Source organism: Moritella dasanensis ArB 0140 (assembly GCF_000276805.1).
Classification (GTDB): Bacteria; Pseudomonadota; Gammaproteobacteria; order Enterobacterales; family Moritellaceae; genus Moritella; species Moritella dasanensis.
In genome coordinates, this window is the sequence record NZ_AKXQ01000005.1 from 1 (window position 1) to 230,686 (window position 230,686).

Sequence of the window (230,686 nt, forward strand, 5' to 3'; positions counted from 1 at the left end):
TATTAACGTTAATATCGGTATTCGTTTCGAGACTCAGTGTTTATGTATCGATTAACGCGACCTTATACAGCAGCAAATCGTGTATTACTTAACCATAAACGCTTTATCCATACGCTTGAATGCACTTTCTAATACATAAGCTAATTCACTGTAATGTGGATTTTTTTTGGCTGGTTCGAGTTCACAACCTTGCGTCACTAAACCTTGGTATAACTCGTGATACCAGTTTGCAAGTGACACAGGTAATAGCTCTTTCGAACGTTTACCTAACCAAAACAGACCTTGCATTGGCAATGTAATTAATAGCAATGCAACCGCAATACTCGCCGGTAGTTGCTGCATATCACCATAGAGGTACTGCATCATCACCGTTAGAATAGCTAATGGTGGCATTGTCTTAAAGCCAAGCTGCGTGGCAGCAATGATTCTATTCTCAGGAAAAAGTGCAGCCAATTCTTTTTTCATCGGCCAGCGCTGCATATAATGTTGACCTTTATAAAGGGTATCTTTAAATACACTCATCAGCATCCTCCCGTAAAAAGATAATTATTCTATAATTCAAACCATACACTATGTCATGGTGCAGGTAAAATAGTATATGAATGTTACGTTAATGGTTTAGATCAACTTTATTACAAATATACTTTGAGATATCGTCCTATAGCAAGTAAACTATGAGGCAGTTAACACTTTTAGGGAAAATGTGAGTGATATAACTCACAGTTTTAGAAAGTTGTCATTTCTTTAAGATGGATACTTAGTAACGAACATTCGTCGTATCACTACGACATAGTACGTAAAAATGACAGTGTCAGCCAATTTACTAAGCACAGACAATATCTGTGCTTTAATAAAGATACGATACCTAAGCCAAAATCGCTAGGATTGTTATCAGTTATTTTATTGATTATTTCATAATAGGTTTTTACGCATGAATAAACTCGTTCTAGTTCTAAACTGTGGTAGCTCTTCTCTTAAATTCGCAGTCCTTGATTCAGTATCTGGTGATGAAAAATTATCTGGTCTTGCTGAATGCTTTAATTTAGATAACGCACGCATCAAGTGGAAACTTGACGGCAATAAAGGCACAGCCGATCTAGGCGCAGGCGCTTCACATAAAGAAGCTGTAGCATACATCGTAAATAACATTCTTAAAGACCAAAAAGAAATGAGCGACGCTATCGTAGCGATCGGTCATCGTGTTGTACACGGCGGCGAAAAATTCACTTCATCAGTAATCATTGATGATACTGTAATGCAAGGCATCGAAGACTGCGCAACATTAGCACCGCTTCATAACCCGGCTCACCTTATCGGTATCCGTGCTGCACAAGCTGCATTCCCAACGCTTCCACAAGTAGCTGTATTCGATACTGCGTTCCACCAGACTATGCCTGAAAAAGCATACCTATACGCATTACCATACAAACTATACCGTGAAAACAACATCCGTCGTTACGGCATGCACGGTACTAGCCACCTATTCATTACTCGTGAAGCAGCTTCGCTTCTAGGTAAAAAAGTTGAAGACACTAACATCATCAACTGTCATTTAGGTAACGGCGCATCAGTTTGTGCAATTAAAAATGGTAAATCAGTAGACACAAGCATGGGTATGACTCCGCTTGAAGGTCTAGTAATGGGTACGCGTAGTGGTGATATTGATCCAAGCATCATTAACCACCTAGTTACACAGTGTAACTACACAGTTGCTGAAGTTAACAGCATGCTTAACAACGAAAGTGGTTTGTTAGGTGTTTCTGAAATTTCTAGCGATTGCCGTGCTATCGAAGATGGCTATGCAGAAGGTCAAGTTGGCGCAGTTCGCGCAATGGAACTTTCTTGCTACCGTCTAGCTAAATACATCGCTTCATACGCAGCTGCTTTAGGCCGTATCGACGCTATCGTATTTACTGGTGGTATCGGTGAAAACTCTGACGTTATCCGTGCGCTAGTATTGAACCAACTTTCTATCTTCGGTATCGAAGTTGACGCTGCAGCAAATACAGCTGCACGTTTTGGTTCAGAAGGCACAATCACTACTGCAAATAGTAAAATTAAAGCTATGGTTATTTCTACTAATGAAGAATTAGTTATTGCACAAGACGCAGTAAACTTAATCTAATTAGCTAGTTAACTTAACTAAATTTAACTTTTATAAGAAAGGTGTGATCGCACCTTTCTTTCTTCTCAATCCCAATATAAGGGGACGCTAGTGGCTCGCACTATAATGCTTATCCCAGTTGGCGTAGGCGTAGGCGTAACTTCTGTTAGTCTAGGTATGGTTCGTGCGTTTGAACGCAACGGCCTAAACGTTAACTTTTTCAAACCTGTTGCTCAACCTCGCCAAGGCGAAAAAGGTCCTGAGTTATCAACTGAAATCATCCGTCAAGGAACGAATGCATCACCTGCAACGCCGTTCACTTTATCTCACGCTGAAAAATTAATCGGCGCTGGTAAAACTGACGTACTGCTTGAAGATATCGTTGAGCGTTTTGAATCGCACATGGTTGATGCTGAAATCGTTGTTGTTGAAGGTCTAGTACCAACATCAAAACAACCATTTGCTAACGACGTCAACTACAACATCGCTAAAGCACTTGACGCTGAAATGGTATTTGTGACTAACCCAGGCACAGATTCTTCAGAACAACTTAAAGATCGTTTAGAGATCGCTTGTTCTAACTTCGGCGGCAGCAAAAACAAAAACATCATTGGTTGTGTGATCAACAAAGTTGGCGCACCACTTGATGAAGCTGGTCGTAGCCGTCCAGATCTTGCCGAAATGTTTGAAGCAAACGCAGGTAATGCTAGCCATAACCTAGAAGTGCTACAAGTATTTGGCAAAAGCCCAATGCCTATCCTGGGTTGCATCCCATGGAGCGCTGAGCTAATTGCACCACGTGCAAAAGATCTTGCTAAACACCTAGGTGCTGAGATCTTAAACGAAGGCGACATCGAAGAACGTCGTCTAGTGGGTATCACTTTCTGTGCACGTTCTATCCCGAACATGCTTGAGCACTTCCGTCCAGGTGGCTTATTAGTTACTTCTGGCGACCGTGCTGACGTGATTGTTGCTGCATGTCTTGCTGCAATGAACGGCGTTAAAATCGGTGCATTACTATTAACTGGTGATGTTCGCCCAGACGCAAGTGTATTAAAACTTTGCCAACAAGCAATGGCGACTGGTTTACCAATCATGCTAACGCCTACGAACACTTGGCAGACAGCATTAACGCTTCAAAACTTCAATCTTGATATCCCTGCAGATGACAAACAACGCATCGAAGCGGTTCAAGAATACATCGCAAGTCACATCGACAAGCAATGGATTGAATCGTTAACTGTTGGTACACAACGTACTCGTCGTTTATCACCGCCTGCATTCCGTTACCAGTTAACTGAATTGGCGCGTCAAGCGAAGAAACGTGTTGTATTACCTGAAGGCGAAGAGCCACGTACAATTGAAGCGGCTAACATCTGTGCTGAACGCGGTATCGCGACTCCAGTATTGCTTGGTAACCCAGCTGAAATTAAACGTGTTGCAGAAAGCCAAGGTATCATTCTTTCTGACGGTGTTGAAATCATAGATCCAGTAACATGTCTTGAAAAATATGTTGCGCCTATGGTTGAACTGCGTAAAGCGAAAGGTCTGACTGAAGTAGTAGCACGTGAACAACTACAAGATAGTGTTGTTCTTGCGACGATGATGTTAGAACAAGCTGAAGTTGATGGTCTTGTATCTGGTGCCGTTCATACGACAGCAAACACAATCCGTCCAGCACTACAGTTGATCAAAACAGCACCGGGTTCAAACCTAGTGTCTTCGATCTTCTTCATGTTGCTACCTGATCAAGTGTTAGTGTACGGTGATTGTGCAATTAACCCAGACCCAGATGCTTCTCAACTAGCTGACATCGCAATTCAATCTGCGGATTCTGCTAAAGCATTCGGTATCGACCCTCGCGTTGCTATGATCTCTTACTCAACTGGTTCATCTGGCCAAGGTAGTGATGTAGAGAAAGTACGTGAAGCAACGAAACTTGCTCAAGAACGTCGTCCTGATTTGATCATTGATGGTCCTCTACAGTACGATGCAGCTATCATGGAAAATGTAGCGAAAAGCAAAGCGCCAAACAGCCCAGTTGCTGGTAAAGCGACTGTATTTGTATTCCCAGATCTTAATACTGGTAACACAACTTACAAAGCGGTACAGCGTTCTGCAAACCTAATCTCTATTGGTCCAATGCTGCAAGGCATGCGTAAACCAGTAAATGATTTATCACGTGGCGCATTAGTAGACGATATCGTTTACACAATCGCGCTAACAGCAATTCAAGCTAAGCAATTAAGCAACTAGTTTGAAAACCTGTTAAACGTGTATTAAGGCTCCCTCGGGAGCCTTTTTTGTATCTTTAAACCCATCAACTTTTTATATTTAAACTCATCAACTTCTTATATTTGAACCCATCAAAAGATAGCAACGAACTTGGTTAGTTTTTCATAAAGAAAATCAATTTGTTGACTGCAATGTTCCGGTATTTATCTTCTTCAATAAATAGACCGTGTAATGCGCCTTCAACCACTTCAATATAACTATGGGGACAACTTTCATTAAACTTGTCTTGGGCTAAATTACTCACCACATATTCATCTTCAGCTTGTAATATCAATACTGGAATATCTACTTTATGGGCATTAATTAACACTTTTTCACACGCTTTAATCGACTCTTGGATCCATTTAGTGCTGGGACCACTTAACTTTAAATTTGGTTTTTCATTATAGCTATTGGTATAACGTGAGTAGCGTAATTTACTCTTACTCATGAGATTTTTATCAAATTCAGGAAAATCATAAAAAGAACGACCTAAAGCAAAATTAGGTTTCTTCGTGAAGCGTTCGAAAATGGAGTGGCTTGAGGTATCTAACTTACTTTTAATAGATAAACCAAGACCAAACATAGGCGTACTCAACAGCAACTTCTTCACTTTGTGCTGATAAAATTGAATATATTGAGTACAAATATTTGCGCCCATAGAATGTCCGACCAAATAACAATCACCATCGCCATCGCCATTAGGGTAAACAACTTTATCCATAAATAGTTGTAAATCAACTATATAATCTTGAAAATCATTTACATGACCTAAATCAAGATCCGAAGCCCATCGCTCTGACTCGCCTTGGCCTCGATGATCATAAGTATAAATATTATAAAAATGTGATAACTCATAAATAAGTTCTAAATATCCCCAATAAGATTCATTTCTGCCATTAACAATCACCAACGTATCTTTTTTATGATGTGGATTATAATTAATCCAATTGATTCTAACTTTGTCAAAACCAATGAAATTACCACGTTTTAAACCTTTAATTACCTCATTACAGGCGTTTTCAGTGGTATCAACATCTTCGGTCGTTTTGAGCGGAAGATCGGTGACATTGGCGAGTTCAAATTGACCTTTATGGATTTTATCCGCAATGAGATTAAGGTATTTTTTACCCATTTCAAAACCTAACGCGTAATCGCTATCCACTGCTTTTTTAGATGAATGGACTAAGGAGGTTTGTAAATGCGTTGCCGGATGGATCTCATAAATAACCACATCATCAGGCGGATTTTCTAAAAATGCTTGGTCCGCGCGGTACGCGTCTTCATGGATCATTAATAAGTGACTTAAATTTTTAAGTTTATTCGGGCCAACGTTTTTTAAAAAATTCAACCACTCATGATTATAACTGGCATCGACAGGGATCGTTCTAATCACCACAATATGTTTATAACCAAGCTTATATGCTTCTCGAACCGGAATAGGTGCAGTCACGCCACCATCATACCAATCGTCATGGTCAATTTTGATCGGATTCACGGTTAATAAAGGAATAGCACATGTCGCTTTTAAGGATTTTTTCCAACAGCCTCTTTTTAAATCTAAGCATTTGGCTTGCATGCTATTTATATTGGTCGCAACGCAATACAACTCGCGATCTTCTAAGTTTTTTAATCCCGTACCCCAATCAAGCGCTAGGTGTGTTTCGGTAGCATGAATTAGCAAATCCAGATTCAAGCTGTTTTCACCACGAAATACATTCTTAATATTAAAAAAATCGGGATCACGCGTCACTTTATTAATGACATCATAAGCATGTCGATATTGACCACAAACATAAGATGCCAGATTTAACGCGCCTGCTGATGTACCAATAAAACAATCAAACGGATTATAATCGGCTTTCAAAAATGCATCTAATACACCGGCTGTAAATACGCCTCTCTGCCCCCCACCCTCACAAACGAGTGCAAATTTGTCGACATTTTCATGACGTAAAGGATAAGCGTCAGTATCGACTTGAGAAATAGAAAAATAATTAACCATAAATTTATATACCGATGATTTGATTTAACGTTTTAAATTTGAAATAGTCTACTGCAATCATGATACCACGGTCATCACTGATGACTGCTCCCTCCAGCAGATACATCTTATCCATAGGGTAACAATCAGGCTTAAATTCACCGACTTTATACTCATAAAGTTTGTGCATCCGCAGCGTTTCCATAACCGCGCTTACAGCCATTCAACTTCAGTGATTAGTGTGTAGCCTCAAATAAAAAATAACCTTACCAAGGCTTCTGAGGGCGTTTTTTTATATAACAAAATCAGCTAAACCAACCAGTCTTTAGTTGTATTTAATTTCTAATTTTTTCTTGATTTTTCAGTAAATCAAAGAATTTAAACAAAAAATGATTTAAATACAACAACTTAAAATCAACCAACAAGTTAACACACATGTTTATCCACAGATTTTGTGGATAACCTGACATAAACGCTGGTTATTGATAAATCAGCCCCTGAATATGCCACATTTAGTCCACAACTTTATTTTAATACTTAAAGTTATACACAGGCGAAGACGTTAACCTGCTTATATACACAAGTATCATCACCCTGTGTATAACACCATGATTAACCAGTGAAGCAAACTGCAGGTATCGAACTGATCACATGGAACAACAAAATATCATGTGATTTTAGCGGGCGAGATTGTGAATAACCGTGGGTTGAAATAGGAAAGGAATAGCCATAAGACAGGCATAAAAAAAGCCTCAATCGAGGCTTCTTTATCATCAGTATATTATCGCTAAACTATTCAGTCAGTGCTGATTAGTTTACGCCTGACTCATCATCAAGTTGGTCACTTAGTTCCGCTTCCATTTCTTGTTTCAATTCGTCTTGAAGTTGATAATACGATAAATCGTTTTCATTATAGTCCATCATAACCACCTTAATAGTACTAAACAGTACTTCGTTAAAATATGCCGATAATCGATAACCCGCTTATCACACTTCCCTGAGCAACCTTTTGCTCAGTCCATGTATTAATCCTAACACAGCATTTTCAGTCTGCAATATTTGTCACGTTAGGCAAAAACATTGATCCGCGTCAATAAACCTATTCTGTAATTATTTATCAACATTTTGATTGTTAGCTCTTCATATGAAAGCCAACTACCGATATAAGGAAGCCATCACGCCCTCAAAACACAACACGTTGACTAAAACTGAACGATAATAAACAAAATAGAACAACTTAGTATAAGTTATACCAAAAAGTAATATGTGGCGATTTTGGCGCTAAAATAGCAAATCTTATCGGATATTGGCGATATGAGTGTCTAAAATGAATACAATAAAATGACTTAAAGGGCGAGTTTTGGAGTCGGAATAACACTAACTAGGGTAAAATAACTAATTTAGCCTGCCGTTTCATCGTATAAATAAAACGACACGCTAATATCGATTACGCCGCTTTAGGCGAGTAAATGAAGATTAAAACTTTAAGGCCTTTGCCCGCTTCAGCTTCTTTGAATACAGCTGGCGTTGGCAGTTGTTCTTGGAACACACAATCAGGGCAATGCTCGGCAACATTATCAAATAAGAACTGTTCACCCAATTCAGGTGCGTTCAAACATAGCATCACTTTACCACCCGGCTTCATTAGCTCCGGAATACGTTTAATGATCTTGCTGTAATCACGCTTAATATCAACACTGCCTTTTTGAAACGACGGTGGATCCGAGATCAACAGATCATAAGGACCATGTTTACGTAAACGGCCATATGATTTAAAGATATCAACACCTTCAAATTTAACACGCTTAAGATCATGACCATTACTGCGGTGATTATCACGTCCCATCGTCAGTGAAGTACGGCTAAGGTCAACGTTCATCACCTTGTCTGCTCCGCCGGCTAGTGCAGCAACAGAGAAAGCACAAGTATAAGAGAACAAGTTTAATACGTTCGCATTCTCTGACTGCTCTTTAACCCATTGACGGCCATTGGCCATGTCGAGAAATAGACCGGTGTTTTGTGCACGACCAAACTCAAGGTTAAAGGTCATGCCATTTTCAGTGATTTCGGTACGGTTACATTCTTCACCAAGGAACAATGAAGTCGGCGCTCGTTCACGACAACGGAACTGTACTAATACCGTTTTACACTGTTCACCAAGTTGTGCTTGCAGCGCTTCTGCTAACAACATGAGGTAATCGTTTTCTTCTTCTTGGTATAACGTAATAAGTGCAACAGGTGACAACCAATCAATGTTGATGTGCTCGAAGCCCGCATACGTATGGCCACGACCATGGAACAAGCGACAAGCATCTTCTGCAACAGCAGAGAAATCAATAAATTCAAGCGGCAATTTCTTATCAGCCTCGGACATAGCGACAGTCACAATCTTATTCACCTTAATTAATCTGACAAAACAAAAAGGGATGCACACTGTACATCCCTTTCTTCAATTCATCGTATTATACTTGATTAGTACTAAATTGCGATCAAGGTGCGGGGTTATTTTTTCACATCAACATCACTGCTGATCAGTATCGACATCCAGTTGTTGTCGTTAATCGTTTCTAAGCCAATTTTGACAATCATCGTCAGTGGTACTGCCAATAACATACCGACCAAACCAAGTAACCAGCCCCAGAAGATTAACGATAGGAATACGATCAAGGTCGATAAACCCAGTCCTTTGCCCATGAAGCGTGGTTCGACAACGTTACCCATGATCAAGTTAATCGTGACATAACCTGCAGCTACTGCACCGGCTTGTGGTAAGCCCAGTTGCAACATCGTTAAGATAACCGCAGGCACAGCCGCAATTAACGAACCGATGTTAGGTACGTAATTTAATAGGAAGGCAATCAAGCCCCACAACAGATAGAAATCGACACCCATAATAAACAACATGAGACCAACCGTGATACCCGTCGCGATACTGACTAAGGTTTTAATCGCCACATATTTGTTCACCGAATCTAAGAACTTGTCTAACTGGGCTAATTTGAAATCAGGGTCTTTAAACATTAAATGCAGTTTCTTCGGTAATACATCACCTTCAAACAGCATAAAGACCACCGTTAGCAAGATCAGGAAGATGTTTGCCATCACGCCTGACAAGCTACTAACCATGCTCGACACCATCGTCACTGCAGTACCTGGGTTGAAGTATTCCAGTAAGGTATCAGATGATATTTGGATATTGTATTTATGTAAGAACGTAACTAGCTCGCCGTAGTGACCACGGATTTGGCTTTGATAATCGCCAATATTACTGGTGAGTTGTTGCACGCTTGAACCAATTACGCTGGTGATCGTCAAGCCAATCAGGATGGCAAGAATCAGCACAGTAAAAATAGCGATTGTGCGTGGAATACGGCAACGTGTAATCAGGTTTACCAATGGGTTGCAGATAATGGCAATGAATATGGCCAGCAAAAATGGAATGATAATCGGCGTGGCAATTTTGATACCACCTAGAATAATGATCACAGCAGCGATCATCACCAAATTACGCATCTGGCTATTTTCGTTTAAAATTAGTTTCATAGTTACTCATTAGGGGGCTACAGGGTGCGAATAGTCGCCAGTAGTCTACGACGTGACTGATGAATATAACCTTAACAAGATGAAAACACTATGTGTTTTATATAAACTCCAGTGTAGAGGTTTAAAATAATAGCTTTGATGACGTCTAGAGATGTTTGGTAGAGCTATGCTCATATTCAACTTTATAATGATTTGCGTGCAAAATGAGTGCGAAATAAATGGAAAGTTATTACGAATTGAACTGGAGATGATTAACTGATTGATAATCATATATTTGAAGTAGAAATGGTGGAGCCAAACGGGTGCACCACGATATCAAAAACTCTAGTTCAGCATTCGTAATATCAATGCGTTAGGGATACTGTAACACTAATTTTACACAAATGTGTGCAAAATGAGTGCAAATAAGACCGACTAAAATATCAACTGATAATCTAGAAGTGCCTATTCACCTTTTTATTAACGATAAATTATTGTTAATTGGGGGCTGCCTAGATCCCTTAGATTTATCTGATTACCACCGAAGGCGTTGGGGTGTCGGTGCCATTCGAATACTTGATGCTTTAACTGCTCAAGCATCTTTTCTAAGTTAAATCGACGATTAAATTTAAAGCAAAACTCTGCCTAATATAGAGGGAAATTCTTTTGCTTAATTGCATGATAAGTACCATGCATTGAATTTTTCACACTACTTAATTTACCAATTTAAAATAGGTAAACTCAATGCTATCAGACCCGCCACCAATAACATCTCCAAACAGGTTAACCATCAGAAATAACAATAAATTTAGGCATTAGGAGGGATGTTGTCAAAGCACCTAATTAATAATCAAAGAAAGATTTTTGCTGGAGGTTAGACAGATTAGACGGCTATAAATTTAATTAAGTATATTAGGAAAGGGTTTGATTGAATGGCTCTGCGCTGAGAACGCAGAGCCAACATCAATCAATCACTTCATATAATGAAGTGGGGCAAACAATATCAATTAAATTGTTCTACAACAAGGATTTTTTATAAATTAAAATTATTTTTATATTTTATATCGTTTAGAATTTTTTTCGCCTAAACGACATACTCAGCATGATTGAATTTGTTAATAATGCTCCCAACAAAACATCAATCAAAAAACTGAGAAACTTAAAAATGAAAAAATTATTATTAGCAACAATCATTGCATCAACATTCGCGTCAACTGCTGTTATGGCGGCTGACATGGGTCAACCAAATAAGCCTGAACGTCCTACGCATCCTGATTACTCAGTTGATGTTAAGGTTGACGCTTTCAATTTAATGATTGAAAAAGCAAATCTTGAAAATAAAGTAATGATTACAAAAAATGTAAATGGTGATTACACTCTTATTCAAGAAGGTAAATCTCCTATTATTTTAGATTCAGAGAATGAATCGCAATTTAAACAAACTTTAGCGGCTGTAGCAAAAGATAATTCAAAAAATCGTCAAAATTCTCGCGATAAATTTAGCGTTAAACCAATCGAAGTACCTGTTAATCAAAAAATTGATATGATTAATGCACACCTAGCAAACTACGGTGAAGGTGAATCTTCTATTGTTCGAGATAAAAATGGTACTGTTAACCTTACATTTATTGATCCTGTATCTGGTGAAGTACGTCAGTTAAACCTCTCTGATATGTCAGAAGAGCAGTTAGACATCGTTAAGCAAGCAACCCGTGAGCACGTTAACAACAATGCACCAATCGTTTCACCAATCAAACAACCTATTGTTCTAGATCCTGTTGAAGAACCTGTTATTAAACTTCCTCGTGTAATCACGCCTGAAGAACAAGCATCATATGAAATGACAATTGTTAATAATCTTACAGAACGTGCTAATAACATTAAAGAAAATGCAACTGATGAACAGAAGTTTGATATTCTTAAAAATGAAGCAGGTAAGCAAGGTTATGAAATCACAGAATCAGAAGATGGTAATGATCTAGTATTCACTAAGGTTTCTGAAGTTGGTATAGAAGAATCTATTGTAGTTAGCAAATCAGATATTGAATCAAAGGTTCAAGAAAAAGGTTCTGAATTGGCAGAGCAAAAAGAAACAAAACAAAAAGAACGTCAAGAGGCTATAATTCCTGATGATATGGTTGAGCCTACATTACCTGGTGATGTAGTTGGTGAAGCACGTGATAAATTGATTGATGGTCTTAAAGGTCTTGATGAATCAGGTAGTGACGCAAACGAACAGTTACGCGAAAACTATAATCAACAATTAAGCCGTGATGATGCACAAGACGCAGCATTTAATGAGTTCAAGTTTGAAACTCAAGCAGATATTGCAGACCTTTATAACGAAATCGACCGCCTAGACGAGAAAATGGATGGTGTTATGGCTGGTACTCACGCAATCAACAATGCGCGTCCATTCCTAACTGGTGAAGGACAAACGGCTGTAGGTGTTGGTGCTGGTTTCGCTGGTTCATCTTCAGCAATCGCGGTAGGTGTCGCTCATAGTTTCAGTTCTAACTGGTCTGTATCAAGTACTGTTAACGTGACAACAGGTTCATACAGCGAAGTATCTGGTGGCGTTGGTACTCAATTCATCTTCTAATCTAGTTTAATACGCAATTAATTTAATAAAACCCCGTACCTTGGCTGGATACGGGGTTTTTTACACTTAAATTTTATATCTTTTTAACACGCGCAATCGTAGCACGTGAACAGCCAAGTGCATTCTGTATATCAGTGTAACTCAGTCCACCAGCAAGCATTTTCTTAATATTTTTATGTAACTCAGTATTAATCTGCTTACCTTTATACTTACCTTCTTCTTTAGCCTTTGCAATTCCTTGCTTTTGACGTTTCAGTCTTGTTTCATAATCATCACGAGCCATTGCTGCACCGAGATCTAACATGAACCCAGTTAAGGCTTGCTGTATCGCTGATAACTCAGGTTGGCTTGTTGATAATGCTTGATGTGTCATCGGTTGATCAACAACAACAATAGTCAATCCTTTATCCTGAATTCGTGACTTTAGTGTTTGCCACTGTTGATACGGTAAACGTGTCAATCGATCCATTTTCTCAATAACTAATACATCGCCATTATGTGAATCATTAATCAGGCGCTCTAGTTCTGGTCGTTCGGCTTTAGTACCTGATTCATTCTCAATATAGAAACCAGCAATCTTATGATTGTATGAATTAACAAATGTCGTTACTTCTTCTTTTGCTCGGTCTGCTGATTGCTCTTGTGTTGAAGCACGTAGATAACATCTGATAAACATAATATTTCGCTCTGGTTTCGTTTAAGTGGTTTCACATTAACGGTTTCATTAAGGTGCTGTAAACTCTATATGAAACCAACCTATTGAGTATTGCAGTTAGTTTCACTGAGGTATACTCATAATGAACTAAATGTGAGAGTGTATCTGTTGGCTATTATGTTGCTGATATAAAAAGTCCACCAGCCGATACAAAAAATATATAGCCGATATTTAAGTGGGTATGGGGATGCATTTTTTTTATTTTCAGTACTTGAAGTATGGGGCCCTTCCCCCCTTTAGTTCCTGATAGGGAATAAACTACACCATTATTTTGTTTACTATTGTATTTGAGAGCGGCTTAGAAAATAAAAAATCAGTATAGATAAACACGCACTATGTCAGAGGTGATCAAAACACTTTTACCTATTCCTTATAACGTTGCTAATAGTGTTACGAATTGATTTAAATAGATTGGACTTTGTTTAGTTTTATCTCAAGTGTTCATTCGATAGATACGTAGTTATTGAGTTATTACGTACCAATACAGGTATTACGTACCTAGTTACCTAAAGATCTATACAAGAATAATATTGAAATAACCACACGCGCTAACCCCTACGGGATTCGGCTTAGTTATAACAGGAGAGGTTAGAGGAAGGCACAGAACAAGGTAAGCCAGCACCTTAGGAAGCCCATATAGGAACCTTACACTACTTATGTATTCGTTTAAGAACTTAACATTAAAATCAAATAATCAATTGATAACTAACTCACTTCTTACCTATCTTAATATCAATATTGAGTTCCTGCTTAATCAGCAAAGACAATTGATTACAATCAAGTTTTTCTTTGGTAAAAACTCCATCATGCAACAATAAACAATCTTTTTTATTTGCCAGTTGATCACGTATTAGACATGTTATTTTACATTCTATATCTTGATATAATTTAGCAATGAATGAAGCCGTATAAGTTTTTTCATGAATACTTTTCCTGTAGGCTTTAACTTGTTCATGTGTGCTTGCCTTAATGCGTTGTAATTCTTTAGTCATGTCCTTGAACTCAGCACGGAATAATTCAAACTCTTGTTCGTTCTTGATCGCCGCCAATGCTTCACCTCCAACCTCATCATGTATAGCGCTTCGACATCCCAAGGAACTACCAAATGATTGATGAAGAAATACAAGTTTAACCTTCTCGCTGCTAGTGCCTGAGTTAAGCGCAATTCTTAATCTTGCTTGCTCTGTATCTGCAACATAATTTGATATTGTTGGATATTTACTTTTATTACGAACTAACGATAGCAGAATTGCATATGCAGCCGCTTTCATATCATATTCAGTATATTGATTTAGTGTTGCATTGCGAATTGATCTGTCTTGCTGCTGTAGTCCTAGAGCGCCTTTAGTCCAGTAGCGCCCAAATATGCCACCCGATACATCATAATATTGAATAATGCAGCCGTGGTGCTTATAACAGTTAATAAGCGCCCATATAATATTACGTTTTTCTATGTGCTGAGGGGTATCATCGAGATAGATATAATATAGTTTACTTAGTGCTTCAATATCAGGATCAATAGTGCTTGTTGTTATTGGGTTTGAATAAACGAACTCATGCCATTTATTTGATTCTGATAATTTGTGTGTTTGATTTATAGTTAATACCGCATCCAATCGTCTTAACCAGAACTGATTTAATAGATACGGTTTGTTGTAGTTACCAACGCTATAATTACCTAATTTAGTAAAAATTCCCATTTCAGTATTAAGATTATTAAAGGCTACTTGATTATTAAATCGTTTTAATATTTCACTCTGTCCACCGACATCATAAGCGTTTCCATTCTTAACGTGCTTTCTGTATCCAGTGATACACTCTGCAATCAGTAAACAGTAAACAGTATTCAAAAATATACTTGTTGTAATATCCCTTTGCTCTTTTTATTGATTGGGTAGGTAATAATAGTTCACGCTTTTGATATATGGCATCTGCTAAAATATTGGTATGAGTAATCTCTAAAGTAGTCTTATTTGGTATTGCCTTTTTTGCCATGTTTTTTCCCCATATCTTGGTTATTCTCGTATTGTGATTGAATCTCTTTAAGTAGTATTTTTATTGTTGCCGCAGGTGATTTGTTTGGATAAGTATCATCAACAAACTTTGCTACATCATCAGGTATTTCAAGGTTTAATTGTTTAGCCATTACTTACCAGCCTTAACGTATTTTCTAACCGTATTAACATTCAGTTCAAGTCTCTTTGCTGTCTGTGTGTAGTTCTGTAATTCAGCAAAGACCGCGTGGACCTCTTCTATTTTATCTGCGCTTATTGTTGGTGCTCCGTGCTTAACGTTTATCATGTAGCCATCCCCTCTTTAGTGTTGTTGTTTGTTATATAAGTATTTATTAACTAGTTAATAACCGGATCGCAAGACCAGCGACATCAAACGCTAGAAACAAAAAAAACCAGTACTAGGCTGGTTTGTGTAATTCTTGCTGATCGGGAATCTATTAACTTAAACCTTTATACAAATAGCATTCCCACTTATCCCAATCATCTAATTTGACTCGTGCTAGATCCGCTTCAGTAAGTTTCTCTTTTGCAATATCTAAGATAATTGAAACCAAGATAGCAATGTCCTCTTGGCTTATGCCATCCATTGCAAATAAATCATAAAGCGCTCTTTCTCCAAATAGGTCTAAACGTTTTGCTACTTGAGTTAAGTAGTCATTTTGCTCACCCTCTACCATTACAATCATGCTATAAACCCACTTCGTTAAATTCAACGCTTTCAATAGAACGACTGTTCCAGAAGTATTCTTCTAAAATTAAATCTTCGTCCTCGTAGCAGTCGTACCATTCACCATTCCATGCGATTTCAATTACAGGCTTATCATTACTGGTGATTGTTGTAGTTGCGTCAAAAGTGGCTGTAAATGTATTCTCTCCCTCGTCTTCACAAGTATTATCGAAACTAACACCACTTCTTAACTCGTCATAGATTTCTAGATCGTCAGTATTAATACCGTGATCGTTAAACAGTGATTCAATAACTTCTAATATATCGTTATTATCAACACTTTGGTTTGCTCTACAGTGTTGAATCATTACGCTTGGGATCAGATCCTCAAGTTCAGAAAGACTTTGAAAATCCACCAGCGAAACACTCTCATTAATGTTGTGATCTTGGTTTTGAATGAGACACATACCGTTAACAGGGTTAAACGCAATGTTCCACTGTCGATCGCAATAGAACGTTGATCCATTACTATCTTGACCAGTACGCATAATGACTCTAGATAGATCAATAAAAATACCTCGCTGAACTTCAATTTTATTTAATAACGCGCTTAAATTAATCATATCTTTACCTTTGATTTAGTTTTTTTTATTACAGGTATAAAAAAAGAGCCATTAGGCTCTTAATAAGGGTCGTAAATTTTATTTTAAGAACGAATAAAAATCAGTTCTTAAACCTATATCATGACTCAATACTTTTATTCATCTAAAAATATTTTTTATCACTTAAAAATCAAATGGTTATAGTGAATTTAAATTTAAACATGTTTATAGCACCTCAAATTAGTGAAAATTCAGTTCGCCTAAACTACGCCCCAAGCCTTAACATTCTTAATGTACAAATTGAAATCCAATTGCTCTATCGTTTCTTGCAGTAAAGGTACATTAAGATCTTTATCGTATCTAGCATACGTAATCGACTGACTCTTATGACCTAATACCCCCATTGCTTGCTGCTCTGGTACTGACTTCTGCTTAAATTCATTAGCAACCGTATGTCTAAATGAATGAAACACAGGCTCTTCGATTCCTAATTTGTCTTTATGATGTAAGAACCATTTTGATGCTTTTGTACCAAGCCCATCTCTTGGGACTTCACCCTGTTTATTCAGCAACCCATTAAATAGCCAACCGCTAGACTTCGTGGCTACAAAATCAATAAAACCTAGATCAACCAGCGCTGAGTGTATAGGGATATAACGCATTGAGTCTGGATTTTTAAGTTTTTGAAATTTATGTTCTTCGTTAATATGAAAGCACTTAATACCACACATATCTTTGATATCTTCAACACGTAATTGTGCTATTTCAGTCAATCGAGCACCAGTGTGCAATGCTATTAACGGCAGCCAAAATTGATAATCGTGTTTACATTTACCAGTAGCCCAAATATCGGCATTAAATAATGTATTCAGATCATTTTTATACCAGATTTTACGTTCATCAGAATCTTTATGCGTTTTTCTAGATAGTGGCAGTTTTTCAAAATAATTCTTTTCGACGATATCAGATTTAATACACCAATTAAAAAATGCTGAGCACTTATTAAGGGTCGCTTTCACCGTTGTAATACTCTGTGGTTCGTCACCAAAGTCGGCTATTTCTTGCAGACTTAAACCGTCATACTTCTTAACCTTGGCGCGGTTTGGCGGTAGTTTTAACAATATATTTCTGAATGATTCTGCGTCTTTTAATTTGAGAGTAGCAATATCACGACCACCATCGAAGTACTCGCTTAACAACAAAATCTTTGCTTTAATTGTTTCATAACTTTTAGTGGTTATCTCTGGTCCATCCTGCTTAGATTGCAGATATTGTTTAATTGCACTACCAAGACTAACAGATATATTTGTTGTGGCTTGCTTAACTGATGAGTAGCCTGAGACCTGCTGTATGGCTTGCTCTGTAGCAATTCGGATTGATTCACGTTCTTCAAGGGGGTCATTATGGTCAGCCTCTACGGTAATGCTAGTGCCATCGCTAGTCGTTACTGTTGCACGTATCCACTCATCAGCATCAACTGGCTTATTAGCAGTGTTTCTGGTGGGAGTGCTTGAGCCATATAAAATCTTATCTAAATCCGCTTTGCTAACCACGTTCTTCAATTCCTTGAATAAATTATCAGTCTTTAATAATAACTCATTAACCATTGAGACAGCAGTGTTTAATATGGTGGTTTGTAACGAAAAATAGAATTCTTTTTTGTTTAGAAATTGAACTAAATCACAAGGGATTCTTTGCCTAAAATAATAGGTTTGATTGCGTCTAGAGATGTTTGGTAGAGGTATGCTCATATTCAACTTTGTAGGTATTTGCGTGCAAAATGAGTGCAAATGACATTACGAATTGAACTGGAGATCATTAACTGATTGATAATCATATATTTGAAGTAGAAATGGTGGAGCCAAACGGGATCGAACCGATGACCTCGACACTGCCAGTGTCGCGCTCTCCCAACTGAGCTATGGCCCCATTTCTACAGCAACATTTGCTGCTGTAGGCATAATATTCGATCTGCCGTTTTGGTGTCAATATCTACAATAGAAAATCACGACCAAACGACAGAAAGGTTATTATTTACACACCGTTAGGCGTTTTCACGTGCAGTAATAAATGCTAACGCTTTGTCGATACCAGCAAGGCTACGTTCTTTACCGATAAGCTTAAGTGTTACATCTAATGACGGTGATTGACCGGCACCAGTAATAGCAACACGTAGCGGCATACCAACTTTACCCATACCTACTTCAAGTTCAGTCGCTGTATCGTTAATTGCAGCGTGTAATACTTCAGCATCGCTCCAATCTGCAATCGCAGCTAGTTTTTCTTGCACTTTAAGTAATGCTTCTTTTGCTACAGGACGTAAATGTTTCTTCGCCGCAGTTGCATCAAATTCAGCATAGTCTTCAAAGAAGTAACGGCTAGCAGCTGCAAGTTCTTTCAGTGTCTTAGCACGTTCAGCAAGTACTTTAACAATCTCAGCTAGTGCTGGACCGTTAGTCGTATCGATGCCTTGGTCTGCCATGTGCCACTCAAGATGAGTTGCAACATATTCAGGTGCCAGTGTTTTAATGTAATGTTGGTTTACCCATTGTAACTTCTCTGTATTAAACGCTGAAGGCGCTTTGTTTACATCGTCTAAGCTAAACAGTTTGATCATTTCTTCAGTGCTGAAGATTTCTTGATCGCCATGTGACCAACCTAAACGTACTAAATAGTTTAGTAGTGCTTCAGGTAGGTAACCGTCATCACGGTATTGCATAACACCGACAGCGCCATGACGCTTAGATAGTTTAGCGCCGTCATCACCAAGGATCATAGCAACGTGAGCGTACTGTGGAACAGGTGCGCCTAGTGCTTTTAAGATGTTGATTTGACGAGGCGTGTTGTTTAAGTGATCTTCACCACGAACAACATTCGTAATACCCATATCCCAGTCATCAACAACAACACAGAAGTTGTATGTCGGTGAACCGTCAGTACGGCGGATGATTAGATCATCTAATTCTTTATTAGCAAATTCAACTTTGCCGCGGATCTTGTCATCAACGATAACAGAACCTTCTTTCGGATTGCGGAAACGCACAACGAAATCAGCACCAGTGTCGGCAATGTCACCATGGCTACATTTGCCATCGTAACGTGGGCTTTCTTTCGCATCCATTTGCGCTGCACGTAACGCGTCAAGACGTTCGCGTGAACAATAACATTTGTATGCTTTGTCTTCTGCTAGTAGTTGATCAACTAATTCGTTGTAACGATCAAAACGTTGAGTTTGGAAATACGGACCTTCATCCCAATCCAGACCAGCCCATTTCATGCCTTCTAAGATCGCGTCAACCGCTTCTTGAGTAGAACGTTCTAAATCAGTATCTTCGATACGCAGTACAAATTCACCACCTTGGCTTTTTGCATGTAACCAAGAATAAAGCGCTGTACGTGCGCCGCCTACGTGCAAGTAGCCAGTTGGGCTAGGTGCAAAACGAGTCTTAACAGTCATAAGTCTCACAATACCTTTTACATTATTTAATTAGCTTAACCCACGAAAGGTTAAGCACATGATGCTGCGTATTTTACCATTAAAGCTAAAACTAACAATACGCGAGCTAAAATTAAGTGTGCAAAATGTTATTGCTCCTGCAAACCGCTCAAGACATCCATGTTCGCTTAGACAAGGCCATCCATGGCCATGTATGTTTGCGATAGCAATAACATTTTTCTATACAGTTATTTATCGAAGCTGATATCAGCGTTTACCATAAACTAACTATGTGTTGCTATGTGTTGTTAATAGCGCGAGTAAATCGTCTTCCGACAGAATATCGATATCTAACTCTTGTGCTTTCGTCAGCTTAGAGCCTGCAGCAGGTCCAGCCACTAACGCAGTTGTCTTCTTCGACACACTGCCTGCGACTTTAGCGCCTAAGTCTTGTAACCGCGTCTTAGCATCAGCACGCGAGATATTAACCAGCGTACCGGTGATCACATAAATAGTGCCTAACAATGGCAGTTGGCTTTGTTCTTTAACCGCCACATCATTCCAGGTCATACCGGCTTCAATCAGTTGATCGACAACCGCTAGGTTATGCTCTTCTCGGAAGAAGTAAAATATGTGCTTAGCAACGATCTCACCAACGTCTGAAATCAATACTAAACGCTCAACCGAGGCTTTTTTGATAAACTCGAGTGTTAATAAATCATTGGCAAGGTTAGCGGCTGTCGCCTCCCCTACTTCACGGATACCCAGTGAATATAAAAACTTAGCCAGTGTCGTGTGTTTTGCGATTTTCAACGCTTCCAGTAAGTTCGTCGCCTTCTTTGGTCCCATGCGATCGAGCATCGTTAACTGACCAAACGTCACACCAAACAAATCAGCAGGGGTTTTAATTAACTCCGCATCAACCAATTGCTCAACCATTTTGTCGCCTAAACCATCAACGTTTAGTGCTTTACGTGAAGCAAAATGTTTAATCGCTTCTTTACGTTGGGCGCCACAATACAGGCCAGCAGTACAACGCACGGTAGCTTCACCTTCAATGCGTTCTACTTCTGAATCACACACAGGGCATGTTGTAGGGAATACGATATCTTGCGCATCATCAGGGCGGCGTTCTAGCATCACACGCGCCACTTGTGGGATCACATCACCAGCACGGCGAATAATCACCTGATCTTTGATTTTAATACCCAAACGCGCAATTTCATCGGTGTTATGTAGCGTCGCATTACTCACGGTTACACCGCCCACAAACACAGGTTCTAAACGCGCTACTGGCGTGATCGCGCCAGTACGACCGACTTGGAATTCAACATCCAATAACGTAGTAATTTCTTCTTGTGCCGGGAATTTATGCGAGGTTGCCCAACGTGGCGCACGCGCAACAAAACCGAGTGTTTTTTGCAATGTTAAATCGTCAACTTTATACACCACACCGTCAATGTCATACGACAATGCATCACGACGTTGACCAATGTCTTCATAGAAATCTAAGCAACCTTGATAACCCGTCGCCACAGTCACATCGGCACAAACAGGTAAACCCCATTGCTTTAGTTTCTGTAAGTTTTCAGCGTGTGAATTAGACAAGCCTTTACCTTCAACCTCGCCTTCTACCACACCTAATGAATAAGCATTAAACGCTAACGGACGGCTTGCCGCGATCTTAGGATCAAGCTGACGTAAGCTACCAGCGGCGGCATTACGTGGATTAACAAAGGTCTTTTCACCTTTCTTCTTGGCATTGATATTCAGTTGCTCAAAACCAGCTTTCGGCATGAACACTTCACCACGTACTTCTAAACGCGCTGGAAAGTCATCGCCACGTAAACGCAGTGGAATTGATTTAATGGTTTTTACATTTTCAGAAATGTCTTCACCAATCTGACCATCACCACGGGTTGCAGCGCGGACAAAGTGACCGTTTTCATACAAAATACTCGCAGCAAGGCCATCTAGTTTTGGTTCACAGCTAAACTTGATCTCGGTTTTAGTCAGTAAACGGTCTTGTAAACGTTTTTCAAACGCCAATAACTCTTCTGCAGAAAACACATTGTCCAATGACAACATCGGTATTTCATGCTTAATCTGACTAAAAGAGGTCAGCGCTTCGCCACCGACCTTTTGGGTTGGTGATGTGGCTAACGCAAGTTCTGGGTATGCTGTTTCTAGCTGTTTTAATGCACGCAATACACGATCATATTCCGCATCCGGTACAGTCGGATTATCCAGCACGTAATACTGGTGATTATACTCTTCTAATTGAAGCGTTAAGGCTTGAATCTGTTTTACTTGTTCTGTCATCTTTATTTCCAAAGATAAAAATTCCAAAGATCAAAAAAAGCCCCACCGAAGTGAGGCATTTATCTGGAGACTATATTTACCAAGTACTCTTTATTCACCGAGTACGAGTTACAGTAATAATCTAGTCAGATTTTTTCGCGAGTGCTCTACTTTCTAACTTACGAATAAACGCTTGTTCTTGCTCAATGGCGTCTTCTGTTAATGGGTGACGTGTTGCATCCATTAATAAACCATCAACACCGTCAGCAATACGTTCTGCAGCACCTAGCATCAAGCCATAATTATGTGACGCTTGGCCTGCACACGGGAACATCATGAACAATGATACCCCAGGAGACTCAAACTGTTCCATCGTATCAATATCAAACGTACCTGGTTTAACCATATTCGCAAGACTAAAGATAACAGCGCCTTTACCTGCAGCATCAACGTGGCGGTGAAAAATATTCATTGCACCAAACTTGAAACCAAAGGCTGATAATTCTTGTAATAATTCAGCGCCAGCAATACTCTTGCCTTCACGCGCCATAATGTTAATTACAAATACAGCTTCTTCAGCAACGTCATCTTGCGCTGAATCATTCGCGGCATCGTGATGCACGGTTTGCTGTTGATCATCCGTTGTGAGGGTATTATCGATGACGACATTATTCTCAGCATCACTATTTACATCATTTTCTGCATCAATAGCCACGTTAGCAGCGGCGTCGACAACATCATAACTTAAATCATTTGTTATCGTATCAGCCGGTAATTCTACGTCAATTGCCGAAAATGAAGCGGTTACCAATGTTTCAGTTTGCGCGGTGTTAGTGCTGTCATGCGTCTCGCTATTTTTTAACGAGGTACTTTGCATTGAACTGCTGTTTATAGCGCGAGTCTTTACTGCACGGTTTTTAATTGAACTACTCTTTGGAGTTCCGCTTATTACTTCACCACTCTTAACTGTACCACTCTTTACTTCACCACTCTTTACTTCACCGAACTGCGGCTCAATTTTTTCAACTGACACAGGCGCGGGTTCATCGCTGTCGAAGTTCACTGTCGATTCTACCGACTTAGTCACAACGCGCTTTTCACCTATACCGTCAAGGTCAAAACCTTGTCTATCTTTAACATTCTGATCAAGTTTATCTAACGGTTTATCTTTTAATGGTTTTACTTGATTCTTTTTATTTGACCAAAGGCCATGGGCAATTAAAGCAACGATTGCCATAAACCCTAGAATGATGAGAACAAGTCGCAAATCTTGCATAACAGCCTATCTCTTAATGTTAATTGTCTGTAAGTTCTACCGCCGTTGATATATCAACGGCGACGATTCGAGAGACCCCTGGTTCATGCATGGTCACTCCTATTAATTGCTGAGCCATTTCCATGGCTAACTTATTATGACTAATATAAATAAATTGTACTGTTTCTGACATCTCCTGAACCAGTTTACAAAAACGCCCGACATTTAATTCATCGAGTGGTGCATCTACTTCATCTAGCATACAAAATGGCGCCGGGTTTAACCTAAATATAGCAAACACTAACGACAGTGCAGTCAGGGCTTTTTCACCACCGGAAAGTAATGAAATACGCGCATTCTTCTTGCCTGGCGGTCGCGCCATAATCGTTACACCCGTGTCGAGTAAATTAGTCGATGTTAGCTCTAACCAAGCCGCTCCACCACCAAACACTTTAGGGAATAACGCTTTAAAATCAGTATTAATCTTTTCAAACGTGGTCGCAAAGCGCGCTTTCGTTTGTTTATCAATTTTAACAATCGCCGCTTCTAACGTCTCGATGGCTTTTTCTAAGTCATCGGTTTGTTCGTCTAAATATTGTTTACGCTGCGATTGCTGTTCAAATTCTGCGACAGCCGCAAGATTCACTGCACCTATCTTCTGTAATTGCGCTTCAAGCTGTTTCAACTGTAGCTGATACTCCTTAAGCGTTAATATATTAACACACTCACGTTTTAATGTGTCTACATCCACATGGTCATCCGCAATTTGTTGATATAATAGCTGTTCTCTTGCTTTGTTGTTCGCTTGTTTTAAATCTAACTGTTGGACTTTGTCTTTCACTTTTAAGCTACTAGTCATTATCCTAGCACGTTTTTCTTCAACATCACGCTTGTCATTAATGAGTTTAGCGCGTGTTGATTTCTTCATGTTATTGTCATTTTCGATAGCAATTTGTTTCTCGGCAGCAATCGCCCGTGCGGTTTCTAACTGCTGTAAGCTTTCAGCATATAATGAGTTATCACCTAATGCAGCAATATCTTGCAAAATAGTTTGATATTGCGTGTCCGTTTTGGCAATTAGTTGCTGTTGCTTCTCTATTTCAACGGTAAATTTGGTTTTAACTAACAGTAATTGTTGAACTTGTTTTCCCAGCACTTGCTGTTCTAGCAAAAACTTGGCTTTATCTGCTTTGGCCGCTTCCGCTTTTTGAATCAAGCTATCATCGTTTGCTAACTGTGCAATCGCTGTTTGTGTCGACACTATCTGTGCACTAAAGCGTTGCACCTCTTCAGCTTCAATCGCTAATATATTACCCAGAGTTAATAAACGGGTATTTAACTGATCATGCGTCAGTTGCCACTGTACTTGCTGTTGCTGTAATAACCCAAGTTCAACCGTAAGCTGTTTCACTTCACTTTGCTTTTCATGCAACTGAGCTTGCACCAGCTCAATTTGATGCTGGTATTCGCCCTGAGTCACCTTAAGCGCAATCAATTGATTGTGCTGTGTGTCCATCAAGGTTTCAATTGCTAATAAGCGCGCTTGCAGCTGTGACGCTTGCAGTTGCATTTCAATGCGCCCTTGCGGTGATGACACATTGGCTTTGGCATGTTGTGATAGCCACACGCCTTCATCGGTAAACCAATCGCCATGCGCAGTGATATAACTGTATTCACTGTGATTTTCAGCGCCCGTTTTAGCGTCGTTAATGTTCGTAACACAGGTCACTTGGTTTAGCTGTCGATTAAATAAGTTATTTTTCACCTTATCAGCTAACGAACCAGCACGCGCACTACATTGACTGGGTTTGAACCATTGCAATGCTGGTAATTCATTCAAATCAAATTGAGCAAGTTGTTCGTCGCTAATACAGTAAGCATCCAGCCAATTGGCAAGTACCTTTTCGACAGCGGCTTCCCAACCGGGTTCAACATCTAACTGTTGTAATAATTTTAACGGAATCGAATCGAAATTACATTCTAACCAAGCATGGGCGTGATCAGCATGCTCCGCTTTACGTAATAATTCAGCGATCACACTTAGTGAGCCGTTGATTTCAGTTTTCTCTGCAACACCTTGACTAATATTCGCTTCGAGCCCAGCAACTTGTTTGTTAATGCCTTCAAAGCCATTATTCAACCCCGCTAATTCATGACCGAGTTGGGTTTCTTGAGATTGTAGTTGTTGCTGCGCTGTTGTTTTAGCGCTAATTAATACTTGTTTGCTGTGCTCAGCAAGTTGCTGCTGTTCTTCAATTAACTCAGAGCGTTGTAATTTACTTTTATTCAGTACTGATTCGGCGCTTTTAACGGCATTGGTCAACACATCAAGTTTACTGCTAAAGCGTTGTACTTTTTCAAGGTATACCGCATGCTGGGCAACAGCTTGGTCACTACTCACCGTCGCCGATGCGAGTGATTGCTCAATCACTAATAACTCTGCAGACAGTCGGTTGTAGTCCGTTTCTGTCGACTGCGCTTGTTGCTGATGCGTTTGTAACTGGGTTTGTTCTTCTTTTAGTAACAACTGTAGCTTGTCACTTTGCTGTTGGTATTCTTGTTGTTTACCGACCGATTCTTGCTTGCGTGCTTTGTGATGCAGTAATTTCTGCTCAATCTTAGTGAGCTCTGTGCCTTGTAAATAGAACGCTTGCTGCTGGTTTTCAATCAATACCGTGAGTTCATTTAACTGTACGTCAAAGTCGGTGATCTGCGTTTGCAGTTTAGTCGCGGTAGCCGTGAGTTTTTCTAGTTCATTCATCAGCACTAATTTTTGTTGCGCCAACTGATTAATCGAACGTTCCACATCATAGATCTGCACTAAACCAAGACGACTTTTAGCGTCACGTTGCTGCTGTTTTAACGCTCTAAACTGTTGAGCGACTGCAGACTGTACTTTCAACTTATCAATTTGCGCACCTAATTCAATGCGAATATCGGCTAGTCGATTTAAGTTATCTTTAGTTTGATTAATACGTTGTTCTGTTTCGCGGCGCTTTTCTTTATATTTTGAAATACCTGCCGCTTCTTCGATGAAATGACGCAACTCATGCGGTTTCGATTCGATTAAACGCGAAATCATACCCTGTTCGATGATCGCATAACTGCGCGGCCCCAAACCTGTGCCTAAAAACAGCTCGGTGACATCTTTTCGACGGCATTTGGTCCCGTTAAGGTAATATTGGTTGGTACCATCACGGTATAACTCGCGACGAATAGACACTTCATTATGTTGTAATAAAGCATGATCAATCCGTTGTTTGGCATTATCGAATAACAGTTCAACACTGGCTCTTGAGACAGGCGAACGCGCCACTGAACCGTTAAAGATAACGTCAGCCATAGCATCGCCACGCAAGTGCTTAGCCGAGCTTTCACCCAGCACCCAGCGTACTGCATCAATAATATTGGACTTACCACAGCCGTTGGGGCCAACAACCGCGGTCATATCAAAGGGAAAAAGCAGTTCGGTGGTATCAACAAACGACTTAAAACCAGAGATTTTGATCTTTTTAAGGTACATATCAAACAACGTATATAGAATAACCAGAAAACTTTAGCAGATGTGTCTGCAATATTAAAGATTCGTGTTAGCAGAATATCAAAGCTGCTGCTTTTTACTGCACATTTGCTGTTATTTCACTGCACTTTTGCTATTATTTTACTGCACTTTTTACTGTAATCGCAGTCGAATAACAACCGCATGATAAAATATGCGATTAACACTACTTACATAGGCTTCATAGAATATGCTTTCAATAAAACCATCGTTATCTGGGTTTCAATATTTCTTACAAGGTTTCGACTTGATCCGTCAGCCTAAGTTAAGACCTTTTGTATTGATCCCATTATTAATTAACCTGATATTGTTCTCGGTTAGCTTTTACTTCTTATTTCAACAAATCGACGTCTGGCTGCTACAGCTTGAAACTAGCTTAGACTGGTTGAGCTGGTTAGTTTATATTATTAAACCCCTCGCCTTCATCGTAATATTACTGGTCTTTGGCTTCTTTTTTGGTGCGATAGCCAATATTATCGCCGCCCCGTTCAATGGCTTGTTAGCAGAGCAAACTGAACTGCTATTAAATAATAAACCTCTACCAGAAATGAGCATCAAAGATATTTTGTTAGATATTCCGCGTGTACTGACGCGAGAACTGAAAAAAATCACCTATTACGTCCCGCGTGCGATTGGTTTACTGCTGTTATTTTTCATTCCGGTTGTCGGACAAACCGTTGCACCAGTACTGTGGTTTATCTTTACCGCTTGGATGCTAGCGATTCAATATGCTGATTACACGTTTGATAATAACAAAGTCGGCTTTGACGAAATGCGCAGTGAATTGTCATCAAACCGTATGCAATCTTTAAGCTTCGGTTCTATGGTGGCATTGTGCCAATCAATCCCAATCGTGAATTTCATGGTGATGCCCGTTGCGGTCTGCGGCGCAACAGCGATGTGGGTAGATAATAGCGACAAGTCTAATTTTCAATAACCATATAAACATAGATAAATGCAATATTTTTTTTCTAAAACGTTAGCTAGATTACAGTCTGTGTTGGAAATAGAGATTATGATCACTATTTAAATAATTTATTAAATCTTAGGAATGGGATGAAAACCTGCGACAGAATAGTTTACGGCAGCCTCGCGCTTTTTAATGAGTTTGGTGTGAGAAATATGACAACCAATCATCTAGCCGCCCATTTAAATATTAGCCCAGGTAATCTTTATTATCATTTTCGTAATAAAGAAGACATTATCCGGTCTATTTTTGATTTGTATGAAGAACATTTGAATGCTGGTTTTCAGCTCTATCATGATGATAAGCTAGATGTTGAGCTGTTTATTGGTTACTTTGATACGATGTTTGAAACGGTGTGGAAGTTCCGCTTTATGTATAGCAATCTCACCGCTATTCTTAATCGCGACCCGGAATTATCAACACGCTATCAGCACACTCAACAAAAAGCATTAAATCGCTCAAGTAGCATCTTGCACAAGCTAAAAGCGGATGGCGTGCTGGCGATTGACGTCGAACAAGTGACGCCGTTAGCGGACACAATGCGAATGATTGCTGGTTTTTGGATCCATTATAAACAAACACATTCGCATAATGAGAGCGTAACGAAAGCATTTCTTTACGAAGGTTTACTACGTGTATTGATGTTATTTAGAGCCCATTCGACTCCTGAATATTGCGCTATGTTTACGCGTTTAGAGCAACATTATCAGCTATTGGTCAACCATTATGCAACGTCAGTTCCAACTGACGTTCCTGTTGTAGTTTAATCTTTAGCTTACTCCGTTATATAGCCAAGCACGACCTTTCTGTTAAAAGCCCCGTTAATATTCTACATTAACGGGGCTTTATTTTACCAACTGACATTCATTGACGATATAACTCGCCGCATTTGTCAATTAGCAACGCTTTAGCACCAACGAGCCGACTGAATAACCGGCACCAAACGAACAGATTAATGCGAGGTCACCACTTTCCACACCGTCTTGGTGTAAATGGAAAGCAATAATAGAACCGGCAGACGCGGTATTGGCGTAGGTATCTAGAATAATAGGGGCTTCTGTTGCCGATGGATCGCGACCCAATAGCTTCTTAGCCAAATAGTTATTCATGTTAATATTAGCTTGATGTAACCACAAACGTTTAAAGTCAGTTGCTTGTAACTCTAAGCCACTCAATTGTTCAGTAATCAAGTTATATACCGTCGGTAATACTTCTTTAAATACCTTACGGCCATTTTGCATGAAGAAACTTGAATCAGCATTAATATCAGCGCCTTCACTACGGCTTAAATAACCTAAGTTATTACGGATATTATTTGAATACTGGGTAAACAGCTTGCTATCAATGATCTCGTAACAATGCTCACTTGTTGCTGTGGCTTTATCTTCAATCACAACCGCAGTACACACATCACCAAAAATGAAGTGGCTGTCGCGATCTTTAAAGTTTAAATGCGCAGAACAAATTTCAGGGTTAACCACTAATGCTGCTTTGCTACGTCCAGACTTAACCGCATCCATCGCACTCGCAATAGCAAACGTTGCCGACGAACACGCCACACTCATATCATAAGCGAAACCATTAGCACCAAGGAAATGCTGTAGTTCAACCGCCATTGCCGGATAAGCACGTTGAAAACCAGACGCGGCAAAAATAATTAAATCGATGTCTTTTGCTTCTTTATTAGCAGCGGCTAATGCTTGCTTGGCAGCAACCAGTGCCATTTGTACCGTAATACTGGGTTCATCATCGGCAATCGGTTCAAATACCGGACGCATAATTGCTGGATCTAAAATGCCCGCTTTGCTCATCACAAAACGACTTTTAATGCCCGATGCTTTTTCAATAAATTCACTGCTTGAGTGTGCTTTAGCCGTTACTTCGCCCGCTTCAATTGCCACTGCATTGTCAGCATTAAAATTATCAACGTAATAATTAAAGCTCATTACTAGCTCATCATTACTGATTGCATCAGGAGGGGTAAATAAACCACTACCACTAATTACTACATTACTCATACATTGTCCTTTAGCGGCTCATTACACATAGTCCGTTAAGCACTTATATGCATAGCCACTATCAGCTAAATTGGGATACAGAGTGCACTAAACTAAAGCAAACTGTTAACCAGATCTAGTTGCACATCCGACAAAAATGAAAAAATGATGCCTTAGTAAGCGGATTATTGAATAAAAAAACGGCGCAAACGCTAAATTACGTTATTAAGGAGGAACTAATACCGCTAATTTGGTCTATATATAGAGAAGACTCAATACCATAGACGCACAAATGAATGGTTTATACAGACTTAAAATAGCAGTGGCAGAAATAGAAGTTAAACGCTATGCATAACTAATCGTTATAAGCTCTTATCATTTTAGAACCTAACGATATAACAAAACAGCATTTTCAATTTTCAAACTTATCAGTATGCTTAAGCTATAAAGAAGTAAACTATAAATAAATACATAAATAAAAATGACGATTATTCAATTTATATAGGGAAATCCCATGAGCCAAATTTTACAAGACAACAGCCTTTCAATTGGTAATACACCTTTAGTACGTTTAAACCGTGTGACTACAGGTAACGTATTTGCAAAAATCGAAAGCCGTAATCCAAGTGCAAGTGTAAAGTGCCGTATCGGTGCAAACATGATTTGGCAGGCAGAAAAAGACGGACTCTTAAAAGAAGGTATCGATATCGTTGAGCCAACCAGTGGCAATACCGGTATTGCATTAGCATTTGTTGCCGCAGCTCGTGGGTATAAACTAACATTAACGATGCCAAACACGATGAGCCTTGAACGTCGTAAGCTACTTAAAGCTTTAGGTGCTAACCTTGTATTAACAGATGGCGCAAAAGGCATGAAAGGCGCGATTGATAAAGCAGTTGAAATTCGTGATGCAAATCCTGAAACAACCATTTTATTACAGCAATTTGAAAATCCAGCGAACCCAGCGATCCATGAACAAACGACAGGTCCAGAAATCTGGGAAGCAACAGACGGTCAAGTAGACGTATTAATTGCTGGTGTAGGTACAGGCGGTACGATTACAGGTACAAGCCGTTACATTAAATTAAATAAAGGTAAGGACTTAGTGTCTGTTGCCGTTGAACCAACTAACTCGCCTGTCATTACCCAAGCGAAAGCCGGTGAAGCATTAACACCTGGCCCACATAAGATCCAAGGTATTGGTGCCGGTTTTATCCCTGGTAACCTAGACTTAGAAATGGTTGATCGTGTAGAACTCGTATCAAACGAAGATTCTATCGAAATGGCACAACGTCTAATGAAAGAAGAAGGCATCTTAGCGGGTATCTCTTCAGGCGCAGCTGTTGTTGCCGCTGCACGTTTAGCTGCATTACCTGAATTTGCTGATAAAAATATCGTTGTGATCTTACCATCGTCAGGTGAACGTTATTTAAGTACAGCGTTATTCGATGGCGTATTTACTGAGCAAGAGCTCCAACAATAGTCACAATGATGCTGTAACTGTCACAACGACACTGTTATAGCTACATTAAATTAACAAGATTAACAAAAGCCGCACTAGCGGCTTTTTTTTATACACACTAGTTTGTTTAGAGGGGTTGATAGCCGTCACACTTTCCCCTTTTTGTTGTAATTAAACTACAACATAGGCCTGAATTAGGGGTAATATACTTACATCGCATTGTTTTGTCGTAAAACTTACGAAAACATGATCTATAGCCATATTTTTTATAAAAAAAAGTTATTTTACTCTGTAAAATTAGATTACACTTACATTTATGGTTATAGTAAAAACCTCTTTTTAGAATCGTTATTTTTAAGGAAAAGTCATGTACCAAAAATCAGTTGTAATTATCGCACCAAACGGTCTTCACACTCGCCCTGCTGCTCTTTTTGTAAAAAAAGCAAAAGAATTCGAGTCAAAAATCACAGTTGAAGCTGGCGGTAAATCTGCAAGTGCTACAAGCTTATTTAAATTACAAACGTTAGGCCTTTCTAAAGGTGTAACAATGACTATTTCTGCTGAAGGTACTGACGAGCAAGCGGCTATTGAAGCTCTAGTAGCGCTAATGGATGTTTTAGAATAGACCCCATTTGCTGTTAACGTATTTTTTGTATTGAAGTAAGGAAAGGTTATGATATCAGGCATTCTCGCCTCACCAGGTATTGCTTTTGGTAAAGCACAATTATTCATTAACGAAGAAATTGTTCTTAACCAACAAACTATTGAAACTGCACAGATCGATGAACAAATAGCTATCTTTTTAGCTGCTAGGGATAAGTCTGCTATACAGCTTGAAGCTATCACGGAAATGGCACGCCAAACATTTGGTGATGAGAAAGCTGAAATCTTCGAAGGGCACATGATGCTGCTTGAAGATGAAGAGCTAGAAGAAGATATCGTAACCTTTATTAAGAAAAATAAAGCATCGGCAGATCTTGCTATTCACAGCATCATTGAAGAAAATGCTGAAATGATGGCTGCATTGGACGACCCTTATTTACGAGAACGAGCTGCGGATTTCCGTGATATCGGTAATCGTATCGTAAAAAATGCTCTTGGCATGGAAATCGTTTCATTAAGCGCTATCGAAGATGAAGTTATTCTAATCGCAAGCGACTTAACACCATCAGAAACAGCACAGATTAACCTAGATAAAATCTTAGGTTTTGTGACTGACTTAGGTGGCCGTACTGCCCATACATCAATCATGGCTCGTTCATTAGAACTTCCAGCGATTGTTGGTACAGGTAACGTAACTGAAATCATCAAATCTGGTGACTTCGTAATCCTTGATGCAATTAACAATAACGTTATTGTTAACCCATCAGAAAGCGTAATCAAAGAATACCAAGCAACTCAGGCACAGTATCTTGCTGAAAAAGCTGAGCTGCTTAAAATGAAAGACTTACCTGCAATCACACTTGACGGTAAGCACGTGGAAGTATGTGGTAACGTTGGTACAGTAAAAGATTGTGCTGGTGTGATCCGTAATGGCGGCGAAGGCGTTGGTCTTTACCGTACAGAATTCCTCTTTATGGACCGTGATAGCTTACCAACTGAAGATGAACAGTTTGAAGCATACAAAGCGGTAGCAGAAAGTATGAATGGTCAATCAGTGATCATCCGTACTATGGATATCGGTGGTGATAAAGACCTACCGTACCTAAACTTACCAAAAGAAATGAACCCATTCTTGGGTTGGCGCGCGATCCGTATCTGTTTCGACCGTCCAGAAATTATGAACGCACAGCTACGCGCTATCTTACGTGCATCTGCATTCGGTAAAATCCGCATTATGTTCCCGATGATTATTTCTGTTGAAGAAATTCGTCTACTTAAGGACATTCTTGCGACACTGAAAGCTGAATTAACAGCTGAAGGTCACGCATTCGATGCAGCAATGGAGACAGGTGTTATGGTTGAAACACCAGCAGCTGCAGCCATTGCCCATCACCTTATTAAAGAAGTCGACTTCTTTAGTATTGGTACTAACGATTTAACGCAGTACACACTAGCGGTAGACCGTGGTAACGAAATGATTTCAGACCTATATAACCCACTTACACCAGCGGTACTTACGCTGATTAAACAGGTTATTGACGCTTCACATGCTGCAGGCAAGTGGACAGGTATGTGTGGTGAACTTGCAGGTGATGAAACTGCAACACTACTCTTGCTTGGTATGGGCTTAGATGAGTTCTCTATGAGCGGTATCTCAATCCCTAAAGTGAAGAAAACAATCCGTAATGCTAATTTTGCTGATACTAAAGAGTTAGCAGACCAAGCATTAAGCTGCGCAACTGCAGGTGAAATCCAAGAGTTAATCGCTCAATTCACTAAACGACGCGCTGCTTGCTAATTATTTCAGTTGTCATAGCATCTAATCTCGAAAGATAATGTTATGATAACAACGTAAAGTCATTGGTTATGCACACGTTCATCACCAGTGACTATGTCTACCAAATTCTAGGAGTTAAAAATGGGATTATTCGATAAATTAAAAAAACTGGTTTCAGACGACAGTAAAGACAGCAATACGCTACACATTGTTTCTCCACTTGCCGGTGAAATCGTTGCTATCGAAGATGTGCCAGATGTTATCTTTGCTGAGAAAATTGTTGGTGACGGTATCGCTATCAACCCAACTGGTAACAAACTAGTTGCGCCAGTAACAGGTGAGATCGTAAAAATTTACGAAACTAACCACGCATTCGCAATTCGTTCTGATGAAGGCCTAGAAGTACTTGTTCACTTCGGTTTAGATACAGTTGAATTACGCGGCGAAGGCTTTACTCGTATCGCTGAAGAAGGTCAACATATCAAAGCTGGTGAAACCATCATTGAATTCGATCTTGAATTATTGAAAGCGAAAGCTAAATCAGTAATTACACCGTGCATCATCTCAAACATGGATGAAATTAAGAGCATGGAAAAATTCTCTGGTTCAGTTGTACTAGGCGAAACTATTGTTCTTAAAGTTATTAAGGACTAGTACTTAACGTTATTGAAGACTTGTTCTTAACAATAACCTAAGTATGCAAAAAAGAGCTATGAGTAGCTCTTTTTTTTCGTCTACGTTTAGTTTTTCACGTCCTATCTTAACATCTACCCTATATCTCAATCCCCATCGCCACACCTGTTCATTCAATACCCAACAATTAGATTAATGACTTAACTAGCTGATAAACTTACAGTTTAAATATTAATCTATAAAACAATCATTACAAAAATAAATTATACTTAAAATTCAATAGCTTGAATTCATACCCCGCACCTAGCAAGATTATAATAATACAATTAATTTATTATTAATTAAATCAATGTCTCAGTATTGATATACATCAAAAGTAGTACCCACCAAGTGGTATATCGTTTGATGAAATAATTATACTGTTATATCGAGATAAAAATGAAGATTAAAAAGCGTTATTTCGCGGCTTGTTTACTTGTTGCTATAGTGCTCGGCTGGCTAACGCTAGGCGGTACCGCTTATATAATGAAAAAAACATCATCAACAGAATTTTGTATATCTTGCCACACCATGCAGATCCCTTATGAAGAATACCAAGGTTCTATCCATTTCAGTAATGCCAAAGGTATCCGCGCTGAATGTGCCGATTGTCATATCCCAAGTAATCCCATCGATTATGTCATTACCAAAATTATCGCTTCCAAAGACATCTACCATGAGTTTGTTACGGGTAAAATAGATACTGAAGAAAAGTTTGAAGATCACCGCATGGCGATGGCTGAAACGGTTTGGGCACAAATGCGAGCGAATGACTCAGTCACTTGCCGTTCTTGCCACGTCCGTGATGCAATGGACTCATTTGAGCAATCTGAAGATGCAGTGAAGATGCACGAATTTGCCAAAGAAAATGGGCAAACATGTATCGATTGCCACAAAGGCGTTGCCCATTTCCCACCAGAAGCTGAAATGGACAGTGAAGCATTTGATAACTTGTTGACTAAAACACTGGAAACGAACGACACAGCGACCTCGGTTTATCCTGTTGCTGCGATTTCGATGGGCGACTTTGGCTCTATCAATCCAGCGACGCCGTTAACCGTTATTGAAACCACTGGTAACAACAGAAAAGTGCAGATCAATGCCTTCCAAATGCAAGGTGCTGAGCGCGTTTTATATTCTGGAAATGGCCAACGTTCAATTGTTGCGACATTAAGTGAACAAGGCCAAGCCGCATTAACGGTCGGTGATTTTAGTGAAGATGAGTACGGTAATCATTGGCGCACCGCAAGCCTAATTGCAGACATTGATGCGCAAGTACTCAGTGATATAACGCCGCTATGGCAATACGCAGAGCAACTAGACACGGTTTATTGTTCAGGTTGTCACGCCAAAATTGGGGCTAACCATTTCACCGTCAATGCGTGGGGACCCGTAGCAAAAGGCATGGGTGACCGCACCGATATATCTGTAGAAGATCTTGAAATACTAACTAAATATTTCCAAGCACACGCAAAAGATATGGTTAAACACTAATTAATATAGCCAATACATCAAGTGATTATTGGCTATCTATTTTCCAACAATTATTACACCAAATATAATTAATAGGGATAAACTAATGAACGAATTTTCTCGTCGTGGATTTCTTAAAAGTGCAGCGTTAACAACTGGTGCTGCCGCGATTACATCTGTAACGCCACTGCCAGCATTTGCTGCTAAAGGCAAAGACTCGCCAATTTTGACCGCTGGTCGCTGGGGCGCAATGCAAGTGACCACGAAAGATGGACGCATTGTTTCGTCAAAAGGCGCATTAGCAAAGACAGTACCAAATAGCCTACAAACAACGGCTGCTGATCAAGTACATACTCAAGCTCGTGTTAAATACCCAATGGTACGTAAAGGCTTCTTGGCAACACCAGGTAAACCAGATGGAAAACGCGGTAACGATGAATTTGTCCGCGTATCTTGGGATAAAGCCTATCAATTAATTCACGAACAACAGTCTAGAATTCGTAACGACCATGGTCCGGAAGCAATCTTTGCCGGGTCTTATGGCTGGCGTTCAAGTGGTGTATTACACAAGGCGCAAACGTTATTACAACGCTACATGAGTATGGCAGGCGGTTATTCAGGTCATTTAGGTGATTATTCAACAGGTGCGGCGCAAGTTATTATGCCTCACGTGATGGGCTCAATCGAAGTTTATGAACAGCAAACAACCCACCCGGTTATTTTAGAACACAGTGATGTAGTGGTTATGTGGGGTATTAACCCATTAAACACCCTTAAAATCGCGTGGAGTTCATCAGATGAATCCGGTTTAGAGTTTTTCCATAAACTGAAAAAATCGGGTAAAACCATTATTGCTATCGACCCGATGAAATCAGAAACAGTTGAGTTCTTTGGTGATAAAGCATTGTGGGTTGCGCCACACCCAGGTACTGATGTTGCAATGATGCTAGGTATCGCCCATACCTTAGTCTCTAAAAAACAACATGATGTAGACTTCTTATCTAAATACACTTCTGGTTATGATAAATTTGAAGCGTATTTATTAGGTACAACAGACGGTGTTGCGAAAACCGCAGCCTGGGCAGAAAGTATTTGCGGTGTATCAGTTCAACAACTTGAAGCATTAGCTAATATATTCAGTCAAAACCGCACCATGCTGATGGGCGGCTGGGGAATGCAGCGCCAACAGTATGGCGAACAAAAACACTGGATGATGGCGACACTCGCAGCCATGCTGGGGCAAATCGGTCTAGAAGGTGGTGGTTTTGGTTTATCTTATCATTATTCTAATGGTGGTAACCCTACCCGTGACGGTGGTGTTCTTTCTGCCATTTCATCTACCATAGGTGGTGGTTCATCCGCTGGTAATGATTGGGCGGTATCTGGTGCGGTAAATAGCCTGCCAGTGGCGCGTATTGTCGAAGCACTCGAATCGCCAAACAAAAAATACCAACATAACGGTCATGAACTCAGCTTCCCAGATATCAAAATGATTTGGTGGGCAGGTGGTGGTAACTTCACCCATCACCAAGATGTTAATCGTCTAATTAAAGCATGGCAGAAGCCTGAACTAGTGGTGATCTCTGAATCCTATTGGACTGCAGCGGCAAAACACGCTGATATCGTCTTGCCAATCACAACCTCGTTCGAGCGTAATGATCTGACCATGACCGGTGATTACAGTAACCAACATCTTGTGCCGATGAAGCAAGTTGTTGAACCACAATTTGAATCCCGTAACGATTTTGATGTATTTGCCGACATGGCTGAGTTAATTAAACCCGGCGGTCGCGACGTCTTTACTGACGGTAAATCAGAAATGGATTGGCTGAAAGGTTTTTATGACCAAGCGAAAAAAGGTGCCGTGAAGGCGCGTGTTCGCATGCCGAAATTTGGTTCTTTCTGGAATAAAAACGAACTGATTGAAATGAAAGTGAATAAGAAAAACAATCAATTTGTTCGTCACGCGAGTTTCCGTCAAGATCCAATCATGAATCCACTCGGCACGCCAAGTGGTAAAATTGAAATCTATTCTAAAACCATTGAAGGCTATGGCTATGCTGATTGTCCAGCGCACCCAACATGGTTAGCACCAACAGAATGGGTAGGTAACGCTAAAGATGGTGAATTACAGTTAATGACATCACATGCTGCGCACCGTTTACACAGCCAATTAAACTATGCAAAACTGCGTGAGCAATATGCGATAGCTAACCGTGAACCTATTACCATACATCCTGCAGACGCGGCAGCACGCGGTATCAAAAATGGTGATTTAATACGTGCCTTTAACCAACGAGGTGAAGTATTAGTCGGCGCTTTAGTGGCTAACATAATCAAGCAAGGTTCTGTTTGTATTCATGAAGGAGCTTGGCTAGATTTGGATAAACCACTGGGTATCTGTAAAAATGGTAATCCGAACGTGCTAACAAGTGATATTCCAACGTCACAACTTGCTAATGGTTGTGCCGCTAACTCATCATTGGTAAAAATTGAAAAATACACCGGCGTTGCACCAAGTTTAACGGCTTTTACCCCACCAAATAACGCCTAATTTAAATTCATAATATGAGATGGCTCGATGCTCATCTCAGTTAAAGATTTAGATATTAACTACTTATCAAATATGCAAAAAGAGCTATCTATAGCTCTTTTTTTTATCTGCATTTTAGTGTTTATTACCTGCGAACACGCAGCATAAGTTAACTCGCCATAGATAACTGCATCACAGTACAGTTTCGCCCTTCACTTTTAGCTTGGTACAGGGCTTTATCAGCTTCTTCTTCCAAGGCAAAGATATTGACGCTTTGACCAACAGCAATGCCAATACTGGCAGTCACCTTTATCTCTAGCGCTTCTTTGGTACTGGTATGTTCCATAATAGAGAGACGGATCTGCTCGGCTAGATTGTCCATTATTTTGGCTGATATCAAGGGCGAATAGATACTAAACTCTTCGCCACCTGTTCGAGCATAAACACACGTAGAACCACAGGCCTTACTAATAATCATCGCAATATCTTTAATCACTAAATCACCAGCGGCATGACCATATTCATCGTTAATATTCTTAAAATGATCTATATCCAAAATCATCACCGCAGCTTCTTTATGCGGCGCTAAAGCCGCAATAGCATGTTGATAACCACGACGATTATAAATATTAGCCAGAGGGTCAATAAAAGACATGTGCCGTAATGAAAAGGCATTACGCTGAGTACAGAACATCAAATAACAGAAGGTAAGAAAGCACTGAGTCATTAACAGGTTAATACACGCAATCGCAGTAGTGATTTCAATACAATTTAAGACAGCTTGATCGCTCGTTAACAGTGCAAATCGAGTAATATTGAGTACTAGAGATAACACGCAGGTAAACAAACAAATAAGTCGCGTCATTCCATATTGCTTGGCTTGATAACTTAATAAATAACCACTATTAAAAATCAAACTAATACTAACGGATACGGTAAGAACTGACGACGTATAGAGTGCAGGCATTTCGGTGGTTGAGCCATAAAAATACAACGGCAAGATAAACAAGCACTGTGCCCCATAGAGCCAGAATAATGATTGTTTTATTTTTAGGAATCGATGAAAACCATGTGAAATCAGGCAAACAGCAAAACAGAGTAATATATTTGGCCGCATGGCATTAAGCCAACTATGGCTGGCATAATTATCCAGCTTAAATAACCATAATTGCTCTGCCATAATAAAGCCGTAGCCCAAGATAAGCAGGCTAGAGGTAAGCCAGTAACCAACCCCATCATAGCGGCGATTGCCAACCCAAATACATAACATGATGACAGCTAAAAATGACAGCCCTATTGCAGTAAATATTACGATGGTAAACAAGTCTAACAAGACTAAAGGCATGGGATTCATTAACGATTCATTAAACTCTAAAAAGTAAGATTTACTGGCTATTCAAGGTAGAGAATTTACCGTACAACTACTGGTTAAGCAAGTCGATTGGTTATTGCCTAACCAGCCATAACCATGTAATTAAAGAAATACAAAATTAGGTCCATAAAAGTACAAGTTAATCGCGGTAGTCGATCTTGCCAATTACCAGTCTTTATCGGTGGTAAACACATAGGTGGTAGCGAAGCGCTAGAAGCACACTTCGCTTAATATCAACTAAACTTAAAGTAATGGATAGCGTGTCTCACATGCCGCTATTTGTTAGCAATAAAAAAAGGAAGCTGCGATGCTTCCTTTTTTCGTGTTCAACTTTCTATTTTAGACTTTGTTAGTTAGCTCTTTTAATAAGCGTCAGTATCTAAAGTGAAGTTACTCAACAATTTTTGATACTTTACCTTGCTCAAATTCATAGACAATCGTACCGAATCGATTTTGCCAGAATCTCCAGCTATCTAGTTTTAGATTAGCAGTTCGATGTGCAGGTGGAAAACCACGGCTAATGATTACCGCGTCTTTCGTCATGCCAATCACCACGTCACCTTGCTCAATTGCGGTTTTTTCTAACGCACTAAATTGCGTTAAGTTAACTTGTTTTTCAGCAAAAGTACGGGTCATCAACCCAGCGACATCGACTTTAGTGTATTTCTCAATATTCTTCAGCTTAATGTTACGACCACCATAGTGAAAGGTAATTGTCGAAGCACTCATTTCGGTGATCTGCACTGGCGAATTAACCGGTATATGTTCACCACGGCTATAATTGGTGGCGATCACATTACCTTTCTCAGTCCACATCCCCACTTGCGTATAAAGCGTGGTATTACTGTCGAGCAGCGCTTGTTGTGCTGCTGGTAACTGCACTGTTGCACAACCACTCATGACAACAGCAACTAATGCCAATCCAAGCAGTTTTATTTTATTTATCATATTCATCCTAGCCTCTTATTAACTTTTAACGTTGCAATCTTAACTGTTATTTTTAAATCTTAAAGACTCTGGCAACATCTTGTAATGACGTGGCTAATTGCGCCTGCTCTCTCGCTGTCATGGCAATTTGATTTGCGCCAGTTGCCGACTCCATTGATTTTTGTTTGACGTTAACAATATTTTCAGCAACATCTTGCGTTACCACCGATTGCTCTTCAATGGCAGTGGCGATTTGTTCTGTCATCGCAAAAATGTGGTTTACGGCGCCGGTAATATCTTGCAAGGTTTTTGCAACATCTTTCGATTTACTTACCGCGTCGGTGGCTTTACTTTGGCTCACCTCAATCACGTTAAAGGCTGCATTAACATCACTTTGCAATGCGCTAATATAGCTTTCAATCTCAGCGGTCGAATCCTGAGTTCGTTTCGCTAGGGTACGCACTTCATCAGCAACAACGGCAAAACCACGCCCTTGTTCACCAGCTCGCGCGGCCTCAATCGCCGCATTCAAGGCTAACAAGTTAGTTTGGTCAGCAACCGATTTAATCACATCAACCATATTAGTGATGTTATTACTACTTTCATGTAGACGATTAATACGTTGCGCTAAACTATCAATCTCACTCGCAAGCGATTCAATTGACAGTGAGGACTGTTGCACAATCTCATATCCGCCAGTTGCTTGTGCATCAACTTCTTTAGCCGAATCCGCAGTCAATTGGGTGTTTTGCGCGACCTCTCTCACAGTAGCTGATAACTCTTCAATCGCGGTCGCAATCAGGCTAATACCATCTTGCTGTTCCGCCAATGACGCCGAGCTGTAAACACAAGTTTGCGCGGTTTCTTCTGCTGCGGATGCCAAGGTAATACTTGATGTCGAAATGTTATCCATCGCACCTGCAAATTGCGACAACGTCAAATTAAGCGCGTTGGCAATTTGACCTAACTCGCTCTCGCCTGCAAGCTTTGTTTGTACCGTAAGGTCATTGTTGTCTCGCACTTCGGTCATCACATTCATTAGCTCTTTCACCCGTGCTAATAAGTCTCGAATGGTAACAAAACTAATCACCGCTGAAATCACAATAATCAACAGACTAAATACAATGTTCCTCGTCAGCGTTATCATCGCATTATCACGATTGCTATCAACCAAATTCAATAGTGATGATTCTAACTCATCTTGAATCGCTTTCAACTGGCCAATACGTTCACTTGATTGCGCAAACCAATACTCGGCATCGACATTAAAGTCACTTGATTTCGTTTCAGCGATATTTCTTAACTTCAGCACTTCTTTCGCCGCAGCGCTATTTAACTGCTGTTCAAAGAATTGCTTATTGCTGTTAGTCGCAAAAGTTTTAAAAGTCGAAAAGTACGTGTCTTGTTCAATCACTAAGCCAATAAATTTAACAAAATTACCGGGGCCGAAGTGATCTTTAGAAAAGGTATTACTCAAGACAGCACGTTCGATACCGGCACGCTCTTTACCTTGTAAAAAGTTATAATAAGCCACAGTCTCAGCGGTAATACTGGCATCAGTACTGATATCAACAATCAAGCCTGACACACTCAACAGCTTAGCGTTTAGCTTGGTGTAATAACCTAGTGCAGCACCTAGCTGAATATTCTGTGCATCCACTTTATTACGAATACCAACCAGCATGGAAAGGTTTTGCTGAATGCTAGTTTGTAACTGCTTAATTTGACGATCAGTGATTTCATTTTGTTGTAAAAAACGCATCAACTTAGCGTGTTTCACATCGGTATCGGCGCGTTGCTTACGCAGTTTGCTGCCAAACTTAGTACCGTTAGAACCAATAAACCCTGCGGTCATGCCACGTTCTTTTTGTAGCTCATGGACTAATTCACTGTATTCAACAGAAAGTTCAGTGTACTGGGTTAAAACAGACATTTCGTTACTGGTTGCGATGCTTTGTGAAAGTGAAGCGACACTCAACCACAAAAATCCCAGCATGGGTAAAGCTAATAACATAATAATTTTATGCTTAAACGAGATATCTGAAAATTTCATCACAGTTCCTGATTCAAAAAATAGCACCACGCTCGGTGAGCACACTGCAAAATATAAGATGAGAATGATACCTATTTATTTCCTCATTGTATAAACAATAATAAAACATAATGATATACATCAAGTTTACTTAACGTAATTGATGCTAACTACCTCAATAGTCTTAGATGGTGAATTTGACGATACCAACAAACTTACAACATAGTCACCACCTATCAAAACAGAATGTTTAATCGATTATACCTATACAGTTATATTTTGCATAATAGCGCCATCAACACGAAGCACGTCTTCGACCCCAAATTTACAATAAAATAAGCGCGACAAACGACATTCGTTTTCGCCAAACACTTTCTAAGGCTGAATTATGAAAATGATAAATGTAGATGTAGCAGTAATCGGTGGTGGTACAGCTGGACTTGGCGCATACCGCGCAGCAAAAGCACACTCAGAAAGTGTCGTGATCATCGAAGGTGGTCCGTATGGCACAACGTGTGCCCGTGTTGGTTGTATGCCATCTAAATTACTTATTGCTGCTGCAGAAAGTGTTCACCACATTGCAAAAGCGCCGGGCTTTGGTATCCACCCACAAGGCGAAACCTTGATTAACGGTGTCGAAGTAATGGCCCGTGTAAAAAGTGAACGCGATCGCTTTGTTGGTTTTGTTGTAGAGGGCGTCGATGAGATCCCTGAACAAGATAAAATCGCGGGTTACGCTACGTTTTTAAACAACAATACCTTACTTGTTGGTGACCACACTCAAATTAATGCCAAACGCATTGTCATTGCGACCGGTTCTCGCCCTGCTTACCCAGCAGTATGGAACGAATTAGGCGACCGCTTAGTGATCAATGATGATGTCTTTGAATGGGATGATTTACCAAAATCAATCGCCGTATTTGGCCCAGGTGTGATTGGTTTAGAATTAGGGCAATCATTAAAACGCCTTGGTGTTGACGTGATCATGTTCGGATTAGGTGGTCAAGTGGGTCCATTAACAGACCCTGAAGTCATGGCTTATGCCAATAAAGCCTTTAATGAAGAATTCTATCTTGATGCCGACGTTAAAGTAGAAAGCATGAAGCGCCAAGGTGACCATGTTGAAATTAAATACTTAGACGAACACCAAGCCCTACAAACGATTAATGTTGAATACGTACTTGCAGCGACAGGCCGCCGCCCAAATGTCGATAAAATTGGCCTGCAAAACACCACACTCGAACTTGATGAACGTGGTGTACCAACCGCTGATTATTACACCATGCAAACGTCGGTAGAAAGTATCTTTATATCAGGTGATGCCAGCAACCAGATCCCGCTGTTACACGAAGCGGCAGATCAAGCACGTATTGCGGGTGATAACGCCGGACGTTTCCCCCAGATTAGAGCCGGTCTACGCCGCAGTGTTATCTCGGCGGTATTTACCGACCCACAGATTGCCATGGTCGGTGAAACATACAAGCAGATCATTGCCCGTTTAGGTAACTGTGGTTGTTTTGAAACAGGTAGCGTGTCGTTCGAAAACCAAGGCCGTTCACGCGTGATGCTACGTAACAAAGGCTTGTTACGCGTTTATGCTGAACACGGCACTGGCCGATTCTTAGGAGCGGAAATGATAGGGCCAGATGCAGAGCATTTAGCACACTTATTAGCATGGGCACATCAACAAAAAATGACAGTTTCAGAAATGTTAGACATGCCGTTCTACCACCCCGTTATAGAAGAGGGAGTTAGAACAGCATTACGAGATCTCAACGCGAAACTTCACCTAGGCCCAGATATGATTAAACATTGTATGGATTGCGGCCCAGGCTGTTAGTTAGTTAGTTAGTTAGTTAGTTAGTTACTTAAGTAAGTTAAGCGCCTAACTACACATTATGCTTGGCGATTAAGACTGGCCGCCAAGCTGTCGCGGTAACGCATTGTTGCTTTTAGGGTATTGTGTACCGCGGCAGTATTGGACTGACTATGTTGTTGAACATAGTCAGTCATGCGCTTAATTTGTGCACTTAACTCATCAATGGTTAACTTGGTTTGCGCTTGCTCACTGTTAGACACAGCTAATTTATCTATGGCTAAGTTATCTATAGCAACATTACTATTCTCTAAACTGCCACTCTTAACATTGCTACTCTTAACATTATCACTATCAACATTACTCATCATCATGATCCTCATCCTTGTTGCTCTGCTGTTTCAGCAGCCAATATCCTAATCGTGTTTATTGAACAACGATAACATAGCATATTTTTGTTTAATTGAGTCTAGGCTATCGCATTAATAAATCGAGGGGAAAGAGTAAAAAATTATAATCTATAACCATTTTAGTCATACTATTTCAGCGTCAAAAGAGGCGAATATCACAATATCAATTACACTGTAATATTATATTATTTGAAGTATTAAGCTCAATATGATTTATCTACGGGAGTTAGATTATGTTTTCACTATTTATCAAAGTCATTTCCCCTTTCTTTATATTCGTAGGTTTACTCATTTTATATAGCTACGCCACAGGACAAGATAGCCAACAACTTATCGAAGCTTTTATCGATCTCATCAACATTATTTTTATTAATCTGGCCGAAGTATTTAATCGAACCTAATACCTAAGCCGATTACCTAAAAATAGTAACTCACGATATAGCTTGCTTAGCCCCTATGATAATTTGTTCAGAGACTTGCTTATACAAGCCTTTGAGCAAGATCCAACGATGCCAATAGAGCGGTATCGTTAATGGTGTTTCGGTTAATTTAACCAACGAACCTGATGCCAACTCGTGTTTAATTTGTAGCTCTGGGATCAAGCAATACGCCACACCGGCATTGGCCATCGCGACAAACGCTTCTGACGATCGCACAATGTGACAAGGGTAACTGCCACCAGCCAAATCAAAATGCTGTTGAATAAACTTAATGTGCATATCGTCCTTATGGTCAAACGATACCGCGGGTGCTTTACGCAAGCCTTGCTGCGTGATCCCTTGGGGTAAATACTGCTGCACAAATTCTGGCGTTGCCACCAGCGCATAATTAAGCTCACCCAATAACGTTGCTTCACACCCTGGTAATGGCTTACGTTGTAAACTCAGCGCCCCAAAAGCTTCACCGGCTTTGACTTTCTCTAGGGTTCTCGCTTCATCCATAATATGCAGGTTCAGTTCGATCGGATATTGCTTTAACAATGGCGCGATTGCGGGGATAAACCACGTTGCTAAACTGTCGGCATTCACTGCAATCGCCATCACCACAGACTTATCCGTCGACGTTGCACTAATACTCGGTAATAATTCAGCTTCTAAATGCTGCACTTGTTTATAATGTTTTAACAAACGCTGACCAATCTCTGTCGCCACGATTGGTTGACTACGGATCAACACTGGCTGCGCCACAAACTCTTCCAACAACTTGATACGTTGCGATACTGCAGGTTGTGAAATGCACAATACATTCGCTGCTCGATCGAAGCTTTGCTGCTCAATCACCACTTGTAAAGCGTGTAATAATTTATAATCCACCTCAGACTTCCCCTCTCTTCTAATAATTAATTATTTACGCCTATTTATCATTTATATAGAAACATAAGTTTAACTTATCAATCATAATAATTATTAATTATACTTATAACGAAATTTTTTGTAATCTCGATAGCCTAATTTCTAGAGGTTCGTTATGTTAACAGCAACAATTCAGGGCCTACTGCTTGGCGGTAGTATGATCATTCCCATCGGTGCACAAAATGCCTATATTTTAAATCAGGGAATAAAACGTAATCACCACTTTTTAACCGCGACGATTTGTATTATCTGCGATGCGTTATTAATCTGTGCTGGTGTGTTTGGTGCAGGCAGCTTGTTGGCATTAAATCCCGACTTACTGCAAGTTATTACCTGGGGCGGCATTGTATTTTTAACCACGTATGGCGCCATGTCTTTTCGCAGTGCATTCTATTATCAATATGGGAAAACAGCGTTAGATGGGAGTCATAAATCCCGTAAAATGGTGATAATGGCAACCCTCGCAGTCACCCTGCTCAACCCCCACGTGTATTTAGATACGGTGGTGGTCTTAGGCAGTGTTGGCAATCAGTTTACCGGGGATCATCGTTTGGCTTTTGCAGCGGGTACCATTTTAGCCTCAATCTTATGGTTTTATGGTCTCGCCTTTAGCGCCGCCAAGTTTTCAGTTTGGTTAAACCAGCCCAAGGTGCAACGTGTTATCGACATCACGGTCGGCTGTATCATGTGGCTGATCGCCAGTAGCCTATATCGTAGTTTGTAATCAAAAAACTAACATAATCCGGTTTTAAGTAATTCATTTGGCGCTTATCCTCCGAATTCTGAGATATTGTTCACTATACTTTGCGCTTACAGCGAAAAAGGCCGATAATCAGCCCATCTATCCAAACCGAACTAAATACTAGCTCAGTTTGGATATATTCCTATGACACCAGACAAAAGTTGAACATAAATGCGTTTAGATAAGTTTATTTGCCAAAGTACTAACCTGACCCGAACTCTTGCCAAGCGTGAGATTGCACGCAGCAACGTAAAAGTTGACGGCGAAGTTGTACGTAAAGCAGACCATAAAGTAACAGCAGACATGGATGTTTGGTTTAGTGGTAAATCATTAAGTCAACGTCCACCGCGTTATATCATGATGCATAAACCAGTAGATGTAATTTGCTCAACAGTAGATGAAGAACATCCATCTGTGATGAATCTAATCGAAACAGACAAGCGTGAAGAACTACACATCGCTGGTCGCCTTGATGTTGATACTACTGGTTTAGTATTAATCTCAGATGACGGTAAATGGTCACACCGCGTTACATCACCTAAGCGTGCATGCAACAAACGTTACCGTGTACAGCTTGCATCACCAATTGCAGCAACTGCAGTTGCTGATTTCGAAGCTGGCATCCAATTGCGTAGCGAAGACAAACCTTGTCTACCTGCAAAATTAGAGATCTTAAGCGACCAAGAAGTATTGCTTACTATCCAAGAAGGCAAATACCACCAAGTTAAGCGTATGTTTGCAAGCCAAGGCAACAGCGTAGTCGGTTTACACCGCGAACAAATCGGTGACATCGTATTAGACCCAGCACTAGAATTAGGTGAATGGCGTTACCTAACAGACGCAGAAGCTAAAAGCATCTAATCTGTTAACCATACGATGAAAAAAGCCCACATTAATGACCTTAATGTGGGCTTTTTTATGACCGAAGTTTTTTATATTGCAGAGCGTATTTTGTTCTGACTCTAAGCATCTAGCTATTTAACTTCTAATCGCGTCACTTTGTACGCACAACGTCTTGCCCCTTCGACAATATGCTCTTCGCGTTCAACGGTCGCGATTTCTGCTAACAATGTTTGAAATAAATTCAATTCTGAACGACAAAAATTAAGACACTTCGATGCCGCAGCACAAATCGGACAATGGTTTTCCATTAGCCAATAAACGGTATTTTTCGCCACGTTGTCGCTATCATCAGCAATAACAACGCCATTTTCATCCATTCCGCTATCAACAACAACCGTCGCCATATAACCTTCTTCACTGCGCAGCTCAGCCAAGGCTTCAAGTTTACCCAGCAAATCAGCTTTGTTCGCGAGTCTGTCACTGTACAGTGCAAATGATGTCTGCTCTCGGTGAGCAATCAGTTGCTCTAGCCCTTCATCGCCGAATATCACTTTCACTGAATCGATCAGCTGCACGGTCAATTCTTCATGACGATCGGAAAAGTGGCTATTACTCTGCGCCGTTAACGACCAATAACGGGTTGGACGGCCTCGCACAGCTTTTTTATCTTCAAAACTAATATCACCGTCATCTGCTAATGCTTGCAAATGTTGGCGTACGCCCATGGTGGTTAAACCTAATTCGCTGGCAAGTACCTTGGCTGTTGATGCCCCTTCAACTTTTAATAAGCTGAGTATTTTCTCACTGGTTTTTTCTTTCATGTTAACTCCAACTATTCCAAGCCCCAATGACGATAAGGATTAATAGCCAATAATCACGACAGTAATCACATCGACAGTTATATGCACACTCATACAAACAACGGGGCTGTGCCCTCAGATACGTTTATAGCTGTATTATTACCGATAAAAATATTAAGTAAACTTTTTTATTTACTTTATTTTAGTTTAAGACTTTACAAACTTAAGTAAAGGGATTACTTTATTAAACAATTAGTAAATAAAAATATTTACTAAACATGAGATTAGTAATCGTCAGTGGCAACAACGACAACCTTACGCTCAACAAGAACAATACAGTTACGGCATGTAGCCATTTAATTTCAATATATAATACAAGGACTTCATTATGATACACCTAGAACACGTCAATTTAATCGTACGCGATATCGAAGAAACACTGACTTTTTACCGCGCCGCATTTCCACATTGGTCAATACGTGGTGGCGACAAAGGCGAATGGTCGGGTAAACCAAGAACCTGGGTCCACTTTGGTGATGACTATCAATACCTGGCCTTTGGCGATAACGGCGTTGGTGATAACCGCGACTTAGCAGGTCACCAAGTGGGTCTCGCCCATTTCGCCTATGTCACCGACGATATTGCTGGCGTCATAGCACGCTTAGCCGAAGCTGGCTTTAGCATTGCCAAAGATGGTATGGACGATGAATACCGCCAAAATATTTACTTTCTCGACCCGAATGGCTACGAAGTTGAGTTTGTGCAATATAATACCGATATACCTAGTTTAAGAAATCGTTATTAACATGCGCACATCGGTATCCATTCCGCCAACACATTCATATGGCGGCATGGATAAAGATTAAAATAAACAACCACTAAGATTAATAAAGACAACTTAAAATAGGTAATACATAGATATATAAAGAGTTTAATACCACAATAAACACCAGCTACCTTAATAGAGGTAACCACTGTAATGATATGATATTTATATTCCTTTTTTGTGATTAAACTCAAATAATAAATTTGAATCTTTGCATATGTCGCAAATATAAGTGAACATGGTGTCGTCTTTTAAGCCATGTAATTATCTAAGATCACAGTGATGACAAAACCTAAACCTCAATCGCTTCGTAAAGCGGTCATGATCCCCTTTACCTTGTTGCTTTTGCTTACTGTGGCTGTACTCACTTTTGTCCAAAATAGTAATTACGAGCGAATGCTCGATGAAATCAGTACTAAATTACTCAGCGCATACTCCGAAAATGTCAGTAACGACCTAGACCGTTTTTTAGCGCAACCTTTTAATACCACATTAACGATCGCTGACAGCATTCAACGTAATCGTCTTGATGATGCCCCCGATTTAAATAAAATCGAAAACTACCTGCATGCCGCAATCACAGACATCTATAGCCAGCAACAACAAATCAGTACAATTTCATTTGGTCATGAACAACAGGACTATATCGGTTTTCGTCGTCATAGTGATAAAACGATTACTTTAATACTGCAAGATCAACGCACTAATAACGCGCTCAACTTTTACAGCGGCATTGACAGTAATAGTGCTATCAACGACAGCGTTATTAATTACAACCCCACGATTCGACCTTGGTATGCCCCTTTTGCTGAAAGCAGAATGGCGAATTGGTCAACGATATACACCGCCATCGACGCAAAGAAAACCTTTCTCATCGCGAGTGCAGCGCCAGTTATACGCAATAATATACTATTAGGAGTTGTCTCGATCGATATCGATTTATCGGAGATATCACAATTCATTAAGCCTGAAAGCAGCGATCTTGGAGCTCTCACCTATATCATCAATAATAACAGCGAATTAATTGCAAATTCGCAGCAGGCGCCACTTATCGATGAGAACAACAATAATGTTATTGCAGCTAATAGCAACAGTCCACTTATCTCGACTAATTCTCAGCTAATCATAGAACAGCAATTACTATTAAGTCATAAACCTGCGACATTTGAATTTACTAAAGATGGAGTCCGTTACTTCAGCCGTGTCAGCCCCTATAACAATAATAATTTACGCTGGTTTATTATAGTAACTTTACCAGAGGACGTATTGCTCGGTGGACTGCAGAGTCAGCAACGTTTAGGCGTAGCGGCAGCACTGATACTCGCGTTTTTTGGCCTGTTAATGGGGTTGTATTTACTGCGTATTATCACTCAACCGATTATTGACATTGCCGAAATATCACAGCAGATTGATCATAATAACTGGGATGTTAGCATTAAAGAAAACATTCAGTTACATGAAACAACTCAGCTTATTTCAGCATTTAAATCCATGTCATCAAGGTTAGAAAGCGCCTTTACTACATTACGTAAGCAGTTGTTATTTGACAACCTCACGGGATTATTAAGTCGTGATGGATTTGTGGAACAATTAAATTCGCCAGTAGCTCAGACTAAAGGTATCTTGGTATTATTGGGACTACGCTCATTTCGGCATACCAACAATAGTTTAGGTCAAAACAAAAGTGATCAACTACTGATTGCTATCGCGTCCCGCTTACAGTTACACGTCGCAGACAATGTTACTATTAGCCGCATTGATAAAGATAGTTTTGCGGTGTTTTCACCCGACTTTTCCGACCTAGACCACAGTCATGCTTTTGCAGACAGCTTACTATTGGACTTTAATCATCCCTTTATCATAAATGGCACCGAAGTATTAGTCGGTGCGAATGCAGGGATCATGAGTGGTAAATTTGACGATATTGATATAGACAAATGGTTACGTAACTCAAGTTTGGCATTAACCTATGCAGTACAAGAAGAACAAATTAGCTGTTGTCACTATCAAGACTACATGATCATTGCCTCGCAAGAACACACCCGTATCACAGTGGATTTACAACGCGCGATCATCAACAACGAATTTGCGGTTTATTACCAGCCCGTGATTGATTTAACCAACGACACCATTGCTGGTGCCGAAGCATTAGTACGCTGGCATAGTCCTATTCGTGGCATTGTTTCACCGCTCGACTTTATCCCTGTCGCTGAAGATACTGGGATGATTGTCGATATTGGTAAACAGATTTTATTACAAGCTTGCGCGGATACTAAGCTGCAAATAGACAATGGCCATTGGCCTGCAAATTTCGCTCTGCACGTTAATATGTCAGTGCGAGAATTACTGCACCCAAATTATGTATCAACGGTAAAAGATATTCTCGCGAACACCCAATTACCAGCCGCCAATCTCACGCTCGAAATCACCGAGTCGCGCTTGGTCAGTCAACCATTACTGACGAACAAATTACTTGGCGAACTCCGTGAGTTAGGCATACACATTGCAATCGATGATTTTGGTACCGGTTACTCTTCACTAGCTTACCTGACGCACTTACAGTTTGATGCACTCAAAATTGATCGCTCTTTTGTCAGCCAAATGCTCGACAGTGATAACCATGCAGCGATTGTCGCCGCGATCATCACCATGACCAATACATTCAATTCAGATATTGTCGCGGAAGGTGTCGAAACCGCCGAGCAAGCAGCTCACCTAAAAAAATTAGGCTGTCGTTATGCCCAAGGCTTTTACTACTCACGCCCGAAACCATTAGCCGAATGGGACATAGAACATATTTGTACTTATGCGCACAACAGCTAATTTAATCTTTCCCTGTCAGCTCTTTACTCATGCATAAGACAAAAGGCTCTAGGGATTTAAAAGCAGCCTTTTCTTCGTCTGCTGAAGGGTTATATTCAGGAGACCATTCAACACCAAAACTCCCATTAACAATCATCTTAGCTTGAGTAGTATCAATATTATATTCCACCGAAACATTATACACTTTCGCTTTTGGTAAGAGTGATGCGCATAGCTCTACCCCCTCATTAAAACCTATATTCCCTGCTATTGAGTAATTAGAAAACAACGCAACAAACAAAATAAACGCCTTCATTTTAACTCCTAAATATATAATAAGAACAAACGAAAAGCATAATACACTAATATTATATTTTAAATATACCAACCAAATTATACACAATATTATTATTTACACCTGTAAGTTTAATTGTTCTTGTTGCTCACAAAACCAGAACAAATCGGACCACTTTTAATGCATTGCCAGTCCATTAAGTAAATATGAGATCTGTATTGAAAAAATAATTAAAAAGATGCGATAACCTCAGCCTCCAAATAACAACGAATTAACATTATTAATAATATAGTGATTGTTAATAACCGCTCTCAGAGACTGTTATCTGTAGCCGTTTTCAATCACCGTTATTTAATTACGATGCAGACGACATGGAGTTTTAAATGCGCACTATTTTTACGTTATTTATATCAGCACTGAGTTTTAACAGCTTTGCCCTCGATTCAACTTATCTGCAATGCTATGGCGTTAAAGACAGCTTTGAATCACGCTCAGATCTAATCAAGAAGTCATGGGCAGTCAATCCCAACAACCAGTACCTTAAACTCGACGGCTATTGGAAAGACAATGGTTATAATGCCGATACGGAAAACTACTTTATCGTCAAAGCGATTGACTCACAGCCCGTCACATCCGAGCAAGTACACAGTGTATTAGCCAGCATGTGCAGCGATACCTTAGTAAACAAATATTCCGCTGACTACATTAGCAATATCACTTACTTTGCAGCCGATAGCTCCGTCGGTTATGAATACCCTGTTATGTCAGAAGCTGACGCACTCACCATTAATCATACCGAGTTGCCAGTGGCGTATAACAACATGCTGCGTTATGCGTTTGCCTCAAGTTATGTCTACAGCACAGAACAAGGTGCAGCTGCGTTCTCATTTACAGACAACCCTACCTTTCAGCAATTAATGCTGGAAGAAAACAGCGCAGAACTGGATGTTATTGCGACTTATGTGGGTGACAGTGGTGTACACGGGGTAGCGATTAAAGTCCCTGCCGTACCAAGTAAAAACCTAGCACAAGAGATTATCATCGCCTTTAAAGGCACAAGTAACGGTGGCGATGTAATGCAAGACATCGAACTAGTACTGGCGAATCTTTCGGAAACAGATGAAGACTGGCAAGTTGACGCCTTTAACTTTACGCAACAGATTTTAGCCCAATACCCTGCTAATACCGCGTCATTAACCCGTGGTTATAAAGTCTCAAGCGCAGCGAAAACGTATAATGTGGTACTAACTGGACACTCATTGGGTGCGTATACTGCGATTGATGCAGGCGTCAGAACCGGCGTACTAACGCGGGTATTCTCGTCACCCGCTACGCGTATTATTGAAAAATACATCCATGCATTTGCTAATAAAATGCGTTACAACAACGTGATTAACATGGTACGAGAAAAAGATCCGGTCGCGACACTGTCTGGCCGTCACAACGAAAACATGATTTATTTCCCGAAAGCGCCAGGGTCAAACCCAGCCAACAGCCATTACTTAACACCGTTCATTAACGATATCTTAATGCCACTCGCAAATGGCCAAGCAAGTGATGCGAACAGGGCGACGCATGTGTACATCACGCCAGACACGACCGTTGGAGCGGGTCTCACAGAGTTAGTAAACATTTGGGATCATACCAACTAACACGATGTAGATGGTATCCATATATAATAACCCAAAGAGGGTGTATCGCAGATGATACACCCTCTTTTCACATTAAGATTAAAGTAATATCAATACATTATTATTGAAGTCCAACATGTTTATATTGTTAAATGTCATCCCAAAAATAGTTTTGTAAGCAACATGATTGAATCAAGTAAAGAAAGCCTAGATAAAGCCGAAGAAGAAGTAATCCAAGCCCTCGAAAAAATTAAACGTATAAACCATCTTGATAATGAAAAAGCCAAACGTATCAAAAGTCTGATAGAAGAAACCAAAAAGCGCTTATAAATTCTGCCATCGTTCACCAAGCTAAATTCAAAAACCAAACTTGGTGAAACGACAACTCGATTACGATGCAAAGATATCCAGTAAGAATTGAATGATCAGTGCATTGGCAATATCAATAAAGAACGCACCCACCAGCGGCACCACCACAAAGGCTTTTGCTGAAGCACCAAACTTCTCGGTCACCGCAGTCATATTGGCGATTGCCGTTGGCGTTGCGCCTAACGCCAGTCCGGCATAACCAGCTGACATCACTGCCGCGTCATAATCTTTGCCCATCAAGGGAAATACCACAAAAATAACAAAGCCAGTGACGATCACCACTTGTGCGGTAAGCATGATTAAGATGGGTCCACCTAACCCGCCCAGCGTCCACAGCTGCAAGCTCATTAATGACATAGCGAGGAACAAACCTAAACTTAAATCAGAGATCAACGCTAATGACCGACTGCGCTCTGGCCAAGTCAGGTTTGGCATAATCAGCGGGCCGAAGTTAATAACGATGATACCGGAAAATAAACAAGTCACAAACTCTGGCAGTTGTAATCCGACTTCCACAGCAAGTAAATTCAAGCCCAGTCCTAAACCAATGCTGATACTAATAATCAATATAGAATTGAGCATGTGATGGTAATCAATCGGCGCTTGAGTAGGTTCAGATACATCAATACCTGTCGACGTATTAGTAACTTTTTTCTTAGCTTGATGCAGCGTACCAACCGTTAACTTAGGCTCTTTACTTGGCTCTAGCTGATAATGACTAATGAGATATTTAGCAATCGGGCCGCCTATCACACCACCTAGGATCAAACCAAAGGTCGCACAGGCTATGCCGATTTCCATGGCATTACTGATATTGTATTTTTCAACAAACAACGGCGCCCACGCAATGGCAGTGCCGTGTCCACCACTTAAGGAGACAGAACCACCGATGATACCGACTTCCGGTAATTGTTGGGTAAACTGCGCAACGGTTAAGCCAGTTAAGTTTTGTAAGAACAGATAAATGACCGCGATCACCAACAAGATGATTAACGGCTTACCGCCTTTAAGCAGAGTTGAAAAGCGCGAGGACAGACCAATAATGGTGAAGAATACAATCAATAAGGTATCGCGCACTGCAAGTGAGAACTGCAATTCGATATCAAACGCGGCATACAGAATAGCAAAAACAATGGATGCGATTAAACCGCCAGAAACTGGCTCGGGGATATTATATTCTTGTAACAAAGCGACCTTGCGTGTCAGGTATTTACCTATAAACAGCACCAAAATCGCCACAATAACCGTTTGTCTTACATCCAATTCCATTAGGGCATCCTTTCATTAAGCATTAACCACATACCCATTAAGATATAGGTTTAACAATAATAAAAGCTTACCTGTTGGAAATTGAATTTTCAAACCATAAACAACAATTAGTCGACTTGGAACCAATCAATATAATGACTCGGTTGTACGTCAAACTCACGGCTTAAATCAGCAACGGCAGACGCGCTAATCACATCGTCTTTATTGGTCATTTTCGCGCTCAGATCATCAGCATGAATACCCGTGGTTAAAAACAAACTAGATATACCTGCTGTATTCGCGCCGCGGATGTCATGCTCTAAGCTATCGCCAACGGCAATGGCATTATCCCAGCCACCTAACAAGGTATGACACATGGCATACACTTCGGCTTGTGGTTTGCCATGCCAATGTACCTTGCCGCCCATAGCGGCATAGGCTGTCGCAATAGAACCTGGGCAAAGTTTTAATTCACCCGTTGGGCTCATCGCCACTAAATCTGGATTGCTCACCACCATTTCTAAACCACGGGCAAACGCAATATCGAGATCGCGTTGATAATCAGCCACAGTGCCACGTTCAACGCCGTAACACATGATTAATGAGGCATCATCAATCGCTACGCTCGTTAAACCACAGTCTTCTAGCACAGTACCGTTAATCCCTTCACCCCAGCCAAACACCAAGGCATTCGAGCCCAAGTTGTCGAATTTACCCTGCTTGAAATTGTGGCGCATATGATCGCCAGATGTCAGTACATCAATATACAGATCACGACGGATACCGGAATCGGTTAAACGCTGATATGAGAAATTGTGGGTATTACCACTATTCGATAAGATCACAACTTTTTTGTCGTGTTGTTTTAAAAACTCTAATGTCGCAACCGCATTAGGAAAGGCATCACCGCCATTGTGCAGCACGCCCCATTGATCCAAGATAAAGGTATCAAAATCGTTAATTATGTCTTTCAGACCGGAAATCATTTTCACTTTGTCGTTTCTCCAACAGCATCGGCCATTGATGCTACATAATGAATAGCTTAAATTATGAATAGCTAGAATCATCAATGGCTCAAATAAGATAACCCTACTATATACTCAAACCCACAAATCCCAACTACATTACACAATATTAATATCAACAAACAGCATGTTAATAAGGTGTTATGTGATTATAGATCCAGTTTTATGCGCGATAAATTGTTAACTTAGCTGTTTTGCTAATAGCTATTTACTCGTCTTTATTTTGCTAATAGTTATCCTGTTATTAGTTTTTCAGTGGTGTATGTCGGTGTCGAATAAGTTTAAAATTATAGTGGGTGTCATCTTATGCAGCGTCATTGTGACGACCTTTACAGTACGTGAAATATGCCGAGATTGGCTATTAGATTCAAACCGCGAACAAGCAGAAAACCAACTGCTCACCTACGTCGTCGATATACGGCGTGTACTCGCGAGTTACAAGTATCTGCCTTACCTTATTACCGAACAAAAAAACGTGATTACCGTACTGACGGATCCAAAGGCATCGCTAACCCCTATTCAACAAACGTTAACCCAGTTTGATAAAGCCGCAAACACCAAAGGCTGGTATTTACTTAAGCCAGATGGTTCTTTGTTAGTATCAAGCCGCCATAATACCAATTGGGATACCTACAAAGCCCAGAATATCACCATGAATTTACGTGGTCCAAACGGTGAACGGGACAACGACAGAGGCGTGCTGACATCGAGTTACATTGCCAATGGTAGCGCCAATTATTATTTAAGCTTGCCAATAAACCACCAAGGTAAGTTGATTGGTATTGCCGTCATTGAAGTCGATTTAACCGCATTAAGTGAACCTTGGCTGGCTGAGAATGACTTCATTCTCATCAGCAATGCGCAAAATAAATTCTTTCTCTCTAGCCACCCACAGATATCGGCGACAGAGATAAACAGCTTAGGTACAACAGGCATAACCACCCACCAGCTCAGTAATAACGCCAATATCTACAACTGGACGATTGCCAGCCGTGACTATCAAGTGCAGCAGGTACAGCTCGACGATCTCCAATGGCATATTTATTACCTGACACCACTAAATGATTTATACCGAAAAGTGAATGTCGCGAGCTTTATCTCCGCTATTTTAATGTCACTGTTATTGTCCGTTCTCCTATACCGTTATGAACGTAAACAGAAGCTCTATTCACATGCGGCATTAAAACAGATGATTGCAGGCACCAATGTCGGCTTAGTGTTACTGAATAACGACCGCAGTATCAGTTACATCAATCCAACCGCAATGCGTTATTTTGGCTTAAATAATGATGATCTTGATAAGAATGAGCAGCATAAGAAAGGTGATAAAAGTGGAAAGAGTGGGAAGTTGCATGCCAGCCAGTTACTGACTCAACATCAAGACAATGAAGCGGTTGTGACCCAGTTAAACGATTTATTAATCACCCCAACGTTCACCGGCATTGAAGTCTTTGCTCATAACCATCATGGTTACGATTTTCCTGCGTTACTGTCGATTACGCCGCTGGCTTGGTCACAAAGCCGTGGTTCGCTCATGACATTTGTTGATATCAGCAAACGTAAACGCGCAGAACACGCACTATCACAAGCAAATGAGCAGCTTGAAACCCGCGTACAAGAGACCACTGCAAAGCTATATGCAGCACAAGAAGAGTTAGTATTAAGCAGTAAAATGGCGGCGCTTGGGCGTATGTCTAGTGCAATCAATCATGAGTTAAATCAGCCGCTAACAGGTATTAGAACCTTGTTATCCAGTAACCTGTTATTTTTGGACCAAGGCAATACCAAAGTATTGCGTTCCAACATGGCTTTAATCGACAAGCTGGTTAAACGCATGCTATCGATGACTGCGCAGCTTAAAGTCTTCGCATTTAATCGCCCAGAACGTTTAATTGCCACATCAATGACAGATGTATTGAGCGAGGTTTTTACACTGCAGCAAGCTAAACTCGCCAATATCGCCATCACGGTTGATATTCCGGACTCACTGCCACAGGTATTAGCCGAGCCACACCGATTACACCAAGTGTTTTCCAACTTAATCAGTAATGCCGCGGCCGCACTACAAAAAACATCACAACCGACACTCATGATCAGCGCCAACAGGGTTAAAGACAGAGTACACATCAAAGTCATCGATAATGGCGCCGGCGTAGATGATGAGGCGCTAACGCATCTATTCGAACCTTTTTATACCAGCAAGAAAATTGGCGAGGGATTGGGGCTAGGTTTGGCTATCACCGCCAATATTATGCGCGATATGCAAGGCGAGATATTCGCACATAATAATCAGCAACAAGCAGGAATGACATTTACCCTGACGCTGAAAGCGGATGATAATAAATAAGTTTTGGAACGTTTAATTGACCTCTAATACAGGCGTTAGACTCTTATTACATGCTTTATCGTGCACGTTATTACCGATTTTATTGCGCACTTTATTACCAATGTAATCACCAATAGGGATCGCTGACGTGGCCGCAGGTGATGGTGCATTACAAACATGTAAGCTACGAGGGCTTTCTGCGAATAAGAAATCATGTACCAGCGTGCCATCTTTCAATACCGCTTGCGCGCGAATGCCCGCGGGATAATCTTCTAGATCAGACACTTTCAATACCGGGCAGTATTTATTCACTAGCTTTAAATAACCCGGTTTCCACCACGAATTCTTGGTTTCAATTAAGCCGGTTTTTAAATTTTTAGCACTCACGCGCCAAAATCCAGGAAACTTAAGCATGTCGCTAATATCGCGTAAATCGAGGTTTATTTTACCATACCCTTCTCGCTTCCAACCTTGTACAGCATTGGGACCAACAGTTACCGAACCATCGATCATACGGGTTAAATGCACGCCCAAAAACGGCAGTTCAGGATTGGGAATAGGATAAATCAGGTGATTGACAATATTGTTATGCACCGACTGCAAACGGTAGTATTCGCCGCGATAAGGAATGATTTGAAATTCAGTATCAATGTTCAGCATCTTAGTCACGCGATCGGCCATTAACCCAGAACAAGTAATTAAGAATTTAGCGGCATAATTGAGTCCCTTGAATGTATGCCCCAACGCTGCTTTTTGTTGGCACTGCACGCTAATCTGCTCGCTGGTTTCAACTAAATTAGTCACCTCAGTCTCTAAGGCGATATGCCCACCGAGTGCGCAAAACGCTTCTGCCATCTTCTCGGTCACTAAACAATAATTAACGATGCTGGTAGATGGCACCAAAATAGCGCCTAATCCAGTAATGTTAGGCTCTTTTTCAGCGAGCCCCGCTGCATCTAATAATTCAACTTCAATACCATTATCACGGCAGCGTTTATACAACGCTTCCATACGCTGCAACTCTAATACATTGGTTGCAACTAACAGCTTGCCGCAGTTTTCAACCGGAATATCATGCTTGGCACAAAACGCTTTCGTCGCGGCAACACCGGCCTTACAAAAATTGGCTTTCATACTGCCAGGTTCATAATAAACCCCAGCATGGATCACGCCACTGTTGTGACCGGTTTGATGTTGCGATAACTTACTTTCTTTTTCGATTAATAAGATGCGTTTTTCAGGCTCTCGCTGTTGTAACTGCCAAGCCGTTGAAACACCAACAATACCGCCGCCAATAATAATGTAATCATAGTCATTGTTATCGGGGTTATGAGTATCTAGGCCATTGCCATCAACATTCGATGTGTTTAAAGTCATTTTCATTATCCTTATTAAACGGCGACGGCAACAGACTTCGTTACAACCGATTTATAACGGCGATTAGTGTAAACAAACATGCCAACGAAACTCACTAGCGCTACCACTCTTAATACTAAGGGTAAATCTGGCCATGTCATTGCTAAACCAAGCAATAACGAAAATCCACGCTGGAAGATATTCAGTTCACTTTCTAAGTAACCTTCAATACCCGCAATAAATGCGTAAGTACCTATGATAGCGAAAAAGCCCACCGTGATCACAGTCATCATATCCCAACTCACCAGCGAGGTATAAGCCATCAAGATCGGCACTAAGTACAAGCCTTTCGCTATTTTCCATGCAGTTAAACCGGTGCGCATTGGTGGTGTACCCGCGATAGTGGCGGCAGCAAATGCCGTTAAACAAACTGGCGGAGTAACATTACTGTCTTGTGATAACCAAAAAATAATTAAATGCGCAGAAAGTAGTGCGAGCATCACCTTATCAGCTCCTAACCCCTGCTCTAACAAAGTCCCCATGAAATCACTCGGTACCAAGCTTAATAAGCTTTCAGCTTGTATTTGCGTCATTGGTTGAGCTAATGCGCTCATTTGCTCAGGTGCGGCCAACATGAATATACCGTGTGCTTGCGCTGGTAATAGACCATCCATGAGCATTTGCACCAACTGAGCTTCGGCGAGTAACGTATATAACGCCGGCGCAGAAAGTGTGCCTAAGACAATATAAGCCGCCGTCACAGGCAAGCCCATGCCAAGGATTAATGAGGCCAGAGCAATCAAGACTAACATCAACATCAAGCTGCCATCAGCCCATTCATTGATCATTAACGAAAAGGTATTACCCACACCAGTAGTACTGATAACATTAACCACAAGACCAATACCGACCAGTAATACCGCTGTCGTTGCCATATTTTTAGCACCTTGCTCTAGTGCTTCAAATACCGCTTTAATCCCCATTTTATTCGGTGATAACCAAGATGCCACGACAACCGAGATAATCGATAAACCGGCGGAATAAGTCGGCGTAAATCCAGACACTAATAAAAATACCAATACGCCTAATGGAATAAGATTATACCAACCCGCTAAAAATACAGATGAAAACGAATCGTCAGACGCGTTAACTTGTTGGATGTTGCTGCGCTTGGCTTCGATGCGCACAAAAAATGCAACAGAGAGAAAATAGATTAATGCCGGTACAACCGATACCGCGATAATGCTCACATAAGGTACTTGCGTATAAGAGGCCATAATAAACGCACCCGCGCCCATTACTGGTGGCATGATTTGCCCACCCGTTGACGCTGCAGCTTCAACGCCGGCAGCAAAGCGCGCAGGGAAACCCGCTTTACGCATCAATGGAATGGTAATCACACCTGTTGATACAGTATTTGCCACACTCGAACCTGATACAGAACCCATCAGTCCAGAGGCCAGTACAGCAATAAAACCAGGACCGCCAATGACTTTGTTTGCCGCCGCGCGAGACAGGTTAATAATGTAATCACCCACTCCAGAGCGCACCAGAAAAGCACCAAACAAGATGAACATGAACACAAAACTCCAGCTGATACGTGAGATTGCCCCAAACATACCTTCTGAACTATAAAAACTACGATACAACAAGGTTTCTAAACTCAACCCAGGGAAATGGAACATACCGGGTACTAACTGTCCCCACCAGACTACATAGGTTAATGAGACCATAATTAATACCGGAATAAACCAGCCAATCGTACGACGGATCAATTCTAATACGATGATAATCGCCATGATTGAAAATACCCAATCACTGGTAACAAAGCGCACGCCTCGTTCATACAGGGCATCTTCAGCAAAGGGGATGTAGGCTAAACAAGCAAGTGCTGCGAGGGCAATAATGATATCAACGCCAAGTGCCAACTTACTGCTTTTGAGACTTCGATGCGCTGGATACCAGAGTGCACAAATAACCGAGAAGCCAGCAAAGTGAGTCGCAGATGCCCATAACTCAGGGATAGTAGCAAAGGTGTTAAACCAAATATGCAATAACGACAGCACCACACCACACGCGGATATAAACGCAGTTACCCAGGGAAAATCAGTACGGGTGGCTGACTCAAATTGTTCTAACTTTTCTTCGACTTGCTTGTCCATAACAAATTCCTTTTTGACTGCTACCATCGCGGCAGCAGCCCTTCTTATTAATACTTAACGTCGTCTGTTACAGTGCAGTTGGTAATAACTCGGCAGGGATTGTTAAACCAATTTCTTGGTAATAACGTACAGCACCTGGGTGTAATGGTACTGGCAAGCCTTTAATTGACTTCTCTACCGCCATCGCTTTCGTGGCTTTGTGGATACTGTTTAAGAAGGGTAGGTTTTCATAAATATTTTTGGTTAACAGGTAAACATCTTCTTCAGATACATCATCACGCACGGCTAAGAAGTTAGGTTGTGCAATCGTGGTAACGGCTTTACTCTGACTTGGATAAGTATTCGCTGGAATAGTAAATTTAGTCCACAGTGGATACTCGCTGTTGGCTTCTTTAATTTGCTCATCCGTAAACTGCAACAAAGAGATGTCATCACCCATCGCAGCAAAAGCACGGGTGATCGCCCCCACTGGCATACCTGCTGGAATATTCATGCCATCAATCGCGCCATTTTGCATCGCGTCAGTACTTGAGCTGTAACCCAAATAAGCGAGGTTAAAGCTATTTGGATCGACGTTTACGCCACGCATGATCTGACGGCCAGAATGTTCAGTACCCGAGTTTTTCTTACCGATTGAGAACTTCTTACCTTTTAAATTATTTAAATCACTCACGGTGCCCGTTTCAACTAATGAGCTTCGCACTACAAAATGCTCTACGTTTTGCCACAACATACTCACCGAGCGTAAGTCTTTTTGTGGGCCAGTTTGTTTGAATTGTCCTTCACCTTGCCAAGCCCATGCGCCATATAGGCCTTGGAGAATGGCAAATTGCGCTTCATTGTCACTCAGCAGTTTGATATTTTCACCCGAGCCAGCAGAGCTAATCGCCGCTAATGAAAAGTTATATTTAGGCTCAAGTTTGATTTTGCTTAATGTAGCCAATGCCACACCGACTGGATAATAAGTGCCACCCGTCGATGCTGTAGCAAGAATATAACTGCGCTTCTGTTCAGCAACTGCAGAGGTTGTTGCTAAGCCAAGTATGACACTCGACACTAATAATGATTTTTTTAACATTCCTTTAAACATGATCTTTCCTTGTTACTTCATTGTTAAAACAAATAGTATTATTAAAATAAATAGTGCTGTTAACACAATCGTATTGTTACCATTAAGTGCATTGCATATTGTTGACTTGCACAAGGCTATTTCATTACTTCCGTTATACATGACACATTGCAACAAGAATGCCAGAAGTTAAGGCATTGTTAAATATAACATTAAAATAAATTACATTGATAAGTAAGCAAGATCATGCCGATAGGAAGGTTTTTGATAAGCAAAAAATAGCGCATCGCCGTATCAAAGCGACAAACATCACATTAACAATATAAATACATAACCCATTTAGAATACGACGCTGAAAGATTCTACAAACAAGTCAAAAACGTATACTTAAGAGGTAATTAAAAATCGATAATGGGCAATGAAAGAACCACAAGAAAGAGGAAACTGAAGATAAATAAGTGGCAATAAGCAAGATATTGCCACTTTGGTCAAAACGCTTAGCGAGCCAAGCAAGTATTAGTCATTAAACCGCATACGATACAGTTAAATATAATCTGCGCGCTGCAGGTCATATTTTTGCATTTTCTGATTTAACGTCCGGCGGGGTAAATCAAGCATATCCATTACCTCAATAATGCTGCCTTTATGAGTTCGCAAGGCTTCATCAATCACCTTTCGCTCGAAATTTTGCGTTTGCATGGCCAGTGATAACTCACTAGAACCAGTATCAATACAGGCAAGCGGTTTAGTCACTAAAATATCAGCAACCGTTAACACCGCATCTAACGCAAAACGCGTCGCCACATTAATTAACTCACGCACATTCCCTGGCCAGCCATACGCCAATAGTGTTTTTTCATCCATACCCGATAACGGCTTGGCATGCGTGTTGGCCAAATTAACGTAGTGCTCAAATAATAATAAGATATCTTCACCACGTTCACGTAATGGCGGTAAATATAGCTGGGCAACGTTGAGACGATAAAACAGATCTTGGCGAAACGCGTCATTGTCCTTCAAGCTTTCTTTAGCAGCAGCAATGACTCGCACATCAATGGCAATGGATTTATTACCACCCACTCGTTCAATTAGCTTTTCTTGTAAAATACGTAACATCTTGATCTGCATGTTAAGTGGCATACTTTCTATTTCATCTAAAAACAGCGTGCCTTTATCTGCATATTCGAGTTTACCAATGCGTTTTTTGATTGCCCCAGTAAAGGCTCCTGCTTCATGACCAAATAGCTCACTTTCAAATAATGCTTCTGGGATAGCAGCGCAATTTAGTGCGACAAAATTACCTTTCGAGCGCGTACTGACTTTATGTAAACAATCTGCGACCAATTCTTTACCACAACCGGTATCACCATAGATAATGACGTTGGTGTCGATATTGGCGATTTTAACCAGCTGTTGACGTAATTCCACCATACCAGGACTCGAGCCAATCAGGATCTGGTCTAAACCTTGGGCTTGCTGTAAATATTCTTCACGCTTATTGGCACCGAGTTGTAACTGCCTTTTTTCGATGGCACAGCCGACCGTTTCAATTAATTTATCCGGATCAAACGGTTTTTCTAAAAAATCAAAAGCCCCATCACGCAATGCATTCACGGCCATATTAATGTCGCCATGGCCAGTCATTAGAATAATCGGCATCTCTGGATTGTGAGTCAATAACTGCGGTAACAGTGCTAAACCAGAGATATCAGGTAAGCGCACATCTGAAATAACAATCCCAGGAAAGGCAGTTGGTATGTTGGTTAATGCCGAAGCACCATCTGCACATTCGATAACATCATAACCCGCGAGTTGTAGTCGTTGACTAATAGCCAAACGCACAATCTCGTCGTCTTCAATTAACGCGACTTGAATAACTGATTGTTGCGACATAAATAATCCACGTCCTGTGTATAAAAAAATAATGCTGACAGGGTAAGAAATACCACGGCGATTGGAAAGGATCTAAGTCGCAAATTACAGACATAAAAAAGTCCACAGCAATTAGAACTAATTTATACCCAGTAACTTATACCGAAAATACTGCATTCAATTTCCCCTACGGGAGGCCGTCTCTGATATAGCATCTTGAAGTAACTTCGGTATATACTGGCAGTATAACGTTTACAGAAAAAACCAAGCAAATAGGAATTGAAATGACGACTGTGATGTACGGAATAAAAAATTGCGACACCATTAAAAAAGCGAAGAAATGGTTAGAAGCAAACGAACTTGAATTCACATTTCACGATCACCGCGTTAACGGTTTAGATAAAGCACAACTGATCACTTGGTGTGAAACACTAGGTTGGGAACAAGTGTTGAATAAACGTGGTACTACGTATCGTCAATTAAGCGATGAGCAAAAGGCAGGGCTGACAGAAGCGACTGCCATTGAATTGTTAATTGCACAACCTGCGATGATCAAACGTCCAATTCTTGATGTAGACGGGCAACTTACATTAGGCTTTAAAGCCGACACTTATGCGGCTCTCTTCTCTAAATAACACCAAATACTTAAAGCATTGGCTTACCGCGTAAGTCAGTGCTAACAATATCTTGTAAAAAGTGCTGTAAAAAGGAATTACTCATGTCAGACAGTTTAGTACTACAACTTGCCAAAGATCTACTTAGCCGCGAATCAGTGACACCCGAAGATGCAGGTTGCCAACAAATGATGATCAACCGTCTTGAAGACCTCGGTTTCACTATCGAAACCATGGTATTTGAAGACACAACTAACCTTTGGGCTCGTCGCGGTACCACTGCCCCGGTATTTTGCTTCGCCGGTCATACCGACGTTGTGCCAGTAGGTAAAATCGAAGATTGGGATACCGACCCGTTCGTTCCAACTGTTATCGATGGTTATTTACACGGCCGTGGTGCAGCAGACATGAAAGGCTCTATCGCGTCATTCTTAGTAGCGGCAGAAAACTTCGTTAAAGTACACCCTGACCACCAAGGTTCGATTGCACTCTTGATCACCAGTGATGAAGAAGGCCCGTTCATCAATGGCACAACCCGTGTGATTGATACGCTAGAAGCACGTAACGAAAAAATCGATTGGTGTATTGTTGGCGAACCATCAAGCACCAACAAAGTTGGCGATATTGTTAAAAACGGTCGTCGTGGTTCATTAACGGGTGATATCGTCGTTAAAGGTATTCAAGGTCATGTGGCTTATCCACACCTTGCAGAAAACCCGATTCACAAGCTAGCACCAGCCTTGTCTGAGCTAAGCCAAGTAGTATGGGATCAAGGTAATGACTACTTCCCTGCTACAACATTACAAATCACCGATATTCGCAGTGGCGCAGGTGCAAGCAACATCGTACCAGGCGAAGCGACTTGTCAGTTTAACCTGCGTTATTCTACCGAACTAACAGCTGATTTAATCAAATACCGTATTGAAGGCATTTTTGAAAAACACGGTTTAAACTACGAGATCAGCTGGATCCACAGTGGCCAACCTTTCTTAACAGAACCTGGCAACTTGTTAAACGCGATCAGCGATTCAATCGAGAATGTCTGTGGTTATACAACGGAATTGTCTACATCTGGTGGCACATCAGATGGTCGTTTCATCGCGCCTACCGGTGCACAGGTTGTAGAATTAGGCCCTGTGAACGCAACAATTCACAAAGTAAATGAGTGTGTGAAGATCACTGATATCGAGCAATTAGCTGAGATATACGAGCAAACACTGATTAAGCTTTTGAGTAAATAAAGAGGCTTTTAGCTAAATAAATATAAGAAAATAGCGGCTCAATGGTAGTCAATGTAATGATAATGATGGTTTGTTATATCTGTAACAAACCATTTTTTTATCTGTAATAAAGTCATCGTTTACGCAGAAAACACGCCATCGTTTGTTCCGCCAATATGAATTCATGATGATATAATAACCTAAACTAACCCTAAATATCCCACGTTACGACCACAACACCAGTCACTAACAATATAAAAAACCGATAACTCCATCACATTCCATAACAAATTTTATAATTCATTAACAAATCGTAAAAGCCTGAATTTACAACGCATTAACATCTAAAAAATAGCCATTATAGCATTTTATCATGCGATGAAAGTCACTCCGCCTTCCGCTTGTTAATTGACTTTAATCAAGGTCTGGCATATTGTTTATGCAGTTGCATAGTTTTGCAGAACGCCTATTTTTCAATAACAAGTTGTTAATGCCATGTTTGTAAACTCATGGTTCAATAAAGGAAGTTGTATGGCTTTAATCCAAGCGCCCAATTCAGTTGTCATGGTTCGACCGTGGAAATTTTTCTCAAATCCAGAAACAGCTGTTGATAATGCTTTTCAAAAAACGGGCCTCGATGAACAAGACTCGCTTGAGTTAGACCGCACCGGTATATCACTACAAGCTAAAAACGAATTTGATATCGTGGTTGCTGGATTAAATGAAAACGGCATCAACGTCCATGTATTTGATGATTTTGGTGATCGTGAGACACCTGACTCAGTATTCCCAAACAACTGGTTCTCGACCCACGGTGGCGGCCACGTTGCTCTCTACCCAATGTTTTCACAAAACCGCCGACGCGAACGCCGCAGTGACATTATTGAAATGTTAAAAGCGCATTATCGTGTACAAGATGTTATCGACTTCTCTGGTTTAGAGTGGGATAACGTGTTTCTTGAAGGCACTGGCGCGATGGTATTAGACAACGTCAACCGTATCGCTTATACCGCTAAATCAAACCGTTCTAGCGAAGTTATTCTGGAACGCTTCTGCGCCATCTTCCAGTACGAACCAATGGCGTTCGAAACAGCTGATGCATCAGGCACCGCGATTTATCATACCAATGTGATGATGTGTGTAGCGTCTAAATACGCGCTTATTTGCTTGGACATGATCCCAAATGAAGCACGTCGCGCAGCTGTTCGCCAACGTTTAGAAGAATCAGACATCGAAGTGATTGAACTGAGTTTCGATCAAATTGATAACTTTGCTGGTAACGCCATCGAACTGACAGGCAACGGACAAAGTCACTTGGTTATGTCACAACGAGCAAGAGATGCCTTAACCGCAGATCAAGTTGCCCGCATTGAACAACATTCAAAAATATTAGGCTTTAGCGTACCGACTATCGAATTAGCCGGTGGTTCTATTCGCTGCATGATTGCAGGAATACATTTGAGCCCAAGAACGTAAAAAGCAGTTAACGATTACCCGATTGCAGTAGACATCACTGTGCCGATTTCAGCCTATGTCTGCAGTACACAAATTCTAAATAATTAAAAAGATACGACTTATGGAAAAGGAAAAGGTTATGGAAACCAGTTACGTAAAATCAGCGACAGGTGAATTGAAGCAAGTATTACTTTGTTCACCCACTTACCTTAATCTTTCACCAATCAACAAGATTGCGGAAGATTGGTTAGAGAAAGGCGAGCAGATTGATCAACAAAAATGCTTAAGCGAACACCAACAGCTGATTGATATCTACGAGCAAAACGGCATTAATGTCGAAGTACTCGCGCCGACTGAACATTTGTCGAGCCAAGTATTTGCCCGTGACTTTGGTTTCAACATCAAAGAAGGTTATGTTCTGGGTCGCTTCAAAGAAAAAGTGCGCCACGCAGAAAGCTTATTGTATGCAGAAAAACTAGCTGAACTGGGTGTACCTATCATAGCGACTTGTCATGAAGGTATTCTTGAAGGCGGTGATTTCTGGCAGCTTGACGAGAAGACATTAGCGATTGGTACACTGCAACGTTCTGATGAAAAAGGCATTCAAAGTATTCGTGAACAGCTTGAACCATTAGGCTATACGATTATTTCGGTTAACTCGAAACCAGAATACCTACACCTAGACATGATCTTTAATATCGTTGGTGAAAAGACGGCCGTGACTTATTACGACGGTTTACCACAAGAATTCAAAGATTATCTTGATGAAGCGGGTTACGACTTAATTAAAATTGAGGAAGCAGGTGTCTTTAAACACTTCTGTAATCTGCAAGCATTGGGTAACAAACGTATTATCTCGTTAAGCGCTAATACCGACGTAAATGCACAATTACGTGAACGTGGTTTCACTGTATTTGAACTGCATTCGACTGAAATTTTGAAAACGGGCGGTGGTCCACACTGCATGACGTTCCCGTTAGAACGTCACTAATAGTTAAGCTGAGAGTGCTATTACCTTGTTTTTTTAGATAAACTAAATATTATCTAACTTAATAGATAAGATAGCAGACGCACTGTCGATACCGATATTGACCAGTTCATTATCTTTGAATTTGTAGGCGGCCATGCTGCCTTCTAGCCATAAACCATCAATCAAAGCATTGATTTTTATCGCTAGGATTTCACATTCATGATGATCAACTGTGATGTTATCGGTGGCTAATGCAGCACTAATCAACGGCGCTAATATCTTCGTTGTTTTAGCATACTCATTAGTACGAATGGCTGCCATTTCTGGATCGATGTACGTCATCGGCAAGAAGTTAGCCCATAACAATACGGTACGTGGTGACACAATTGGCGCTGATAGCGTCGCTTGAATAAAGTGCTGTAATCGAGTCTTGGCGCATACGTCCTGGTCGTTAATTTCGACACGGGCATTAACGTACATTATCTCGAGTAATGCGGAATACGCTTCACGGAGCATCTCGTCTTTACCAGAAAAGTAAAAGCGGATAAGACCGTTAGTGACATTCGCATATTCAGCCACATTACGTACTGTGGTTTTTTGTAAACCTTCGTTAGCAATGCAATCTAGCGTGGCATTGATTAACTCTTGTTTACGGTTTTTACCTTTAGTTCCTTTGGCTGGCATAGGCAGGTATTTAATCCGTATTTAAGTATGAGGGTGTCTATTTTGACTTATTTTAATCATACCCTTAGGGCGTGATGCTGGCAATTTAATAAATTAAACCTGATACACATAGCACTAATAAACAGAACATTTGAACCGATACACATAACACGTGTGTATCTCAACATTAAACGTATTAGATAAACGACTCATGATTTATATAGCTATTATATATAGCCATTTATATGATCATGATTGTAATGGAAAAATTCGATTTTTCTCTTTTACCTTAGACGGAATTTAAAAAGGATCACCATGATTGTTTTAGAGATAAAAGATATTAAAGCGGTAATTGCGAAAGTGGGCTACAAAGACTTTTTTGCACAACTGAATGATACATTGACTGAAGATTATAAAAATTGGCACGACTTTGATAAAAGTCCACGTGTAGCCAATCATGTTCAAGATGGTGTTATCGAATTAATGCCTATTTCTAATGCGGAAATGTACTCGTTTAAATATGTAAATGGCCACCCAAAAAACCCGTCACAAAACAAAATGACGGTAATGGCGACAGGTCAATTATCATTAACTGAAACTGGCGAACCGCTAATGTTTTCAGAAATGACATTGCTTACTGGTTTCCGTACAGCGGCTACTTCAGCAATGGCTGCCAAGCACTTAGCCAAGAAAGATTCAGAAGTATTAGCGTTAATCGGTACTGGCGCACAGAGTGAATTCCAGTTCTTAGCGTACTCGTTCATCTTTGATTTAAAAGAAGTACGCTTCTTTGATACAGACCCTGCAGCAATGCGTAAGTTCGAGAAGAACATGGCGCGTTTCGACATTCGCCTAACACCGTGTAAAGATGCAAGAGAAGCGGTTCAAGGTGCTGATTTAATTACGACTTGTACAGCAGATAAAAAATACCAAACGGTATTAACCAAAGACATGATCAGCAAAGACGTATTCATTAACGGTCTTGGCGGTGATTGCCCTGGTAAAACAGAAATTGAAAAAGAATTGGTAGAAAGCGCAACGATTGTTGTTGAGTTCTTACCACAATCACGTGTTGAAGGTGAGATCCAACAATTGGGTCCAGACTTTACGTGTACAGAACTACACGAAATTGTGAAAGGCGAGAAAACGCTTAACGTAGCAACAGACGGTACCATCTTGTATGACTCAGTAGGCTTTGCACTTGAAGATTACTCGGTACTACGTTTAGTTTACAAACTGGCTAAAGAACACAACATCGGCAGCGAAATGGAATTAATTCCAGACCTAAGCGATGTGAAGAACTTGTTCTCACTACTATAGAACTGGTTATAACGCGTTAACACTCTTTAAAAAGTTTTAAAGAAATGATTACCCTAGCCTGTCGCGGCTAGTTGGTACTGTTAGCTTTTAGCTGCTCATCAGTAATAGCTAATTTTTAGTAATAGTTGTTGTTAAGTCTTTGGCCAAGCATTCGCAGTTAGCATCCAATACTGCGGGCGTTTTGGCCTTTTTTCGTTCTATTCTGGTATTTCTACGCTTTAAAATATGATTTTTACGATAGCTAAATTATTTTTATATTTTTAAAATCCGTCTAGAGCCGCGTAAATACTGACTTCCAGGTCAAGAAAATAACCTTTCACTCCTTTCATCTGAAAATAAAGCCTTTACAAGATAACTACCCTTGAACTAATATCTATTCGTATAGGCGCGTTGATGAAACGCGACTTCCTCGCACACACGATTCGCTTGTACCGCTTAAACTAAAATCCTTATAATTTTTTGCACAGTACCATCCATGAACCCATTGATTTAGGGTTTTCCTTGCGCCTGCCATATAGTGTGGCGTAAGAAAAGAGCCTGTGCGAACAACCAGAAGATAGATGTCATGCGTATAGAACAAGAATTGAAGCTAGGTTTTAAAGATGTACTTTTCCGCCCAAAACGTTCAACTCTAAAGAGTCGTTCACAAGTAAGCTTAGAGCGTACATTCACTTTCCCTAACAGCAAGTACACTTGGACAGGTGTACCGGTTATTGCTGCAAACATGGATACTGTAGGCACATTTGAAGCGGCAAAAGAACTTGCTGCACACAAGATGCTAACAGCTGTACATAAGCATTATACTGTTGCCGAATGGAAAGAGTTCCTAGAAGCAAACCCAGAAATCTTTGATCACATCTTTGTATCAACTGGTACATCAGATGCAGATTTCGAAAAACTTCAACAAGTTCTAGCCTTAGATGAGCGTTTACAGTTTATCTGTATCGATGTAGCTAATGGTTACTCAGAATTTTTCATTGAGTATGTGCGTAAAGTACGCGCTGCATACCCAACTAAAACGATTATGGCTGGTAACGTAGTTACTGGTGAAATCACCGAAGAACTTATTCTTTCTGGTGCAGATATCATCAAAGTTGGTATCGGTCCTGGTTCAGTATGTACTACACGTGTTAAAACAGGTGTTGGTTACCCACAACTTTCTGCAATCATCGAATGCGCAGATGCTGCACACGGTTTAGGTGGCATGGTTGTTGGTGACGGTGGTTGTTCTTGTGCTGGTGATGTTGCTAAAGCATTCGGCGGCGGCGCAGACTTCGTTATGCTTGGCGGCATGTTAGCTGGTCACGACGAAAGTGGCGGCGAGCTGTGCGAAGTTAATGGCAAGAAAACGAAAAAATTCTATGGCATGAGCTCAACAACTGCGATGAACAAACACGCAGGTGGTGTTGCTAAATACCGTGCTTCAGAAGGCAAAACTGTAGAAGTTCCTTACCGTGGTCCAATCGAAAACACTGTTTTTGATATCCTAGGTGGCGTACGCTCTACTTGTACATACGTTGGCGCAGCTTCATTAAAAGAGCTAAGCAAGCGTACTACCTTTATCCGTGTACTTGAGCAAGAAAACAACGTATTCGGTAAAGAATAAATTGGTGTAAATATGCAGTTCTAGAACTGCGTATTTAAGCTAACAAAGGCGAGCATTGATGTGGATTTATTTAATTATAAATGATCCATTATCATGCTCGCCTTTTTGCATCTGAGCGTAAACTTTTTGAATCTGAGCGTAAAGTTATCAAGTTGCCGAGGATAATATTACGCATCGCGCCCCTGTGACTCGATGATTATTTCTTTAAACGCATATCAATGTGTGGGATACCATCTTCCATATACACTTCAGAAATAGGTTTAAATCCGTGGTGCTCGTAGAAAGTTTGTAAGTATTCTTGTGCTCCAATATCAATAGTTTTACCTGGCCAATGCTGTTCACATTGTTTAAGTGCTTCTATAACCAATTGATGGCCAAGACCATGCCCGCGAGCTGTTTCTTTCGTCGCAACGCGCCCTAAACTGACATTCACATAAGATATCCCAGCAGGGAGTAATCTTGCACATGCAATAATCTCGTCGTTTTGAGATCCTAAAAGATGATATACATCGTCAATGATATCTTTGCCATCTAACTCTGGATAAGGGCAAGTCTGTTCTACAACAAAAACATTTACTCTTAGCTTAATAAGCTCATAAAATTGTAATGTAGAGAGCTTATTAAAAGGAAGCGTTTGCCAAGTGATCATCTATTTATCCTAAGTGTTGAATATCTGGATAAAATGTAACAACTCAGGAGAAGATTATCGTTAACTTATGTTAATTATTATCTTTTATTCTAGTTTTAATACGACTTAAGCTGACATGAGTGATCCCAAGGTAAGCTGCAATCTGGTAATCATTTAACCGTGTAAGTAGCAGGGGGAAGTCTCGACAGAAGATTTCGTATCGCTCTTTGGGCGTATGTAGCATGAAGCGCTCTTTATTCTCTTTATACATTAATTGTGTTTCTAGTAACTTAATATATAAAGGATGTGACTGATTTCGCCACTCCTGAACAGAGGATATGGGTAAACAAAGTAGTACAGTTGCTGTTAAAGTTTCCACCGAATATGGCGAAGGAAGTCCCCTTACTAGAGATTCAAAGCCAATTATCCAATCCTGTTCCCAATAGAATTCTTTACTAAATTGCTTACCTTGCTGAGTAATATAAGAAGCATGGCAGGTACCTTCTAAAATGAAATAAAACGAGTTGGCAACTTCGCCTTGGTTCAATAATATATGCTGAGCGGGAAGCAATAATGGTTTTGCAACACGAGTTAATATATCAATATCTAAGGCCGTGAATTCATTTTTTTCTAATTGCTTAATGAAGGTTGGGTTCATGAGATCCTTTGAGTTAGAAGGTATTAAAGCTTAATCAATTTAGGTGTAACTCGATAATAAAGTGAACTCAATGCTGTTGTCTATTTCCATTGCGAAATAGGTTGGCGTTTTTACAGTTAATTCGAGTTTTTCACTTTCCCTACAAAATCTAATGGATATTACTACCTAGTAATGTCTTAACACTAAGCGATTTATGTCTAAAGTGAGTTAGAACACACTAATAAAATATTGGGATATTTAGCTCTGACATTTCTATGGACTATATCGATAACAACAATTCAAAGAGATATCCAAGTATGGTTATTTTTTCACAGATCTAGGACTTCGTATTTAAGCTAACAAAGGCGAGCATTGATGTGGATTTAATTATAAATGTTCCATTATCATGCTCGCCTTTTTGCGTGTTCAACTCTTGCTTGCGATATTACCTATTCACAATCACTAGCATGCTTATTCTTCATGTGAACTAATTCCAATATATTAACTTGTCCGTCATAATCCATGGCAAATCCATCACTGGCTTTACTTTCAAAATTGCCCTTTATTTCAACAAAGACTTCATCATAGAGTTTCGTTACCAGCGCACTATACTTTTGAGTCATAAGCTCAAGCGTGTCGTTCGATCCTTTAACCCAAAAATCTTGCTTTTCACCGCAAGGTCGAAAACTATTAACCTCATGGCCATAAGTGTAATGTCCAAAAATAGTAGGCACCTTGGTCTCTGCTTGGCGCTGCTCTTCTACCGTAGCAGTACATGCCTGAATCAGTACCAGCATTAATAACGCGATCAAATAATTAGCCGTTTTTTTCATACTTTCATCAACTCAATTAATAACTATGGCAGGATTAATTTTTGTACCAGTTCGAGTATGTATTCTTACATGAACATGATCCGTAATTCCATTTTCATTCTATTTTTCAATGCCTTGTCTATACCAACAATACGACTCACGGCCTTGACCACGGTTCCTGCAATATCTACTGAAGGTTGCATATACTACACAATTCCAGTTTAACCACCTATTTCTCTAACGTTAACCAAGGTCTAAAGATATCTAAACTTAAATCAATTTCACTTCCTAACCAATATGCATGCTCAGTATGATCTTGCAGTGTGTCACCAGTTAACCCATGCACTAATACACTTAATCCTTGACGGTTATCTTCAAGCCACGGAATAAGTTGCTCAAAATCATTTGATGAAAAAGTTATTTGACAGCTCCACTTAGGATGAGGCCCTACAGGTTTTTGATGTACCCTCCCAACTTTCAAAGTAAATAAATCACCTGCTTTTTTACATAAACCTTGAGCAAGTTCGATAGTTTCTTGTTCAAAATAAACATGGGCATGGTAATAGTCATGAATATTAACCGGAGATTTCTGCTTGCTCATTTATTTATTTCCTTCTTAATATCAGCATTACATGAAATTTAAATTAATGCCAAACTTCATGTAGCGCTAGCGAACTGAAATTAGCTATACAAACGTTAAATACGCTCAATGATTTTGTGTGCGTGAGCTAAAGTTTGCGATTCATCCCGACCAAGACCACTACTATCAATAAATGAGATATCGGTAATGCCAATAAAGCCTAATATATGTCTTATATAATCGGAAATAAAATCAATTTCAGTGCCTAATTTAGTTCCTCCAGAAGCAACAATAATATATGCCTTTTTATTATTCAATAAACCAACGGGCCCATTATCACCGTATCGAAAGGTTAATTTAGATCTAACAACTTGGTCAATCCATGCCTTAAAGGCTGCAGGTACACCAAAATTATAAATAGGAAGACCGATTACAATTAGGTCAGTATTATTTAGTTCCTCAACTAATATATCCGACGTTGCCAAATATTCATTTTGCTCGATAGTTCGTTCATTAACAGCGGTGAAATTAGCTTTAATCCAGTTTTCATCAATGAAAGGAATACCATCAGCTAAGTCTCTAATCGTGACTTTGTTATTTTTTCCGCTAGTAAGTTGCTTAATTAACTTATCTGATAAATCTCGGCTATAAGAGCCTGTTTTTCTCATGCTTGCATCAAGCCTTAAAATGCTTTTAGCCATGTTGCCCTTCCGTTTTAATTAAGTAAGTTCAATAGATGTTTAAGTCCATTTGATTAAGACAAAATGGGGTTTATATTAATTCCACCATCAATATTATATTCTCCACCAGTAATAAATGAAGCATCATCAGAAGCTAAGAATGTAACGAGTTTTGCAATATCTTCTGGCTGTCCAAAGCGTTTTAATGGAATTCTATTTTGCATAGCTGCCGCAAACTCATTTAATTGATCTTCTGGCATACCAGTTTTAGCAAAAATAGGTGTATAGATAGGGCCTGGATTAACAGAATTAACGCGTATTTTTCTTCCTGCAAGCTCAGTCGCAGCAGTTCTTGTATATGAATTTAACGCGGCTTTAGAGGCTGCATAAATAGCCGTATTTGGCATGCCTGTATAAGCATTTATGGATGAAAGATTAATAATAGACCCGCCATCATTAATTATGGGTAAAAACTTTTCAGTGGTAAATACCGCACCTTTGAAGTTAATTCCCATCTGAGTATCAAACATTTCCTCTGTATTTTGGCCTATTGGCGCTGGACTGAAAATGCCGGCGTTAACAAATAATACGTCGATATTGCCAAACTCAAGTTTTACTTGGTCTACAAGTGCATCAATAGCTGATAAATCAATAACATCAGCAACTATACCTTTAACACCTAATTCTGTAGCCGCAGTAGCCACCTTATCTGCTGACCTACCCGTAATAATCACACTCGCGCCAGCATTTTTAAAATATTTTGCAGTTTCATAACCAATACCACTATTACCACCAGTTACTACAGCAATTTTCCCAGCTAAATCATTCATATTATATTTCCTTAAAGTGAGTAATCTTAAAATACATCTGTACCGATCGGTCCAGATATTGACAATCTATACCGATCGGTTCACAATTGCAAGCGTAAATTTTATTACATTTGGAAATTATTATGACAGTAGGTCGAAATCGTAGCTTTGATAAAGACAATGCACTTAAAAAAGCCATGCTGGTATTTTGGGAAAATGGATATCCCGGCACCTCGTTAACTGATCTAACGAATGTAATGGGTATTAACAAATCCAGCCTTTATGCTGCTTTTGGTAATAAGGAAGAATTATTTAATCAAGCTATTGAATTTTATTTAAATAAACATGGTGTGGCACATTTAGCTGAGCTTTTTAAAACAGAACAAAACCTAAAAGAACGAGTCAGAAACTACCTACTCTCTATTGCTAACATGTTAACAAACCCAGATTTACCTAAAGGGTGCTTAATTTGTAATTCTACATCAGAAATAGCCGGTCATTGCTTACCTGATAATTCGGCAAAAAATATTAATGCTATAAATCAACAAACCATTTTTACGTTAACTAATTTTTTTGAAAAAGAACAACAAGTAGGAAACTTGCTCGAAGATAATTCCTCAAATTCGATAGCAAATTATCTTTTAACACTACAATTTGGGTTAGCTGTTTCTGCTAGAAATGGAAGTAGCATGGAAGATCTTGAAGAGGTCATAAACTTCTCTATCGGGCAGTTTAATTTGTAGTATTACAAGAACAACAAAGGGGGCAGTGCCAAATTTATTTACACAACTAAGGGCTCTTTATCTACAATAATCATTATAATAGTGATATTTAGACAGCAATTCTGATTCAGAGTTATTGCGGACTAAATAACCGTCAAATTTTAAATCTATTATGTCTACTGTCATATCAACGTGATCATTAAGTATTTATGAATAAAAAATATAAAATTCGTATAGATCGAGTCATTCAATATATTGAAATCAATCTAGCTAACAAAATTTCATTGGCTGAAGTGGCAAACGTAAGTCATTTTTCGGCATATCACTTTCACCGAGTTTTTACAGGCATTGTCGGTGAGACCGTTAATAATTACATCGTTAGGCGAAGATTAGAGCGAGCAGTCAACGTATTGATTTTTAAAACTGAGCTATCCATTACTCAGGTAGCTTTAGATAATGGCTTTTCGTCAAGTGCCAACTTTTCAAAAGCAGTAAAGCTTCATTTTGGGTTTAGTCCGTCAGAAATACGGAACCCAAATAAAGTTAAAGATAGCAAGATTGGAAAAATATCTAGCAAGTATGGAAAAGATTTTAATCCCTCTGATTTGTATCCTACTCGCATCACAAATGAAGTGATGAAAAAAAACAACTTAGAGGATACAAATATGAATATTGAAGTAAGAGAGCTTGACCGCCAACGTATATGTACTTTGGCTTCTGAACGCGGTTATGAATCTGACGCTATATATCAGGCATGGGATAAGCTTATCGATTGGGCTACCTGTAATGGAATAAAACAAGAAGAACAAGAACGCTTTGCCTTTGCTTTTGATAACCCAACAGTTACGCCAGTCGATAAATGTCGTTACATTGCTTCGGTAGTGATTGGTGAAAATGTACAAGTTAAATCACCATTTTCAGCATCTGAGATACCGAAAGGTAAATACGCAGTACTCTATTTTAAAGGTAGCCCTGAGGAAACAATTAAGGCTCAATTAAGTATCTATTCTGATTGGTTACCTGATAGTGGATTTGAACCAGATAATTTTCCGATGCTAGAGCATTATCTGAATGATGCGAGAGTTGATGGTTATGTTGAAATGGAAATCCACGTTAAACTAAAAACAATTTAGTTACTGTACAAGAATCACAAAAAAGCTCAATTCACTAAAGTATCAATGTATGCTTGTTTTTTGTTATTCCAATGTATGGCTGTTCTGACACAGGTCTAGAACTGCGTATTTAAGCTAATAAAGGTGAGCATTGATATAGACATAGTCCATTATCATGCCCGCCTTTTTGCGTTTTAACGATAGAAAAGGTGCACAATGGTTACAATGAAAATAAAATAAGTGGATTATTTTTTGCGTCTTTTGGTCAATGACACCGTCTAGCTATAAGCACTGTAAATAAAGAGCACTGTAAATAATGAATACCGTAAATCGATTAACTTGAGGCTCCGTTAATATGTTATCTGAATGGCAAAATCACAAAGCGCAACTGCGCGGTTATGTAAGCAAGCGCATTGATGATGCTGACGCTGTTGACGATATCCTGCAAGATGTATATATCAAGGCCAGCAGTAACTTGCATCAATTAAAATCTACCGGCAGCCTCAAAGGTTGGCTTTATCGTATTGCGCACAACACCATCATGGATTTTTATCGAGGGCGTCAACCTTATGACCCCCTACCCGACGACCTCGTCGCCGAAGAGGAGGATGAAGGCATTGAAGCTCGCGAAGAATTAGCGCAATGTTTGCGCCCACTGATTGACGAACTACCAGAGAAATACGGCACCCCATTGCGCTTAGCAGAGCTTGAGGGCGTTTCACAAAAAGACATAGCCCAGCGACTCGGTTTATCGCTTTCTGGCGCCAAGAGCCGTGTGCAAAGAGGCAGAGTCAAATTTCGCGAACAAATGATGGCATGTTGTAATTTTGAAGTAGACCAAAACGGTATTGTCGACTACACCAGAAAAGATACCGGCAGCTCACCTAAATGTGATCCCTTATTGGAGCAAAAATGAATAACCAAGCAAACGTAATGATCCCACAGCATGTAATTGAAGACGCCACAGAATGGGCAATCATGCACGGCGTCGCATTTCGTCAAGCAGACAACACAGCAAGACACTGCCCTTTTAGCATTGCGCCAATGACAATGAAGCGTGAAGTATATGAACATTTGCGTAAAGTAACGCCGCTAATCACCAAACTAATCAGCAACCTGTCTGAAGACCATGATTACCTGCAATCATCATTACAAGACATGGCCAAAGCCGATCCCTTTTTCGGACGCTTATTAGCCCTGCATCAGCAAGCGCACTATGATAAAAAACAGGGCAATACAGACAAACGCCTTAATCCGGCACGTACACCATTACTGTTAATGCGCACCGACTTTATGGATGACCGTGAACACGGCGCTAAAGTCATCGAATTTAATGGTATCGCAGCGGGCATGGCACCCTTTGGTCAACGTGCGACAGAGTTTCACGCCTTTATGACAAACCAATGGCCTGCCGTTTACCGTACATGGTCTGAAGCAGCTTCTAAAAATAGCCCTGCTACACCAGCAGAAAATCAAGGCCTAGAACAACTCGCTTATGGTATTGCCCAAGCAGCTAAAAAAGTCCAAGCGACATTTACTGCCGACACGCCCCAATCAAAGCCAACCTTTTTGATGGTGATCCAAGACAATGAAGATAATGTTTACGACCAGCACTTGCTTGAAATCGCGCTGCAAAAAAAGGGTTTACGCACAGTAAGACGGACATTTGAGCAGCTCAGTACCCAGCTTGCAACAGGCGACAACCAACGTTTAATGTTAGAAGGTGTTGGTGCTATCGATGTTGTGTATCTACGCGCTGGTTATCAATATTCAGACTACTATTCTCCAAAGCGTAATGAATCGGTATGTTGCCAGACGTTAAGCCAGACAAGATTGTTTATCGAGCAACATCACGTAGCGATGAATGCCACTATCGGCCAGCAGTTAGCCACCAGCAAAACCATACAAATGCTGCTAACGATAATGCCAGCTGAAGACTATTTACGCTGGGGACTGACGCTGGAAGAAGCGCTATTAGTCAAAAGTTTGCTTGCAGAAATGAAGCCTGTGAATGACAACACCATCACTTGGTTTAACACCCAAGCAGACAAACAACAATGGGTATTAAAGAATCAAGGTGAAGGTGGTGGTCACTGCATTTTTGGTGACGATATTAGCGATAAATTAAATCAACTTAACCCAACTGAATACGACGCATGGGCGCTAATGTTACGTTTGCATCCACATGAACGCGAGACGCCAACCATTGCAGTACGTGATGGCCAGCAAACTCAAATAGACGATTTAGTCAGTGAAATAGGTCTATTTACTGCCTACTACAATGGTGAGCCAGTAACGGAATATGAAGGTTATGCAGGGTATTTGATCCGCAGTAAACCAGCGAGCGAGAACGAAGCTGGTATTCACAGTGGTAAAGGTATTTTAGATTCTCTTGCATTGATTGATTAATTAATTAATTGAACGATTGATTAAATCCAAGGCTCATCATTAAATAATAGTGATGAGTCATTAAATAATTTGCGTCTTTTTTATTTATCTCCGTCTTAGTTATATCAGACAACAATCACAGAGATAAATCCATGTTAAAACTAGCACCAAGTCAGACAGATATTAACAACAAATTCATCAAGCACGACAGTAATATGCTCAAGCAAGTCTATGGCACCGATGATGTAACACCTTATTGGATTGCAGACATGGACTTCCCCATCGCATCACCGATAACTCAAGCCATGCAACAGCTGGTTAGCCGCGAAACTTACTCATACGAATTTGATTCTAAAACAGTGTTCCAGGCTATTTCACAATGGAATAAAACCCGTCACAACCTTGATCTAAATCCCGAGCACTTTGTGCCAGCACCAGGTGTATTAAGCGCGATAGCCTTATTAATCCGCGAGTTTACCGACGAAGGTGATGGCGTATTAATTCAAACACCGGTCTATCATCAATTCCGCCGCTTAATTGAATCGGCAGGACGCAAAGCGGTGAACAACACGTTACAAATCGACAATGATAAATATGTCATGGATTTTGCCGACTTTGAAGAAAAACTGCAAAGTGGCAAGGTGAAAATGGTGTTGCTATGTAACCCACACAACCCTGTCGGTCGTGTTTGGCACAAAACAGAATTAGAACAACTGGTGGCAATAGCGAAGAAATATAACACCCTCATCATTAGTGACGAGATCCATGGCGACATCGTGTTTGACGAAGCCACATTCACCAGTATTAGTTCATTCGATTATGACAACAGCTTAACGATTATTGGTTCGCCAGCTAAGAGCTTTGGCTTGAACAGTATTTCGAATGGTTATATTTACAGTGACAACAAAGTATTACGCGAGAAGATCAAAAGCACTGTGGTTTCTATGTCACTTGACCACGAAAATATCTTTACCACGAACGCGACTATTGCAGCTTATCAGCACGGCCAAGCATGGTTCGATGCGTTTTTAAGTTATACCCAAAATACCCGTAATTGGATCACCGAATTTATGGCCAATGAGCTGCCACAAGTGAAAGTATTTGTACCTGAAGGCACGAATCAGATCTGGTTTGATTTTAGCGGATTAGGATTAAAATCGGCGCAACTTAAATCACTATTAACACAGCAAGCAAAATTGGCACTTACCCCAGGTACTTGGTTTAGTGAGCCCGATGAAAACTTCTATCGCATGAACTTTGCATCTCCGTTAGCGCAAATTCAGGCTTCGCTCACGTTGTTGAAATCAGCAATAGATATAGAACAGGCATAACGCTAAGCTCTGTTCTATAGCGACATATGTTAAGACATCTATTAAGACATAACCGAATTTATGAATGAGGAATATTCTATGCCACAAACTATCACCAAAGGTATTAAAGCCTTAGAAGAAGAAGCTTATCGTGTCGTTGACGATATATCGATAGCTGAAGCCAAAGCCCTTTTTAACGATGACAATTATGTGTTTGTCGATGTCCGAGAAGCTGAAGAACGACAAACTCTCGGTGTGATCCCCGGTGCATTTACCTGCCCGAGAGGCATGCTTGAGTTTTTAATCGATTCAGCATGTCCTTTCCATAATAAGATTTTTAACCAAGACAAAACCTATGTGTTTTATTGTGCTCGCGGCCTGCGTTCACTTTATGCAGCTAAAACAGCTGCAGATATGGGGCTGACGCCAGTTAAAAATCTAGCGGGCGGTTTTGCGGAATGGGTTGAAAGTGGCGGCGCTGTCGAGTCGTAATTAGAAAGGTGTGATTGTTAGAAGGTATGCAGTTTCGACACCGCGTTAGAACTGCATATTGAAGCGAACAAATGCGAGCATAATGTGGATTTATTTAATTATAAATGTACCATTATCATGCTCGCATTTTTACGTTTTGAAACTAAGTAAATTACCGTTTAAGATCTATCTCATCATTCATGGTAAGCGTTAAGTTGGTTACCCCTCACTATAAACGAACGGCTCCTGGATACAATTCATCGTCCACTAACAAGTCTGATACATCTTCAAAGGTCAGTGTATTGTTTGCAATATCAAATTTAAATAACCTTCTTGATAATGGATTGCCATTAGTTAATAAAGTATCAGCGACAATACCCATAATAAAACCATCTATTGGCTCAGATAAAAATCCAACGACTCGCGTTTTAGTATCGCTGCTATAATGGGTCAAATCTATTTGTTTTGTTATGCTATTATCACTGGGATTATAGCTTGCAAGGAAGCCATCAGTTGTACCAAAATACAAGAAATCGTCACTGGCACTTAGCATACGTGTTGAAGGTAAAATATCAACACTGTTTAGGTCAGAGACTTGTTCCGTAATAACCGGGTCAGCTGTACATGTCCCAACATCCACTTGTAATATCCTATTAGAGATACCACTTGTAGCCATATATAAGTTCCCATTACTGTGTAACGTTGCACCTCGCACTATTGTTTCATCATTTGGTAACGATGTTCGATGAACGGCATTATTATTACCAGGGTGAGCGTTACAATTAATTCCTACGTCAAATAAAGCATTAGTAGTAGGATTGCTAATAGGTCCCCAAGCAGGATAAACGAGAATATTATTAACTGACTCCATCGTAAATGTGGTGGTATTACCGTCTAAATAGTTACCAGAATCAGTCCCATTTATTATTGCTTCGGAAATATAGCTCCGTTTAGTCTGCATGCCCGTTGATGAATCAAAGTTAACAAAATAATCATAATTCCCAAGATTTGTATCTTTCGCCACGCCCCAGATATCACCATTATCCAACACCTCAAAATTCAACGGTACAGATGCATAAACCCCTGCGTGGTGTTTATCATCATAAAGCTGTTCAGGTACTTGTGCCGTGTATGAAGAGCCATCTTTAGCAACAGTGACAAACCCGTCATACACCCCTATATCAAAACTAGAAACAACAATTGAATCATCCAATACCAATGGTTTCGATGCTAAATATGCAGGTTCCTCTGTCCCTAATGGGATTGATGATAACGCTTGAGTGGCACGGTCGTATTTCAATAAATAACCAGTCACACCCAATTCACCTGTCACCGAAAATTGTAAAATGTATTGGTTGTTCGGACCACCTAAGCTAGGCTTGCCAACAAAGTGTTCACCGTGCTCAGGTTTACCTTCAAATAAAATATTTCTGACGAAAGTGTTGCCAGGATTAATTTCTTCTACTCTAGAAGGATAAAAGAATGCATCTTTATATAAATTTAAACTACCACGTCCTATGTAGTCGGCCCCATCTAAAGTACCAGCAGTTACTAAAATCCGTCCATTGTCAGGATCCACTGTAAAATCAAAAGGTGCAATATTCAGATTATCGGAGCCATTGATACTTTTCCATTCACGGAAGGTCATAACGGATGTAGCCGCATTACCACTTGATACTTCTAACAGACGAGGACTATTATTTGTGTATGAACCAGTCCTATCCCTGTCATAACCGCGGCAGAATTGATAGGTTTTAGCACCCAGTTTTGCGAGCCCAGCATTATAATAACACTCATCATTACTCTCATTAATAACATTGGGGTTGAATGTATCATCGTTACTGCTGACTATTGTTTCACCGTTTTTATAATTAAAAACAGAGTAGATAAATCGTTTGTTTACCGCGTCATACAATGGCTCTGAACTTGTACCGTGAAGTGAGTATTGATTAGGAATCAATTTTTCAAACCATGTCAGTTCCCAAGGCTTAGACCAATCACTTTCCACACTAGGGCTAAGAATTAAAGCATATCCTTCCACTTCTCCAGATATCGATGTATCAGGATCACGCCATTTTTCACCGTCAGACATTAGGAATACAGCGTCGCGATTATTATATTCGCCTAGTACAGGGTTACTGAATAAATTTCTAAATATTTCCTGATTTAAGATTCCATCACCTTCATAAAATTCGTAGACTATCGACATCTGACCAAAGTTTTCCGTGTCGGTTTTATCGATATTGATGTATAAAATGACACCATCGCCTCCACCATTTAAAGATTCTCTACCTCCGTCTTTCGTAACCACTATTAAGCCTTTACAATCCGGTGTCATAACCGGTGCAGTCCGCCAACCAGATGCAAACCAACTAGAAGAACTGATGTATTGCTTATCGATCACTTTTTCGTAAGTCAATTTGTCGGACTCGGGATCGAAACTAATTAATTTACCCGCGCTAAAATAATGAGAATCCACAACCCCCCAAAATTTCCCGTCGCCACCACCATCGACACAGGTAGCAGGATTACTGTAAATCAAGCCATTATGAAAATCACGTTCATTAGTATGGGGGTCGTGACCACCACTCGCTTCATATAACACGCTTTGCGTTGACATGTCCTCAATTTCAATCGAATACATAGCGCCTAGCTTATCGCTACCGGAGTCACCCGAAACGAGTAGTACACTAGGAGTTGCATCTAAAGGAGGCGTTGCATCTAAAGGAGGCGTTGAGGATGTATTGCTTCCATCACTACAAGCTACTAGCAATAGAACTACTGATGATATTGATATGATTTTACGCATTGAATACCTTTAAAATGTAAATGTAATCTATCTACATAAATATAGCTCACCTCCCTCTATACGGCTGAAATAATTGATTTTTAATGATTTTAAGTCCCAAAATACGAATGTGATCACATATACGAAACTTGCGCAGTATATTTAACAAATTACAGAATTTTATTTCGACGCTTACAACAAGCACATTGAATGTCGCAATGACTATATTGGGTATCGTCTAATACCAGACTGATAGCTTCACGCTGTTTAACCACTTCCTCAGCGAGCTCGACGACAGTTGGCGCAGTGAATAACAGGTATTATTGAGTTAAATTTTAGCTAAATGGTAAACAGGATAATACGATATGGAATAGTGACTTATAACTAAGAGTTAGGTGATGAACGACCATAAAACCAGCAATTAAATGGATTATAAACAACCAACACCATATTAAATATCGATTGGGCAATTAATAATCAAGCATTTAAAATGCGGATTTCAAATGCTTAACTTTTGCTTTGATGTTGATATCTATAGTTAATCTGGTATTTTATTGTTATCAATGATAAAACCAGTGGACAATATCGTTACAGGGTGTTTTATTAATGAATAATAGAGGTATTGAAAAATGTGAACTATATGTTATTTTCCTGTGATATTAGTGATTTATCTTGAATCACACGTTGCAGAAATTGGTCTAATGAAAATAACAATTAAAATAAAATTAACTATTACAATTTGCGTGATGCTATTACTTGTTAACGGATTCTTTATTACAAGTATTTTCATGACAGAAAAGACAGTGCTAGCGACAGAGAAAGTAAACATTCGAACTAAAGTCGAAAGCTTAATAAAGAATAACTTACAAGGTCAAACCGACAACCTGAGTTTCTCTTTAGCCAACTTATATGAATCCTCTTCAGCCAATAAAATCAGACAAGAACTTCGTGCTGATATCCTCACATTCAAAAAAACAATTGCAGATATGTATGCAGATGCACCGTCGGACGACGATGCCCAAGCAAATATCAACGCATTCATTGATAACTATCGTTGGAATGATGGCCGTTACATTTTTGCTTATGATGCTGACTCACTTGAAAACATAGCCAATGGGGCGAACCACCGTATTATCGGCGATTCTAGCTATAACTCGCAAGATAAAAGAGGTAATTACTACGCGCGAGACATTGTGAACAGTGCTAAAAAATCAACAATTGGTTATAGCCAGTATTACTTTCCAAACCCAGTGTCAGATACAGTAGAAGAAAAAATGTCAGCTTCTTTCTATTTTGAACCACTGAACCTGGTTATTGCGACTGGTGAATATACTAGCCGATTAAGACAAAGCAAAATTGATATGGCGTTGCATTCAGTCAGTCTTACTCAATACGGTAAAGACGGCTACTTTTGGATCCAAGATGCTGACGGTAAAATCCTTATGCATCCAGACGCTAAGCTAATCGGTACGACCGCTGACTTTACCCGTAATGCAGCAACTCGCCTTCAAAATGGCTCTGATATTTTCATGTCTGCGGCATTTAAAAATTCAGAGACGAATAAAGTAGAAAACAAGATCCTGTATGTACGTAATATCTTCCCTGATTGGGGTTGGTCACTCGGTACTGGCACCTACGAGAGTGAGATAACTACCATTGAAGAAAGTTTAACGACTGCGACAGCAGATATTTTCGATACTGAAATAAAAAATAGTTTTAAATTCGCGTCTGTCCTTTTCATCCTTGCGATTGTGTTTTCACTTTGGCTTATCAACTGTATTATTCGTGAATTACTGGTACTGAAATTAAGTATTGATAATTTATCGACTGGTGAAGCAGACCTAACCTCGAGATTAGTGATTAAGGGTAATGATGAAGTTGCTGAAATTAGTCACTCGGTAAATAATTTTATTGGTTACTTACAATCGATGATGTTGGATATATCCGGTGCGTCAAAAAATATTACTCGCGGTATTAATGATATTCACTCACAGTCTGAGCGTAATACTCAAGCGCTGGATAATCACAGTGCTGAAACAGAATTAGCAGTAACCGCTATTACTGAGATGAGTACAACCGCAGACATCGTTGCTCAAAATGCACTGCAAACAGCAACGAGCACTCAAGTGGCAAACGATGACGCGCAAGCATCGAAAGTAACGGTTATCGAAGCATCGAATAGTGTTATGTCTTTAGTCTCTGAAATGGGTGATACAGCCAAAAGTATACATGCCATGAATGAAGGCACTAAAAATATTGCCACTGTGTTAGAAGTCATTGGAGGCATTGCTGACCAAACTAATTTATTAGCATTGAATGCCGCAATTGAAGCAGCAAGAGCTGGTGAACAAGGCCGTGGTTTTGCCGTTGTAGCTGATGAAGTTCGGTCTTTAGCAGCCTTAACGCAAAACAGTACCGCAAAAATTAATGACATGTTGCAAAGCCTAACCGTTCGAGCTAACTCTGCCGTATCCGCTATGAATAACACAACTGAGAGTTGCCAAACAGTGGCGACAAATACGTCCAGAGTAACCGAGAGCCTAGATAGTATGACGGGATCTATCGTTGAAATTAACGATTTAAGTACTCAAATTGCAACGGCTTCTGAAGAGCAAAGTGCGGTGACTGAAGAAATAACGCGTAACATGCATACCATCCAAGAGATGGTACAAGTGTTAAGTCAAAACGGTCAAGAAACAAAGCTAAGTGTGAAGAGTCTTACCGATGAAAACGAGTCACTCGCGACATTGGTTGGTCGTTTTAAATTAAGCTAATACGGTTTATTTAAGCAGGATAAAGCAATCCAATTTAGGGTGTGATGCCCGAGTTGGACTGCTTATTTATTCTATGCAAAGAAAGACTAATCTTCAAAGTCTGAAATAAGTAAATTCGCTGCTGCAAAGGCCGCGTTATCGCGAACTTCGTCAGGTAGAGATTCGTTACTTGCCACATCGTTTAACGCTTTAATCGCACAGCCAATCGCTTTGGGAATATAACCTTGATCGCCACTGCCAATTAATGAATACAGTTCACGGATTTTGTCACAACATTGATAAACGTTCATAGGAAGCCTTATAAAGAAGAGTCGTTTAAAACAAAGATGAGGCTATTTTATCCTTTGCCTTAATTCAATGTCGAGCATTAAGTGGTTTGATTGAGGATGTGTTGATCTTGGTTGGAAAAAGTGGAAACTATCACCATTCTTAAAAAGTACTGACATACACTTACATCTCAATTATTTACACGCCTGAAACACACAGATAAAATTATGATCCATACTTTATTCAGGTTATATCGTGATGTTCCGTATACAAAAGATTTTGTTTATATCCCTACTTACCAATTTACTCGCGTCATGCGCTTATCATGAATACAATCCATCAAAACCTGATGACTATGCGAAATATTGGTGCCAGGAAGAACACAAAAATAATTCCATACTCGCTGTTCTAAATACCGATCAGGGGCGCGAAGACACAACCCCAGACAATTGTGATATCTATTACAGATAGCAGGCTGGAATAGTTAACCCTTTAAGCTAAATATCTTGCTGTTTAAGCAGTTTAGTTGGGATCACATCATCAACTCCAAGCGTCAAATGTACGGTTTCAGTGGGCACTTCTGCATACGCTTGTTGCTCACCATGTTGGTTGAATGACAGCTCGATTTTAGAATCCCACAGACGCATTTCATTAAGCTTAATTCGGTCGCCAATAAAATAAGAATCTAAGTGTTGGATGGTTTGGTTATCAATGTCTTGTTCAAACAAGCCAACATAAGTGAATACCCCACTACCTTGATTGCTAACAGTAAAGGGCGCGACAAAATACATTTTATTCTCCGCAGTCATCGAGCCTAAAACATTGATAAACATGTAGTCGAGTAATACCTCACCACGTTCTTCTCCGATCTGATAATTACCCTGCGCTTTACCGTGCGGAGTGCCGAGGCCAATTATAGAAGTCAGTGTAACGCTAGTATTTTTGTCAGTACTTGTATCAGAATTTGAATCGCTGTCAGGTAGGTTGATAATAAAATCACTGCTGGTTTCCATGGCAAATAACGTCCGTATTACTTCAGAGTGATAGTTAGGTGCCTTGCTACTGCTATCGCCCATATAACGAGCCACGTTTACTGATGCCAATACACCGACACAAGCCAGTGCGATATAAATTAACTTTTTCATTATGAATACCTTACTGCTAAATATCTGTAGACATAATACAACGAAAACCTGCGGACGGGTATACAGACTCAGTAAGCATCTGTATACCCGTATATTTAGTGTGATTAGAAGGAATTAACGCTGCTATTTACGACCTTGTTTACTCGCGTCTTTTTGTTTCAGCATTTCAAGATCAGATTTAGTAATTGCACTTTCAAAGTCTGCGCTGTTCGTAAATTCACAATATCCCGGCGCAACGGAAACACCACCTTCAATAAAAGGGAGTTTACTCTGCGATTGTAATCTCAGCATTGCGGCTATTTTGTCAAAAACGATAATCGCAGCTGACTCATTACAGCCTTTAAGCACAACGACAAATTCATCGCCGCCCATGCGGATAATGTGGTCCTCTTTTCTGATACAAGAGTTAGCCGCATCACAAATCATCTTAATCGCGATATCACCGTAGTCATGGCCAAATTTGTCATTAATCATTTTAATTTTATTGCCATCAAGGTAGATAACAGTGCCGCCACCATTCAACACACCTTCTTTCATTAACACTAATTCAATGAAGTCACGATTGTAAACACCCGTCAATTTATCGGTAATTGAACGCGTTGTTTTCTCTCTAATGAGCGCATTTTTTAAGTTCAGGTGTAATAACATATAAAAGATGATCGCCAAAAATAGCCAGCAAACAATAAACAACGGAATGATACTTTGAATTGGTGCAAGCAGTGCGTGCCTTTCAATTATAAGGTAACCAAACTTACTTTCGTGAAAAAACACAACATCCGTATTGCGATTGAAAATTGATGTGTAGTCATCAGAATAAAGCTCAATATACTTAAACGGTTTATCCTCAAATACCATCGAAAAAGGGGTTAAGTCGACACTAAACGCGCTCATATCTTCTAACGACATATGAAACATAATGTAAAACGATGTGCCTTTAAGACGTTTCATTATAATTACGCTTGGCTTATCATCTATTAGTGTATTGTGTACGTTAGAATAATGAACCTCATCAGTATTTTCACCACAAGAGTCTGTTTCTACACACCGTTCTTTTTTAAATGTCTTCTGTAACGTCTCATCAGAAAAATCCATTAACGAAATAAGTTCATTGCTATCAATACTACGAACAAAAGGGCGGATCTTACTATCATTTAGTTTTTTTAAAATTCTCGAGTCCAAAGAATTCATAAAATTAAACACCTGTACCCCCTGCTCTGTTTCACCATCCAGAGCATGATGCAGAAATCGACCATCGTTATTATCACGTGTCGAATTTATTTTATGCGCATTAACATCCCACAAGTCAGTGACGAGGTTGAGGATATAACCGTAGTTATCAAAATTTGCATTGACCTCATTCACTCTACTGGTAAAAGAAGAATGTGATCGGTGAAAGTATTTATTATAATTAATCGCGGCATAAAGACTAACAAATACAAGACTTATAAAAATAGAAATAAGCACACTATAAGTTAGTTTGTTCACATTCTTCGTCATCATCTCACTCCAAAAAAATAAAAAATTCACCTATACATAAGCAAATTAAATCCATAATCGTAATCACACCTGCTTCTTGGTGAGATAACACGATTTAACCAAGCAAGATCAGGATAATAATTACCTCTGAAAAATCATTTCTAGGCTTAACCCCTTATATAAGCTGGAATTATTACATAAACGATATTTTCAGATTGGTATAAACAGGGCGAATGGCTTATTTCAGGTGTATTTACTAGGCATACTTTGTTCATCAAATCGACAAATTACAAAAATAAGATCAAAAAAGCCCCCAATAATGGAGGCTCTTTTTAATGAATCTTAATAACTAACCACGACATCAGTTAATTAAGTATTCAGTTTATTCGTATTCAGAAGCGTAAGTTTCTTCATAAGAGTGTGAGTAAAGCTCGAATAAATTACCAAATGGGTCTTCTAGATAAACCATTTTAGCTTGCTTACTGTCATCTTCTGGGTGGTAGCGATGAACGTCCATACGCACTTTACCGCCGTATTCTTCAGTTCGTGCCATCGCACCTTCGAAGTCATCTGTTTGCAGACAGAAGTGGAAGATACCAAGGCGTGAGAAATCAACTTCGTGACGTTCTTGGCGTTCTTTCATTTCAAACATTTCAACACCAATGCCGTCAGTCGTGACTAAGTGAGCAATGTTAAAGCCTTTAAAGCCCTCACCAAATACTGCAACGCACATTTTACCGATAGCAGTCTCACGTTCTTCAAGTACTTTAGTGTTATTCATTACAATTTTAAGACCCAGCGCTTTAGTGTAAAACTCAACCGCTTTATCCATATCGCCGACCATAATACCTACATGATTCATTTTCATAATATGCTCACTTATCCGTTGTTAGTTAGTTAGTTGTTTGTCTGTTTTGATGGAGTGAGTATAGGCAGTGTAGATAATTAAGTGAAATTATCAATTTTAATGTTTTTGATAATTTATCGTAATGATAAAATCATTACTCATTATTTGAAACCATGTTATAGCGAATCAATTTTTTGCATAACGTGCGTAAAAGATCCTGCTCATCTGACGCTAAAGGAGAGAAATAGTCAGCCGTTATTTGCTTTAAACAATGACTCGCTTTCTCTTTTATCTCCATGCCCTTTTCAGTCAAGCCGATATATCGGGCTTTTTTGTTCAGTTCATTTTTATGTACTTCAATAAGACCGCGTTTAATAACATGGTCGACTAAACGCTTTGTCACCGAACGTTCGCGATGTAGGGCATCAGATAATGTCTGCTGCGGTACGACCCCCAAGTGAGCAAGTACGCGAAGCAAACCTAGCATTTCGAGTGTAATATCAAATTCAGTGTTTAACGTTTGATTCGCTTGCGTGCGGAATTGTTTACCCGCAAGCCCCATCATAAACGAGGTGCTTTCATCCAATTCTGGAATGTTTGTGATTTCTTTGATCATGATTGTCTCGAGAACGTGTTAAGTGATGAAAAATGAAGAGGATGCTCAAGGTCACGGTAAGCTCCCATGCGCGTAGATAGGTATTCTCTAACCCAAGTGCTGTATTACCGATATATAACTGAATAGGTAACATAGTAGCCAATAATACATCAGCATGAAGATCGCGAGAAGGCCCTTTCGACGTAACCATCCATTTAGTAATTATAAATACTAACGTACCCAAACCTAACGCATAAAAAATAATTATGCTTTGGTGCCCGCCCATAATGATGGTAAAGATAACTGCAATGGCACAACCGCCAATTTGACTAATAAAACGTAACAGGACAACAGATTTAAACTTATCTCGCGTAAATTGGATTGAAGCCGCAATCACAGGCACCATGCAGAAAGTGGCAGAAAGTAAGTCGACAATCATCAGAAATGCCAGCCCACCACCAATTAATCCCCCCGACACAAACCGATGTTGATACGTAACAATCTGCGCTTTGAATGCAGGTGGTTTAGCCATTTTATCAGAAGGAAATAGGGTCTCCATTGTCTTTGCAACGATCGCCGTAATCATCATAGAGATAAGGATCTCATGAATACGCATCGGCATATCAAAACGGCCTTGCTGTGAAAACACCACAATTAATATCCAGTTAAAAGTAGGCATTAACATACCGCCCAACTTAATTGGCGTATCAGCACGGCGGCGCATAGTATCAAAAAACACTAAGCTGATAGTCCAGATGATAAAGGGGTGATCATAAAAAATTTCAGAAACAAGCAATGCGCAGGCTGCAGCCAATAGTGTAGGAAAAAACATCTTTCCTATCCCTTGCCATGAAAAATTTTTGCCCTTTGTCATTAAAATCGTTGGGTAAAGTGCTAAATATACCGGTGAACCAAGATCGAAAAATTTACCCATCAACATACATAACGTAATAGTCAATGTCACTCTCAAGGTTTCATTAACATCTGAATTTTTAATCAACATATTGGCACCTCCGAGAATTTAGTAGATATATCTGAACCAAGACACTAATTTTATCCATGTGTAGCCAATGGTGTCGATGATGATATTACCGTTACTGACGATTACACTCGCTCGAGAGCCAGCGATTAAAGCCGTATTTGCATCGTTGATATGAATTCGAGTTCGAATTTTTTGCTGCTCACGGATCCAACGAGAATCATTTGTGACAGTCGATAGTTGACTTGTTGAAGTCGATGAATCAAAAATGGCCCGATCTTGATTGGTGATCTGCCCAGAAAAAACCTGGCCAGGCATCGCATCAAATGTGATCCATACATTAGCACCAGCCTGTAAATGAACGATCCCTTTTTCATTAAAGTCAGCACTTAGCCAGGTACTTTCTTCGTTAATCATAAATAACGACACAGTGCCTTTATTTACATAACTTCCTGACTGTAATTGTAAATTACTAATAGTACCCGAGAATTGAGCCGTCACATTAGTACGAATAAGATCGAGTTTTGCTTTTGCGAGTGCCGTTTCAGCTATCTTAATCGCTGAACTTTTATTTTTATTAGAAAGCTCAACTTTAATGCGTAAAACGTCAGCATTTGCAGCTTCTACAGCACTTTTGGCAATGCTTGCATTCATACGACTCTCATCAAAGTCTTGTTCGTTTAGCAACCCTTTGCTGAGTAATCTCTGGCTACGAGCATACTTAGTTTGTGCATTATCCAATTCAAGATTACGTTGAATAAGACTTTGACTTGCAGATTTCAGCTCTTGCCATTTAGCCGAATCTAATTCTTGGGCGCTATGCAGTTCCGCTTCTGCTGACTGCACATCCAGTTGGTAGTTCTGACTGTTTATACTAAATAATTTATCGCCAGCTTTAACATTTTGCCCATTATTTATATTGACCTCGGTGATAACACCAGACACTTCAGGTGCAATATTAGCGATTGTTTTATGTATCGTCGCTTGAGTGGTAAAGGGCGACACATTATCTGAGCCGATCAAAAAAATGGAGAAGCCGACAGTGATTAAACACACGGCATATATTATAAATTTATAAATTGAATCTTTCAAAATTGTTACCCATACAACAAAACATATACGCAGCATACTCTTTTTTGTTGTACATGCAACTAAAAGTACTAAGGTGCATTTCAAACTTTAGTTACATAACAATAAAACCTAAATACAAGTAAATATCATTTAGATTTGTAACCAATTGTATTTATCCACGATGAGTCACACTAAAACTGTACTGGCACACGATTAACTACTTCTTAACCGATTGTTATTATAAGATAATCCAATATATATAAAGATGTTTATTAAATTATGTTGGATCGTATTGCAATAACCTGATGCTGTACGCCCCTGTGACGATAAATTATTAACGAGTTATTTTAACCATGATGTTCAGTAGAAAATTATTATTAGTTACCTTTGCCCTACTCGCGCTCTCTAGTTGTGCAACTGCCCCCAATCAAAACCAGCCGCTGACGACGATCAGTAGCGATACCTTGGATAATGGCTTCTTTTATGCCGTTCACTCTAAGCCACAAAGCGCTGATAAAATTGAGCTACGCTTGATGATCAAATCAGGATCATTAAGTGAAACCGAGGCACAGTCTGGATACGCACACCTACTTGAACACATGGCCTTTAATGGTACTAAGCACTACCCTAAACTAAAAATTGACGAGTTATTTGAAAAGTCAGGCTTAGTTGTCGGTAATGATATTAATGCTTATACCTCGTTTGATGAAACGGTTTATACCTTATCGATCCCTAAAGCCAATAAACAGTTACTGGCTGATGCGCTGTTATATTTCCGCGATATTTTAACGGATATTGAATTAGAACAAGGCGAATTGGATAAAGAAAAAGGCGTGGTAGAAAATGAGTACTATCTAAGTACCCAACAAGAACAATCTTATAACTATGCATTGTTCCGTGACTATATCAAAGACAGTGAATACGAAAACCGCTTACCAATCGGCACAGTTGAAAGTATTAAAAACAGTACGGTTGCCTCTGTTAACGAGTTTTACACAGCTTGGTATCGCCCCAACAATGCCAAATTATTGATAACGGGTGATGTCGATAGTGAACGCGCAACGCAACTGATCACAGAGCTTTTTGCCAGTATAGATAAATCAACAAACGACACGAAACAACCGGAATTCACAGCACCAACATTTAAAACCCAGACACGGGATTACAGCAGTAAAGTAATTAATTACTCCCAAACAGACCTGTACTTCGAAGTACCTAAATTAGCAATTACCGACAGCCAAGATCTCAGTCAGGCTTTCAAATTAGATATGCTAAACATGTTGTTCAATTATCGTTTGACGGCGGCTAACAGCCAACGCGAAGGCTCCTTCAATAATATCGGTATTTTCTATGATGTTTTGTTAGGTGATAAAGCGCTCAACAATATTTCAGTAAGCCATCAAAAAAATGAAAGCCAACAAGCGGTTGAGTTTATTGCCCAAGAGCTAGCGCGCATCCAGCAATACGGTTTTAGCCAAGCTGAATTTGACCTGCAATTAGCACAGATGAAATCAGACCAAGCCCAGCTTAGCAATCACTACATCAATCAAGACGCGGCGCAATTAGCAGGCGCAACGATATCTGCTTGGTCAACCGGCGATATTGAATTTACTTTCGAGCTTGAACAACAGGCTTATCAATTATTATTGAGTACGGTTAGCCTCGAAGAGCTTAATCAATTAGCTAATGAACTTATCGACAGCCCGCGTCAAATGACCTTTGCGACGCCATATCAAGCCGATAAACCTGATTTGTTAGCAGCCGATAAACTCTTTGCTTATGCCCTTACTCAACCAATTAAAAATATCGTTCTTAACATTGAGACACTTACCTTGCCAGTCGCTAAAAAAAGCGCCACAGAAAGTGATATTCTCAGTGAAAGCGTTGATGCCAAACAGCAACTGACACCGTGGCAATTAAGCAATGGTGTGAGTGTGGTATTACAGCCAGATGACAGTATTAAAAATGAAATTAAGATGAGTTTTACAGCGCCAGGCGGCAGCAATGCATTTACCAAGCAACAACGCGCGGCCAATTATTTGCTCATAAGAAGCTATTTAAACAGTGGTTTAGAGGGGTTGTCAGCGCAAACGATAGGCCAAAGGTTTGAGCAAGAACGTATCGATATTATGCCAATTATTGATACCAACAATCATGGTTTCAATATGCATTCGATTAATGATCCAAAGAGTTTGGAATTATTATTCTCGATGTTATACAGCAGTGTCACCAATGCAAAAGTGAATGAGCATGAATTTGCGTTAGAAAAACAAGCTGCCATTGAATACCAACAAAACAACCTAACGCTACCAGCGACTGCAACGTGGATAAAAACAGGTGAGATTTTATTCCCTCACAATCTACAGCAAGAACAAATTTCAGTGCAAGAATTAGCCGAGGTAGAACAACACGATATTGAAGCTATTTACCAAGCACTGTTTAATAACGTCAACGGCTATAAATTAACGATCGTCGGCGACTTTGAACCGGCGCAATTAAAGCCACTGATATTGCAATATGTAGCAACGTTACCTAGGGGGAAAGAAAGTAAATTTGACCACCCAGTACAGTCGTTAATAACCCAAGCCAGTGGGATTAATGAAACAACCTACCCGCAAGATAATGGCCAGGTATTGTTTTACACTGTCACCGATACCCCAAACCCAAGTATCAAAGCGGTTTATCAGGCCGAACTCATGCAGGCCATGCTTAGCCAAACGTTAACGAAGATAGTCAGAGAGCAATTATCGTTAACCTACTCTCCTTACGTGATGGTTCGCGACCAAGCAGCAGGTCAGGCATTTACTGAAGTCATGATTGAATTAATCACTAAAGTTGAAGATATCGAAACCACGCAGCAGGTTGTCGATGACATCATTGCGGGTTTACTGACTAACGGTATCACCCAAGCACAGTTGGACGAGAACAAAAAGATAATAGCGCAAGATCTGGCTTCGTCATTAACTGATCCAGCGAGTAAGCAATGGCTGTTACACCGAGATCATTTATTTAATTATCCATTAGGATCAACAGAAGACGCGCCGGCAATATTTGCCAGTATTTCGGTTGCAGACATGAACCAATTTATTCGCGTCTACTTAGATCCAAGCAAAACCATGCGATTAACAAATAGACCGCAACAATAATAACCACGATTAACGGATCAGCACATCACCTTGGTTCAATTGACCACTGGGTGATGCGTTCGGTTTTTTAATTAGGTGAATAACTTTTGTTAATCACTTCTACCAATAAGCTCAGATTATAAATTTAGTTACACGACAATTTCAACTCGATTCCATTCAGGATCTAACACCACACATTCATAGTAACCATCTCCAGTTCGACGTGGTCCATCAAGCACTTCATAACCATTGGCGATAAAGGTCGCGGCCATTGCATCAACTTTCACTTCCGAACCAACTGCAAAGGCGATATGAGCCAGTCCGGTGAACTGCGGATATACATCGACAGCAGAGATCAACACCGAATCCATCTGCATCAACTCGATGCGAGCACCACCCGCTAACGTGAGGAAATATGAGCGAAAACCTTTGGCCTTGTTCTCGTATTTGTCATTACTGGTGGCACTAAAAAATTGGGTGTAAAAGCGTTTCATTTCTTCTAGGTCTTTACACCAAATAGCCACATGTTCGATTCTCATTTTGCCCCCTCATCTTGCGGCTCTTCCTGCTCATTAAATGTCATTAACGTGTTAATGCTAAGAATGGCGTCTACTTCAACAGCACTGTTCGTCGCTTGTAGCCGAGACTGATAATACGCAGCGAGTGTGTTGCCTGACGTATTCAGTAAGATTGTTTTGATTGTCTCTAGCATGTTTATTCCTCTGTTCATTATTTACGTTACTTAAGCCTTTGCTCTTTGCTCAAGCCATGCTGTAAGTATCACCCAATAACAGGAAGCTAAAAACAGAGTAAATTTCATTGCTTAGTTCCTCATTAAGTCGTAATCTTGGCGTTAATGTCTTTTTAACCCTACTTACGCCATAAACGCGGAAGTCACGATGATAATCTGGTGCCTGTTTTGAACAATGATAAAAAAATACTGCATTTTTCTCGGTTAAGTAAGCTAGGCGTTAAGCAAGAAATAGCCATCACCCTGCAAGAAGTGGCTGAAGTGATGTTTACCAGTACCCGACATTGCCGCACCTTGTTAAACGAACTGCGTGATTTAGGCTGGTTAGAATGGACACCAAAGGCGGGGCGAAACCAACGTTCTCGGCTTTATCTGGTTTATGCTGTCGATGAATTAAAAGCAGAACTGGCACAGCAAATGATCGCGGTTGGCAAATATGAAAATGCACTGGCGCTTATCGATCACGATCAAACCTTGTTTGGGCAATTGCTGCAAAACACATCGGGCGCGGTACAACGTGAAGGTCGTTTACACATTCAGCTGACTTACGCGCGCTCTTTCTCTGCCCTGCTCCCACATATCGCATTAAGAAACAGCGAACGTTTCTTGTTACGTCAGGTTTATTGCTGTTTAGTGCAGTGCGACAAAGATGGTATTATCACGCCACAACTCGCCCACCATTGGGTGTACAACGCCGAGCTACAACGCTGGCGATTCTACCTGCGCCCAGCCCTTACCTTTCATGACGGCAGTGCCATTAACGCTGACAAAATAGCAGTATTATTTAATCGCCTAAAACAGCTAGCGACATACCAAACTGAACTGGCGCATGTCGCTCATGTCACCGCGATAAACCCGCTCTGTGTCGATTTTCAATTAGATCAACCTGATCCAGGTTTTGCTGGACTCGTTGCTGATGTGAAATATTCGATTCAACCCTGCTCTCAACTACCATCGCAATTACAATATCAGCCGAACGCGCTGCCACATTCGCAACTTAACGCAACCACAGCGATTGTTGGCAGCGGTGCATTTCGGGTGCAAGAACACACACAGCAGTATTTACGATTGCAGGCGTACGACAACTACTATGGCCATCGCGCACTCACCGATACCGTGACGATTTGGCAAGTCACGTCATCACAAAATAACTCACCTTGCACGACCGAAATACAGGCGAATGTGGTGCAAAAAACCAGTCAGATCCGTTCAAACTATCCAGTAAACTATCCAGTAAACTATGCAGCTAACAGCGCTGAAAAAGAATCTGATATGGACAAGCAAGCAATTGAAAGTGACCAAAAGAGCAGAATAGAATATGGCTGTTTGCTGGCGATGATAAACAGTAATGCCAAGCTATCGCTGTTGCAGCGAAAATACCTCAGCCAACTGCTGGCTGCAGATAAGCTAATGGCTGAATTAAGACAGTCAGCGAATCCCATTGAAGCGATACCTGCATACAATCTGCTTTCCAGTTGGCTTAAAATCATCTCGACAGGGACAACAGAACAACCTTTACCAAGCAAACTGACTATCGCTATATTCGAGCACCATACCTTAAAAGAATGCGCACAGGCGATGAGGCAGTTACTTGAACAAGCTGGCATCGAGTGCGAGGTTAACGTCTATACCTTTGAGGAACTACTGCAAAAGGCCAACACTAATACGCTGATGGAAGACCTGATATTGATTAGTTTGGATTTAGACGACAACTTGCCGACTTCGGTATTCCATTGGATGTTATCGAATACGGTATTGAATCAAAGCCTGTCTGTAGAGGCTAGTCACTGGTTACAAACTAAATTAATCAGCATTCGTCAGCAACAGCCATTAACAAACTATCTGGCCGAATTGGAATCGATAAGTACCGCTATGATTGCCGAGCACTGGATGATACCTATGCTGCACCACAGGCAAACACTGTACTTTCAAGGTGTGCTCAAAGGTGTATCGATAAATGTTTGGGGTTGGCCTGATATACAAGATGTGTGGTCTGAGGAATATGCTGAGATTTAGGGTTGATAATTAGAGAGGGAATAATGATGGCTGTATTTTAATGGGCTCTATTTTAGACTCGAGCCCATTACCATCTCGCCTTTATGCTAGGCGGCGATTAAAAAATAATATTAACTCATTCTGATCGACATAGGATGATCTTCACTTAATTGCAGCAAGTCCCAACGGTTGCCGTATAGATCTTCAAATACAGCAACGGTGCCGTAATCTTGCTCTTGAGGTGGTCGAATAAATTTAATGCCGTCTGCGACCATACGGTTATAGTCCCGCCAAAAATCATCGGTACTTAAAAATAGAAACACGCGTCCGCCAGATTGATTACCTATAAAGTCATGCTGCTCTGGCTTTGACGCGCGTGCTAACAACAAGGTAACACCTGTTGAACCAGGAGGCGATATGACTACCCAACGTTTATCTTGCTCTGCTTGATAAGTATCTTCGATTAACTCAAATTTCAACTTTCCAACATAGAAATCAATAGCTTCATCATAGTCTTTCACCACTAACGCGATATGGACGATTGACTGTTTCATTTTTATTTTCCTTATACATTTAATACAAACTCAGATGTTTCATGAAAATCATCTGAACGCTATAGCAGGTATATAATAGCAATAAAAATGCTGAGGAGATGACTGTATTTTAAGGTTCAAGCTTAACGCTTAAATGTTGACAATTTTTCATCGTTCTCACGTTTAACCAACACAAAGGTCAGATACATTTTGGTTGGTAACGAGCAAGCAAATCCCAAGGCGATACAACCCGCACAGATCATAATACCCATCACGCCGTGCTGCTGAGTAAAATCTGTGTACGACAATAAATAATGACCAAGCAATATCAGTGAGATACCAATGGCAATAAAGGTTTGTAGAATACGAATAAGATTTTTATCTGTCATATCATCACGTCTATCATGATTCGATTACCAATACCGCTATTGTTTAGCTAACCGAGTATGCGTGTCATGATCTAACGCAACATATACTAATATGGGAGGGCTGTTATTATAAATTAGAGACTTAAGTCAAGTAACGCCCTAGTAAGGGCGCCGAACTTGACACATATGTTATGCCATTGCTTTAAGATCGCCAACACTTTCAGAGCCGCGTCTGGTTCTTACTTGTAAGGTATCTAACGCCGTGCCTAAGTCAGCAACATTAAAGCCAATACTAAATTTATTATTAGGCAGATATTGATGTTTAACACTGAATTTACTCAGCATCAAACCCATATTACTTTCAGGCATAAGTTTTGCTATTACAACACCAAATAACAGGAATGTTTCACCACCATCAGAATCACCATCGCCAAGACCTTTAATTGCCGTTACTTTGCAAAAAGTACTTACCTTTTTAGTACTTGTAACAACACATACGATACTGCCTTCTTGTAGTTCTTTCCAAGCCGCATTTTTAATATTGCCCAGTTGCTTTGCTGAAATATCAAAGATAACGTCTGATTCTGTTGGATAGCTCTTTTTATAATTCTTATTATGTATGTTACTTAGCAAAAACATGTCTATTTCCTAGTTATATACAACGCTGTGACGAAACAGGTCGTTAGTAAAATGAATAGCGACTTTCGTTATTTCAGCCGCATCAAAGATGAGATGAGGGAATTTAGGTATCGTGTCTTTTATATTTTACATTATACATGGCTTTGTCCGCTGAGGCTATGAGAGCGTCTGTCGTGGTGCCATTGGCAGGATAGGTAGCAACACCAACACTGCAACTAACGTCAACCTTTTCACTGTTGATAACAAATTGGCCGTTTAGCGCATTAATTATCGTCTCAACCATTATAGATACATTACATGTATGGGTAATGTTTTCGAGCAAAACAACAAATTCATCACCTCCGATCCTAGCAACGGTATCGGAATGGCGAATTGCGTGTTTAAGACGTAAAGAAGATTCTATCAGAACCTGATCACCGAATGCATGACCTTTTGTATCGTTAATGAGTTTAAATTTATCTAAATCAATATACAGCAGCGTAAACGAGCTCTGATTACGGATAGATTGTTCGATTAAATGCTCAACGCGTGAAAACAGTAAATATCGATTAGGGATCTTTGTAAGCTGATCGTAATGTGCGAGGTGTTCAAGGCGTTGACTCTCGTTTATCCGATCCGTGATATCTCGATTAATACCCAGCGCACCGATAATCTGTCTATTCGAATCATAAATAGGGACACACATGGATTCAATCCAACCAATGTGCCCATTTTTATGCAGCATCCTTACTTCACCAGCCCATTTACCGCATGTTTCTACAGCAGAGATAACTTCTGAAGTGATCTGAGCTGTGTCTTCGGGGACATGCAGAATATTGACAGGTTGACCGATGGCCTCTTCTTTGGAATAGCCATACAGTATCTCAGAACCCTTATTCCAGTCCGTAATAATACCTTGTAGGTCGGTGACAACTAAGGCATCAAAAAGATAATCGAAGGCCTTATTCATTTGTTTAAGTGTGTTTGCATCCATGACTTGTAACCACTCTATTATGCTGTTGCTATCGTCTTGCTATAAAATCCGTCAGCTGCGATTGAGTTGCAACGAAGACTCTATTGTAATCCCACCAGCTGTACCAAGCAAGCCCACTACAGCGAGTGACATTTTTAGGTTTTTCCTTTTTTATTTGCTGGTCGTGTCGCATAGGCGAGAACCCCGGTGACAACGATTATTGGCACCGCAATATAAGTGAGTAAAACACCAACAAAACTGACAAAGTAGAGTGTTGCCAGATAAACGACTAACGTGATGAGAAATATGACCGAGCACTTATCATGTAACCAGTTTTTCATTTATTTCTCTGCTTTTATATTTCAAATAATGAACCTCATCTTATCAACCTAAGGCTGTAAGGTAAACGATCTGAGGCCATTGATACAGCAGATAACACACTGCCGTGCAGCCAACTGCACGGCATCAGGTAACTCAACGTATTGCAGTAGATAGCCGCAATTATTGTCGATAGCTTTGATAAAGATCTGAACGCTCAAGCACAACGTTCTTCTCTTTTCGCACTAACCTAATTTGACGGTGCGACCAAGGTATTAATCTGAGTGAGGATCTGTTGCAGTATTTCGTCATCCATATTCAGCAGATTATCGCCAACATACCATTCAATAAATGACTGATTGGGTAATGCACTTTGTTTTGGATTACCTATCCAAATACTATGTTCTTTAGCCAATGTATCACGTAATTCGCAGGCATTCGCTTTACTCAACGGTAAATAAATATGCAGCATATTGGCTTGCGGTGCCACTGGATTTGCGGTTAGATTGCTGCATTCAGACAACATTTTGTAGAGCGCTTTGGTACGCTGGAATAACGCGGGCATGGCTGCTAATCGTTCATCGAACTGCATCGCAGCGGCAATCACATAAGGTGAACGTTGATACACGCTCCCACCTTGTCTGTGCATCCACACTGACGCTTCTGCAATGAAGTCTTTATCACCCAACAATAATGAACCACCAAGGCCATTCACACCTTTATACAAGGAAACATAAGCAGAGTTAAATCCTTGAGCAATCTCTTGATAGGATTTTTCATAATACGCGGCGGCTTCCCATAAGCGAGCGCCGTCCATATGCAAATGAATATCCTGTTCACGACAATAATTTTTGATCTCATTCAATGCATCAAACGCGGGCAGTTGACCACCAATTTCACGCATTGGCAGTTCATACAGCACAGCGCCTAATTTGTCAGGAATGCGTTTAAGATCATCCACCAGCCATGGCGTATACGGCGAACCAACTGGTAAGGCATTGAATCGGTTTTGCATCTGATAACCTTGCGACTCCCACAAGGTTATATGGCTAGACTGATGTAGCGCAACATTAAAGCAGCTACGTGACTGACAGGCTAGTTGCAACGCTGTTGGCTGAGTCATGGTGCCCGTGATAACGAACAAACCCGCTTCAAAGCCAAGTAGATCTGCCACTTTTTGTTCAAAGCCTTGAATAAGCTCACCTTCGCCATAAACATCATGTTTAACGTTATGCTGACGACACCACTGTGCCATTGATTCAAACACTTCAGCTGGTTCTGGGTGGTGATTACCGGGTAACACAAATTTACATTCGCTTTGCATACTTCCTCCTTAAATACTGCAGAAGTGTCAACTTACTGCTTTTGGGTAGCGAGTGCAAATGACGGCGTAGAAATATGACTTACTAGCGATTTTATTATCAAATTATTAACTAAAACAACAGGTCTAGATATTATTACCTATCATATAATAGTGAATCAGACTCATGGATTAGGGGCTGTTTTAATATTCATGACACTATTTTGAGGCCTCTATGATAGAAAAAGCGCAGTTCTCCAATCACTTGTTTCATCCAAAATTCTGGTTATTGTGGTTTTTTGCCGGTTTGGTACGACTAACCCTATTACTGCCTTTAGACAAACAAATGAAAATGGGCGCAAGCATCGGTCGTTTAATTAAAAAACTGATTAGTCGTCGCGTTAAGATCGCCCAACGTAATTTAGAGCTATGTTTCCCTGATATGCCAGCAGTAGAGCAAGCACAATTATTGGATCGTAACGTCGAAGAGATCGGCAAAGCGATCTTCGATATTGCCAATGCTTGGTGGTGGTCGGATGAAAAAGTGCAACGTCACATGACCATCAAAGGTCAAGAACATATAGACAAGACGCTCAGCGAAGGTCATGGCATTGTGTTGTTTGCCGTACACTGCTTACCATTGGAAATGGGCGCGCGTATATTTGGTCAGTTCCATCCCGGTGTCGGTGTTTACCGCCCACATAAAAACCCAGCAATGGAGTACATGCAGGTTAAAGGCCGACTCAGATCGAATAAAGCACTCGTACCTAAACGTGATTTGAGACAGATGGTGCGTTGCCTGCGTAAATCTGAGGTAATTTGGTATACCGCAGATCAAGATTTCGGACGTTCGAGCGCAACCTTTGTGCCTTTCTTCGCTATGCCTGATGCCGCAACCATCACTGGCGCAAGTACCTTAGCACGTTTGGGGAAAGCAAAAGTATTGCCATTCAGCGTCGTACGAAATGCCGATGACAAGGGTTATACCATCGAAATATTACCGCCGTTAGAGGACTTCCCAACCAAGGATGAAGTCGCTGACACTAAACGAGGTAATGCCATTATCGAGCAAATCATTAATAAAGAACGCGCTCAGTATATGTGGTTACACCGACGCTTTAAAACCCGTCCAGGTCCAGATTCGCCGTCCGTTTATCAATAGCAACATCCTTTTCAATAACCCATTAAGTATTGTTATAATCCGCTAAAACGAAAAACGCTTATCAACTAACAACTAGCTGATAAGCGTATAGCCTATTTAGGAATAAGCATCGATGAATAAAATCGAGTTAGTTGACTACAATGAGTCAACTAGCGAGTTTCATCTATCTAAGCACGATCAACGGTACTCGACAGTTTTCAATCATGCGCATGGTGTTGCTACCAAGGAAAAAGCTTCTCACCTTGGAATGTGCAAATGCACCCATCACCACCAGCTCAATATCATGCTGCAGTTTGTAATCCATTAGCGCAACCGAAATATCCCCTTCCAAATATGTAGCAATGACGTTAAACCCTTCTTTCTCAAGTCTTACTTTAGTGACTTCAAACTTCTGCTGTTGTGCTTTTTCACTGTTTTTAATCGTCACTAAATGACACGTCATGCCTTTGAGTAAACCGCCTTCAATAATACGTTGCACCGCTTTGTCTGCTGTTTCACGGCCATCATAAGCTAGCATGAAATTTGTCGGTTCAGCAAAGTCCTGCGGGGCAATCACAATCGGCGTATGCACTTGACGGATCAGCGTTTCGATATGCGAACCTAGGGCTTTAAAATCACCTTGATGACCATTACCAGAGCGCCCAACGATCATTAAACGCGCATCGCTTTCTAAACCCACTAAGGCTTCAATAAAATCACCATGGCGTTGGATCTGCTCTATATCTGTCAGGCCCGCCGTGTTGGCTCTATCAACTGCATTACCTAACATCTCATTGCCCAGCTGAATGGCTATCTTGCCACGCTCCGCATCAAGCTCAATCATTTTGTTAAGCAAGTCTGAACGAGCACCTAAACCAATAGAACCAGTTAAGTCGTCTGCGCCATGTTGCTGTTTTTTATCGATGGCATGTAGAAAAACAATGCCATTAGTCAAACGTTTTGACGCCCAAATCGCGGTATCAGATACTGCTTTAGCCAGTTTAGATCCATCAATACATGCTATTATTTTTTTTACATTGTTGCTCATGGTGTTCTCCTTAGTGGCCAGCCATCATTTTTTCAACAGCAGCGGGATCATTATGAATGGCAAATTTATCAATCACAGTCGCAGTCGCATCACTCATGCCGACAATATTAACCGTAGCGCCTTCGCGGCGGAACTTGATCACGACTTTATCGAGCGCTCCAACGGCACTGATATCCCAGAAATGAGCATGTGATAAATCGATAACCACGTTATCAACCACTTCTTTAAAATCAAAACCATCAACAAATTTATCTGCCGATGCAAAGAATATCTGTCCGGTGACTTGATATGTACGTACTTGCTGCTCTGTTTCACTGTTTTTGATAACCATAAAGCGGCTGATTTTGTGCGCGAAAAAGAGCGCTGACAGCAATACACCCACAAATACACCAATAGCTAAGTTATGGGTACCCACAACAGTAATAACCGTCGCGATCATCACAATACTGGTTGATAGCGGATGGGTTCTCAGATCTTTAATCGAACTCCACGAGAATGTACCAATCGAGACCATGATCATCACAGCAACCAAAGCCGCCATCGGAATTTGCTTCAGCTCATCACCCAAGAAAACCACCATGATCAGCAAGAATACACCCGCTGAAAAACTCGATAATCGACCACGACCACCGGATTTAATATTAATGATTGATTGGCCGATCATGGCGCAACCAGCCATACCACCCATTAAACCAGCACCGATATTGGCAATACCTTGCGCTTTACATTCACGGTTACGATCACTTGTCGTATCCGTTAAATCATCAACAATCGTCGCTGTCATCATCGACTCTAAAAGACCGACCACAGAAAGACCCAACGCATAAGGTAATACTATCCACAGCGTTTCTAAAGTAAGTGGTACTTCAGGCCATAAGAAGATAGGTAACGCATCAGGTAGCTCGCCCATATCACCGACAGTACGGATATCTAATCCTATCACCTGCGATAACACGGTAAGGAAGATGATACACACTAAAGGTGAAGGAATGCTTTTACCAATCACGGGAATATACGGGAATAAATAGATAATACCTAAGCCACCAGCCGTCATAGCATAGACATGCCAAGTCACATTGGTTAATTCCGGTAATTGCGCCATAAAGATTAAGATAGCTAATGCATTAACAAAACCCGTCACCACTGAACGTGAGACAAAGCGCATTAAGCTGCCAAGTTGTAAATAACCGGCGAGTATTTGCAATAGGCCCGTTAGCAACGTCGCTGCAAGTAAGTATTCTAACCCGTGTTCTTTAACGAGCGTCACCATAAGCAGTGCCATGGCACCGGTTGCAGCAGAAATCATACCGGGTCTGCCACCTGTGATAGCAACAATAGTAGCAATACAGAACGAGGCATACAGACCAACTTTAGGGTCGACACCGGCAATAATAGAAAACGCGATAGCTTCAGGGATCAGGGCTAACGCAACAACAATACCAGCTAAGATATCTCCTTTAACATTACCTAACCAATCTTGTTTGTTTGACAAAAAAATCATACTTGTCCTTTTTCGGGCGCATCGATTACCCACGAGAGTACGTGGCGATACGCAGATATAACGCTTAGATCAGCCATTAAATAGATGGTTTAATGCTATTGCAGCCACAGTAAATGACCTTCAATAAGGGCAGATCCCACGACGCTAAGCCGCATTCAATTTAATGTACTTTTAAACGATAAATAGCGATGGTAAAAATACCATACTGGAGAATTCCTGTTTAAAATATGTCAGGAAATAGTGATCATCAACAATAAGCCATATTATCTCGATAGATAAATATGCGAATACTAATATAGTGTTGATATAGTCCAATTTATAATAATCTTACGGTGCGTAAGAGCCTGACTTTAATTACAAAAGTCATATAAATTGTTTAGAGGGGGGGTTAGCGTTATGGCGGCGTCATCTCGGTACCTTAGGTTTGACTTAAATGTAACTATATAACGTAACTGTTTAACATAGTTATGTAACTTTATGCGAGAAGCATATAATAAAGCGAGCTCATTATATGCTTCTGTCAATTTAAAGTAAATGCGCTAGGTCAAATTGCATCCTAGTTCGCAATTACTGCCACTCTATTCACAGCTAATTGGTTACAGCCTCTCTTGTCACAGAAGTCGTGCCCACCAATGCCTTTGCGATCTTCACTGCAGCCACTTTAAACTCAGGGATCTTGGCATGTGGATCCGTTGCTGTAGTGGTCAAGCGGTTCGCCGGTGATTCGGCAAAATGGAATGGCACAAACACCACGCCCTCTTGCATACGCTTAGTCACAAATGCCGGCGTTTCAATGCTGCCGCGACGTGTCGATACCGTCAGCATCTCACCATTACTAATGCCTAATCGCTCTGCATCCGCCACCGAGATCATCGCCCGTGGGCCAGCAAGGTTATCTAAGCCTTTCGTTTTACGGGTCATGGTGCCGGTATGGAACTGCTCCAGTAAACGCCCCGTAGTCAAGATCAACGGATACTCATCATCAGGTAACTCTGCGGCATAACGGAATGGCACAGCCACCATCTCACCCTTACCACGGGTAAACTGTTGGGTATGCATCAATCGCGTACCTTCAGATTCACCATCAGCACAGGGCCATTGCACGCCATTTTTACCGACGCTATCCCAATGGATACCGGCATACTGAGGCGTCAATTGGGTAATTTCTTTGGTAATATCCTCAACCGATTGATATGCCCAGTCACTGCCCATAGCATTAGCAATATCTTGAATGATAACCCAATCTTCTTTCGCTTCACCTGGTGGCTTAACCGCAGGCGAAATACGTTGCACACGGCGTTCAGTATTGGTGAAGTGACCAGATTTCTCTGCAAATGAACACGATGGCAAGACGACATCTGCATACTGCGCCGTTTCGGTTAAGAAGATATCTTGCACCACTAAGAAGTCTAATGCTTCAATACCTTCAATAACGTGTGCTTGGTTTGGATCGCTCAATATTGGATTTTCACCCATCACGTACAGCCCTTTTACTTTACCATGACATGCAGCATCAATAATTTCAGTTAGCGTGAGACCCGGTTCTTTGGGTAAATTAGCTTTATTCCACGCTTTAGCGAATTTGGCCTGTACTGTCGGTTTTGTCACTTTCTGATAACCAGGGTAATCACCCGGCAGTGCGCCCATGTCACAAGCACCTTGCACATTAGACTGACCACGTAATGGGTTAATGCCGCCGCCTTCAATACCTATGTTGCCACACAGCATTTGCAGGTTGGCAACAGAACGCACGTTATCATGACCGGTTGTATGCTGAGTGATACCCATCGAATAATACACAGCGGTACGTTCTGCCGTGCCAATCATCTCTGCCATTTTAATCACGTCTTGCGCTTTCACGCCCGTGATCAACTCAACTTTATCTGGTGCATAACTGTCAGACATGACTTCTGCTTTTAACGCTGCAAAACCTTCGGTACGATCGCTAATATAAGCCTTATCGTGCCAATCGTTTTTAATTATTTGTTGCATGATGCCGTTCATTAACATCACATCTGTACCCGGACGATGGGCGACATACAATTGCGCATGATCGCTAATATCGATGCGTTTAGGATCGGCAACAATCAAACGTGCGTTACCATGGCGCACTGCTTGCTTGATATGCGAGGCAATAATCGGGTGCGCAGAGGTGGTATCAGAACCAATAATGAATATCACATCCGAATGTTTAATACTGGGAATATCGTTGGTCATCGCGCCACTACCAATCGATGCTTCGAGCCCTGTCACTGTCGAGGCATGACACAAACGAGCACAATGATCGACATTGTTGGTTTCTAACTCACGGCGAATGAATTTCTGGAACGCGAAGTTATCTTCATTGGTGGTTTTTGCTGACGAGAAACCTGCCAGAGCATTACCGCTATAGTTGGTTTTAATAGCATTAAACTTAGCCGCAACCAGCGTGATAGCCTCTTCCCAGCTCGCAGGTTGGAGTACGCCATCTTTACGAATTAATGGTGTTGTAAGACGCTCGCTGCTACTGACAAAATCAAAGCCAAAGCGCCCTTTCACACATAACATACCTTGGTTTACTGGTGAGTCTTTCACGCCTTGTACATAACGGATCTTATTCTGCGCTTCGTCAACGTACATGGTCAAATTACAACCCACACCACAATAGGTACAAATGCTATCGACTGGTTTGAGAATTTCAATACGGCCTTGAGATTTATCACGGCTGTCAACCAAAGCCCCGGTTGGACACACCTGTACACAGCGCCCACATTGCACGCAGTCAGAATCACCCATACTAAAACCACGCTCAAAACCAGGGCGACATGCAGGACGGTCTGCTGACTTTCCGTCATCATTTTTCATGAAACTCAGCACACCATGTACCGCCTGTTCGTTACAAGCATCAACACATTGGCCGCAACTGATACAACGGTTGGCATCAAAGACGATAAACTCAGCGCTATCATCGACAGCGAATTTCTGACAGCCTTCTTGGCTGCTGTTTGTATCAATATCGGTATCAGCCACTTTATATTCAGTAGCAAAGTCTCGCAATTGACAGTCGGTATTGGCCTGGCAACCACACTCTAAACAACGCGCCGCTTCACGCATGGCTTCGTCATTATCAAAACCGGTTTCCACTTCAGCAAAGCTTAATTCACGTGCTTGTGGGCTCAACTCTGGCATCACTGAACGCATCGCTTGTTTAATGCTATCGAATTGCGCGGTATCTACCTGTTTTAGCTTAGGCGCTTTTTTTGAGTTAAATTGTTTAACCGGGATATTTTCCATATCACCATCAAAGTAACGATCAATCGCTTCTGCGGCAATTCGACCATCGGCAACGGCTTCGATTGCCGTCGCCGGTCCGCGGCGGAAATCACCAATACTAAACACATTACCAACACCAGAATACATAGTGTCAGGATTAGCATCTTGAGTATTCCAACGGGTCAGCGGTAGATCTAATATTTCTTGGTCCATGAAGCTTAAATCAGGCTTTTGCGATACCGCCGCGATGACAGTATCAAAGGCTTCGGTAAAATACTCACCAGTTTGTTCTGGGCGGCGGCGACCTGAGGCATCCGGTTCACCTAAAGCCATTTTTTCTAATTTAACTTCACGTACACGGCCATTAGCATCGGCGATGTTTTCAACCGGATTAGTCAAAAAGTGGAATTTAACCCCTTCGTGTTCAGCTTCTAAAATCTCATAATCTTCCGCCGGCATTTCGGCGCGGGTACGGCGATAAATCAAGGTAGTGTCAGCGCCATCACGTACTGCAGTTCGCGCGCAATCAATCGCGGTATTACCACCACCAATCACCGCTACTTTTTTACCTGTGGTGTAGTTGCCGTCGGTGACGTAATCTTTAAGGTAATCAACGCCCAAATAACAACCATCAAAGTCACTACCCGTGTATTTCATGTCGACCGCTTGCGACGCGCCAACCGCTAAGCACACGGCATCATAGTCTTGAGTCAGTTCTGTTAGGGTAAAATCACGCCCCAATTTTTTATTGGTCAGCAATTGCATGCCGTTACGGCACATGATCTCAATTTCTTTCGCTAGAATGGCTTTTGGCAAGCGATACTCGGGTATGCCATAACGTAACCAACCCCCTGCATCCGGCATGGATTCAAATACCGTCACGTCATAACCTTCGTTGGTGAGGTAATAACCACAGGTCAAGCCACCAGGGCCACTACCAACAACGGCAATAGATTCGCCTCTTGTTGGTTTTTTCACTGGCACGTATTGTTCTTGTGATTCCAAGTCGATATCTGCTGAATGACGTTTTAATTGACGAATAGCGACCGGTTCATCGACCAAACCTCGGCGACATTCGGTTTCACAAAAGGCCGGACACACACGCCCAATCGACAACGGCATAGGTAAGGTGCGTTTAATCACTTCAACCGCTTTAGCATGGTCGTTTTGGGAAATGTGGTACAGGTAAGATTGAATATCAACGCCAGCAGGACAAGCAGTCTGACACGGCGCTTCACAATCAGCATAGTGATCAGAGAGAATACGATTTAATGATTTTTGGCGTAATGAAGACAAGGTTTCAGATGCGGTAGTGACAGCCATACCTTCTACGGGTGACATTTCACAAGCTCGTTTAATCCCTTGCCCGGCGATATCGACAACGCAAAGATCGCACGGTACTTTCTCACCGCTTTTATTCAAGCCACACAATGAGGGGATGTCAATATTACAGTCTGTTGCCGCTTCAAGTAGCGTTTGCTGCGCTGTGACGGAAAATGGTTGTCCGTTGAATGTAACATTTATCATAGGTGGCCTCGTAAAGATCTCTGAATTGCATTATTTGATATATGCTGCCAATCTAGCAAAAGCAGTGAAAAATGCTTTGATTTGAAACACTGTCCGCTGTGATTTTTTTAAACACACAAAGACATCTACATTGTTAGACCAAGTTAGTTTTAACCATGATGGGAGAAAATATAAGCTGAACCTCACATTACTGAGTCATCATTACATTATTTATCAAAAACTTATTTCATATCAATTGCGCATTAAATAATCGCCTCTTCTACTCGAACTGAGGAATAGTTCAATTTAACGATCTTGTTTACAAGATACTTTACTACCCATAAAGTTATATAAAAGGTAGTGTTATGTTGTATTTTGAATTTCTGTTTTTATTGGTCGTACTCTATATCGGTTCCCGATATGGTGGCATAGGGTTAGGGGTTGTCTCTGGGATTGGCTTGGTGATTGAAGTATTTATCTTCAAAATGCCGCCGACTTCGCCCCCTGTCACGGTAATGTTGATTATCTTAGCGGTGGTAACCTGTGCTTCAATTCTCGAAGCAGCAGGCGGGCTTAAATATATGCTGCAAGTTGCAGAACGTATTTTAAGAAAAAACCCAAAACGCGTCACCATCATTGCGCCTTTTGTTACGTATGCAATGACATTTTTGCTCGGTACTGGTCATGCGGTATATTCAATTATGCCAATCATTGGTGATGTGGCGCTTAAAAATGGCATTCGTCCAGAACGTCCGATGGCGGCTGCATCAGTCGCATCGCAAATCGCGATCACCGCATCACCACTCTCGGCGGCGGTGGTATTCTATTTAGCCCAGTTAGTGGATATCGATAGCTCCATTACCCTACTGTCGATCTTAATGGTGACTGTGCCGTCGACGTTATTTGGTACTTTAATGCTGGCACTGTATAGCTTACGTCGTGGCAAAGAATTAGACGATGATGAGGAATACCAAGCACGCTTAAAAGATCCAATCTGGCGTGAAAAGATCTTAAATACCACATCCACTTCGTTAGATGAAAAGTTACCAACCAAAGCCCGTAACGCAGTACTTATCTTTTTAGGCGCAATCTTGTCTATCGTGGTGATTGCCATGTTCCCTGAAATTAGGACGATCACCGAAGGCGCAGCGCCAATCAAAATGTCGGTGGTGATCCAAATGATGATGTTGGCGTTTGGTGGTGTGATCTTACTCGCGACTAAAACTGATCCGCGCGATGTGCCTAATGGCGTGGTGTTCAAATCAGGTATGGTTGCCGCCATTGCTATTTTTGGTATCGCCTGGATGTCTGATACTTATTTCCAATACGCAATGCCGCAATTCAGAGCTGGTATTGTTGATATGGTGACGTTACATCCTTGGACGTTTGCGTTAGCACTGTTTATTGTCTCTGTGGTAGTGAACTCACAAGCAGCGACAGCACGGATGATGTTACCCGTGGGTTTAGCACTGGGATTAGAACCAGCCTTGGTGATCGGTTTAATGCCTGCGGTATATGGTTACTTCTTTATTCCCAACTATCCGTCAGACATTGCAACCGTGAACTTTGATAACTCGGGTACTACTAAAATTGGTAAGTACTACTTCAACCATTCGTTTATGGCGGTGGGTTTAATCGGGGTTGTTTCTGCTTGTTTGGTTGGCTATGTATTAGGTCAAATAGTGATTGGATAAATTGTCATTGATTAATAAGCGCTAGCGAATACGGTCAAATTAATAAACTGGAGTTAAAAAAAAGCCATTAAGTATTAACACTTAATGGCTTTTTATTGCATTCAGTTTAATTTAACAAGATGAAAAATTATCTTAGTTTAAACTGACCCACAATTGATTTTAGTTGCTCGTTGGCGACAGCCACATTTACCGATTCTTGCGCGGTAGATTGACCGTTTATCGCTAACTCTTGCGCCATTTCACGGATAGCGCTCATGTTACGCGTCACTTCAAGCGACACACTACTCTGCTCTTCCGCTGCCGTTGCAATTTGCGTATTTAAATCATTTATTTTAGTAACAGAACTGGCAATATGGTCCAAATCTGTCGCTACTGCATAAGTACTTTCAGCAGCTTGCTGACACGTTTCTTGTGTCATGTTCATCGCTAAAATTGCAGAACTTGAACCCGCCGTTAATGCATCTAACGTCTCTTTAATTTCAGCCGTGCTCACTTGTGTTCTCGCCGCAAGTGCACGCACTTCATCAGCTACCACAGCAAAACCACGACCTTGTTCGCCCGCTCTCGCCGCTTCAATTGCCGCGTTAAGCGCCAGCAGATTGGTTTGTTCAGCAATCGCACCAATCACATTCAGTACTTTGGTGATGGCTTGCGTATCTTTCTCAATGTCTTGGATACTTTTTGATGAACTTTCCACATTATCAACCAGTTTAGAGACCGTTGATGTGGTTGCTGTCACCGTTACTTTCGACGTATCGACCTGCTTATTCATTGCATCGGTAAATTGCGACGCTTCTTCCGCATTACTGGCAACATCATTTGCCGTTGCACTCATTTCTTCAACTGCTGCGGCGATTTGGTCTGTTTCGATTGAGTGAGCATCCAGTACTTGGTTATTGCTCACCGTTTGTTGTTCTAGTTTGCCTACACTTTCTGAAATATGCTGTGAAGAATTATCAATCTCTAACATCAAGGTTTGCAGGTTCATAATGAAGGCATTAATACCTGCCGAAATATCACCTAAATCATCGTTGCTTTCCACTGGTAAGCGGCGCGTTAAATCACCATTACCTTTAGATAAATCCATCACAACTTCTTTCAGTGATACGATCGGACGATAGGCTATATTCAGCACAGTAATAGTTAAGAATAAACCGACTGCGAGCATGATAGCAGAGACCACAAAAGCACTTTCTAACGCCTCATCAACTTCTGCATAAGCAACTGACTTATCAACACCAATAAATAAATACCAGCGCTTACCATTAATAAGGGTAATTTCTTGCGTAAACGCTAATTTATCGACACCACCGACAGTATAATTCGTTGTATTGGCATGCTGATTTAGCATCGCTATTTTAACGTTACCCATACCGATATCAGAAAAGTTAACGCCCGTTTTCAACGCTATTGAATTTGACGCTAATGCATTGCCATCACTATCCATAATGGCAGTGACAGAACCAGGGTAGTCGACATTTTTAACGGTTTCTTCAAGAATTTCTAAACCAATATTGCCTAACAGCACACCGTTGCTAATATTACGAACCACTGAAATAACCGGAAGGCCCGTGCTTCTCGCGTTATAAACATCCGTCACATCTAGCGTTGCCGTGTTCTTACCTTTGGTATACCAAGGACGTTTACGCGCATCATAACGTGCAGTTATCGCAACGCCATTAACCCAGTCTGCATTTCTAGCGGTAGAATACGAGACACCATCATCGAATGAGAAAAAGACGTTAGCAAAACCACTGGTTTCTTTTATAAGTCGCGCGATTGTGACGTAATCGTCACCTAGGCTATTTGACTTATGTTTTTGGGATATCGCGTTAAGCGCATCCGTTTTTGCTGTAAACCAATCTTCAATTTTATTGGCTTCGTAACTTACTATTGAACTCGACAGAAAATTCACATCTTCAATGGTTTTAGATTTAATTATATTATAAGAAATTATATTTGAAACCAGTAAAATAGCGGTCAGTAAGACAATTACCGACAATATGATGACTTTTTTGAATCCTAAATTTTTTACCATTATTTTATTCCACAATTAGATAGATTAGAGATTAGCTGCAGAAAATTTACGTCCATAATATTCACCGCAGTAGTGTCTAACAACTTTAGAATATGCTTTAAATTAATCGCATAATCCTAGCTGTTTTCTTCATTCTCTATTTATCACTTCCTAATAAAGAGAATGTTCTGAATAATCCATCAATGACACATTATGTAGCGTATCGGCACTTATTGGGGAAACATTAATAAAAAACCATAAAATAATTAATAATTAATTACTGTCCACGTGTGTACCTAACAGCCTTGTTTCAAACCAAGCATGATCGCGGAGGTATGCGTAGGATTAATCGGGGTTGTTTCAGTTTGGTTGGCTATGTATTAGGTCGAATTGTGATTAGATAAAATCGAGTTAAAAAAAAGCCATTAAGTATTAACACTTAATGGCTTTTGATTGCATTCAGTTTAATTTAATAAGATGAAAAATTATCTTAGTTTAAACTGACCCACAATTGATTTTAGTTGCTCGTTTGCGACAGCCACATTTACCGATTCTTGCGCGGTAGATTGACCATTTATCGCTAACTCTTGCGCCATTTCACGGATTGCAGTCATGTTACGCGTCACTTCTAGCGACACACTACTCTGCTCTTCCGCTGCTGTTGCAATTTGCGTGTTTAAATCATTAATTTGCGTAACAGAACTAGCAATATGATCCAAGTCTGCCGCTACTGCATAAGTACTTTCAGCAGCTTGCTGACACGTTTCTTGTGTCATATTCATCGCTATTATCGCAGAACTTGAACCCGCCGTTAATGCATCCAACGTCTCTTTAATTTCAGCCGTGCTCACTTGTGTTCTCGCCGCAAGTGCACGTACTTCATCAGCGACCACAGCAAAACCACGACCTTGCTCACCGGCTCGCGCCGCTTCAATTGCCGCGTTAAGTGCCAGTAAGTTTGTCTGTTCAGCAATCGCACCAATCACATTCAGTACTTTAGTGATGGCTTGTGTATCTTTCTCTATGTCTTCGATACTTTTTGATGAACTTTCCACATTCTCAACCAGTTTAGAGACCGTTGATGTGGTTGCTGTGACAGTTACTTTCGACGTACCGACCTGCTTATTCATTGCATCGGTAAATTGCGACGCTTCTTCCGCATTACTGGCAACATCATTGGCCGTTGCACTCATTTCTTCAACTGCCGCGGCGATTTGATCCGTTTCAATTGAATGCGCTTCTAATACTTGATTATTGGTCGTCGTTTGTTGCTCTAACTTACCAACACTTTCAGAAATATGTTGTGAAGAGTTATCGATCTCTAACATCAAGGTTTGCAGATTCGCAATGAACGCATTAATACCTGCCGAAATATCCCCTAAATCATCGTTGCTTTCAATCGGTAAACGACGCGTTAAATCACCATTACCTTTAGATAGATCCGTGACCACTTCTTTCAACGACATAATCGGACGATAAACGATATTCATTACCGTCACAGTCAAGAATAAGCCGATTGCGAGCATAATAATAGATACCACAATCGACGTTTCTAATGCCTCATCTACTTCTGCATAAGCAACTGATTTATCAACACCAATAAATAAGTACCATTTTTTGCCATTAACAAGAGTGATCTCTTGGGTAAAGGCAAGTTTATCGACACCACCTAACGTATAAGCGGTGGTATTAGCATGCCCACTTAACATACCTGTTTTGACATTCCCCATACCAACATCAGAAAAATTAACACCGGTTCTCAATGTCATTGAATTTGATGCTAATGCATTACCTTCACCATCCATAATGGCGGTAACGGAACCAGGATAATTAACATTTTTAACGGTATCTTCAAGAATGCTTAAATCAATGTCACCCAGTAACACACCATTACCTAGGTTACGAACCACTGAAATAACCGGCTGACCTGTGCCAGCATCGTTATAAACATCGGAAACATCGAACGTGGCCGTGTTTTTACCCATGCTATACCAAGGACGTTGACGCGCATCATAACGCGCTGTAATCGCAACGCCATTAACCCAACTTGGATCGACAGCAGTGGAATAAGTCACACCATCATCAAAAGCAAAAAATACCCCACCAAAACCATTGGTTTCTTTTACTAGTCTTGCGATGGTGACGTAATCATCACCTAGGCTATTGGACTTGTATTTTTGGTTAAGGACATTAAGTGCATCCGTTTTTGTGGTGAACCAATCTTCAATTTTATTAGCTTCATAGCTTACGATTGAGCTAGATAGCGTATTCACATCTTCAATGGTTTTAGATTTAATTATATTGTAAGAAATTATGTTTGAGACAAGTAAAATAGCGGTCAGTAAGATCACTACCGACAATATGATGAGTCTTTTAAAGCCTAAATTTTTTAACATTATTTTATTCCACAATTAGATAGCTCAGAGGTTAGCTGCTGAAATAATTTACATCCATAAAAATTAGCAGCTGCAGTGTCTAGCAAAATTAGAGTTGGAGTTGGAGTTGGATTAAAATCAACCTCATACTCTTAGTTACGCTCTTCATTCTCTATTTATCACTTCCTAATAACGAGAATGTTCTGAATAATCCATCAATGACACAAAGCAGTATATCGGCTTCTTTCCGTTAAACATTAACAAAAAATTATAAAATAATTAACAGTACTTATTAAGAGGTGTTGTGAGTGAGGTGTCGATATAGAAATAGAACAGAAGATGTGTCGAAGATAGTCCCTAATATAAAACAAAAAAGCGCCACCAAATTACTGTAAATAAAAAGGTGGCAGCATATTATTCGGGATTAAACTTCGGCTAGGACTTTAGGCTCGACGTTGCCTTTTTCTGGGTCTGTTTCAACCTCTTTAAGCAGCGCAGTAAAATGACGAAGTACCGGTGGCTCGTAAGTGAAATCCAGACCCTTTACATTAGCGGCGTTCTCTTTCACCTTTTCGAATGCTTCAATCACGAAGTCCATGTGGGTTTGCGTATACGTCGCACGGGGAATGGTCAAACGAAGCAGCTCTGCAGGGCAAGCATGTTGCTCGCCCGTCGTCGGATCCCGACCTTGTAACAACGAGCCGATCTCAACCGCACGGATACCTGCTACTTTATATAACTCGCACGCTAACGCATGGGCTGGAAATTGACTAGCGGGAATATGTGGCAGTAATTTACCGGCATCAACGAAGGCGGCATGACCACCCGCTTGTTGACATACAATACCAATACTTTCTAATCCATTAACAAGGTATTGCACCTGTCCAATACGATACGCCAACCACTCCTGACGCATACCATCGTAAAGACCAACCGCAAGACGTTCCATCGCGCCGCCTTCTAGACCACCATAAGTAGGGAAACCTTCTTGCACGACACACAAAGTACGACATTCTCGATAAGCGTCCATCATCAAATCATTTTTAAAACAAAGTAACCCGCCCATTTGTACCATGGCATCTTTTTTCGCTGACATAGCAAGGACATCGGCATACTTATAAGATTCACGGGTGATCGCTGCAATGGTCCAGTGTTTATAATCCGCTTCACGCTGCTGAATAAAGTAAGCATTCTCGGCATAACGGGCAGAATCAATCACCACTGGTATGGCATATTTTTGCGCTATTGCATACACGGCTTTTAAGTTGGCGATAGAAACAGGTTGGCCGCCCGCAGAGTTACAAGTAATAGTACTGACAATATAAGGGACATTAATGGCGCCCGCTTCAAGGATTGCCTCTTCTAGTTTAATAAGGTCGAAATTACCTTTAAAATCGGCATTAACAGCGGTATTGAACGCATCTTCTGTGTAGACATTTTTAGCGACGCAGCAGTTCACTTGTGTATGCCCTTGCGTCGTATCAAAGAAATAGTTCGACAGTGCCACCATCTTATTACGGTCTAAGCCTTTTTCCATCTCACGTTTTTTAATCAATACCGGGATGTAAATTTGTTCGGCGCCACGACCTTGATGCGTCGGAATGGTATGTTCATAACCAAAAATATCTTTCACTGCATTCGCTAGCGCGTAATAACTGCGACTGCCGCTGTATGCTTCATCACCCCGAAACATCGCCGCTTGCATGTCTTGGGTAATAGCACCAGTACCACTGTCGGTCAGTAGATCAATAAACACGTCTTCACTGTCGAGTAAAAATGGATTCATACCGGCTTTTAAAATGGCTTTTTCACGGTGCTCACGTGTCGTACGCTTTACTGGTTCAATAACACGGATGCGGAACGGTTCTGGCAGATGTTTAAAATTTTCCATAAGAATACCTTCGTGGGTAATTAGTTGTTTAAATAATACGAAGTTGATTTAAGGCGAGGTCAAAAATCGCCTATAACTTATAGAAGTTATTCTGAAGACAAACGGCAGGTAAGCTGATGATCGATGTTATACCAAGCTAACAGTGTTAGCGCTGGGGTATGCTCGATGGTGAAGTTGAGGTGTATGCTCATTTATATACTTCTCTTTGATAAAAAGTAACACGTGATACCTATCCATAAGTGTATTTTACATCAATGAATAAGTACATATTTACACCTCTAAAATGTGATTAGCCCTAAGCTTTAGCAAACAGGTAAGTACGGTAACCACCAATTAAGTTACGGGCTTTAAAACCATTATTAACTAATTGACGATAAGCGACATTGCCACGCAAGCCTACCTGACAATAGATAATGATCTCTTTGTCTTTTGGTAACTCATGCATACGTTGACGTAATTCATCCACTGGAATATTGATTGCGTCACCAATACGGCCCAACTTTTCCAGTTCTCCGGGATTACGTACATCCAGTAATAATTGCTTGTCCGTTAAGTTATCTATTTCATCAAAGTGGATCGCGGTTGCATCGCCTTGCATGAGGTTGTGTGCAACAAACGCCGCTTGATTTATCACGTCTTTAGCACTGCCAAAAGGTGGCGCGTAAGTTAACTCTAAATGTTGTAACTGCGCGACTGTCATGCCAGCACGTTGAGCCACAGCCATGATATCAATACGTTTATCAATGCCGTCTTTACCTGCTGCTTGCGCGCCTAAGATTTTGCCAGTGACAGGATCAAACAACATTTTGAACGAGACCATCTCTGCACCCGGGTAATAACTTGCATGACTGGCGGTATGCACATAGACTTTTTCGAACGCGATACCATCACGTTTTAATTGCTTTTCATTTTTGCCTGTCGAGGCAATAGCTAAGTCAAAGATCTTACAAATCGCCGTACCTTGGGTGCCTTGATAATGTTCATTACGGCCTAACATGTTGTCTGCAGCCATACGACCTTGACGGTTAGCGGGTCCAGCAAGTGGTACTATCGTGGCTTCACCAGTGACAAAATCGAGTTCTTCAATCGCATCACCCACGGCATAAATAGCCGGATCACTGGTCTGCATTTGAGTATTAGTTTTAATGCCGCCAAGTTCACCAATAGCTAAACCAGCATTTTTCGCTAACGCCGTTTCAGGGCGGACACCAATCGCCATGATTAGCAGTTCAGTCTTTAACGACTCGCCATTACTCAGCGATAGATTCAAATGACCATTAATATGTTGATGATTGCTATTTTCACCAGACTCTTCGTTGGCGATATGAATTTCAGGCACATATTCGACACCTGATAATGCCGTACCAAGACGTAAATCGATGCCTTTCTCACGAATTTCGACATGTGCAAAACCAGCCATTTCCTTATCGACAGGCATCATCACTTGGTCTGCAAGCTCTAATAATGTGGTTTTGATACCCCGTTGCTGAAATGCTTCCATCATCTCTAAACCAATAAAACCACCGCCAACAACAGTGGCATGTTCCACGTTGTTGGTTTCAATGGTCTGCAGGATGCGATCCATATCTGGAATATTACGTAAAGAATGGGTAAGCGGATTATCAATACCTGGAATCGGCGGTACGATAGGTCCAGCGCCTGGGCTTAATAATAGAAAATCGTAACATTCAGTGTATTCACTGCCATCGAGTAAGTTCTTCACTGTCACCGTTTTTCCTGCACGGTTGATGCTGGTAATTTCATTCATTACCCGTACATCTACATTAAAGCGCGCTAAAAAGCTGTCAGGTGTTTGCAGTAGTAACTTGCTACGATCCGTAATATCACCGCCGATGTGATAAGGCAAACCACAGTTAGCAAAGGAGACAAAAGGGCCACGCTCAAACATAATAATTTGCGCATCTTCACTTAAACGACGAGCACGGGCAGCCGCCGAAGCACCACCAGCAACACCACCTACAATTACGATCTTTGTCATAGCTATTTACTCCAAACGGAAAGGTTAATTAATTTTTATAAAAATCTTAGTCTTTAAAACTATAAACCACGTTTTAAACTGATGACCACTATAGAACACTTAGTTAGTAAAGTCTAATATAGCAAACACTAATGTAGCAAAAGCTAAACAAGCATTGACTACATTAGCTTTACTCGAGTAAACTGAAGGCCTTAAATTTAATAATGGTAAGTGCTAACAATGGAATTAATAGACATGCAAGAACGCGCTACAGAAGTGGCCGATTTATTAAAAACCATGGCACATCCAGAAAGATTAATGGTGTTATGTCAGTTGGTTGAGGGCGAGATGAGTGCCAGCCAATTGCAGGAAAACTCAACGCTAAGCCAGTCGGCATTCTCACAGCATTTAGCGGTATTAAGAAAAAACAACATAGTGAAGGTACGTAAAGAGTCGCAGTCGGTGTTTTACACTTTGGCTGATGAACGTATTGAAGCCTTGATAGGCAGTTTTTATAATATTTTTTGTGATTAATTTTACACTTTCTTTACGCGAACAACTGAGACTCCTTTGCTAGAATAGCTATATATCATTCTTTATGGCTATTTATATCATGCTTAAAAATTGGCGTTCTAACCGCATAACATTCACGTGTTTTGTACTCTCAGCGGCTCTATTAAGTAGCGTTCTCATTGACTTTCTGTTTGGTGCCACCATTGCCGTTTTGCTTATTTTACAATTAGCAGTCGTGATAGTGGCCTTACGGTGTAACGCTAAATTCGCTTACTTCACTGCCATTTTTGAAGCTGTTATTTTTAACTTCTTATTTACAACCCCGCGTTATTCTCTACAGATGTTGCATATGGACGACATGTTGAACCTGCTGGTATTTATCACAGTAGCACTCACGGCGAGTCAATTAGCAGAGCATTATCAACGTCAGCAGAATGAGTTAAAACAAGTTCAACTTCGAAACAGTATTCTGCTCTCTGTTTCTCATGATTTACGCACGCCATTAGCGACGATCATCGGTACGCTAACGACCTTAAAAGAATACATGGGAAAACTCAGCGAGTCCGATAAAATAGAGCTGTTAGACAGTGCCACGGCTGAAAGCCATCGACTGCATCAATACATAGAAAACCTGCTTCAAGCCACCAAATTGCAGCACGGCGCACTTAAATTCAATAAAAGTGAAGAGTCCATTTTAAACGTAGTTAACCAAACTATTACACGTTTCTCAGAATCACGGCTACGCATCAAGCTCGTTATTGATACGCCATTGCCGACGTTGTTCATTAGTAGCTCCTTGATTGAACAAGCTATCTTTAATGTCTTAGATAATGCACTCCGTTATACCCCTTCCAATAAAACGGTCAATATTAAAGCCTATCAAGCAGGTAATAATGTCATTTTGGATATTCAGGATGAAGGCGATGGTATTACGAATGATCAAGCGGCACATATTTTTGACTTATTTTATACCGAGAGCCCTCATAAAAGCAGTGACTCTGGAGCCGGATTAGGGTTAGCGGTGGCGAAGGGGATTTTGACTGCTCATCAAGGGCAGATTGAAGCGGTTGCCGTTACTCATGGCTGCCTTATTCGTATCAGTTTACCCGTCTCTAAGGAGAGCTATAAATGACTTACACGGTATTAGTGGTAGATGACGAACCACAAATTCATACTTTCATGCGTATATCATTGACTGCGGAAGGGTTCCATTATGTTGGCGCGACATCGATTAAATCAGCACAAGAGGCTTTCCGTCAAGAACGGCCACATATTGTAGTACTCGATCTGGGATTACCAGATGGTGATGGCGCTCAATTTTTGCATTCGATTCGTAAAACAGCCAAAACCCCCGTACTGATCCTCACAGCGAGAGATCAAGAGGAAGAAAAAGTACGCTTATTTGAAGCTGGAGCGAATGACTACTTGAGTAAACCATTTGGTATCAAAGAACTGATCGTTCGTATCAAGGTACTTGTCCGTGATTTGGTTCAGACGGCACCTCTTGCCGATGTGTTAGTCAGCGGTCAACTTAAATTACAAAAAAGCACCAATCAAGTATGGCTGGATAATAAAGCCATCGCCTTAACCAAAAAAGAATTTTCATTCATTGAAAAATTATTGAATCAGCCCGGTAAGTTAGTGAAGCAAGAGGAGTTTCTAGAAGATATTTGGGGGCATACACATCGAGATGATAGCCATTATCTACGGATTTTAGTCAGCCAACTGCGTAAGAAGCTAAACGACACAGCCGACCTTCAACAGCTGATAAAAACAGAATCAGGGCTAGGCTACCGATTAATCACGAATAGCACTGAACGTCATTAATCTGTTGCGTTGCGAAACATACCAATGCGTAGAGTACTAATCGGCACTCGTGGGGACTCTAGATCACTTTGAAGAAGAGATTCTAGATTACTTTCAAGAACAAATTCTTGCATTACTTTGAAGAACAGTAAGTTACTTTTTAACAATAGAAAAGGTAGTCATTATGGCTCATTTTACAGTTATTGGTTTAGGGCGATTCGGTATCTCAGCCAGCTTGGAATTAATTCATCTTGGTCACACTGTAACAGGGGTAGACAAAGATCCTAAAATAGTTGAAAAGTATGTGGAAGAACTAACTCAAGCGATTATCTGCGACGCTACCGACGAAAGTGTGCTGAAAGAGTTAAACCTAGCCAACAGTGAAGCGGTGTTGATTGCGATAGGCAAAGATATGCAATCCAGTTTACTTTGCACGCTGGCATTAAAGAATCTTGGCGTAAACGGTATTTGGGTTAAAGCAAGTACTAAGGCCCATCACACCATAGTATCAAAACTCGGGGTGTCGCGGATCATCCACCCTGAAGAAGAAATGGGGGTGCGTGTAGCACAATCGCTCAATTACCCGATGGTGAATAACTACTTATCCATAGGTCATGGGATCTATGTTGTAGAGATCCACATAAAACCAACTCTGCATGATAAACAGATCTCTCAGGTGCTTGGCAATGTGGGCCGCAATATTCACGCAGTGTTAGTTAATCGAGACCAAGAAGTTTTCACTCATATTTCAGATTCTTTTGTATTACACGAAAATGACACTTTATTGCTGTGTGGCACACGCAAGGAGCTAAAGTACATAGCACCGAGGTTGGTGTAACATGGAATTATGGCACCCCTCTATCTCCCCTATCGAGCGCAAACCCAAAGCGGGTAAAAAATTACTTGGCGCCCCTCCTCTAATTTTAAGTGGCAGTTTTGCCGTTTTAATTGTACTTGGAACCTGTTTGTTAAAGTTACCAATGGCAACTTTAGAGCCTATTTCTTGGGTGCAAAGCTTTTTTACTGCTACATCAGCAGTCACGGTGACGGGATTAGTGGTCGTAGATACCGGCACCGTCTTTACAACATTTGGTCAAATCATTATTGCTTTGCTGATCCAATGTGGTGGTCTGGGGTTAATGACCTTCGCAATTGTCACACTGATTGCTCTGGGTGGAAAAATTAGTTTTTTGCAATGCTCTGTAGCCAGAGAAGCATTTAACCAGACCGATACCTCTGCTTTAGTATTCACAGCCAAGTCGGTTCTCACTTTTTCGTTACTCATCGAACTGATTGGTATGGTGATCCTATCGGTATATTGGAGTGCTGAGTTGGGCTGGGAAACCAGTTTATTCCACGGTTTTTTTTACTCTATCAGTGCATTTAACAATGCCGGATTTGCTTTGAATGCGGATAGTTTAATGCCTTATGTTGCAGACCCTGTTGTTAACCTAACCATTACAGGTTTACTCATTATCGGCGGTTTGGGATTTTCAGTTTGGACAGATCTACGCCGTAATCGCCGCTGGTCACGCTTAACCGTTTATAGCCGGATGATGATAGCTGGAACGGTGGTCATCAACCTTGTCGCTGTTATTGCTATCTATCTTATTGAATACAACAATCCAAATACGCTAGCACCACTCAGCGAACTAGGAAAGTGGTTAGCCTCTTGGTTTCAGGCTGTAAGCCCCCGAACAGCTGGCTTCAACACATTAGCTATTGACCAATTTGAAGATGCAACGACAGCGATAACACTGTTATTAATGTTTATTGGTGGCGGTTCATCGAGTACTGCAAGCGGAATTAAAGTGGTCACATTTATGGTACTCATTTTGGCGACATACAGTTATTTACGTCGTGATGAATCCATCTACATATTTAAACGTGAAATAGCCAAAGACACGGTAAGTAAAGCCCTCGCCCTAACGATGATATCGATTGGTGTTACTTGGCTGGCTATTTTTGCACTGCTGCTCAGTGAAAATGCGCCAATGCTTGATATTATTTTTGAAGCGGTATCAGCATTAGGCACTGTTGGCCTATCCCGTGGTTTAACGGCTGAACTCTCAGAAGTAGGTCAATTCATTATCATTTTCATCATGTTTATGGGGCGCTTAGGACCATTAACCCTCGCCTATTTTATCGCGAGTCCAAGAACCAAAAAAATGCGCTACGCAGAAACGAAGCTTGCGATTGGCTAATAAACGATAGAGTTAATAAGTGATAAGGTTAGCCATGCAGTTCATGTGCGAACTTAAAGACAGGCGAGCACAATATCACTATTGTCTCGCCTTTATTTTTTCTAAACTGAAAACCTTTAACACCTTAACTTTTATCGTTAAAAGAAGGCCTAGCTAACACTGTACTCAGGGTAATCAGTCAGCCCAGCTTCTGCACCACCAAATAAGGTATCTGGATTGTGCATTGCTAATGGGTAGTTATTTTTAAGGCGGTTTGGTAAGTCAGGATTGGCAACAAAAGGACGACCAAATCCAACCATATCCGTTACGCCAGCTTCGATAGCGCTAGCGCCTTTTGCACCATTGTAACGACCAGCATAGATAAGCACGCCTTGATATACGGCGCGAACAGATAATTTAAATGCTTTTGGTGTTCCAGGTGCATCATCCCAATCGACTTCAGCAAAATGGATGTAGGCAACCTTGTGATTATTTAATACTGCAGCCGCAGAGGTATAACTTTCAATAGGCGTTGCATCCACAGTACCGTTTAATGACGTAAACGGAGCAAGACGCACACCAATACGGTCAGCGCCAATCGCCTCTGCCATTGCAGCGATTACTTCACTTAGGAAACGTAAGCGGTTTTCAATACAACCACCGTATTCATCGGTACGGTTATTCGCTTCAGAATCAATAAACTGGTTAATCAAATAACCGTTTGCTGCGTGTAACTCAATACCATCAAAACCCGCTTCAATAGCGTTTAAAGCCGCTTGACGGTATTCACCAACAACAAGTTGAATGTCAGCTTTAGTCATCTCACGCGGTTCAACAACGTCAACAAAACCAGGTCCATCAGTACCATTATCAATGAATACTTTTACATTTTCAGCTTTCATTGCTGAAGACGAGATTGGTTGCATACCGCCAATATTATCTGGGTGAGTAACACGACCAACATGCCAAAGTTGCGCAAAGATAACACCGTCTTTAGCGTGCACGGCATCTGTTACTTTTTTCCAACCCGCAATTTGCGCTGCAGAATAGATACCCGGTGTCCAAGCATAACCTTGGCCCATAGGTGAAATTTGTGTGCCTTCTGCGATAATCAGACCTGCTGATGCTCGTTGGGCATAATAATCGGCCATCATTTGGTTCGCAACATTACCAGGCTGACTGGCACGAGAACGCGTCATTGGCGGCATTACGATACGGTTCTTCAGCGTAAGGTTACCAAGTTTAATTGTTTGAAATAGTGCGTTTGTCATGTTGTCATTCCTGTTAATTGCGAACGTTAAGCAAGCCCTTTGCGGCCTGCTTGGTGTCGATAACAGCAGTGTATAGAAAAACATTTTGATAATAAAATTATGATATTTAATGATTTTGATAATATTTGGTAATGATTTAATCTGAGATTATCAGCAGGTGTTAAGTCCGCTCATCTTTCGGCGTATCCATCACCACCAAGGTCGTGATGGAATAGACTTGTGGGATCTCACCCAGTACACCAGAATGAAAACGTTTATAAGCGGTCAAATCTTCGGTTTCTACCCTTAACAAATATTCACTTGAGCCCGTCACATTGTGACACTCGGTCACCTGTTCAGCTTCCTTTATTTTATCTTCAAAACTGTGTTGTGATTTCTTACTGTGGCTAGATAAACCAATGGTGACATAAGCAATAAAACCAATGCCCAGTTTTTTGGCGTTAAAGACAGCGCGATAACCTTGAATAACGTCACTACGTTCCAATTCTTGGACCCGACGTAATGTCGCGGAAGCCGATAATCCGATCCGTTCTGCTAGTTCCACATTGGACAATCTGCCGTTTAATTTAAGCTCACGCAAGATCCTGTCGTCAAATCTATCCATAGCAACCATTCCTTGTTAATTTTCATCAATTAGAGCAAATATAGGCACAAAATTTACCGCATAGTTACTTAAAATACAACTACACAACATAACGACAACAACAATGCGAGTATAAAATGGAATATCAACAACTTATAGCACTTATGACCTTTGCGCTGGTTTCAACGGTCTCCCCTGGACCAAACAACATTATGCTAATGACCTCAGGTGCTAACGTTGGCTTTATACGGACCATACCGCACATGCTAGGCATTATTGTTGGTTTCAGTGTGATGGTGGTATTGGTTGGTTTTGGCTTGATGGGTTTATTTAGTACTTACCCAGCAGTGCAGCAAGGGCTACGTATTGTCAGTATTTTCTACCTGCTGTATTTAGCAATTAAGATCGCTACCAGCAAAGCCATGACCAGCGAAGCATCTGATTACAAACCTATGTCCTTTCTGTCGGCCGCTAGCTTCCAATGGGTAAATCCAAAAGCCTGGACGATGGTTCTTACGGCAATCAGCGTGTATGCAGCCTCTGCTGAACTGCAAGAAATTTTGCTGGTAATGCTGGTGTTTGCGCTTATCACTGTGCCATCAGTTGGCCTGTGGACAGCAGCTGGGAAAAAATTACAAAGCAACTTACAAGCGCCAAACCGCATTAAGCTGTTCAACTACAGCATGGCAGGGTTATTAGTGTTTTCAATTGTGCCGATGCTGTGATTTTTCAACGAATACAGCACATTAGTTAATTTTACGAAAAAAGATATCAGAACGAGCATTGTTATCATCCTGTATTAAATTACTCGCAAGAGATTGAAACACCACATAGTTACCATCAGCACTAATAGCTGGTCGAGTACTATGTGAGTTTCCCTGCCCGCCGTTACTGGTAATACTGACCAGTTCGGTGATACCAACATAACGATAATGGATAAAAATATCAGAGAAGTTATTGTTATCGTATGATATTAAGGTGCTGGCGAGAGATTGGAACACAACATAGCGACCATCTGCGCTGATGCTGGCGATATGGCTGTTTGCATTCCCCTGAGTACCATCAATGGCGATGCTGACCCGCTCGGTTAGGCCTGTCTTGCGGTCACGAACAAACACATCTTCAGCAGCATTGGTGTCTTCTGATACGAGGTTATTAGAACTGGAGTCAAAAGCCACATAACGGCCATCAGCGCTAATGGCCGAAAAAATAGCGCCCAAGTTGCCCTGACTACCATCATTGGAACCACTGACTAGCTCGGTAATATGGCTGTTGCGGTCGTGAACAAAAATATCACTCATCCCATTGCTGTCATTAAACACCAAATTACTGCTATCGGCAGTAAAAGCGACAAAGCGACCGTCAGCACTGATTGCGGGATGATAGCCGTCACCCTGACTGCCATCGCTGGCGACGCTAATCCGTTCAGTGATAGCAGTGTTACGGTCATGGACAAAGACATCGGCACTAATGTTGGTATCATCTGCCACGAGATTGCTAGCAAGGGAGGTAAAAGCCACATAACGGCCATCAGTACTTAAGGCAACTTGATAACTAGCAGCATCACCTTGACTGCCATCACTGGCGATACTGATCCGTTCGGTGATATCAGTGTCGCGGTCATGAATAAACACATCTTTGGTACGATTGACATCGTTGAATACCAAATTGCTAGCTTCTGCGATAAAAGCCACATAGCGGCCATTGCCACTGATACTCGGTGCTGAGCTATCCCCATTCCCTTGACTGCCATCACTCTTGACGCTGATCCGCTCGGTGATCCCGCTGTTACGGTCGTAGACAAAGACATCAGTACTCAGGTTGGTGTCATCTGTCACCAAGTTGTTAGCGCGTGACGTAAAAGCCACATAATTACCGTCAACACTGATGCTCGATTCAACGCTGTCTGCATTACCTTGCCCGCCGTCAATAGCCACAATGATCTTCTCGGAACTGCAGGCCGACAAAAAAGCGGTACACAGGCCCAACAGCAGTAATCTTCCAGCAATAATCCGTAAGGTGGGTATGTTCATTATCCTGCCCCTTAATGATAAGGCTTAGATGTTGAGTATAGGAAACATAGAGAGCCAGTCAATGTTGCGCTGCACAGGATATACCCTCTTAATCATGCGGTGATTACGGCAAAACCTCATTAGGATTTCTATATCGCCTTTGTAAGTCCCTGTGTTTTTATTGATTCCCACTTTACGTTTTAAAAATAGACTTGAATCCCCCACGCATACTAGAGTAGATTAATAAAACTAACGATTATTGCACCAAGGATCAGACCATGACTTACGATGAATTCAATAAATTTTGCGGGGCATTGTCAGCCAGCACCTATGTGATGCAATGGAACAATTCGCATGTCTGGAAGATTGGCGGCAAGGTGTTCGCGATTGGTGGTTTGGGTAAAGATAAACAACCGGCATTCATTTTTAAAACCTCCGAGCTTAACTTTGATTTTTTAAGTGAGCTCGCCGGTTATAAACCAGCCCCCTACTTTGCTTCTCGTGGCATGAAATGGATTCAGCACTACGAAAGCAAAATAGCAACGGATGAGGAGTTAAGCTATTACATTAAAGAGTCTTATCGCATCGTGTCGTTAGGGCTGACTAAGACGCTACAAAAACAGCTCGGCTTAAATCAGTAACGAAAAAACTCGTCAAAGCATTTAAGCTCAGAGTGATTCACTTAACATCAAATTCCATGAAGCCATACTTTTAAATACCGGGATAAAACCGACAGATGACACATCCCACTCAGTGCCACTCCAATAATGTTGAAGGTTAACTTTGTCGTTGTTTTTTATAGCATTAATAAAATACTCACGTCCTAATTTACTCGAGGGATAAACAAGCAGCTCCCCTCTTGAAATGCATTCGATAGTAAATTTTACTTTTTTATTTTCAATGACATATACATCATAACGTTCATCAGAAAATACGGGGGATCGGCAGAACTCATCCTTATAAGCCCCCTCAACAACTAAACCAGCTTCTATTTCTCCATCACTAATTCTTAAATAAGGCATTATTAATGAGATATTTTTCATATCACCATTTATATGATTTAAAGTAACTTTAGGACCCCAAGCTAGATCTGGGTTACCCGGTTCCATAGCCCATTTATTCAGGTTCATACCCGAATTAAAACTTGTTGCTGAAACAGAGTAAGTAACAAATAGCAAAAAATATACAACGATGTTAATCCCAGCCATGAAATACCTCATCAGATTAAATTCTTATTTTATTTTTTTGCATAACAATACAGACCGAAATTATTATTTCTAAAACAGACATTTCCCTTGTTATCTTTTACAACATCAACCGTGATCTTATTGCCAAACCCTAATTCATCTCCGATAGTCTCCATAATCATGCCTCGGCAATCCATGTGCTTTTGATCACTGATCAAAGAGCCATCATATAAAGTAATGTAACGAGCTAAGAGTGCTTGCGAATATTGATACTTCATCTTCACTTTAACACCCTCACAATAGGGTCTCGAAAAATCAAACTCAATCAACAATGTATCGGCATCCACAGTAAGATCAATTTTGGTCTTCACCACAGAACCACTCACCAGCTCAGTTGTTGAGTATTCACCAGCTTCTAATTTGAAGTTAGATAACCAAGTTACAAAAAAATAAGAGGAATACCCAAGACTCAATAGCGTCAGTAAATATAAAATTTTCTCACGTTTTAACTTGATATTGTTCACGCCAAATCTCATCTTAGCTAGCGCCCTGTGTAGAAGTAATAACGCCAAACCAACCGTCTGCACTCTTTCGCCAGTAATATGCATTTACATTACCAAATGCTACTAATTCATTTTTAACTCTAAATTCTTCAGCGTCATTGAACACATTGCTTTCATCCAATTTGTTCACTAAATGTGGTTTTATAGCTCTTTTAGCTAAAGAGTTTTCATGCATATGATCGTATGAATACCAACGAAAAGTAACCAATAAAGACAGGATAAATGACACTACAAAAAACGCTAACGAAGTATCAAGTCTCGTCTTTTTAATGGCGCCTATATTTTTTTTATATTTTTTCTCTAAAGGCTGTTTATCTAAAGAATGTATATTTATACTTTCAGTTTGAAGCTGAATCACTTTATTTTCATTCGCTAGCACATCATCTAAATGCACCGCGTTTCTCATGTCGATAACATTCCACTCCCTCGTAATCAAATACCCGATACGAGGTTTTGTTGAAATTAAATCATCAATACCACATTGGCGAAGCTTTTTTCTTAAAGTAGATATCACTTGAGTTAAGCTACGTGATGAATCTGAAATGATTCTTCCATCCCATAAAGTAGACATGCATCGCTCTCTGGAAACTTGTCCTTCATCTAATAATAAACAAAGTAAATCCCCCTCTATCACAGTTAAACTGGACTCATTTACATCTAAAACGTCTCGAGATTCATGAGTGAAATTGAGTCGGTGGGGGTCTTTAAATACATCGATTGATAAAGATTCATTTTGTAATCTAAACACTAGCAAAACATTGCTATCCTCATATCTACTTCAATTTAAAGGGAAAGTTCATTAAACTTCAAGATCGTTATAATCACGGAACAAACTCCCAAAAGCAACTAAAACCAATGTGAAGCAGTATTTAATAACGGAAAATGACACTATAACAGTCAAATATAAAAACCAATAATATTAAATAAAGGTAAATAAAGATAAATAAAGCTGTTCGCTTAAATTATTCGTTAATTGCATTTTTAATACTCTGCTCACTTATCTTTATTTAACCTTTATTAACACACCAAATACCTTCGAAGCACTTAGAATAGCCACTCGTAATCACAGCTGTTTTGATAAATTAATCACCACCTTTGTGCCTAGTAAAATGATCAAGATGAGAACGTTACCCATGATTAGAAAATATGCTCTTTTTTCTCAGAGTAAACCAAGAGCACACATGTCTCTTATAACTTTAACCATGCTATGCAGTGTAACTTGCATGGTTTTGTTACTATCACAAGAAGAAAATATTTTAGTATTAGAAGATACTTTAATATTAATAATTGGTTTACTTACCCCTGCATTACCTTTAATCATTTTTGCAAAAGCTGCAGAGTATAGAAGAAAATACCTACGCGACTAAAACGATGGTTATGATATGGCTTGTCTCATTGCTACTGTAAATAAGCGATCATAGCTATATTAAAAATAAAAGTTAAAAACAAAAATCACTTTGACTTCGCTTTCGTACTAATGAATGTAAAATTCAGGATGATGGGAGGAGAGAACAGCTACCATCAGTGTTCTCTTTAGTATGATGTTAGGGAGCTGTCATTACTGACGAGGAATTAAGCTAAGGCCCTCTTCCTTAGTGCTAGCTTAACGAGCTCGTACAAACTGATTTTGTACAATCGTATCTAATAGTACTTCGCTGTTCATCAATTTAAAATTAACAGCTGCATCCAGATCGCCAAACAAACGAGAACCGCCACCGAGTACAACAGAGATAGTGGTAAGAATTAACTCGTCAATCATATCCGCTTGCATGAACTGTTGAATCGTGACGCCACCATCAATATACAAGCGCTTAAAACCAAGGCCATTGATATGCTCAACAACATCTTTAATGTCACCTTTAAGCAAGAAGATCTTATCCTCATAACCCTCAGGTACCGATGTTAAGGTATTACTTAATACAAATACTGGTTTTGTATACGGCCAATCAACGCCAAAACTTAATACCATGTCTAACGTATTGCGTCCCATCACCATGGCATCAATACGCTCAACGAATGCCTCGTAACCCATGTCATCACCATCAGGATTCGGGATCATGTGTAACCAATCTATACTGCCTTGCTTATCTGCGATAAACCCATCTAAACTTGTTGCTATAAAAACGCTATTCGACATCTTATGCTCCACTATTTTATACTTAAGTTTCATTTAAACATTTTATATTACCTAATTTATCCAAAATGGCAAAAATGGGAAATTAATCATCTGGATAATTTAGGCAAACAGGTTCAAAATTATCCACTAGATTAATTAATAATGGCGCACATATGGACAGTAGTAATAACAAGGACGAAGCCCTGGCTAGAAATATAGGCAGACCAACCAAATCTTCCGACACTAACATCCGTCAGCATTTAATGACGGTGGCATTTGATCTATTCGCCGATAATGATTACAACCAAGTCAGCACCCGGAAAATTGCCATTGCCGCCAATACCACACCAGCCATGATCCGCTATTATTTTCAAAACAAAGAAGGCCTGTTTCATGCCGCTATGTCACAGTACCGTCAGCCAATACTTGATACATTAAAACAATACGCCGCGAAGCCATCACTCGAAAATCTGCATCATATTTTTACGATTTACTATACTACAATGCAAGAAAACAAAAACTTACAGCATATTGTCCGACGTAATATGCTCAGTAAAAATAACCCGCAAATCAAAGCGCATATAATTCAAGAAGGGCCGCAGCAAACCTTTAAATTAATTAACACCATGCTGGCTCGATTACAAACCAAGGGCGATATCAAACCAGAGCTGGACCCGGAGTTATTAACCATCCAATTCCTTAGCCTGTGCATTTACCCTTGTGCATTTAAACCGTTATTAACCCAGATTATTTCGACCAAAATGGACATGGCATTTTACCAAAACCTCGCCCAGCAGAACTATAATATGTTAATTAATTCAATTACAACGGAGAAATATAATGCAGAAATCTAAGTTGATGTGGCTACCAATTGGCGTTGCTGCGGGGCTAGGTATCATGGCCATTAATAATTTCATCATGAAGCAAGACGTTGTATTGGAAGTAATTGAACCTGCCCACAGTGTCTACATTACCCAGATTACGCAACAGAACATTGCCCCCGCTGTAAAAGGTTATGGCAATGTCATTGCGAAGAATAAGTGGCAAGGTATCACGGAAGTCAGCGGTAAAGTAATTTACAAAAATGAACAACTACAACGTGGTACCTTCATTAATGCCGGTATCGAACTGCTGCGTATCGATCCCGCCTCTTATGAATTAAACCTGAAAACGGCACAAGCAAACTTAGACAATATTAGTTCGGAAGTGGAAAAACTGGATATTGAAGCACAACGCCTGACGCGCTCATACCAAGTCGAAAGTAAAACCTTGGCACTGGAAGAAAAAGAATACCAACGTAATATCAAACTAAACAAAAAAGGCACTATTTCGGCATCGAGCCTAGAGCAACAAGAGCGTGTGGTATACAACACCCAACTGCAATTAAATGATTTAAAAGCCCAAGTAAAACAAGTACCCGCATTAAGAAGATCACTCGAAGCGCAACTATCACAAGCACAAAGCCAAATCGATCAAGCCAAACTGGATTTAGAACACACCATCATTACCATGCCATTTAACGGCCGCATTATTGATGTGAGCGCCGAGTTACAACAATTTGTAGCTACCGGCACCAGCCTGATTCTAGCTCATGATGTATCGAAATTAGAAGTCGAAGCGAAAATGCCGACGAGTCAACTTAGCCGCCTAATGCACAGCTTAAAACAAGATAGAAATGTGTTAGATAATCTGAACTCGGTGCCTGATATATCGATTGCTAATTTAACGGCGCGTATTACCCTGCGAAACTCATCATCAGAAACCCATTGGCAAGGTAAAGTAACGCGCATTCTCGGTGAAATTGACGCCCGTTTAGGCACTGCAGGATTAGTGGTGGAAGTCGACTTTGATTTCCTCGAATTTATTAAACGCAATGATCCCAATGACAGTCCGATTATCTCGGGCATGTTTGTTGAAGTGACCGTCAATGGACAGCAGCAACCCCAATTAACCGTGCCATTAGCCGCCTTACACAATAACCGTTTATATCTACTGGATGCAGACAACAGACTGCAATTAAAAACCGTCGATGTATTGTTTATTCGCGACCAAGTAGCAGCGATTAAAGCGCCAGGTCTGCAGGATGGTCAACAAGTCGTGTTATCTGACATTATCCCTGTGGCCAATGGTTTAAAGCTAGCGCCAACCGTATGGACAGAGGATAAAGAATAATGATCAATTTCTTTACCAAACACCCTACTGCCGCCAATTTATTAATGGTGATGTTCCTCGCTCTCGGCGCGATCACGCTCCCCGATATGAAACGAGAAACATTTCCCGACTTCTCGGTGACGATAGCCCAGATCACAGTGCCCTATCCTGGCGCGAGTCCTGAAGATGTCGAACAAGCCATTTGTTTACCCATGGAAGACGCGCTTGATGGTATCAATAACCTTAAAAAACTAACCTGTAGCGCCAGCGAAGGCGTGGCGGTCACTACTGCGGAAATGAGTCATGACGGTAATGGCACCACTTTTATCTCGGATATCAAAACCGAAGTCGATGCGATTGACCAATTTCCCGATGAAGTGGAAACCACCATCGTAAAAGAGCTAATGACCTATGACAATGTGGTCAGTCTGGTGATTTACAGTGACATGGAAAAACAAGAACTCAAGCTCTATGCCGAAGATGTTAAGCGCCGCCTTAAACGGCTGAAAGGCATTGCGCAAGTAGACATTAATGGTTTTTCTGATCCGCAGTTGCGTGTTGAACTTGATTTAATCGCCCTGCGTCAGCTCAATGTGTCAGTGCAAGATGTTGCGAATCAAATTGCCAAACAGAATGTAAAAATGCCCAGTGGTAACTTAAATACCCCAAGCAGTACTATTTTATTACGTTTCGATGCGCAGCGTTATACCCCACGCGAACTCGGTGAAATCATCGTTTTAAGTAACGAAGATGGCAGCAAAGTACAGTTAAAAGACATCGCCACCATCACCCAGCGCTTTGAATTAGACGAAGCAAAAATAACGGTCAATGGTAAAGAAGGTACCATGCTCGATATTAAAAAATCGAAAGCCGATGATTCGCTCAATGTACTCGAAGAAGTAAAACAATTTATTGAAAACGAAAAACTGCAAACACCTGATACAGTACAGTTCTCGCTAACCAAAGACATGGCGTCAATCGCCAAAGACCGTCTTGATCTGTTGTTATCGAACGGTTGGCAAGGTTTCATTCTGGTGTTCTTAGTCATGTGGTTATTCTTCCCTTGGCGTTATGCTATTTGGGTGGCGATGGGCTTACCGGTTTCTTTCCTTGCCAGTATGTACGTGCTGTCATTGGTGGGCATTAGTTTAAACTTGATGTCGATGGTGGCGCTGTTGGTCGCAATTGGTTTGTTGATGGATGACGCCATTGTATTATCCGAAAGTGTCGCCCATGAATTAACGAAAACTACCGATAAACTCCAAGGTATTGTCAATGGCGTTAACCGCGTTAAAAACGGCGTATTTTCGTCGTTCTTAACCACAGTCGCTATTTTTGGTTCACTGGCATTTCTTGAAGGCGACATGGGCGAAGTACTTAAAGTTATTCCGATAACCTTAGTGATCACCCTGAGTGTGTCTTTAATTGAAGCATTTTTCATCTTGCCGCATCACTTGTATGCCTCGGTTAAAGATGTCGACGACAGTATTGCTGAAAACAGTTTCAAAGGCCGCTTTAATAAAAAATTCGAACACTTTCAATTCAATCTCCTGCCGAAGGTCATTGGTGCGGTTATCGACCGTCGTTACATGGTCACAGCTGGGGTTATCGCGTTATTCATCGCCACTATTTCGCTAGCATCCAGTGGTTTATTACGCTTTTCGGCCTTTCCAGAAGTAGAAGGCGACTGGGTACAAATATCGCTCATGATGCCACCGGGGACCCCCTTACAGAAAACTGATAACGTGGTCGCGGGTATTACTGATGATATTAAAATAACCAGTGCCCAGTTTGGTGAACAACCCGACAATGAAGCATTGCTAAGATATATCACAGTACAAAGCGGCACAAACCCTGACGCAGGTGAAACTGGTGAACATGTCGCAACGATCTTTATCGACCTGCTAACATCGGAAAAAAGAACAACACGCATGGCCGATTATTTAGCGGCGCTGCAACAACAGATTGGCGTGATTCCGGGCGTCACCAACCTTATTATCCGAGAACCGGCAATGGGACCTGCTGGTCGCGCCATTGATATTGAATTAAGTCACCCGCAGATCCAGACCTTAAAAGATGCAGGTAATGAACTAGCACAATACCTTGCCCAATTCAATGGTGTGAGCAACATCATTACCAACCTTCGTGATGGTAAACCAGAGCTACGAATGTCATTACTGCCCGGTGCCGAGACATTTGGTGTTACCGGCCAAGACATCGCGATGCAACTGCGTGCTGCATTTTTTGGGATCACCGTTGATGAGTTACAGATCGGCAGTGAAAATGTGGAATTAGATGTACGGTTAGCAGAAAAATACCGTTCTGACCTGGCTTATTATGAAGATTTCCCTTTCACACTTGCTGATGGTAGCCAAGTGCCACTTGCCAGTATTGTTAATGTTGAATGGGGCCGAGGGGTGAGCCAGTTAAATCGCATTAATAATATTCGAACCATGTCGTTACAAGGTGATATAGACAAAGAACAAGCCAATACCGTTGAGCTGATGGCAAGCATGCAGAAAGACTTTGTCCCACTGCTCATCCAGAAATACCCTGGTATTGAAGTGCGCTTAGGCGGTGAAGTGGAATCCACAGCTGAGACGGGTAACTCGATGATAAAAAGTTTCTCAATTGGCTTGTTCGTGGTCTTTGCCATCTTAAGCTTCCAATTCCGCAGTTATGTTGAACCTATCATTGTCATGGTCGCCATTCCACTGGCTTTGATTGGGGTATTTTGGGGACATTTCATGTTGAATTATGACCTCACCATGCCGTCAATGCTGGGCTTTACCTCATTAGCTGGGATCGTAGTCAATAACTCCATCTTGCTGGTGCAATTTATCAAAGAAAACTTGGTGAAGAGTAACGATATTAGGCAAGCGGCGATACATGCAACGACTAATCGTATCCGCGCCATTTTGATCACAACGGCAACAACGACAGCGGGATTAATGCCAATATTACTTGAACAAAGTATTCAAGCACAGGTGATAATCCCACTGGTGGTGGCGTTGATTTTTGGTCTATTAGCCTCAACGTTATTAATCATTCTAGTGTTACCGGCTTTCTATGGCATCTTAGATGACTTTGGCTTAACCGAGCGCCATAACGAAGGTCATAGCGAAGGGTAAACATTTGAAAGCGTTAGTTAGACTCCGAACTCTGACTAACGCTTTTAGACTTTTCTAAGCTCTCTAGGTTCGCTAACTGCTCTGACCTAGCTAACTTCTCTGGTCTGGCTAAATAGTACCCCTGAAAATAATCAGCCCCCGATGCCATACAACGCTCAAGCACTTCTTTCGTCTCAATACCTTCAGCAATAGTCTGCGCTTTAATCGAATGACCAAGACTCACTGCATGATGAAACTTGCTGTACTTAAATGCCGCGAGCAAATCGACAATACTTTTATCGATTTTCAAATAATCAGGTTTAATACTTCTAACTCTCGCTTCAGTCGAATAAGCACTACCATAATCATCAATCGCCACTTCGATACCGAAGCTAGCAAGTTTCTGTATCCCGTTTAATACCGATTCGAGATTACGCCCTTCAAATTCAATAATCTCATACACTAATTGCGCAGGCGATAGACCGATTTTCTTTAATCCTCTGACTAAAGTATCAACCGCAATATCATGATTAGACAGGATCTCAAATATAACTGGGGTAACATTAATGAAGAGTTTTTTATCGTAATGGCAGGAATAAGAGAAGTTTAACATATGGATAATCGCACACGTTAACGTGGCAATCGCGCTGGACTCGTCATCATGGCGGATAGATTCAAAGTAATCATGGGGGTTAACAGGTGCTCCATTGGCATCAAAAATTCTGGCGAGCGCCTCGACACCGTAGATATTATGTTCGCGGTCAAAAATGGGTTGAAACACACTGGTAAAAGTTAAGTCTTGGTCGGTGATGTAGAAGCCATGCTCGGCGTCTTGTTCAATAAGATCGACGATATTCTTGTGGAGGCTGGCGTAATCATTCATAAAATCCATCGTATAACCTTTATTCCCTGTTAGCTATATAACCCTAATTTTCGCGGGGTACAGTAACATGAAATAATGCCCTATTAACTGGACGCTTACATTCACTTACATTGCAGCACTTTTTTGATTAAAACTATGATGGGTGCCACAAACAGCTGATTTTAAATCTTATTTTAAAATCAGATTTGAGCATCTTTTTTAACTATTATTTAAACAAAACCTCTTAAACGCTTATTGAAAATCGTATTTAGCGCTTATGGACTCTTAATTAAAATAGAGCAGACATAAAAAAACCAGAAACAAAATGTATCTGGTCTAGGTCTGAATTCAGACTATGATCGCGCAGCATTAATTATTAAGCACAGATGCCGATATTTTCGGTTACATTGTCAAACCACGCTTGGCCGCCACAATCGATTTCGGCATCGAATTGACGGGATAACATTGATTGTACTTTTTTAATTGCGTCACTGGCAATTAGTACTTTTTCACCGGCCATATTATCATTCTTTAAAGCAAGCTCGTTGGCATAATCCAGCAAGTCTCCAGCTGACTCTAAGTTAAAAGAAGCAGTGTGTAAGATATCTAAACTCGCTTGGGTATACTGGCATGCGCGTATATAGCTAATCTCTTGCTTGATACGTGAAATAAGAGCCAAGCCATCTTTAGTTACTATATGAAATTCCACTGTTAGCCTCTCAATTAAATTTAAGTCTGCTCGATTATAGTCCTCATCCTCAAAGATCAGATGTTGAATATAATTAAATTTTCATTATAACAATGCAACTGGTCATAAAAAACAACATATGATTATAAATAGAAAGATAGCTGCTCAATTAGTAACTTGCCATTATTAATGCAAACAAAAATAGAACCAGAACCTTCTAGATGTTACGAGGTAATGTAGTGTTAAAGTGAAACATAGATAGGCTGAAAAACCATTCTAAATTCAGCTTTTTTTTGTATAAAATTAAATCCACAATTTGTATGCATTTTCTAATTTAAAACCCTATTCTGGCTTCAACAAATCGAAACGCACCCTGAAAGGATAAAAACCATGACACAATTAAACGTAGTTGATACAGCGAAGAAACTTTGGAGCAGCAAAGACGAAATTGCTAAAAATATTTGGTTAGCAGGTCTTGGTGCATACGGTAAAAGCATTGATGAAGCAAACAAAGTATCAGATAAATCTTCAACATTATTCGAAGAATTAGTTGCTAAAGGCACTAAGATTGAAGAAACAGCAAAAGAAAAATTGTCTGATAAAAAAATCTCTACAGATGTTTTAGAAACACGCGTAAACCAAGTGTTCACTAAAATTTCTGGTGTTGATAGCACTAAAGTTGACGCGCTAAACGCTAAAGTTGACGAATTAACGAAAGCAATTGCTGAACTTAAAAAGTAATTACTTTTAACGTTAAGTCATTTTTAATAAATGAATAAGTTAATAAGTTGATAAGTTGATAAGTTGATAAGTTGATAAATATGGTGAGCCTCGGCTCGCCATTTTTCGTTTCTGGCCCTTAAAAACAGAAATAAGCACAAATTAACACCAAGATATTCACTTTTCACTCAAAAACAAAGCCCTAAAGTATATTAATGTCCTGTTTAAATATTGACCACAAAGTCAGTTACCTGAAAAAACTTTAAGATTACCCTGTTATAACGCTAAATACCTTCAAAGCCCTATAAGTAGTACTCCTCCATCACAATAATGGCTGTTTAACCCTAGATATAGACTTGTTTTTAATATTCATCGAACACAAAAAAATTGACAACCGCGTCAACATCTTTAAGATGCCCCGCAAGCAATGTGACGTTGTATAATTTTGGCAATATGGGCCTTAAGTCTCTACTCTGAAACCGTAAATTTCAGACCTACAATGAAGCAGGATGATTGTACCTTTTTATCGGTATGGTTCCCCTACCCAAGTTTATACTTCGGAATATTGTCATTTAAAATCAACCAACTTAATAGTAATGGATGTTTATTAATGGACAAGTACTTCCTCCTGTCTGCGCGTGGCGCAACTCTAAAAAATGAAATCTACGCGGGTTTAATTACCTTTTTAGCGATGAGTTATATCTTAGCAGTGAATCCGGCAATTTTAGGAAGCATCGACGGGATAGATAAAGGCTCAATCTTTACTGCTACTGCACTGTCTGCAGCGATTGCAACATTCATTATGGGTGCGTTTTCTAAATACCCAATTATGTTAGCGCCGGGCATGTCGATGAATGGCTTCTTTAAAGCTATCTTACTCGGCGGCGGTATTTCGTTACTTTGGCATGAAGCACTGTTTGCTATTTTCCTTTCTGGTTGTCTGTATTTAATTTTAAGCTTAACACCTGCCCGTAAGGTGATGATTGAAGCTATACCTGAAGATTTAAAACTCGGTATTGCAGTTGGTCTAGGCTTATTCGTTTCATTTTTAGGCCTTAAAAATGCTGGTATCATCGTTAGCAACCCGTTTATTCTGGTTAGTATGGGCGATGTGTACGACCCGAAAGTGTTCATTGCACTGGTCAGCATCTTCATTGCGATTGGTTGTTTAGTTCGCGATATGAAACTAGCGACTGTTATTTCGTTTATCTCGTCGATTATTCTAAGCTTATTAAGCGATCACTTCCTTGGTAGTAATTTGATTACTATTCCAACCGAAGTATTTTCAATGCCACCAAGTTTGGCGCCTACCTTTGGTGCTATCTTTGACTTGTCACAACTAACCATGCCAAAAATGAGTGACTTAATCTTCTTGGTTATTATCTTCTTTATTGTCGATTTCTTCGATGGCTTAAGCACTATTGTTGGTGTTGGTCGTGACGCTGGTATTATCGGTAAAGACGGTAAAGTGCCAAACGCTAAATCAGCATTAATTGCTGACTCAGGCGGTACTATCATCGGGACTATATTAGGCACAACATCGATTACGGCTTATTCTGAATCAGCAGTAGCCTCATCATTAGGTGCAAAAACAGGTATCAGTGCAATTACGGTTGCAGCCTTGTTCTTAGTATCTATGTTCTTATTCCCGGTGTTCTCAATTTTTACCACTGCGATTGTGGCTCCGGCACTGGTTGTTATCGGTATTTACATGATTAAGAACTTAGCGAACGTCAACTGGGATAAGAAAGAATCTGCAATACCAGTATTCTTTATCATGGTATTCAGCTTGTTAACCTTCTCGCCTGCAAACGGTATGGCAATGGGTTTCATCAGCTACTGTTTCGTCATGCTAGTTCAAGGTGATGGCAAAAAAGTACATCCAATTATTTACTCACTAGCACTACTATTTATTGTTTATTTAGCACTTTCATAATTTAGGGACGAACACATGAACTTATTAGAAAAAGCGATTTTAGAGCACGGTAAATCAGTTAACAACGTAGCCCTAGACGCAAGTAGCTTCTTGACTAAGCAAATTGATATTCAAATTTTAGATTGGTGTGCATCGCAATTAGCTATCCATTTTCAAGACGCTAAAATAGATCGCATCCTAACAATCGAGAGCGGCGGTATTGCTATCTCGACGTTAGTGGCGTTAAAACTGAATGTGCCATTAGTGGTAATGAAGAAAAAACGCAGCATGTTAGATCCTGAAAACGTACTAACAACCAATGTATTTAGCTTTACTAAAAACTCGTCATACGAATTGAACTGTAACGTTGAACACATTAATGACAATGACCGCATATTATTTGTTGATGATGTATTAGCACACGGTAACGCGGTTGAAGGTACGTTAGAGATTCTGGCACAGACTAGCGCAACATTAGTTGGCGTGGGTATCTTGTTTGAGAAATCATTTCAAGCTGGCGCAAAAATGCTAGCAGATAAAGGCATTGATACGCTGTCATTAGCACGTATCAGCTCACTAGAGAACGGCATTCACTTTTAAGTAAATAGCCATTAGCTAGCAGAAAATAAACCAAAGGGGAGAAACAGCAACTGTTTCTCCCCTTTTTGTTTTAGCTATTAACACTCGATTATTCACTATCTCTTATTCATGATTTGAGATTAGAATTTACTCATAGCCTCATTCATTGAATCAATTGGGGCGCAGCTAACAACCAGTTTCAATTGTCGAAACTTCACTGTACGCGATAACGCCAGCCCCATAATCAACCTCAAATGCATAAAATGCATAACATTGATCTGTGACTGACTTACCTTGAGGTATGAAAAACATGCCCCAGCCTTGGGTAAAACCACCAGGTACATTACCCGCTTTAGTTTGGTCAACTACACAGATTGGCGCTTGTGAGCACTCTTCACCTAAGATCGTAGGCGTATCATTGCCATTACCCAAGTAATGAATATTACTATTCATTAGCTCAGCCAACTTTGAACCCCAAATTTCTTTTGGTTTACCATAGTAAGTTTCAATTACAACACCACCAACATCAACCTCAACTCTAGATTGATCATCAAGGCCTTGCATGATTGCGGCATAATTAACTTGGTCGACAACAAAACTGAAATTACCCGCAATACCTTTAATCACGGCGATGCGAGCATCCTGCTGAATATTGATAAATCGAGGTATCGCAACCGCGGCAAGAATACCAAGCACGATGATCACGATAACCAATTCTATAAGGGTAAAACCTTTATTCTTATACATAATTAATTTCTGCTACCTAATCCTGCAAACTAAAATAGTTAATCATATTTTATGACTTTTGTATAAGATAACGATTTGTTAGATAAAATCAACTATAGAGCGGAAACAATAGGGATTTATCCGACAAATCGCAGGCTCTAAATCTAATTACATACTTAAAGTAATCGGTTCAACAAAAATATCCGCTAACGTCTTTGATGATTGTTGGGGACCTTGCTGCATCACATCATCAAGCACACTCATACTTTCTGCAAAATAAGGGTTCCAGCTGAGTCTTGCATAAATCTTACCTGGCTCTTGATAACCATAAGCGGAATACCAGACCTCTTCACCAGCTTGGCATTTGGCTTCATCGACTTCACCCTGACCATTACCACACATTGTAATTTCGCCATCACGTCCATACACAGGATTTGACGGTGAAAATAATAAGCCTAAATGCGAACCGTTAGATATTTTCTGTTGTGGTAAATCCATGCTAAAACGCACCGATCGCTTGTCTATTGGTTGCACCTCACCTTTCCAGACTAACTTGTTACTAGTATTGGTCATCACTTGACTAAATATGCTCTGTGCATAAGCCGTATCAATCACATGCTCGCCTTCACTCATCATCATAAATACCGGTTTGTCATAGTCTGCTTTTTCTAGATCATCACGCACAATCTCTGAGGTTTGATAATAAACCGCCGCAGCATTCATCGGTAATGAATTGTATCGAGTATAGTTATCTTCAGGATCGCGATCAGCCCAAGTAATAAAGTGACTTACTGCAGGAGCTAAAGCAGCCACAAAAGCATCCGGTTTGAATGCTGGCGCAAATAATAATAGCCCAGCGATCTCATCATCGTTAATTGCTTGTGATGTGACTAAATTAGCCCCTGTCGAGAAGCCGCCAAGCCAAACTTGATCAACTTCTTGCTTGAGTAATTGCGTATGATGCGCGACAACACCTTGCCAGTCAGCGAGTGTCGGTAATATCAAATCCCCCACCTTACTGCCATGACCGGGTAATAATACCGTTCGCACTAAATAGCCCTGCTGCGCGAGATGCTCTGCGATATCAATAAATGAAAAGGGGGAATCGGCAAGACCATGTACTAATAGTACGCCTTGGCCGTTGGGGTTTTCTGGTTTTATCTCGTAAGGTAGGTTGGCTTTAATTTCTTTGTCTTCATCAGCCGAATTAAATACGCGGTTAGCCCGCAACCAAACTTCAGTGTCATGTAAGTAGAGATCAAAGTCCGCTTGTTTAAATTCAGGCAGTGCGTCTGCCGTCAAGTAATGAGGATCCTCAGGTGTGCTTTTACACCCAGTCAACGCAGCACCATAGATTAAGATAAACGCGGTGATAATCAAACTGAAGCGTAATTTATATTTTGTCATAACAAGGCTCATTACTATTCTCGAGAGTTTAGTTTAAATGAGACCTATTATATATACCAACACTGAACATAAGATGAATAATAAAAGAACAAGGAAAAGCAAAAATAACGACTTAACCTACAGAATAACTACTTAACCGACAAAACTAAATCATCAACGATTTGCTCAGGGATTAACAAACGTAAATCACGCAAACACGCACTCGCATCTAGGCCTTGCTGTAATTGTAACTCGCACAAGCTATACAAATATTTAGGTTGAGGATTTACTTGATAAGCCTGTGACAACAGTTCAACGGCCGCCATAGGCTCTTGATCTTTAATCAGTAATGCCAAGGTATAACTGACTTGTGCATCCTGGTTATTTAATTCATGCGCGTGTTTAATATTTGCGATTGCTGCACTGCTGTTTTTTTCACGATAGTGTGCTAAACCTAAACTAAAATACAATTCACTGTTGGCAACACCTTGTTGAGTGATCTGGGTTTGCACTACCTCTTCAAGTAAAGTGATTGCTTGCTGGTTTCTGTCGGTGGCTTTTAACAGCTCCACATATTCTAAATAAATACGGTTATCATTATGATCCATATTGCGATTCAATAGCACTGTAAACACTATCTCAGCTTGTTCGTAATCACCGCGAATGCGATATAAATACGCGCGCTGTACCAATGCAGCATCCTCATTTGGCAGTGCCAACATATAGGCTTCAATTTGTTCACCGAGCACTTGTCGTTGACCCTCATTCAAAAGAGGCCATAAAGTAACAACAGCTAATGCAGCTTCAAATCGCACGCTTTCTACAGCATCATTCAATAGTGGCGATATCATGTCCCAACGCGCTGAAGGCTGCCAATGTTCGACCGAAAAAATAGCAGCTCGTCTTAATTCAATCGCGTCATCGCGCGTTGCTCGCCCAATGGCAATGATCGAATTTTGATCGCTGATATTACCCAATTCCATTGTCGCAGCAACCCGCTGCTGGATCGGCGCATCGATATTTTGTGAAAGCTCAGACAAAGCCATACTATCAAATGCTGTCGCACTGACATTCGTCGTCAACAATAATGCTATCAATAAGCTAACAACCAGTTGCATTACAGACATAATGACTCGAGCAGGCATCTCAATTGTTTGCTTAAAAACGTATTTCATTATCATAAATTATTCCTGGTAAACTTAAGCTAAATGGTTAATTTAAGCGCCTCAGACTTTATCAATACCTCATGTAATAACAAGATATTCTCTGTCTTTGGTAATCCCTTATCTTGCATCCAATGATAAGTAGCTTGGCTTATTTGCTCTACAGTAAATTTACCGCTTTGATTACTTTCCTGAGCTTTACTCTTTTCCAGCTCTTTATTATCTAGACCTTTATTAACAGGCAAATAACCAAGTTTAACTAATAATTCACCCAGTTCATTCATTGCTGCTGGCGGGATCTCAATGTCTTTCAAATCGGAACTCCACAGCAGGCTTAATACGTCATGATTTGCTTTCGCTTGTTTGTAGCGTGTCATTGCTGTTTTATAGGGTGCTTCACATACTGCATCATCAGGTGCTTTTTGACATATATTGAAATACGTTGCGTACATTTTATATTCTAGAGCCATCGTCGCGAATGATTGGTCGATCAACGGCTCGATTATGTCATTAGGGAAATCAGCGGAGTCTTCATTGACTATCTCATTTGTAAAGGCCACTGCATTTTGATCACTGTCTTGCAACAATGACGTCGTATTTGAACAGCCAACTAACAATAGGCTCGCTGCACTGAATAGCGTTGTAATGAGTATTTTTTTCATTGCGTGTACCTTTATTTAAATTTTATTTTCATGGCGTCGGCGTTAATCTTTTTATGCACGTTATAACCCATGCTCACTACGATCATCATGATGTATTGGTCGATATGACTGAAGAATTGTTTCCAACCACCACACAGGTAATTTAAGCCCGATTCACCGTCTAAGGTTTTGATAAAACGGTTTTTAGGACATTCACCGAAACACGCAAATTGATATTCACATTCACGACATTGTTTCGGTAACGTTGCTTCTTTAGCACGACCAAATTTTTCCTGTCCCGCTGAAAATTGCATATCTTCTAGCGCTTTATCTTTGATGTTACCGAGCTTATATTCAGGGTAAACGTAGTGATCACACGAAAATACGTCGCCATTGGCTTCGATAGCCAGACCTTTGCCACACATAGGAGCAAGGGTGCATAATGGGTTTACACGCCCCATCCACGCTTCGATACTGGCTTCAAAGTAAGGTACGTTTATTTGACCGATATCGTTGTCTAACCATTCGTCAAATACGGTGCACAGGAACTTGCCCCATTGCGCCGGTGATACGCACCAACTTTCAACAACAGAGTTTGGGTGACTTGGATCCATTTCAGGCATGCCTTGGAATATGACTTCTTCATTTTTCCAATGTTGTGGTGCGGTCGTTTTAAAGCTTTTTGGTTCTACAATCGGGATAAATTGCATTTGCTTTGATTTAACGTCATCGCGTAAAAAGCGATATATTTCCAGTGCGTTATCACCAGTTAAATTATTAACACAAGTCAGCGTGGCAAAATTGATGTTGTATTTATGCAGGATCTTGATGCCCGCAAATGTTTGCTTAAACGTACCTCGTCCAGCTCTGTTTACACGGTAGGTATTGTGGATCATTTCTGGTCCATCAATGCTAATACCGACCATGAAGTTATTCTTTGCTAAGAACTTGCCCCATTCGTCATTAAGTAAAATGCCGTTGGTTTGCATGTTGTTTTCGATAGTGACATTCTTTGGTGCGTATTTTTTTTGCAAGCGCACGACGTCTCTAAAATAGTTAACACCCAGTAATGTCGGTTCGCCACCTTGCCAATGGAAAACAATTTCTGAATGGTTTTGTTGCTCGATATAAGTGCGAATATAATCTTCTAACATGTCGTCTTTCATGACAGGTTTACAGCCATCTTTATCACCCAGCAGTTCTTCTTTACTGAGGTAATAGCAATATTTGCAATCAATGTTACACGCTGAGCCAGTCGGCTTAGTCATGATGTTCATGCGCTTAGTCGGCTGATGCGGGTTGTACATGTTCACGTCTTTTTTAGCTGTTAGCTTATCTGTCATGGTTTGTAGATTGTTAGTCATGTTATCTCACTTAATTATCGATGCTGTGGTGTAGGTAGTAGCAAACTCTCCTTAGTTTGTAGTAACGAGCTACCTAAGCAGCTCGTTACTTGTGCATAATCAATTAGTCATGATTATTGGTATTGCGCACGTTCCCAAATTTGCATTTTCTCTACAATCTTATCGATTGAGAATGAACCAGGTACTTGACGTGGTGGGAATTCATTAAAGGTATTTAACCACTGGAAAGTATAACCAGCGCCCATATACATGTACGGTAGATGTTCAACCATCCAAGTTTCATATGCACCAGCAGTATCAAATGCTGATTCATACGGGTCTTGACGTAAGTTGAATACATACGGCAGACGACCTTCTGTCATCGGACAGCGCCATGCTTCAATACCGTGACACTCTTGGTATGAATAAAGAATCTTCCAATCACCAATACGTACACCAGCAACATCACCGCTATCAGTACCATAAATAAAGGCTTTACGTGGCCAATCTTTATTGTCATCAGCTGTTGTTGACTTGCCTTCGATAAGTTTTGGTAATAAGTTGTAACCATCTAAATGTACTTTGTACTTCTTGCCGTTTAACTTAGTACCTTTTTTCAGGTCAGCAGCGATTGTTGGTTCGCCAGCCGCAGCAAGGAATGTTGTAGCCCAATCATTGTGCGCTGCAATTTCATTAACCACTTGACCCGCAGGGATCTTAGCTGGCCAACGTACCATAGCTGGTACACGGAAACCGCCTTCCCATGTGGTGTTCTTCTCGCCTTTAAAGCGTGAAGTACCACCATCAGGCCAAGACCATTTTTCTGCACCATTATCAGTGGTATACAATACAACTGTATTATCAGCGATCTTAAGATCATCCAACTTATCCAGTAACACACCAACCATGTTGTCGTGCTCTACCATGCCGTCGCCGTATAAACCGCCACGCTTAGATAAACCTTGGCTTTCTTCTTTTAGATGCGTCCAAACGTGCATACGAGTGGCATTAAACCAAACAAAGAAAGGTTTCTTTTCTTCATGTGCACGGTCAATGAAATCAAGTGCTGAAGCAAGGAACTCTTCATCAACCGTTTCCATACGTTTCTTGGTTAACGCACCAGTATCTTCAGTACGGCCGTCAGCATAAGAATGAATTACACCACGTGGGCCAAAACGTTTCTTAAAGCCAGCGCCTTTAGGGTAATCTGCGTGTTCCGGCTCTTCTTCTGCATTAAGGTGGTATAAGTTACCAAAGAATTCATCAAAGCCATTCGCTGTTGGTAGCTGTTCAGGGCGGTCACCTAAATGGTTTTTACCAAACTGACCAGTCATATAACCTTTGTCTTTCAGCATCACCGCAATCGTTGGATCTTCTTGACGCATGCCTTGGGTAGAACCCGGCATACCGACTTTAGTAAGACCAGTACGGATTGGATGTTGACCCGTAATAAATGCAGCACGACCAGCAGTACAAGATTGCTCGCCATAGTAATCGGTAAATAACACGCCTTCATTGGCGATACGGTCAATGTTTGGTGTAAAATGACCTGCTTGTCCATGCGTATAAGCACTGATGTTATCAATACCAATATCATCGCCCCAAATGGCTAAGATATTAGGACGGCTTTCATCGGTGGTCGCAAAACTTGCTGTTGCAGTAGAGGCAAGAACAGCACCTATCGACAATTGCAAAAACGTCTTATTTTTAAACATAATAATGTCCTGTGATTGTTTTACTAATTTGTGAATAAAATCATCACCGGCTATTCTCCATGTGCTAAGGTACTCAGTAAGCAGTAAATTTACTGAATAAAATAGTCAATTGATTTACATCACTGAAATCATAATCCAAGATCACAAAGTATGTTTTGCAGTACTTTTACGCTAGTGCTTTTAATCAATTGCTTTAATCCTAGCACTGCAACACTCCCACTTGCGTGTTAAACATGGAACGAATAATGCCAGAATCGACTAATACTGATTTCGAACAACTGCTAATGAATCAATCTGCGATGATGATTTCTAGCAAGCCAAAAGATTTTAATCACCTCTGGCAAAAAATATCATTGGATGTATTGGATTTTTTTAATATTGATAGGCTTACACTGTTTCCTAACTCGATGATCTTACTTAATGATGGTAAAACGGAGTCGGTCGAAAAAGCCGGAATTCCGCCATTAATTAAGCAGCATTTTATTGATGGTAATTATCAGGACTACTTTAAGTTATTAAAAACTAAGCATGATTGGATCAGCTTTACAGCACCACAATTGCAAAAAGACAAGTGTTCGGTGTTAAATAAGCTGTATGATCAAGGCGGACGCTGGCATTGCATTATTCCGTTACAATTGTTTGGTCAACAATGGGGAGCGCTGTCTTTCACTCGATTTGGCGATAATGATCAGCCGTTAGGTAATGAGGGTTTGAAACGCCTGAAGCTATTGTGTGAAATGTGGTTATGTTATTGGCAGCATTCAACGCTTGCCCGTAATTTACAGCAAGATATAAATGAAAATGAAAAGTTACTACTGCTGAGTAAAAAGCAGTGTGCGGTTCTGGCATTGTTGGCGCAAGGTGATAGTGCCAAGCAATGTGCAGAGAAACTATTCTTAAGCCCACGCACCATCGAATCACATAAATATCGCATGTTAGATATTCTAGAACTGGATAAACCTGCAGAACTGATCCAGTTTGCACTGCGTAACGGTTTAGGTATTTCCAGCGACTAACAAAAAATCAGTAATTCTACTGCTTAATCCCTTCTTTATGTCATTTATCATTGCTGCACAATTTATGTTACGACTTGCTATTAAAATTAATTAATAGTGATCGTCATAGAATGATAATCCAGCAATGATAAATCGATAATCATAACGCTTAATGTTGCGCTAGCTAAATATTGTGCGAGCCAAATATAGCACTAGCAAATGTACCAGCGATTAAAATCGATAATCAACACCGACAGAGACTGTAACTTCTTCTGATCTTTCTTCACCATCAGATAAGTTGCTTTTTTCGGTTTGGATCTTCATCGCATCATATTTGACTTCAAGCATGATGTTAATGGTCTTATCGGCAACGTGAGTTTTGATACCTTGTACCCACATAATATTAGCCACTTGCATATCAACGCCTGAATATGATGAACCAAGATTGACATTGAATACAGAAAAGTGAGTTTCGTTCCAAGGGTGTACCGCATATAGGTTTACGGAGCCAAGATGAGCATCATTACCTTTCAGTGTTTGCTGAATATCAGAATCACTTACTGAAAAACCACTCACTGATAAGGGTGAACCAGCCATGCTCGAATTAGCGAGTTCGGACAGGTCTGCGGTTTTAAAATCGATATAAGTATAATTCAATGAAGGAAAAAACAATGTGCCATCATCACTTTCTAACGGCAGCATATAACCTGCGGTGTACATACCGGCAGCATCGTCTAAACGATAAAGATCCATGTATGCACCACCAAAACGGTCAAAATGAGCCGCACGAACTCGGGCATTGTTAGACTGAGTGTAATATTCAGCGAAACCGATTGTTTGCGATATATCACTGGTTAAGCCACTAGCACCACCACCAGCAAGTAGCTTTAATTCACCAGCGTCACTGGCAAATACCGCGGCTCTAAAGTTACTGTTTCTCGGGTCTGCATCATGGTACTCCTGAGACTCATTAGCGAACACACTTGGACTACATGCAGCGCTGATCACACTAGCTGCGATTAAAGATAATAACGTTTTATTCATACTCATGACTTTCTCCAAATAACGATATAACAAGTCGATTAACTTGGTGGGGAATATGAATGAAGCAGGCATTTAATACCACTTATAGCCGCTATTAGCGATGCTAATAAAAGCACGAACACCGTGATGGAAAAGACTTATGCATAAAACTTATAATGAAAAAATAAACCTGAATTACCTGCGTATATTTAATGCTATTTATCAGGCTAAAAGCACCACTGTTGCAGCGAAAAAATTAGGCGTGACCCAATCTGCGGTCAGCCAAACATTAGCAAAACTACGTGCATTTACTGGTGACCGTTTATTTTATTCAGCCAATAATGAGTTAGCTCCGACACAACGCGCGATCCTAATTAATGAAGGTTTAAACGAGAATATTCAAGCGATAGACGACTTATTATTACCGGTGAGTTTTTTTGAGCCTGAACATTTTAATGGTGAGCTTACGGTGGCGGTATCAAGTGTATTTCTAGAAAGTTTTGCCACCGAATTCACTACTTCAATCATGTTTGAATCTTTGCCTAATGCCAAAATAAATGTCACTACGTGGACAGAAAACACCATGAAAGACATGATTGAGGGCCGTGTACATATGGCGATGAATTTCGATCCAATCAGCACACCAAAATCGATACGCTGCATTCCATTAACCCAAAGCCAAGGCATGGTAGTGGCTCGAAAAGATCACCCTTGGGTTACAGGCGGTATGCAACAATCTGAGTTCAATCAATATCCACTGGGCGGCTGTCTATTACCCGATACCCTTGAAAGTGAATCCTTGTTCCAGTCTCGTGATTTTAAGTCATTCGATTTAAAATATCGTTCAGCAAGCATGTCAGTGCTTAACTGCTTGGCCAAACATTCAGATATTCTGGCGCTCACAGAAACATTATCCGCATCTGTTTGCGACGACGATATGATATGCATCCAACCGCAATGGCTGAATGACAAGCTACCGAACAAAATCAATCATGCATTCTATTATCTTGAAAAAAACCACCACGTTCCTTTATATAAATTTAGCGCTGAAATTGTTAAAAAAGTAATCGAAGATAAACTAGAGCAAGTGCGTAGCCGCACCCTAATGGTTAGTTAACATCATGTTAACTATTATATAGACATACTGACGCCGTAATAACTGTCTTATTAATACAAACTTGATTAGACTGGAAATCATTCCCTTTTTAGCGGTAGGACAGGCATGAAAAAAGATCTCTACAACACATTAGATCTGAATTTATTAAAGGTCTTTCTGATCCTTTCTCAAGAACTTAACATGAGAAAGGCATCTGAGCGATTGTTTGTGTCTCAGCCTGCGATCAGCCAGTCATTAACCAAATTACGCCATCACTTTGATGATGAGCTGTTTGTCAAAGTACCAACAGGACTCAAAGCCACGCCATTTTCAGAAGCCCTCGCGACCTCCATTGCGCCCCACTTAAATGGCTTAGCTAACAGCATTAATCACAGTCTAAAGTTTGACCCTGCAACACTGGATACATCGCTTAAAATTGCCCTATCCCCTGTCGTATTGTCATGCCTGTCAGGTTCGCTTTATCAAGCACTTAAAGCATCAGCGCCCAATGCCAATATTGAATTAGTGAGTTGGTCGCGTTCTACGCTTGAAGACATTCAGAAAGACGGTGTATACCTTGGCATTAATTATGACATTCCCACACCGGCAGAAGTTTATAGCAAGCAGTTAGCTGACCTACGCGGCCAAGTGATTGTCAGAGATACCCATCCAATCAAGAGCACACTGACCACCCCTGATGATTATGCGGGTTATGAAATTGCCTCGATGATATCGCCCGGTTGGAATGAGAGTTTTAGCCTAGCAGCTGAGACAATGAAAGCCCATGGCTTGGAACATAAGGTAGGCTTTCGCTCTGAATTCATCATGGTATTACTGGATATTATTCAACATACCGACATGTACTTACCCCACACCAATTTATTCCCAATTCAGCAATATCCTAACCTGCGCGCCCTCGATGTGGAAATTCAAGGTGAAGCTTTCTATATTGACGTTTACAGCTATAGCCATACTAGACACCGTAATAGTGCCCTATTCAACTGGTTACATGCGTTAATATCAGGTGTGATTCAAACACAATTACAGCTCAATCATAAGTAACGCTTATCAGCCATATAAGGCATAACGTTTAGCCCGGCGCCGGATATTTAAATAGTATTAACGAAAAATTATTACTCTTTTAATACAGGCGCATCCTATGCATAAGATACTTATTCCGTTACTCCTGCTCAGTTCAACATCTGCGTTAGCTAATACAGTGCATATTTCTCCAGAAATAAAAATTGGCCCCTATGAGGGAACGGGTATCTCTGGTGCGGGCCTGCAATTAGGTTTGACAGATACCTTCGGCTTGGATGCCGTCTATTTATCTTACAGCCATACTTCAGCACAGTTTTTATATCTTGATAACGACAGATTAAAAACATATCGAATTGGGGCGCAAAAGCAGCTCGTAAATAAACCTAAAATGTCACTACAACTAGAAGCGGGTTGGGTCGAGTATGAGGGTAAGCAAAGACGATTTGGGAGTAACGATATGAGATATTCAGAAGCGACTGGTGTCAGTATCTCGGCGAGTTGGGTTATTGCAGTAACGGATAATATTGCCTTCAGAGCAGGTACCGATATTAACTATATTGACCGAGATAAAACGTTTTTACCCTATGACCTTAGCGCAATGTTCTCAACTGGCATCATCTTTAGTTTTTAATGTTCGCTCATCATACAAATATCTGTAGGGAACATATCCCCTACAGACTTATATTTACGTCGCGATTCATCGTATTATTTAATAATCGACACACCGTCAACTTGCGCTACAGTGCTCGCTTCAGTACGTTCGATGGTTTTAACCAGCACTGATTGAATTGTTTCGTCTTCGCGCGCATCACTTTTACTTAAAAACTTTTGCGCTTGTGGTGCAGCGCCTTCTTCTAACGTGAATGTCATCACAACTTCTGTTGCAGCATCAGCCGTTGCACCAAAGTATTCTATCGATACCATTGGATAGCCTTTAAAGCCTTTTTTAACTAACTTTTCGATACGTTTTTTTGCTTTATCTACATTCATTTATCTGGATCCTAAGGGGCATGAAACCTGAACCTATATAGTACAAGATATCTGGTTATTATCTTAATTATATTTCAGCAATTAAACCGTATATATCGATACGCTGTCATACAACTTATTGGCTTCAGTATTAAGCACATTAGACTGTTCGTTAGCATCAATCGAGTTGTCGGATAGAATATCAGAGACACTATTAATATTATTTACGTTTTCAGAGATCTCACCTGTTACCGCTGTTTGCTGCTCAACAGCCGTGGCTATCTGCGTCGACATATCAGAAATTTTCTGGATAGACACATTGATGTCATTAAACGATTCAGCGACAAGATCGGATTCAGATACGGTAGACAAGGCTAATTTCTCACTTGATTTCATCAGTACAGTAGCTTTACCAACAATATCTTGCAGTGTTTGAATGGTATTTTGGATCTCACCAGTAGAGCGATGTGTTTTTTGCGAAAGTGTACGCACTTCATCAGCGACCACAGCAAAACCTCGTCCTGCGTCCCCCGCTCGGGCAGCTTCAATAGCAGCATTTAGCGCGAGTAGATTCGTCTGGTCTGCTATCGTTTGAATGGCGACAAGTATGCTATTAATTTCTAATACGTGCGAATTTAACTCTTCGACTACATCCGATGTCTGTTTTATCTCGCTTGATAGATTGCTGATCGACTTGATAGAACCAGATATGATAGCCATCCCTTTTTGTGCACTTTCAGAAGATGCTTGCGCTGAATTGGCAGCCTCTTCGGCATTACGCGCGATTTCAACCGTTGCCGTCGTCATTTCATTAACGGCCGTAGCGACCATGGAAACTTCAATTTGTTGCTCTTTGATGATGTTACTGTTTTCATGTGATTTTGCTTTGCTTATTTCTGCCATAGATTTAAGCATGGTTGCTTGATTTTTTACTTCGGCAACTAAAGAACGCTGACTTTCAGCTACATCATTAAAGGCTTGGCTCAACTCTCCGATTTCATCTTCATTACTCGCATCTAAGCGGTGAGTAAGATCACCGTCCCCTGCCGCAATTTCTTTTAACGATTTTGTAACCGCAAATAATGGGTTTAATAATTTTTGAATAAATAAGAACATAAACAAAGACACAATTAAACTAACGCCTAATGCCGCGAATAATTGTACAAAGGCATTATCTCTAATATCTTGGGTTATACTTGATCTATCAATAACGATAATGGTTCTGAGGTTTGTGCCTTTAATTGGCGCAACATATACAACACTGTCGATGCCATTAATCATGTCATTATAAAGCTGAGGTTCTACATTATTTAAATATTTATTATCTAACGAGATATCGGTTAAGCGCTTATTAATAAGGTGTGTATTCACATCAGCAAAGATTTCACCTTGGTTAGAAACCACAAAAATCTTACCGTTTCCGGGGATAAGCATTTGCGCTAGATTAGAAATTAAAATATCAATTTTTACATCCGCACCTATCACCATATAAGAATTATAAAATGTCATCGCTCTACTCATCGAGACGACTCTATGCCCTGTCGCTGCGGCAACGGTCGGCGTATCCATAAAAATATTATCCATTGAGGCATTTTTATACCAACCCCATTCTCTCGGATCGTTATTGCCTTCTGGCAGGTCAACATCATTCGCATTCTTCTGCTGACCATCAGGATAAGCAAAAAATACATTTTCAAAACGTCCTGCATTCTTGATTATTTTTAAGGTACTACGGAGCATCATTAATGGCGTTTTTTCAGGCATACTATCCAAGGTATCTGATTTAGAATTCAACCAATCAGTTAGCGATTTATTATATGAATTTGCCGTACTTTCGATTCTTGATAAAGTCTCATTTTCAATTCTATGCTTAGACGAAAAGTAGCTTGTTGTACCGACGGCTCCGGCACCAATAAAAACAGCAATAGAAGCGGTTAATACCAATCGAGCTTTCAAGGTTATCTTGTTCATTTTCATATTACGTTCCAAATCATAGGCAAGAATGAATGCTATATCTGTTATCAATTAACAGTCATCATGCTTATATAACTAGTCCCGTACATGAGCATGATACTCAGAACGAAAATATTACCTTAGATTTGTTTTATGCAACGAAAACGAATGTTGAGTTGTGACTGTCACCTAACAATGTAGGGCTCTTTTCTTTCGTTTGTTAATTAAAACGAAAGTTATGTGGACAATAATAACGCAATATAGGGGGAATACAGTGAGGTTAGTACTGCCAATACGAGTATATCGGCAGTCATTATTACAAGTAACTAAGACGAACAGCTCAGCACCATTTTACGTCCCCACTCAGGTGGTAATGCTGCAAGCTTTTCGAACTCGGAATGTTCGGCAAACGGGTCAGCTAACACAGCCATTAATTCATTAACTAAGCTGTAATCATAATTAGCGGCTTGTTCAATTGCTTGCTGCGCTAAGTAATTGCGTAAAATATACTTAGGGTTCGTTTGATTCATGCGTATTTTACGCGCCTCATCAGCACTTGATTCTAACACTAAACGCTGTTGATATTGCGCGGCCCAGCCATCAAACGCTTCACGGTCAATAAACTGGTCACGTATCGCTGTATTTACCGCGCCTTCAGCACTATTTACAACAGCCTCAGAGCTATCAAAATCACCTAACAGGCGGAAGAAGTGGCTGTAATCTACACTGCTACCGGCTAATATTTCTAATAGATTTTTAATCAGCTCACCGTCACCATCTTGCACTTGCTGTAAGCCCAATTTAGCGCGCATTAGCTGACGTAACTTAGCCAAGAAAATATCATCGTAGGTTTTTAGCGTTTCATTCAACGCCGCAATATCCATGAACGGTGTTAACGAGCGACCTAACGCCATTAAGTTCCAGTAACCTATTTGTGGCTGCTGATTAAAGGCATAACGACCTGAATAGTCGGTATGGTTACAAACATAGCCAGGATCGAAATTATCCTGGAACGCGAACGGGCCATAATCAAAGGTTTGTCCCAAAATCGACATATTATCGGTATTCATCACGCCGTGAACAAAACCAACCGCTTGCCAATGTGCCATCAACTCTGCAGTTGTCGTCACGACTTGTTTATAAAATGCTAGGTAAGGTACTTCTGCATCGAGCGTTTCAGGGAAGTGCTGCGTCAACGTGTAATCCAGCATCAACTTTAAATCGTCTAAACGCTGAGTATAATAAAAGTGTTCGAAATGACCAAAACGCACATGTGATTCAGCAACACGCACAACCATCGCGGCTTGTTCCACTTGCTCACGCATAACGGCATCACTACCGACCACTACGCTTAATGCTTGCGTCGTTGGGATCCCAAGACCTTGCATCGCAGCACTGCATAAATACTCACGAATACTTGAACGCAATACCGCACGACCATCACCTTGACGGCTGTAAGGGGTTTTACCCGCGCCTTTTAAATGCAGATCCCACGTTGTGCTATCAGCTGTTTTAACTTGCGCTAACCCTTTTACCTGTGCTAACAACAGGCCTCGACCATCACCTAAATCAGGATTGTAATGACCAAACTGATGACCAGTGTATTTCATTGCCAGTGGCTCAAAACCGCTTGGTAGGTAATTACCCGAGCATAACTGCAATAACGTATCACTGTCGACTGCTACATCTTCTAAGCCTAATAACGCCATGACTTGTGGATTGAGGCTGACCATTTTCGGATCACTGATCCCATCAGGCATTTGTTTGTTATAAAAATGCGCTGGTAAGCTCGTATAATGGTTATCGCATACAAGTGCATCGATGCCGTCTTGATTTATCGCTTTGCTCACGGTGATCCTTAACTGTCAAGCTGATACAAATATACCCAAATTATTGCTCGGTATCGAATTGAACACATGACATGACAACACCTGACAACACTTTGGGTATATGATTTATTCTTTACCGCTAAAATCCATAGAAATAGAGTTAATACAGAAACGCTGGCCTGTTTCTGTCGGTCCATCAGGGAATACATGGCCTAAATGCGAATCACAGTGACTGCATGTCACTTCAATGCGTTGCATCGCTAAGCTGCTGTCTTCGGTATAGATCACTGCGCCGTCTTTGATTTCTTTATCAAAACTTGGCCAACCGCAACCTGAATTAAACTTGCTGTCGCTGGTAAATAACTCGCTACCGCAGCACTTACACTTGTATACGCCCACATCGTTATTGTTTAGTAATGTGCCTGTGTACGGATGTTCAGTGCCTTTTTTACGGCATACGTAAAACTCTTCATCAGTTAATTGCGCTTGCCACTCGGCATCGGTTTTAGTTGTTTCATTGTTCATAACGTGGTTATCCTCAGGGTTAATGAGTTGATTGTAAGCGGCCGTACAACGTTTGATAAAGCCCTTCAACCTGTAATAGTTCATGATGTTGTCCTGACTGGCTAATTACGCCATCGTCGAGCACATAGATCAAATCAGCCTGTTTAATGGCGCTGAGTCTATGGGCAATAATTAATGTCGTTCTGTCTTGTAAAAATTCACTCAGGTTATGATGTAAACGACTTTCAGTTTCAGTATCGAGAGCCGATGTTGCTTCATCAAACACCACCATTTGTGGTTTACTTAATACCATTCTGGCAATGGCTAAACGCTGACGTTGACCACCAGAAAGACGTACACCATTACGTCCGACTAAGGTCTCTAATCCATGACCAAGTTGTTGTATTGTGTCAGCCATTTCAGCAACTTGCAGCGCTTTCCACAGTTCATCATCGCTAAATTGATGGCCCATTGATAAATTTTCACGGATCGAAGTATTAAACAAGATAGGTTGCTGTAATACCGTGGCAATGTTCTCACGTACTTTATCATAACCAACTTGATTCAGCGGCACATCATTAATTAAGATCTCGCCTTGCTGTTTCTCGTATAGCCCTAATAACAGCTGTACCAATGTTGATTTACCACCACCACTGACTGCAACAATCGCTACTTTCTTCCCTTTCGGTATGGTTAAATTTACATTACGGATAACTTTGTTTTCAGTATTATAACCAAAGCACACATCTTTAAATTCAACACTCACGCCGTCTTGATCCGCAAATGGATCTACGACACAGGGATGTTGTGGCTCTTGGGTTAATTCAAATACACTGTTTAAACGCTTCAATGCTGCTGACGCCGCAAAGTAAGTATATTGAATACTTAATAGCTCCTGCACTGGGCCCATCATAAACCAAAGATAACCAAATACTGCGAAGATCTGACCGATAGTTAAATCAGCAAACACCACCATTAACATCGCAATCGCGCGGAACACTTCGAAGCCAATCAAAAAGATCGTAAAGCTTAAACGGTTAACCGCATCGGTTTTCCACTGCGACTGGATCGCGCTATCACGCAATTCACCGGCAGCATCAATGACACGACTAAAATATTGCTTTTCACGCTGCGCTGTACGTAATTGTTGGATTGCATCTAAGGTATCAATCAAGGCTTCTTGGAAAGCTTCAAACGCCGCATTTTCACGGGTTTTTAAGTTTTTAACTCGCTTGCCGAATGACCGAGAAAAGTAAATCACTGCTGGATTCAGCAATAAGATAATCAACCCTAACTGCCAATCTATCCATAATAAAATAGCCGCAGTACCGAGGATCGTGAGCATACTAACCAGAAATTTAGACAAGGTTTCAGCCAGGAATTTATCGATTGTTTCCACATCAGTTATACAACGAGAGCTGATCGCACCAGACCCTTGAGTTTCATATTCAGTTAATGATACCAAGGGTAAATGGTGCATCAATTTATCACGAATGTAGAAACTTAAATGCTTACCGATAATGGTAAATTGCCTTGCTTGCCAAACTGATAAAACAAGGCTGGATAGACGTAAGCACACCACAAGGCCAAGAATAGCTAAAATATATAACTGTGGTCCCCACCATGATTCTGGAAACATATTCTGCATTGCTTGTACTGCAGCACCAGGTTTCTCTAACAACACCTCATCCACCAGCAAGGGCATCATCAACGGAATTGGCACACTGACTAAAGTGGCAAATACGGCAATAATATGCGCGCTGATCAAAGGTTTCTTATGACGTAATACCCGTTCACGGATCAACTTCCAGCTGATCAGATTGCCTCGACGGCCTGGATTATGCGGTGAAGTATCTTGGTCAGACGCGTGTGTTGATGATTGCGCTTGTTGCGGATCTTTTAGATCGTCTTGCTGTTGAGATTGAGAAGTTGTTTTTATCATAATGCTCTAAAACCACGTCACCCTTAAGTTGTTACGAATGATTATCAATTGCAATATTATGCCGTAGATTCACTCGCAACAACAGCTTTAATGCCTGCACTGTGCAGCTTAATACAGATATCACCCTGTTTAAAAGCGATAGTCGGATTGGCTAATTGCTCACCTTCCACGTGTGGCGCTGAACGCTTAACTTGAATACTGCTGTCATTCGTTAGTACTGTATCAATGTTAGGATTAATTAAACGCAATGCGTAGTCTAATTCGTCCATACTCGTGGCATTACCAGGTACCACAAGTTCAATATGTTCCCAACCCTGTTGTGGGTAGTGTTTCCCAGGTAGCGGCAGTTCCACACAATCAATTTGCCAATCACCTAAGATTAACGGCTCATCTAAGACGATAATGTAAATAGCACGACCGTTGACAACATTGTCAGAAATCACCTTACCACGTTGTTTAAAATCAACTAATAGCGCTTCTGCCAACGCAATATCATTGACGCGTAAAGCCACATGATCGCACCATAAGGCCTGCGAATTCGAATCTGATTGTTCGAGTAAACCGAGTTGGTCTGCAAAAGCGATGATGGCGTTAGAGAATGCGGACCACTGCTCGGTTAGATGTTGATATTGCATGGTAATTCCTTCTTAAAATTGTCCGCTAATGATACCACAGCAGCCATTTTTAATGAGTGGTTTATAAAATAACCATTTTTGATACAGTGCAAAAAATTGAAATTTGCTACTAATAAGCTCAAAAACACAGAGCTTTTAGGACATTATCCTGTTAAATTAAAGGAGATTTCTTTATTTACTTTTCATAATTACTTTTCATAATTGACTTTTAATTATAAATAATAGGGTGTGCTAATGAATAACGCTTTTGATGCAGTAAAAAGTGCTCGTCGTAAAAACAAGCTGAAACGTGAAATCTTAGATAACGCGAAGAAGATCCGTGATAACCAAAAACGTGTTGATCTACTTGATAACCTTCTTGATTATCTTTCGCCAGAAATGACTCAAGCAGAAATTGTTGAAATCATCGGCAACATGAAATCAGATTACGAAGACCGTGTTGATGACCATATCATCACAGGTGCTGAATTATCTAAAGAACGCCGTGAAATCAGCAAAAAAATTAAAGCTATCACGAAAGCAGTTAGCGACAAGTAATAACTCAATAGACGCAAAAATTAAAATATAACAAGAAATCGAACGCTATACCCCTACATGATAATCTGCGCCAGAATAGCTTTTTATAAATCACTTTTATAAAAAAGTTATAAAACATAATAAGCGGATATCAACATTGAGATAAACACCAGATACACGAGTTTACTGCTTGGTCTGGTGTTTTATCTTAATACTTATCTACACAATATTACTTTAACGCATAACAATGCTAATCTAGCTATCTCCTAGCCAATTAACCGCGATCACCATGAAACGATTACTTAAACTACCTTCTAAAGAAAGTCCATTTGTGTTTCTCGCCCTTGCAGGCATAGTCATGACCATGACTTTCTCGGCTTGGAATGCACTACTAAATAACTTTGCTATCGAGAATGCCGCGTTTACTGGTGCTGAGATAGGCACACTGCAATCTATCCGTGAAATCCCTGGATTACTGGCTTTCACTGCCGCGTTTGTATTACTGATATTAACCGAACAGGTATTTGCGATTATCGCCTTGTCGTTACTCTGTATTGGTGTGGCGATAACCGGCTTTTTCCCATCGGTATATGGCTTGTATGCCACGACTGTGTTGATGTCTGTGGGTTTTCATTATTACGAAACCATCAACCAATCGTTAAGTCTGCAATGGTTTAGTAAAGCCGAGGCACCAGCCCAGTTAGGCCGCCTGCTCGCGATTAAATCTCTTGCCGCCCTCTTTACCTTTGCGGGTATTTGGCTCGCATTTACGGTGTTTGAAGCCGATTACATTACGGTATACATGATCTGTGGTTTGCTCGGTTTAGCCATCACTGCATGGTTAGCGACTCATAAACCAGAAGTCAGCCATGTTGAAGTACAACACAAAAAGCTGATCTTACGTAAGCGCTATAGCTTGTATTATTTACTGACATTTTTATCTGGTGCGCGTCGTCAAATCTTCGTCGTGTTCGCCGGGTTCTTAATGGTCGAGAAATTTGGTTATGGCGTTACCGAGATCACGGCACTGTTCATGCTTAATCACGTGATTAACCTGTATTTAGGCCCTAAAATTGGTGCTTGGATTGGCCGTGTCGGTGAGCGCCGTGCTTTAACAATTGAATACACAGGTCTTATCTTTGTATTTGTGGGTTATGCCTTGGTAGAAACAGCGGAAGTTGCTGCTGTGCTGTATGTTATTGACCATCTGTTCTTTGCTATGGCGATTGCGCTGAAAACCTATTTCCAAAAGATTGCTGACCCGAAAGATATTGCCGGTAGCATGGGCGTGAGTTTCTCGATCAATCATATCGCTGCTGTAGTTATTCCAGTTATCTTCGGTTTGATCTGGTTGTATGATCCCTCGTTAGTGTTTTACGCAGGCGCTGCTATTGCTTGTTTATCTTTAATCCTAAGCCGTTTTGTACCTGTTAATTATAAATAAAATAACTTTGGTTCGATAGTGAATAGAAAGTACATAGCGCATTGAATGACAGAATTGAATAACAGAATTCAGTAACGACGAAGCTTGGATATGATCAATATATCCAAGCTTCGTCGTTTACCGTAGTCGTTACTTAAACATCGTTGAATAACGCTTCATGACCATAGTCGAACCATCAATATTATCGACAAACTGTTGTGCTGCAGGCGCACTCATAAATGACGCCATCGACGCATCCGCTTCTTCTGTTGATTGCCAGTGCACAATCACCAACCACTCGCCATTTTCTCCAGCAGCCGACTCTCGTGATATAAAACCAGGCTGTTTAGCGACATGTTGGTCTTCAACCGCTTTATCAATTGCTGCGAACTCGGTATATGAAACCCCTTCGTTAAGCTTTAGCGTCACAATTTCAATAACGGCAGTGTCTGACGCAAACGCGGTAGAAACGGTCATAATCATAGTTAACAATACTAAGATTAATCTTTTAAAATAACGCATAATTAATATTCCCTCTGTTCAGGTAATCATAGCTTGGATTCAAAAAACTGATTAGTCTAGTTAGTTTAGAAACCAAATTTACCGTTATTATTTTTCCAGGCATCTTTCGCTAGGATTGGTTCAATAATGTCCCAGTGCTCTACAATTTTGCTGTTTTCAATTCGGAATAAATCATAGAAAGAAACCGGTTTTCCGGCAAAACTCCCCTCACTGATACTCAGTACAAAGTTACCTTCACCCAAGACGATATGATTTTGGCTATAAACCATTGTAATACCTTGTTTCGCCATTGCTTCCAGCGCCTGACCTAAACCTGAAAGGCCATCTGCAATGGCTGAATTGTGTTGCAGATAGTTAGCGTCACCGTCATCAATAAAACGACCAAGCTGGGCAAAATCACCTTTAACCAGGATCGTTTCAACAAAATCACCCACTAAGGCTTTATTTGCATCAGTCTTGTCTAAATCGCGCACTGCTGTTGGACCATCTAGCTGAGTGCGACCACTTGGGTTGGCTACGCTTTTCTCTGCCAAGTTATCCCAATGCTCGACGATTAGTCCATCTTCAAAACGAAACACATCAAAGCCAGCTTTAGGGCCAAAGAAATTGTAGTCGGTATGGGTAAATACATAGTCACCATCTTGGAAAGCACGTTTAACATCAACCTTTGCACTTCCTACTGGCAATGCTTGCAGTACCGCACCAAAACCAGCAAGACCATCCGCCACGGCGAGGTTATGTTGCGTGTAGTTATCTGGGTTCACATAAGCGGCAGCCTGTGGGTCGCCTGTTTCAATACTATTAAGCAGGGCTACGGCTTTATCTTTGTTAGATAGACTCATTGTATTATCCTCAGTTGAAACTTGACTTGTGCATGCTGTAGTCACTAACACAGTAGCGGCTAACATCGCTGAAATACCTTTTTTCATCATTCTTACCTCTCGTTGGAATGAGGTAATATTAATAAAAACAGCGATGCTTTACATGGTCAAAATCAGAAGGAAAATGGTCAATTACGAACCTTGATATTGTTTTTGAAAACGTGAGGGAGTAATCAAGGTATGCTTTTTAAAATACTTAACAAAATTACTGGCATCCTCAAACCCTAATTCATAAGCAAGCTGCTGGGTTGGCATGCCATGTAGCACCAGCCGTCTTTTCGCTTCTAAAATAGTGTAAGCATCGATGAGTTGTTTGGCGGTTTGATTAGTGGCCAACTTGCAGATCTGATTTAACGTTTTGTAGGTAGTGTGCAGTTGGTCTGCATAATAAGTCGCATCTCGGGTGCGCTGGAAGTTGGCGGCAAGCAGAGCCACAAAGTCATTGAATTTACCCAGTTGACTTTGGTTTAATTTATCATGATGATTCTCAGGCATGACTCGGCGCAGCATCAATGACAGCGAAGAAAACAGCAACATGACAATCAGTTCATTAGATTCCAGGTGTATTAGCTCTTTGCTAATTTCAGCCAACAGTTTTTCACTGCTGCTCATGGTTGCTGCGTCAGGAATAAAAACCGGCTGATAGGCGTACTCAAGGTGCGTAGGCGTAAACTCGGGCAACCGCATATTCATGAGTGCTTGATCGATAAATGCTTGCGTAAACAGCAGTACTTTACCTTGCGGTTTGTGGTTAAAATCAAATGCATGCACTTGGTTTTTTTGGACAAATATAAACGCGCCAGATTGATAAGGGTAGTTAACAAAGTCAATTAAATGAGCGCCCTCACCTTCTTCTATATGGATAATCTGATGAAAATCGACTCGGTGTGGTAACGTCGGATTATGAGTCAGGTTATCTTTGCCTTGATACAGCGTTGCTAACTCAATCACTTCAATTTCGTTGTTTGCCGTTTTAGTGTGATTAAAGCCAACTTCAGGGATGTTCATATCGCAGCACTGCTCTTATAACATTTTGATTATACTGCAGCCTAATGCATATTGATGTAATGCTCAAGCCACTGACTGTATATTGACACCACGGCACAGGCATAAAAATGTTAGCAACTACGCTGTCTGAACTTAGGATATTAACTCAGCCTTTAATGGTTAGTGGTAAAAACAAAACAGTACTGTACACTCACTAAATTGTTTTATTATCAGTAGTATATCGATAACAATAAAGCTATAAACATTAATAAATTAAAGGACTAAACTATTATGAAAATTCGTTTCCACCTTATCGCAGCACTCGCTATTACTTCACTATTCGGTTGCGGCGGCGGAGAGCAATCTCTAAAAGTAACGGCTAGTGCATATACCTCAAGTGTTGGCGAAACAGATTCAACGCCAAACCTTGCTGCTTGGGGCGATATTCTTAAACCTGGTATGAAGTCTATTGCTGTGTCGAGAGACCTACTCGAAATGGGTCTTACTCACAATCAAGAAGTGAGAATCGAAGGCTTTGAAGGGACTTACTTAGTACTGGATAAGATGAATAAGCGCTGGGAAAAGAAAATCGATATCTACATGGGTAACGATGTTCAAAAAGCAAGACAATGGGGTAAGCAGGAAGTTGTTATCTATTGGACTGTAGAAGAAGAAAAGTAGCGCTTAACGCCCTACCGATTTGATTCGATTTATATTTATTTCAATAAAAAACCTGAGTAACAGCTACTCAGGTTTTTTTATGCGCATAATTTCATGCTAACAGTCTGTAGCGTAAATCGCAGATATAAAAAAGGCTCATCACAGCTCTTTATTAGAAAGAGAGCTATGTGATGAGCCTTTTATTTACAAGCTATAAATCTTAAACCAAGCAACGTATTGCTTGGCTAAGAATAATTATTTGCTTGCGATGTATTCTTCGTAAGTACCGTCGAAGTTAACGATGCCGTTTGGAGTAATATCCCAGATACGTGTAGCAACTGTAGATACGAACTCACGGTCATGAGAGATGAATAGTAAAGTACCTTCATATTTCTCAAGCGCCATGTTTAATGACTCAATTGATTCCATATCCATGTGGTTAGTTGGTTCATCCATTAATAATACATTTGGTTTTTGCATCATTAATTTACCGTAAAGCATTCGGCCTTTTTCACCACCAGATAGAACACTTACTTTCTTGCTAATGTCATCATTAGAGAATAATAAACGACCTAGGTAACCACGAACAGTTTGATCGTCATCGCCTTTTTCTTTCCACTGGTTCATCCACTCCATAAGCGTCATATCTTCTTCGAAGTATGATTCATGGTCCTGTGCATAGTAAGCGATGTTTACGTTTTCAGACCATTTGTACTCACCCGCATCTGGAGTAAGTTCGTCTGCTAACATACGCATTAATGTTGTTTTACCAACACCATTGGTACCGATAATTGCGATACGCTCGCCAACTTCAACCATAGCTTTGAAGTCTGAGAATAACGGACCTTCATCAAAGCCTTTTGTTAGACCTTCAATTTCTAGTGCATTACGGTAAAGTTGTTTTTCTTGCTCGAAACGAATAAATGGCGTTTGACGGCTAGAAACTTTAACTTCATCAAGCTCAATTTTATCAAGACGTTTAGCACGTGATGATGCTTGTTTGGCTTTAGATGCGTTTGCAGAGAAACGAGCAACGAATGCTTTAAGCTCTGTAATTTGAGCTTCTTTTTTCGAGTTGCTTGTTAGTAGTTGCTCGCGTGCTAATGTAGCAGCAAACATGTAGTCATCATAGTTACCTGGGTAAACGCGTAGTTCACCGAAATCAAGGTCAGCCATGTGAGTACAAACACTGTTTAAGAAATGACGATCATGCGAGATGATTACCATTGTACTTTGACGTGCGTTTAGCGTTTCTTCTAACCAGTCAATCGTTGCGATATCCAAGTTATTCGTTGGTTCGTCAAGTAGTAAGATATCTGGATCAGAGAATAGTGCTTGTGCTAGTAGTACACGTAGTTTCCAACCTGGAGCAACTTCGCTCATTAGGCCGTAATGTAATTCTACTGGGATACCAACACCGATTAGTAGTTCACCCGCACGAGATTCAGCTGTGTAGCCGTCCATCTCTGCAAATTCACTTTCTAAATCACCAACACGCATACCATCTGCTTCAGACATATCTGGGTTAGCATAAATTGCGTCACGTTCTTCTTTCACAGTCCACATTTCTGCGTGGCCCATGATCACAGTATCAAGTACTGTATTTTTTTCGAATGCGAATTGATCCTGACGTAATTTACCTAGACGTTCGTTTTCATCAAGTTTCACGTTACCAGAGCTTTGATCTAAATCGCCACCTAGGATTTTCATGAATGTTGATTTACCACAGCCGTTAGCACCGATTAAACCGTAACGGTTACCGCCACCGAACTTAACTGAGATATTTTCGAAAAGTGGCTTGGCACCGAACTGCATTGTAATATTTGCTGTGCTAATGATAGGGAACGCTCCTGTCCAAAAATGGACTAAAATATAAATTACTGAATTTTAAGTTGGCGGAGTATATCACCTAATGTGATGTAAATCACGTAGTCTGATTGGTAAAATTGAAAGGATTTTAAAGTTAATACGGGATAATTGCAGTTTACTTTTAAAAGATTGATATTTGATGATATTCGCTATGATGGACAAAGCAGTGACAATCCGTTATCACTGCTTTTATTAGCAAGTAGCTGTAAGCAAACTATGGGCAATCGGTAATGATACCAGCGTCACCATCACTCAACGAGCTTGGCGCTGCAGTGGTATTTGCAGCGTCATATAAGCATGCACCCAAAGCAGTATCCAACTTGGGTCCAGCCATACCTGGCCCTGTAGTATAACCCCAAGAGTTTACCGAGATGATATCCCAAACATCGTTACCATTATATTGTAGCCAAGGACCACCCGAAGCACCGCCTGATAAACCGCAACTTGGTAACCACCAATTCACAGCACCTATCGTTGTCATGCCTTCTGCGCAATACATAAAGTGCGGGTCATCAGCATAGGAATAACCTAAACCATAGCTATATGTACCGTCCCCTTCACTATGTAGCGGAGCAATAAAGTTAATGTTTAGCGCAGGTACCGCGTCGGATAAAATATCAGAACTAGCTGTGTTACCACTGTGTGCGTCGCTATCATTGACAACATAATAGGCGTGGTCCCATTTTATATTATTCGGGAACGTAGTTTGCGCCCAACCTCTATCAACAACCCCAAATGCCGTGCTCCAGCAACCAATCACATCATTACTGCAGTTGGTATCTGTGCCTGTACCTGAATCACTTTGATTGGGGATAAACAACACATTACGGGCAAAGGCTTTATTGGTATCGTCATAAACACAATGCGCTGCGGTTAAAATGAGTGAGCGCCCAGTGGTCGAATTTTTTACAACTGTGCCAGAACACACATAACCGTTCCACTGTCTTTTAAGTTGGTCCGCTGGCATTTCAAAATAGATACGCCCTGCGGCCCACTGCACATCAGCACTAACATCTTGTCCGCTGATACTCCAATTGCCATTAACCACTATCTCTTCTGTTACTGGTGGTTCAGTAACACCGCTGCCACCATCGACATCAAAACAAACTTCAGGTGAGGTACTACGATTGCCGCCGCGTTTAGCGGTATCCCTTGCAGTCACGTACCAACACCATTCACCGTAAGTAAGATTTTGGGCTGCTGCAGTCCAACTATCAGTAGATGAATTCGCTGAAAAACTGTAATTCGTTGGGTTAGCTGTCGGGCCGGTGAGATAAAAATCAACCCGAGATACCGCGACATTATCGGTCACCGTCGCCGCCAATATAACCGAAGTATCAAGCTCACCAGCATCCGGTGATAGATTAGATATCACCGGCGCAGTAGTATCCCGACTACGCTTTGGTTTTCCTGCTAGTGGCTTCATGGTATGACCGTAAGGCATTAACTCACCCTGCTTAACCCGCATATAACCTTGCCCTTGCGGATCAATAAATAAGTCTCTGGGCACTGCTGCATGTCGCCGCGAGTTATCCCAATGTTGTAAAACACGAGTATGATTTGGATTAAGTCCCGCGTTTGGATTCGGAGCGGCAAAAGAGGTATTAATAAATAAAATAGGAAGGCTAGATATTACAATCAGACTGCTTTTAGCGAAGGCCATAATATTACTCACAATAATGGTAGCAGGGCGACGAGATCCTTCTCATCATCTAGCTTTGTAAGTATAGAGCTAGATTTAGCTTAAGCCACCGCAGTAGGCACTTGCGAGAATAGCAACCATGCACCAAGTAATACGAATACTGAACCCATGATCTTATGCTGGTAGATGTGGAAACGTTCATTGGCTAATAATGATTTACCTAATGTACCGACCGTGACTACCAGCAGTAAGTTAAACAACAAACCTAATACATTAAGCAGTAAACCTAGCGCTAGCATTTGTTCGCCAGATGAAGTCTCAATATTTGATGATACGAACTGGGGTAAAAACAACACAAAGAATAATAATGCTTTTGGGTTTAATAGATTGCTGAACACCGCTTTACGATACAATGAACGCGCCATTTTACTGGTTTGATTCACTTCAGGTGCCACTACCGAGCTAGTGCGTAAACAATCCCAACCCATTTTTAATAAATACAAACCACCCAAAAAATGCAGCGCTTTAAGGGCTATCGGGCTCATGGCGATCATCGCAGAAACACCCATCGCCGCTAATAACGTCAAGATAATACCTGATGTTGCGTTACCTAAGCTGGCAAATAATCCCACCTTGCGGCCATAGCTTAAACTTGAACTGGCAATTAATAACATGTCAGGACCAGGGATAAGTAATAACGCTACAACAGCAGTTAAATAGAGGGGTAAAATAGAGAAATCAATCATGAAGGGTTCGCATTACAAAAAAAGAAACTGGATTGTAATACAATTAGCGATATTTTCACCTACTTTTTAAGTTGTAGGTGAAATCAATAACCAAAAGCTTAACTGGCGTTAATAGATCGCGCTAGATTAATGGCGATCTAACGCATTTATGGCGGTATTTAACAGCGATTAAAATAGACGTCATTTAAATGAACGGTTATGCGCTAATAACACAAACGATTAAAAATTCTCTTTCATGTCCAGATAACAAGCGCGGATATGCTCGATTAACAGCTGCACTTTTTTCGCTGGCTTTCGGGTATACGGATACACGGCATAAATACCGATCACCTTGGCTGTTTGCTGTGATAGTACTTCCACCAGCTTGCCACTATCGAGTTCGTTATAAACCAAACATTTTGGTAAGTAAGCTAAGCCCTTCCCTGCCAATGCGGCTTGCTTTAACGCCACTGCATTGTTAGAACTAAAGTTACCCGATACTTTGACATTGTACGGGGCGTCATCATGAGTGAATAACCAATTGAATGCACCGCTAGTTTGGCAGGTATAACCGAGGCAATTATACGGCGCCAGCTGTTCGGGGAATTGCGGTTCACCTTGTTGCGCTAAATATTCAGGGCTCGCGCAAATCATCCAACGCGAATTAAAGATATGACGCGCAATCAAACTGGAATCTTCTAAATGACCAGTACGGATCACCAAGTCATAACCATCGGCAACCAAATCGACAAAGTCATTATTCATCGACATATCGACAGTTAGTCCTGGATGCTTTTCACAAAACTCAGACACGGCTCTCGCTAATAAAAGCTCACCGGAGATAGTGGGTACTGACATCTTGATATGACCCGCTAAGGTTTCACTGTAACTGGTCACGGTATCAAAGGCATTTTTAGCCGTTTGGGCGATACCTTTAGCACGGTAAAACAACATTTCACCGGCTTCGGTTAATGTCAGCTTACGGGTAGTCCGAAAGATGAGCTGCACACCTAAGTCTTCTTCTAATCGGCTGATACGTTTACTCACCACAGACTTAGTGACCTTGTTCGCTTCAGCTACTTTGCTAAATGAACCAAGTTCTATCACTTGGGTAAATAACACTAAATCATCAATTTGCGGCATGCAATTCTCGGTTTACTAAAATAAAGGGACGCTATAATTATACACGTAAACGCCCATAGATAACGAGGGCGTTTACGTAACAACTACATATCAGCAATAACAACATAAGCGGCATGAATAGGACCATGCACACCCACTACTTTGATTAACTCGATATCAGCGGTTGAGCTAGGGCCTGAGATAAAGTTAACACAAGACGGTAAACGCTCACCTGCTTGGGCTTTATCATGCAACACTTTCGCAGCTTGGGTAATACGCGGCACAATTTGGCTTTGTGGCACCAAGAATACCGATGTTTCAGGTAATAGGCTGACCGAACGACCATGCGATGCAGCGCTGTGCAATACCATCGTGCCCGACTCTGCTAGCGCTTGTTCTGCAAACACAATACCGACTTTCGCTTGTTCTGCTTGCTTGATATTAACGGCATGAGCTTGGTCAACATCCCAAGTATAAACATCATCAAACTGCAGTTTTAAGCAATTAGCCACGTCGAGTTCAGCCAAGCGGTTATCACCTGACACGACAATTTTACCGGCGCGGAAACCAGTACAAATACTGATTAAGGTTTCATGTAATTCAGCTTTAGTACAGCTCACACCTAATGAGTTTAAATTAGTCTTAGTAAACTCTAAAAGTGCATCAGCAAGTTGTTGTTGGCTAAAGTCTGCCATCACATCATGATGCGGGTTATGCGGCAATGGCGGACGAACAACGCCTTGAGTATTAATTTCGCGCCCCAGTTTAGATGCCAATGAACCCAAAAAACTATCGCGATTATGTATCTTAGCTTGCATAATTATTTCTCAACCTTGTCAGTGTTAGAGTAAAGGTTAGGTTTAGGGTTAACGATACCTGTCACAGCTGCCAACTCTTTACCTGCATCAGCAGCATCACGATTAGCAAACCAACTGCGGAATGACTCGCCATCTGGTTGTGGTAAGTCGCGGGCTTCAGTCCATTCAGCAACAGCGCCAACGTTAATCGGTAGCTTGCCATCTTTAATCACTTTCGGCGCCACTTTACCGCCCACCTTCATCGCCACGTTCCACAACTTAGGGCTGGAATTAAGGTAGTTAAAGGCCGATACCGTCATGCGTTCCGCCAATGGTGTGATCTTTTTAATCACCATTTTTTCACGGTGTTTTAATAACAAATCTGATAGTGGGATCTTAACCGGACAGACATCATTACACGCTTGGCATAATGAACAGGCATACGGTAAATCTTGGAAATCATCATAACCACCCAACAGTGGTGACAGTACCGCGCCAATCGGACCAGAGTAAATAGAACCGTAAGACTGACCACCAATGTGGCGATAAGCAGGACACGTATTCACACAGGCAGCGCAACGGATACAACGTAAAATGTCTTTAAACTCTGAAGCTAGAATGTCTGAACGACCGTTATCTAAGATCACTAAATGGAACTCTTCAGCGCCATCCATATCATTGGATTCTCGTGGACCCGTAATCGCGGTGACATAACCCGTTAATGGCAGACCAACCGCACTACGGCATAACAAGCTAACCATGATATCCAGTTCTTCAAAGGTTGGGACAATACGCTCCATACCCATCACCGCGATATGTACTTTTGGTAATGAAGTAGCTAATCGCGCGTTACCTTCATTAGTCACTAAGCTAATTGAACCAGATTCGGCAACCGCAAAGTTACAGCCGGTGATACCAATGTCTGCTTCGATAAAGTCATGACGAATGTGTTCACGCACAAAGCGTGTCATTTCTTCCGGATCAGAACTGCCTTTATAGCCAATCTTGTCTTCGAATACACCACGGATCTGTTCACGGTTTTTGTGTAGCGCTGGTACCACGATGTGTGACGGTGGATCGCAGTCATCCACTTGTAAAATGTATTCACCTAAATCGGTTTCAATCACTTCGCAGTTGTTACGTTGAATTACTGCGTTCAAACCAATCTCTTCGGTCACCATGGATTTAGATTTGACGACTTTTTTAGCGTTTTTTTCTTGGATTATATTTTCAATATAGTCTGTGGCTTGTTCCGATGTTTCAGCAAAAAACACATGACCACCGGCTTTTTGCACGTTTTCACTTAACTGATGTAAGTAGTAGTCAAGGTTGTCTAATACATGCTCACGGATCTGCTTTCCGTTTTCACGCCACTCATCCCAGTTACCGAGTTTATCCGCGGCTAATTGGCGATTAGTGAACATACGCTCTTGGGCATTGGCCACCGATTTACGCATAAAGCTATCTTGCATTTGATCTTTAATACGCTGTTTAAAGATCACATCACTGGTTTTCATCGACATATTAGTTAACCTCCACGGTAAGGCTATCATTACTTGTAATCGTTGACTGACTCAGATCATCAACAACGTTGCTCATGAGCACATCAACAATATGTAACACTTTGACTGTTTTACCTTCACGCGATAAACGTCCGGCGATGTTCATTAGACAACTCACATCGGCACCAATTAAATAATCAGGGGTGACAGCAGTAATATTAGCGGCTTTCTCTTTGACCATTTCGCCAGATATTTCAGCCATTTTGATTGAGAAGGTACCGCCAAAGCCACAGCAGGTTTCTTGATTTTTAATGCCGACTAATTCTAGCCCTTCGACATTACCCAGTAATTTAAGCGGTTCTTCACGCACACCTAATTTACGAATAAGACTACAAGAAGGATGATAAACGCCGCGCCCTGGTAGTTTCGCGCCGACGTTGACGATATTCAATTCGTTAACGATAAACTGTGTTAACTCGAACAAGCGATCCGATACCGCTTGCGCACGCGCCGCCCACTCTGGTTCGTCCGCTAAGTACTCAGGGTATTTCTTTACCGCTGCTGCACATGAACCCGCTGGCGTCACTATTGGATAGTCATTACCTTCAAAGGCTCGGATTAGTGATTTCATCGCTGGCTTGCTTGATTCGATATACCCGCTATTCAATGACGGTTGACCGCAGCAGCCTTGCTCTTTCGGAAATAATACCTCGCAGCCTAACTGCTCTAGTAATAGCACTGTTTTTTTCGCTACGTTTGACTTAACAACGTCACATAGACAGGTTACAAAAAAATTAACTTTCATCATCTCACCTTGCTCACCGAGCTTATTTTTTGCAGCATGATATAAGTAAGTATGGCAAAAAACGAACGTAATTAACCCCCATAAATATGCAAATTGGTTGTACTGTGTGATCTTAACTTTTTGTTAAGAATAACAATTTAATTTAAAACAACAGGTTACATTTTTACGTAGCTAAAAAGTGAAGTACCATTAGATCAAATATGGAAACAATGAAGTTCGACATTAATGGTAATGCCGCTATTTTTGGTTTAGTGCAATTAGTCAGCAGTTATTCACGCTTGGCAATAGGTTTCATAATAGATAGAACAAGGGATTTGAAGAGTGCATGATGCGGTAATAAAATAACGTATTAATGCTTATAAATAGATAAACCCTATTTTTTGTGGTTGAATTTCATCAAAATTATTTACCTAATTACACTAAATCCATGAATCGCTTAATTTATCGATAATACCGCGCAATTTTATTACCGTGCATTATGACAATCACTGTTTCTAATACCGCTACAATCATTTATGGTGTTTTATTGCTTGTTACGTAAGCCATTGATTTAAATCTTTTTGATAATTTACGTAATTTTACACTGCGTTGTTTATGTCACGTTTACAGCCCATAGTCCTAATTACATACCCCAAAAGAGGGGTGGAGTTTACTGCTCAAGCTCTTACAATCCATCTCCCACAAGACACGGGTATTCGAAAAGCGCAGTCATTTAGTTAACTGTACTTTATCTACAATACATTCAAATACGATTATAAATAGACTCAAGCATGACTATCAGCGTAAACCCGATAGACTTATAGCCTGAGCACACATGGAGTGGGTAGCAATGACATCCCTAATCTTGGCAATGATGCCAATTATCGTCCTTATATGGATGATGACGAAAAAGAATGGTGTACCTTCATATATAGCACTGCCGTTAACGGCGTTGTTTGTCGGTGTACTGCAAATCTTTTATTTCCAAACCGACTTGACGTTGATCTGGGCAAATGTAATCGCTGGTAGTTTGTCAGCCATTACCCCAATATCGATTATTGCCGGGGCAATTTTGATGAACCGCATGATGTGTCTAACGGGTGCTGAAAATACAATCAGCCGCTGGTTAGAAGGCATCAGCCTTAATAAAGTTGCTCAGTTAATGATCATTGGTTGGGCGTTTGCCTTCATGATTGAAGGTGCATCAGGCTTTGGTACGCCAGCAGCGATTGCTGCGCCTATCTTAGTTGGTTTAGGTTTCCCACCATTGCAAGTGGCAATGCTAGCGCTAGTGATGAACTCGGTACCAGTATCGTTTGGTGCAGTGGGTACGCCGACGTGGTTTGGTTTCTCAAACTTAGGTTTAACTGATTCAGCTTTGCTTGAGATTGGTCAGCAAACTGCGATGATCCACTTTGTTGCTGCATTTGTTATCCCGGTATTGGCTTTACGCTTTGTTACGTCATGGACTGAGATCCGTCGTAACTACTTCTTCATTCTATTAAGTACCCTGTCTTGTACTATCCCGTATTTCTTGTTCGCACAATGGAACTATGAATTCCCTGCATTAGTCGGCGGCGCAATTGGTTTGACGATCTCTATTGGTTTAGCCAAGTTAAACATTGGCCTTGCTAAAGTAGTAACGAATGAGACTGACAAGCAGACAACGCTAGCGACAGTAAGCCGTGGCGAGATCTTCAAAGCCATGACCCCGACTATCTTGCTAATCGTTATCTTAATCGTGACACGCATCCAACAGCTTGGTATTAAATCAATGCTGACAGATGCAACGGAAGCATTATCGGTATCGCTCGGTAGCCTGGGTGACTTTAGTGTTAGCCAAGCGTTGATCTTAAAACTCAGTAACATCTTAGGGACTAACGTCGCTTGGGCTTACAAAACCTTGTATGTACCTGCGTTGATCCCGTTCTTGTTAGTGGTATTAATTTCTATCCCACTATTCAAAGTCAAGAGCAGCATGGTTAAGCAGGTATTTAGCGAAACCGGTAGCCGCATCAAAATGCCATTTATTACTTTAATTGGCGCGTTGATCATGGTGAAACTGATGATGGCTGGCGGTGAAAACTCGCCTATCCTAATCATCGGCATGGCGTTCTCTGATTTGATGGGTACTAACTGGCAGTTTGCTTCAGCTTACCTTGGCGCGCTGGGTGCATTCTTCTCGGGTTCGGCGACGGTATCTAACCTGACATTTGGTGCTATTCAGCAAACGATTGCGACGACAGTTGGCTTACCTGAAACAACTATCTTGGCACTGCAATCTGTTGGTGGCGCGATGGGCAACATGGTATGTATTAACAATATCATTGCGGTATCGACTATCTTGGGTATTTCCAACAAAGAAGGTTACATTATCAAACGTACCGTTATTCCGATGGTTATCTACGGTGTGATTGCAGCGGTAGTGAGTACGCTTTTATAAGCATAAATGTAGGGGGATTACCCTGCGTGATTAATTTTTAAATTAAAAAACCAACAGCTTTAGCTGTTGGTTTTTTTGTTTATGGTGTAAATAATGTCAGTAATATTCTGCAGTGACATGAAATACTTCAACATGGATATATAGATATTATAACCAGGTGGCTCCGCATCGGTATAACGGTGGTTTATTTTGAATGTTTCAATTCAAGTCGAGACACTAAAGGTGACCCATTTAACTCTTTTAAAATATTGTATCGCTCAACAGGTCTACCTACTTTTAATCAATTGTAATATCCGTTAACGTCTTAAAATAAATAGCTTTCTAGCTTATACCGTTTCTATAAAAGACTCGATTGAGTATATGAAAGTATCGATGAATAATCAGAATGCTGAAATTTAAACATTAAAAAGGACGTTATAAATGGATAATAATTTGATGGATAACTTTTTAACCACGTTACATTCACATTCAAAAGACATAGGGATCACTAAGATTTATAGTGAAGTATTGAAAATGAATGGCACAAAAGTATCCTCAGGTACATTCAGTAATAAATTCACGCCGACGTCTAAAGAACATAAATTAACGCTGACAGAGTTCATGTCGGTAATGAAGGTTTTAGAATTAGATGACAATGGCCGACATGTCAGTGTATTTACAGATATGTTAGAAGTGTTCAACTTGAAGTGTGATAAGCACTACGCTGAACCTAATGTCAGTATAAATTATAAATCAATTTCAAACGCATTGGTGGGAACGAGTAAAGAACACGGTGATGTGTCTAATGAAATACATGAAGCCTTAAAAAACAATAAAATTAGCCCTACTGAAATAATAAAAATTAAGAAAGAAATAAATGACGAGATTGATGCGTTAGTCAAATTGAAAGCTATTTTAATTAAAGCGAGTGATAGCAATGAACTTATAAAATAATGTTGTTTGTATACATATTTTAAGGTGTATGGGTCATTCGCACCCATTCATTACTGCTACTATTTACTTTCCTCATTCTTATTCTTTATAAAAACAAAGCTGCCACCACTCCACTATAATCTCATACTCATACTCATACTCAACAGGCTATCGACGGCCTATTTAGAGCGCGCTCAAAAAGGTCTGATTCACTAAATCACTTTTTCAACTTATCTAGTCAAATTTGAATGTGAAAACAGCCCGCTGATTCACGTGTTTCACATCAAGATATAACGTTATGATTATTCCATTGAGAACTGGTGAGGTCGAACGCAAGATACCCCACCCACTAAAGTTAACAACATAAACACAAGGATGGGGTATGACAAATAAATTAACAAAAGAAGAGTGTAAGGCTTTATTACATGAATTTAATTCTTTCGAATTTGACGATGCAATCGAATTACCCAAAGAAATAATTACGGTATTGAAGAGCTACAATATTCACTCAGTAATAATGGAAAATGGAAAAGTGTGTGACATTAAAGATTAACCTCATCAGCAGATATTTATAAGAGGTCAATTTAGCATTAATTAAAAATATAAACTAAAGGATGAGGTTTCTATGACTAGGACATTAATAGATTTATTCAATTCAAATACCGAAAATAAAACAAAAGAAATAATGAGAATGCGTGGGTATCATCGCGAAGAAGAGCTTCGTCTAGAAACCCATAAAACAAAAATGATGACGCAACAGTTAAAACAAGCGGCCTTACGATTAGAAGCTGTAGAGTTAATGTCCCAGTATCAAAGCTTGGATCTGAATCAACAAACAGAAAGTATGTTTAAGCTACCAACGCGACCAACAATAGATATCGTCATTTAAACTCATGTTACCTCACGAGGGTGTGATATATGATTCAGGCCAACGTTCAAGATAAGCGAATTCCTATGATTATGGAGACCGCTCATTCTCGACATATGTACCTAAGCAATTGACATTAATCAATTTAGATAACCGTTACGAATGTTAAAATGAATTTGTGATAGATATCAGCGGTATCATGACCGCAGCTATGGACTACGATGTTATTTTTAAGGGATACCAACTAATGGGTTTATCAGATAAAAGACTATTTGAACAAGGTCCGGTGATATGTTTTACCAGACACCTTGGCCCTGGTTGGCCGCTATTATCCGTCACGGATAACATCAACCAATTTGGCTATGAAGCAGAAGCATTCCTGTCGGAAAAACGCCTGTTTACCCAAATAGTACACCCTGAAGATATCGAGCGTATTACCGCCGAAGTGAATACGTGCTTAACGACCAATACTGAATCCTTGGAACAAGATTACAGGATCATTACCTGCAATGGTGACGTTCGCAGGGTCTATGATAAAAGCATCATCATCACCGATGAGCAAGGCGAAAAGACAATAGCCCAAGGATACTTGCTGGATATTACCGACCGAAAACGCAAGGAACCGTTATTTAAAAACGATATCAACAATGAACAACTGTTTCGAACCGTTATTGAAACGACGTCGGAAGGTTTTTTGATGGTCGATAATGACTTCAACATCACCTTTGCCAATCATGCTTTGTGCCACCTTACCGGATATGAACTCGCCGAGTTAAAGGGACTTTCAGCCATTGATTATGTAACGCCTGAATTCAAGCATACTTTTACTCCGCAATTGAATCGTCGCGATATTCAACTGCATCGTGACGAAGATTTAATTATTCGACATAAAAGCGGTCAGGAAATAAATGTACGGTTAACGGCAACAACGATGCGTGATGGTTGCGGTTTTTTTGCTTTTGTGACGAACATTACCACGCATAAAAAGACTGAAATACAACTTCTAAAACTGTCAAGAGCTGTCGAACACAGTGCCAGTTCCATCATGATCACCGATAAACATGGCATTATTGAGTACATAAATCCCAGATTTTGCGAAGTAACCGGATACAGTGAGTCGGAAGCAGTAGGTCAAACACCAAGTATTATTAGCACCAAAGAAACGCCTCCAGCTTGTCATCAAGAGTTATGGAGCACCATACTTGCCGGTAACAATTGGCATGGTGAAACCTTTAATCGAACAAAACACGGTGCCTATTATTGGTCACTAATGTCAATCTCTCCAGTGATGGATGATCAAGGTGAGATAAGCCACTTTATTAGTGTCAGTGAAGACATTACCACACAAAAAGATCAGCAAATTAAAATTGAGAAAATCGCCCTTTATGACCCATTGACAGGTTTAGCTAATCGACGTTTGTTATACGATAGATTGAATCAATCGACGGAGATATTGCAGCGCCAGCAAGACACGGGTATCGGGGTCATCATGCTTGATTTAGATTACTTTAAAGCTATTAATGACACCTATGGACATGATGTTGGTGACGAACTGTTAAAAGAGGTTGGTCTGAGGCTAACTGATTGCGTACGTTCGGAAGACACGGTTTCTCGCCCAGGTGGTGACGAGTTCACGATCTTACTGCAAGACGTCACTCATCCAGAAGACATACAAGCTGTCGCACAAAAGATCCTGCAATCGGTGCGTCGCAGTATCAATATTGATAAGTACAGCTTTAAAATTACCTGCAGTATCGGGATCAGTATCGCGCCGTTACATACCTATGAGCCAAAAGAATTATTGAAATATGCCGATCTTGCTCTTTACCGAGCTAAAGATAGTGGCCGTGACAACTTTCAATTCTTTGACACTAATATGCAAGTAAGGCATCAGGACTGTATGCAGAGGGGATGATGGGCGTGACTATGCTGCGTCATTTTTACTGAGCATTACGGTTGTAAAATTAGGTATTTAATTAAAATTTAAGTGGTCGTTGAGGGTTCTCAAGCATCGCATGCTCGAGTTTTTCATTTAAATTCACCGATTTTAGTTTTTTCTTAAAAATGTTCAATAAAAACGTCTTCATCATTATTTATCCAGTTCAGCTATATTAAAGCCAGTATATGGATAAGTGTCGAGCACCGTAACTGGTAGAAATACTAGAATATCAGCTAGCAAAAAGTGAGCACTGTTGATTAAGCGGCTAGTTCGTTGAAAGATGAATAATTTTATACTTAGGTATCGACCCTTTAGCGGAGCCACCAGGATTGCTAATGGTGGTATACCAGAGAAAATGTAAATAGGCACAGGTAACGTCATTAAAAGCTGACGATACCTGTGCCTGTTCAGACAAAGACTGCGCGGCGTTGATACTGCCATCAAACAAATTACCAGAAATGCAGATAACATCAACGGATTCTTGCTCGCCCAATCTTTCACAAGCGGGGCGATTAAAATTGTTTCGAATTTCGTCTTTATACAAAAGCAGTTTAGCTATGGATATTATCGTCCGCTAACATGCCTTTAATATCATTTGCTAACATTTCAATAATATCGGCATAAGTAAATTCTTCCGATAAGTTATCTTCATTAAAAACTGCTGTGCCAGTATATTTTTTATGGCTGCGACTTTGATAAACAGTAATAAGATGGCGATCTGGTGCAATTGGACCGAATTCTTTTTTCACTTGATAATTAGGTAAATCACCGGTACCCGTAGTGCCAAATCGAACGGTTGCATTCAAGCTTTTGCTGCCCATGTTGTTCAATACCGATTGCAAAAATACAGATCCTTTTTGAGCAATACGTTCTTTAGTCCATAGTGGTTTTTTCATATTAACAAGCCTTCTTTGAATAAGTTGTTGAAGTACTAAAAAGCTGTGGTCTGGTAACCGTGCTCGCTTTTAATTTAATCCGTGATTGATTCTGTGAATAGCCAAGTTCATTTGCAATCGCTTTAATAAAAGCGCCGCATATTTTCTTATATCTGTCTTTTAGGCTTTTATCCACATCATCAGAGAATATATACAAGGTTAGTAGGTTTGGGGTAATTACCTCAAGTGGGCTCTTACCAAGATATAAAGCAGCGTCAATACGAATCAGATTGTTGGGTGTTTTTAAAAATGCCCATAATTCTTTAACTTCTTGCTGTTCAAATAAAGATTGAAATGAAGAATGCGGCACAAAGTGCAATTCATCTAAATTTAACATTTTAACCCCTTTGATTTGGTCAGCTAAACACTATAGCCTTATTTTACTAGTAAGTCAAATCAACAGTAGGCGATTCATGTAGGTTGGGATTAAATGAAGGTATTTAAATAAGGCTTTTAAGTCATGCTCTTTAAATAAATAGACTATCTGATTAAAAAAGCAAAAAAAATCCCACTTACTGCAAATAAGCGGGATTTTTCATAAAGGGTATATTGTGTTCTGTTACGGTAAAGACTAAGAAACCGACAGAAACAATCAACTAAACTTGAGTTACACACCTCTCACTCGGAGTGGCGATTTCAATAAGCTCGGTATTAATTAGCTAAGATTAGAAAGAGTAACGAGCGCCCATGATGAATTCATCAGCATTGAGTGGATTCTTGGTAGTACCAGCAGAATTATCATCGTTGAATGCCACTTTATAGCCCGCATATGCAGCTACGTCACCAATATAACGACCATATTCAAATGCAACGAAGTTAAGGTCTAGCTCTTCTTTCTCGTCTGCACTGTAATAGTTATAAGACACGCTTACTGTATTCTGGCCAAATCCATAAGATGCAAATGCATCAACGGCATTGAAGTCTGCATCCGCTAAAGTACCTGTTTGTACTAGACCTGAAACCAAAATAGTATCTTTAGTATAACGTGCACCAACCATGTATACATCTGATGAGTTAGTTTCGTTCTCAGCCGCTTCTGTTGCCGCATAACCAGCACTCAATTCAACATTTTGCATTACTTGGTAAGCAACCATCAAGCCGCCGCCATTTTCAGTTTCTTTTAAGTTAGCAGATGCATTGAATTTTAAATCACCTTGGGTAAAGCTATAAAGAATTGTATCTTCAGCTCGGTCACCACTTGCTGTTATGTTTTCGTTAGTGTAACCACTGAAGTATTCAGCCATATCAGTAAAGTTAGTCAGGTAAGTAACAGCGTTATCCTGTGTACCGTATGTTACTGTACCGAAAGCAGTTTCAGCACCTACGTATGCATAACGAAGATTATTGATTACAGACGTTGACGATTCACCAGGAATTTCTTGTCTTTTCTTATCTTGAGTAAATTCATATTCGAACTTACCAACAGCTGTTAAAGCATCATTAATCTCATGTTTACCTTGACCGTTTAGACGTACACGTGAAGCATCTGAAAAATCGCTATCGGCAAGTACGCCCCTTGCTTCAATACGACCACCAAAAGAAAAATCATCAGTATTTACGCTTTCAGCCAAAGTCGGCATAGATACAATAGCTGCTAATGTAAGAGATAATGCTTTATTTATTTTTGTCATGAACAATTCCAAATTTGTGTGGTCAATGTTAGGTCGAGCGTCAAATCACTATTTAATATAAAGAGTTATTTGACTTTCTAAATGCTAGATTAAAACAAGTTTTCACGCTGTCGCTATGTATAAGCGTCATTAATACTCTCAGTTATAGCACGCGTACCTGCTTTGCTTGCGGTCATTGTATTAGCTAAGCTAATACCGCGTAACTCGTAAAACTACTAGATTATGAAACTAGTAGTCTCGCTCATAAAACTAATCAGTGCGATTGATGTCGATGCTACAATTTTAAAAATGATACGAACGAAATATGATTGCTTAAGCGATTAGAACAGGGAGCTGGAAGTGACTAGTTATGTGTCGCGGGAAAGAAGTATTCATACAGTAAAAATAATGAAGGGCTGAAGTTAAAGGGTTAAAAGTTAAAATGTTAGTATAAAAAGCGCCGTTTTACTGTTCATTAGCACGACAGTAATACGGCGCTGGTAGCAATTAGTATGCAGTAGGATCCGCAACTTGTTCACTCACATCCAAAGTATTCAGTAAGCTAGTTAACAGACTCGATACACCAAAACGGTAATGTTCAGCATCAATCCAGTCTTGACCCATAATATCGGCGGCCATATCTAAAAATAATTTAGCGTCTTCTGTCGTGCGAATACCGCCCGCAGGTTTAAAACCAACACGATGAGCAACACCCATATCTTTAATCACGTTAAGCATGATTTCAGCGGCTTCTGGTGTCGCATTAACAGCGACTTTACCTGTTGACGTCTTGATAAAGTCTGCGCCTGCTTCGATGCAAATTTCACTAGCACGCTTAATTAAATGTGCTTCTTTCAACTCACCAGTCTCGATAATCACTTTAAGTAAAGTATCACCACAAGCTGCTTTGCACTGCTTAACCAATTCAAAACCTAACGTCTCATCACCCGCAATAAGCGTACGGTAAGGAAAAACAACATCCACGTCATCTGCGCCGTAAGCTATCGCGGCTTTTGTTTCTGCGACAGCAATGGCAATATCATCGTTACCGTGGGGGAAGTTAGTGACTGTCGCAATTCTGATTTCAGGCGTACCTTGTTCTCTTAATGTCTTCTTCGCTATTGGAATAAATCGCGGGTAAATACAAATTGCAGCGGTGTTACCAACGGCTGTTTTAGCGTCATGGCACAAAGCGATCACTTTTTCATCGGTATCGTTATCATTCAGTGTGGTTAGGTCAATCAGGCTAAGTGCTTTTAGGGCTGCTGCTTTTAAATCGCTCATGAATCATATCTCCAAAGGACGTTTACGGCTGTAATTGTAAAACACAAATACAGCTAAACGTATGAATTACTTAAATAGTTTGCTTGGATGTAACCGCGGGTGAAGGGAATGTTCTACCCGCTGCTCAGCCTTTAATGTGGGGCTATCATAGAGAATTAAAGTGCATCGTCCCATAGGCTATTAGTTGAAACAGCTTTTCCATACAGAAAACATCCTGCGTTTACCGGCAATAAGCGCGGTGAATTACTTCGAAACGCATTGAGTGAGGGTTTATAGGTTATCTATAGAAAAATATCAGGTATTTTTCCGAGTTACCAAACCCCCAAATAGCGAATATACTGAGAGTAAGAAAGGTTAATACCCGTGTTATATCAGAGTCCTTAATGACCTTATAGCTATAATTAAAACCACATATCCGTAAGATTTACGCAGTCCTTTTTTTAACACCACGTATTTTATATTATTGTTTATATGCACGCTGTCAGTATCAAACTAAAGCTGCATCTTCATGAGGTTACTACATTGAAGTTAAAAAATAAGTTCGCATTGATTAATTCAACATTATTAATTTTAGTCGTATTGATACTATCAATATCTAGTTATATTAATTTTAAAACATCTAGCGAGCACAACTTTAAGTCTAAGCTAGAGGAAAATTCTAGCCTCTTTGCAAAAGCATTAAGTGCAAGAATAATGCGTGAGTTTGATTTCTTAAATTCAATCGGTCATTTCGCTTTTGATGATGAAGGTAATTTAATTAATCCAGCAGAAATTAAAGATTCTCTTTCTGAGCTAGAAAAAACACTCGGTATTGACCAGATTTTTATTGGACTGAAGTCTGGTGTTATTTTTACTAATGCTGGTTATATCAAAAACTTTAATGCTAAAACATTGAATCGAGGTTGGTATGAGCAAATTTTTAAACAACGGGTTGAACGTGTTATTACTCAAAATTATAAAAATGACCATAACCTAGACGTGATCACGCTCGCCGTTCCTATTATTAAAAATGGTTCAACGGTGGCAACTCTCGCATTTGAAATTAAAATGTCGGCCATCGCTCATTTTATGGATTCACTATCTGGCGACAGCAGCATATTTGTATTCCGCAAAGATGGCTTTATTATTTCAGCCACGGATAAAGCCGATATAACTAATAATATTTTTGATCTTCATCCAGAGTACAATACTTTAAAAACCACGGCGAACGAAGAAATTAACTACGTAACGCCAGCCGGTACAGAATACTTTGCAGTAAGTAAGCAGTTGCAGGATTTCCCTTGGACGGTTGTGAACTACGAAAAGATCAAAGTGATTGAACAAGACAGCCAAAATGCACTGATGTTGATGATAATAATGTCAGCCATTGCCGTCGGGATCTTTATCTTTTGTACTTATGCCGTCGTCATCAAATTAGTCTATGCACCGATTGGTGGTGAACCTGAAGACATATCCAAACTCGTGCAGCAAGTATCAAATGGTGATTTAACCATGGATGTAAATGACCCTGATAAACAAACAGGTATCTATCATAATGTACTGGTCATGATTCTTAATTTAAGGGGCATGATTGAAGAAATCAATCAAACGACAGGTGAATTAAATCAATCATCGCACACGCTATTATCAGCAGCTACAGCAGTTAAAGGTAATTCTAGATCCCAAGCGGAGCAATTAGAACAAACGGCAACGGCAATGAATGAAATGACGGTCACTGTAGATGAAGTGGCCCGCAATGCCTTGCAGGCTTCCGATGCTGCCAGTGATGCCAACAAACACTCTGAAGCCGGTATTTCCGTTATTGAAAGCATGAACAGCAATATTCAAACATTGGTGATTGATATTGAGAATGTCAGAGATGTTATTCTTAATCTGGAGCAAGAAACTGAAAACATTGGCAGTATTCTTGATGTGATTAGAGGTATTGCAGATCAGACTAATTTACTTGCCCTTAATGCGGCAATTGAAGCGGCTAGAGCGGGTGATCAAGGCCGCGGTTTTGCTGTCGTTGCTGACGAAGTTCGTAGTCTAGCAAGTCGAACTCAGCACAGCACAGAAGAAATTCAAGTCATGATTGGTACGCTGCAATCCGAAGCTAAAAAATCAGTCGAACTCATGACTAATAACTCTCATGATGCCAACATTACATCAGCTAAAACATCTGACGCTAAAACCGCATTAAATGCCATTTTAAGTTCAGTATCAATTATTCAAGATATGAATAATCAAATTGCGACCGCTGCCGAAGAACAAAGTCATGTTGCGGCAGATATCAATCGCAGTGTTGTAGAGTTAAATGATTCAGCTAAAGAGTCAGATAAAAGTTCAGGACGTGGCACTGAATTAGCCCAAGAGCTGGGCAATATGTCAAATAGATTGAGCCACATAGTCGGTCAATTCAGATTATAGGCTGTAGTTTGAAGTTAAACTTAAAGACCCAATATTTATATAACTATTGATATAAATATTGATAAAAATAGCGCCGTAATGATACGGCGCTATTAATTTAAACAGCTTTCCTATCAGAAAACGTCCTGCCTTTACCTTACAGAACAGGTACTTTCTTGCCTTAAAATTTTGCCCATTTAGCTAAAGCTTTATCCCAGTATGGTGGATGCCCGATAGTATCCTTTAAGAAATGTATCGCCGTTCTCACTCTGGCTGGCAGATGTTTGTTGCGCGGATAAACAGCATAGGCAGGCATCTTTTGATTAGCCCGCCAGTCCGGTAATAGTTGCACCAACTTACCGGTTTCCAATTCATCGGTGAGCAAGTAACTGGCCAGATAACCAATGCCTTTACCAGCAATAAGCGCGTCTCTAACACCCTCGGCTAAGTTGACGCGGTAGTTACCCGATACGCTGATGCTGAACTCTTCATCGTCTTTAGCAAAAGACCAATGATTACAGCTACGGCTCTTGCTGTGGTAAGTCACGCAATTGTGCTGAGTTAACTCATCAGGATGCAGTGGGGTGCCATGAGCCTGTAAATATTCAGGCGCGGCGAGTAACAAGAAACGCGTATCAGCGATGCGCTGCGCCACATAACCTTCGTTAATATCTTCGTAAGTAGTAACCCAGAGATCGATCTCCTCTGCCAACATATCAACCTTGTGATCGAACAGGCTCACATCGATTGTGAGTTGTGGATATTTTATTTGCAACTTATCCAACGCTGGGATGATATGTAGCGTGGCAAAAGAACGCGACAGAGCCAAGCGAATATGCCCGGAAATTTCATCTCTAGTATCGGTGACTAACGTATCCGCCTCTTGAATAAGCGAGACTATTTTAGCGCTGTATTGTGCATAACGCTTGCCCTCTTCCGTCAAGGTTCTGGTGCGGGTGCTACGGTTAATCAGTTGCACGCCTAAGTCTTCTTCCAAGCTGTGCAGTTGCTTACTGACATGAGAGACTGACACTTTTAGCATCTCTGCCGCCTTGGTCAAACTGCCACTCGTCGCCAAGGCATTAAAAAATACGATCTGATAAGCTCGGTGCTGTAAAAAATCTTTCATAACTAATCGCCTAAACTAATCCAGTGATCAATTAAATAACGCGAAACTGAATCCACTCTTGGTACTTTAAAACCAGGTGCATCATCACCCCACTCACCAAACGCTTGTAATTCAGCGCGTGAAAACCAGCGAGCATCATCTATTTCATGTTTATCAACCTGAATATCATCGCTGCTGGCATCGGCAATAAAACCAAGCATGATAGAGGATGGGAATGGCCAAGGTTGTGAAGCTAAGTACTGCACATTAGTGACGGCAATACCCGACTCTTCCATGACTTCACGCGCTACAGCTGTTTCTAATGTTTCACCGGGATCAACAAAACCCGCCAAGGTCGAATACACGCCTTCTGGCCATTCCACTTGGCGACCTAACAGACAACGCTCAATACCATCTGCAAACAGCTTTCGTACCACCATGATCACGGCAGGATCGGTACGTGGGAATGTTTGATGCTGACAATCAGGATTAGTACATAACCGTGCATGCCCGGCTGACACCGATTTATTCACTGCGCCACAGCGTCCACAAAAACAATGCGAACGATGCCAAAAGCTTAACCCACGGGCCAGTGCCATTAATGAGGCCGATGGATTATCTAACATCACCGTCATTTTACGCAGGTCGTTAAACTCACCTTCAAGCAAAAATGCGGCGACGACCGCGACATCAACATGAGTTAAATCTAACGAAAAATAAGGCGTATTCGCATTACTTTCATCAAGGCCTAAAAATATAGCGTCCTCTAAATCAAGGTGCTGAACCGCATCAAGTGTTAAAAATAACGGCGCTTTATCCGCTTGGTTAAAATAGTTTTGGTCTGCATGGGTTAATACCCAACGGCTATTATTATTCTTTTGGCTCACTAGCCATTCAGGGCTTTTTCGTTGATTAGATGCACGGTCGAGTAACATCTCAGTATATTTAAGCATCTTTATCATCCTTGCTGTGTTCTTGTTTATTTATGATTTGTTGTGAATCGTGTTGTGAATTCTACAATGATTTCTGTCGTGGTTCAGCAGCGTGTCTGTCACAAGAGCCTCCAAGCTTAACTAAAGTTATCTGCTTGACGTTGGTAAAACTGATAGATATGTTCGATAAACAGTTTCACTTTTAATGGCTGCAATTTGGTATACGGATAAATGGCATAAATACCTAATGATTTAGCCACTTGTTGCTGTAAAATTTCCACCAACGTGCCCGCTTGTAAATCATCGGCCACCAGCACTTTAGGTACATATATCAGGCCTAAATTAAACAAGGCTGCCTTACGTAATGCCGCCGAATTATTGGTACTGAAGTTACCAGAAATCTTAACGCTGTAGTCTGCTTCACGGCCTTTAAATAACCACTCGTTCGCGCCACTTTCCTGCTGGCTGTATGCGAGACAATTATACTTATCTAAATCTTGTGGGCGCTTGGGTGTGCCATTTTTAGCTAAATAAGTTGGTGATGCACAGATCACCCATTGCGCTTGTACTAAACGACGGGCAATGTAACTCGAATCTTGTAATGCGCCAGTGCGGATCGCCAGATCAAAGTTGTTATCAATTAAATCAACAAAGCTATTGTCCAGATCCATGTGAACATGAATGTCGGGATAGCTGGCACTAAAGTCGGCAATCGCTTCCGCTAATATTATTTCGCCAGACACGGTCGGCACTGTTAATCGAATCGAACCTGATAAGCTATCCCCTAACCCATTCATGGCATCAACTGCACCTTGCACCGACTGGTATATAGTTCTCGCGTGTTCAAAAAAAACCTTACCCGCTTCGGTCAAGGTCAATTTCCGAGTCGTACGGAAGATCAACTGCACGCCCATCTCTTTTTCCAAACGGGTAATATGTTTACTCACTACTGACTTAGTTAAACCAATAATATCAGCCGCTTTACTAAAAGAACCTTGTTCAATTAGGTGATAAAAAATTAAAAAATCATCGGTACTTCGCATTATTGGTCCACTTTATGAAACAGTTATGTGTAATCGAGCTAGTATATCAAACAGTGGTATGACGGTACTATATCTAAGATCACATAGGTGCTATATCTAAAACCGCATCATTACAAAATTTAATAAACATAATGTGGCACATTAACTACAAAATAAAAATAATATAGCCACATGGCTAGGAGCCTACAATGTCTGACCCGTATCACGTACTGATTAGCAAGTTACGCCAGTCCATCGATGACAAACGTATTATCACCGACCCTACGCTAACCTTAGCCTACGGAACTGATGCGAGCTTCTATCGCTTAATACCAAAGCTGATCTTACAACTGGCTAATTTAGACGAAGTGGTATTGGTGATTAAGGCCTGTTACGACATGGCCATTCCTGTGACATTCCGTGCGGCAGGTACCAGCTTATCAGGTCAAGCATTGTCAGATTCCGTGCTTATCATGCTCACTTCAGATTGGCGTGAACATAAAATATTAAACAACGGCGAACAGATCTGGTTACAACCGGGTATTATCGGTGCTGAAGCGAATAAGATCTTAGCCCCTTACCAACGTAAGATCGGTCCCGATCCAGCATCAATCAATACGTGTAAAATTGGTGGTATTGCCGCCAATAATTCATCAGGCATGTGTTGTGGTACAGCACAGAACAGTTATCAAACCTTAGCAGGCATGACGGTAGTGCTTGCCGACGGTACAATTCTGAATACCTTAGATAAGGACAGTGTCGCGCAGTTTAAGAACAGTCATAAACAGATGCTGACAGATCTCACCGATCTTGCTCAAGCCTGTAAAGACAATACCGCGTTAGCCGATAAGATCCGTCATAAATATCGTCTTAAAAACACCACGGGTTATAGCCTTAATTCATTAACCGATTACAGCGATCCAATTGAGGTGTTACAACATCTATTTATTGGTTCAGAAGGTACGTTAGGCTTTATCGCCGACGTAACTTACAATACGGTGATCGACCATCGCTTTAAAGCCACTGGCCTGTATTTATTCGCTGATATTGAGCAAACTTGTTTAGCGGTGAGTGAACTCGCTAATACCAGTGTTGCCGCTGTCGAATTAATGGATAACCGCGCTTTAAGCTCAGTCGCCAATAAACCTGGCATGCCTAACTTCATCACTCAACTTACAGCAGAAAATAATACTGAAGCCGCTGCTTTACTTGTTGAGATCCACGCCGAGAGTGATGCAGACTTAAACCAACAAGTGATCGAAATTAATACCCTGATCGATCAGCTTAATCCCACTGAAGCCGTCGAGTTTAGTACCGATACCAAGATCTACAATCAATTGTGGGCGATCCGCAAAGAGCTATTCCCTGCCGTTGGTGCCGTACGTGAAGTGGGCACAACTGTGATCATCGAAGATGTGGCCTTCCCTATCGAACAACTCGCGCCTGCGGTACGTGACTTAGAGATCTTATTTAAAAAATACCATTATGATGAAGCGATCATCTTTGGCCATGCCTTAGCGGGGAACTTACACTTTGTCTTTACCCAAGCATTTGAAACCGAAGAAGAGATCGCCCGTTACAGTGGTTTCATGGATGATGTGGCGCAACTTGTTGCGGTTGAATATCAAGGATCATTAAAAGCCGAGCATGGTACAGGCCGTAACATGGCACCCTATGTCGAACTGGAATGGGGCAGCGAAGGTTACGCCTTGATGCAAGACATCAAACGCATCTTTGATAAAACCGGTATTTTAAACCCCGGCGTGATCTTAAATGATAACAAAGACAGTCACATTACTGATTTAAAAGTCATGCCTGCGGCAGATGAACTTATTGATAAATGTATCGAATGTGGTTTCTGTGAACCAGTTTGTCCATCACGCGAGTTATCATTAACACCACGCCAACGTAATACCGTTTATCGTGAAATCAGTCGTTTGCAACGCAGCCAAGAAGATCCCGCGCGTCTTGCCGAATTAGAAAAATCGTTTAAATATCTCGGCATTGATACTTGCGCCGCAACCGGTTTATGCGCCGAGCGTTGTCCGGTTGACATTAATACTGGTGACTTGATCCGTAAATTACGCCAACAGCATTCTCCTATCGCTAACGTGATAGCGCGTTGGAGTAGTGATCATTTCGCCGGACTAACAAGTGCCACCCAAGCTGGTTTAACTGTCGCTAACGGTATCCACAGTGTATTAGGCACCAAAGCAATGCGTACTGTGACCAAAGCAACCCACAAGCTCAGTGGCGGTGCGGTGCCATTATGGACACCAAGCATGCCGAAAGCGGCTGGTAAAGTTAAGCGATTAGCGAGCACGAATGATGGTTTAGGCCTGGCACATAAAAAAGTGGTTTATTTCCCAAGTTGCGCCGCGCGTAATATGGGCACAGCCAAAAATACTATGGATAACCGTCCACTCGCTGACGTAACTCAAGCAGTACTACAGAAGGCTGGTATTGAAGTCATTATGCCAAACAAGCTGTCTGAAAAATGCTGTGGTATGCCGTATAAGAGTAAAGGCTTTGTCGATACCGCACTGACTAAATCACAGCAGTTAGAGGCAGCGCTTTGGGAAGCGTCAGAGCAAGGTAAACTGCCGGTATTAATGGATACTAGTCCATGTGCAAGCACCAGTATTGAGATGATGACCAAAGATATCGCGATTTATGAACCGTTCCGCTTTGTGGCTGAGTTCGTCATGGAACATGTTGATATAACACCGCAACCCGAACCTGTGATGTTACATATTACCTGTACTTCTCGTAAGCAAGGTTTATCCGGCGTGATGGAGAAAGTCAGTCGTGCTTGTGCAACAGAAGTAATTATTCCCGACGACATTCAATGCTGTGGTTTTGCCGGTGATAAAGGCTTTACGACGCCCGAGTTAAATGCATCAGCACTATCGCCATTAGCGCGTCAAGTACCGAGTAATTGTAGTGAAGGTTATTCAAATAGTCGAACGTGTGAGATTGGTTTGTCCGAGCACAGTGGCATTGAGTACCGCTCGATCTTATATCTGGTAGATAAAGTCAGTGAAAAACGTGTTGGCTAGAAGCGATTAAAAATAGCTGTAATAAATAAGAAGTGATGAATAAGCAGGTCAATAGCCTGTTTATTCATTGCGTAATACTAAGTAATCACCAACCACACCCGTGCCTTTACCCACTTCAACAAAGCCTTTGGAAAAATAAAACTGCATTGCTCTTTCATTCTTAACCATGCATTTAAGTATCTGCGACCGACCATTTAATGCCGTTAACATAGCCAGTAACTTAGAACCTACACCGATACCTTGTGAATCTTCGGCAGTAAACAAATGATGAATGAAATTATCCGGTTCATACACAGCAATGAAACCCAGCACCTTGCCATCAGCAACCGCTAAATAAAGCGTATCATCAAGAATATGTTCATCAAAGTCTTTGAGCTGATAGCCGCTGCTATCCAACCAAGTGAACGTTGACGTTCTTACGACCATATAAAGCGCGCGTAACGCCGGTAAATATTGCGGTGTATAAGCAATTATCTCCATGTGCTGTTCCTTCCGTAAACGATGTGTCCATATAAAATCAATACTCACATATAAGTCGTCACTTAACGTAAGTCTGTACGATGGATACCATAAATTGCGTGGGCGATAATCTCGCCATTAATATTTTCAAAATTACTGATAATACCTTCTAACGTCATATTCAAGCGCTCACATACCCGGCGGCTTGCGGTATTGTCGACAGCAACACATATCTCTACTTTCTTCATGTCTAACTCAGAGAAAGCGTATTCAATTAAAAAACTCACCGCTTTAGTGACGATGCCTAAACCTTGGTATTTTTCACTTAACCAATAACCCACTTCGACCTTTTTTAAGGCCTGATCGATACTGTTAAAACTAACATTGCCAACGACTATATTTTGATAAATAATCGCACACGTCATTGATTTACCTTCTGCATATCCGATTAATGATTTACGGATAAACTCAAGAAAGAAAGCTTCATCATTGGCTTCTGTCGCCCAGGGTAACCATTTTGATAAATAAGCTCGCTCTGTTGTAACGATCTCTAAATAACAGCTCGCGAATGACGGCTGCACAATAGCTAATTGTAAATCTGGTCCGATATTTAGTGTGAACATAGACTTTCCTAATAGGATATCAATATTTCATACTAGATCTTATTCATACCTCAAACAAGGTAACTGATCACAGATGTAGAATAAAAATAGGCGATATCGCCACCTCAGCTATGTTCATAACCAATTAATAGCGGCGATAGTCAGATAACTTAAATAATGCCGCAGTAAGCGTTGTCGATGCTTCTCCATTACACTTTTTGCAGACTCTTTTCCGCTGACCATAAATACGTTGATAATGGCGCTTGGTACGATGTAATGACAGTTTTTTATTGCACAAAGCACAATGCGGTTTGTACGGTACAATAATCATTTCGGTTATGAGCGCAGGGAGTATTATCAGGGCTATAATGATGGCAATAAAAGTGTATCCCACAAGTATCAATCTCTTTATCAAGGTATGAATAAAGCAGATATATTCTCATACGAGAGCAGCTTCGACTGTCCGAAGGTGGACACTCGGTCGTGATTCATATCCCACCGTATTAGACGTGGGTATAACTAATAATATTATGGATGGTCACAGACTTATCCGTCACATTACGATAACCGTGTGTTTGGTCAGCATTAAATTTAATACCCTCTCCTTGCTTCAAGGTATGCCACTGCTCTGCAATACCGCCAACGGTCAGTGCTAAGAAGTATTCCATCGTGCCATCAACCGCTATAATGTGCTCAACCACACCAGCATTGTGCGGCGCCGAGATATGCTGACGCTGTGGGTCTAACGTTATCTGGAATATTTCAAGTTTTGTGTTTTCGTCATAAGGAAATAAGGTCACGATCTTAATATCATCCTCATTATTTTCTAAGGTACTTGGGGTTGTTACCGTTTGCGCTAAGTCGGTTAAAAAATAAGACAGTGGCAACTCAAAACCATTAGCGATATTCCATAATCGCACCACGGTTGGACTCGATTCACCTCGCTCAATTTGCCCCAGCATGGCTTTGGACACACCGGTATGTTGACTGGTTTTATCTAAACTCCAGCCTTTATTACTACGCGCGATTTTAAGACGAGAACCTAATGATGTATGAATATTAATAATAATGTCTCTTGTGAACTAAATAGCGATAATGATAATAGCGCTTGTGCGTTATAACATACAGTGTTATTTTGCAGATGCGCCACGTGCGCTATAACGCACGTGGCGATGGCCAAACCAGCACTAATGATAGGTAACATAAAGGACGAGTACTAATGAACAGTGTCATTTTAAACCGCGTAAACATGGGCTTTATTGCCGCATTGGTCGGCTTCACCAGTTCTATTGCCCTTATATACCAAGCAGCCACCAACCTCGGTGCTGACTTAGTTATGGTTTCAAGTTGGGTGTTTGCGCTAGGGCTCGGTATGGGGATCACCTCTATTGGCTTATCTATATATTACCGCACACCATTATTAATAGCTTGGTCTACTCCCGGTGCTGCATTACTTATTACCAGTACCCAAGGTTTTAGTATTAACGAAGCGGTTGCCGCTTTTATCTTCTCGGCTTGTCTCATTACCCTATCGGGTGTTTCAGGGTTATTTGAAAAATTAATGAACCGCGTGCCACTACAAATAGCCAGTGCTATGTTGGCAGGGATCTTACTGTCTTTTGGTATTGAAGTATTCAATGTCATGAACCAGTCTCCACGACTCGTTGGCCTGATGTTTGTCAGCTTTTTAATCAGCAAAGCACTGGCACCTCGTTTTGCCATGCTGACTATTTTAATTGTCGGGATCGCCTCGGCATGGTTACAAGGACTGTTTGTGGTACCTGAATTAACGTGGAGCTTAGGACAATTGGTCTATGTCGAACCAGAGTGGAGCATGACAGCACTCATCAACATCGGCTTACCGCTATTTTTAGTCACAATGGCAACCCAAAACATGCCCGGCATTGCTATTTTGAAAGCCCACGGTTACCACGCTCCGGTATCCAAATTAATGACTGTAACCGGCGTAACTAATATACTCATTGCACCTTTTGGTGGTTTTGGTATTAATTTAGCCGCGATCACGGCAGCAATATGTATGTCAGAAGATGCCGATAAAGATCCCAAAAAACGTTACTGGGCGGCTGTCAGTGCGGGGGCTTTTTATCTATTAATGGGATTGTGTGCCTTAAGCTTAATGACCTTATTTCAAGCCATGCCTACAGCCTTAGTCATGGCGCTAGCCGGTATTGCTCTGTTTTCGACTATTGGTGGCAGTTTGCAGCATGCCTTTATTGAATCGCCTTATAAAGAAGCCGCATTGATGACCTTTTTAGTCACCGCGTCTGACTTTACCTTATGGAATATAGGGTCGGCATTGTGGGGGGTTGTCGCGGGATTAATAACTATCTCAGTAACAGCATTGCTTGCAACAAAAAAGGAGCCGTAATTGCGATTGCTATTACAATTACTAGCCCTCTTTTGTTTATTAATTTAATTATACATTCGTGTGTGATTAAGCTTGTTGTTCTTGCTCATCAGATTCAAACCAACGGTAAACAATACCCGCTAATATTGCACCAACAATTGGGGCAACCCAGAATAACCACAGTTGCGATAACGCCCAATCACCTTGGAAAATAGCTACACCTGTACTACGTGCAGGGTTAACTGAAGTATTAGTCACAGGAATACTAATTAAATGGATCAAGGTTAAACTTAGACCAATGGCAATCGGTGCAAAACCTGCAGGAGCACGTTTGTCCGTTGCACCTAAAATAATAATCAGGAACATAAACGTCATGACGATTTCAGTCACTAATGCCGCAACTAAGGTGTAACCACCTGGAGAGTGTTCGCCATAGCCATTCGATGCGAAACCAGCACTGGCATCAAAGCCCGCTTGACCACTAGCAATAACATATAAGGTTGCAGCACCGGCAATACCACCCAGTACTTGCGCGAGAATATAAGGACCAAGTTCAGCTGCAGAAAAACGACCACCAGACCAAAGTCCGATTGAAACGGCAGGGTTTAAATGACAACCAGAGATATGGCCTATCGCGAATGCCATGGTTAATACCGTTAAACCAAAGGCCAGTGATACACCTAATAAACCGATACCGACATCAGGAAATGCCGCCGCTAATACCGCACTACCACAACCACCAAGGACTAACCAAAATGTACCAATAAACTCAGCACCGAGCTTCTTTGTTAATGTCATTATTTATTCCTTTATAAATTTACGTTACCACTTTTCGTCATTGAAGGTGGTTTAGCTCGTAACTAACACTGGTATTTAAAGGCTCAAAGTAGCTGGCTTATCTATTTTTAATACGTAATATTTTTAATACATAAATAAACACAACGGAACCACTAAGTCGTTAGCCACGATACATAATTTCAAACATCTACTGAGCATAGTTTAAAATAACAATTTTGCGCCTGCATTCAACTGCCCTTGCCACATTAAATCTGCGTCAACAAACCATTTACAGTTGCCACTATTACAAAACAGCGCTTGTGAACTACTAATAAAAGTTGCGTACCCACGAACATCAGCAAAAAGTGAAAATCGAGGGGTGATTTGATACTCTGCGCCACCGCCAATGCCCATCGAAAAGTTCGTTTCATTGGAGAAACTGTCACCGGGACGCATCTGAGTCAGTCCAGCACTAGTGGTGATATAGGGACGAAAATTACCTTTAGGAAAATATAACGCGCCGCCTACATGTAGATAGTCGACATCAAGACTGCTGATCACATCTTGGTTAAGATTACTCGTGACCTTCAATTGGCTCGGCTGATGGCTATAAAGTAAATAAATACTACCAGGATCTGGCGTGGTGACACCGGCCATCACTCCCCAATGGTTTGATTCGGCAAAATTAACACTACTTTGCTCGACGCCATTTTCATCAATCGCTGACAGTGCACTGCTGCCAAAGCTATAACCGCCAAACGGGGCAACAAATACCTCAGCCACAGCGACCTTGGTATTCACTAAAACACAGATCGCGACGACTGCAATCTTGACTATTTCAATCCTCAGTATTTGCTTATACCTCATAATACTCCCCGTAATATCGTGGTTAACTGTTAAAAATATAGCATTGCCTGCGTTTTATCCCCATCTACAGGATCACTTTTTCAACAAAAAACGATATACTGCCCTGCTAAATCGCCCTTTGCTTTCATAATACGAGATACAGATATGCTGCACCAAACGTTACAACACTACTTTGGCTATGATCAATTTAGAGAAGGCCAAGAAGCTGTCATTAACAATATTGTCAGTGGTCATTCTAGTGCAGCCATCTTTCCTACCGGTTCAGGTAAATCATTATGCTATCAAGTATCGGCATTACACTTACCTCACTTAACCTTAGTGATCTCGCCACTACTCGCATTGATTCAAGATCAGCTATTATTTTTAAAGAAGCATAACGTCGCAGCCGCTAAAATTGATTCAAGTATGTCAGTGGATGATGTTCGCGATACCATGTCTAAAGTACGTGAGGGCGAAGTAAAGATCTTAATGATCTCGGTTGAACGCTTGAAGAACGAGCGTTTTCGTAAATTTATCAAGCAAATACCAATCTCATTATTAGTGGTCGATGAAGCCCATTGTATTTCAGAGTGGGGCCATAACTTCCGTCCCGATTATTTGAAACTACCGCAATACCAAAAAGAATTGAATATTAAACAAGCCTTGTTATTAACCGCAACAGCAACGCCATCGGTTATTAAAGACATGGAAACCAAGTTTAATATCGCCCCGAACAATATAATTAAAACCGGTTTCTATCGTGCTAACCTAAGTCTGTTAATGCACCCAATAGCCCAAGACAAAAAGCTGCATGCATTGACTCGCTGGTTAGGTAAGAAATCAGGACAAGCATCGATTGTCTATGTCACTTTACAAAGAACGGCTGAAGAGCTAGCTAGTGCCTTGCAACAGTCAGGTATTGAAGCGGTGGCTTATCATGCGGGTATGCCCACTGATATACGCGAAGAAGTACAACAAAAATTTATGCGTAATGGCATAGATTGTATTGTTGCGACGATCGCTTTTGGCATGGGCATTGATAAAAGTAACATTCGCAACGTCGTGCATTTTGATTTACCTAAATCCATTGAAAACTACAGCCAAGAAATTGGTCGTGCGGGTCGTGATGGCACTGATTCACAATGTCTGGTATTAGCCAATTTAGATAACCAAAGTATCCTCGAGAATTTCGTTTATGGTGATACCCCAGAACTCAATGGTATTGAGGCAGTACTTCGCGAGATCCAAGCTGCAGGCACTGAGTGGGAACATACGTTATACGGACTGTCGATGGACAGTAATTTACGTCAAGCGCCGTTAAAAACCTTATTAGTGTATTTAGAAATGCAAGGGATCATCAAGCCGCTGTATTCCTATTTTGCTGAATACCGCTTTAAGTTCTTAAAAGATCCAGCGCAAATACTGAATCAGTTTACCGATGAAAAACGCGTATTTATTGAAGAGATATTTAACGCATCACCCGCGAAACGTACTTGGGCAACGGTTAACTTTGAACGTATGAGTGAAGGTTATCAAGAACAGCGTAGCCGCGTGATAACCGCGTTGGAGTTTTTGCATGAACGCAATAACATCGTACTCGAGAGCAAGTTGATGACAGATGTATATCAAATATTGAACTCGCGTTTTGATAGCCAACAATTAGCCGAAACACTGCATAAACAATTTGCCCATAAAGAGCAAAGTGAAATTAAGCGTGTGCATGCAGTTGGTCAGTACATTCAAAGTACACAATGTTTGAGTAAAGGCTTATCAACTTACTTTGGTGATGATAAAGCGCCGGTGCAATGTGGCACATGTTCTGTCTGTCAGGGACGTATTGCACAACTACCACAACCAGCGAGTATGCCGGCGTTATCCGCTGAACAAGTGACAGAGCTAAGCCAAGCGTTTATCAGCGCTTGTGATAAGCGCCCTACGCCAGTATTAACCACGCGTTTCTTATGTGGTATCAGCACACCTTTGTTCATGAAAATGAAAGCGAAGAAGATCAGTAACTTTGCAGCCTTGCAAGCTTACCCTTATCAGCAAATATTAACGCTACTAACCAACCAGCAATAATTTTACTTCCGCATAAAAAAATAGCGCTGCAGATGCTGCAGCGCTATTTTCAATTCATCATTACAAATTAAATTTGCAACGTTTAACCACTATTTATTCATAACGACTAATTATAGCGCCTGAAGTGCTAGATCATAGTTAGCTTCGTCAGTGATTTCAGCGACTAATTCACTATGTGTAACAACACCTTCAGCATTGATACATACAACAGCACGCGTTGTTAAACCACGTAATGCGCCATCAGGGATAGCAACGCCGTAAACTTCAGCAAACTCAGGGCTACGAAATGTTGATGCGTGTTGCACGTTAGCAATACCTTCAACTTCACAAAATCGACCTGTCGCAAACGGTAGATCTGCAGAAACACATACAACAACCGTATTTTCTAATGCGGCAGCAGCTTCGTTAAATTTACGCACACCAGCAGCACATACAGGCGTATCGATACTTGGGAAAATGTTAAGTACAACTTTCTTACCTTGTAAGCTAACAAGTGTTAAATCAGACAGGTCGCCCGCTGTTAATGAGAATGCAGGTGCGAGTGAACCAACCGCTGGAATAGAACCTGAGATGTTTACAGCATCACCTTGAAAAGTAACTTGAGTCATATTTTTATCCATTTTATTAAATGAGTACTATTAATTAAAACCAGCTAAATTGATCTAGATCAATATAGCGAAGTGAAATATATACCCTTGTGCGATTGCTGTATACGTCCAATATGTAAGAAATTGTCAGGTCATACCTATTCGTTATTTGTTTAGCTATCTGTTTAGTTATCTGTTTAGCTATTTGCTTAGTTCTTTATTTAGCCCTTTGTTATCCAATTTATATGCTTATAAAAAAAGGGCGATGCATTAACTGCATCGCCCTTTTTGTACCTAACGGTTAACTACACAGTAGCTAACCTCACGGTAAGGATATTAAACAAGTTTTTTAAGTGCGTTAGCAACGAATTCAACTTGTGGACCAATCACTACTTGAACAGCAGTTTTACTTGGCTTGATTACACCTGGTACGTGGCGCTTAAGTTCAGCGTCATTTACGAGTGCAGAATCTTTAACATCAAGACGTAGACGTGTTGCACAGTTATCAACGTGTACTAAGTTGTCTTTACCACCAACAAGTTCGAAAACTTTAGCAGCAACTTCAGCGTGAGAAGCTTTACCAGCTTTAGCTGGAGCAGCAGCTTCTTCGCCTGCGTCTTCACGACCTGGAGTTTTAAGGTCAAACTTAATGATGATAGTACGGAACGTTACATAGTAGATTACGAAGAATGCAGCACCTTGAACTAGTAGCATATACCACTGAGTTGCAAGTGGGTTACGTGATGATAATACTAAATCAACCAGACCCGCACTGAAACCGAAGCCTGCAATCCAATGCATAGACGCAGCGATGAATACCGATACACCCGTGAAGAATGCGTGTAGTACGAATAGCACTGGTGCAACGAACATGAATGAGAATTCTAGAGGCTCAGTAACACCCGTGAAGAATGTTGCAAAACCAGCAGCCATCATGATAGATGTTACTTTCGCTTTGTTTTCAGGTTTAGCTGTATGGATGAACGCTAACGCTGCACCTAATAGACCAAACATCATGATTGGGAAGAAACCAGCTTGGTACATACCAGTAACACCAACAGTTGCGTTGCCGTTTTCTAGTGATTGTGCGCCACCAAGGAAGTTAGGGATATCGTTAATACCAGCAACGTCAAACCAGAATACTGAGTTTAGTGCATGGTGAAGACCAACTGGGATAAGCATACGGTTAAAGAATGCATAGATACCAGCGCCTGTAGGGCCCATATCTTTAATGCTAGTACCGAACGTTACTAGACCATCAAAAATCATTGGCCAGATGTACATAAGTATAAATGATACGCCCATCATAACGAAAGAAGTTACGATAGGAACAAGGCGACGACCACTGAAGAAGGTAAGCGCTTTAGGCAGCTCAACTTCGCTGAAGCGGTTATAAAGTTCAGCAGAGATAACACCAACTAGGATACCAACGAATTGGTTGTTGATTTTACCGAAGGCTGCAGAAACTTGGTCAGCGCCAACACCTTGGATAGCAGCAACTGCACCCGGTGAAAGTAGCGTTGTCACAACCAGGAAGCCAACAAGACCAGCAAGCGCGGCTGAACCGTCTTTGTCTTTTGACATACCATAAGCAACACCTACAGCAAATAGAAGAGACATGTTATCAATGATTGCAGCACCAGATTTGATGAAGAATGCAGCAAGCATGCTTTCGCCGCCCCATGCAACCGGATCAATCCAATAACCAATACCCATTAATACAGCAGCAGCAGGTAAAACTGCCACTGGAACCATTAGTGCACGACCAATTTTTTGTAAATAGCTAAACATAACAGCCATCATCCTTATCTTAAGTTTAAAATCCAAATAAATGTTTTGTTCTTGTTATGAAACTGTAGCAGTTCCATTACAAGAACAGACTTCGTACTTACTCCATAACTTATTTCGTAATGTAAAGTAAGAAGGGGCTAATGACAAACCAAATTCATCATTAATTCGCTGCACTGTGATCTATTTCAACCATTTGAGCATAAAAAGACAAGTTTTGATGGCTGGATCCTAAAACTTAATTTACAATTAAAAAAAAGTATCAATTATCATCAAAAAATTATAGAGAGTATCGCATGAGATTAATTCCTTTGAATACCCCAGCTCAAGTCGGTCGCTGGAGCGCAGCTTACATCGTTAATAAAATTAACGCGTTTAATCCAACTGCAGATAAGCCGTTTGTTTTAGGCCTACCAACTGGCGGTACTCCACTTACTACGTATAAAGAGTTAATCAAATTACACCAAGCTGGTGACGTTAGCTTCAAGCACGTTGTTACGTTTAATATGGACGAATATGTTGGTATCGACAAACATCATCCAGAAAGTTACTACACATTTATGCACAGTAACTTTTTCGATCACATCGATATTCAAGCAGACAACATCAACCTACTAAACGGTCAAGCTGAAGATTTAGAAGCTGAATGTCAGCGTTATGAAGATAAAATCAAAAGCTACGGTCAAATAAATCTATTCATGGGTGGCGTCGGTGTTGATGGTCATATCGCATTTAACGAACCAGCATCATCACTGGCTTCACGTACACGCATTAAAACGCTAACAGAAGATACGCGTATCGTTAACTCACGCTTCTTCGACAACGATATTAGCCAAGTGCCAAAATTAGCACTGACTGTTGGTGTTGGTACGCTATTAGATTCAAAAGAAATTTTAGTGCTAATCACAGGCCACAACAAAGCATTAGCACTTGAAGCAGCTGTTGAAGGTAGCGTCAACCACCTTTGGACTATCTCTGCACTACAACTACACGCTAAATCAATCATTGCTTGTGACGAACCAGCAACGATGGAATTAAAAGTTAAAACTGTACGCTACTTTAAACAGCTAGAAGCGCAGAATATTCAAAGCTTTATTGCGGAGTAAGTTTATGTATGCACTCACTAATTGTACTATCTACACAAACGACAGTGTGTTAACTGAGCACTGTGTAATTGTCGATGGTGAATACATTCATGATCTGGTTTCTGTTGCTGACTGCCCTGCTGATATTGAAAAAATTGATCTTGCGGGCGCAAGCTTAACAGCTGGTTTCATTGACCTACAGCTTAACGGTTGTGGTGGTGTCTTATTTAATACTGATATTAGTGTTAAGACGCTTGAGATCATGCAAGAAACCAATGAACGTTTTGGTTGTACTAGCTACTTACCAACATTTATTACGGCTACCGATGGTGCAATGAAATCGGCTATCGAAACGATGGCGGCATATTTAGCCAAGCACAGTAACCAAGCGCTAGGTTTACATTTAGAAGGTCCTTACCTTTCTGTTGCGAAAAAAGGTATTCACAGTAGTGACCTTATTCGCCGTAGTGAGCAAGCTATGATCGACCATATTAGCAATAATAGCGCCGTGATCAGCAAAGTAACCTTGGCACCCGAAAATACAGACCCTGCGCACATTAAACAATTAGTCGCAGCAGACGTATTGGTATCCGTTGGCCACACAAATGCAACGTATACCGAGTGTATGCAAGGCTTTGATGCGGGTGCTCGTTTTGCCACTCACCTATTCAACGCGATGACATCTATTACAGGTCGTGATCCAGGTGTGGTTGGTGCGATTTACGATCATCAAGACGTTTACGCTGGTATTATCGTTGATGGCCACCATGTCGATTACGCCAATGTGCGTATGAGCCATAAGCTGATGGGCGAAAAATTAGTGTTAGTAACTGATGCGGTTGCGCCTGCAGGTGCTGATATCGAGTCTTTTGACTTCGTAGGCACAGAAGTGTTCTATCGTGATGGTAAATGTGTTGGCGCCGATGGTACACTAGGCGGCTCAGCATTAACTATGATCGAAGCAGTTGAAAATACAGTGAAACACGTCGGCTTACCGCTAGACGAAACACTGCGCATGGCAAATCTATACCCAGCAAAAGCAATCGGTGTGGATGATAAATTAGGTAGCATTGCAAAAGGCAAAGTGGCCAATTTAACAGCCTTTGATGCGGACTTCACTGTTATCAAAACGATCGTCAACGGACAAGTGAAAAGCTTCTAATTATGAAACATAGCCCAGTCGCCAATATTGAATTTATTAAACAAGTCAATACGGCTTCTGTTTATCGCCTTATCGATGAACAGAAGCAAATTTCACGTGTTGATTTAGCAAAACTTAGTGAGCTAGCGCCTGCCAGTATTACTAAGATGACACGTCAATTAATGGCGGCGGGGTTAATTAAAGAAGTTGCGCAACAAGCCTCTACCGGCGGGCGACCAGCCATATCTCTCACGTGCGAGATAGAACCATTTGTCTTTATTAGTTGTAAACTTGGTCGTAATAATTTAACGATCGCTTTGCATGATATTGCTGGCACTAAGCTAATCGACAATCGAGCGGCATTAAGCACAGCTCCCGATAATGATGTTATCCCGTTTTTATTAGCGCAAATAGCCGATTTTATTAGCGCTAACATAACCCCTGATACACAAACTCTGATCGCCATTGCGGTGACATCACCGGGCTTGATCGACCGTGAATCAGGTACCATAGTGTATCTACCAAAACACAATTTAAAAGATATTCCACTCGGTAAACTGCTCACGAAAGCGTTTAACGTGCCCGCTTATATTGCCAATCATACCCAGGCTTTATCATTAGCTGAGCTGTACTTTGGTGCTGCGCAAGACTGCCAAGACAGTGTATTACTTTCGGTGCATGATGGTGTTGGTTCTGGCATTATTAATAACGGGAAAATCTTTACTAACTACAATAACCAAGTTGGTGAAATCGGTCATATCCGTATTGACCCACTCGGTCTACCTTGTCACTGTGGCAGTCACGGTTGTTTAGAAACCATCGCCTCTAATGAAGCGATTCTAAAACAGGTCAAAGGATTAATTAAACAAGGTCACGAAACATCACTGACCCTTGAAGGCTTAACTATCGAAGCTATTTGTAATGCCGCCAATAGTGGCGACGAATTAGCCGTACAAGTATTACAACGAGTGAGTAAATTACTCGGTCAATCAATTGCCATTATCGTCAACTTGTTTAACCCACAAAAAGTGTTAATCAAAGGCGAAATAGTGGCTGCGAAAAATTTAATTTTCCCTATGATTGAACACAGTGTACAACAACACGCTTTAGGCAGTTTCGTACCGAACTTGATCATCAGTGAAGCCGAGTTTCAAAATGAACCATCAATGGCCGGAGTCGCGTTAGTGCGCAAAGCGTTATTAGAAGGTAGCCTGCTTAGCTATATCATTAATGAGCAGACGCTTAGTTAGCGGATGACTTACCCCAAGCGACGTCAGTGCGTTTGGGGATCCCTTCTCCAACTTGGTTATCATTTTTTCTTTTATTTGTTATAATCCCCTATATTCAGCCTTGCTGAACAATCCCTTTATTGACTATTAATGAGTACTGATATGCATTTTGATGACAATATCCGCATGGTTTTCTCGACTGAAACTGGCCGTATTAAAGAAGAAAAACAAATTGAAACGGCACCGGATGGTGATGGTATTGTGCGTATTCGCCGTGAAACCAAAGGCCGTAAAGGTAAAGGCGCGACGACGATTAGTGGTATCGACTTACCCGAGAAAGACTTGAAAGCACTGGCTAAAGAATTAAAAAAGAAAAGTGGTGTCGGCGGCAGTGTTAAAGACTTCGTCATCGAGATCCAAGGCGACCAACGTGATATTGCAAAAGAGTTTTTAGAGAAAAAAGGTTATACCGTGAAACTCGCGGGCGGTTAATCGCGCGCTAATTATCAATGTTCTACAGGCATCGCTGATAGAACATTGAGAAGCCAGTATTTGCTGTAAGTTAGTCATCAAGGTGGGTAGCAGAATTACCATAGCGGGAATTAAACGCACTGTAACTATCTGCAGAACTCTCCGTACCCTCTCGCATCTCTATATAGGTATTCGAATTCCCCAGCGGATGAGGATATATATAGGGGATATCATCATTTTCTATTGGCTCCTCAAAATAACTATCATCCCCCTGAGTATCACTACTACAAGCACTCAACACACCTGATATAACGATGAGCATCATCCACATTTTTGTCACAGCTTTCATCATTCACACCTCATATTTTTACTGATACTTTCTGCGGTACATCAATTATAAATTAACTATAGCTCCTAGAGTGACGAGCGTCACGTTAACGCCAATCAGGGCCACCTTTAAACACTTGTCATTTGTATCAAATCAAGGCAACATAACCCTGTCGGCAGTGATCTCATGATCCGCTGTACGATATAATTCTCAGGGCGGGGTGTAATTCCCCACCGGCGGTAATAATAAGGCACATGATTTATTCGTAGCCTATTTCAGCCCGCGAGCGCCTAAGTTGACGATTATTAATAAAGTCATCACTTAGGGTCAGCAGATCTGGTGAACGCTATGCCATATAGCCTAGTCCAGAGCCGACGGTAATGAACATATTCATCGAATATGTCTAAGTCCGGATGAGAGAGAATATAAGATGCGTTAACGTCTGCCTTGGTAGATGGTTGATCACGCACCTCTAATTCTGCACGCCCTGATTCTGGAACCCCATATTTTTATAGTTGTATATTAAGGATTAAAACCATGAATCAGTCTTTACTTTCCCCTTTTGGCGACGCAATTACACGTGTTGAAACTGCACTAACTGCATTACGTTTAGGCAAAGGGGTTTTAGTTGTTGATGATGAAGACCGCGAAAATGAAGGCGATATGGTGTATGCCGCAGAGTCATTAACCAATGAGCAAATGGCATTACTTATCCGCGAAGGCAGTGGCATCGTTTGTGTTTGTTTGCCCGACGAGCGTGTTAAGCATTTAGAACTTGCGCCTATGGTCGAGAACAACTCAAGCCAATACGGCACAGCCTTTACAGTAAGTATTGAAGCAGCTGTTGGTGTGACAACTGGTGTATCTGCTGCAGATCGTGTAACGACTATCAAAGCAGCCATTGCTGATAACGCCATGCCAAGCGACCTTGCCCGTCCAGGCCATGTTTACCCGCTACGCGCACAGCCAGGTGGTGTATTAACACGTCGCGGTCATACCGAAGGTACTATCGATTTAATGAAACTCGCAGGGTTAAAACCAGCAGGCGTATTATGCGAAGTGACTAACCCAGACGGTACGATGGCGCGTTTACCTGAAATCATTACCTTTGGTGAAAAGCACGACTTACCGGTATTAACCATTGAAGATATTGTTACTTATCGTAACGCACTGTTGGAAAAAGTGAGTTAATAGTTAGATCAAAGGGTTAACCACATGGAGACATTCTCGCTATAAATGTGACACGGCAGCAGCCAATACGAGGACTTTATATTATCCTTAAGGTATTGCTGCTTGTGTCCAAGTACTTGCGAGTTAAGGAATGACTACAATTAAGAGGGCTTCTACAAGCAACTTAAAAACGTCAATCCTTTAACGATTGTCACCATGAATAAAAGGTTATCGTTAATGAATAAAAAGCCAAAAAAATTTATCAAATACGCACTTCTCAGCAGCTGTATTGTGTCTATACTCACAGGCACTGTCTTTGCTGAAACAACTCAATCAGGTGACGTCACGCCAGGATTTAATCATAAAGTCCCTGAAGAAATCATGACCCCAAATAAGGTTGAAACGCGTATTGGCGAGCTCAACTTTTATGATGGTATCCCAACTCAAGCAACGCTCGACAAGGTATATGATAATTTAGATTTCATTCGAGGTGTCGATGTATTTCTTAATTTCATTCCCGCAACGTCAATCGAAGGGATCCGTTTAGGCTTTAAATCGCTAGGGGCTGATGACTCAAATGAAGTATTAGTATTTGATGATCTTATGGATTCTAATCCATTATTTTTAACCGGTAACACAGATACTGTTTACGCTGGTGCCATGTTAGACCTAGAAAAAGACGGTGTTACTGTGGTTGAAATCCCCCCTGGAGCTGGGCCGGGAACGCTTAATGACGCCTTTTTCCGTTTTGTCGTCGATATGGGTGCACCAGGACCTGATGAAAAGAAAGGTGGCACGTACGTTATATTACCGCCAGATTATAAAGGCGAGTTAAAGTCTACGCTTAATGGTATGCAAGATAGAGGTAAGGACAACAGAGTTAATATCATGATTGGCGATACACAACAAAAAGTATGGATTGCACAATCAACAAGTTATAATAACTGGCTTATTTTACGCGGTTTCTTGAAAGATGGAAAACCCGATCATGCTTCGAAAATGTGGCGTACAGGTCTTAAGATCTATCCGCTTGCTGACGCGAAAAACCCCAAAGAAATGAAGTTCATCAATGGTTCAGGTCAATATTTCAATACCGTTCATGCCAATGATTATAAGTTTTACCAAGAGCTTTGGCATGTGATCCAAAAAGAGCCAGTATCATTTATTGATCCCGAACTGCGTGGTCAGGCCGCCGCTATCGGTATTGAGAAAGGTAAACCTTTCGAACCCGATGCGCGCATGAAGGCTATTTTAAAAGATGCTGTCGCCGTCGGTAATGCCACGGCTCGTGGTATTGCGTTTAAATCTCGAGATAAAAATGCTTATCTGTTTGAAGGCAAGCAGTGGTTTACCGGCTTTATTGGCCGAGATTACCGTTGGTTAAAGGATGGTGGTAATGGCGGACGAAACATGGATGCCCGAACGCTGTTTTTCTACATCGCAACGGTAAATACACCTGCGATGGCCTTGCAAATACCGGGAGTAGGATCTAATTACGCCATGACAACAGGCGATAATAATGGCGACATTCTGTATGGTGAAAAGAATTATAAAGTAACCTTACCGGCTGATGCTCCCGCTAAAGACTTCTGGTCTATGGTTGCTTACGACCCTCAAACACGCTCAGAGTTACAAGTGCCGGGTGGTTCACTTTACCCAAGTAAGAACAATAAACGTGATCAGCTCATCTACAATAAAGATGGTTCCGTGACCTTATACTTTGGACCTGATACACCCAAAGGATTAGAGGCCAATTGGACTGAAACTACCCCGAATAAAGCTTGGTTTGCCATGTTACGGTTATATGGACCGCTACAACCTTGGTTTGATAAAACGTGGCAACCAAGTGACTTTGAGCTAGTAAAATAACGAATCCACTAACCGGATTTACTCAACAAGTGAGCATAATAAAAAAGCAGTCTCTGGGAATAACAGAAGCTGCTTTTTTAGTACGGTTCTTGGTACTATTTTGCTTCGCCAGAAACTGTATTATCTCTTGTATAATCAGCCTTACTCGGCTTTTCTTTGTTAGAGTTTACCTGCTCGCCTTTATACATAGCGACTTTGATAAAGAACACCATAAACACTAAATCGTTTAAGCCATAAATAGTATAGAAAATACCAGCAAATAAATCTGTTTCGTACAGGGTGAATAAGTTATTTGTTGCTAACCAGTATACCCATGCGCACACATACACCAACTTTTCGACGGCAAAAACGGAAACTAACAAACGAATACTACCTTTCGTCATAGCGGCAGCAAAGTAAGCCAGTCCCCATACTATAATCATCACTAAACCAAAGTTAGACATGACAACCGGGTCAGCTTCATTAATGGCGGTATTACTAAATAATTTCGAGAATGTCAGTACACCACCAATATTAACCAAAGCGGCGAGTATAAGACCATATTTAATTACTCTGCTATTCATTATGATTTCCTTATTAAATTTGATATAAATATCTCGGTTTATGACAACAATATAAAACATAAAATCCGATTTTATTTATAAGCATCATTAAATTTTAATAAAGATCACAATAATAACTTCATTATTTATCAATTCAGATTTGGTTCATCTTTCCTGTTTTGACATTCAACCGACGTACTTCAATGCGATTTAGCCTTAATCATAGATTAAAGTTATGAATCACTTCTTGCGAATCCAGCAAGGTAACTTTTTGTAATTGCGATGTTGGGTCTGGAATAGTCAGTGCATCAAATTGCACCGGATCATCGCCTACCGCACTGCAGGTAAATGCCACGGTATAGTTCCCTGATGGTAGGAAACCAAACGCATAATCTCCCGTGCTTAAATCAACAGATGTCGATGCATAAGGCACAGACGACCCCGACACCGGTAATATGTTATTAAACTCATCATCGTCAGCATCAAAATTATCGACGAGTGTTGTACTATCGAGATTATGCCCTTCATATAAATACACATAATTACCAGTGTCGTTGACACAAGGAGGCACAGCAAATAAATTACTATCGACAGTCCCTTTTAACGATGCCGCAGTATCATTATCAATAATCGTTACGCCATGTGGTTTCAAGATGTAACCATTATTATTACCAATGTTACCCCGCATGACCAGAGACTGACGTAAGTCGAATTCGATAGTAAAACTTTGTACGGTTTCGTCTTTGATGGTGAAACTGCCCAGCTTTAACTTATTACTCGGCTGCTTTAACTCATTGGTGCCATTACTATCATTCACATAACTTAAAGCTTTATTAGCCTCGATATGAATAATTAATTCTTTGTAGTCACCCACAGGCAATACTTGGTCAGTCAAAATTAAAGCAGAATTAGAGCCGGGGTAATCAAGTAGGTCTATTTGTTGATAATTATGGCCTGCAGTATCTTCATCTACAGCAACAATAATACGCGTACCATCTGCTTGAATAAACTCTAACTGATCAAATGCAATAACCACATTATCGGCACTATCTACCGGAGCATCGGAAACAGAAAAAGAAACGGAGGAATACGCGGTATCATCATTATCATTACCACAAGCAGTGAGCAATAATGATGACACAACAACCGCACAACATTTAATTAATTTCAAAATAACACCTGCTAATAAAGACATATATATTAACTATAGGCACCAATGTGAAATATATCACTCATAACGAGTGGTAACTCAGCACAAGCTGGCTCATTTAATCTTTTCAAAAAAGGTCGTAATTGCTTGTGCTGCCAACGGTTTACTAAAATAGTACCCTTGCCCATATTCACAATTATGTTGTTGCAAAAATGATAATTGAGATGGCGTTTCAATACCTTCAGCTACCACAGCTAAATTCATGTTGTGCGACATGGTCATAATAGTTTCAATTAAAATATCATCGCGCGCATGACCAATCTCATTAATAAATGAACGGTCAATCTTAATTTTGTCTAAAGTGATACGCGATAAGTAACTTAAACTTGAGTAACCAGTGCCAAAATCATCCAAAGCAATTTTAATACCCATGGTTCTAAATTGAGCAATTTTATCTAGCGCATGATCACCACCATCAAGTAGCACGGATTCAGTGATCTCAAGGGTAAGTTGCTCTGGAGTCACACCATGTTGCGTTAACGCCTCTTCGATAACTTGAATAAGACCATTATCTTGTAGCTGTATTGGTGATAAATTAACCGCAACTTCGTCGATCTCAATGCGATCATCGGCGCTCCATTGCGCTAATTGACGAATCGCTTCACATACAACCCATCGACCAATATTAATAATAAGACCTGTTTTCTCAGCTAATTCAATAAACTGTAATGGCTGCACTAACCCTAATGTTGGATGTTGCCAGCGTATAAGCGCTTCAGCTAACCCATACTTACCCGTTTTTAAATTAATAATAGGCTGATAATGTAAGCGTAATTCATCACGAGAAATTGCCTGACGCAGTTCAACTTCCAATTCAAACAGTTCATGCCCAGCAGTTTCCATTTCAGGCTTGAAATAACTAATCTGATAAGTCTGATTATCACCGGTTTTTTCAACAGCGAGGTCAGCAAAATGCATCAATTTACTGCCATCTTTAATCTTACATTCTTGGCTAATGACCACACCGCAACGCGCCTGACAGGCATGAGTGATCTCACCGATTTGAATAGGCTTACAAATCGAGTCCAAAATATAATGGATTCTATTTTCTAATAACCCCCGCTTACTATAAGGTAAAATCAACACAAACTCATCACCACACCAACGACTCACTTCTTCATATTCTCGGCATAATACGGTCAATCTATTGGCTATTTCAATTAATATCGCATCACCAATCTCATGCCCAAATCTATCATTTAATACCCCAAAATTATCGAGATCAATCAATACTAACGCAAAAGGTGAATGATCCTGAGATAAGCGATTTTCAATACTCGCGAGTAATGAATAACGATTAGGCAATTGGGTCAATTGATCAAGATAAACTAACTTTTTTAATTCTTGTTGTTGTTTTTTTTGTTCTGCAATAACCAAATTAAAATGCTCTGACAAATCCGATAATTCATTATCATATCGAGATTTATTTACATTAACGGATTCTGACTTTACTGTGTAACCATGCTCAAAATGCGCAGAGATAAAACCTTTAGCATTATCGAGCAACTGGTAAATTGGAGTGATAATTTTAACTCGTAACCCCCAGAACATCACTGTACTTAACGTGATGAAGCTAAATAATAAGGTTAATATGTTCTGTTCTAACTTCGCATAAGCATTCGCATAAGCACTGTTTAATGGCAGTGCAATAATTACCGATGCATTTGCAGTGCCTTGCTCTGAGAACATAGGTTTATAAGCGACTAAATAAGGAATGTCGTCCACCGATGTCATTTCATAAACCCCTTGCTCTTCAGGCAATGCTTCAGTCATGATAAGTGCTAAATTTTCTTTCGCTTTGGCAACACCATAATGCGAGGCAATAACCCCTGCATCACCATCGACAATAAAAGCGGCACCATCTTTCGGAAAAAAATCATCGGTTAATTGCCGACTCCACCATTCAAGCGATATAACCGCGACGGCAGCAGCAATAATACGATTATCATTACCATAAACAGGAACTGAAAAGTTCATCGAAGCCAGATCAGTCGCTCTATCATGTTGAAATCTGCCCATTGAAAATACTCCATTTTCAATGGTATTGCGAAAATAAGCTCGGTCCACTACATTTACGGCTTGCTGTAGTGGCAGCGCATTACAAAGCAAATCGCCATTGGCCATTGGTACACCGATATTAGTAAAAAGCGGATTCATTCGTTGTACACGCGCAACAAAAATAGAGCAGTCAGGATCTTCAGGATGACGGAGAGCACTTTCTTGCGCTAATTGAAATAATATGGATTTGGTATACTGAATCTTATTCTGTTGCTGCTTAATCACTTTTTCTGCAAATTGGAATGCTTCATTACGTATCTTTTGCTTTTCAGCACTAAAATCATGCCAGGTATTATACGACATCAGTAATAATGCGGGGATCAATGCAATCGTTAAAATAATAACAAATCGAGATACCATAGGTCGGATTATCAGCAATGTACTCACCCCTTGCTTAACAAAAATTACTGTAAGATCGTAATCGTTAAACATAAATTAATTTATAACTATATAGGGTTACAGTTTACCGATAGCCAAGAGGTATGTGAATATCAATAACTTATTTAACAGCTAATTAATCACATTAATGATACTTAATAAGAATTAAAGAAGGTTAACAAGCGTAATCATATTATTTTTTAACAAGCTTAGTTGAATGGCGAGCGTAACTCACGATACTGTTAACAAAGAACAAGCACGGCATAATCATAATAAAAACAGCTAGTAGTGCATAATAATAGAAAGCCATAAAATTCCCTTTTCCGTCAGTATTGAAAAATAATGTTAAATCTATTAACAAAATAAATACTACCAACAATTGGTTAGTTTTATAGTGTTAGTTCGGAAATCACGATTATTAAACTGGTTTTTGCGGGATAAATCACCTTTCATCATGTGGTGCCATGATAGTACTCATAACACCACTTATTAGCCATTACCTATTCTTTTACATATTATTTTACATAGTCCTTCTAATTAACGTCACACTCGACATATTCAACAAACGCCAACAGCTCAGTAAACCAATCAGACCAACAAAACTCGCGCCAGCACCGATACCTAATAACCAATATTGAAAGTGGAACGAACCAGGCATATCAAAGATACGACTTTGTAAAATATACACCCCCAGCTCCATGGCAATACTTGCCATTAACCCAGCGAGCGCACCCAAGGCGACAAATTCAAATAACACACTATTACGCAGTAAGCGTCCACTCGCGCCTAATGTCCTTAAAATGGCGAGCTCGCGTTCACGCTCCTCCATACTGGCTTGCACTTGAGCCACTAATACCAAACTGCCAGCAAGCACCACCAGCAACAGAATAAATTCAATCGCGATAGAAACTTGCCCTATCACACTCCTTAGTTGGGTAATAATTGCATCAACATCGATCAAGGTAATAGTCGGATACTGCGTTAAGAAATCTTGCAATGCATCGGTGGCGTCATCCGGTACATATAACGATGAAATATAGGTCGCAGGGAAATCAGCCAGCACATGTTGGTTAAAGATCATGTAAAAGTTAGGTTGCAATGTTTGCCAATTGACCTTACGGATACTGCTCACCATCACCAACACTTCTTCACTGCCCAGCTGGAATGTTAAGTTATCGCCAATTTCGACAGCTAACTTATCCGCTAAGGTCGATTCAATCGATACCAGCGCACGGGTATCTTCAGGCTGCCACCAGCTGCCAGCGATTAAGCTGTTTTCATAAGGCAAGCCATCACGCCAAGTCATGTTTAGCTCTCGCCCTACTCCACGACGGCCATTATCAGCCGATTTGGTTTCTTCCTTACTCACGCGCTTAGTCACTTGGTCATTATTAATTTTGGTTAATCGACCACGTACCACAGGAAACAGGCCACTGGATTCAATGCCTAACGAATCAACAAAATTGTTCACAGGCTCAACTTGAGTGGCTGTAATATTAACGAGAAATCGGTTAGCACTGTTATCCGGTAATTGTTGCTGCCAATCGTCAATCAAACCATTTTTCATTACTACGATAATCAACAGTAATTGAATGGCAATAGTAAAACTGATCAATTGCACCGCATTTTCATTAGCACGACGTTTTAAATTAGCGAGAGCCAAATGCCAAGATTTACCCGCTTTACTGCCCGCTGAACGCCCTGCAGACATAAACAAGCGACCAATCACTAACAACACTAATGCCACCAGCATGCCACCAATTAATAATGCTGCACTAAGCACTGCATCTTGGCTAAATAAATACAATAACGTGAAGATGGCTAATAACGAGGGTAGCGGACTCATTAACCGTGTGAACAAACTGCTCGCAGCGTTATTATCACGACCGCGTAGCAGCATCATAGGCGAAGTCTGTACTAACTCTCTTAATGGCGTAATAGCAAATGCAAAGGCGCAAATAATACCAGTGACAATCGCGACTAAGAACGGATATGCCATGTTGCCTGTTGTCGAGGTATCAAGATAATCACGCATCGCGTACAAGCCGAGGTTTAATATTAGATACCCAACAACCAAGCCTAAACTAATACTTAATACACTTAATAACGACCAATGTAGGCAATACAGTTTCGACACATAGCGTTTAGATGCGCCCATGGCTTTAAACACAGCAACAACGGATTGATGGCGCTGACTATAACGTCGACTTGCTACAGCAACCGCAACGGACGCTAAAACAATACCCAGCATACTGGCGAGTGATAGGTATTTATCGGCTTTGCTTAGGGCTCTCGCTAACGGAGAATTCTGTGATTTAATATCGTACCAACGCTGGTTATCACTTAACTGTGGTGTGAACCATTGCTCAAATGCAGTGATATTGTCGGCATCTCCGGCGAACAGATACTTATAACTTAATCGGCTACCGGGTTGGATCAATTCAGTCTTCTGTATGTCGTTATTATTAATAAACACCACAGGCCCCGAACTAAAGACACTAAACGACGCATCCGGTATTTGCGTGATGAGCCCGGTGACTTTAAAGCGCATTACCCCCACTTCAATACTGTCACCCAGCGCTATCCCTAACTGTCTTAAACCTTTTGCCTCTAACCAAGCTTCACCTGATTTTGGCGAATTTGACGCGACGGCTTCACTGGCATCTAATGACGGACTCACCAATAACTCACCACGCAATGGATAGGTATCCGATACCGCAGACAAGGCTGACAATGCCATTTTTTCATCCGTAAACACCATCGATGACATTTGGATCTGCTGGGCTTGGATTAATTCTAAACTGGTGGCTTTGGCTAATACCGTAGGGTCAATGACACTGCCGGTATCCAATACCCTGTCGGCAGCAATAAAAGTACTACTCTCCGCTGTTAATGCTTGTTTCACACGGCTAGAAAAACCTGATAACGCAAATACCGCAGACACGGCTAGCACAATCGCCAATAAGATAATGGTTAGCTCGCCGCGCTTTAACTCGTGTTTTAATAAACGCAGGGAATGTTTGTGCCAATAACTCATAACGATGTACTCAGCGACGGTTTGATAACTAAAGGCTCTGTACCTAAAGGCTCGTCAGTGACAGTTTCTGTTAACTGGCCACTTTCCATGGTCACTTGGCGCTGACAACGCGCAGCTAATTTCGGATCATGTGTCACGAGAATCAACGTAGTGCCCTGCTGTTTGTTAATTTCAAACAACAAATCGGCAATGTGTGAGCCAGTTTTTGTGTCTAAGTTACCCGTCGGCTCATCGGCAAATAAAATATCTGGTTTAGAAATAAATGCACGGGCAATAGCAACACGCTGTTGTTCGCCACCCGACAGCTGTGACGGAAAATGCTCAGCCCTGTCAGTTAAATCAACTTTGGCTAATAATTCCCGCGCCAGTTGCTCAGGGTTATCCATTTCGGCTAGCTCTGCCGGTAACATGATATTTTCCAACGCAGTTAAGCTATTGATTAACAAAAACTGCTGAAAAATAAAACCGACGTGTCTCGCGCGAACCGCACTGCGCTGTTCTTCATTAAATTGGTGCAATGGCTTATTTTTTAGAAAAACTTCACCGCTCGAAGGTAAATCTAATCCCGCTATAATAGACAATAGGGTAGACTTACCTGAGCCAGACGCGCCAACAATCGCTAATGAATCACCAGCGATCACAGTTAAATCCATCGGATGTAAGATATCGAGGGTTTTAGCATCTGTTTTAACTGATTTAGTTAAGGCACTTACTTTTAATATAACGTCGGAATTTAGCTTCATGTTTAAAAATGCCTTTAAAGTATTATTATTGATGGTTATCTTGTTACCTGCAGCACATGCGACAGCTAACCATAAAATTTTGTTATTGGGTGATAGCCTCAGCGCCAGTTATGGTATGACACAAAATGAAGGCTGGGTAACCCTGCTTAATCAACAGTTATCAAAGCAAAACGCGCCGTATAACATTATCAATGCCAGTATCAGTGGTGAGACTACCGCTGGCGGCTTATCTCGTTTACCGGGTATTTTGGCTAAGCAATCAATTAATGCGCTAATTATCGAACTTGGTGGTAATGACGGTTTACGTGGTTTTCCCCCTAAGCTCATCAAAAGTAACTTAACGAAAATGGTGGATTTAGCCCACGCGCAGAATATTCCCGTGTATGTGATGAATATTCGTATTCCACCTAATTATGGCCCACGCTACAGCAAAATGTTTACCGATGTATTTGCTCAAGTTGGCAGTGAAAAAGACATTACCGTGTTGCCATTTTTTATGGAGCAGATCGCTGTAGATCCAAGCCTGATGCAAAATGACGGTATTCACCCGAACCGCTCAGCACAACCTAAGATTGTCGATATCATGTCAAAACAGTTGGCAAGTATTTACAGTGAGCAACTGAGTCAGCAGTAATGTTGGCACGTCATAGCGACTAACTAATTGCGTAACTAATACCCTAACTAACGCCCTAACGAATAGCAGAGAATGTCACGCAACTGGATAAGATAAACCAGTTTATCTGGTGCTGTCAGGATAGGTTTCACAAATATGGGTAAAGTATTGTCAGGACGCTTTATTTACTCATCCGCTATTAATATTGAGTATGAATAACGGATGAGAAAGCATGGTTGGAATTAAACATGGCTAGGGTTAACGTGATTAGGCTTAAAACAGCCCCATTTGTTGATCGGTTATCAAATCAAAGCTCAAGCCAATAAATGGCAAGATACCATCAGCAATGGGTTTAATTTGTTTTTCAATATAGTGCTCAAAATCCAATACTGAATGTTGATGCTCGACCGCTTCAGGGCCATTCAATGTGAGCACATAACTGATCCACGCTTTGTGTTGATAACGTAACGGCTGGCCTAATTGACGGTTTTTTTCATCCGCTGCGCGCGCTGCTTTTACATGGGGCGGCACGTTTTTCACATATAACGCTAATTCTTGGCGCAAACGCTTACGGTAAACCAGCTTATCATTAAATTCTCCCGCTAAGGTTTTCTCCACTATTTCCAGCACATAATCTTCTACCGCGATGTTATGGAAGACTCTATGGTATAATTCCTTCTGGAACATCTTCGCCAGATCAGTCCAATCGGTACGCACCGTTTCTAGCCCTTTAAAGATCAGTTTTTCACCGTCTTTAGTATGCACTAAACCGGCATAACGCTTCTTACTGCCTTTATCCAAACCACGGATCGTGGGCATTAAAAACTTGTGATAATGCACTTCGTATTCAATATCTAAGAAACAATCAATGTCGTAATCTTCACGCAGGTGACGCTGCCATTGCTCGTTGATGTATGCCGACAGTTCCGCGCCCATACGATCGGCTTGTAAGCCGCGATCAGCTGACGTTCCAGTGTAACCAGCGGTAAATTTAGATTCATCAAGTAATACAAAGGTGGAATCGGTATCTCCGTAGATCACCTTATAACCTTTGGCTTCGAGCCAGCCAGCGGTAGTCTGCATGATCTCTTGACCGCGCATGGTAATTGACGACGCTAAACGGGTATCATAAAAACGACAACCGCCAGATCCTAACACCCCATAAAACGAGTTCATTAAGATCTTAATCGCTTGCGAACGCGCGGCATCTTTATCTAGTTTAGCTTGATCGCGCTGCGACCAAAGTTCGGTAATAATATCAGGCAGGTAATGTTTGTCCCGATCAAACAAGCCACCACGGAACCCAGGGATCGCCTCTGTCGGGTTCTGTACACCTTCTAATAATCCCACAGGATCAATTTTAAAGGTGCGAATAATCGACGGATACAGACTTTTAAAATCCAGTACGATAACGTGATCGTACAAACCAGGGAATGAGTCCATCACATAACCACCGGGACTGGCCATTACCCCACTCTCACGTAGGTTTGGCGCGATATAACCAGCGCGATGTAATTTAGGCAGATAAACATTGGTAAACGCCAGTACCGAGCCACCGTTACGATCTAATTCCAATCCGGTTAACTGCGAGCGTAATAACAAGAAATCCAACAACCGCGTTTTAACAAAGATATCCCACACTAATACGCAATCTTGCAGATTGTACTTCGCTAGTTTGAGCTTATTAAAATGAAAATCGTGGTTGATCTGTTCCATGCGGTTATCGACATCGTCAGTCTCTTTACCGACACCGAGGATCGCTTGCGCGACATTTTCGAGACTGAAACTGGGGAAGCTATAGGTCGCTGTTTTTAGACTATCGATGCCATCAATCACCACCCGACCATGCAAAGTCAAAAAACCTTGCTGTTGCGGGGTGCGGCCATCACGCCAATGCAAGTTTTGACCACCACGACCCAATGCTAGCTTAATATTATGAAAGGTAGCGCGTACAGCCAATAGACGGAAATCAAAATTAATCACGTTCCAACCAATAAAGACGTCGGGATCGTAACTGATCACAAAGGCTTGCAGTGCTTGTAATAGACTTTTCTCGTCAGCCACCCAATAGATTAACTGCTCACTTTCGGGCGCTTGCAATACGTTTTTATCAGTTTTTTCTTGTGCCTGTGCTCGATCTTTATCAGCGAGTGCTTGTGCTAAGTCTTTATCAAGCTGCTCGCCAATCATGTATACCCGTTTAAAGGGTTTACCATCGGGGCAATAGGCAGGGCTTAATGAATACAAACCAATAGAGTACAGTTCACCGTGTTCTGAGCATTCGATATCCAGTGAGATCTGTTTAATTTTATCCACTAAGTTGTCAGGCAGCTCTGCAGGTTTAAGCTGGGCTTGTTGAAACTCCACATACCCTTTACGTTGCACTGGCGTTCCGGTGAACTCGACAGCCCCTTTTACAAAACGCTCCATTAAGTAACGTTCAGCTGGGCGAATGTCGGCTTCTAAGACCGTCACCAGCTTACGTCTTAATAATTCTTGGGCGCGATGATAGTCATGCGAGGTTTGGAAATAAAAGGCGCTCATCAATTCTAAATCAAAACTGCGCATTTTCAGATCTTTATAATTAAAGCGCGGATTTAATTCACTTAAACAGGCTAATGCCGTGGTCAGTTGGTCTTGAGGAATGAACATAACCAGCGGCTGGGTTGCCGGGATCAACTTAACCGCACCCATCTCAGATGCTAACCAGCAGCTTAATTCATTGTTACCATTGCGATCACGGCTATGGCGCGATAATAAAAAACCCAGATATGTAGCAGACAAAATTAACCAGAAAAAATAGTTTAAGACTGGTTAAGTGTACAGCATTTTTAGAAATGTGAAAATGGCTGTTACGAACTAGCAATACTATCCGTATTAAGCACTAATATTATATAACGACAAGATCATACTATCAGCACCAATAAAAACCCCTGATATGTAGCAGACGAAATGGTTCAGTAATAAATTGTTGTAAATTGATTAAATGCACAGCGTTTTATACTACTAAAGATCTTAGTTTACTAAAATTTTCAATCTGTTATATTTTCTTTCGTTCCAGTTACTCATATTTGAGTCCCGTTTGGTTAGCTAGCCCGATTGTTTGAGATAAAAACGTGCTGTTTAACCTATATTAGGATGGGCTGTTTCCCGAATCGATTGAACCTTTTTTTTCAAGCAAGGTCTGATCTATTGATGTAGCCATTGAAATACCGCTGGTCGCGAAGATTGTAAAGCTACAACTATACCAAGTGTGCCAGTTGTCTTGGGATCTAAAAATATGCGTCTGTTATCAAATTAATCAATGTAATAGTGATATTATTCGCACCACTATTACAATTTCACCTACAACATATTATTTAGGAAAAATTTATGTCTATATCGCTAGAAAAAGGTCAACGAATTAGTTTAGAAAAAAATGGTCAGCAGCTTAATAAAGTATGTGTTGGTGTTAACTGGGGTGCAATTGAAAAGAAAGGCCTATTTGGTGGTATTAAAAAAATAGCCGTTGATTTAGATGCGAGTGTGTCTCTGTATTCAGCAAGTAAAGATTTGCAAGACCTGATCTATTTTGGACAATTAAAAAGTAAAGACGGTTCTATTGTTCACAGTGGTGATGATACTACCGGTGATCTTGATGGCGATGATGGGTTAGATAACGAAGTTATCACCGTAAATCTAGCCCAAGTACCTGCAAACGTAAACTTTGTGGCTATCATTTTAAACAGCTATAAAGGCCAAGACTTTGCAACAATCCCATTCGCAAGTGTTCGCTTATACGAAGGTACGCCAACACGAGTTGATCAAGTAGTTGCAAGTTATAACATCGCGAATGATGCTAAATTTAGTGGCGCAGTATCAATGGTTTTAGGTTCTTTTTATCGCCACAACGGCGCATGGAAGTTCAAAGCGATTGGTGAACCAACACAAGATAAAAAACTAGAGCAACTAGTAAAAACAGTGGCAAGTAGTTACCTATAATTTAAATGCTAATTAATAAAAATAGTAGAGGTTAATCCAATGAGTTTTTCAAATTTCTTATCTGGTCTGAAAGAAAAAACAAATGAATTAAAAGATGAAGTTTTGAAATTTAAAAATAAAAACTTCTTACATGCTGCAACCGCAGGTTCTGCACTTATTGCAATGGCTGATGGTTCAATTGACTCAGCTGAAAAGCAAAAAATGCTGAAATTAATTGAAAACAATGATGCGTTAAAAGTATTTAAAACATCTGATGTGATCAGTTCTTTCACTGAGTTTTTAAACAACTTTGATTTTGACAAAGATGTTGGTGAATCTAAAGCGTGTGAAGCATTAAACCGAATCAAAGATAACAATGTCGAAGCAAGAACTGTGATGCGCTTAATTTTAGCCATTGCCGCTTCAGATGGTGTTTTTGACCAAGACGAAAAAATTGTAGCAATCAAAATTGCTAAAGAATTAGGTTTAAATCCAGCAGATTTTGAACTTTAATTGTCATAATAAGCTAGAGCAATTACGATCTATCTATGATGTGTAATGCTTACCCGTTTAAATTAAATATTATCTTATATTATTAAGGAAGAAATATGTCAGTATCATTACAAAAAGGCGGCAACGTTTCGCTAGAGAAAGCAGCACCAGGAATGAGCAAATGCATTTTAGGACTTGGCTGGGATACCCGCGCTACAGATGGCGTTGATTTTGATTTAGACGCATCGGTATTTTTAATTAATGCTGAAGGTAAAATCCGTCAAGACACAGATTTTATCTTTTATAATAACCTTAAATCAGTTTGTGGCTCAGTTGAGCATACCGGTGATAACCAAACTGGTGAAGGCGACGGCGATGATGAAGCAATTAAAGTAAATTTATCATTAGTGCCAGCAGATGTAGTTAAAATCGTTATTGGTGTTACGATCCATGATGCTGAAGCAAGAGGCCAAAACTTCGGTCAAGTTTCAAATGCATTCATGCGTGTTGTAAACGAAGAAAATAATAATGAAGTGATCCGTTATGACCTTTCTGAAGATTATTCTACAGAAACAGCGTTATTGTTTGGTGAGCTATACAAGCATAACGGTGCTTGGAAATTTAAAGCGATCGGACAAGGTTTTGCTGGCGGTTTAGCACCAATGGCACGACAGTACGGCGTTAACTTAGGTTAATTATTAAAAATTGATTTAATCAGTAATTATAAAATCCGATAATCGAATATGATATCGGATTTTTTATATTTAAAATTAAAAATCTAAAATTAAACATCATGCTGTTTTACTTCAGCGTTGAAGGTAATGACTTATGACGACTAAATCACAACGAATTATTGTATTAACAGATCTTGATGATAGCTTATTTCAAACATTAAAAAAAATCCCTGAAGGCGTATCATCAACGCCTGTAGCGACTGATAGAGATAATAACCCTTTATCATACATGACCAATCCACAACGCATTTTTTTTGATATGCTGGTCAATTCAGGTGCCGAAATAATTCCAATTACCGGTCGTAACACCGATGCATTAGAAAGAGTCAGTTTGCCTTTTGGTGAATACAGCTCAGTATCCCATGGTGCCATCGTACTAGATAAAAATAACCAGGTTTGTAGCCAATGGTTACAGTGGCTAAATATTGATACAGCCACATTTGCTAACTTACTTGATGATATTAATGATCGTGTGCAAACCATTATTCATACCCAGTCATTAAATGCCCGCAGTCGCGTGATTGTCGATCAGAATATTCCCGCATACGTGTCGATAAAAGGCATAGATTCTGACCTTGATGAAATTTACAATGCATTACCTGAATACAATCAACATGACACATTAAGATTTCACCGTAACGGCCGTAACATGGCCTATATTCCCGCGATATTTTGTAAGAAAAATGCGGCTGAATTTATTTTAAAACAGTTAAACGTACAACCTGATGATCTGGTTTTAACTGTCGGTGATAGTATTAGTGATTTACCTATGATGCAGACAGGCACCTATGCTATTGCACCGTTAAGAAGCCAGCTTGCAACTGACATATTTAAAACTAAATTAAGTGAATAAACAATGAATTACAACTTCGATACCCAAGCAGGGCTCATTTCTCTTAAAGTATTAAACACGAAAAAACCGGTGGACGATTTATTAACATTCGCCTGTCGTCAAAACCCTAAGCGTAGTTTTATGCTGGTGAGTAAAGTGCTTGGCCGATATACACCGACAAAACCAAACGTGATGAGAGAGGTTTATAACTACTTATCACAGGCGATTGAGGGTGATAAATTAACTTACGTGGTGAGCTTGGCTGAAGCGGCGACGGGATTAGGGGCTGGTGTTGCAGATAGCTTAGCCAGAAAACAACAATCTAAGGTTTATTTTCAACATACAACACGCCATAAATTAGATGTACCACTGTGGTTTACAGTCGATGAAGCACACAGCCACGCCGTTAATCATATGTTTTATGCACCGAAAGCTGAATTGCTTGACGGTATTCGTCAATCGAATCGCTTAGTGGTTATTGATGATGAAATAACAACGGGCCGCACTATTAAGTTGTTGATTACCAGTCTATTAAATAAATTAGATAATATTGATGAAATTCAAATCCTGTCTTTAGTGAATCTATTAGATGAGGAATTGAGATTAAAAGAAGACGATTTTGGCATTAAAATCAATTATTTTTCATTAATGGATGCGCAAATTTCTATCGATCAAAAAGACGATTTCAAGCCTGAATTACCGAAAAATGTAGATGCTGGATTATGTGAATCACATTCATCAGCCGATTTAGGCCGATGCGGTATGCTAATGCCATACACGGGTGACTTACCAACAATCACATCATCAAATAAAATGACCATAGTGGCGAATGGTGAGCATCAATACATCCCGTTTTTAGTTGCCGAGCAGCATGAAGATCAGGGTTGTCATGTATTGTATCAATCGATTAACCGCTCACCGTTATTAGTTGGCGAATCAATTGATAACAAGTTAGCCTTCTCATTTAATGGCAGTGAACTTGAGCACTACATCTATAATTTCTATCCAGAAAATAGAGATGTATATGTATTATTAGAAAGTGAAAGTGCCAGAGATAAGCATCATTTTGCAAGAGAGTACCCATTACACAGCGTTGCAGTTGCCTAGGTGACTCTGGCGCTAGATGTAGATGTAGATGTAGATGTAGATGTAGATGTAAGAATACGACTTTCCGACATCCAACTAAATGATAAAAATCACGGACTACGATTAAAATGATAAACACAGATAAAAGCCCTTTATTAGGCAGCTATAGTGCCGACGATTGTTTATTTTTATTAACAAAAGTTGAACCCGAGTTTTATACCATTGAAGATAAAGAACGCCTCATTCAAACAGGTGTTATGCATTATTCAGAAATGGTTAATCAAGAGTCCGCGCCATCACTTGAATATGCGGAACTATTTGTCAGTCTGACAGCCCAATACAAACAACGCCTTGCAGATGAAGTTTTACAATTAACTAAAATGATTATAGATAATCGTTTGAATGATGTTTGCATCGTATCTTTGGTGCGCGCTGGTACGCCTATCGGAGTGTTATTGAATCGAGCACTGAAAACATACAGCAATGTAAATACGTCACACTACTCTGTTAGTATCATACGTGATAAAGGCATAGACGAGAATGCCCTCGACTACCTCATCGAGCATGAAAAAATAAAGCCGGAGAGCATTGTTTTTGTTGATGGTTGGACGGCTAAAGGCGTTATTACCCAAGAGCTTAAAGCGGCTATTGGTGAATATAATAGCAGCCGTAATGTTAATATCCCTGACCAATTATTTGTTATTTCAGATATAGGCGGAACAGCAGACTATTCCGCAACGTTTGATGACTATGTGATCCCTAGTGCATTGATGAATTCGACGGTGAGCGGGTTAGTAAGTCGTTCTATTCTTAATCATCAGATTAGCGAGGATGATTTTCATGGCTGTATCTCTTATTCACATTTAGAAAGTCATGATCATTCAAATTGGTTTGTCGATCAGGTTTCAGCCTGCTTTAGCGAAAACAGCTTTAA

General features: G+C 40.7%; 192 protein-coding genes, 1 tRNA gene, 1 pseudogene and 2 riboswitches (1 of these 196 cut by a window edge). Of the genes and pseudogenes, 80 read left to right on the top strand and 114 right to left on the bottom strand.

The genetic code is table 11. The features are described 5' to 3' along the window. Positions 1-84: 84 nt before the first annotated feature. The gene (yfbV, locus tag A923_RS0105265; protein WP_017220612.1) at positions 85-522 is read right to left on the bottom strand and encodes a terminus macrodomain insulation protein YfbV; all 438 of its coding nucleotides are present in this window, start codon (positions 520-522) and stop codon (positions 85-87) included. A gap of 409 nt (positions 523-931) precedes the next feature. On the opposite strand from yfbV, the gene A923_RS0105270 reads away from it, so the two are divergent. Further along, entirely contained in the window at positions 932-2,125 is a 1,194-nt protein-coding gene (locus tag A923_RS0105270) for an acetate kinase (protein ID WP_017220613.1), read from the top strand. Positions 2,126-2,230: 105 nt separating this feature from the next. Further along, the gene (pta, locus tag A923_RS0105275) at positions 2,231-4,360 is read left to right on the top strand and encodes a phosphate acetyltransferase (RefSeq protein WP_017220614.1); all 2,130 of its coding nucleotides are present in this window, start codon (positions 2,231-2,233) and stop codon (positions 4,358-4,360) included. Between the two features lie 133 nt (positions 4,361-4,493). Here the strand turns inward: pta and A923_RS0105280 are convergent, their stop codons facing one another. The 5 genes and pseudogenes from A923_RS0105280 to A923_RS22725 all read right to left on the bottom strand — a co-directional run. Beyond that, a complete protein-coding gene (locus tag A923_RS0105280) occupies positions 4,494-6,383 on the bottom strand; it encodes an alpha/beta fold hydrolase (protein WP_017220615.1) in 1,890 nt (629 codons plus the stop codon). Between the two features lie 4 nt (positions 6,384-6,387). Continuing rightward, positions 6,388-6,585, bottom strand: coding sequence for a hypothetical protein (locus tag A923_RS22920; protein WP_157532759.1), 198 nt, complete (start codon positions 6,583-6,585; stop codon positions 6,388-6,390). A 1,224-nt stretch (positions 6,586-7,809) separates the two neighbouring features. Beyond that, on the bottom strand, positions 7,810-8,748 hold the full coding sequence (locus A923_RS0105295) for a class I SAM-dependent methyltransferase (RefSeq protein ID WP_017220618.1): 939 nt from the start codon (positions 8,746-8,748) through the stop codon (positions 7,810-7,812). A 116-nt stretch (positions 8,749-8,864) separates the two neighbouring features. Next, a complete protein-coding gene (locus tag A923_RS22010) occupies positions 8,865-9,905 on the bottom strand; it encodes an AI-2E family transporter (protein ID WP_017220619.1) in 1,041 nt (346 codons plus the stop codon). A 514-nt stretch (positions 9,906-10,419) separates the two neighbouring features. Continuing rightward, positions 10,420-10,654, bottom strand: a pseudogene (locus A923_RS22725) (IS1595 family transposase); the annotation flags it as partial. A 395-nt stretch (positions 10,655-11,049) separates the two neighbouring features. Between A923_RS22725 and A923_RS23155 the strand changes: the two are divergent. Then, a complete protein-coding gene (locus A923_RS23155; RefSeq protein ID WP_202800830.1) occupies positions 11,050-12,486 on the top strand; it encodes a YadA C-terminal domain-containing protein in 1,437 nt (478 codons plus the stop codon). A 73-nt stretch (positions 12,487-12,559) separates the two neighbouring features. Here A923_RS23155 and A923_RS0105310 read toward each other — a convergent pair whose 3' ends face one another. The 11 genes from A923_RS0105310 to smc form a co-directional block, all read right to left on the bottom strand. Beyond that, entirely contained in the window at positions 12,560-13,162 is a 603-nt protein-coding gene (locus tag A923_RS0105310) for a recombinase family protein (protein ID WP_017220621.1), read from the bottom strand. 749 nt (positions 13,163-13,911) lie between these two features. Then, positions 13,912-15,051, bottom strand: coding sequence for a hypothetical protein (locus A923_RS0105315; RefSeq protein ID WP_017220622.1), 1,140 nt, complete (start codon positions 15,049-15,051; stop codon positions 13,912-13,914). Positions 15,052-15,170: 119 nt separating this feature from the next. Next, positions 15,171-15,347 (bottom strand): hypothetical protein, encoded by a 177-nt coding sequence (locus A923_RS22925; protein WP_017220623.1) that lies wholly within the window; start codon positions 15,345-15,347, stop codon positions 15,171-15,173. Between the two features lie 306 nt (positions 15,348-15,653). Next, the gene (locus A923_RS0105330) at positions 15,654-15,902 is read right to left on the bottom strand and encodes a hypothetical protein (protein ID WP_017220625.1); all 249 of its coding nucleotides are present in this window, start codon (positions 15,900-15,902) and stop codon (positions 15,654-15,656) included. Position 15,903: 1 nt separating this feature from the next. After that, on the bottom strand, positions 15,904-16,506 hold the full coding sequence (locus tag A923_RS0105335; RefSeq protein WP_017220626.1) for a hypothetical protein: 603 nt from the start codon (positions 16,504-16,506) through the stop codon (positions 15,904-15,906). Positions 16,507-16,745: 239 nt separating this feature from the next. Further along, the gene (locus tag A923_RS22615; RefSeq protein WP_083849960.1) at positions 16,746-18,236 is read right to left on the bottom strand and encodes a site-specific integrase; all 1,491 of its coding nucleotides are present in this window, start codon (positions 18,234-18,236) and stop codon (positions 16,746-16,748) included. 102 nt (positions 18,237-18,338) lie between these two features. Further along, positions 18,339-18,414: transfer RNA gene (locus tag A923_RS0105345), tRNA-Ala, on the bottom strand. 115 nt (positions 18,415-18,529) lie between these two features. Then, a complete protein-coding gene (gene gltX, locus A923_RS0105350) occupies positions 18,530-19,942 on the bottom strand; it encodes a glutamate--tRNA ligase (protein ID WP_017220628.1) in 1,413 nt (470 codons plus the stop codon). 267 nt (positions 19,943-20,209) lie between these two features. Continuing rightward, a complete protein-coding gene (gene ligA, locus A923_RS0105355; RefSeq protein WP_017220629.1) occupies positions 20,210-22,243 on the bottom strand; it encodes an NAD-dependent DNA ligase LigA in 2,034 nt (677 codons plus the stop codon). Between the two features lie 121 nt (positions 22,244-22,364). Next, complete coding sequence (zipA, locus tag A923_RS0105360) at positions 22,365-23,498, bottom strand: cell division protein ZipA (RefSeq protein ID WP_017220630.1); 1,134 nt, start codon at positions 23,496-23,498, stop codon at positions 22,365-22,367. Positions 23,499-23,517: 19 nt separating this feature from the next. Further along, positions 23,518-27,000, bottom strand: coding sequence for a chromosome segregation protein SMC (smc, locus tag A923_RS0105365; protein WP_017220631.1), 3,483 nt, complete (start codon positions 26,998-27,000; stop codon positions 23,518-23,520). A 226-nt stretch (positions 27,001-27,226) separates the two neighbouring features. Here smc and cysZ point away from each other — a divergent pair, with 226 nt between their 5' ends. Beyond that, positions 27,227-27,973, top strand: coding sequence for a sulfate transporter CysZ (gene cysZ, locus A923_RS0105370; protein ID WP_017220632.1), 747 nt, complete (start codon positions 27,227-27,229; stop codon positions 27,971-27,973). Between the two features lie 119 nt (positions 27,974-28,092). After that, on the top strand, positions 28,093-28,770 hold the full coding sequence (locus A923_RS0105375; protein ID WP_017220633.1) for a TetR/AcrR family transcriptional regulator: 678 nt from the start codon (positions 28,093-28,095) through the stop codon (positions 28,768-28,770). Positions 28,771-28,899: 129 nt separating this feature from the next. Here the strand turns inward: A923_RS0105375 and A923_RS0105380 are convergent, their stop codons facing one another. Further along, positions 28,900-30,021, bottom strand: a complete 1,122-nt coding sequence (locus tag A923_RS0105380; RefSeq protein WP_017220634.1) for a beta-ketoacyl-ACP synthase III — start codon at positions 30,019-30,021, stop codon at positions 28,900-28,902. Between the two features lie 493 nt (positions 30,022-30,514). Between A923_RS0105380 and cysK the strand changes: the two genes are divergently transcribed. The 6 genes from cysK (at position 30,515) to A923_RS0105410 (ending at position 38,541) form a co-directional block, all read left to right on the top strand. Then, the gene (gene cysK / locus A923_RS0105385) at positions 30,515-31,483 is read left to right on the top strand and encodes a cysteine synthase A (RefSeq protein WP_017220635.1); all 969 of its coding nucleotides are present in this window, start codon (positions 30,515-30,517) and stop codon (positions 31,481-31,483) included. A gap of 346 nt (positions 31,484-31,829) precedes the next feature. Next, positions 31,830-32,087 (top strand): HPr family phosphocarrier protein, encoded by a 258-nt coding sequence (locus A923_RS0105390; protein WP_017220636.1) that lies wholly within the window; start codon positions 31,830-31,832, stop codon positions 32,085-32,087. A gap of 48 nt (positions 32,088-32,135) precedes the next feature. Then, positions 32,136-33,863 carry a phosphoenolpyruvate-protein phosphotransferase PtsI gene (gene ptsI, locus A923_RS0105395; protein ID WP_017220637.1) on the top strand — a complete coding sequence of 576 codons (1,728 nt, stop codon included), beginning with the start codon at positions 32,136-32,138 and terminating at the stop codon, positions 33,861-33,863. Between the two features lie 120 nt (positions 33,864-33,983). Then, on the top strand, positions 33,984-34,496 hold the full coding sequence (crr, locus tag A923_RS0105400) for a PTS glucose transporter subunit IIA (RefSeq protein WP_017220638.1): 513 nt from the start codon (positions 33,984-33,986) through the stop codon (positions 34,494-34,496). A gap of 417 nt (positions 34,497-34,913) precedes the next feature. Next, entirely contained in the window at positions 34,914-36,008 is a 1,095-nt protein-coding gene (locus A923_RS0105405; RefSeq protein WP_017220639.1) for a NapC/NirT family cytochrome c, read from the top strand. A gap of 85 nt (positions 36,009-36,093) precedes the next feature. Continuing rightward, positions 36,094-38,541 (top strand): trimethylamine-N-oxide reductase 2, encoded by a 2,448-nt coding sequence (locus A923_RS0105410; protein ID WP_017220640.1) that lies wholly within the window; start codon positions 36,094-36,096, stop codon positions 38,539-38,541. A 148-nt stretch (positions 38,542-38,689) separates the two neighbouring features. Here the strand turns inward: A923_RS0105410 and A923_RS0105415 are convergent, their stop codons facing one another. The 3 genes from A923_RS0105415 to A923_RS0105425 all read right to left on the bottom strand — a co-directional run bounded on the left by A923_RS0105415 (position 38,690) and on the right by A923_RS0105425 (position 42,872). Beyond that, positions 38,690-39,874, bottom strand: coding sequence for a GGDEF domain-containing protein (locus A923_RS0105415; RefSeq protein ID WP_017220641.1), 1,185 nt, complete (start codon positions 39,872-39,874; stop codon positions 38,690-38,692). 408 nt (positions 39,875-40,282) lie between these two features. After that, positions 40,283-40,840, bottom strand: a complete 558-nt coding sequence (locus A923_RS0105420; protein ID WP_017220642.1) for a hypothetical protein — start codon at positions 40,838-40,840, stop codon at positions 40,283-40,285. A gap of 52 nt (positions 40,841-40,892) precedes the next feature. Continuing rightward, complete coding sequence (locus A923_RS0105425; RefSeq protein ID WP_017220643.1) at positions 40,893-42,872, bottom strand: methyl-accepting chemotaxis protein; 1,980 nt, start codon at positions 42,870-42,872, stop codon at positions 40,893-40,895. Between the two features lie 367 nt (positions 42,873-43,239). Here A923_RS0105425 and A923_RS0105430 point away from each other — a divergent pair, with 367 nt between their 5' ends. Further along, the gene (locus tag A923_RS0105430; RefSeq protein ID WP_017220644.1) at positions 43,240-44,691 is read left to right on the top strand and encodes a dihydrolipoyl dehydrogenase; all 1,452 of its coding nucleotides are present in this window, start codon (positions 43,240-43,242) and stop codon (positions 44,689-44,691) included. Between the two features lie 56 nt (positions 44,692-44,747). On the opposite strand, the gene A923_RS0105435 is transcribed toward A923_RS0105430, so the two are convergent. Next, complete coding sequence (locus A923_RS0105435) at positions 44,748-45,041, bottom strand: hypothetical protein (RefSeq protein WP_017220645.1); 294 nt, start codon at positions 45,039-45,041, stop codon at positions 44,748-44,750. A gap of 269 nt (positions 45,042-45,310) precedes the next feature. On the opposite strand from A923_RS0105435, the gene A923_RS0105440 reads away from it, so the two are divergent. Continuing rightward, positions 45,311-45,478 carry a hypothetical protein gene (locus tag A923_RS0105440; protein WP_017220646.1) on the top strand — a complete coding sequence of 56 codons (168 nt, stop codon included), beginning with the start codon at positions 45,311-45,313 and terminating at the stop codon, positions 45,476-45,478. Positions 45,479-45,508: 30 nt separating this feature from the next. Here the strand turns inward: A923_RS0105440 and A923_RS0105445 are convergent, their stop codons facing one another. Next, a complete protein-coding gene (locus A923_RS0105445; RefSeq protein WP_017220647.1) occupies positions 45,509-46,390 on the bottom strand; it encodes a LysR family transcriptional regulator ArgP in 882 nt (293 codons plus the stop codon). A 154-nt stretch (positions 46,391-46,544) separates the two neighbouring features. On the opposite strand from A923_RS0105445, the gene A923_RS0105450 reads away from it, so the two are divergent. Both A923_RS0105450 and rsuA read left to right on the top strand, forming a co-directional pair. Continuing rightward, positions 46,545-47,153, top strand: coding sequence for a LysE/ArgO family amino acid transporter (locus A923_RS0105450; RefSeq protein WP_017220648.1), 609 nt, complete (start codon positions 46,545-46,547; stop codon positions 47,151-47,153). Positions 47,154-47,342: 189 nt separating this feature from the next. Then, positions 47,343-48,032 (top strand): 16S rRNA pseudouridine(516) synthase RsuA, encoded by a 690-nt coding sequence (rsuA, locus tag A923_RS0105455; RefSeq protein ID WP_017220649.1) that lies wholly within the window; start codon positions 47,343-47,345, stop codon positions 48,030-48,032. A gap of 113 nt (positions 48,033-48,145) precedes the next feature. On the opposite strand, the gene A923_RS0105460 is transcribed toward rsuA, so the two are convergent. Beyond that, positions 48,146-48,835 (bottom strand): helix-turn-helix transcriptional regulator, encoded by a 690-nt coding sequence (locus tag A923_RS0105460; protein ID WP_017220650.1) that lies wholly within the window; start codon positions 48,833-48,835, stop codon positions 48,146-48,148. A 367-nt stretch (positions 48,836-49,202) separates the two neighbouring features. On the opposite strand from A923_RS0105460, the gene A923_RS0105465 reads away from it, so the two are divergent. After that, positions 49,203-49,619: a VOC family protein gene (locus A923_RS0105465; protein ID WP_017220651.1), complete on the top strand. Its 417-nt coding sequence runs from the start codon at positions 49,203-49,205 to the stop codon at positions 49,617-49,619. Between the two features lie 303 nt (positions 49,620-49,922). After that, positions 49,923-52,463 (top strand): bifunctional diguanylate cyclase/phosphodiesterase, encoded by a 2,541-nt coding sequence (locus tag A923_RS0105470; RefSeq protein WP_017220652.1) that lies wholly within the window; start codon positions 49,923-49,925, stop codon positions 52,461-52,463. A 1-nt stretch (position 52,464) separates the two neighbouring features. Here the strand turns inward: A923_RS0105470 and A923_RS0105475 are convergent, their stop codons facing one another. Continuing rightward, a complete protein-coding gene (locus A923_RS0105475; RefSeq protein ID WP_017220653.1) occupies positions 52,465-52,758 on the bottom strand; it encodes a hypothetical protein in 294 nt (97 codons plus the stop codon). Positions 52,759-53,120: 362 nt separating this feature from the next. Between A923_RS0105475 and A923_RS0105480 the strand changes: the two genes are divergently transcribed. Then, on the top strand, positions 53,121-54,389 hold the full coding sequence (locus A923_RS0105480) for a lipase family protein (RefSeq protein WP_017220654.1): 1,269 nt from the start codon (positions 53,121-53,123) through the stop codon (positions 54,387-54,389). A 162-nt stretch (positions 54,390-54,551) separates the two neighbouring features. Beyond that, positions 54,552-54,698 (top strand): hypothetical protein, encoded by a 147-nt coding sequence (locus tag A923_RS22930; protein WP_017220655.1) that lies wholly within the window; start codon positions 54,552-54,554, stop codon positions 54,696-54,698. Between the two features lie 60 nt (positions 54,699-54,758). Here the strand turns inward: A923_RS22930 and gltS are convergent, their stop codons facing one another. Continuing rightward, positions 54,759-56,006: a sodium/glutamate symporter gene (gene gltS, locus A923_RS0105490; RefSeq protein ID WP_017220656.1), complete on the bottom strand. Its 1,248-nt coding sequence runs from the start codon at positions 56,004-56,006 to the stop codon at positions 54,759-54,761. Positions 56,007-56,113: 107 nt separating this feature from the next. Then, complete coding sequence (locus A923_RS0105495) at positions 56,114-56,971, bottom strand: TIGR01459 family HAD-type hydrolase (protein WP_017220657.1); 858 nt, start codon at positions 56,969-56,971, stop codon at positions 56,114-56,116. A 301-nt stretch (positions 56,972-57,272) separates the two neighbouring features. On the opposite strand from A923_RS0105495, the gene A923_RS0105500 reads away from it, so the two are divergent. Further along, positions 57,273-59,357 carry an ATP-binding protein gene (locus A923_RS0105500; protein WP_237716178.1) on the top strand — a complete coding sequence of 695 codons (2,085 nt, stop codon included), beginning with the start codon at positions 57,273-57,275 and terminating at the stop codon, positions 59,355-59,357. A 12-nt stretch (positions 59,358-59,369) separates the two neighbouring features. Here the strand turns inward: A923_RS0105500 and lhgO are convergent, their stop codons facing one another. The 4 genes from lhgO to A923_RS0105520 all read right to left on the bottom strand — a co-directional run bounded on the left by lhgO (position 59,370) and on the right by A923_RS0105520 (position 65,816). Then, complete coding sequence (gene lhgO, locus A923_RS0105505; protein ID WP_017220659.1) at positions 59,370-60,713, bottom strand: L-2-hydroxyglutarate oxidase; 1,344 nt, start codon at positions 60,711-60,713, stop codon at positions 59,370-59,372. Positions 60,714-60,727: 14 nt separating this feature from the next. Continuing rightward, positions 60,728-62,854, bottom strand: a complete 2,127-nt coding sequence (locus A923_RS0105510; RefSeq protein ID WP_017220660.1) for a TRAP transporter permease — start codon at positions 62,852-62,854, stop codon at positions 60,728-60,730. Positions 62,855-62,921: 67 nt separating this feature from the next. Continuing rightward, on the bottom strand, positions 62,922-63,944 hold the full coding sequence (locus A923_RS0105515; protein WP_017220661.1) for a TAXI family TRAP transporter solute-binding subunit: 1,023 nt from the start codon (positions 63,942-63,944) through the stop codon (positions 62,922-62,924). Between the two features lie 522 nt (positions 63,945-64,466). Continuing rightward, positions 64,467-65,816, bottom strand: a complete 1,350-nt coding sequence (locus A923_RS0105520; RefSeq protein ID WP_017220662.1) for a sigma-54-dependent transcriptional regulator — start codon at positions 65,814-65,816, stop codon at positions 64,467-64,469. Positions 65,817-66,079: 263 nt separating this feature from the next. Between A923_RS0105520 and A923_RS0105525 the strand changes: the two genes are divergently transcribed. The 4 genes from A923_RS0105525 (at position 66,080) to A923_RS0105540 (ending at position 70,075) form a co-directional block, all read left to right on the top strand. Further along, complete coding sequence (locus tag A923_RS0105525; protein ID WP_017220663.1) at positions 66,080-66,430, top strand: ArsC family reductase; 351 nt, start codon at positions 66,080-66,082, stop codon at positions 66,428-66,430. 83 nt (positions 66,431-66,513) lie between these two features. Next, on the top strand, positions 66,514-67,650 hold the full coding sequence (gene dapE, locus A923_RS0105530; protein ID WP_017220664.1) for a succinyl-diaminopimelate desuccinylase: 1,137 nt from the start codon (positions 66,514-66,516) through the stop codon (positions 67,648-67,650). A gap of 510 nt (positions 67,651-68,160) precedes the next feature. Continuing rightward, entirely contained in the window at positions 68,161-69,105 is a 945-nt protein-coding gene (gene ctlX / locus A923_RS0105535; protein WP_017220665.1) for a citrulline utilization hydrolase CtlX, read from the top strand. A gap of 118 nt (positions 69,106-69,223) precedes the next feature. Continuing rightward, positions 69,224-70,075, top strand: a complete 852-nt coding sequence (locus A923_RS0105540; RefSeq protein ID WP_017220666.1) for a dimethylarginine dimethylaminohydrolase family protein — start codon at positions 69,224-69,226, stop codon at positions 70,073-70,075. A gap of 42 nt (positions 70,076-70,117) precedes the next feature. On the opposite strand, the gene A923_RS0105545 is transcribed toward A923_RS0105540, so the two are convergent. After that, positions 70,118-70,738 carry a TetR family transcriptional regulator C-terminal domain-containing protein gene (locus tag A923_RS0105545; RefSeq protein ID WP_017220667.1) on the bottom strand — a complete coding sequence of 207 codons (621 nt, stop codon included), beginning with the start codon at positions 70,736-70,738 and terminating at the stop codon, positions 70,118-70,120. Positions 70,739-71,032: 294 nt separating this feature from the next. Here A923_RS0105545 and A923_RS0105550 point away from each other — a divergent pair, with 294 nt between their 5' ends. Together A923_RS0105550 and A923_RS0105555 are read left to right on the top strand one after the other, a co-directional pair. Further along, positions 71,033-72,037: an ornithine cyclodeaminase gene (locus tag A923_RS0105550; protein ID WP_017220668.1), complete on the top strand. Its 1,005-nt coding sequence runs from the start codon at positions 71,033-71,035 to the stop codon at positions 72,035-72,037. Between the two features lie 565 nt (positions 72,038-72,602). Then, on the top strand, positions 72,603-73,643 hold the full coding sequence (locus A923_RS0105555; protein ID WP_017220669.1) for a GMP reductase: 1,041 nt from the start codon (positions 72,603-72,605) through the stop codon (positions 73,641-73,643). Positions 73,644-73,839: 196 nt separating this feature from the next. Here the strand turns inward: A923_RS0105555 and A923_RS0105560 are convergent, their stop codons facing one another. The 6 genes from A923_RS0105560 to A923_RS0105590 all read right to left on the bottom strand — a co-directional run bounded on the left by A923_RS0105560 (position 73,840) and on the right by A923_RS0105590 (position 77,810). Further along, positions 73,840-74,292 carry a GNAT family N-acetyltransferase gene (locus tag A923_RS0105560; RefSeq protein WP_017220670.1) on the bottom strand — a complete coding sequence of 151 codons (453 nt, stop codon included), beginning with the start codon at positions 74,290-74,292 and terminating at the stop codon, positions 73,840-73,842. A gap of 70 nt (positions 74,293-74,362) precedes the next feature. Beyond that, on the bottom strand, positions 74,363-74,929 hold the full coding sequence (locus tag A923_RS0105565) for a Crp/Fnr family transcriptional regulator (protein ID WP_017220671.1): 567 nt from the start codon (positions 74,927-74,929) through the stop codon (positions 74,363-74,365). 428 nt (positions 74,930-75,357) lie between these two features. Then, complete coding sequence (locus A923_RS0105570) at positions 75,358-75,741, bottom strand: hypothetical protein (protein ID WP_017220672.1); 384 nt, start codon at positions 75,739-75,741, stop codon at positions 75,358-75,360. A 208-nt stretch (positions 75,742-75,949) separates the two neighbouring features. Beyond that, positions 75,950-76,321, bottom strand: a complete 372-nt coding sequence (locus tag A923_RS0105580; RefSeq protein ID WP_017220674.1) for a DOPA 4,5-dioxygenase family protein — start codon at positions 76,319-76,321, stop codon at positions 75,950-75,952. 95 nt (positions 76,322-76,416) lie between these two features. After that, positions 76,417-77,001, bottom strand: coding sequence for an FMN-dependent NADH-azoreductase (locus A923_RS0105585; protein WP_017220675.1), 585 nt, complete (start codon positions 76,999-77,001; stop codon positions 76,417-76,419). A gap of 53 nt (positions 77,002-77,054) precedes the next feature. Further along, positions 77,055-77,810, bottom strand: coding sequence for an SDR family NAD(P)-dependent oxidoreductase (locus A923_RS0105590; RefSeq protein WP_017220676.1), 756 nt, complete (start codon positions 77,808-77,810; stop codon positions 77,055-77,057). 122 nt (positions 77,811-77,932) lie between these two features. On the opposite strand from A923_RS0105590, the gene A923_RS0105595 reads away from it, so the two are divergent. The 6 genes from A923_RS0105595 (at position 77,933) to A923_RS0105620 (ending at position 83,813) form a co-directional block, all read left to right on the top strand. After that, positions 77,933-78,532, top strand: a complete 600-nt coding sequence (locus A923_RS0105595) for a TetR/AcrR family transcriptional regulator (RefSeq protein WP_017220677.1) — start codon at positions 77,933-77,935, stop codon at positions 78,530-78,532. 188 nt (positions 78,533-78,720) lie between these two features. Next, positions 78,721-79,644 (top strand): AraC family transcriptional regulator, encoded by a 924-nt coding sequence (locus tag A923_RS0105600; RefSeq protein ID WP_017220678.1) that lies wholly within the window; start codon positions 78,721-78,723, stop codon positions 79,642-79,644. Between the two features lie 334 nt (positions 79,645-79,978). Continuing rightward, entirely contained in the window at positions 79,979-80,539 is a 561-nt protein-coding gene (sigZ, locus tag A923_RS0105605; RefSeq protein ID WP_017220679.1) for an RNA polymerase sigma factor SigZ, read from the top strand. Next, on the top strand, positions 80,536-82,032 hold the full coding sequence (locus tag A923_RS0105610; RefSeq protein ID WP_017220680.1) for a glutathione synthase: 1,497 nt from the start codon (positions 80,536-80,538) through the stop codon (positions 82,030-82,032). The genes sigZ and A923_RS0105610 overlap by 4 nt, the downstream gene beginning before the upstream one ends. A gap of 131 nt (positions 82,033-82,163) precedes the next feature. After that, positions 82,164-83,342 (top strand): MalY/PatB family protein, encoded by a 1,179-nt coding sequence (locus tag A923_RS0105615; protein ID WP_017220681.1) that lies wholly within the window; start codon positions 82,164-82,166, stop codon positions 83,340-83,342. Positions 83,343-83,420: 78 nt separating this feature from the next. Continuing rightward, a complete protein-coding gene (locus tag A923_RS0105620; RefSeq protein ID WP_017220682.1) occupies positions 83,421-83,813 on the top strand; it encodes a rhodanese-like domain-containing protein in 393 nt (130 codons plus the stop codon). 208 nt (positions 83,814-84,021) lie between these two features. Here A923_RS0105620 and A923_RS0105625 read toward each other — a convergent pair whose 3' ends face one another. Beyond that, positions 84,022-86,601 carry a hypothetical protein gene (locus A923_RS0105625; protein ID WP_017220683.1) on the bottom strand — a complete coding sequence of 860 codons (2,580 nt, stop codon included), beginning with the start codon at positions 86,599-86,601 and terminating at the stop codon, positions 84,022-84,024. A gap of 767 nt (positions 86,602-87,368) precedes the next feature. Here A923_RS0105625 and A923_RS0105630 point away from each other — a divergent pair. Next, complete coding sequence (locus A923_RS0105630) at positions 87,369-89,354, top strand: methyl-accepting chemotaxis protein (RefSeq protein ID WP_337454695.1); 1,986 nt, start codon at positions 87,369-87,371, stop codon at positions 89,352-89,354. 86 nt (positions 89,355-89,440) lie between these two features. On the opposite strand, the gene A923_RS0105635 is transcribed toward A923_RS0105630, so the two are convergent. The 7 genes from A923_RS0105635 to A923_RS0105670 form a co-directional block, all read right to left on the bottom strand. Next, a complete protein-coding gene (locus A923_RS0105635) occupies positions 89,441-89,644 on the bottom strand; it encodes a YaeP family protein (RefSeq protein ID WP_017220685.1) in 204 nt (67 codons plus the stop codon). 474 nt (positions 89,645-90,118) lie between these two features. Beyond that, complete coding sequence (locus A923_RS0105640; RefSeq protein ID WP_017220686.1) at positions 90,119-90,766, bottom strand: hypothetical protein; 648 nt, start codon at positions 90,764-90,766, stop codon at positions 90,119-90,121. 123 nt (positions 90,767-90,889) lie between these two features. After that, entirely contained in the window at positions 90,890-92,266 is a 1,377-nt protein-coding gene (locus A923_RS23210; RefSeq protein ID WP_017220687.1) for a GGDEF domain-containing protein, read from the bottom strand. A gap of 358 nt (positions 92,267-92,624) precedes the next feature. Beyond that, positions 92,625-93,110: a VOC family protein gene (locus tag A923_RS0105655; protein ID WP_017220688.1), complete on the bottom strand. Its 486-nt coding sequence runs from the start codon at positions 93,108-93,110 to the stop codon at positions 92,625-92,627. A 133-nt stretch (positions 93,111-93,243) separates the two neighbouring features. Further along, positions 93,244-93,705 (bottom strand): MarR family winged helix-turn-helix transcriptional regulator, encoded by a 462-nt coding sequence (locus tag A923_RS0105660; RefSeq protein WP_017220689.1) that lies wholly within the window; start codon positions 93,703-93,705, stop codon positions 93,244-93,246. Beyond that, the gene (locus A923_RS0105665; RefSeq protein ID WP_017220690.1) at positions 93,668-94,687 is read right to left on the bottom strand and encodes a DUF2955 domain-containing protein; all 1,020 of its coding nucleotides are present in this window, start codon (positions 94,685-94,687) and stop codon (positions 93,668-93,670) included. The genes A923_RS0105660 and A923_RS0105665 overlap by 38 nt, the downstream gene beginning before the upstream one ends. An 18-nt stretch (positions 94,688-94,705) precedes the next feature. Further along, positions 94,706-95,755, bottom strand: a complete 1,050-nt coding sequence (locus A923_RS0105670; RefSeq protein WP_026006082.1) for an HlyD family secretion protein — start codon at positions 95,753-95,755, stop codon at positions 94,706-94,708. A gap of 332 nt (positions 95,756-96,087) precedes the next feature. On the opposite strand from A923_RS0105670, the gene A923_RS0105675 reads away from it, so the two are divergent. Then, positions 96,088-98,880: a M16 family metallopeptidase gene (locus tag A923_RS0105675; RefSeq protein WP_017220692.1), complete on the top strand. Its 2,793-nt coding sequence runs from the start codon at positions 96,088-96,090 to the stop codon at positions 98,878-98,880. Between the two features lie 128 nt (positions 98,881-99,008). On the opposite strand, the gene A923_RS0105680 is transcribed toward A923_RS0105675, so the two are convergent. Further along, entirely contained in the window at positions 99,009-99,398 is a 390-nt protein-coding gene (locus A923_RS0105680; RefSeq protein ID WP_017220693.1) for a VOC family protein, read from the bottom strand. Next, positions 99,395-99,571, bottom strand: coding sequence for a hypothetical protein (locus A923_RS23080; protein ID WP_017220694.1), 177 nt, complete (start codon positions 99,569-99,571; stop codon positions 99,395-99,397). Before A923_RS23080 ends, A923_RS0105680 begins: the two co-directional genes overlap by 4 nt. Positions 99,572-99,778: 207 nt before the next feature. Here A923_RS23080 and A923_RS0105690 point away from each other — a divergent pair, with 207 nt between their 5' ends. Continuing rightward, the gene (locus A923_RS0105690; protein ID WP_017220695.1) at positions 99,779-101,626 is read left to right on the top strand and encodes an SgrR family transcriptional regulator; all 1,848 of its coding nucleotides are present in this window, start codon (positions 99,779-99,781) and stop codon (positions 101,624-101,626) included. A 110-nt stretch (positions 101,627-101,736) separates the two neighbouring features. Here the strand turns inward: A923_RS0105690 and A923_RS0105695 are convergent, their stop codons facing one another. From A923_RS0105695 to A923_RS0105715, 6 genes are all read right to left on the bottom strand, one after another. Beyond that, positions 101,737-102,159: a VOC family protein gene (locus A923_RS0105695; RefSeq protein WP_017220696.1), complete on the bottom strand. Its 423-nt coding sequence runs from the start codon at positions 102,157-102,159 to the stop codon at positions 101,737-101,739. Between the two features lie 122 nt (positions 102,160-102,281). After that, positions 102,282-102,527 carry a hypothetical protein gene (locus tag A923_RS0105700; RefSeq protein WP_017220697.1) on the bottom strand — a complete coding sequence of 82 codons (246 nt, stop codon included), beginning with the start codon at positions 102,525-102,527 and terminating at the stop codon, positions 102,282-102,284. Positions 102,528-102,695: 168 nt separating this feature from the next. Beyond that, positions 102,696-103,145 (bottom strand): hypothetical protein, encoded by a 450-nt coding sequence (locus tag A923_RS0105705; protein WP_017220698.1) that lies wholly within the window; start codon positions 103,143-103,145, stop codon positions 102,696-102,698. A 103-nt stretch (positions 103,146-103,248) separates the two neighbouring features. After that, the gene (locus tag A923_RS0105710; protein ID WP_017220699.1) at positions 103,249-104,118 is read right to left on the bottom strand and encodes a sensor domain-containing diguanylate cyclase; all 870 of its coding nucleotides are present in this window, start codon (positions 104,116-104,118) and stop codon (positions 103,249-103,251) included. Positions 104,119-104,252: 134 nt separating this feature from the next. Continuing rightward, positions 104,253-104,438 carry a hypothetical protein gene (locus A923_RS22935; RefSeq protein ID WP_157532763.1) on the bottom strand — a complete coding sequence of 62 codons (186 nt, stop codon included), beginning with the start codon at positions 104,436-104,438 and terminating at the stop codon, positions 104,253-104,255. 227 nt (positions 104,439-104,665) lie between these two features. Continuing rightward, on the bottom strand, positions 104,666-105,739 hold the full coding sequence (locus tag A923_RS0105715; protein WP_017220700.1) for a threonine aldolase family protein: 1,074 nt from the start codon (positions 105,737-105,739) through the stop codon (positions 104,666-104,668). Between the two features lie 211 nt (positions 105,740-105,950). Here A923_RS0105715 and lpxL point away from each other — a divergent pair, with 211 nt between their 5' ends. Beyond that, positions 105,951-106,877, top strand: a complete 927-nt coding sequence (lpxL, locus tag A923_RS0105720) for an LpxL/LpxP family Kdo(2)-lipid IV(A) lauroyl/palmitoleoyl acyltransferase (RefSeq protein WP_017220701.1) — start codon at positions 105,951-105,953, stop codon at positions 106,875-106,877. Between the two features lie 163 nt (positions 106,878-107,040). Here lpxL and A923_RS0105725 read toward each other — a convergent pair whose 3' ends face one another. From A923_RS0105725 to fdhF, 3 genes are all read right to left on the bottom strand, one after another. Continuing rightward, positions 107,041-107,904, bottom strand: coding sequence for a universal stress protein (locus tag A923_RS0105725; RefSeq protein ID WP_017220702.1), 864 nt, complete (start codon positions 107,902-107,904; stop codon positions 107,041-107,043). Positions 107,905-107,914: 10 nt separating this feature from the next. After that, entirely contained in the window at positions 107,915-109,405 is a 1,491-nt protein-coding gene (locus A923_RS0105730; protein ID WP_017220703.1) for a SulP family inorganic anion transporter, read from the bottom strand. A gap of 588 nt (positions 109,406-109,993) precedes the next feature. After that, entirely contained in the window at positions 109,994-114,184 is a 4,191-nt protein-coding gene (gene fdhF / locus A923_RS0105735) for a formate dehydrogenase subunit alpha (RefSeq protein WP_017220704.1), read from the bottom strand. Between the two features lie 344 nt (positions 114,185-114,528). Between fdhF and A923_RS0105740 the strand changes: the two genes are divergently transcribed. Further along, the gene (locus A923_RS0105740) at positions 114,529-115,857 is read left to right on the top strand and encodes an anaerobic C4-dicarboxylate transporter (protein ID WP_017220705.1); all 1,329 of its coding nucleotides are present in this window, start codon (positions 114,529-114,531) and stop codon (positions 115,855-115,857) included. A 127-nt stretch (positions 115,858-115,984) separates the two neighbouring features. Here the strand turns inward: A923_RS0105740 and A923_RS0105745 are convergent, their stop codons facing one another. The 4 genes from A923_RS0105745 to A923_RS0105760 all read right to left on the bottom strand — a co-directional run bounded on the left by A923_RS0105745 (position 115,985) and on the right by A923_RS0105760 (position 124,139). Next, complete coding sequence (locus A923_RS0105745; protein WP_017220706.1) at positions 115,985-117,895, bottom strand: methyl-accepting chemotaxis protein; 1,911 nt, start codon at positions 117,893-117,895, stop codon at positions 115,985-115,987. Between the two features lie 464 nt (positions 117,896-118,359). Further along, positions 118,360-120,270: a methyl-accepting chemotaxis protein gene (locus tag A923_RS0105750; RefSeq protein WP_017220707.1), complete on the bottom strand. Its 1,911-nt coding sequence runs from the start codon at positions 120,268-120,270 to the stop codon at positions 118,360-118,362. A 403-nt stretch (positions 120,271-120,673) separates the two neighbouring features. Further along, entirely contained in the window at positions 120,674-122,140 is a 1,467-nt protein-coding gene (gene tnaA, locus A923_RS0105755; protein ID WP_017220708.1) for a tryptophanase, read from the bottom strand. A 295-nt stretch (positions 122,141-122,435) separates the two neighbouring features. Next, positions 122,436-124,139 (bottom strand): FAD-dependent oxidoreductase, encoded by a 1,704-nt coding sequence (locus A923_RS0105760; RefSeq protein WP_017220709.1) that lies wholly within the window; start codon positions 124,137-124,139, stop codon positions 122,436-122,438. A 219-nt stretch (positions 124,140-124,358) separates the two neighbouring features. Here A923_RS0105760 and A923_RS0105765 point away from each other — a divergent pair, with 219 nt between their 5' ends. The 5 genes from A923_RS0105765 (at position 124,359) to A923_RS0105785 (ending at position 128,641) form a co-directional block, all read left to right on the top strand. Continuing rightward, positions 124,359-124,652, top strand: a complete 294-nt coding sequence (locus tag A923_RS0105765; RefSeq protein ID WP_026006087.1) for an ArsR/SmtB family transcription factor — start codon at positions 124,359-124,361, stop codon at positions 124,650-124,652. A 79-nt stretch (positions 124,653-124,731) separates the two neighbouring features. Next, complete coding sequence (locus tag A923_RS0105770) at positions 124,732-125,763, top strand: sensor histidine kinase (protein ID WP_017220711.1); 1,032 nt, start codon at positions 124,732-124,734, stop codon at positions 125,761-125,763. Next, on the top strand, positions 125,760-126,458 hold the full coding sequence (locus A923_RS0105775; RefSeq protein WP_017220712.1) for a response regulator transcription factor: 699 nt from the start codon (positions 125,760-125,762) through the stop codon (positions 126,456-126,458). Before A923_RS0105770 ends, A923_RS0105775 begins: the two co-directional genes overlap by 4 nt. Positions 126,459-126,621: 163 nt before the next feature. Next, positions 126,622-127,275 carry a potassium channel family protein gene (locus A923_RS0105780; RefSeq protein ID WP_017220713.1) on the top strand — a complete coding sequence of 218 codons (654 nt, stop codon included), beginning with the start codon at positions 126,622-126,624 and terminating at the stop codon, positions 127,273-127,275. 1 nt (position 127,276) lies between these two features. Further along, complete coding sequence (locus A923_RS0105785; RefSeq protein ID WP_017220714.1) at positions 127,277-128,641, top strand: TrkH family potassium uptake protein; 1,365 nt, start codon at positions 127,277-127,279, stop codon at positions 128,639-128,641. Positions 128,642-128,790: 149 nt separating this feature from the next. Here A923_RS0105785 and A923_RS0105790 read toward each other — a convergent pair whose 3' ends face one another. Beyond that, the gene (locus tag A923_RS0105790; RefSeq protein ID WP_017220715.1) at positions 128,791-129,891 is read right to left on the bottom strand and encodes an alkene reductase; all 1,101 of its coding nucleotides are present in this window, start codon (positions 129,889-129,891) and stop codon (positions 128,791-128,793) included. 160 nt (positions 129,892-130,051) lie between these two features. Continuing rightward, positions 130,052-130,495 (bottom strand): Lrp/AsnC family transcriptional regulator, encoded by a 444-nt coding sequence (locus tag A923_RS0105795; RefSeq protein ID WP_017220716.1) that lies wholly within the window; start codon positions 130,493-130,495, stop codon positions 130,052-130,054. A 116-nt stretch (positions 130,496-130,611) separates the two neighbouring features. Between A923_RS0105795 and A923_RS0105800 the strand changes: the two genes are divergently transcribed. Further along, positions 130,612-131,199, top strand: a complete 588-nt coding sequence (locus A923_RS0105800; protein WP_017220717.1) for a LysE family translocator — start codon at positions 130,612-130,614, stop codon at positions 131,197-131,199. Positions 131,200-131,220: 21 nt separating this feature from the next. Here A923_RS0105800 and A923_RS0105805 read toward each other — a convergent pair whose 3' ends face one another. Next, the gene (locus tag A923_RS0105805; RefSeq protein ID WP_017220718.1) at positions 131,221-132,507 is read right to left on the bottom strand and encodes a TolB family protein; all 1,287 of its coding nucleotides are present in this window, start codon (positions 132,505-132,507) and stop codon (positions 131,221-131,223) included. 257 nt (positions 132,508-132,764) lie between these two features. Between A923_RS0105805 and A923_RS0105810 the strand changes: the two genes are divergently transcribed. Then, positions 132,765-133,127: an MmcQ/YjbR family DNA-binding protein gene (locus A923_RS0105810; protein ID WP_017220719.1), complete on the top strand. Its 363-nt coding sequence runs from the start codon at positions 132,765-132,767 to the stop codon at positions 133,125-133,127. 27 nt (positions 133,128-133,154) lie between these two features. On the opposite strand, the gene A923_RS0105815 is transcribed toward A923_RS0105810, so the two are convergent. From A923_RS0105815 to A923_RS0105825, 3 genes are read right to left on the bottom strand one after another with little or no spacing between them, the layout of a single operon-like run. Then, positions 133,155-133,694, bottom strand: a complete 540-nt coding sequence (locus A923_RS0105815; RefSeq protein ID WP_017220720.1) for a hypothetical protein — start codon at positions 133,692-133,694, stop codon at positions 133,155-133,157. Positions 133,695-133,723: 29 nt separating this feature from the next. Further along, on the bottom strand, positions 133,724-134,197 hold the full coding sequence (locus A923_RS0105820; RefSeq protein ID WP_157532765.1) for a hypothetical protein: 474 nt from the start codon (positions 134,195-134,197) through the stop codon (positions 133,724-133,726). A gap of 13 nt (positions 134,198-134,210) precedes the next feature. Beyond that, a complete protein-coding gene (locus A923_RS0105825) occupies positions 134,211-134,984 on the bottom strand; it encodes a winged helix-turn-helix domain-containing protein (RefSeq protein ID WP_157532767.1) in 774 nt (257 codons plus the stop codon). A gap of 433 nt (positions 134,985-135,417) precedes the next feature. On the opposite strand from A923_RS0105825, the gene A923_RS22940 reads away from it, so the two are divergent. After that, positions 135,418-135,603 carry a hypothetical protein gene (locus A923_RS22940; RefSeq protein ID WP_157532769.1) on the top strand — a complete coding sequence of 62 codons (186 nt, stop codon included), beginning with the start codon at positions 135,418-135,420 and terminating at the stop codon, positions 135,601-135,603. 236 nt (positions 135,604-135,839) lie between these two features. Here the strand turns inward: A923_RS22940 and A923_RS0105835 are convergent, their stop codons facing one another. After that, positions 135,840-136,373, bottom strand: a complete 534-nt coding sequence (locus A923_RS0105835) for a dihydrofolate reductase family protein (RefSeq protein WP_017220724.1) — start codon at positions 136,371-136,373, stop codon at positions 135,840-135,842. Between the two features lie 152 nt (positions 136,374-136,525). Here A923_RS0105835 and A923_RS0105840 point away from each other — a divergent pair, with 152 nt between their 5' ends. From A923_RS0105840 to A923_RS0105850, 3 genes are read left to right on the top strand one after another with little or no spacing between them, the layout of a single operon-like run. Next, positions 136,526-137,206 carry a TetR/AcrR family transcriptional regulator gene (locus tag A923_RS0105840; protein WP_017220725.1) on the top strand — a complete coding sequence of 227 codons (681 nt, stop codon included), beginning with the start codon at positions 136,526-136,528 and terminating at the stop codon, positions 137,204-137,206. Next, on the top strand, positions 137,193-138,524 hold the full coding sequence (locus A923_RS0105845) for an efflux RND transporter periplasmic adaptor subunit (RefSeq protein WP_017220726.1): 1,332 nt from the start codon (positions 137,193-137,195) through the stop codon (positions 138,522-138,524). The genes A923_RS0105840 and A923_RS0105845 overlap by 14 nt, the downstream gene beginning before the upstream one ends. Then, a complete protein-coding gene (locus tag A923_RS0105850) occupies positions 138,524-141,634 on the top strand; it encodes an efflux RND transporter permease subunit (RefSeq protein WP_017220727.1) in 3,111 nt (1,036 codons plus the stop codon). Before A923_RS0105845 ends, A923_RS0105850 begins: the two co-directional genes overlap by 1 nt. Before the next feature lie 13 nt (positions 141,635-141,647). Here A923_RS0105850 and A923_RS0105855 read toward each other — a convergent pair whose 3' ends face one another. Next, complete coding sequence (locus A923_RS0105855; protein WP_017220728.1) at positions 141,648-142,505, bottom strand: EAL domain-containing protein; 858 nt, start codon at positions 142,503-142,505, stop codon at positions 141,648-141,650. A 346-nt stretch (positions 142,506-142,851) separates the two neighbouring features. After that, positions 142,852-143,184 carry a hypothetical protein gene (locus tag A923_RS0105860; protein ID WP_017220729.1) on the bottom strand — a complete coding sequence of 111 codons (333 nt, stop codon included), beginning with the start codon at positions 143,182-143,184 and terminating at the stop codon, positions 142,852-142,854. A gap of 369 nt (positions 143,185-143,553) precedes the next feature. On the opposite strand from A923_RS0105860, the gene A923_RS0105865 reads away from it, so the two are divergent. The 3 genes from A923_RS0105865 (at position 143,554) to A923_RS0105875 (ending at position 146,398) form a co-directional block, all read left to right on the top strand. Further along, entirely contained in the window at positions 143,554-143,904 is a 351-nt protein-coding gene (locus tag A923_RS0105865) for a phasin family protein (RefSeq protein WP_017220730.1), read from the top strand. A gap of 394 nt (positions 143,905-144,298) precedes the next feature. Continuing rightward, a riboswitch (purine riboswitch) is annotated at positions 144,299-144,400 on the top strand. Positions 144,401-144,493: 93 nt separating this feature from the next. Continuing rightward, on the top strand, positions 144,494-145,819 hold the full coding sequence (locus tag A923_RS0105870; RefSeq protein ID WP_017220731.1) for an NCS2 family permease: 1,326 nt from the start codon (positions 144,494-144,496) through the stop codon (positions 145,817-145,819). 15 nt (positions 145,820-145,834) lie between these two features. Then, positions 145,835-146,398, top strand: coding sequence for a xanthine phosphoribosyltransferase (locus tag A923_RS0105875; protein ID WP_017220732.1), 564 nt, complete (start codon positions 145,835-145,837; stop codon positions 146,396-146,398). 165 nt (positions 146,399-146,563) lie between these two features. Here the strand turns inward: A923_RS0105875 and A923_RS0105880 are convergent, their stop codons facing one another. The 6 genes from A923_RS0105880 to A923_RS0105905 all read right to left on the bottom strand — a co-directional run bounded on the left by A923_RS0105880 (position 146,564) and on the right by A923_RS0105905 (position 153,351). Further along, on the bottom strand, positions 146,564-147,124 hold the full coding sequence (locus tag A923_RS0105880; RefSeq protein ID WP_017220733.1) for a prepilin-type N-terminal cleavage/methylation domain-containing protein: 561 nt from the start codon (positions 147,122-147,124) through the stop codon (positions 146,564-146,566). Positions 147,125-147,271: 147 nt separating this feature from the next. Next, positions 147,272-148,510, bottom strand: a complete 1,239-nt coding sequence (locus A923_RS0105885) for an alpha/beta hydrolase (RefSeq protein ID WP_017220734.1) — start codon at positions 148,508-148,510, stop codon at positions 147,272-147,274. A 128-nt stretch (positions 148,511-148,638) separates the two neighbouring features. Continuing rightward, positions 148,639-149,670, bottom strand: coding sequence for a HEAT repeat domain-containing protein (locus A923_RS0105890; RefSeq protein WP_017220735.1), 1,032 nt, complete (start codon positions 149,668-149,670; stop codon positions 148,639-148,641). A gap of 23 nt (positions 149,671-149,693) precedes the next feature. Continuing rightward, entirely contained in the window at positions 149,694-150,314 is a 621-nt protein-coding gene (locus tag A923_RS0105895) for a hypothetical protein (RefSeq protein ID WP_017220736.1), read from the bottom strand. Between the two features lie 11 nt (positions 150,315-150,325). Further along, on the bottom strand, positions 150,326-151,657 hold the full coding sequence (locus A923_RS0105900; RefSeq protein WP_017220737.1) for an anaerobic sulfatase maturase: 1,332 nt from the start codon (positions 151,655-151,657) through the stop codon (positions 150,326-150,328). A 113-nt stretch (positions 151,658-151,770) separates the two neighbouring features. Further along, a complete protein-coding gene (locus A923_RS0105905; protein WP_017220738.1) occupies positions 151,771-153,351 on the bottom strand; it encodes an arylsulfatase in 1,581 nt (526 codons plus the stop codon). Positions 153,352-153,596: 245 nt separating this feature from the next. Between A923_RS0105905 and A923_RS0105910 the strand changes: the two genes are divergently transcribed. Continuing rightward, positions 153,597-154,367, top strand: a complete 771-nt coding sequence (locus tag A923_RS0105910) for a response regulator transcription factor (protein ID WP_017220739.1) — start codon at positions 153,597-153,599, stop codon at positions 154,365-154,367. A 210-nt stretch (positions 154,368-154,577) separates the two neighbouring features. Here A923_RS0105910 and A923_RS0105915 read toward each other — a convergent pair whose 3' ends face one another. Beyond that, on the bottom strand, positions 154,578-155,396 hold the full coding sequence (locus A923_RS0105915) for a hypothetical protein (RefSeq protein WP_017220740.1): 819 nt from the start codon (positions 155,394-155,396) through the stop codon (positions 154,578-154,580). 133 nt (positions 155,397-155,529) lie between these two features. Between A923_RS0105915 and A923_RS0105920 the strand changes: the two genes are divergently transcribed. The 3 genes from A923_RS0105920 (at position 155,530) to A923_RS0105930 (ending at position 158,137) form a co-directional block, all read left to right on the top strand. Continuing rightward, complete coding sequence (locus A923_RS0105920) at positions 155,530-156,486, top strand: LysR family transcriptional regulator (RefSeq protein WP_017220741.1); 957 nt, start codon at positions 155,530-155,532, stop codon at positions 156,484-156,486. A 105-nt stretch (positions 156,487-156,591) separates the two neighbouring features. Then, entirely contained in the window at positions 156,592-157,527 is a 936-nt protein-coding gene (locus A923_RS0105925; protein ID WP_017220742.1) for a LysR family transcriptional regulator, read from the top strand. A gap of 97 nt (positions 157,528-157,624) precedes the next feature. After that, positions 157,625-158,137 carry a hypothetical protein gene (locus A923_RS0105930; RefSeq protein ID WP_017220743.1) on the top strand — a complete coding sequence of 171 codons (513 nt, stop codon included), beginning with the start codon at positions 157,625-157,627 and terminating at the stop codon, positions 158,135-158,137. A 74-nt stretch (positions 158,138-158,211) separates the two neighbouring features. Here A923_RS0105930 and A923_RS0105935 read toward each other — a convergent pair whose 3' ends face one another. The 6 genes from A923_RS0105935 to A923_RS0105960 all read right to left on the bottom strand — a co-directional run bounded on the left by A923_RS0105935 (position 158,212) and on the right by A923_RS0105960 (position 165,338). After that, entirely contained in the window at positions 158,212-158,496 is a 285-nt protein-coding gene (locus tag A923_RS0105935; protein WP_017220744.1) for a hypothetical protein, read from the bottom strand. Positions 158,497-158,577: 81 nt separating this feature from the next. Continuing rightward, positions 158,578-160,452, bottom strand: coding sequence for a methyl-accepting chemotaxis protein (locus tag A923_RS0105940; protein ID WP_017220745.1), 1,875 nt, complete (start codon positions 160,450-160,452; stop codon positions 158,578-158,580). Positions 160,453-160,754: 302 nt separating this feature from the next. Then, positions 160,755-162,278: a protein adenylyltransferase SelO gene (locus A923_RS0105945; RefSeq protein ID WP_017220746.1), complete on the bottom strand. Its 1,524-nt coding sequence runs from the start codon at positions 162,276-162,278 to the stop codon at positions 160,755-160,757. A gap of 105 nt (positions 162,279-162,383) precedes the next feature. Next, entirely contained in the window at positions 162,384-162,782 is a 399-nt protein-coding gene (msrB, locus tag A923_RS0105950; protein WP_017220747.1) for a peptide-methionine (R)-S-oxide reductase MsrB, read from the bottom strand. Positions 162,783-162,801: 19 nt separating this feature from the next. Then, entirely contained in the window at positions 162,802-164,703 is a 1,902-nt protein-coding gene (locus A923_RS0105955; RefSeq protein ID WP_017220748.1) for an ABC transporter ATP-binding protein, read from the bottom strand. A 56-nt stretch (positions 164,704-164,759) separates the two neighbouring features. Then, positions 164,760-165,338: a VOC family protein gene (locus A923_RS0105960; protein WP_017220749.1), complete on the bottom strand. Its 579-nt coding sequence runs from the start codon at positions 165,336-165,338 to the stop codon at positions 164,760-164,762. 234 nt (positions 165,339-165,572) lie between these two features. On the opposite strand from A923_RS0105960, the gene A923_RS0105965 reads away from it, so the two are divergent. Next, a complete protein-coding gene (locus tag A923_RS0105965) occupies positions 165,573-165,875 on the top strand; it encodes a DUF496 family protein (RefSeq protein WP_017220750.1) in 303 nt (100 codons plus the stop codon). Between the two features lie 268 nt (positions 165,876-166,143). Next, the gene (locus A923_RS0105970) at positions 166,144-167,298 is read left to right on the top strand and encodes an MFS transporter (RefSeq protein WP_033197550.1); all 1,155 of its coding nucleotides are present in this window, start codon (positions 166,144-166,146) and stop codon (positions 167,296-167,298) included. Between the two features lie 129 nt (positions 167,299-167,427). On the opposite strand, the gene A923_RS0105975 is transcribed toward A923_RS0105970, so the two are convergent. From A923_RS0105975 to A923_RS0105985, 3 genes are all read right to left on the bottom strand, one after another. After that, positions 167,428-167,799, bottom strand: coding sequence for an antibiotic biosynthesis monooxygenase family protein (locus tag A923_RS0105975; RefSeq protein WP_017220752.1), 372 nt, complete (start codon positions 167,797-167,799; stop codon positions 167,428-167,430). A 65-nt stretch (positions 167,800-167,864) separates the two neighbouring features. After that, positions 167,865-168,728, bottom strand: coding sequence for a nuclear transport factor 2 family protein (locus A923_RS0105980; RefSeq protein ID WP_017220753.1), 864 nt, complete (start codon positions 168,726-168,728; stop codon positions 167,865-167,867). An 84-nt stretch (positions 168,729-168,812) separates the two neighbouring features. After that, positions 168,813-169,688 carry an AraC family transcriptional regulator gene (locus A923_RS0105985; protein WP_017220754.1) on the bottom strand — a complete coding sequence of 292 codons (876 nt, stop codon included), beginning with the start codon at positions 169,686-169,688 and terminating at the stop codon, positions 168,813-168,815. A gap of 270 nt (positions 169,689-169,958) precedes the next feature. On the opposite strand from A923_RS0105985, the gene A923_RS0105990 reads away from it, so the two are divergent. Next, a complete protein-coding gene (locus tag A923_RS0105990; RefSeq protein ID WP_017220755.1) occupies positions 169,959-170,348 on the top strand; it encodes a 3D domain-containing protein in 390 nt (129 codons plus the stop codon). Between the two features lie 234 nt (positions 170,349-170,582). Here A923_RS0105990 and A923_RS0105995 read toward each other — a convergent pair whose 3' ends face one another. The 7 genes from A923_RS0105995 to A923_RS0106025 form a co-directional block, all read right to left on the bottom strand. Next, on the bottom strand, positions 170,583-172,166 hold the full coding sequence (locus tag A923_RS0105995; RefSeq protein WP_026006094.1) for an ABC-F family ATPase: 1,584 nt from the start codon (positions 172,164-172,166) through the stop codon (positions 170,583-170,585). Between the two features lie 244 nt (positions 172,167-172,410). Beyond that, positions 172,411-173,859, bottom strand: a complete 1,449-nt coding sequence (locus A923_RS0106000; protein ID WP_033197558.1) for a hypothetical protein — start codon at positions 173,857-173,859, stop codon at positions 172,411-172,413. Between the two features lie 80 nt (positions 173,860-173,939). Next, positions 173,940-174,584: a LysE family translocator gene (locus A923_RS0106005; protein ID WP_017220758.1), complete on the bottom strand. Its 645-nt coding sequence runs from the start codon at positions 174,582-174,584 to the stop codon at positions 173,940-173,942. Positions 174,585-174,803: 219 nt separating this feature from the next. Continuing rightward, positions 174,804-175,706: a LysR family transcriptional regulator gene (locus A923_RS0106010; RefSeq protein WP_017220759.1), complete on the bottom strand. Its 903-nt coding sequence runs from the start codon at positions 175,704-175,706 to the stop codon at positions 174,804-174,806. Between the two features lie 83 nt (positions 175,707-175,789). Further along, positions 175,790-176,503: a LutC/YkgG family protein gene (locus A923_RS0106015; RefSeq protein WP_017220760.1), complete on the bottom strand. Its 714-nt coding sequence runs from the start codon at positions 176,501-176,503 to the stop codon at positions 175,790-175,792. A 2-nt stretch (positions 176,504-176,505) separates the two neighbouring features. After that, entirely contained in the window at positions 176,506-178,005 is a 1,500-nt protein-coding gene (locus A923_RS0106020; protein WP_017220761.1) for a LutB/LldF family L-lactate oxidation iron-sulfur protein, read from the bottom strand. 1 nt (position 178,006) lies between these two features. Further along, a complete protein-coding gene (locus A923_RS0106025; protein WP_017220762.1) occupies positions 178,007-178,789 on the bottom strand; it encodes a (Fe-S)-binding protein in 783 nt (260 codons plus the stop codon). 829 nt (positions 178,790-179,618) lie between these two features. On the opposite strand from A923_RS0106025, the gene A923_RS0106030 reads away from it, so the two are divergent. From A923_RS0106030 to A923_RS0106050, 5 genes are all read left to right on the top strand, one after another. Next, complete coding sequence (locus A923_RS0106030; protein ID WP_017220763.1) at positions 179,619-181,211, top strand: L-lactate permease; 1,593 nt, start codon at positions 179,619-179,621, stop codon at positions 181,209-181,211. A gap of 420 nt (positions 181,212-181,631) precedes the next feature. Continuing rightward, positions 181,632-182,144 (top strand): phage regulatory CII family protein, encoded by a 513-nt coding sequence (locus A923_RS0106035; protein ID WP_017220764.1) that lies wholly within the window; start codon positions 181,632-181,634, stop codon positions 182,142-182,144. Positions 182,145-182,505: 361 nt separating this feature from the next. Next, complete coding sequence (locus tag A923_RS23085) at positions 182,506-182,676, top strand: hypothetical protein (RefSeq protein ID WP_017220765.1); 171 nt, start codon at positions 182,506-182,508, stop codon at positions 182,674-182,676. Positions 182,677-182,748: 72 nt separating this feature from the next. Then, positions 182,749-183,012 (top strand): hypothetical protein, encoded by a 264-nt coding sequence (locus tag A923_RS0106045; protein ID WP_017220766.1) that lies wholly within the window; start codon positions 182,749-182,751, stop codon positions 183,010-183,012. 226 nt (positions 183,013-183,238) lie between these two features. Continuing rightward, positions 183,239-184,906 (top strand): sensor domain-containing diguanylate cyclase, encoded by a 1,668-nt coding sequence (locus tag A923_RS0106050; protein ID WP_017220767.1) that lies wholly within the window; start codon positions 183,239-183,241, stop codon positions 184,904-184,906. Positions 184,907-185,481: 575 nt separating this feature from the next. Here the strand turns inward: A923_RS0106050 and A923_RS0106060 are convergent. The 4 genes from A923_RS0106060 to deoC all read right to left on the bottom strand — a co-directional run bounded on the left by A923_RS0106060 (position 185,482) and on the right by deoC (position 188,759). After that, on the bottom strand, positions 185,482-185,826 hold the full coding sequence (locus A923_RS0106060) for a hypothetical protein (RefSeq protein WP_017220770.1): 345 nt from the start codon (positions 185,824-185,826) through the stop codon (positions 185,482-185,484). A 1-nt stretch (position 185,827) separates the two neighbouring features. Continuing rightward, on the bottom strand, positions 185,828-186,202 hold the full coding sequence (locus A923_RS0106065; protein WP_017220771.1) for a hypothetical protein: 375 nt from the start codon (positions 186,200-186,202) through the stop codon (positions 185,828-185,830). Positions 186,203-186,530: 328 nt separating this feature from the next. Further along, complete coding sequence (locus tag A923_RS0106070; protein WP_017220772.1) at positions 186,531-187,496, bottom strand: porin; 966 nt, start codon at positions 187,494-187,496, stop codon at positions 186,531-186,533. 486 nt (positions 187,497-187,982) lie between these two features. After that, positions 187,983-188,759, bottom strand: a complete 777-nt coding sequence (gene deoC / locus A923_RS0106075) for a deoxyribose-phosphate aldolase (protein ID WP_017220773.1) — start codon at positions 188,757-188,759, stop codon at positions 187,983-187,985. A 693-nt stretch (positions 188,760-189,452) separates the two neighbouring features. On the opposite strand from deoC, the gene A923_RS0106080 reads away from it, so the two are divergent. Next, the gene (locus A923_RS0106080; protein WP_237716180.1) at positions 189,453-191,168 is read left to right on the top strand and encodes a methyl-accepting chemotaxis protein; all 1,716 of its coding nucleotides are present in this window, start codon (positions 189,453-189,455) and stop codon (positions 191,166-191,168) included. Between the two features lie 160 nt (positions 191,169-191,328). Here A923_RS0106080 and A923_RS0106085 read toward each other — a convergent pair whose 3' ends face one another. The 3 genes from A923_RS0106085 to A923_RS0106095 all read right to left on the bottom strand — a co-directional run bounded on the left by A923_RS0106085 (position 191,329) and on the right by A923_RS0106095 (position 194,230). Beyond that, positions 191,329-192,276, bottom strand: coding sequence for a LysR family transcriptional regulator (locus A923_RS0106085; RefSeq protein ID WP_017220775.1), 948 nt, complete (start codon positions 192,274-192,276; stop codon positions 191,329-191,331). A gap of 2 nt (positions 192,277-192,278) precedes the next feature. After that, positions 192,279-193,208: an NAD(+) diphosphatase gene (nudC, locus tag A923_RS0106090; protein ID WP_017220776.1), complete on the bottom strand. Its 930-nt coding sequence runs from the start codon at positions 193,206-193,208 to the stop codon at positions 192,279-192,281. Between the two features lie 116 nt (positions 193,209-193,324). Next, the gene (locus tag A923_RS0106095; protein ID WP_017220777.1) at positions 193,325-194,230 is read right to left on the bottom strand and encodes a LysR family transcriptional regulator; all 906 of its coding nucleotides are present in this window, start codon (positions 194,228-194,230) and stop codon (positions 193,325-193,327) included. Positions 194,231-194,418: 188 nt separating this feature from the next. On the opposite strand from A923_RS0106095, the gene A923_RS0106100 reads away from it, so the two are divergent. Then, positions 194,419-197,268 (top strand): FAD-binding and (Fe-S)-binding domain-containing protein, encoded by a 2,850-nt coding sequence (locus tag A923_RS0106100; protein WP_017220778.1) that lies wholly within the window; start codon positions 194,419-194,421, stop codon positions 197,266-197,268. A gap of 60 nt (positions 197,269-197,328) precedes the next feature. On the opposite strand, the gene A923_RS0106105 is transcribed toward A923_RS0106100, so the two are convergent. From A923_RS0106105 to A923_RS0106115, 3 genes are all read right to left on the bottom strand, one after another. Beyond that, on the bottom strand, positions 197,329-197,748 hold the full coding sequence (locus tag A923_RS0106105) for a GNAT family N-acetyltransferase (protein ID WP_017220779.1): 420 nt from the start codon (positions 197,746-197,748) through the stop codon (positions 197,329-197,331). 62 nt (positions 197,749-197,810) lie between these two features. Next, the gene (locus A923_RS0106110; protein ID WP_017220780.1) at positions 197,811-198,350 is read right to left on the bottom strand and encodes a GNAT family N-acetyltransferase; all 540 of its coding nucleotides are present in this window, start codon (positions 198,348-198,350) and stop codon (positions 197,811-197,813) included. Between the two features lie 482 nt (positions 198,351-198,832). Beyond that, complete coding sequence (locus A923_RS0106115; protein ID WP_420192177.1) at positions 198,833-199,399, bottom strand: helix-turn-helix domain-containing protein; 567 nt, start codon at positions 199,397-199,399, stop codon at positions 198,833-198,835. A 149-nt stretch (positions 199,400-199,548) separates the two neighbouring features. Here A923_RS0106115 and A923_RS0106125 point away from each other — a divergent pair, with 149 nt between their 5' ends. Next, positions 199,549-200,718, top strand: a complete 1,170-nt coding sequence (locus A923_RS0106125; RefSeq protein WP_017220783.1) for a benzoate/H(+) symporter BenE family transporter — start codon at positions 199,549-199,551, stop codon at positions 200,716-200,718. 66 nt (positions 200,719-200,784) lie between these two features. Here A923_RS0106125 and aqpZ read toward each other — a convergent pair whose 3' ends face one another. After that, the gene (gene aqpZ / locus A923_RS0106130) at positions 200,785-201,495 is read right to left on the bottom strand and encodes an aquaporin Z (RefSeq protein WP_017220784.1); all 711 of its coding nucleotides are present in this window, start codon (positions 201,493-201,495) and stop codon (positions 200,785-200,787) included. A gap of 201 nt (positions 201,496-201,696) precedes the next feature. Continuing rightward, positions 201,697-202,341, bottom strand: a complete 645-nt coding sequence (locus A923_RS0106135; protein WP_017220785.1) for an outer membrane beta-barrel protein — start codon at positions 202,339-202,341, stop codon at positions 201,697-201,699. Between the two features lie 144 nt (positions 202,342-202,485). On the opposite strand from A923_RS0106135, the gene A923_RS0106140 reads away from it, so the two are divergent. Then, positions 202,486-204,399, top strand: a complete 1,914-nt coding sequence (locus A923_RS0106140) for a RecQ family ATP-dependent DNA helicase (RefSeq protein WP_017220786.1) — start codon at positions 202,486-202,488, stop codon at positions 204,397-204,399. A 110-nt stretch (positions 204,400-204,509) separates the two neighbouring features. On the opposite strand, the gene tpx is transcribed toward A923_RS0106140, so the two are convergent. Together tpx and nagE are read right to left on the bottom strand one after the other, a co-directional pair. After that, entirely contained in the window at positions 204,510-205,007 is a 498-nt protein-coding gene (tpx, locus tag A923_RS0106145) for a thiol peroxidase (protein ID WP_017220787.1), read from the bottom strand. Between the two features lie 315 nt (positions 205,008-205,322). After that, positions 205,323-206,786: an N-acetylglucosamine-specific PTS transporter subunit IIBC gene (gene nagE, locus A923_RS0106150; RefSeq protein WP_017220788.1), complete on the bottom strand. Its 1,464-nt coding sequence runs from the start codon at positions 206,784-206,786 to the stop codon at positions 205,323-205,325. Between the two features lie 284 nt (positions 206,787-207,070). Between nagE and nagB the strand changes: the two genes are divergently transcribed. From nagB to yciH, 4 genes are all read left to right on the top strand, one after another. Beyond that, a complete protein-coding gene (gene nagB, locus A923_RS0106155) occupies positions 207,071-207,880 on the top strand; it encodes a glucosamine-6-phosphate deaminase (RefSeq protein ID WP_017220789.1) in 810 nt (269 codons plus the stop codon). A gap of 4 nt (positions 207,881-207,884) precedes the next feature. After that, entirely contained in the window at positions 207,885-209,021 is a 1,137-nt protein-coding gene (gene nagA, locus A923_RS0106160) for an N-acetylglucosamine-6-phosphate deacetylase (protein WP_017220790.1), read from the top strand. 2 nt (positions 209,022-209,023) lie between these two features. Further along, positions 209,024-210,250, top strand: a complete 1,227-nt coding sequence (locus tag A923_RS0106165; RefSeq protein WP_017220791.1) for an ROK family protein — start codon at positions 209,024-209,026, stop codon at positions 210,248-210,250. 129 nt (positions 210,251-210,379) lie between these two features. Then, positions 210,380-210,721, top strand: coding sequence for a stress response translation initiation inhibitor YciH (gene yciH / locus A923_RS0106170; RefSeq protein ID WP_237716181.1), 342 nt, complete (start codon positions 210,380-210,382; stop codon positions 210,719-210,721). Positions 210,722-210,791: 70 nt separating this feature from the next. Here yciH and A923_RS0106175 read toward each other — a convergent pair whose 3' ends face one another. Then, positions 210,792-211,052 carry a hypothetical protein gene (locus tag A923_RS0106175; RefSeq protein ID WP_157532770.1) on the bottom strand — a complete coding sequence of 87 codons (261 nt, stop codon included), beginning with the start codon at positions 211,050-211,052 and terminating at the stop codon, positions 210,792-210,794. A gap of 178 nt (positions 211,053-211,230) precedes the next feature. Then, positions 211,231-211,457: riboswitch (FMN riboswitch) on the top strand. Positions 211,458-211,565: 108 nt separating this feature from the next. Here A923_RS0106175 and ribB point away from each other — a divergent pair. Together ribB and A923_RS0106185 are read left to right on the top strand one after the other, a co-directional pair. After that, on the top strand, positions 211,566-212,219 hold the full coding sequence (gene ribB / locus A923_RS0106180; RefSeq protein ID WP_017220794.1) for a 3,4-dihydroxy-2-butanone-4-phosphate synthase: 654 nt from the start codon (positions 211,566-211,568) through the stop codon (positions 212,217-212,219). Positions 212,220-212,435: 216 nt separating this feature from the next. Further along, a complete protein-coding gene (locus tag A923_RS0106185; RefSeq protein ID WP_017220795.1) occupies positions 212,436-214,067 on the top strand; it encodes a DUF1254 domain-containing protein in 1,632 nt (543 codons plus the stop codon). A gap of 95 nt (positions 214,068-214,162) precedes the next feature. On the opposite strand, the gene A923_RS0106190 is transcribed toward A923_RS0106185, so the two are convergent. From A923_RS0106190 to A923_RS0106210, 5 genes are all read right to left on the bottom strand, one after another. After that, positions 214,163-214,630, bottom strand: coding sequence for a hypothetical protein (locus A923_RS0106190; protein WP_017220796.1), 468 nt, complete (start codon positions 214,628-214,630; stop codon positions 214,163-214,165). A 199-nt stretch (positions 214,631-214,829) separates the two neighbouring features. Further along, the gene (locus A923_RS0106195; RefSeq protein ID WP_033197560.1) at positions 214,830-215,780 is read right to left on the bottom strand and encodes a DUF4382 domain-containing protein; all 951 of its coding nucleotides are present in this window, start codon (positions 215,778-215,780) and stop codon (positions 214,830-214,832) included. 93 nt (positions 215,781-215,873) lie between these two features. Then, positions 215,874-218,264 (bottom strand): bifunctional diguanylate cyclase/phosphodiesterase, encoded by a 2,391-nt coding sequence (locus A923_RS0106200; RefSeq protein ID WP_420192178.1) that lies wholly within the window; start codon positions 218,262-218,264, stop codon positions 215,874-215,876. A gap of 511 nt (positions 218,265-218,775) precedes the next feature. Beyond that, positions 218,776-221,292 (bottom strand): ABC transporter permease, encoded by a 2,517-nt coding sequence (locus A923_RS0106205; protein ID WP_017220799.1) that lies wholly within the window; start codon positions 221,290-221,292, stop codon positions 218,776-218,778. Continuing rightward, positions 221,289-222,035 (bottom strand): ABC transporter ATP-binding protein, encoded by a 747-nt coding sequence (locus A923_RS0106210; RefSeq protein ID WP_017220800.1) that lies wholly within the window; start codon positions 222,033-222,035, stop codon positions 221,289-221,291. The genes A923_RS0106205 and A923_RS0106210 overlap by 4 nt, the downstream gene beginning before the upstream one ends. Between A923_RS0106210 and A923_RS0106215 the strand changes: the two genes are divergently transcribed. Continuing rightward, a complete protein-coding gene (locus A923_RS0106215) occupies positions 222,034-222,669 on the top strand; it encodes an arylesterase (RefSeq protein ID WP_017220801.1) in 636 nt (211 codons plus the stop codon). The genes A923_RS0106210 and A923_RS0106215 overlap by 2 nt on opposite strands. A 252-nt stretch (positions 222,670-222,921) precedes the next feature. Here A923_RS0106215 and A923_RS0106220 read toward each other — a convergent pair whose 3' ends face one another. Further along, a complete protein-coding gene (locus A923_RS0106220) occupies positions 222,922-225,432 on the bottom strand; it encodes a DNA polymerase II (protein ID WP_017220802.1) in 2,511 nt (836 codons plus the stop codon). Positions 225,433-226,020: 588 nt separating this feature from the next. On the opposite strand from A923_RS0106220, the gene A923_RS0106225 reads away from it, so the two are divergent. The 6 genes from A923_RS0106225 to A923_RS0106250 all read left to right on the top strand — a co-directional run. Further along, complete coding sequence (locus A923_RS0106225; RefSeq protein WP_017220803.1) at positions 226,021-226,629, top strand: TerD family protein; 609 nt, start codon at positions 226,021-226,023, stop codon at positions 226,627-226,629. A gap of 39 nt (positions 226,630-226,668) precedes the next feature. Further along, positions 226,669-227,121 carry a tellurite resistance TerB family protein gene (locus A923_RS0106230; RefSeq protein WP_017220804.1) on the top strand — a complete coding sequence of 151 codons (453 nt, stop codon included), beginning with the start codon at positions 226,669-226,671 and terminating at the stop codon, positions 227,119-227,121. Between the two features lie 95 nt (positions 227,122-227,216). Next, positions 227,217-227,795, top strand: coding sequence for a TerD family protein (locus tag A923_RS0106235; RefSeq protein ID WP_017220805.1), 579 nt, complete (start codon positions 227,217-227,219; stop codon positions 227,793-227,795). 133 nt (positions 227,796-227,928) lie between these two features. Beyond that, positions 227,929-228,687 (top strand): HAD hydrolase family protein, encoded by a 759-nt coding sequence (locus tag A923_RS0106240; protein ID WP_017220806.1) that lies wholly within the window; start codon positions 227,929-227,931, stop codon positions 228,685-228,687. A gap of 3 nt (positions 228,688-228,690) precedes the next feature. Next, positions 228,691-229,773: a phosphoribosyltransferase domain-containing protein gene (locus A923_RS0106245; protein ID WP_017220807.1), complete on the top strand. Its 1,083-nt coding sequence runs from the start codon at positions 228,691-228,693 to the stop codon at positions 229,771-229,773. 107 nt (positions 229,774-229,880) lie between these two features. Further along, on the top strand, positions 229,881-230,686 hold the 5' portion of the coding sequence (locus tag A923_RS0106250) for a cysteine protease StiP family protein (protein ID WP_017220808.1). It continues 295 nt past the right edge of the window; the window shows 806 of its 1,101 coding nt (coding positions 1-806); it begins with the start codon at positions 229,881-229,883; its stop codon lies off the right edge, out of view.

What these genes read in the sequence shown, in the direction of transcription:
- A923_RS0105970 (WP_033197550.1), top strand. Translation starts at nt 166,144, where the DNA reads ATGAAACGATTACTTAAACTACCTTCTAAAGAAAGTCCATTTGTGTTT.
- A923_RS22940 (WP_157532769.1), top strand. Translation starts at nt 135,418, where the DNA reads ATGTCTCTTATAACTTTAACCATGCTATGCAGTGTAACTTGCATGGTT.
- A923_RS22935 (WP_157532763.1), bottom strand. Translation starts at nt 104,438, where the DNA reads ATGAAAAACTGGTTACATGATAAGTGCTCGGTCATATTTCTCATCACG.
- A923_RS0105555 (WP_017220669.1), top strand. Translation starts at nt 72,603, where the DNA reads ATGCGTATAGAACAAGAATTGAAGCTAGGTTTTAAAGATGTACTTTTC.
- A923_RS0105790 (WP_017220715.1), bottom strand. Translation starts at nt 129,891, where the DNA reads ATGACAAACGCACTATTTCAAACAATTAAACTTGGTAACCTTACGCTG.
- A923_RS0106185 (WP_017220795.1), top strand. Translation starts at nt 212,436, where the DNA reads ATGAATAAAAAGCCAAAAAAATTTATCAAATACGCACTTCTCAGCAGC.
- A923_RS0106060 (WP_017220770.1), bottom strand. Translation starts at nt 185,826, where the DNA reads ATGAAAAAACCACTATGGACTAAAGAACGTATTGCTCAAAAAGGATCT.
- A923_RS22920 (WP_157532759.1), bottom strand. Translation starts at nt 6,585, where the DNA reads ATGGCTGTAAGCGCGGTTATGGAAACGCTGCGGATGCACAAACTTTAT.
- A923_RS0105335 (WP_017220626.1), bottom strand. Translation starts at nt 16,506, where the DNA reads ATGATTAATTTAAGCGCGTTATTAAATAAAATTGAAGTTCAGCGAGGT.
- gltX (WP_017220628.1), bottom strand. Translation starts at nt 19,942, where the DNA reads ATGACTGTTAAGACTCGTTTTGCACCTAGCCCAACTGGCTACTTGCAC.
- A923_RS0105785 (WP_017220714.1), top strand. Translation starts at nt 127,277, where the DNA reads ATGGAATTATGGCACCCCTCTATCTCCCCTATCGAGCGCAAACCCAAA.
- A923_RS0105480 (WP_017220654.1), top strand. Translation starts at nt 53,121, where the DNA reads ATGCGCACTATTTTTACGTTATTTATATCAGCACTGAGTTTTAACAGC.
- A923_RS0106020 (WP_017220761.1), bottom strand. Translation starts at nt 178,005, where the DNA reads ATGTCGATGAAAACCAGTGATGTGATCTTTAAACAGCGTATTAAAGAT.
- A923_RS0105990 (WP_017220755.1), top strand. Translation starts at nt 169,959, where the DNA reads ATGAAAATTCGTTTCCACCTTATCGCAGCACTCGCTATTACTTCACTA.
- A923_RS0105850 (WP_017220727.1), top strand. Translation starts at nt 138,524, where the DNA reads ATGATCAATTTCTTTACCAAACACCCTACTGCCGCCAATTTATTAATG.
- A923_RS0105875 (WP_017220732.1), top strand. Translation starts at nt 145,835, where the DNA reads ATGAACTTATTAGAAAAAGCGATTTTAGAGCACGGTAAATCAGTTAAC.
- deoC (WP_017220773.1), bottom strand. Translation starts at nt 188,759, where the DNA reads ATGAGCGATTTAAAAGCAGCAGCCCTAAAAGCACTTAGCCTGATTGAC.
- A923_RS0105560 (WP_017220670.1), bottom strand. Translation starts at nt 74,292, where the DNA reads ATGATCACTTGGCAAACGCTTCCTTTTAATAAGCTCTCTACATTACAA.
- A923_RS0105975 (WP_017220752.1), bottom strand. Translation starts at nt 167,799, where the DNA reads ATGCGTTATTTTAAAAGATTAATCTTAGTATTGTTAACTATGATTATG.
- A923_RS0106165 (WP_017220791.1), top strand. Translation starts at nt 209,024, where the DNA reads ATGAAACATAGCCCAGTCGCCAATATTGAATTTATTAAACAAGTCAAT.
- A923_RS0105890 (WP_017220735.1), bottom strand. Translation starts at nt 149,670, where the DNA reads ATGATAATGAAATACGTTTTTAAGCAAACAATTGAGATGCCTGCTCGA.
- sigZ (WP_017220679.1), top strand. Translation starts at nt 79,979, where the DNA reads ATGTTATCTGAATGGCAAAATCACAAAGCGCAACTGCGCGGTTATGTA.
- A923_RS0105880 (WP_017220733.1), bottom strand. Translation starts at nt 147,124, where the DNA reads ATGTATAAGAATAAAGGTTTTACCCTTATAGAATTGGTTATCGTGATC.
- A923_RS0106125 (WP_017220783.1), top strand. Translation starts at nt 199,549, where the DNA reads ATGAACAGTGTCATTTTAAACCGCGTAAACATGGGCTTTATTGCCGCA.
- A923_RS0105905 (WP_017220738.1), bottom strand. Translation starts at nt 153,351, where the DNA reads ATGTTTAAAAATAAGACGTTTTTGCAATTGTCGATAGGTGCTGTTCTT.
- A923_RS0105520 (WP_017220662.1), bottom strand. Translation starts at nt 65,816, where the DNA reads ATGTCGCAACAATCAGTTATTCAAGTCGCGTTAATTGAAGACGACGAG.
- A923_RS0105840 (WP_017220725.1), top strand. Translation starts at nt 136,526, where the DNA reads ATGGACAGTAGTAATAACAAGGACGAAGCCCTGGCTAGAAATATAGGC.
- ribB (WP_017220794.1), top strand. Translation starts at nt 211,566, where the DNA reads ATGAATCAGTCTTTACTTTCCCCTTTTGGCGACGCAATTACACGTGTT.
- A923_RS0106015 (WP_017220760.1), bottom strand. Translation starts at nt 176,503, where the DNA reads ATGCAAGCTAAGATACATAATCGCGATAGTTTTTTGGGTTCATTGGCA.
- A923_RS23085 (WP_017220765.1), top strand. Translation starts at nt 182,506, where the DNA reads ATGACAAATAAATTAACAAAAGAAGAGTGTAAGGCTTTATTACATGAA.
- A923_RS0105610 (WP_017220680.1), top strand. Translation starts at nt 80,536, where the DNA reads ATGAATAACCAAGCAAACGTAATGATCCCACAGCATGTAATTGAAGAC.
- A923_RS0105495 (WP_017220657.1), bottom strand. Translation starts at nt 56,971, where the DNA reads ATGATTTCCGGTCTGAAAGACATAATTAACGATTTTGATACCTTTATC.
- A923_RS0105425 (WP_017220643.1), bottom strand. Translation starts at nt 42,872, where the DNA reads ATGAAATTTTCAGATATCTCGTTTAAGCATAAAATTATTATGTTATTA.
- A923_RS0105980 (WP_017220753.1), bottom strand. Translation starts at nt 168,728, where the DNA reads ATGAAAAAAGGTATTTCAGCGATGTTAGCCGCTACTGTGTTAGTGACT.
- nagE (WP_017220788.1), bottom strand. Translation starts at nt 206,786, where the DNA reads ATGGCTGTTATGTTTAGCTATTTACAAAAAATTGGTCGTGCACTAATG.
- A923_RS0106210 (WP_017220800.1), bottom strand. Translation starts at nt 222,035, where the DNA reads ATGAAGCTAAATTCCGACGTTATATTAAAAGTAAGTGCCTTAACTAAA.
- A923_RS0105460 (WP_017220650.1), bottom strand. Translation starts at nt 48,835, where the DNA reads ATGAAAGAAAAAACCAGTGAGAAAATACTCAGCTTATTAAAAGTTGAA.
- A923_RS0105770 (WP_017220711.1), top strand. Translation starts at nt 124,732, where the DNA reads ATGCTTAAAAATTGGCGTTCTAACCGCATAACATTCACGTGTTTTGTA.
- msrB (WP_017220747.1), bottom strand. Translation starts at nt 162,782, where the DNA reads ATGAACAATGAAACAACTAAAACCGATGCCGAGTGGCAAGCGCAATTA.
- A923_RS0105620 (WP_017220682.1), top strand. Translation starts at nt 83,421, where the DNA reads ATGCCACAAACTATCACCAAAGGTATTAAAGCCTTAGAAGAAGAAGCT.
- A923_RS0105960 (WP_017220749.1), bottom strand. Translation starts at nt 165,338, where the DNA reads ATGCAATATCAACATCTAACCGAGCAGTGGTCCGCATTCTCTAACGCC.
- A923_RS0105765 (WP_026006087.1), top strand. Translation starts at nt 124,359, where the DNA reads ATGGAATTAATAGACATGCAAGAACGCGCTACAGAAGTGGCCGATTTA.
- gltS (WP_017220656.1), bottom strand. Translation starts at nt 56,006, where the DNA reads ATGGAATTGGATGTAAGACAAACGGTTATTGTGGCGATTTTGGTGCTG.
- A923_RS0105540 (WP_017220666.1), top strand. Translation starts at nt 69,224, where the DNA reads ATGGAAACCAGTTACGTAAAATCAGCGACAGGTGAATTGAAGCAAGTA.
- ctlX (WP_017220665.1), top strand. Translation starts at nt 68,161, where the DNA reads ATGGCTTTAATCCAAGCGCCCAATTCAGTTGTCATGGTTCGACCGTGG.
- A923_RS0106225 (WP_017220803.1), top strand. Translation starts at nt 226,021, where the DNA reads ATGTCTATATCGCTAGAAAAAGGTCAACGAATTAGTTTAGAAAAAAAT.
- A923_RS0105410 (WP_017220640.1), top strand. Translation starts at nt 36,094, where the DNA reads ATGAACGAATTTTCTCGTCGTGGATTTCTTAAAAGTGCAGCGTTAACA.
- A923_RS0106005 (WP_017220758.1), bottom strand. Translation starts at nt 174,584, where the DNA reads ATGATTGATTTCTCTATTTTACCCCTCTATTTAACTGCTGTTGTAGCG.
- A923_RS0105900 (WP_017220737.1), bottom strand. Translation starts at nt 151,657, where the DNA reads ATGACTAACAATCTACAAACCATGACAGATAAGCTAACAGCTAAAAAA.
- A923_RS0106000 (WP_033197558.1), bottom strand. Translation starts at nt 173,859, where the DNA reads ATGGCCTTCGCTAAAAGCAGTCTGATTGTAATATCTAGCCTTCCTATT.
- A923_RS0105815 (WP_017220720.1), bottom strand. Translation starts at nt 133,694, where the DNA reads ATGGCTGGGATTAACATCGTTGTATATTTTTTGCTATTTGTTACTTAC.
- A923_RS22925 (WP_017220623.1), bottom strand. Translation starts at nt 15,347, where the DNA reads ATGGCTAAACAATTAAACCTTGAAATACCTGATGATGTAGCAAAGTTT.
- A923_RS0105855 (WP_017220728.1), bottom strand. Translation starts at nt 142,505, where the DNA reads ATGGATTTTATGAATGATTACGCCAGCCTCCACAAGAATATCGTCGAT.
- A923_RS0105870 (WP_017220731.1), top strand. Translation starts at nt 144,494, where the DNA reads ATGGACAAGTACTTCCTCCTGTCTGCGCGTGGCGCAACTCTAAAAAAT.
- aqpZ (WP_017220784.1), bottom strand. Translation starts at nt 201,495, where the DNA reads ATGACATTAACAAAGAAGCTCGGTGCTGAGTTTATTGGTACATTTTGG.
- A923_RS0105725 (WP_017220702.1), bottom strand. Translation starts at nt 107,904, where the DNA reads ATGAGCAACAATGTAAAAAAAATAATAGCATGTATTGATGGATCTAAA.
- A923_RS0106050 (WP_017220767.1), top strand. Translation starts at nt 183,239, where the DNA reads ATGGGTTTATCAGATAAAAGACTATTTGAACAAGGTCCGGTGATATGT.
- A923_RS0105710 (WP_017220699.1), bottom strand. Translation starts at nt 104,118, where the DNA reads ATGGATGCAAACACACTTAAACAAATGAATAAGGCCTTCGATTATCTT.
- A923_RS0106140 (WP_017220786.1), top strand. Translation starts at nt 202,486, where the DNA reads ATGCTGCACCAAACGTTACAACACTACTTTGGCTATGATCAATTTAGA.
- A923_RS23080 (WP_017220694.1), bottom strand. Translation starts at nt 99,571, where the DNA reads ATGCTAGAGACAATCAAAACAATCTTACTGAATACGTCAGGCAACACA.
- A923_RS0105470 (WP_017220652.1), top strand. Translation starts at nt 49,923, where the DNA reads ATGACAAAACCTAAACCTCAATCGCTTCGTAAAGCGGTCATGATCCCC.
- A923_RS0106025 (WP_017220762.1), bottom strand. Translation starts at nt 178,789, where the DNA reads ATGAAAGTTAATTTTTTTGTAACCTGTCTATGTGACGTTGTTAAGTCA.
- A923_RS0106045 (WP_017220766.1), top strand. Translation starts at nt 182,749, where the DNA reads ATGACTAGGACATTAATAGATTTATTCAATTCAAATACCGAAAATAAA.
- A923_RS0105600 (WP_017220678.1), top strand. Translation starts at nt 78,721, where the DNA reads ATGAATAAAAAATATAAAATTCGTATAGATCGAGTCATTCAATATATT.
- A923_RS0106080 (WP_237716180.1), top strand. Translation starts at nt 189,453, where the DNA reads ATGCGTGAGTTTGATTTCTTAAATTCAATCGGTCATTTCGCTTTTGAT.
- A923_RS0106205 (WP_017220799.1), bottom strand. Translation starts at nt 221,292, where the DNA reads ATGAGTTATTGGCACAAACATTCCCTGCGTTTATTAAAACACGAGTTA.
- A923_RS0106240 (WP_017220806.1), top strand. Translation starts at nt 227,929, where the DNA reads ATGACGACTAAATCACAACGAATTATTGTATTAACAGATCTTGATGAT.
- A923_RS0106190 (WP_017220796.1), bottom strand. Translation starts at nt 214,630, where the DNA reads ATGAATAGCAGAGTAATTAAATATGGTCTTATACTCGCCGCTTTGGTT.
- A923_RS0105280 (WP_017220615.1), bottom strand. Translation starts at nt 6,383, where the DNA reads ATGGTTAATTATTTTTCTATTTCTCAAGTCGATACTGACGCTTATCCT.
- A923_RS0105615 (WP_017220681.1), top strand. Translation starts at nt 82,164, where the DNA reads ATGTTAAAACTAGCACCAAGTCAGACAGATATTAACAACAAATTCATC.
- A923_RS0105380 (WP_017220634.1), bottom strand. Translation starts at nt 30,021, where the DNA reads ATGAGTAATGTAGTAATTAGTGGTAGTGGTTTATTTACCCCTCCTGAT.
- A923_RS0105730 (WP_017220703.1), bottom strand. Translation starts at nt 109,405, where the DNA reads ATGATTTTTTTGTCAAACAAACAAGATTGGTTAGGTAATGTTAAAGGA.
- A923_RS0105680 (WP_017220693.1), bottom strand. Translation starts at nt 99,398, where the DNA reads ATGAGAATCGAACATGTGGCTATTTGGTGTAAAGACCTAGAAGAAATG.
- A923_RS0105580 (WP_017220674.1), bottom strand. Translation starts at nt 76,321, where the DNA reads ATGAGCAAGCAGAAATCTCCGGTTAATATTCATGACTATTACCATGCC.
- A923_RS0105935 (WP_017220744.1), bottom strand. Translation starts at nt 158,496, where the DNA reads ATGAATGTAGATAAAGCAAAAAAACGTATCGAAAAGTTAGTTAAAAAA.
- A923_RS0105500 (WP_237716178.1), top strand. Translation starts at nt 57,273, where the DNA reads ATGTCGGTGTCGAATAAGTTTAAAATTATAGTGGGTGTCATCTTATGC.
- nagB (WP_017220789.1), top strand. Translation starts at nt 207,071, where the DNA reads ATGAGATTAATTCCTTTGAATACCCCAGCTCAAGTCGGTCGCTGGAGC.
- A923_RS0105920 (WP_017220741.1), top strand. Translation starts at nt 155,530, where the DNA reads ATGCATAAAACTTATAATGAAAAAATAAACCTGAATTACCTGCGTATA.
- yfbV (WP_017220612.1), bottom strand. Translation starts at nt 522, where the DNA reads ATGAGTGTATTTAAAGATACCCTTTATAAAGGTCAACATTATATGCAG.
- A923_RS0105595 (WP_017220677.1), top strand. Translation starts at nt 77,933, where the DNA reads ATGACAGTAGGTCGAAATCGTAGCTTTGATAAAGACAATGCACTTAAA.
- A923_RS0105570 (WP_017220672.1), bottom strand. Translation starts at nt 75,741, where the DNA reads ATGAAAAAAACGGCTAATTATTTGATCGCGTTATTAATGCTGGTACTG.
- A923_RS0105330 (WP_017220625.1), bottom strand. Translation starts at nt 15,902, where the DNA reads ATGATTGTAATGGTAGAGGGTGAGCAAAATGACTACTTAACTCAAGTA.
- fdhF (WP_017220704.1), bottom strand. Translation starts at nt 114,184, where the DNA reads ATGATAAATGTTACATTCAACGGACAACCATTTTCCGTCACAGCGCAG.
- A923_RS0105405 (WP_017220639.1), top strand. Translation starts at nt 34,914, where the DNA reads ATGAAGATTAAAAAGCGTTATTTCGCGGCTTGTTTACTTGTTGCTATA.
- A923_RS0105450 (WP_017220648.1), top strand. Translation starts at nt 46,545, where the DNA reads ATGTTAACAGCAACAATTCAGGGCCTACTGCTTGGCGGTAGTATGATC.
- A923_RS0105745 (WP_017220706.1), bottom strand. Translation starts at nt 117,895, where the DNA reads ATGGTAAAAAATTTAGGATTCAAAAAAGTCATCATATTGTCGGTAATT.
- A923_RS0105955 (WP_017220748.1), bottom strand. Translation starts at nt 164,703, where the DNA reads ATGATAAAAACAACTTCTCAATCTCAACAGCAAGACGATCTAAAAGAT.
- A923_RS0105805 (WP_017220718.1), bottom strand. Translation starts at nt 132,507, where the DNA reads ATGAACATACCCACCTTACGGATTATTGCTGGAAGATTACTGCTGTTG.
- A923_RS0105750 (WP_017220707.1), bottom strand. Translation starts at nt 120,270, where the DNA reads ATGTTAAAAAATTTAGGCTTTAAAAGACTCATCATATTGTCGGTAGTG.
- A923_RS0106215 (WP_017220801.1), top strand. Translation starts at nt 222,034, where the DNA reads ATGTTTAAAAATGCCTTTAAAGTATTATTATTGATGGTTATCTTGTTA.
- A923_RS0105675 (WP_017220692.1), top strand. Translation starts at nt 96,088, where the DNA reads ATGATGTTCAGTAGAAAATTATTATTAGTTACCTTTGCCCTACTCGCG.
- crr (WP_017220638.1), top strand. Translation starts at nt 33,984, where the DNA reads ATGGGATTATTCGATAAATTAAAAAAACTGGTTTCAGACGACAGTAAA.
- A923_RS0105420 (WP_017220642.1), bottom strand. Translation starts at nt 40,840, where the DNA reads ATGATAAATAAAATAAAACTGCTTGGATTGGCATTAGTTGCTGTTGTC.
- A923_RS0105705 (WP_017220698.1), bottom strand. Translation starts at nt 103,145, where the DNA reads ATGTTTTTGCTAAGTAACATACATAATAAGAATTATAAAAAGAGCTAT.
- A923_RS23155 (WP_202800830.1), top strand. Translation starts at nt 11,050, where the DNA reads ATGAAAAAATTATTATTAGCAACAATCATTGCATCAACATTCGCGTCA.
- A923_RS0106095 (WP_017220777.1), bottom strand. Translation starts at nt 194,230, where the DNA reads ATGCGAAGTACCGATGATTTTTTAATTTTTTATCACCTAATTGAACAA.
- A923_RS0106065 (WP_017220771.1), bottom strand. Translation starts at nt 186,202, where the DNA reads ATGTTAAATTTAGATGAATTGCACTTTGTGCCGCATTCTTCATTTCAA.
- nudC (WP_017220776.1), bottom strand. Translation starts at nt 193,208, where the DNA reads ATGCTTAAATATACTGAGATGTTACTCGACCGTGCATCTAATCAACGA.
- A923_RS0105435 (WP_017220645.1), bottom strand. Translation starts at nt 45,041, where the DNA reads ATGATGATGAGTAATGTTGATAGTGATAATGTTAAGAGTAGCAATGTT.
- A923_RS0105475 (WP_017220653.1), bottom strand. Translation starts at nt 52,758, where the DNA reads ATGAAGGCGTTTATTTTGTTTGTTGCGTTGTTTTCTAATTACTCAATA.
- cysZ (WP_017220632.1), top strand. Translation starts at nt 27,227, where the DNA reads ATGCTTTCAATAAAACCATCGTTATCTGGGTTTCAATATTTCTTACAA.
- A923_RS22930 (WP_017220655.1), top strand. Translation starts at nt 54,552, where the DNA reads ATGATTGAATCAAGTAAAGAAAGCCTAGATAAAGCCGAAGAAGAAGTA.
- ligA (WP_017220629.1), bottom strand. Translation starts at nt 22,243, where the DNA reads ATGACAGAACAAGTAAAACAGATTCAAGCCTTAACGCTTCAATTAGAA.
- A923_RS0105310 (WP_017220621.1), bottom strand. Translation starts at nt 13,162, where the DNA reads ATGTTTATCAGATGTTATCTACGTGCTTCAACACAAGAGCAATCAGCA.
- ptsI (WP_017220637.1), top strand. Translation starts at nt 32,136, where the DNA reads ATGATATCAGGCATTCTCGCCTCACCAGGTATTGCTTTTGGTAAAGCA.
- A923_RS0105965 (WP_017220750.1), top strand. Translation starts at nt 165,573, where the DNA reads ATGAATAACGCTTTTGATGCAGTAAAAAGTGCTCGTCGTAAAAACAAG.
- A923_RS0105810 (WP_017220719.1), top strand. Translation starts at nt 132,765, where the DNA reads ATGACTTACGATGAATTCAATAAATTTTGCGGGGCATTGTCAGCCAGC.
- A923_RS0106110 (WP_017220780.1), bottom strand. Translation starts at nt 198,350, where the DNA reads ATGTTCACACTAAATATCGGACCAGATTTACAATTAGCTATTGTGCAG.
- A923_RS0105270 (WP_017220613.1), top strand. Translation starts at nt 932, where the DNA reads ATGAATAAACTCGTTCTAGTTCTAAACTGTGGTAGCTCTTCTCTTAAA.
- A923_RS0105835 (WP_017220724.1), bottom strand. Translation starts at nt 136,373, where the DNA reads ATGTCGAATAGCGTTTTTATAGCAACAAGTTTAGATGGGTTTATCGCA.
- nagA (WP_017220790.1), top strand. Translation starts at nt 207,885, where the DNA reads ATGTATGCACTCACTAATTGTACTATCTACACAAACGACAGTGTGTTA.
- A923_RS0105660 (WP_017220689.1), bottom strand. Translation starts at nt 93,705, where the DNA reads ATGATCAAAGAAATCACAAACATTCCAGAATTGGATGAAAGCACCTCG.
- A923_RS0106085 (WP_017220775.1), bottom strand. Translation starts at nt 192,276, where the DNA reads ATGAAAGATTTTTTACAGCACCGAGCTTATCAGATCGTATTTTTTAAT.
- A923_RS0106010 (WP_017220759.1), bottom strand. Translation starts at nt 175,706, where the DNA reads ATGCCGCAAATTGATGATTTAGTGTTATTTACCCAAGTGATAGAACTT.
- A923_RS0106135 (WP_017220785.1), bottom strand. Translation starts at nt 202,341, where the DNA reads ATGAGGTATAAGCAAATACTGAGGATTGAAATAGTCAAGATTGCAGTC.
- A923_RS0105915 (WP_017220740.1), bottom strand. Translation starts at nt 155,396, where the DNA reads ATGAGTATGAATAAAACGTTATTATCTTTAATCGCAGCTAGTGTGATC.
- A923_RS22615 (WP_083849960.1), bottom strand. Translation starts at nt 18,236, where the DNA reads ATGAGCATACCTCTACCAAACATCTCTAGACGCAATCAAACCTATTAT.
- A923_RS23210 (WP_017220687.1), bottom strand. Translation starts at nt 92,266, where the DNA reads ATGATGACGAAGAATGTGAACAAACTAACTTATAGTGTGCTTATTTCT.
- A923_RS0105655 (WP_017220688.1), bottom strand. Translation starts at nt 93,110, where the DNA reads ATGAAAATGAATCATGTAGGTATTATGGTCGGCGATATGGATAAAGCG.
- A923_RS0106100 (WP_017220778.1), top strand. Translation starts at nt 194,419, where the DNA reads ATGTCTGACCCGTATCACGTACTGATTAGCAAGTTACGCCAGTCCATC.
- A923_RS0105525 (WP_017220663.1), top strand. Translation starts at nt 66,080, where the DNA reads ATGACGACTGTGATGTACGGAATAAAAAATTGCGACACCATTAAAAAA.
- A923_RS0105925 (WP_017220742.1), top strand. Translation starts at nt 156,592, where the DNA reads ATGAAAAAAGATCTCTACAACACATTAGATCTGAATTTATTAAAGGTC.
- A923_RS0105415 (WP_017220641.1), bottom strand. Translation starts at nt 39,874, where the DNA reads ATGAATCCCATGCCTTTAGTCTTGTTAGACTTGTTTACCATCGTAATA.
- A923_RS0105565 (WP_017220671.1), bottom strand. Translation starts at nt 74,929, where the DNA reads ATGAACCCAACCTTCATTAAGCAATTAGAAAAAAATGAATTCACGGCC.
- zipA (WP_017220630.1), bottom strand. Translation starts at nt 23,498, where the DNA reads ATGCAAGATTTGCGACTTGTTCTCATCATTCTAGGGTTTATGGCAATC.
- A923_RS0105635 (WP_017220685.1), bottom strand. Translation starts at nt 89,644, where the DNA reads ATGAACGTTTATCAATGTTGTGACAAAATCCGTGAACTGTATTCATTA.
- rsuA (WP_017220649.1), top strand. Translation starts at nt 47,343, where the DNA reads ATGCGTTTAGATAAGTTTATTTGCCAAAGTACTAACCTGACCCGAACT.
- A923_RS0106175 (WP_157532770.1), bottom strand. Translation starts at nt 211,052, where the DNA reads ATGATGAAAGCTGTGACAAAAATGTGGATGATGCTCATCGTTATATCA.
- A923_RS0105375 (WP_017220633.1), top strand. Translation starts at nt 28,093, where the DNA reads ATGAAAACCTGCGACAGAATAGTTTACGGCAGCCTCGCGCTTTTTAAT.
- smc (WP_017220631.1), bottom strand. Translation starts at nt 27,000, where the DNA reads ATGTACCTTAAAAAGATCAAAATCTCTGGTTTTAAGTCGTTTGTTGAT.
- dapE (WP_017220664.1), top strand. Translation starts at nt 66,514, where the DNA reads ATGTCAGACAGTTTAGTACTACAACTTGCCAAAGATCTACTTAGCCGC.
- A923_RS0105800 (WP_017220717.1), top strand. Translation starts at nt 130,612, where the DNA reads ATGGAATATCAACAACTTATAGCACTTATGACCTTTGCGCTGGTTTCA.
- A923_RS22010 (WP_017220619.1), bottom strand. Translation starts at nt 9,905, where the DNA reads ATGAAACTAATTTTAAACGAAAATAGCCAGATGCGTAATTTGGTGATG.
- A923_RS0105940 (WP_017220745.1), bottom strand. Translation starts at nt 160,452, where the DNA reads ATGAAAATGAACAAGATAACCTTGAAAGCTCGATTGGTATTAACCGCT.
- A923_RS0105430 (WP_017220644.1), top strand. Translation starts at nt 43,240, where the DNA reads ATGAAAATGATAAATGTAGATGTAGCAGTAATCGGTGGTGGTACAGCT.
- A923_RS0105630 (WP_337454695.1), top strand. Translation starts at nt 87,369, where the DNA reads ATGACAGAAAAGACAGTGCTAGCGACAGAGAAAGTAAACATTCGAACT.
- A923_RS0105585 (WP_017220675.1), bottom strand. Translation starts at nt 77,001, where the DNA reads ATGGCTAAAAGCATTTTAAGGCTTGATGCAAGCATGAGAAAAACAGGC.
- A923_RS0105510 (WP_017220660.1), bottom strand. Translation starts at nt 62,854, where the DNA reads ATGGACAAGCAAGTCGAAGAAAAGTTAGAACAATTTGAGTCAGCCACC.
- A923_RS0105930 (WP_017220743.1), top strand. Translation starts at nt 157,625, where the DNA reads ATGCATAAGATACTTATTCCGTTACTCCTGCTCAGTTCAACATCTGCG.
- A923_RS0106030 (WP_017220763.1), top strand. Translation starts at nt 179,619, where the DNA reads ATGACATCCCTAATCTTGGCAATGATGCCAATTATCGTCCTTATATGG.
- A923_RS0105760 (WP_017220709.1), bottom strand. Translation starts at nt 124,139, where the DNA reads ATGACAAAGATCGTAATTGTAGGTGGTGTTGCTGGTGGTGCTTCGGCG.
- A923_RS0106035 (WP_017220764.1), top strand. Translation starts at nt 181,632, where the DNA reads ATGGATAATAATTTGATGGATAACTTTTTAACCACGTTACATTCACAT.
- lhgO (WP_017220659.1), bottom strand. Translation starts at nt 60,713, where the DNA reads ATGACTTTAAACACATCGAATGTTGATGGCAATGGCCTAGATACTCAT.
- A923_RS0105780 (WP_017220713.1), top strand. Translation starts at nt 126,622, where the DNA reads ATGGCTCATTTTACAGTTATTGGTTTAGGGCGATTCGGTATCTCAGCC.
- A923_RS0106230 (WP_017220804.1), top strand. Translation starts at nt 226,669, where the DNA reads ATGAGTTTTTCAAATTTCTTATCTGGTCTGAAAGAAAAAACAAATGAA.
- A923_RS0105775 (WP_017220712.1), top strand. Translation starts at nt 125,760, where the DNA reads ATGACTTACACGGTATTAGTGGTAGATGACGAACCACAAATTCATACT.
- A923_RS0105695 (WP_017220696.1), bottom strand. Translation starts at nt 102,159, where the DNA reads ATGAAACAGTCAATCGTCCATATCGCGTTAGTGGTGAAAGACTATGAT.
- cysK (WP_017220635.1), top strand. Translation starts at nt 30,515, where the DNA reads ATGAGCCAAATTTTACAAGACAACAGCCTTTCAATTGGTAATACACCT.
- A923_RS0105515 (WP_017220661.1), bottom strand. Translation starts at nt 63,944, where the DNA reads ATGTTTAAAGGAATGTTAAAAAAATCATTATTAGTGTCGAGTGTCATA.
- A923_RS0105885 (WP_017220734.1), bottom strand. Translation starts at nt 148,510, where the DNA reads ATGACAAAATATAAATTACGCTTCAGTTTGATTATCACCGCGTTTATC.
- A923_RS0105625 (WP_017220683.1), bottom strand. Translation starts at nt 86,601, where the DNA reads ATGCGTAAAATCATATCAATATCATCAGTAGTTCTATTGCTAGTAGCT.
- pta (WP_017220614.1), top strand. Translation starts at nt 2,231, where the DNA reads ATGCTTATCCCAGTTGGCGTAGGCGTAGGCGTAACTTCTGTTAGTCTA.
- tnaA (WP_017220708.1), bottom strand. Translation starts at nt 122,140, where the DNA reads ATGGAAAATTTTAAACATCTGCCAGAACCGTTCCGCATCCGTGTTATT.
- yciH (WP_237716181.1), top strand. Translation starts at nt 210,380, where the DNA reads ATGAGTACTGATATGCATTTTGATGACAATATCCGCATGGTTTTCTCG.
- A923_RS0105795 (WP_017220716.1), bottom strand. Translation starts at nt 130,495, where the DNA reads ATGGATAGATTTGACGACAGGATCTTGCGTGAGCTTAAATTAAACGGC.
- A923_RS0106070 (WP_017220772.1), bottom strand. Translation starts at nt 187,496, where the DNA reads ATGACAAAAATAAATAAAGCATTATCTCTTACATTAGCAGCTATTGTA.
- A923_RS0105845 (WP_017220726.1), top strand. Translation starts at nt 137,193, where the DNA reads ATGCAGAAATCTAAGTTGATGTGGCTACCAATTGGCGTTGCTGCGGGG.
- A923_RS0106235 (WP_017220805.1), top strand. Translation starts at nt 227,217, where the DNA reads ATGTCAGTATCATTACAAAAAGGCGGCAACGTTTCGCTAGAGAAAGCA.
- A923_RS0106105 (WP_017220779.1), bottom strand. Translation starts at nt 197,748, where the DNA reads ATGGAGATAATTGCTTATACACCGCAATATTTACCGGCGTTACGCGCG.
- A923_RS0105910 (WP_017220739.1), top strand. Translation starts at nt 153,597, where the DNA reads ATGCCAGAATCGACTAATACTGATTTCGAACAACTGCTAATGAATCAA.
- A923_RS0105865 (WP_017220730.1), top strand. Translation starts at nt 143,554, where the DNA reads ATGACACAATTAAACGTAGTTGATACAGCGAAGAAACTTTGGAGCAGC.
- A923_RS0105440 (WP_017220646.1), top strand. Translation starts at nt 45,311, where the DNA reads ATGTTTTCACTATTTATCAAAGTCATTTCCCCTTTCTTTATATTCGTA.
- A923_RS0105715 (WP_017220700.1), bottom strand. Translation starts at nt 105,739, where the DNA reads ATGCAAAGCGAATGTAAATTTGTGTTACCCGGTAATCACCACCCAGAA.
- A923_RS0105985 (WP_017220754.1), bottom strand. Translation starts at nt 169,688, where the DNA reads ATGAACATCCCTGAAGTTGGCTTTAATCACACTAAAACGGCAAACAAC.
- lpxL (WP_017220701.1), top strand. Translation starts at nt 105,951, where the DNA reads ATGATAGAAAAAGCGCAGTTCTCCAATCACTTGTTTCATCCAAAATTC.
- A923_RS0105665 (WP_017220690.1), bottom strand. Translation starts at nt 94,687, where the DNA reads ATGTTGATTAAAAATTCAGATGTTAATGAAACCTTGAGAGTGACATTG.
- A923_RS0105545 (WP_017220667.1), bottom strand. Translation starts at nt 70,738, where the DNA reads ATGCCAGCCAAAGGAACTAAAGGTAAAAACCGTAAACAAGAGTTAATC.
- A923_RS0105390 (WP_017220636.1), top strand. Translation starts at nt 31,830, where the DNA reads ATGTACCAAAAATCAGTTGTAATTATCGCACCAAACGGTCTTCACACT.
- A923_RS0105640 (WP_017220686.1), bottom strand. Translation starts at nt 90,766, where the DNA reads ATGAAAAAGTTAATTTATATCGCACTGGCTTGTGTCGGTGTATTGGCA.
- A923_RS0105590 (WP_017220676.1), bottom strand. Translation starts at nt 77,810, where the DNA reads ATGAATGATTTAGCTGGGAAAATTGCTGTAGTAACTGGTGGTAATAGT.
- A923_RS0105465 (WP_017220651.1), top strand. Translation starts at nt 49,203, where the DNA reads ATGATACACCTAGAACACGTCAATTTAATCGTACGCGATATCGAAGAA.
- A923_RS0105895 (WP_017220736.1), bottom strand. Translation starts at nt 150,314, where the DNA reads ATGAAAAAAATACTCATTACAACGCTATTCAGTGCAGCGAGCCTATTG.
- tpx (WP_017220787.1), bottom strand. Translation starts at nt 205,007, where the DNA reads ATGACTCAAGTTACTTTTCAAGGTGATGCTGTAAACATCTCAGGTTCT.
- A923_RS0106245 (WP_017220807.1), top strand. Translation starts at nt 228,691, where the DNA reads ATGAATTACAACTTCGATACCCAAGCAGGGCTCATTTCTCTTAAAGTA.
- A923_RS0105700 (WP_017220697.1), bottom strand. Translation starts at nt 102,527, where the DNA reads ATGACAGATAAAAATCTTATTCGTATTCTACAAACCTTTATTGCCATT.
- A923_RS0105550 (WP_017220668.1), top strand. Translation starts at nt 71,033, where the DNA reads ATGATTGTTTTAGAGATAAAAGATATTAAAGCGGTAATTGCGAAAGTG.
- A923_RS0105740 (WP_017220705.1), top strand. Translation starts at nt 114,529, where the DNA reads ATGTTGTATTTTGAATTTCTGTTTTTATTGGTCGTACTCTATATCGGT.